The sequence below is a fragment of the Streptomyces sp. NEAU-W12 genome, from assembly GCF_026242095.1.
GTDB lineage: Bacteria > Actinomycetota > Actinomycetes > Streptomycetales > Streptomycetaceae > Streptomyces.
Window position 1 is genome coordinate 1 of sequence record NZ_JAPJDM010000004.1, and the last position, 230686, is coordinate 230686.

Sequence of the window (230686 nt, forward strand, 5' to 3'; positions counted from 1 at the left end):
TGGACCTGGTCCGCTTCGCGCTGATCGACGGCTACGGGTCCTCGTACCTGCCGCCGCACGTGTGGGCGTTCGCGCTGGGCTGGGCGCTGCTGGCCGGCGTGACCGGCTTCGTCTACTTCTGGAAGGCCGAGGAGAGGTACGGCCGTGGCTGACCTGAGGGCGGACACACACATCCCCACCGTCGTCGCGGACGACCTGCACATCGTCTACCGCGTCAACGGCGTGCGCGGCGGCCGCGGCAGCGCCACGGCGGCGCTCAGCCGGATGATACGGCGGGGCAAGGACGACGAGGCGCGGGGCGTGCGCAAGGTGCACGCGGTGCGCGGGGTCTCCTTCGTCGCCCACCGGGGCGAGGCCATCGGCCTGATCGGCTCCAACGGCTCCGGCAAGTCGACCCTGCTGCGGGCCATCGCCGGCCTGCTGCCCGCGGAGAAGGGCAAGGTCTACACCGACGGCCAGCCCTCCCTGCTCGGCGTCAACGCCGCCCTGATGAACGACCTGACGGGCGAGCGCAACGTCATACTCGGCGGGCTCGCCATGGGCATGTCCCGTGAGCAGATCCGGGAGCGCTACCAGGAGATCGTCGACTTCTCCGGCATCAACGAGAAGGGCGACTTCATCACCCTGCCGATGCGCACCTACTCCTCCGGCATGGCCGCCCGGCTCCGCTTCTCCATCGCGGCGGCCAAGGACCACGACGTCCTGATGATCGACGAGGCGCTGGCCACCGGCGACCGCAAGTTCCAGAAGCGCTCCGAGGCGCGCATCCGGGAACTGCGCAAGGAGGCCGGCACCGTCTTCCTGGTCAGCCACAACAACAAGTCGATCCGTGACACCTGCGACCGCGTGCTGTGGCTGGAGCGGGGCGAACTGCGCATGGACGGCCCGACGGACGAGGTGCTCAAGGAGTACGAGAAGTTCACCGCCAAGTAGCCGGGTCCGCCCGCCCGCACCCCTGCGGCCAGAACCGCCCGAGAGGGGCGGACGTCTGCGAAGGAAGCGTCAACTCCTGCCGTGCGCAGGAATCTTGACACGGACCGGTTCGTTGTTCCGAGGCGCGGGGAGACCCCGGCGGTCCGTACCGCGCTGTACAACGTAAGCTGTACCGGTCCTTAAAGGCGGCAATCAGGGCCATAACGCGCGACACCCACCGGCGGCCCGGCCGGGCGGAAACACGGGCGGCGTGTCCGAAATAGTGCGTATTGGGTCAGCAGTGTAGAACGGGAGATGTGACGGCAATGGCTACGGAGACTCCCCTGCTGAACGCAGCATGTGCCGTCCCCGTCCAGGGCTGCCCGCGATGACGCGAACCGGCACGGTGCGCCCGGCAGGCCCCGGGGGCGCCCCTCTGGACACCGAGCGCGCCACCCTGGACAAGGCAGCCACCGAGAACTTCCCGGTGGCGCCGTTCTTCCTGCCCCGGGCCTGGCGCGACGACCTGATGGCGGTCTACGGTTACGCCCGGCTCGTCGACGACATCGGCGACGGCGACCTGGCCCCCGGCGGTGCCGACGCCGAACTGCTCGGCGTCGCCCCCGGCCGGGCGGGCGACCGGACGGTGCTGCTCGACGCCTTCGAGGCGGATCTGCACCGCGTCTTCGACGCGGTCCCGCACCATCCGCTGCTGCGCAGGCTCCAGCCGACGGTCCGCCGCCGCGGCCTGCCCCCCGGACCCTTCCTCGGCCTGATCGCCGCCAACCGTCAGGACCAGGTCGTCAGCCGCTACGAGACCTACGACGACCTGCTCGCCTACTGCGAGCTGTCGGCCAACCCGGTCGGCCGCCTCGTCCTCGGCGTCACCGGAACCTCGACCCCCGAGCGGATCCGCCGTTCCGACGCAATCTGCACCGCCCTCCAGATCGTCGAGCACCTCCAGGACGTCACCGAGGACCTCGGCCGCGACCGCGTCTACCTGCCCGCCGAGGACATGGAACGCTTCCACGTCAAGGAGGCGGATCTCGCCGCGCCGCACGCCGGCGCGTCGGTGCGCGCCCTGGTCGCGTTCCAGGCGCGGCGCGCCCGGGAGCTCCTCGAGGAGGGCGCCCCCCTGGTGGGCAGCGTCCACGGCAGGCTGAAGCTGCTGCTCGCGGGATTCGTGGCAGGGGGACGGGCGGCCCTGGGCGCGATCGCCGCCGCCGAGTACGACGTACTTCCCGGTCCGCCGAGGCCCGGCAAGGCCCGGCTGCTGCGCGAGGCCGGCACGACGCTGCGAGGAGAGGGGTGATCCCGGCAGTGGAGTCGGACACACACACATCGGCGCCGGTACTCGCCGCATACAGCTACTGCGAGGCCGTCACCGGACAGCAGGCCCGGAACTTCGCCTACGGCATCCGGCTGCTGCCGACGCCGAAGCGACGCGCGATGTCGGCGCTGTACGCGTTCTCCCGACGCGTCGACGACATCGGCGACGGCGCGCTGGCGGACGACGTCAAGGTCGCCCGGCTCGAGGACACCCGGGCGCTGCTCACCCGGGTCCGGGACGGCGCGGTCGACGAGGACGACACCGACCCGGTGGCCGTCGCCCTCGCACACACCGCGCGGCAGTTCCCGGTCCCGCTCGGCGGCCTCGACGAACTGATCGACGGCGTCCAGATGGACGTGCGCGGCGAGACCTACGAAACCTGGGACGACCTGAAGGCCTACTGCCGCTGTGTGGCCGGCGCCATCGGGCGGGTCTCCCTCGGCGTCTTCGGCACCGAACCCGGCGCACGGGGTGCCGAACGCGCCCCCGAGTACGCCGACACCCTGGGGCTCGGGCTCCAGCTCACCAACATCCTCCGGGACATCCGGGAGGACGCCGAGGGCGGGCGCACCTATCTGCCCTCCGACGACCTCGCCAAGTTCGGCTGTTCGGCCGGGTTCGGCGGGCCGACCCCGCCGGAGGGCTCCGACTTCGCCGGCCTCGTCCACTTCGAGGTGCGCCGGGCCCGCGCCCTGTTCGCCGAGGGCTACCGGCTGCTGCCCATGCTCGACCGGCGCAGCGGCGCCTGTGTCGCCGCCATGGCCGGCATCTACCGCCGCCTCCTCGACCGCATCGAGCGCGAGCCCGAGGCCGTGCTGCGCGGCCGGGTCTCCCTGCCCGGACGGGAGAAGGCCTACGTCGCGGTGCGCGGCCTGTCCGGTCTGGACACCCGGCACGTCACCCGGCGGACCGTCAGGAGGCGCGCCTGATGGACGCACCTCTCCCACCCGGCCGCGCCCCCGGCACACGGGGCGCAACCCTCCGCCGCGGCCTCGCGTCCCTGCCCGGGAGGGCCCGCCGCGCACCGACCCGGCGGCACGGCGGGCGGGCAGGGGAGGGCACGCCATGACCCGTGTCACCAGCTCCGGGGAACCGCTCACCGCCGACGACGCGCCGACGGGGTGGCACGCCGTCGTGGTCGGTGGCGGCCTCGCCGGCGTCACCGCCGCGCTCGCGCTCGCCGACGCCGGCGTGCGCGTCACCCTGCTCGAAGGCCGCCCCCGGCTCGGCGGGCTCGCCTTCTCCTTCCAGCGCGGCGACCTGACCGTCGACAACGGCCAGCACGTCTACCTGCGCTGCTGCACCGCCTACCGCTGGTTCCTCGACCGGATCGGCGGCACGGCCCTGGCACCGCTGCAGAACCGTCTCGACGTGCCCGTGATCGACGCCGGCCGGCCCGCGGGACGCCGGCTCGGCCGGCTGCGCCGCGACCCGCTGCCCGTACCCCTCCACCTGGGGCGCAGCCTCGCCGCCTACCCGCACCTCTCGCTCGCCGAACGGGCGGGTGTGGGCCGCGCCGCGCTCGCGCTCAAGGGACTCGACCTCGCCGATCCCGCCCTCGACGACCAGGACTTCGGCAGCTGGCTGGCCGCGCACGGCCAGTCGCCGCGCGCCGTCGAGGCGCTGTGGGACCTGGTGGGGGTCGCCACCCTCAACGCGGTCGCGGGCGACGCCTCGCTGGCGCTGGCCGCGATGGTCTTCAAGACCGGCCTGCTGTCCGACCCGGGCGCGGCCGACATCGGCTGGGCCCATGTCCCGCTGGGCGACCTGCACGACGGGCTGGCCCGCAAGGCGCTCGCCTCCGCCGGGGTCCGCACCGAGGTCCGTACCCGCGTCACCTCCGTCACCGCCCGCGGCGACGGGGGCTGGAGCGTCCGGGCCCCCGGCGAGACCCTCGAGGCGGACGCCGTCGTCCTCGCCGTACCCCAGCGCGAGACGCACGGCCTGCTGCCCGCCGGAGCGCTCGACGACCCCGGGCGGCTGCTCGGCATCGGCACCGCGCCGATCCTCAACCTCCACGTCGTCTACGACCGCACCGTGCTCACCAGCCCGTTCTTCGCCGCCCTCGGCAGCCCCGTGCAGTGGGTCTTCGACCGCACCCGGTCCTCCGGCCTGCGCCAGGGCCAGTACCTGGCCGTGTCGCAGTCGGTCGCCCACCACGACATCGACGAGCCCGTGGCCGCGCTGCGCGAGCGCTACCTGCCCGAACTGGAACGCCTGCTGCCGCGCGCCCGCGGCGCCGGCGTGCGGGACTTCTTCGTCACCCGGGAGCGCACCGCGACGTTCGCCCCCACTCCCGGCGTCGGACGGCTCAGGCCCGGCGCCCGCACCAAGGTTCCCGGCCTGTACCTGGCCGGAGCGTGGACCGCCACCGGGTGGCCCGCGACCATGGAGGGCGCGGTCCGCAGCGGCGCCGGCGCGGCGGACGCCGCGCTGAGCGTCCTGGGCAGGCCACGGCCCCGCCACCTCCTCGCGTGGGACGGGGAAGCCGGCCGCGGCGCCCGGGGCCCCGCCGTGCGAGGGGAACTCCGGTGAGCGCCGACGCACCCGCCGCGGCGGGTCCCCGCACCCCCGGTACCGCAACAAGAGGAGAGACTGTGCCCACTGTGCCCCCGGCCTCGAAGGCCGCTGGAAGGACCGCGGCGGACGTGCCCGCGCTCCTGGAGCGCGGCAGGACACTGGCCATGCCGGTACTGCGGGCGGCCATCGGCCGCCTGGCGCCTCCCATGGACACCGTCGCCGCCTACCACTTCGGCTGGATCGACTCCCGGGGCAGGCCCGCGGACGGCGACGGCGGCAAGGCCGTGCGCCCCGCGCTCGCCGTGCTGTCCGCCGAGGTCACCGGTGCCGCCCCCGAGGTCGGCGTCCCGGGCGCGGTCGCCGTCGAACTCGTCCACAACTTCTCCCTGCTGCACGACGACCTGATGGACGGCGACGAGCAGCGCAGGCACCGCGACACCGTCTGGAAGGTGCACGGGCCCGCCCAGGCCATCCTCGTGGGCGACGCCCTGTTCGCCCTCGCCAACGAGGTGCTGCTGGAACTCGGCACCGTCGAGGCCGGCCGGGCCACCCGCCGGCTGACCACCGCCACCCGCGCCCTCATCGACGGCCAGGCACAGGACATCTCCTACGAGCACCGCGACCGCGTCGGCGTCGAGGAGTGCCTGGAGATGGAGGGCAACAAGACCGGCGCCCTGCTCGCCTGCGCCAGCTCCGTCGGCGCCGTGCTCGGCGGCGCCGACGCGCGCACCGCCGACACCCTGGAGAAGTACGGCTACCACCTCGGGCTGGCCTTCCAGGCCGTCGACGACCTCCTCGGCATCTGGGGCGACCCGGCCGCCACCGGCAAGCAGACCTGGAGCGATCTGCGCCAGCGCAAGAAGTCCCTCCCCGTCGTGGCGGCGCTCGCCGCGGGCGGCCCGGCCTCCGAGCAGCTCGGGGGGATCCTCGCCGCCGACGCCGGCAGCAGCGACTTCGCCACCTTCTCCGAGGAGGAGTTCGCGGCCCGCGCGGCCCTCATCGAGCAGGCCGGCGGACGGGAGTGGACCGCCGAGGAAGCGCGTCGCCAGCACACCATCGCCATCGGGGCCCTCGACGCCGTCGACATGCCCGACAGGGTGCGGGAGCAGTTCACGGCGCTCGCGGACTTCGTCGTCGTACGAAAGAGATGATCACTATCGGTCGAATAGCCCTCGCGTAGTCGCCGGCCGGTGTTGCGGGGAGCAGGCACCGGCCGACGGCGGACCCACAGCAGACGCACACATTGCAGGACTGCACGAAGGGGAAGCCATGACAGCGACGACCGACGGAAGCACCGGGGCGGCGTGGCCGTCCTCGGTGGCCGCGGCCAGCGACACCGACACCGACATCCCCGTGGCGCCCGGGGTACCCGACATCGCCGCCGGCGCCATGCGGCGTGCCACCGAGTTCCTGCTGTCCCGCCAGGACGACCAGGGCTGGTGGAAGGGGGACCTCGAGACCAACGTCACGATGGACGCCGAGGACCTGCTGCTGCGTCAGTTCCTCGGCATCCTCGAGGAGGAGACCACCCGCGCCGCCGCCCTGTTCGTCCGGGGCGAGCAGCGCGCGGACGGCACCTGGGCCACCTTCCACGGCGGGCCCGGCGACCTCTCCGCCACCATCGAGGCGTACGTCGCCCTGCGGCTGGCCGGTGACGCGCCGGACGCCCCGCACATGGCGCGCGCCGCCGCCTGGGTCCGCGGCCGGGGCGGGATCGCCGCCTCCCGGGTCTTCACCCGGATCTGGCTGGCCCTGTTCGGCTGGTGGAAGTGGGAGGACCTGCCCGAACTCCCGCCCGAGCTGATCTGGCTCCCGTCCTGGGCGCCGCTCAACATCTACGACTTCGGCTGCTGGGCCCGCCAGACCATCGTCCCGCTGACGATCGTCTCCGCCAAGCGGCCGGTACGTCCCGCCCCCTTCCCGCTCGACGAACTGCACACCGACCCGGCCCGTCCCCGCCCTCCCGGGCGGACGGCACCGGCGGCCAGTTGGGACGGCGTCTTCCAGCGGCTCGACAAGGGCCTGCACGCGCTGCGCCGGGCCGTCCCGAGCCGACTGCGCGGGGCGGCGATGAACGCCGCGGCCCGCTGGATCATCGAGCGGCAGGAGAACGACGGCTGCTGGGGCGGCATCCAGCCGCCCGCCGTGTACTCCGTCATCGCGCTGCACCTGCTCGGCTACGACCTGAACCACCCGGTGATGCGTGCCGGACTGGACTCCCTCGACCGGTTCGCCGTGTGGCGCGAGGACGGCGCCCGGATGATCGAGGCCTGCCAGTCCCCGGTGTGGGACACCTGCCTGGCCACCATCGCCCTCGCCGACGCCGGTCTGCCCGCCGACCACCCCCAACTGGTCAGGGCCGCCGACTGGATGCTCGGCGAACAGGTCGTACGGCCCGGCGACTGGTCGGTACGCAGACCCGGCCTCCCTCCGGGCGGCTGGGCGTTCGAGTTCCACAACGACAACTACCCCGACATCGACGACACCGCCGAGGTGGTCCTCGCGCTCCGCCGGGTCAAGCACCACGATCCGGAGCGCGTGGACAACGCCGTAGGCCGCGGGGTCCGCTGGAACCTCGGCATGCAGTCCCGCAACGGCGCCTGGGGCGCCTTCGACGTCGACAACACCAGCCCGTTCCCCAACCGGCTGCCGTTCTGCGACTTCGGCGAGGTCATCGACCCGCCGTCGGCCGATGTCACCGCGCACGTCGTGGAGATGCTCGCCGTCGAAGGGCTCGCCCACGACCCGCGCACCCGGCGCGGCATCCGCTGGCTGCTCGCCGAACAGGAACCGGACGGCTCGTGGTTCGGGCGCTGGGGCGTCAACTACCTCTACGGCACCGGGTCCGTGGTGCCGGCGCTGGTCGCCGCCGGCCTCCCCGGCTCGCACCCGGCGATCCGACGGGCCGTGGCCTGGCTGGAGTCGGTCCAGAACGACGACGGAGGCTGGGGCGAGGACCTGCGCTCCTACCGCAACTCGCGGGAGTGGAGCGGAAAGGGCGCCTCGACCGCCTCGCAGACCGGGTGGGCGCTGATGGCCCTGCTGGCGGCCGGCGAGAAAGAGTCCGTGGCCGTGGAACGCGGCATCGCCTGGCTGGCGGCCACCCAGCACGAGGACGGCTCCTGGGACGAGCCCTACTTCACCGGCACGGGCTTCCCCTGGGACTTCTCCATCAACTACCACCTCTACCGGCAGGTCTTCCCGCTCACCGCGCTCGGCCGGTACGTGAACGGGGAGCCGTTCGCCAAGACGCCGACGGCGGTGCCGGCGGGGGCGCCGGCCGTGCAGCCGGGGGCGGACACCGGTGCACAGCGGCAGCGGCTGGCCGAGGCGACGGGCAGCTGATGAGCCCCCGGGCGGCCCCGGTGCCGCTGCTGATCGCCTGCGCGCTCGGCATCGAGCGGCTCGCCCTGCGCGGCGGAGGCCACGGCGGCGCCGGTGAGCCGGTCACCGTCCTGCGCACGGGCATGGGGCCGGCGGCCGCCGAGCGCTCCGTCACCCGGGCGCTCACCGGCCCGGCGCTGCGTGACGCCGCCGTGCTGGCCACCGGATTCTGCGCCGGGCTGGCCCCCGGGATGCACCCCGGCGACCTGGTGGTCGCACGGGAGACCCGCGACCCGCGCGGCAGCGTGCCGTGCGCCGGAACCGACCTGCTGGCGAAGGAACTGGCGCGCGTCGCGCCGGGGCGCACCGTCCACACCGGGCCGCTCACCGGCTCCGGGCACGTGGTCCGCGGACACGAACGGCCCGAACTGCTCGCCACCGGCGCGATCGCGGTCGACATGGAGTCCGCTGCCACGCTCCTGAGCGCCGTCCGTGCGGGTGCGCGCCCGGTTGCGGCCGTACGGGTGGTCGTGGACGCTCCTGAACATGAGCTGGTCCGGATCGGCACGGTGCGCGGTGGAATATCGGCTTTCCGCGTCCTTCGTTCCGTTCTTCCCGCGTATCTCGAATGGCACCGTTCCTTGCTGCTCCCTGGGAGGTGAGCCAGATGGCCATGCCGCTGCGCCAGTCCGTCAAGGTCGCCACATACTTGGCCGAACAGAAACTCCGCCGACGGGACAAGTTTCCGCTGATCGTCGAGCTGGAACCGCTCTTCGCCTGCAACCTGGCCTGTGAGGGCTGCGGGAAGATCCAGCACCCGGCCGGGGTGCTGAAGCAGCGCATGCCGGTCGCGCAGGCCGTGGGCGCGGTGCTGGAATCCGGGGCGCCGATGGTGTCGATCGCCGGCGGTGAACCGCTGATGCACCCTCAGATCGACGAGATCGTGCGCCAGCTGGTGGCACGGCGCAAGTACGTGTTCCTGTGCACCAACGCCATGCTGCTGCGCAGGAAGATGGACGGGTTCACCCCGTCGCCGTACTTCGCGTTCGCCGTGCACATCGACGGGCTGCGCGAGCGGCACGACGAGTCCGTCGCGAAGGAGGGCGTGTTCGACGAGGCGGTGGCCGCCATCAAGGAGGCCAGGCGGCGCGGCTTCCGGGTCACCACCAACTCGACCTTCTTCAACACCGACACCCCGCAGACCGTCATCGAGGTGCTCAACTACCTCAACGACGAACTCGAGGTCGACGAGATGATGATCTCGCCCGCCTACGCCTACGAGAAGGCCCCCGACCAGGAGCACTTCCTCGGTGTGGAGCAGACCCGCGAGCTGTTCAAGAAGGCGTTCGCCGGGGGCAACCGCCGTCGCTGGCGGCTCAACCACTCGCCCCTGTTCCTGGACTTCCTCGAGGGCAGGGTCGACTTCCCGTGCACCGCGTGGGCGATCCCGAACTACTCGCTCTTCGGCTGGCAGCGCCCCTGCTATCTGATGAGCGACGGCTATGTGCCGACGTACCGGGAACTGATCGAGAAGACCGACTGGGACAAGTACGGCCGCGGCAAGGACCCGCGCTGCGCCAACTGCATGGCGCACTGCGGCTACGAGCCCACCGCCGTCCTCGCCACCATGGGGTCCCTGAAGGAGTCGCTGCGCGCCCTGCGCGAGACGGTCCCGGGGAACAGGGAGTGACGCCATGACGGCTGTCGCCCCGGGGGTCCCCGAGGTGCCGTTCCGACCACGCTCGCCCCGCGGCGCAAGAGCCGGCGGATCCGGGTCGGGTCGGTGGCGGTGGGCGGGGACGCGCCGGTGTCGGTGCAGTCGATGACGACGACGCGTACGTCGGACATCGGGGCGACGTGGCAGCAGATCGCGGAGCTGACGGCGTCGGGGTGTCGGATCGTGCGGGTGGCGTGTCCGACGCGGACGCGCCGGCGACGAGCGCGCGGAGGTCGCGGATTCCGGTGACCGCGGACCTTCACTTCCAGCCGACGTGCGCGTGCGCGGCGGTCGAGGCGGGCTGTGCGGCGGTGCGGGTGGACCCGGGCAACATCAAGCAGTTCGACGACAAGGTCAAGGAGATCGCGAGGGCGGCCAAGGACCACGGCACGTCGATCCGGATCGGCGCGAGCCAGGCCGTGGGACAGGCGCGGCGGCTTTGGACCGAACCGTCAGGGAAACAGCGAAAGAGCCGTGGGGGCGACGGGAACCACGGGAGCGACGGGAGGAACAGCCATGACCACCGCGGAGTCCGCCCCGGAGCCGTCGGAGCCGTCACGGGCGGCCGGGGACTTCGACCTCGGCGCACTGCTGGCCGAGCGCGGAGCCGAGCGCTACGAGCTGCACACCAGACACCTCAACCACCAGCTCCCGCGCATGCTGCGCACCATCGGATTCGACAAGGTCTACGCACGTGCCGAGGGCGCGCACTTCTGGGACGCGGACGGCAACGACCACCTGGACATGCTCGCCGGATTCGGGGTGATGGGCCTGGGGCGCCACCACCCCGTGGTCCGCAAGGCACTGCACGACGTCCTCGACTCCTCGCTCGCCGACCTCACCCGCTTCGACTGCCCGCCGCTGCCCGGACTGCTGGCCGAGAAACTGCTCACCCACAGCCCCCACCTGGACCGGGTGTTCTTCGGCAACAGCGGCACGGAGGCGGTCGAGACCGCGCTGAAGTTCGCCCGGTACGCCACCGGAAGGCCCCGCGTCCTGTACTGCGCGCACGCCTTCCACGGGCTGACCACGGGTTCCCTGTCCGTCAACGGCGAGTCCGGCTTCCGGGACGGATTCGCCCCACTGCTGCCCGACACGGCCGTACCCCTCGGCGATCCGGACGCGCTGGAAAGGGAGCTGGCCAGGGGGGACGTCGCCGCCCTCATCGTGGAACCCGTCCAGGGCAAGGGCGTGCACGCGGCCCCGCCCGGCTATCTGCGTGCCGCCCAGGAGCTGTTGCACCGGCACAGGGCGCTGCTGATCGCCGACGAGGTGCAGACCGGACTCGGACGGACCGGCGACTTCTACGCCTACCAGCACGAGGAAGGGGTCGAACCGGACCTGGTGTGCGTGGCCAAGGCGCTCTCCGGCGGCTACGTGCCGGTGGGGGCCACGCTCGGCAAGGACTGGATCTTCCGCAAGGTCTACTCGTCGATGGACCGGGTGCTGGTCCACTCGGCCAGCTTCGGGGGCAACGCGCAGGCCATGGCGGCCGGCCTCGCGGTGCTGTCGGTCATGGAGAACGAAGGGATCGTCGCGAACGTCCGGGCCACCGGGGAGCTGCTGCGGTCCCGGCTCGCGGCCCTCGTCGACACGTACGAGCTGCTCGCCGACGTCCGTGGCCGGGGCCTGATGATCGGCATCGAGTTCGGCCGGCCGCGGTCGCTGAAGCTGCGCGGCCGCTGGGCCATGCTGCAGGCCGCACGCAAGGGGCTCTTCGCGCAGATGGTGGTCGTCCCGCTGCTGCAGAAGCACAGGATCCTCACCCAGGTCTCCGGCGACCACCTGGAGGTGATCAAGCTGATCCCGCCGCTGATCATCGGCGAGCGGGAGGTGGACCGCTTCGTGGACGCCTTCACCGCGGTCATGGACGACGCCCATGAGGGGGGTCTGGTGTGGGAGTTCGGCAGGACACTGGTCAAGCAGGCGGTCGCCCACCGGTGAGAACGGCGCTCTTTGTCCGTGAGGCAAGAAATTTGCCCCCAGGGCAAGAGTGCGGCTGAATGGAGTCATGAGCTCTCCCGAGGCCGGGCCGTCGGCCGAACCGGCCGACGCGCTCCCCGCGGTCGCCCCGCAGCTGCGCGCCCTCAGGCGTCGGGCCTCCCTGACGCTGGAGGCCGCAGCCCGCGACGCGGGGCTGTCGCCCGCGCACCTCTCCCGGCTGGAGACCGGACAGCGTCAGCCTTCGCTGCCGACGCTGCTCTCCCTCGCCCGCGTCTACGGTACGACGGTTTCCGAACTGCTCGGTGAGACCGCCGTCGGCCGTGAAGCCGTGGTGCGCGCCGCCGACATGGAGCCGACCACGGTCGGCGGCTGGACCTACCGGCAGGCCGGTTCCCCCGGGCGCGGGATGCAGGCCCTGCGGGTCCAGGTCCCGGAGGGATCCCAGGGCGACATCGTGCGGGTCCACCCCGGCGAGGAGTGGCTGTACGTCCTCAGGGGGCGGCTGCGGCTGCGCCTCGGGGAGACCCCGCACCGCCTCGCACCGGGCGACAGCGCGCACTTCGACTCGCTGACCCCGCACCGCATCGCCGCCGAGGACCCCGACGGGGTCGAGCTGCTGTTCGTCCACACCCTGCTGCAGAGTCCCACGGCCGCCCTGTGCCTGGGCCCCACCCCTGGAGACGTGTCATGAAAGACATGGAGGAGAAGTTCCCCCGCGCCCTGTGGGTGAGGCTGTTCATCTACGTCGTGGTGGGGCACCTCTTCGCGGCCTTCGTCTACCTGCTCTTCGAGCTGGGCGCGAAGGCGTAGCCCTCGGGGGCGCTCAGTCCAGCATGCGTTCGCGCAGCCGCTCCCGGTGCCCGGGGGTGAACCCGAGAGCCTGTTCGAGGTAGGGGTCCACGCCGCCCCAGGTCTCCTCGATCGTCTCGAGGGCGGCCGACAGGTACTCGGCGCGGGCGTCGAACAGCGGGTCGAGCAGCTCCATGACCTCGGGTGAGTAGGCCGAGGCGGAGGTGGAGCTGCGGCGCACCTTGTAGCGGCGGTGCGCGGCGCTGGACTTCAGGTAGTCGTCGAAGATCGCGTCCCGCTCCACGCCCAGCGCGAGCAGCGTCACCGCCACCGACAGGCCCGCGCGGTCCTTGCCCGCCGCGCAGTGCATCAGTGCGGGCAGGCTCTCCTCGGCGAGCGAGATCAGCACGCGGGAGTGCTCAGAGGTGCGCTGCGTCACGGTCGCGCGGTACGAGGCGATCATCCGTTCCGCTCCCTTGCCGTCGGCGAGGATCGCGCGGAGCTGGTCGAGGTCCCCGTCACGGACCATCCTCCAGAACTCGGCGCCGTCGGCCGGGTCGCTCAGCGGCAGGTTCACATTGCGCACGCCGGGCAGTTCGATGTCCCGTCCGTCCAGTCTGTGGTCGGCCGCGTTGCGGAAGTCGAAGACGGTGTGCAGTCCCAGGGAGGACAGGAAGGCGGCGTCCTCCTCGGTGGCGTGTGCGAGGTGGCCGCTGCGGAACAGCACCCCGTGCCGCACCCGGCGGCCGTCGACGGTCGGCAGGCCGCCCACATCACGGAAATTGCGCACACCGGTGAGCTCGGGTTCGGTCGACGGGATCTGCTGCGTCACGGGGGCCCCTCTCCCACTCTGCGCCGCCGGCGCGGCGGCGTCGGCGGGTGTCACCCGACGATACGACATGCCTGGCAGGGGCCATGAGTTGGTGACCGGGCCGGGCGGCGTGGTGTCGCCGGTGTCGAGCCACCGGCGCGGACGGACGCCGGCACGGCCCCTGGGCGGACCCGTCGCCGGACCGGGTTGAATCCTCCCTTCTTCCCTTATTGATGCGTTCTGTCCGTTTAGGTGGTTTCGACCCAACGTGCACCGATAGGAAGGGAGATGGGGGTGAGGTGGTGAGCATCGTCATAGAGGTGACGATGCGTTGTCGCCATGCTCACGTAATTCCCGTGTTTCGCAAGGGGATTCAGGGGGCGTGTAATGCCCGGGGCGACTCTGGGTGACCGTTTTCATGTCAATGGATCACGGAAATGCGCCTTTGCTCGGAAGACCGGGCTTGTTCCTTTGCGTACCGGTCGCCTACGTTCACCATCGATCCGGACAGACGCCTAATCCTGCCGCTGTCCGGAGCCTTCACACTCTGACCCGCGTATGGCAGGAGCGGGGGACCCACAGGTACGACTGCCTGTTCCGGTCTCCGGAACGGCTTGGGGTTAAGCCGCGTTTCGACGCGGCCGGGCATCTCCAGTCCGAACCCGACAGCTCACCTCGTAGGCGCCGGAGAGGAATTCGTCATGCCCGCAAAGGGTAAGCACCGCCGTCCCAGCGCTTTGCGCTTCACCCGCTCCCTCGCCGTCGCCGGAACCGGTGGCGCCGCGCTCGCCCTACCGCTTCTCGGTGCCACCGGAGCGAACGCCGCCCCTGTGCAGGCCGTCCCGGAAAAGGCCGTCCAGTCGTATTCCGTCGCCGCCGCGGCGGCTGACGGCGTGAAGGCCGACGACGGCGGGAAGGACGACGCCCGCACGTACATAGTGAAGGGCGGCGACTACCTGGCGAAGATCGCCGAGTCCGAGAACGTCGACGGCGGTTGGAAGCAGCTCTACGCCGACAACCGCGAGGCCGTGGGCAGCGACCCGTCGCTCATCCACCCCGGCCTGAAGCTCTCGGTCGACGGCAAGGCCGCCGCGACCGCCGCGCCGGAGAAGCCCTCTTCTTCCGGTAAGTCGGCTTCGCCCTCTTCGTCCGCTCCGTCCTCCGCGCCGGAGTCGGCGGCGGCCGGTGAGTCCTCGGAGCGGTCCGCTCCGAAGCCCTCCTCGGGCTCCTCCGAGCAGTCCGCGTCGAAGTCCTCCTCCGCCGTGGTGCCCGCGAACCAGGCCGCGAACACCTCCGGTTACAGCTCGCCGGTGCCCGGCGGCGGTCTCGGCACCGCCTACAAGGTGGCCGGCAGCATGTGGTCCAGCGGCTACCACACCGGTGTCGACTTCGCCGTCCCGACCGGTACCTCCCTGAAGGCCGTGGGCCCGGGCACCGTCGTCTCCGCCGGCTGGGCCGGCTCGTACGGCAACCAGGTCGTCATCAAGCTGAACGACGGCTACTACGCCCAGTACGCCCACCTGTCCTCGCTGTCCGTCTCGGCCGGCCAGGCCGTGAGCGGCGGCCAGCAGGTCGGTCTCGCGGGCTCCACCGGCAACTCGACCGGCCCGCACCTGCACTTCGAGATCCGCACCACGCCGGACTACGGCTCGGACGTGGACCCGGTCTCCTACCTCCGCGGCAAGGGCGTCTCCATCGGCTGACCCCGCGCCACCCCGCCCGGCACGCGCCGAAGGCCGGACCCCGATCCCCGGGTCCGGCCTTCGGCGCGTACGCCCGGAGTGTTCCGTGCGCCACGTCGCCCGCCACCCGACATCCTTCTCCCCAGGGCTACTCCGGAACTGGCCGATGCTGTGCGAGTGGCTTATCTCACCGCCCGTCAATGTCTTCCTACGGTCGCGTAGGTCACATTCGAAGGTGAATCATGTCCGGTTGTGGCAGACGATTCGAAGAATGACGGCAAGGCAGTGATCGGGTCGTACGTGGCGGTGGGGGACAGCTTCACCGAGGGCGTCGGCGACCCCGGCCCCGACGGGGCGTTCGTCGGCTGGGCCGACCGGTTCGCGGTGCTTCTCGCCGACCGGCGCCCCGAAGGCGACTTCCAGTACACGAATCTCGCGGTGCGCGGGAAGCTGCTCGACCAGGTCATGGCCGACCAGCTCCCGCGGGCCGTCGAACTGGCCCCCGCACTGGTTTCTTTCTGTGCGGGCGGCAACGACATCCTGCGCCCCGGCAGCGACCCGGACGAGGTGGCCGAGCGTTTCGAGCAGGCGGTCGCCGCGCTCACGGCGGTCTCCGGCACGGTGCTGGTGACGACCGGGTTCGACACCCGGGGCGTGCCCCTGCTGAGGCATCTGCGCGGCAAGATCGCCACCTACAACGGGCACGTCCGGGCCGTCGCCGACCGGTACGGCTGTCCGGTGCTCGACCTGTGGTCCCTGAGGAGCATCCAGGACCGCAGGGCCTGGGACGCCGACCGGCTGCACCTGTCGCCCGAGGGACACACCCGCGTGGCGCTCCGCGCGGGCCAGACCCTCGGCCTGGACGTCCCGGCCGACCCGGAGCAGGCCTGGCCCCAGCTGCCGCCGCGCGGCAGCCTGCACGTCCGGCGTGACGACGTCCAGTGGGCGCGCGAGTACCTGGTGCCGTGGATAGGACGCAGGCTGCGCGGGGAGTCGTCGGGGGACCACGTGACGGCGAAGGGGATGCTGTCCCCGGGTGACATCAGGGAGCGCATCGCCGCGGTGGCGTGACGCCGGGCGTGGGGGCAGCGGGGAGGGGGCGGGTGCGCGCCCGTCCCCGCGGCCCCGCGCCGACGCACATAATGGAATGTCTGACCGATTTTCCTTGGAGGCGTCGTGGCCGGTATCCGTTCCCAGAGCTCCGGGCTCCGTGCGCTACGGCCCGCGGCCTTCGGCGCGGACCCCGCCGGTGAGCGCATGGAGCGCATCCGCCGGTCCCCGCACTACCGGGACGGCGTGTTCCAGAATCCCCAAGGCCCCACCCGGGCCCGGCCCCCGGGCTCGTCCCGGGACCTGGCGAGGACCTACTTCGACAAGGGCACCCGGTCCCGCCGTGCCCCGCACCACACCCCGCCGGTGCACGCCACCACCCTCGCCGACCTGGCCCGCCCGCCGGCCTCCGGACTGCGGCTGACCTGGATGGGACACTCCAGTGTGCTCGTGGAGATCGACGGGCGGCGGGTGCTGTTCGACCCCGTGTGGGGCGAGCGCTGCTCCCCGTTCCCCTTCGTCGGCCCGAAGCGGCTGCACCCGGTACCTCTGCCGCTGGCCGCGCTCGGCCCGGTGGACGTCGTCGTGATCTCGCACGACCACTACGACCACCTGGACCTGCCCACCGTCAAGGCGCTGGCCGGCACGGACACGCTGTTCGCCGTGCCGCTCGGCGTGGGCGCCCATCTCGAGCACTGGGGCGTGTCCGCCGACCGGCTGCGCGAACTGGACTGGCACGAGGCGACCGAGGTCGGCGGGCTCACCCTCACCGCCACCCCGGCCCGCCACTTCTGCGGCCGGGGCCTGCGCAACACGCAGCACACCCTGTGGGCCTCCTGGGTCGTCACCGGCGGGGAACACCGCGTCTACCACAGCGGAGACACCGGTTACTTCGACGGCTTCAAGGACATCGGCGCCGCCCACGGCCCCTTCGACGCGACGATGATCCAGATCGGTGCGTACTCGGACTTCTGGCCCAAGGGGCAGTCGGACCCGAACCCGGGACCGGGTTCCTGGCCGGAGATCCACATGAACCCCGCCGAAGGCCTCCAGGCCCACCTCGACCTCCAGCGGGGCCGGCCGTGCGGGGTCCTCCTGCCGATCCACTGGGGCACCTTCAACCTGGCACCGCATCCGTGGGCGGAGCCCGGCGAGTGGACGATGGCTGCGGCCGACGCGGTCGGGCAGCCCGCCGCCTTCCCCGTCCCGGGCCTGCCGTTCGAGCCCGCCGGTGAACTGCCGGCCGAGCCGTGGTGGCGGGGCGTGGGGCACGTCCCGGACCACAGGTGGCCGCTGCCCGACCCCGTCACGGTCTCTTCCCACGAGGAGCCGGGCCTGGTGCCGGAGGAATGAGCCTTGGCCTTGATCGCTACGCTGAGTGATGTTCCTGTGGGTGGCACACGGCGCGCGGAGGGCTCCTGAGGGGTCCCGAGGGGGCGTCCGGCCGGGGGGCGGGAGTAAACGAGAGGGCCGGGGGGCTGCGAGCTCCCCGGCCCTCGGCGTTTCCTGTTGACCGTATCCGAGCAGGTCGGATCGAGTGGTGACCGTTCTTTGGCGAGGGGGCGACGGGTTTATCGGTCTGTCGTACGAAGCCTCATACCAGAGCGGGACGCTGTCCGTGTGAGTTTGTCAACTGACCACCGCACGTGATGCGGTGGCGACTACGGTGAGTGTCGGTCGGGTGACGCATGTCCGACGCCCTCGGCCTTCCGAGGCGCCTCCCGACCGGTACGGCGACACCGCGACGACCCCCGTCGTTCGGCGCATCGCGCCACGGGGTCGCGCCCATCGGAATCGGATTCAGGGAGCGGGGACCGGTACGTGCAGGCAGAAGGCGGAGGCGGACGAGGGAGAGGCCGGGGTGCCGCACCCCGACGCCCGGGCCCGGCCGGCGCCTCGGGCGTGACCGGTGTGCCGAGCGCGCCTGTCGGGTCGAAGGAAGCCGCGGGTGCCCCAGACGGACCGCCGGCCGGCCCGCGCGCCGGTGCCGGTAACGGGCGTACGCCCGCACCACCCGGCGGCGGGCCGCGCGGCGGGCGGAACCGCTCCCACGCGCCCGGCGGCCGTGGTGCCGGGCGTTCACCCGGTACCCAGGACCGACGGACCAGTTCGAGGACGCCCATGCCCGACCCCCTCCCTCCCGCCGGTCCTCCCTCCCGCACGGACCGGCGGGAGGGAGGACGGCACGGACGCCCGCCCTCCCGGCCCGCCCCCGCGCACCCCGAGGCACAGACAAGACCCCAGTTGCTGCGGCTGGCCGTCCTGCCGCCCGTGGCGGTCGCCCTCAGCGCCTGTGCCGCCGTGATCTTCATCATCCGCTCCACCGGCATACGGCCGGACGCGACCCTGTGGGCTGTGCTCGGCGGCGCGGTGTCGGTGGCTCTCGCCGGCATCGTCATCGCCGCCGTCGCAGCCGACCGCGCGGCGCGGGCCGTGCACGACCGTGTCGAGGGCCTGCGCCGGAGCACGGCCCGGCACGAGGCCGACCTGCGCGCCCTCGTGGACACCCTGCGACGCGGCGACGGCCCGCCCCCGCGCACGCAGCCGGGCAGAACGCCGGGGGACGCCGACGCGTTCGACCGGCTCGCCGCGGACCTGTCCCGGGCCCACGACAGCGCCGTCACCGCCGTCGTCCAGGCGTCCCGGCTCTCCAGCCAGGCGGGCAGCGAACAGAAGCTCGAGGTGTTCGTCAACCTGGCCCGGCGTCTGCAGTCCCTGGTGCACCGCGAGATCTCCCTCCTCGACGAGATGGAGAACGAGATCGAGGACCCCGACCTGCTCAAGGGCCTCTTCCAGGTCGACCATCTCGCCACCCGCATCCGCCGCCACGCCGAGAACCTCGCCGTCCTCGGCGGGGCCGTCTCCCGGCGGCAGTGGAGCCACCCGGTCTCCATGACCGAGGTGCTGCGCTCGGCCATCGCCGAGGTCGAGCAGTACTCACGGGTCAAACTGGTGCCGCCGATCGACGGCACCCTGCGCGGGCACGCCGTCGCCGACGTCATCCACCTGCTCGCCGAACTCGTCGAGAACGCCACGCTGTACTCCGCCCCGCACACCCAGGTGCTGCTGCGCGCCGGTCTCGTCACCTCCGGGCTCGCCGTCGAGGTCGAGGACCGCGGGCTCGGTATGCCCGTGGGCGAGCAGGACCGGATGAACGCCCTGCTCGCCGACCCCGACCAGGTCAATGTCGCCAGCCTGCTGGCCGACGGGCGCATCGGCCTGTACGTGGTCTCGCAGCTCGCGCGGCGGCACGGCATCCGGGTCCGGCTCCAGAACAACATCTACGGCGGAGTGCAGGCCGTGCTCGTGGTACCGCAGGCACTGCTCGGCGCCGAGCAGTGGTCCGCGGAACACGGCGGCGGGCCGGCACACCGGCCCGCGCCTGCCGTCCCCGCGCCCGGCGGCGTCCCGCCGACCGGTCCCCCCGGGCACGGGAACGGACAGTGGCCGACCGGCCCGCGGACCGACCCCGATCCGTACGCCGACGGCACCGGCCCCGACGCGTGGACGGGGCCCGACGCGCGGACCGGCCTCGTGCAGCAGACCGGATCCGGCCCGCCGGCGGGGTCCGGAAGCGAGACGCCCCTCACCCCGGTGTCGTCCTCCGCCGTACCGTCGGGGCGGCGCCACGACCAAACCCCCGCCCCCGCCCCGACGGCCCCCGACGGCGTGGCGCCGCCCCTGCCGCTGCGCGGTGCCCGCCCGGTGCGGCCCCATCCGGCCGAGGCCATGCCCGGGGTCACCCCGGACGACCGGCAGACACTCGAGGAGAGCGGGATCGGGACCGCCCCCCTCACCCCACGCGACACCACGGTGCGCGGCACCACGGGCAGGCCCCACCTGCCCCGCCGCCGCGCCCAGGAACACCTGGCGCCCCAGCTCCGCGACGGTCCCACGCCGCGTCGGGACACCGAGCACGTCGTCGGGCACGATCCCCACCTGATGGCGGCCTTCCGGCGGGGCGTCAGCCTCGCCGAAACCCAACAGTCCATGGAGGCGGGCCACATGGGCAGTGAGGACACGGACCGGGGCGGCCTGCGCCGTGACGGCACGGCCGAGGCCCCCATGGCGGGCGGCCACACGACGGGCGACCCCATGGCGTCCCTGCCCGGGCTGCCGTCGTCGCCCATGGGGGAGCGCCCCGGTCCCACCGCCCACCCGATGGACACCCACCCCGTCGGCCCCCACTACGTGGACGCCCGCCTCATGGGACCGCCCCACGGCATCACGGTTCACGCGACGGAGTCCCCCACCACGGAGCCCCACCCCGCCGACGCGCGTCCCCCGCACGCGGCAGTCCGGGAAGCACGCGGCGCCCGCGACGGCGTGTCCGCGCCCCCCACCGACCACCCCACCGCACGGCACGACGGGAGCGCACCCCCCGGATGAGCACGCCCGCACCCTCCACTGCCTGCCGGGCCCCCACCTCCCCGCCCGTCCCCGCCCCCAGCACTCCCGCAGACCTTCGTACCCCAAGGAGTCCATCCACCATGGCGAGCGATGCGCCGACCGCCCACGTTTCCGATCTCGACTGGCTGATGAGCGGCCTCGTGCAACGGGTGCCGCACACCTCCAGCGCCGTGCTGCTCTCCTGCGACGGGCTGGTGAAGTCCGTGCACGGTCTCGACGCGGACAGCGCCGACCACATGGCAGCCCTGGCCTCCGGCCTCTACTCCCTCGGCCGCAGCGCCGGCATCCGCTTCGGCGAGAGCGGCGACGTCCGCCAGGTCGTCGTCGAGCTCGACTCGATGCTGCTGTTCGTCTCCACCGCCGGTTCCGGCACCTGCCTCGCCGTACTGGCCGGCCGTGAGGCCGACGCGGCGGTGCTCGGCTACGAGATGGCCATGCTGGTCAAGAGTGTGAGGCCGTACCTGGTGACCGCCCCCCGGCAGCCCGCCGTCGAACCGCGGGCGATGAGGCCTTGAACGTGACGACGGCCGGTGACGGCCCCTGGCTGGACGACGCGGCCGGGCGGCTGGTGCGCCCCTTCACCGTCAGCGACGGCCGCACCCGCCCCACCGTCGAACTCGACCTGATGTCACAGGTGATGGCCACCGGGGCCGCCCCCTTCGGCTACCTCGGCCCCGAGCACACGCAGGCACTCGAACTGTGCCGCGCGCCCCTCCCGGTCGCCGAGGTGGCCGCCCACCTCAAGCTGCCGCTGGCCGTCACCAAGGTGCTGCTGGCGGACCTCGTCGACAGCGGAGGCCTCACCACCAAGCCCCCCGTGTTCGACCACAACCCGACGGACCGGGCCCTTCTGGAGGCAGTGCTCGATGGACTACGACGACAGCTCTGACCGCGGCTCCGCCGCCGACGTGTTCCCCACCGCGCTCAAGATCCTCGTGGCGGGCGGGTTCGGTGTGGGCAAGACCACCTTCGTCGGCGCGGTCAGTGAGATCGCGCCGCTCAGCACGGAGGAACTGCTCACCACGGTCAGCGCCGCCACCGACCGGCTCGACGGCATCGAGAACAAGGTCGAGACGACCGTGGCGATGGACTTCGGCCGCATCACCCTGGACCAGGAACATGTGCTCTACCTGTTCGGCACACCGGGCCAGGAACGCTTCTGGTTCATGTGGGACGAACTCTGCGAGGGCGCCCTCGGCGCGGTCATCATCGCCGACACCCGGCGCCTGGAGGAGTGCTTCGCCGCCGTCGACTTCTTCGAGCAACGCGGCCTCGGCTTCATCATCGCCGTCAACGAGTTCGACGGCGCCTTCCGCTACGACCCCCAGGAGGTGCGCGCCGCCCTGGACCTGCCGGGCGAGATCCCCGTCGTGTGCTGCGACGCCCGGATCTCCAGCTCGGGCGTCCAGACCCTGCTGACCCTGGTCCGCCATCTCATCGCCCACGCCCCGGCCCCCGCGACGGGGTACCGCGCCCACAGGTGATCCCCGCACACCACCACGGAGCCCGTATATGACATGTGCCCACATCCAGGGAGCCCGCCCATGAGCTACGACCCGCCGCGTCCGGCCGGTCGTCTGCTGCTCACCCCCGAGGACAAGGAAGCCCCGGCCCGCATCGAGCGACTGCGCCGGCTGGGGCTGGGCGAGCGCCCCGAACCCACGCTCGACGCCTTCGCGTACGGCCTCTCCGAACTCACGGGAGCGGTGTACGCCATGGTCAACTTCCTGGGGGAGGAGGGACAGTTCTTCGCCGGGCTGCAGACCCCGGCGGTCGCCCCCGTCCTCCGCGGCGACGGCACCGGCGCCCTGCTGGGCCGGTCGCTGCCCCGCGACCACGGCTTCTGCCCCCATGTGGTGGCCCGCCGCAAGGCGCTGGTCCTGGGGGACGTGAGCGACTACCCCCGGTTCGCGGGCAACCCGGTCGTCGACGAGTTCGGGGTGCGCTCCTACCTGGGTGCCCCGCTCATCGACAGCACCGGCACGGTGCTGGGCACCGTCTCGGTCTCCGACACCCGGCCGCGGGCCTGGGGACAGGAAGGGCTCGCCGCCATCAAGGAACGGGCCGCCGATCTCGTCGTACGGCTCGAGCACGGGGAGAGACACGGACTGCCCTTCTGACACCGCGGAGACGGACCTGCTTCCTCGAGCCCACGGACGCGGTGTGCTGCCGCCGAAGGAGTGACGGTGTGAAGGAAAGCTGTGGCCGCGCTTAAGAAATCCTCGATGGACCGGCGAGGGTGTCGTACGGCAGATTGCAGTGCGATCCCACCCCGCTCCCGGCCAGGGCTGCTCCGGCACGCCCGGAGCCGGGACTCACCCCGAGGAGCCGTGGCGTTGAAGGCGCTCGTCAAGGACAAGGCCGAACCCGGGCTGTGGCTCGCGGACGTCCCGGAGCCGGCCGTCGGCCCCGGCGAGGTACTCATCAAGGTGCTGCGCACCGGTATCTGCGGTACCGACCTGCACATCCGCGCCTGGGACGGCTGGGCCCGGCAGACGATCAGCACCCCGCTGGTCCTCGGGCACGAGTTCGTCGGCGAGGTCGTCGAGACCGGCCGGGACGTCGGCGAGATCAAGACCGGCGACCGGGTCAGCGGCGAGGGCCACCTGGTGTGCGGCAAGTGCCGCAACTGCCAGGCCGGACGCCGGCACCTGTGCCGTGCCACCATCGGCCTCGGCGTCGGCCGCGACGGTGCGTTCGCCGAGTACGTCACCCTGCCCGCGGCCAACGTCTGGGTGCACCGCGTCCCCGTCGACCTCGATGTCGCCGCGATCTTCGACCCGTTCGGCAACGCCGTGCACACCGCCCTGTCCTTCCCCCTCGTCGGCGAGGACGTCCTGATCACCGGGGCCGGACCGATCGGCCTGATGGCCGCCGCGGTGGCCCGGCACGCCGGCGCCCGCCACGTCATGATCACCGACGTCAGCGAGGAGCGGCTGGAACTCGCCCGCAAGATCGGTGTGAGCCTGGCGCTGAACGTGCGGGACGCGGCGATCGCCGACGGGCAGCACCTCCTCGGCCTGCGCGAGGGCTTCGACATCGGCCTCGAGATGTCCGGCCGGCCCGAGGCGCTGCGCGACATGATCGCCAACATGACCCACGGCGGCCGGATCGCGATGCTCGGCCTGCCGGCCGAGGAGTTCCCGGTCGACTGGTCCCGGATCGTCACCTCGATGATCACCCTCAAAGGGATCTACGGCCGTGAGATGTTCGAGACCTGGTACGCCATGTCGGTGCTCCTCGAAGGCGGCCTGGACCTCGCCCCCGTGATCACCGGCCGGTACTCCCACCGCGACTTCGAGGCGGCCTTCGAGGACGCGGCGAGCGGCCGCAGCGGAAAAATCATCCTCGACTGGACGGCGTAGGGCCTGGTGCGCCGCGGCGCACGCCCCGCGCCGTCCTCGGCACCCTCTTCCCCCCTTCCGCGAGCACTTTCAGGAGCTTCTCGATGTTCGACTCCGTGCGCGACGACCTCCGCACCACCCTCGACGAGATCCGCGCCGCCGGACTGCACAAGCCCGAGCGCGTGATCGGCACCCCGCAGTCCGCCACCGTGAACGTCACCGCGGGCGGCCGGCCCGGTGAGGTCCTCAACTTCTGCGCCAACAACTACCTCGGCCTCGCCGACCACCCCGAGGTGCTCGCCGCCGCCCACGAGGCCCTCGACCGCTGGGGCTACGGCATGGCCTCGGTGCGCTTCATCTGCGGTACGCAGGAGGTGCACAAGGACCTGGAGGCGCGGCTGTCGGCGTTCCTCGGCCAGGAGGACACGATCCTCTACTCGTCCTGCTTCGACGCCAACGGAGGCGTGTTCGAGACGCTGCTCGGTGCGCAGGACGCGGTGATCTCCGACGCGCTGAACCACGCGTCGATCATCGACGGCATCCGGCTGTCCAAAGCCCGCCGCTTCCGCTACGCCAACCGCGACACGGCCGACCTGGAACGCCAGTTGAAGGAGGCCACCGAGGGCGGGGCGCGCCGCAAGCTGATCGTCACCGACGGCGTCTTCTCCATGGACGGCCATGTCGCGCCGCTGGCCGAGATCTGCGACCTCGCCGAGCGGCACGACGCCATGGTCATGGTCGACGACTCGCACGCCGTGGGCTTCGTCGGACCCGGCGGACGCGGCACCCCCGAACTGCACGGCGTCATGGACCGCGTCGACATCCTCACCGGCACCCTCGGCAAGGCGCTCGGCGGCGCCTCCGGCGGCTATGTCGCCGCCCGCGCGGAGATCGTCGCCCTGCTGCGCCAGCGCTCCCGGCCGTACCTGTTCTCGAACACGCTCGCCCCGGTGATCGCCGCGGCCTCGCTGAAGGTCCTCGACCTGCTGGAGTCCGCCGACGACCTGCGGGTCCGGCTGGGCGAGAACACCGCCCTGTTCCGCCGCCGGATGACCGAGGAGGGCTTCGACATCCTCCCCGGCGACCACCCCATCGCCCCGGTGATGATCGGCGACGCGTCCCGCGCGGGGCGCCTGGCGGAGCTGCTGCTGGAGCGCGGTGTCTACGTGATCGGCTTCTCCTACCCCGTGGTGCCCGAGGGACAGGCCCGGATCCGGGTCCAGCTGTCCGCCGCGCACTCGGCCGGGGACGTGAACCGCGTGGTGGAGGCCTTCGTGGCGGCGCGGGCGGAGCTCGACGCCTGAGAGAATCGGTTGCATGATCGAGGCACGGCGGCTCCACATCCTCCGTGCGGTGGCCGACCACCGCACGGTCACGGCGGCGGCCGCCGCGCTGTACCTGACCCCGTCCGCGGTGTCCCAGCAGCTCGCCACGCTGGAGCAGGAGACCGGCCACCGGCTGGTGGAGCGCGGCGCCAAGGGCGTACGGCTGACCCCGGCCGGCGAGATCCTGCTCGGCCACACCCATGTGGTCCTCGCCCAGCTGGAGCGGGCCGCGGCCGAACTCGCCGCGTACGGTTCGGGCGCGGCCGGCACCGTCACCGTCGCCTCCTTCGCGACCGGGATCGCCCAGGTCGTCGCCCCCGCGGTGGTCCGCCTCGCCGCGGCGGCGCCCGGTATCCGCATCCGTGTCCAGGACGCCGAGGGCGACGCCAGCCTGCCGATGCTCCTGGACCGGCAGGTCGACGTCGCCGTGGCCGTCGAGTACCGCGGGGCGCCGCCCGCCGACGACCCCCGCCTGACGCACGTCCCCCTGTACGCGGAGCCCTTCGACGCGGTCGTCCCCGTCACGCACCGGCTGGCCGACATCGCCGAGGTCCCGCTGGCCGAACTGGCCAAGGACCCGTGGATCGGCCCGTACCCCGGCAACCCCTGCCACGATGTCGTCGTCCTGGCCTGCGAGAACGCCGGATTCCAGCCCCGGCTCGAGCACTCCTCCGACGACTTCCGCGCGGTGGTGGCCCTGGCCTCGGCGGACGTGGGCGTCGCACTGGTCCCGCGCTCGGCACTGCGCGGCATGGACCTGACCGGTGTGACCGTCCGGCCGGTCGACGGGGTCGCGCCGACCCGCCGGGTCTTCGCCGCCGTACGCCGGGGAGCCGAGGAACACCCGCTGATCCGCCCGGTCCTGGACGCGCTCGGCGAGGCCGCCGACGAGGCGTAGGACCGAACACGTCGGCGGCGGCAACTCCCCGTTCCCGGGCCGGCCTCCTCCGGCTGGAGCCGAAGCGGCCCGTCCGGGAACAGACCCGAGGAGAAGACGCCCTCGTGGAAGCAGCAGCCGCCTACCGGTGACCGGCGTGCCCCTCGGGTGTGTGCCGCCTTCGCGGGCGCGGGCACCTGTCCGATCGCCCGCCGCGGTTTCACCCGCGAGGTCACCCGGTGGGCCACCGCGGTCTGCGCCGCCCCGGTCGGCCTGCCCCCTGTCCGTGCTCTCCCTGTCCGTGCTCGTCTTCCCGGGCACGGCGGCGGTCCGTCCGGTCGCGCGTCGCCCGACCCCTCACGCGGGACGGGCTCTGGTCGTCCCGGCCGCCGTGCTCCTCGGCGGGCTCGCAGTGGCCGTACCGATGACGGGCGTGACGCCCAGGGCCATGTGAGGAGCGCACGGTGAGGACGCCCGTACGGGGCCCTCGCCGCTGCCACCAGGTGATTGTCAGTGCCGGCCGCTACGGTGCCTGCCATGCCGGATGCCGAAGACGTACAACGGATCGCACTGTCCCTGCCGGACACGACGGAGAAAGTGGCCTGGAGCATGCCCACGTTCCGGGTGGCGGGGAAGATGTTCGCCACCCTGCCCGAGGACGAGACGTCCATCGCCGTGCGCTGTCCCAAGGAGGAGCGCGACGAACTGGCCCTCGCGGAGCCGGAGAAGTTCTGGATCGCGGGCCACGAGGCGCAGTTCGCCTGGGTCCGGGTCCGCCTCGCCGCCCTGGAGGACGAGGAGGAACTGCGTGACATCCTCGCCGACTCCTGGCGCCAGGCGGCCCCGCCCCGGCTGCTCGACGCCCATCCCCGGCTGGGCCGGCCGCCCGGGGAGTGATCCCCGGGGTCGTGTCAGTGGGCCGCGGCATGCTCCGGGAGCGCGGACGGCGGCCGGAGCCGGAGGGAGGCTGCGGCTCCCGTGAACGCCGCGATGCGCTCCCGCAGCGAGCGGGCGTCGAGACCGTGGGCGGCGACATGCTCCTCGAGCCGCCCGTACCGTCGCAGCTCCCGCCGGCCCACGCCCAGCCCCAGCACCCGGTGCGGCACGCCGGACAGCGCGTCGTTCGCCGCGGTCACCGACGTACCCGCCAGATACGGCTCGACCAGGACGACATCCGTCCCGGCGGCCTCGGTGGCCCGGCGCAGGGCGGCCGCGTCGAAGGGCCGGACCGTGGTGGCGTACAGGACGGTGACGTCGAGACCCTCCGTGGCCGTGAGCACCGCGTCCAGCACGGGGCCGACGGCGACCACCACACCCGCGCGGCCCTCGCGGACGGTGCGCAACCGTTCGCCGTCCACCGGCAGCGGGTGCGTGTTGGTCTGCAGGGACAGCCGCACGTACACCTTGTCGTCGCCGGCGGCCACCGCGTGCCGCAGCAGCGTCTCGGCCTCGTCCGGATGCCCCGGGACGTGCACGGTCCAGTCGTCCAGGGTGTCCAGCAGCGCCACGTCGCCCGGCGCCATGTGCGTATAGCCGCCGGCCGGCCAGTCGAAGGAGGCGGCGGCGCTCACCAGCACCGCGCCCGCGTCCTGGTGGCCCAGGTCCAGCTTGACCTGCTCGAACGGCCGCTCGACGAGGAAGCTGGCGAAGGTGTGCACGACCGGCCGCAGACCGGTGAGCGCCATCCCCGCGGCGGCTCCCACCAGGAGCTGCTCCCGGATGCCGACGTTGACGACCCGGTCCGGATGACGGCGGACGGCCTCGGTGAAGGTGTCCTTGCCGATCTCGGCGAGGAGGACGGCCACCCGGGGGTCGTCGTCCAGCAGCCGGGTGAGGACGTGGGCGAATCGGTCACGCATGGTGTCCACGGGAGGTGGTCCTTTCGGAACAGGGAGCCGGAGGGAGGAGCCGGGAAGAGAAGCCGGCGGGGGAAGCGGAGAGGGGCAGCCGGACGGGGAAGCGCACGCGCGCTACGCGTACTTCGGCTCGACCCGGGCCACCACCACGTGCGGCCGCCCGGGATGCGGCGCCGTGAACGCGGCGTGCAGCGCCTCGTGGTCACGGCCGTCGACCGTGTGCGCGGACCAGCCGGCCGCCTCGAAACGTGCGGCGATCCCACCGGGCCGGGCATGACTGGCGGAGGAGTTGTCGACCACGACGGTGTGCAGCCGTTCCAGGCCGGCGGGTCCGGCGAACGCGATGGCCTCGTGGTTGCTGCCCTCGTCCAGCTCGGCGTCCCCGATCAGTACCCACACGGCCGGCCCGTCGAGCCCCTGCGCGCGCAACCCCAGCGCCGTACCGACCGCGATCGGCAGTCCGTGCCCCAGCGATCCGCTGCCGATCTCGGCGCCCGGCACCAGCGTCCGGTCGGGGTGATGGCCGAGCGGCGAGTCGTACGAGCCGAACCCGGTCAGCCACTCCACCGGCAGGAAGCCCCTGGCGGCCAGTACGGCGTAGTACGCCATCGGCCCGTGCCCCTTCGACAGCAGGAACCTGTCCCGGTCCCGGTCGTCCCTCCGCTGCGGGGAGACGCGCAGGACGCGGTCGTAGAGCACCCACAGCACGTCCAGCGTGGAGGTCGCGGCCGGCCCGTGCTTCTCGTCGCCGGTCATTCGGCCCATCAGCGACGCCAGGTCCCCGTAGCCGTACGCAGCCGTCGTGAGCGTGTGTTCGTCGGTGATCGTCATACGGCGATCCTGCGACCTCAACCGAACTTGAGGTCAAGTACCGCTCCCGGCGGCCCCGGACAAAGGGGTGCGCGATCACCGCCCCGGGTGCGGTATTGTTTCCGTGCACGTCGACGCCGGGGAATCCCCAGGTCAGACGGGCAACGGGACGTGGCGCAGCTTGGTAGCGCACTTGACTGGGGGTCAAGGGGTCGCAGGTTCAAATCCTGTCGCCCCCCGGGCCGTCAGCCGCCGGCGGGGGGGGGTGCCCGCTGGGCACCCCCCCCCCCCCTCGGCCGTTCACGGGTTTTCCGGGAGTGGACGCCCGACACGCACCCGAAGCCTCCCCGCTCCCTGACCGCCGGTGGCGGGGCAGCGGGAATGGAGAGGCGGCCTTCGTGGTTCCGGAGGCGACGGGTCAGCTCCTGGAGCCGTCGCCGCTCGTTCGCCGCCGCCCCCTCTTCATGTGGAGCCCCTCATGACCACAGCCCGGGATCTGCTCGTCGTCGTCATCGACACACGGTCCGGTGCGTCCGTCGAGCCGGGCGATCTGTCGCTGGCGCTCGCGGGCGCGGAGCTGGTCGACCTCATCGACGCCGGGACCGCCGACCTCGACGGGGACCGAGTGGTGGTGCCGTCTCCGGGGCAGGCGCCGCCGCCTGCCCCGGAGACGGCCACCGACGATCCGCTGCTGCGGCAGGCCGCGTCCTCACTGGTCCGACAGGAACCTCATGAACCGGTTGAGGACTGGCTGTGGCGCCGTGGCCGCGACCTGGTGGCCGCGTATCTCGCGGAGCTGGGGACGACGGGATCGGCCGCCTCCCGTTGGCGGAGCCGGAAGCCGTCGTTGAGCATCGACCCCTCGGCACTGGCCGACTCACCGGCGCGCCGCCACGCGAACGACCGCTGGGCGGCGCACGAACCCGTGCTCGCCGCCCTCGCCGCCGCCGCGGGCGTCGGCGCCCGGGACGGCGGCGACCCGGGCGACGGTGACCCCGGCAACGGTCCCGGGGGCCACGACGAGCCCGCGGATCTCGGCGACGACCGGGTCGTGACCGTGCTGGCCGCGGTCAACGAAGCCGTCGTCGAACTGGCCGGTGTACGACAGCGCCGGGCCGTCGAGGCGGCGGCCTTCGACAACATCTGGCGGGCCGTGTGACCGGGGTGCGAGGAGAACGGCGGGGAAGGAAGCGGCGGAGAGCGCGTCAGCTCAGGCAGCCCGCGTGCGCGAGGGCCTGCCTCAGCAGGACACCGTGCCCGCCCGGCATCTCGCTCTGCACCGCCTCCGACAGCGCCTCCTGCGGGCTGAACCACACCAGGTCGAGGGCGTCCTGCCGGGGCCGGCAGTCACCCGTCACCGGCACGATGTAGGCCAGGGACACCGCGTGCTGGCGCGGGTCGTGGTACGGCGTGACCCCGTGCGTCGGGAAGTACTCGGCGACCGTGAACGGCTGGAGCGACGCCGGGACCCGGGGCAGCGCCACCGGGCCGAGGTCCTTCTCCAGGTGGCGCAGCAGCGCGTCCCGGACGCGTTCGTGGTGCAGCACCCGCCCGGAGACCAGCGTCCGGCTGACCGTGCCGTCCGGTCCGATCCGCAGCAGCAGGCCTACGCTGGTGACTTCGCCGCTGTCGTCGACCCGTACGGGGACGGACTCGACGTACAGGATCGGCATGCGGGCACGTGTCATCTCCAGTTCGTCGGAGGACAGCCATCCCGGCGTGGTTTCGGTCGTGTCAGACATTGCTTGATCATACTTTCAACGGTTCGGGCTGACAGGGATGGCCGCTCCGCGGTGGTGTGTCCTCCTCGAAGAGGTCGGCCGGGTCAGCGGGGCGGGGGCGGGGCGACGCGTCAGGGTTTCGTGGCCACCGCGCCGTACTGCGGTACCACCGGGGCGGCGGAGCCGGTCCCGGCGCGCCATCGCGAGCAGGACACCAGGCCGGGCTCGACCAAAGTCAGCCCCTCGAGGAACGCGGCGATGTCCTCGGCGCCGCGAGCAGTGATCGGGGGCGTGGCGTTCTCGTTCCAGAACTCCATCGCCGGGATCTGGTTCTCGCCGCCCACCTCGGCGTCGTGGGTGGGGTGGGTGAGGACGAGGAAACTGCCGGAGGGGAGCCTGTCCATGATGTGCCGCACGGTTGCGCGCGCCTGTTCGGTGTCGAGGACGAAGTTGAGGATCCCCAGCATCATCACCGCGACCGGGCGGTCGAAGTCGAGGGTGGCGGCGGCCCGCTCGAGTATGGCGTCCGGGTCGCGCACGTCGGCGTCGATGTAGTCGGTGGCGCCCTCCCGGGTGCCGGTGAGCAGGGTCCGGGCGTGCATCAGCACGATCGGGTCGTTGTCGACGTAGACGATCCGGGCGTCGGGCGCGATCCGCTGGGCGATCTCATGGGTGTTCTCCGCGGTGGGCAGCCCGGTGCCGATGTCGAGGAACTGCCGCACACCGCGCTCACCGGCCAGGTAGGTGACGGCCCGCCCCAGGAACCCCCGGTCCGCACGGGCGATGTCCCGGATGACGGGGATGATCGAGGCGACCCGGTCGCCGACCCGCTGGTCGACCTCGTAGTTGTCCTTGCCGCCGATCCAGTGGTTCCACACGCGTGCGTTGTGCGCCACCGAGGTGTCCAGCCGCGTCGAGCCGCGCGGCGGGGTGCGGTTCTCACCCACGTCCCTTCCCCTCCCTCTTTCCTGCCTTCGCGCTTTCCCGCGACCGGATCCGGCCGTCGCGGCCATTGTGCCCGCGCGGTGATCACGTTGTCCCGGGAACGGGAGAGCGGGGGCGGGGGCGGGAGGGGAGGGGACGCCGAGGAGAGACGGAGAGCGTCGTGGGGGTCCGCCGTCGCGGCCCGTCACGCCTGGTCGGGGGCGTTCTCGGCCTCGAACATCCAGCGGTGCTTCTCCAGCCGGGCGGTGACGGAGATCAGCAGGTCCTGGGTGACCGGGTCCGGCTCCCCGGTGGCGTCGACGCGCTCGCGCAGCCGTACGATCGCGGCCCCCAGGGCGTCCGCCATCAGCCGCACGACGTCCGCGTCGCGCAGCCGGCCCTCCTCGGGGACGGGCAGCGCGAAGACCTTGGCGACGGTCTCCGGGCGGCCGTCCGGCGGCACGCCGAGCGCCGCGGCCCGCTCCGCGACCGTGTCGGCCTCGGTGCGCGCGGTCGAGACCACTTCGTCCAGCTGGAGGTGGACCGAGCGGAACCGCGGACCCACGACGTTCCAGTGGGCCTGCTTGCCGATCAGTGAGAGACCGAGCAGATCCACCAGGGTGTCCTGGAGTGCCTTGCCGGCGGCCCGGCGGGCCTCGTCGGACAGGCTGCTCCGCACAACGGTCATGGGGTGTCGCTCCTCGTCGGTCGGTTTCGGGGGTGCTTGGCGAACGCGCGGGTGCCCCGGGTTCCCCGGCGCAAACGCGGGCCCTTTGCGGGGCGCGCGGGGTCGGGCAGGGCGGCGGGCGCCGGGCAGCGGGTGCCGGGTGCCGGGCCCGGGCACCGGGCGAGAAGCCGGCAGGCGAGACGGTGCTTACGGCGATCGATAGGTGGGCATAGCATCGGTCTCCGCAATGGACATGATGACGCTCTGGCACCTCACCGGCTGGGAGTTCGCCGCCCTCGCCTTCGCAGCCCTGCTCGTGGGCTTCTCCAAGACCGCCGTCAGCGGGGCGAACACGGTCAGCCTCGCCCTCTTCGCGGCGGTGCTGCCCGCCCGCGCCTCCACCGGCGTACTGCTGCCCCTCCTCATCGCCGGTGACGTGCTCGCCGTCCTCACCTACCGGCGGCACGCCCACTGGCCCACGCTGTGGCGGCTGTTCCCGGCGGTCGCGGCCGGCGTCGTCGTCGGCACCGTCTTCCTGACGTGGGCGGACGACGAGGCCGTGGGGACGTCGATCGGGGCGATCCTGCTGCTGATGGCCGCGGTGACGGTATGGCGGCGGCGGGCGGCGGACCGGTCCGCGAGAACCGCCTCCGGGGCCGAGCGCGAGCGGGGCGAACGGAACGGCCCGGACGGGGTCGCCTCCCGGGCCGGCCGGGTCAGGGCCCGCTCGTACGGCGTCCTCGGCGGCTTCACCACCATGGTCGCCAACGCGGGCGGACCGGTGATGTCCCTGTACCTGCTGTCCGCCGGCTTCCGGAAACTGGGGTTCCTCGGGACCTCGGCGTTCTTCTTCCTGATCGTCAACACGTCCAAGGTGCCGTTCAGCGTGGGCCTCGGACTGATCGACGCGGAGTCACTGCTGCTCGACGCGGCGCTCGTGCTGTTCGTCGTCCCCGGCGCGCTGCTCGGGACATGGGCCGTCGGCCGGATCAACCAGCGGCTGTTCGAGCAGCTGGTGATCGCGGCGACGGTGGTGGGCGGCCTGCAACTCCTGCTGCGCTGAGGAGGGAACCGTTGTCGTGCGCGCCCGGCTCACCGTCCGAGGAAGGGCCCCTGTCCTTCCGGTACGTCCGGGAGGTCCGGGTGATGCCGGAACCGGCTCGGGGCCGCCGTACGGCCGACCGTGGCCGCCAGTTTGCGCAGCCGCCGCCAGTTCAGGCGCGGGGGTGCCTGGCCCACGCCGGGCCGTCTGCGCGGAACGCGGACGCGGAGCGCGCCGGGCGCGATACGGCAGCGGACGGGCGCGGGCAGCAGCAGCGCCTCACCGTCGACCCCGACCTCGATCTCCGCCCGGTCGCCCTCGACGAGGACCTCGGGGGCGGTCAGGTTGGTGAGGCGGCCCCGCGAGGGATCCAGCAGCAGCACGGCGGCGTCGACCGCGCTCTCGACCTTGACGCCGAGGACCCCGAGCACACCCGTGTCCAGCCGCTCCCGTCGGCCGAGGCCGAAGGGGTCGTCGGTGCGGTAGGGGTTGTTGCTGACCAGTACGGCCTGCGGATTGTCGAGTGCCGTGTCCCCCACGTGGGCGACCAGCCGGGCCCCCTGCTGGCCGGTGAGCAGGTCGGGCAGCAGCTCCAGACTGGTGCCGATCTTGTCGTCCCGGTAGGCGGGGCTCTGCACGATCGACGCGTACGCGCCGAAGGACGCGTTGTTCACAAAGGGCTGGTCACCGGCGAAACCCAGATCGACGCGCAGCTCCACCCCGTCGGTGAGCGCGTCCAGGCAGGCGGCCGGATCGCCGCGGTCCAGGCCCAGGTCCAGGGCGAAGTGATTGCGGGTACCGGCGCTGATGACCAGGAACGGGACGTCGTGCTCGGCGGCCACGGCCGCGACCAGCGCCTGCGTGCCGTCACCGCCCGCGGCGCCCAGCAGATCCGCGCCGCCCGCGACGGCCTCCCGGGCCATCGCCGTCACGTCGTTCTCCTTGTCCGGATCGAGCAGGACGACCCGGGCGCCCAGCCGTTCCGCCTTCTCCCGCAGCCGGTAGCGGCCCACCTTGCCGCCGCCCGACCGCGGATTCATGATGAGCACCGCCCGCCGGGGCGGCGGCATCCGCCGTCCTCCCGGCCGTCCGCGCAGCCGCTCGCTTCCCGTCCCGCGCAGCGCGAAACGGCCGCTCCACACGGACAGCGCCCACAGGGCCAGCGACAGCGGGAGGGCCCAGAACAGGATGACCGCGTACACGGCGACGACGGCCGCGGGCACACAGACGGCGACCAGCGCGGCCGCCCAGCGCAGCGGCCCTCGCAGGGTCAGCGTCCACCACAGAGCGGCGGCACTGACGGCGAGCCCGACCGCACCGCAGAGCAGCACCACCAGGCCTCGCGTGCCGCCGTGGACGAGCGGGACCACCACCGCGAGCGCGGCCGCGGCCAGCGCCGCCCGCGCGGCCCACCGCTGGGCCCGGTAGGCCCGCCTGCTCAAGTCCACGGCCATGACTCCTCCAGTCGCCGGCGTCATCGTAGGGCGTACGAGGCCGTGGGCGAGACCGGGTTCCGTGACCCGGTCCCGGCTCATGTCCGACATCCGTGGGCCTGCCCCGTTCCCGTACCCGCCATGATCCGTTCCGGCCCTCGCGGCGCCCCTTTCCGGGCCCGCCGCGCGCCCTTCGGCAACCGGCCCGGCACCTGCGCCGCGGCTGCCTCGTACCGGCCCCCGTAGGCTCGACGCCATGTCCCCGCAGCCGTCGCATCCGCCGCAACCCTCACCCTCGTTGCCGCCCCCGCACGTCCTGGTCCTCGGCGGCACCACCGAGGCACGCGAACTCGCCGCCGAGCTGACCGCCCGCCCCGGCGTACGGGTGACCACCTCGCTCGCCGGGCGCGTGGCGCGGCCCGGAGCGGTCGCGGGCGAGGTGCGCGTCGGCGGCTTCGGCGGGGCCCGAGGGCTCGCCGACTGGCTGCGCGACCAGCGCGTGACCGCCCTGATCGACGCCACCCATCCGTTCGCCGGGACGATCACGGCGAACGCGGCTCGGGCCGCGACCGCGACCGGCCTGCCCCTGGTCGTCCTGCGCCGCCCCGGCTGGCAGCCGGGGCCCGGCGACCGCTGGCACCCGGTCCCCAGCCTGGAGGCCGCCGCCGACCTGCTGCCCCGGCTCGGGCAGCGGGCCCTCCTCACCACCGGCCGCCTCGGCCTCGCCGCCTTCGCACACCTGACCCGGCTCCACTTCGTCGTACGGTCGGTGGAGCCCCCCGAGCCGCCCGTGCCGCCGCACACCCGTGTCCTGTTGGCCCGCGGCCCGTTCGGCGTGGCCGACGAGACGGCCCTGCTGCGCGAGCACCGCATCGACGTCCTGGTGACCAAGGACAGCGGGGGACCGGCGACCTCCGCCAAACTCACGGCAGCCCGCGGACTCGGCCTGCCGGTCGTGGTCGTCAGCCGCCCGCCCCTTCCGGAAGGCGTGAGCACGGTGCCCGACGTCGCGGGCGTCCTGGAGAGACTGGGGTCTCCCTGACGCCTCCCGGGACTCACGCGCCCCCGGGGCGCACCTGCCTTCAGGGCTCATCCGTCCCCGGGATTCCGGCGCAGCAGATACGTGTCCATGATCCAGCCCTTGCGCTCGCGGGCCTCGGCACGCAGTGCCTCGATCCGGGGCGCCGCCTCGGCAAGCGGTCCGGCCACGAGGATCTCGTCCGGGGTGCCTATGTAGGCGCCCCAGTAGATGTCGACGTCCTGGTCCGCGTACCGCCGGAAGGCCTGGTGGGCGTCCAGCATCACGACCACGTCGTCCACCCCCTGCGGGAAGCCCTCCGCGAGCCTCCGGCCGGTGGTGATCTGGACCGGTCGGCCAACCCGGTTGAGTCCCGTACGGTGCCGGGCGACGAGGGCGGAGACACTGCTGATCCCCGGAACGACGTCGTAGTCGAAGGCGACCTCGCCCCGCGCCAGGACCTCCTCGAGAATCGCGAGCGTGCTGTCGTACAGCGAGGGGTCACCCCACACCAGGAATGCGCCGACCTGGTCCTCGCCCAGCTCATCGGCGATCAGCCGGGCGTAGATGTCCGCGCGGGCGCTGCGCCAGTCGTCGACGGCGGGGGAGTAGGCGGCACCGCCGGCCCGCCGGTCCCGCTCCGGGTCGCGCGCCTCCACGACGCGGTACGCCCGCTCGGGCAGGTGCACGTCGAGCATGTCCCGGCGGAGGCCGGTCAGGTCCGCCTTCACCTCACCCTTGTCGAGGAGGAAGAACACGTCCGTGCCGCGCAGCGCCCCGACCGCCTGCAGGGTCAACTGGTCGGGGTCGCCCGCACCGATACCGATGACATGAATCTTTCGCACGCCCCGAGTCTGCCGCACGCCTCCGACGCCGGGCCCACCGCCTCCACGCCTCGCCCCTGCCGCCCGCCCCGTGGAGGGGGCCGCCGTCCAGGAACCTCCCGGAACCTCCCGCCTACGAGCCCTGCCCCCGCGCCCCCGCCCGCAGCCGCGGCGCCCGCGCCCCGGCGTCCACGGGAACGCCGTCCCCCCGCTCGACCTCCGCCGCCAGCTCCCTGGCCCACGCGACGACACCGCCGAGGTCGATCCCGTACGGACACGCCTTTCCCGCGCCCGCCGCCCACTCCTCGGCCGAGCCCGCCCCGCGCCGCAGCAGCCGGGCCCCGCCGGTCACGTTCCCGCGCGCCGTGTGGGTGAGCCCCACGGCGAGCTGGGCGAGCCCCCGCCACAGCTCCCGCTCCTCCTCGGGCCCCGACTTCCAGGCGTCCTCGAACACCTCGTGCGCGTGGAACGGCTTCCCCTCGTCCAGCAGCCGCTGCGCCTCGGCGACGCTCTCCAGCGGCGGCCGGACCACTCCCTCCGGCTGCCGCGGCACGCCCTGCGCCCCGTGGGGCAGCGGTCGCCCCAGCCCGTCCCGGGGCCGCGCACTGCGCGCCCGCCCGTCACCGTCCCGGTCGCGCGCGTCGCCCGCCCGCCCGGAGGCGGTCCTGCCGTCCTGCACCCAGGAGATGCTGTCCTTGCTGCCCATACCCCGATTGTCCCGTGCCCGGACCGCTTTCGGTCCGGCCGGGGCCGTGGGGTAAAGTACGGACCGCGCGCTCACGCGGTCCACCGCACGTGAGCGCATCGGGACGTGGCGCAGCTTGGTAGCGCACTTGACTGGGGGTCAAGGGGTCGCAGGTTCAAATCCTGTCGTCCCGACTCGAGAGAGTCGCAGGCAGGGGCCGGTGTCGGAGATGTCCGACACCGGCCCCTCTCCGCGTTCGGGGACGGCGCACGCCTGCAGGACCGCGGGGCAGGAGCGAGCAACCGCACCGACGGCGTCTCCCGGAACGGGACCGCCGGCCGTGGAGGAGAGAACGACGGCAGCCCCGAGCGCGACGGCCCGGCGCCACCGCCGTCCTCACGCGGTCGCCTCATGCGCCGCGGTCATTCCGTCGCGCTCCGGAGATACTCGGTCAGGGCCTTGCCCGGCCGGAACGTGACCGTCTCACCGTCCGTCCGGAAACTGCCGAAGCTGCCCAGGACGACCGTCTCCCCCCGCCGGAGGGCCTCGGCGATCGAGCCCGGATGTTCCACGGTCCCGAAGACGGCGTCGAGCGCACGTTCGACATGCTCGGGGGTGAGCCGGCTGCCGTCGCCGTTGTGCGCCGCATTGCCCGTGGTCGCCTCGATCAACTGGGTCCTGTCCATGTGTCCTGCCTGTTCGCCGGGGAGCCGGGGAGCCGAAGCCTGCGATGCCACGATCGTGGCATCCGGTGCTCGGTGCATCTCCTGACGGGCGTGCGGGTGGGGGAGGGGCCCCGCGTCACGGTGTGACGTCCTGGCCCCCACCGGGGGCGGTGAGCCATTCGGCGGCACACCACTCGCTGATCCGCCGGACCGCGGTTGTGATGTGGGTGACCTCCCCCTTCGGCAGAAAGCGAGTCATTCGTGTTGGTCAAGAAGCTGCACGAGGCCGGAATCCGAGCGGAACACGCCTACACGGCCGGTTTCGTCTCCATCGGTCTGTCCGTCGTCTCCTGGAACGCCTCACTGCGGGTGGAGAAGAAGGGAGAGGAGCGCGCCGATCGGTGGGGCATCTTCGTCGGAGAGTGGGCCCCCACCTTCTTCGCCCTCGGCCTGGCATTGTCGACCTACGAGAAGTAGGACCGGCGGCACACAGGGACGGTGTCCGGGACATCGATACCGGCACGCGCCCGGCATCGCGTCGGCGATGACTTCCGGGCCCGGCCCCTCCCCGGTCCGAACCCGCTCGTGAGCTGCGGGGCGCACGGTGATCCTTCACCCTGGAGGGAGAGGAACCGAGCTTCCCGCAGCCCACAGTGAGGGGAACCGGAATGGCGGACAGCCGTGGTGGGGGAAAGAAGCCCGAGAAAGGCGACAAGGTCGCCTGGAGCAGTCACGGAAGTCGGACCGAGGGCGAGGTGGAGGAGGAGATCACCGAGCGGACGGAAGCCGCGGGACGAACGGTGGACGCCTCGCCGGACGACCCGCAGTACCAGGTCCGCAGCGAGAAGTCCGGCAGGTCCGCGGTGCACAAGCCGTCCGCCCTGAAGAGGAAGTGAGGCCACGTGGACGGCGACGAGCGGGAAAAGACCTGGGACGCGTTCCGTGAGCTGGTGAACATGAAGCCGGCCGAACTGGAGAAGTGGCTGGCTTCGGAGCAGTCGCGGAACGCCGGACAGGACAAGGGCGGGGGAGAGTCCACGGGGCACGCCTCGGGCCGCCGGATCGTGGATGTCCTGCGCGCGAAGAAGGGCGACCTCTCGGACGACGACTACCAGCACATGCGGAAGGTCGTCGGCTACGTCCGGCGGCATCTGGCCCAGCGGCCCCCGGGCGACGTCCAGGACACCCGGTGGCGGCATTCGCTCATGAACTGGGGCCACGACCCGCTGGCATGACGCGAGACGGGTCAGGGGCGCTTCCGCACACCGTCGCGGGGCGAGCGGAGAGCATGCCGGGGCCGGGAGAGTGCCGGTGTCCGCGAGTGAGGTGCCGCAGGTCATGGACGGTGCGCCGGTGCACCGACCATACTGATCGGGCCCCCTGGTCACTCACAGAACGACTCCATGGTCAAAAACAGCACTCCCACGCCCACCGTCCCCGACACCGTATGGCTGGCACGCGGGCGCCACCCGGACCCCGAGCCCGAGCTGGACGTCCGGCGCAACCTCATCGCCCTCAAGGCGGCAGGGGGCCTCGACGACTTCCTGGAGCTCGACCCCGTCGAGGCGGTCCGGTCCACCGTCCTGCACCCCCGGGACACCTCCGCCGACCTCGGCCCGTCGGCCCGCCGCCTCTTCGAGGCCCGCTGGCGTGTGGCCGGGGACGTCACGGTGCGCGCGCAGCTGACCACGTACGACCCGCAGGTCCGAGGGGCGGAGGCCGAGGGGGTCACCTGGATCCTCGTCGCCGAGGCGGAGCGCGCGTGGGACGCTCGCTGGCCGTCGCCCGCCACCCTGTTCTGGCCGGACAGCAGCCAGGTCGAGTGGGACCACGACACGGTTCCGGGCGTGCGCCTGCGGACGGTGAACCACCTGCCGAAGGACGACGACGACGTGCGCCGTCGGCTGCGGGACTGCGCGCGCAGCAGCTGGTTCGTCCACGTCGTGGTGCACGAGGCGATGACACCGGACGCGCGCGGGCAGAGGCCGGTCGCGGAGTTCCTGCCGCCGAGCCTGCGGCACCGGGTGGTCGAGCACCGGGGCACGCCGGAGCAGGCCCGGATCGCCGACTTCGCGCTGCAGCGGGAGCTGAAGCTGCGGATGCCGCGCGGAGGCGCCGTCGTCCTGCCCACGGTGCCGCGGCAACCGGGTTACGACCCGGAGCACTTCACGGTGCGCACCATCTTCCTGGACGGCTCGGAGCCGGTCGAGTTCCTCGGCAGGATCATCGAGTCCGCCGCGCTCCCGAGGCCCCTGCCGTCCGGGGCCGAGCAGGCCCTGACGCGGCTGCGCGAGGGCTGGCACCTGCTCAGCCCGGACGAGGAACTGGCCCACGCCCAGGACATGGTCGCCAGGTACGCCCACGCGCTCGAAGCCATGACGGAGTCCCGTGACCTGTACCGGGAAGCGGCCGAGGCGGCGCAGGCCGCACTCGCCGAGGTGACCGGCGGTGACGGCGTGCCCCGGCCACCCGCGCCGGAACCGGCGGCCGGGGAGGAAGGCTCGCCGCTCAGCAGCTTCACGAAGGCGTTCGGCCGCTTCCGGGCCACGAACAAGTAGGCCGTTTCCCGTCACCGCCCGGCTCCTGCCCGTGGGGCCGGTGCGCCGGTCCGCCGCGTACGCCCTTGACCTGAAGTGCGCTTCAAGCTGAAGACTCCCGTTCCGTGCCCCGACGACGGGGTGCTCACGGGAGGGAAACGCCATGAAGTACCGCACCATCGGCAGCGATCCGCGGACCCGCCGGGAGGTGAGCGTGCTCGCGCTCGGCGCGATGCTGTTCGGCTCCGTGACGGACGAGAAGACGTCCTTCGCCGTACTCGACCGCTACGTCGAGGCCGGGGGCAACTTCATCGACACGTCCGACAACTACGCCTTCTGGACCGACGGCGGTCAGGGCGGACAGAGCGAGGCGCTGCTCGGCCGCTGGCGGCGCAGCCGGGGCGTCGGCGACGAGATCGTCGTCGCGACCAAACTGGGCGCCCGGCCCCTCGCCCCCGGCACCAGCTACGTCGACAACCCGGAGGGGCTCTCGGCGAAGGTGATCAGGGAGTCCGCCGAGCGCAGCAGGGAGCGGCTCGGCATGGAACGGCTGGACCTGCTGTACGCGCACATCGAGGACCGTGCGGTCCCTCTCCGGGAGACGGCCGAGGGCTTCGCCGCCCTCGTCGCCGAGGGCACGGTCGGACTGCTCGGCGCGAGCAATCACGCGGTGTGGCGGGTGGAGCGGGCCCGCGCCCTCGCCGCCGCCGCGGGACTGCCCGGCTACGAGGTGCTCCAGTACCAGCACAGCTACCTGCGTCCCCGCGCCGACGTGCCCGAGGCCCTCTTCCCCGACGGAAGCCTCGGGCACGCCGGCGCCGAACTGCTCACCTACCTGCGGGACGATCCCCGGCTGGCCCTGGTCGCCTACTCGCCGCTGCTGAAGGGCGCGTACGCCCGGCCGGAGCGGCTGCCCCGGGACTACGACCACCCGGGGACACCCGCCCGGCTGAAGGTGCTGCACGAGGTCGCCCGGGAGACCGGGGCCGGTGCCGGCCAGGTGGTGCTGGCCTGGCAGCTCGGCCACGAACCGCCGATCCTGCCGTTGGCCGGAGTCTCCTCCGTGGCACAGCTGGAGGAGAACCTGGCGGCGGTGGACCTGGACCTGTCGCCGGAGCAGCGGGCCCGGCTGGACGCGGCGCACTGAGACGCCCGGGGCGGGCCCGGGGCACCCGCCCCGGGCCCGCCGAAGGGCACCCGCTCAGGTTCTGACCAGCAGCTGGAAGTCGAACGAGTAGCGCGAGGCGCGGTAGACGTGGGACGCGTACTCCACCGCGCGGCCCGTGTCGTCGTAGGCGGTGCGGTGCATGGTGAGCAGGGCGGCGCCCTCCTTCTCGTCCAGGCGGGACGCCTCCCCGGCGGTGGCCGAACGGGCACCGACGGTCTGCCGGGCGCTGTGCAGGGTGATGCCCGCCGCACGCATCATGCGGTACAGGCCGGTCGACTCCAGCCGGGCGTCGTCCAGTTCCAGCAGGCCCGACGGGAGGTAGTTGCACAGCAGGGCGACGGGCCGGCCGTGGGTGCGGCGCAGACGTTCGAGGAGGACCGCTTCCCCGCCCTCGGGCAGCCCCAGGGCCGCCGCCACGCCGGGGGGCGCCGGGACCGTCTCGTGGCGGACGACCTCCGTGCTCGGGCCCTGCCCGGCCGCCTCCAGGTCGTCGTAGAGGCTGCTGAGCTCCAGGGGGCGCCTGACCTGGCTGTGCACCACCTGGGTGCCCACCCCACGCCGTCGGACCAGCAGTCCCTTGTCGACGAGGGACTGGATGGCCTGGCGGACCGTGGGGCGGGACAGGCCGAGGCGCACCGAGAGGTCGACCTCGTTGCCCAGGAGGTTGCCCGGGGCGAGGACGCCCTGCACGATCGCCGCTTCCAGCTGCTGGGCGAGCTGGTGGTACAGCGGCACCGGACTGCCCCGGTCCAGGGGGAAGTCCAGTGAGCTGAGCGCGGGTCCGGGCACGGCACGGGCCGGGCCACCGGTCTTCGCCATGGACGTACCTTCCTGTCGCGGAGCGCTCCCGGGGCAGGAGTCGCTCGGGGGACCGGGGGTCAGGAGTTGCTCGGGAAGCCGAGGTTGATGCCCCCGTCGGACGGGTCCGGCCAGCGCGTGGTGATGACCTTGCCCTGGGTGTAGAAGGCGACGCCGTCGTTGCCGTAGATGTGGTGGCCGCCGAAGAGGGAGTCCTTCCAGCCGCCGAAGGAGTGGTAGCCCACCGGGACCGGGATCGGCACGTTGACGCCGACCATGCCCGCCTTCACCTCGAGCTGGAAGCGGCGGGCGGCGCCGCCGTCCCGGGTGAAGATCGCGGTGCCGTTGCCCCAGCGGGAGTCGTTGATCAGCGCGACGGCCTCGTCGTAGGTCTCCGCGCGGACCACGCACAGCACCGGACCGAAGATCTCGTCCCGGTAGGCGTCCGCGGTCAGCGGCACCCGGTCGAGCAGCGAGACCCCGACGAAGAAGCCGTCCTCGTGGCCGTCGACCGTCAGCCCCGTCCCGTCGAGCACGACCTCGGCGCCCTGCGCCGCCGCGCCCGCCACGTACGAGGCCACCTTGTCGCGGTGCTCGCGGGTGATCAGCGGGCCCATCTCGGAGGCCGGGTCGTTGCCCGGACCGATGCGGAGCTTCCTGGCACGCTCGGTGATCCGGCCCACCAGGTCGTCGCCGATGTCACCGACCGCGACCACGACCGACACGGCCATGCAGCGCTCGCCGGCCGAACCGTACGCCGCGTTGATCGCCTGGTCGGCGGCCAGGTCCAGGTCGGCGTCGGGCAGGACCAGCATGTGGTTCTTGGCACCGCCCAGGGCCTGGACCCGCTTGCCGTGTTCGGTCGCCTTCAGCTGGATGTGCCGGGCGATCGGGGTGGAGCCGACGAAGGAGACGGCCTCGATGTCGGGGTGCTCCAGGATGCGGTCCACGGCCGTGCGGTCGCCGTGCACGACGTTCAGCACACCGTCCGGCAGGCCCGCCTCGGTGGCCAGTTCCGCGAGGCGCACGGAGGCCGACGGGTCCTTCTCGGACGGCTTCAGCACGAAGGTGTTGCCGCACGCGATGGCCAGCGGGAACATCCACATCGGCACCATGGCCGGGAAGTTGAACGGCGTGATGCCGGCGACCACGCCCAGCGGCTGGCGGATCGAGGCGACGTCGACGCGGTTGGAGACCTGCGTGGACAGCTCGCCCTTCAGCTGCACGCTGATCCCGCAGGCCAGCTCCACGATCTCCATGCCCCGCGCGACCTCGCCGAGGGCGTCGGAGTGCACCTTGCCGTGCTCGGCGGTGATCAGCTCCGCGATCTCGTCGCGGTGGGCGTCCAGCAGCTCGCGGTACTTGAACAGGACCGCGGTGCGCCTGGCCAGCGACGAGGTGCCCCAGCTCCCGAAGGCGTCCTTCGCGGCGGCGACGGCGGCGTCCACCTCCGTGGTGTCCGCGAACGCGACCTGCTTCTCCTGGGCGCCGGTGGCCGGGTTCCAGACGGGGCCGAAACGGCCGGAGGTGCCTTCGGCGGGCTTGCCGCCGATCCAGTGGCTGATGGTCTTCATGAGAGCGGACGACCTTTCACGTGCGGTGAGTCGGTACGGGAGGGCTCGAAATGCCGGGCCCGGGGTGTCGGCGGCGCGGTGCGGCGGTGCAGGGGCGCAGCGGTTCAGAGGTGGCGGCGGCGGCCGGCGACCTGGGCGTCGTACCGTTCGCGCGCCCGGACGGCGGCCTCGCGGGAGGCGACCTCCGCCACCGGCACGTCCCACCAGGCCTCGGCCGGGGGAGCGGTGGGCGCCGGGTCCGTCTCGACGTACACACAGGTCGGACGCTCGGCGGCGCGGGCCGCGGCCAGGGCGTGGCGCAGCTCCCCCACGGTCCTGGCGCGCAGCACGTCCATGCCCAGGCTGGCCGCGTTCGCCGCGAGGTCCACGGGCAGCGGGTCACCGCTGAAGGTGCCGTCCTTCGCCCGGTAGCGGTAGGCGGTGCCGTAGCGCTCACCGCCGGTCTCCTCGGACAGGCCGCCGATGGAGGCGTACCCGTGGTTCTGGATCAGCACCATCTTCACCGGCAGCCGCTCCTGGACGGCCGTGACGATCTCCGTCGGCATCATCAGGTACGTGCCGTCGCCGACCAGCGCCCACACCGGTGTGCCGGGCGCGGCCTGCTGGACGCCGATCGCGGCCGGGATCTCGTAGCCCATGCAGGAGTAGCCGTACTCCAGGTGGTACTGGCGCGGGCTGCGTGCCCGCCACAGCTTGTGCAGGTCGCCGGGGAGCGAACCGGCCGCGTTGATCACCACGTCCGCGTCGCCCACGACCGCGTCGAGCGCGCCGAGCACCTGGGTCTGGGTCGGTACGGCGTTCTCGTCGCCGGCGCGGTAGGCGGCCTCGACGACCTGCTCCCAGCGTTCCTTCCCGGCTGCGTACCCGGCCTCGTACGCGGCGTCCACACGGTGCCCGGCCAGCGCCCCGGCCAGCGCTTCCAGACCGGTCCGCGCGTCGCAGACCAGGGTGCGCGCTCCCAGCTTGTGGGCGTCGAAACCGGTGATGTTGAGGTTGAGGAAGCGCACGCCCGGGTCGGCGAAGAGGGTGCCGGAGGCGGTGGTGAAGTCGGAGTAGCGGGTGCCGACGCCGATCACCAGGTCGGCGGTGCGGGCCAGTTCGTCGCTCACCGCCGTGCCGGTGTGGCCGATGCCGCCCAGGTCGGCCGGGTGGTCGTGGCGCAGGGAGCCCTTGCCGGCCTGGGTGGAGGAGACCGGGATGCCGGTGGCGTCCACGAGGGCACGGAGTGCTTCCTCGGCCTCGCTGTGGTGGACGCCGCCACCCGCGACGATCAGCGGACGGCGGGCGGCCCGTACGGCCTTGGCCGCCTCCTCCAGCTCGACGGGGTCCGGCGCCGGACGCCTCACCCGCCAGACGCGGTCGTCGAAGAACTCCCGAGGCCAGTCGAACGCCTCGGCCTGCACGTCCTGCGGCAGGCAGAGGGTGACGGCGCCGGTCTCGGCCGGGTCGGCGAGCACCCGTACGGCGTTCAGCGCGGACGCGATCAGCGCTTCGGGGCGGGTGATCCGGTCGAAGTAGCGGGAGACGGGGCGCAGCGTGTCGTTGACGGACAGGTCCGCCTCGATCGGGTGCTCCAGCTGCTGGAGCACCGGGTCGGCCGCGTGCGAGGCGAAGCAGTCGCCGGGGAGCAGCAGCACCGGCAGCCGGTTGACGGTGGCGAGCGCGGCGCCGGTGACCAGGTTGGTGGCGCCGGGGCCGATCGAGGTCGTCACGGCCTGCGCCGACAACCGGTTGAGCTGGCGGGCGTGGGCGACGGCCGCGTGCACCATGGCCTGCTCGTTGCGGCCCTGGTGGTACGGCATGACATCGGCGTACTCGACGAGTGCCTGCCCGACGCCCGCCACGTTGCCGTGGCCGAAGATGCCCCACGTGCCCGCGATCAGCCGGTGCCGTACGCCGTCCCGTTCCGTGTACTGGGCGGCCAGGAACCGCACCAGGGCCTGGGCGGTCGTCAGTCGGCGGGTGGCGGCGCTCATACGGACCTCTCCGGGGCGGTGTAGAGGGGCAGGCGGGGGTCGAGGGGCTGGTCGGGCCAGGTGGAGCGGATCCAGGCGTGGTCGGGATGGTCGCAGATCAGCCAGGCGCGTTCGTCCTCGGGGCCCGCCATGACGTTGAGGTAGTACATGTGGTGGCCGGGCACGGCCATGGACGGCCCGTGCCAGCCGTCCGGGATGAGCACCACGTCGCCGTCGCGCACCTCGGCCAGGACGTCCGTGTCCCGGCCCGGACCGGACGGGGAGACCCGCTGGTAGCCGAGGCCGGGGACGCCGTCGTGGTCCGCGAACTCGAAGTAGTAGATCTCCTCCAGCACGGACTCCTCGCCCGGCCGGTGCTCGTCGTGCTTGTGCGGCGGGAACGACGACCAGTTGCCGCCGGGGGTGATCACCTCGACCGCGATCAGCTTGTCGCACTCGAACGTGCCGGCCGCCCCGAAGTTGTTGACCTGACGGGAGCAGGTGCCGGTACCGCGCAGTTCCACGGGGACGTCGAAGGCAGGTCCGTAGCGGGCGGGAAGCCGCCTGGTGCAGCGGGCGCCGGTGAGCGCGAACCGTCCGCCGCCGGCCGACGTGACGGTGGCGCGGGCGTCGCGCGGCACGTAGGCGAAGTCGGTGACGCCGTCGAACACGCCGGTGCGGCCGGCGAGTTCGAACGAGTCGTGGCCGAAGGCGTCGGCGGAGGCGACCGTGCAGCCGCCGCTGAGCGGCAGGACGATCCACTCGCTCCCGCCGGTGTCGAAGGTGTGCGTGCCGCCCGGCTCCAGCTCCAGCACACGCAGGCTGGAGTGGCCCCAGCCGGCCGACTCCGGGGTCACGTCGACACGGTACGGGCCGGCCGGGGCACGGTCCGCGGGAAGGTGATGGGTCATGGCAGCCTTTCCGGTCACAACCGGCTCATGGTTCACAGTTCACAACAGGATCAGCGGACTCGTGGTTCACGGTCGACGCACCGTTCACAGCAGGCTCACGGCCGTGTCCACCGCCTCCTCCACACTGCCGCCGGCCGGGTAGAGAAGCGAGCGGCCGACCACCATGCCCTGCACGGAGGGCAGCTTCAGCGCCTTGCCCCACCGCTCGTACGCCGCCTCCTGGTCGCTGACCTCGCCGCCGAGCAGGACCACGGGCAGCGTGGAGCCGCGCAGGACCTCCGCCATGTCGTCGGCGTTCTCGGTGACGGGCAGTTTCAGCCAGGTGTAGGCGGAGGTGCCGCCGAGTCCGGAGGCTATGGCGATGGAGCGGGTGACGGCCTCGGCGGACAGGTCGTTGCGGACCCTGCCGCCGACCCGGCGCGAGATGAACGGCTCCACGAACACCGGGAGCCGGCGCTCGGCCATGGCGTCGACGGCGCGGGCGGTGGACTCCAGGGTGGTCAGGGACCCCGGGTCGTCGTAGTCGATGCGGACCAGCAGCTTGCCCGCGTCGAAGCCGAACCGCTCGATGTCCTCGGGGCGGTGGCCGGTGAAGCGGTCGTCCATCTCGAAGGCCGCGCCGGCCAGACCTCCGCGGTTCATCGACCCCATGACGACCTTGTTCTCGAGCGCGCCGAGCAACAGCAGGTCCTCGAGGATGTCGGCGGTGGCCAGCACCCCGTCCACGCCGGGCCGGGACAGCGCGAGGCACAGCCGTTCCAGCAGATCGGCGCGGTCGGCCATGGCCAGGGGCCGGTCGCCGATGCCGAGCGCACCCCGCGCGGGGTGGTCGGCGGCCACGATCATCAGCCGTCCGCCGTCGCCGATCAGCGGACGGCGGGCCCGGCGGGCCGCAGCCTCGGCGACGGCCTCCGGATGCCGGGCCCGGACCGTGGTGAGGTCACAGATGCTGAGGTTCAAGGAAGGACTCCGTTCAGGACTGGCTCGGCAGGCTCGCGTCGCCCGGCGGCTCGGCCCGCGCGAGGAGGTCCGCGACTTCCGGCCCGGTGGGCATGGCGGACGAACAGGCCAGGCGCGAGGCGACGAGGGCGCCTGCGGCGTTGGCGTGGCGCATGGTGCGCTCCAGGTCCCAGCCCGAGAGCAGGCCGTGGCAGAGCGAGCCGCCGAAGGCGTCGCCCGCGCCGAGGCCGTTGACCACGTCCACCGGGACCGGCGGCACCTGTGCGCGGGTGCCGTCGCGGTGCACGGCGAGCACGCCCCGGGGGCCCTGCTTGACCACGGCGAGTTCCACACCGGCCGCCAGCAGCGCCTCGGCGCACGCCTCGGGCTCGCGCACTCCGGTGGCGACCTCGCACTCGTCGAGGTTGCCGACCGCGACCGTGGCGTGCCGCAGTGCCTGGCGGTAGTGGGGGCGGGCCTCGTCGGGATCGCGCCAGAACATCGGGCGCCAGTCCAGGTCGAACACGGTGGTGCCCGTCCCGGCGCGTGCCTCGAGTGCGTCGAGCGTCGTCCGGCGGCTCGGCTCCTCGCTCAGGCCGGTGCCGGTGATCCAGAAGATCCCGGCCGCGCGGACGGCGGCGAGGTCCAGCTCGGCGGTGTGGATCTCCAGGTCGGGGGCCTTGGGCCGGCGGTAGAAGTACAGGGGGAAGTCGTCCGGCGGGAAGATCTCGCAGAAGGTGACCGGCGTCGGGTACGCGGCGACCGGGGTGACCCACCGGTCGTCGACGCCGAAGTCCCTCAGGGCCTCGTGCAGATAGGTACCGAACGGGTCGTCTCCCGTACGGGTGATCACGGCCGTGGAGCGGCCGAGCCGGGCGGCGGCCACCGCCACGTTCGCGGCCGAACCACCGAGGAACTTTCCGAAGGTTTCGACCTTTGTCAGCGGAACGCCGGTCTCCAGTGGGTAAAGGTCGACCCCGATGCGGCCCATGGTGATCAGGTCGAAATACTGTGGTGCGTCTGAGTCGGTCATCGAGCGAAGCTCCTCGAACTGCTGGGGATGCGGGTCCCGGGGTGCCCTGCCACGGTGGGGGCGTGGAAGCCAAGGGACCTGCCGCCTCTCAGGTGTAGGTCTCGGAGGGCGGCGGTGTCAATAGTTTGTACTTACATTCGGACTAGCAAGTGAAATGATGTCTTAACAAAGTATTGACAGAGTGCGCGTCAGGGACTTTGATCCCGTCCCAGCACGACAGCTGTTTCGCACGACGACACAGACCCGGACGTCCGAGGCTCCGGGGAGGACTCTCGGACCCCCGCCCCTTTTTCCGCGTAGCACAGTGAGGTGCAGGCAAGATGGACCGCTCTTCTCACCACCGCCCCCGCAGAATCGTGCCCTTCGTCGCGGTGGCCGCGGCGGCCGCCCTGACCCTCGCCGGCTGCTCCAGCGGCTCCGGCGGCAAGAAGGCCGAGGAAGGCGGTGGCGACGGCGCGGCGGCCGGCAAGGCGAGCACGCCCGAGATGACCGTCGCCCTCGTGACCCACCAGGCGCCCGGCGACACCTTCTGGGACATCGTCCGCAAGGGCGCCGAGGCCGCCGCCGCGAAGGACAACGTCGATCTCATCTACTCCGCCGACCCGAACGCGGGCAACCAGGCCAACCTGGTGCAGAACGCGATCGACCAGAAGGTCGACGGCATCGCCGTCACCCTCGCCAAGCCGGACGCCCTCAAGAGCGTCCTCGCCAAGGCGGAGAAGGCCGGCATACCCGTCGTCGGCCTCAACTCCGGCCTCAGCGACTGGAGGGACCTCGGCCTGCTGGAGTTCTTCGGCCAGGACGAGTCCGTGGCCGGCGAGGCCTTCGGCAAGAAGCTCAACGAGGTCGGCGCCAAGAACACCGTCTGTGTCGTCCACGAGCAGGGCAACGTCGGCCTGACCCAGCGCTGCGACGGTCTGAAGGAGACCTTCGAGGGCGAGACCCAGATCCTCAACGTCAACGGCACCGACATGCCGTCGGTGAAGTCGACCATCACCGCCAAGCTCAAGCAGGACTCCTCCATCGACTACGTCGCCACCCTCGGCGCCCCCTTCGCGCAGACCGCGGTGCAGTCGGTCGGCGACGCCGGCAGCGAGGCGAAGGTCGCCACCTTCGACCTGAACAAGGAGCTGACCAAGGCGATCCAGGCCGGCGACATCGAGTTCGCCGTGGACCAGCAGCCCTACCTCCAGGGCTACCTCGCCGTCGACGGCCTGTGGCTCTACGAGAACAACGGCAACTACAGCGGCGGAGGTGAGCAGCCGGTGCTGACCGGCCCCGCGTTCGTCGACGAGTCCAACGTCGACGCGGTCGCCGGGTACGCCGCGAAGGGCACCCGGTGATGAGTATGACCCGACAGGCTGAGCCGGCGGTGACCCCACCGCCGGCCCCCGGCCCGAAGGCGACCGACGGCCGCACCGCGCGGCGCCCGCTGGCGCTGCGACTGCTGGCCCGGCCCGAGGTCGGCGTCTTCCTCGGCGCCCTGGCCGTGCTGATCTTCTTCCTGATCACCGCCCCGCCCATGCGGGACGGCAGCTCGATGGCGAACATCCTGTACCAGTCGTCGACCATCGGGATCATGGCCCTGCCGGTCGCGCTGCTGATGATCGGCGGCGAGTTCGACCTGTCGGCCGGTGTCGCCGTGGTCACCTCGGCGCTCACCGCGAGCATGCTCGCCTACCAGCTGTCCATGAACGTCTGGGTGGGCGTGGTCGTCGCCCTGGCGGTGTCCCTCGCCGTCGGCCTGTTCAACGGCTGGTTCCTGGTCAGGACGGGGCTGCCCAGCTTCCTGGTCACCCTCGGCACCTTCCTGATCCTGCAGGGCGTCAACCTCGCGGTGACCAAGCTGGTCACCGGGAACGTGGCGACCGACGACATCAGCGACATGGACGGCTTCGAGCAGGCCAGGGCCGTCTTCGCCTCGAGCTTCGAGGTAGGCGGCGTCCAGGTGAAGATCACCGTCGTGTGGTGGCTGGCCTTCGCGGTCCTGGCCTCCTGGGTCCTGCTGCGCACCAGGTACGGCAACTGGGTCTTCGCGGTCGGCGGCAACAAGGAGAGCGCCCGAGCCGTCGGTGTGCCGGTGACGTTCACCAAGATCTCCCTGTTCATGCTGGTCGGCTTCGGCGCCTGGTTCGTCGGCATGCACCAGCTGTTCTCCTTCAACACCGTGCAGTCCGGCGAGGGCGTGGGCCAGGAGCTCATCTACATCGCCGCCGCGGTGATCGGCGGCTGCCTGCTGACCGGCGGCTACGGCAGCGCGATCGGCCCGGTCTTCGGCGCCTTCATGTTCGGCATGGTGCAGCAGGGCATCGTCTACGCCGGCTGGAACCCGGACTGGTTCAAGGCATTCCTCGGCGTGATGCTCCTGGGCGCCGTCCTCATCAATCTGTGGGTCCAGCGCACGGCGACCCGGAGGTGACCGCAATGACCGACGACACGACCGGCACCCACGGCGGTGTCCTGCAGGACACCGCCCCCGAGGGGAAGCACCCCCTGGTCGAACTCCGCGGGGCCGGCAAGTCCTACGGCAACATCCGCGCCCTGCACGGGGTCGACCTGGCCGTCCACCCCGGCCGCGTGACCTGCGTGCTCGGCGACAACGGCGCCGGGAAGTCCACCCTCATCAAGATCGTCTCCGGGCTGCACCAGCACACCGAGGGCGAGTTCCTCGTCGACGGCACCCCGGTACGGTTCTCCACCCCGCGCGAAGCCCTCGACAAGGGCATCGCCACCGTCTACCAGGACCTCGCCGTCGTCCCGCTGATGCCGGTGTGGCGCAACTTCTTCCTCGGCTCGGAGATGACCAAGGGCCCCTGGCCGGTCCGCCGTCTCGACATCGAGCGGATGAAGAGGACCGCCGACGAGGAACTGCGCAACATGGGCATCGTCCTGGACGACCTGGAACAGCCCATCGGCACCCTCTCCGGCGGCCAGCGCCAGTGCGTGGCCATCGCCCGCGCCGTCTACTTCGGTGCCCGCGTCCTCATCCTGGACGAGCCCACCGCCGCCCTCGGCGTCAAGCAGTCCGGTGTGGTACTGAAGTACATCGCCGCCGCCCGCGACCGCGGCCTCGGCGTCATCTTCATCACCCACAACCCGCACCACGCCTACATGGTCGGCGACCACTTCAGCGTCCTGCGCCTGGGCACCACGGAACTCTCCGCCGCCCGCAGCGAGGTCTCCCTGGAGGAACTCACCCACCACATGGCCGGCGGAACCGAACTCGCCGCACTCAAACACGAACTGGCGCAGGTCCGCGGCGTCGACGTCGAGGAGCTCCCCGAGGAGGGAGACCTTCAGGCCCCCGCAGTGGCGTCCCCGGAAGGAAAGTCCTGACATGGCAGTCGCACTCGACCGCATCAGGGTGGGCTCCGCCCCCGACTCCTGGGGCGTCTGGTTCCCCGACGACCCGCAGCAGGTGCCCTGGCAGCGCTTCCTCGACGAGGTCGCCGAGGCCGGCTACTCCTGGATCGAACTCGGCCCCTACGGCTACCTCCCGACCGACCCGGCCCGCCTGGCCGACGAGGTGGAGAAGCGGGACCTCAAGGTCTCCGCCGGCACCATCTTCTGCGGACTGCACCGCGGCCCCTCCGAGTGGGAGTCCACCTGGGAGCAGGTCAGCCGGGTCGCCTCGCTCACCCGCGCCATGGACGCCAAGCACCTGGTCGTCATCCCGTCCTTCTGGCGCGACGACAAGACCGCCGAGATCCTGGAGCCCCCGGAGCTCAGCACCGAGCAGTGGGGCCACCTCGCCGAGGGCATGGAACGCCTCGGCCGCCAGGTCCGGGACACCTACGGGCTCGACATCGTCGTCCACCCGCACGCCGACACCCACATCGACACCGAGGAGCACGTCGAGCGCTTCCTCGACTCCACCGACTCCTCCCTGGTCAACCTGTGCCTCGACACCGGGCACTACGCCTACTGCGGTGGCGACAGCGTCAAGCTCATCGAGACCTACGGCGAACGCATCGGCTACCTGCACCTCAAGCAGGTCGACCCGGACATCCTCGCCGACGTGGTCGCGAACGGGATCCCGTTCGGTCCCGCCGTGCAGCGCGGAGTGATGTGTGAACCGCCCGCCGGAGTACCGGAGCTGGGCGCGGTCCTGACCGCCGCCCAGAAGCTGGACGTGGACCTGTTCGCGATCGTCGAGCAGGACATGTACCCCTGCGAGCCGGACAAGCCGCTGCCGATCGCGGTCCGCACCCGCAGGTTCCTGCGCTCCTGCGGCGCCTGAAACCGCCGCCGGACGACCCGGAAGGGAGGCGGGGGCCGTGCACGGCAACCAGCCCCTGGGCATCGCCGTCATCGGCACGGGCCGCATGGGCGCGGACCACGTGCGCCGGATCGACCGGGTGATCAGCGGCGCACGGGTCGCCGCGGTCGCCGACACCGACGTGGAACGGGCCAAGGCGGTGGCCGCGGGCATCGACGGCTGCACCGCGCACACCGACCCGGCCGCCGCGATGGCGGCGGCCGGCGTCGACGCGGTGCTCATCGCCTCCCCGGGACCGGCCCACGAGGCCGCCCTGCTCGCCGCGTTCGAGCTGGACCTGCCCGTCCTGTGCGAGAAGCCGCTCACCCCCGACGCGGCCTCCGCGCTGCGCGTCGTCGAAGCCGAACAGGCACTCGGCCGCCGCCGGATCCAGGTCGGCTTCATGCGCCGCTACGACACCGAGTACGTCCGCCTCAAGGCGCTGCTGGGAACAGGGCGGTTGGGCCGCCCCCTGATGCTGCACAACCGGCACCGCAACGTGACCAGTTCGCCGTCCTTCACCAGCTCCATGCTGATCACCGACTCCGTCTCCCACGAAGTCGACGTCACCCGCTGGCTGTTGGGTCACGAGATCACGGCGGTCACGGTGCTCGCCCCCGACTCCTCCACCGGGGCGCCCGACGGGCTGCGCGACCCGCAGTTCGTCGTCCTGGAGACCGACGGCGGCGCGCTGAGCGACGTCGAGATCTTCGTCAACTGCGGCTTCGGCTACCAGGTCCAGGCCGAGGTGGTCTGCGAACGCGGCACCGCCCGCGTCGGCGACGGCCACCACCTGGTCACCCACACGGCCGGCCGCTGGGGCGGCACCATCACCCAGGACTGGACCGAGCGCTTCGCCCAGGCCTACGACGACGAGCTGCGGGCCTGGGTCGACACCACCCGCCGGGGCGGGGTCGACGGACCCGGCGCCTGGGACGGCTACGCGGCGGCCGCCGTCTGCGAGGCCGGCGTCCGGGCCCTCCAGGAGGGCTGCCGCGTGCCGGTCGAACTGGCGGAGAAACCGGCGCTGTACCGGTGAGGTGACGTGGTGTGCGGGGGCCGCCCTCCAGGAAGGCGGCCCCCACGTGGTCCGTCCCCCGGAGCCCGGGGGCGCGTACCGCCGCTCAGGCCTGCCGTACTTCCTCGACGGTCACGGGGCGGTGCCCGTGCAGGGACAGGGTGCATGCGTCGGCGATCCAGCCCGCCTCCAGGGCGTCCGCCACCGTGCACGGGGACGGCCGGGAACCGGCCACGACCTCGGTGAACGCGGTGAGTTCGGCGCGGTAGGCGGCGGTGAAGCGGTCCATGAAGAAGTCGTGCGGGGTGCCCGCGGGGAAGGCCACCCCGGGCTCCACCGACCGCAGCGGCAGCTTGTCCTCCAGACCGACCGCGATGGAGTCCGCGAAGCCGTGGATCTCCATGCGGACGTCGTACCCCCGGGCGTTGTGGCGGCTGTTGGAGACCATGGCGATGGTGCCGTCGTCCAGGGTGAGGATCGCGCCGGTGGTGTCGGCGTCGCCCGCCTCCTTGATGTAGTCGGCGCCCCGGTTGCCGCCGACCGCGTACACCTCGGTCACCTCGCGGCCGGTCACCCAGCGGATGATGTCGAAGTCGTGCACGGAACAGTCACGGAAGATTCCGCCGGACGCGGCGATGTACGCGGCCGGCGGCGGCGCCGGGTCCAGCGTGGTCGAGCGCACGGTGTGCAGCCTGCCCAGCTCCCCGCTGCGCACGGCCGCCCGCGCGGCGACGAAGCCCGCGTCGAAGCGCCGGTTGTAACCGATCTGGATCGGCACGCCTCGGCCCTCGACCGCCTTCAGCACCCGCACCCCCTCGGCCATCGTGCGGGCCACCGGCTTCTCGCAGAACACGGGGACGCCCGCCTCGACACAGGCGAGGATCAGCCCGGGGTGGGCGTCGGTCGCCGCGGCGATCACCACGCCGTCCACGCCGGCGGCGAGCACGGCCTCGGGGGAGTCCGCGACCTCGGCGTCGAAGCGCTCGGCGGCGGCCTTCGCGGCGTCCGCGAACGGGTCGGAGACGACGAGTGACTCGACGGAGTCGAGCCCGGAGAGGGTCTCGGCGTGGAAGGCGCCGATACGGCCGAGGCCGAGGATTCCGATGCGCATGGGGTGGTACTCCTTGGGTGCGGGGTGCGGGGTGCGGGGTGCGGGGTGCGGGGTGCGGGGTGCGGGGTGCGGGGTGCGGGATGCGGGATGCGGGATGCGGGATGCGGTCTTGCGTGGGGGAGAGAGCGGGGCGTGGCGGGTGCTGTCCTGCCAGTCGAGTCAGTCGAGGCCGCCGAGGACGTTCTGGTCCCAGTCGATCACGGAGCCGGTCACCACGCCGGAGCGGTCGGACAGCAGCAGGACCACGAAGTCGGCGATCTCGTCCGGCCGGCCCAGTCTGCCCATCGGCAGCCGGGCGGCGGCCCGCTCGCGCCAGTCGTCGCCGGCACCGTGGAAGGTGCGCTGGGTGGCGTCCTCGCCCTCGGTGGCGGTCCAGCCGATGTTCAGCCCGTTGATCCGGATCCGGTCCCACCGGTGGGCGTGCGCCGCGTTGCGAGTAAGTCCGACGAGTCCGGCCTTCGCGGCGACGTAGGGCGCCAGGAAGGGCTGTCCGCCGTGCGCCGACGAGGTGATGATGTTGACGATCGTGCCGGGCTCCTCGCGCCGCACCATGTCCGCGACGGCGGCCTGCATGGCGAAGAACGGTGCCCTGAGGTTGATCGCGATGTGCTGGTCGAACAGCTCGGGTGTGGTGTCCAGCAGGGTTCCGCGCGAGGTCAGCCCCGCCGAGTTGACCAGGCAGTCGACCCGGCCGTACGCCCGTACGGCCTCGGCGACGGAACCCCTGGCCTGCTCGGCGTCGGCCAGGTCGGCGCGGACGAACACCGCCCTGCCGCCCGCGGCGGTCAGCTCCGCCACGAGGGCCTCACCGGGTTCGGACCGCCGCCCGGTGACGGCCACGGCCGCCCCCTCGCGGACCGCGGCCCGCGTGACGGCGGCGCCGACACCCTGGCTGCCGCCGTTGACGAGGACGACCTTGTCGTCGAGAAGTCCCATGGCCGTGTTCCGGTTCCCTTCAGCTCTCACGCCGTCCGGCGCCGGCCCGCAGCGCCTCCCGCAGGGTGCGCACGGTCCAGTTCTCGCGCAGTGCCCGCCGTACGAGGTCCGCCTGCGAGGGCGGGGCCAGGCCCTCGACGGGCGGGTCGTTGTCGAGGTTGGTGGGGAAGGGGTAGCCCTCCGCGCTCGCCGCGATCACGTTCTCCTGCCACTGCTCGCCGACGCCCTCCGCCCGGCTCTTGAGCAGCACCGGGTAGACGGCACCCGTCACGGTCTCGCGGTCCACCGTCTCCATGGCCCGCCCGAACGCGGAGGACACCTGGAGCAGGTTGGCCATGCGCCGGACGTCCGCCGAGCGGTTGGCGCCGGCGGCGTGGAACAGCGCCGGGTTGAAGAAGACCGCGTCGCCCTTGGCCAGCGGCAGCTGTACGTGGTGCTCCTCGAAGTACGCCTGGAACTCGGGGAGCCGCCAGGCGAGGTAACCGGGCCCGTACTTCTGCGAGTGCGGCAGGTACAGCGTGGGCCCGGACTCGACGGGCATGTCGCAGTGCGCGACCGCGCCCTGCAGCGTGAGCGCGGGGGAGAGGCGGTGCACGTGCGCCGGGTAGGCGGCGGCGGCCTCGTCGGAGAGGAAGCCGAGGTGGTAGTCGCGGTGCACGGTCTGGGCCGCGCCGCCCGGGTTGACCACGTTCACCTGGGAGGTGACCTGGTAGCCGGGGCCGAGCCAGGCCGCGGACACCAGCGCGATCACGTCGTTGGCGTAGTAGTCGGCGAAGGCCTGCGGGTCGTAGAGGGCGGTCTTCTCCAGGGCGTTCCACACCCGGTCGTTGGCGCCCGGCTTGGCGAAGTGGTCGCCGGCGGTGGCGCCCGTGGCGCGCTGCCCGGCGATCAGGGCGTCGAACACGGCGGTGGCCCGGTCCACGACCGCCGGGTCGGGGAAGGCGCCCCGGACGACCACGACGCCGGGGCCGTCGGCGAGGGCGCGCACCAGCTCGGCCTGGACCTCGCGCCGGTCGGCGAGGGCGAGCCGGTCGGCGTCGTAGAGCAGCACGTTCTGCTCCACTGCGGCGGCGTGCGGGTGGGCGGCGAGGTCCGTGGTCCGCTCGACCAGGGCGTGGAAGGCGTCCAGGTCGCAGTCCTGCCCGGACAGCCAGGGCCGCCGCTCCGCTGCCTGCGCGGGGGCGTCGGCGGACGGCTGGACCGGGGTGGAGGCGGTGGAGAAGGACATGGTCGTCCTTTCGGGTCACGTTTCGGGTCGCGGGGGACGCGGCACTGTCATTCTTGTCAGTACAAAGCCTTCGAACAACCAGCAGTCAGCCATCAAAAACCCCTCAGGAGCCCCAGGAGCCGGTCGTATGGGCCACCCCTTCCCGATCAGGGAAATCGCACGTCAGGCGGGGCTGAGCGAGGCCACGGTCGACCGGGTGCTCAACGGCCGGGGCGGGGTGCGGGACAGCACCGCGCAGGAGGTGCGCCGGGCGATCGCCGACCTGGACCGGCAGCGCACCCAGGTCCGGCTGGTCGGCCGTACGTTCATGGTGGACATCGTGATGCAGTCGCCCGAGCGGTTCTCCACCGCCGTCCGGGCCGCCCTGGAGGCCGAACTCCCCGCACTGCACCCGGCGGTGGTCCGCTCCCGCTTCCACTTCCGCGAGACCGGACCCGCCGACGGACTGACCGGCGTCCTCGACCGGATAGCCCGGCGCGGCTCGCAGGGGGTGATCCTCAAGGCGCCGGACGTCCCCGGGGTCACCGACGCCGTCGGACGGCTCGCCGCGGCGGGCATCCCGGTGGTGACCCTGGTGACCGACCTGCCCACCAGCGCCCGCGTCGGCTGCGTCGGCAGTGACAACCGGGCGGCCGGCGCCACCGCCGCGTACCTCGTGGGCCAGTGGCTGGGGGAGCGGCCCGGCAACGTGCTCACCAGCCTCAGCAGCGGATCCTTCCGCAACGAGGAGGAGCGCGAGATGGGCTTCCGCAGCGCCATGCGTGCCCGCCACCCCCGGCGCACGCTCGTCGAGATCGCCGAGGGCCAGGGCCTGGACGCCACCCAGTACGACCTGGTGAGGACCGCCCTGGACCGCGACCCGGACATCCGCGCCGTCTACTCCATCGGCGGCGGCAACATCGCGACCCTGCGCGCCTTCGAGGACGCCGGCCGGAAGTGCGCCGTGTTCGTGGCCCACGACCTCGACCACGACAACACCCGGCTGCTGCGCGAGCACCGGCTGTCCGCGGTGCTCCACCACGACCTGCGCCAGGACCTGCGCGAGGCCTGCCACATCGTGATGCGCGCGCACGGCGCCCTGCCGCCGGCCGGCCCCACCCCGCCGTCCCCGATCCAGGTGGTCACGCCCTACAACATGCCCACCCACGCCCCTACGACGAAGGTACGTTGACCCACGCGCCGCTTTCGGCCGAGCGCACCATCGCGTCCAGTACGGCCGCGCTGCGCACGGCGTCGGTGAGCGTGGCGCCGTACTCGGCGTCCTCGGCGACGGAGCGCAGGAAACGGTGGGCCTCGATCACCTTCAGGTCGTCGTAGCCCATCGCGTTCGCCGCGCCCGGCTGGAACGCGCCGAACTCGCCGTCGCCCGGACCGACGTGGACCGTGCTCACCGGCTGGTCCTGGTAGGCGGTGCCGCGGCTGACGCCGAGTTCGTTCATCCGGCGGAAGTCCCAGAAGACGGCGCCCTTGGTGCCGTGCACCTCGAAGCCGTAGTTGTTCTGCTCGCCGACCGAGACCCGGCAGGCCTCCAGCACACCGCGCGCGCCGGAGGCGAAGCGCAGCAGGCAGTTGACGTAGTCCTCGTTCTCCACCGCGCCTGGTGCGCCGCCACTGGCGCGGGCGTGGCCCGCCGTGGCACCGGCCGGGCGGGCCCGCTCGGGCAGGAAGATCGCCGTGTCCGCGGTCAGCGAGGCGATGTCGCCGAGCAGGAAGCGGGCCAGGTCGGCGCCGTGCGAGGCCAGGTCGCCGAGCACTCCGCTGCCCCCGCGCTCCCGCTCGTAGCGCCAGGTCAGGGCGGACTCGGGGTGGGCGGCGTAGTCGCTGAACAGACGGATGCGGACATGGGTGACGGTGCCGATGTCGCCGTCGGCGATCAGGGCACGGGCCGCCTCGACGGCCGGCGCGTTGCGGTAGTTGAAGCCCACCGCGCTGCGGACGCCGGCCTTGGCGACGGCGTCCGACACCGCGCGGGCGTCCTCGACGGTGAGACCGACCGGCTTCTCGATCCAGATGTGCTTGCCGGCCTCGGCCATCACGACGCCGATCTCACGGTGCAGGAAGTTCGGGGCCGTGATGCTGACCGCCCGGACCCGCGGGTCCGCGGCCACGTCACGCCAGTCGCGGGTGGTGCGGGCGAACCCGAACTGCGCGGCGGCCTCCTCGGCCCGGCCCGGCACCTCCTCGGCGACCGTGACCAGCTCCGGGCGCAGGGCGAGCCGCGGGTAGTGGTGCGGCACACGCGCGTACGCCTGGGTGTGCACCCGCCCCATCCAGCCGAATCCGATGACGGCGACACCGAGCGTATCCACCATGAGAACCCTTCCCCGGACCGTTCCGTGACCGGACCGTTCCCTGTTCCGTCCAGCATTGTCCAGACAAACCTTGAGTGTGTACGGGTGAGGGTGTCAAGGAGGAAGCCGGGCGAGCGGTACCTGTCCGCGAGGAAGCGAACGAAACGGCCGACCGTGTGGGGGACGGGCTCGCCGAGCGGTTCCGGGCGACCCGGGCCGGCCTCCGGGCCGCGCCCATCGGCCCGGAGGCACTGGGCCCGGCCGAGCGGATCCGCGACCGCGGCTCACGGGTGCGGAGGGTGACCGTGGAGGAAGCGGTCGCCCCCGCCCCGTGCCGGACGGTGCTCGCTGGGCTGTGCGCGGCCAGGACCGCCGCCACGGCCCACGGCCGACGACGCGCAACCGGGCGGGCTCACCGCACCGGGCGCGGCGATGACCGGGGCCGTGGCCGGCGGTGAGCCCTCCACCTCCTCCCGGATCCACCCGGAACTCCGCTTCCGCGTCCAGGAGTTCTCCGGCCAACGCGCAGCCGTGGCCCTGCTGGACCGGCTCAACGACCGACCGGTGCGCCACCGTTTCCCGTCGGCGCCCGGGCCGGGACGCGTGCGCGGCACTCCCCGACCGGGTACCTGGCCATGAGCGGGGTGCTCGGGGCCGGATGCCCGGAGGCGGCCGAGGCGGCCGTCCGCGCCCACCTCGCCGGCGTGGTCGAGGTGCTGCGCGGCTGACGGCCGGTCGTTCGCCGCCACGGGGCGAGCGTCGCACGGCGTCTTCGGGGCGTCCTCGTATGCGGTAGGGTTGACCTGCGTGATCACGCGGTTCACCCCGCGGGCCGCATCGGGACGTGGCGCAGCTTGGTAGCGCACTTGACTGGGGGTCAAGGGGTCGCAGGTTCAAATCCTGTCGTCCCGACTCGTGCGAGTCGCAGGTCGAGGGCCGGTTTCGGAGAGATCCGAGACCGGCCCTCGACCATGTTCGGGGCCGGCCGGAGCGGACGCGGGTTCAGCGGTGCGGAGCGTCCACCGCGGGGTCGCGCCGGTGCTCACCCGGAAGGAAGGTCACCTGGGGGGCGCCCGTGCGCGGATGGACGGTCACCTCGCCCGCGACCGCGTACACGTCGGCCAGCAGCCGGGACGTGAGGACCTCGGCGGGCGGGCCGAAGGCCACGACCTCGCCTTCGCACAGGACATGGAGGCGGTCGCAGTAGTACGCGGCCAGATTCAGGTCGTGCAGGGCCAGCAGCACGGTCGCCGGCAGCCGGCGCAGCACACCGAGGACGTCCAACTGGTGGCGGATGTCCAGGTGGTTGGTCGGTTCGTCGAGTACGAGCAGGGTGGGCCGCTGGGCGAGGGCACGAGCGATGAGGACGCGCTGGCGTTCGCCGCCCGAGAGCCGGTCGAAGCGGCGGTCGGCCAGATGGAGGGCATCCACCGAGGCGAGCGCGTCGTCGATGACGGCGGCGTCCTCCGCCGTGTCGCCGGCCAGCAGCCGCTGGTGCGGGGTGCGGCCCATGGCGACGACCTCACGGACGGCGAGGTCGAAGTCCGCGGCCGAGTCCTGCACGACCGCCGCCACCGTGCGGGCCAGGTGCCGTGCGGGCATCGACCGGACGTCGGTACCGTCGACGCGGACCGTCCCCGCGACGGGGCGCAGCACGCGGTAGACGGCCCTGAGCAGACTGGACTTGCCGCTGCCGTTGGGACCGACCAGCCCGACCACCTGCCCCGCGGACGCGGTCAGTGACACGTCGCGCACCAGGCGACGTGCACCGGCGGTGAGGGTGACGCCCTCGACGGACAGGTCGGTCGCGGCGCTCATGCCACTCCTCGGTCGGTGTTCCGCCGGGCGTCCCGGCGCATCAGCCACAGGAAGAACGGCCCGCCGCACAGCGCAGTGAGCACACCGACCGGTATCTCCAGGGGCGCCGCGACCGTGCGGGCGGCGATGTCGGCCCAGATCAGGAAGACCGCCCCGGCGAGCGCGGCCGTGGGAAGCACCCGGCGGTGCTCGCCGCCGACGAACAGGCGCACGATGTGCGGCAGCATCAGGCCGACGAAGCCGATCGGGCCGGCCGCCGCGACCAGGGCGCCTGTGACCAGGGAGAGCAGGACGAACATCCGGGCCCGGAAGCGGGCCACGTCCAGCCCCATGGTCGTCGCCGCCTCCTCACCGGCCAGCAGCAGGTTCAGGTTCCGGGCCTGCACCAGGAGAACGCCGATCCCCAGCAGCACCGCCAGCCCCGGCAGCCACAGAGTGTCCCAGTTGACGCCACCGAGGCCGCCAAGGGTCCAGGCGAGCACGGCCCGGGCCTCGTTGCCGCGGTCGGTGGTGAGCAGCAGCAGGTTGAGCACGGCGGTGAGCACCGACGCGATCGCCACCCCCGACAGGACCAGACGCGTCGAGGTGATGCGTCCGCCGGTGCGGGCGGTGGAGTAGACGAGCAGCAGCGCGCCGAGCGCACCGGCGAACGCGGCGGCGGACAGGGAGAGGGGGCCGACGACGCTGACCCCGAAGACGATGACCGCGACCGCGCCGAGGGACGCCCCGGAGGAGACCCCGAGCAGGTAGGGCTCGGCGAGCGGGTTGCGGACCAGTGCCTGCAGGGCGGTGCCCACCACCGCGAGGCCGGCGCCGGTCACGGCCCCGAGCAGGACGCGCGGCGCCCGTACGTCCAGCACGATGGTCTCCCGTGCGCCGGACCAGTCCTGCCGCGTCCAGTCGGCGCCCAGCGCGTGCGTCACGATGCCCCAGACCTGGCCGGGCGGTACCCGGACCGAACCGATGGCCAGGCCCGCCGTCGCGGAGGCCACGAGCAGGACGGCCAGCACGAGCAGGACGCCGGTCATGGCCGTGCGGCCCTCCTCGCGCCCCTTTGCCGAAACCGGGCCGGCGGGGGCCCCGGTGACGGTGCCCGTCACCGGAAGCTCTGCGGATGCAGCCCGCGGGCCAGGTCCTCGACCGCGTACGCCGACCGGATACCGATCAGGGTCGCGGTCAGCGGCAGGACGACGAACCGCTCGTTCTCGACGGCGGGCACGTCGGCGAGGGCGGGCTGGGAGAGCAGGAACTCCTTCTTCTGTTCGACGCTGCCGGCGCCGGCGTAGTCGTAGAGGGCGATCACCTCGGGCCGGCGCTCGACCACCTGTTCCCAGGAGACGTCACCGAAGACCTCGTCGAGGTCGGCGAAGACGTTCCTCCCGCCGGCCAGCCGGATCAGCTCGGTGCCCAGGCCCTTGCCGCCCGCGGTGAAGGCGCTCTTGTCGCCGCTGTCGTAGACAAAGACCGGTACCTCCGGCTCCCCTCCGACGGCGGACGCGGCCTCGCCGACCCTGCCCCGGAGGTCGGCGACCAGTTCGTCGGCACGGTCGGACACGTCGAAGATCCGGCCTATGGTGCGGATCTCGGCGTAGGTGTCCTCCATCGTCAGCTGCTTCTTGCCGCAGTACTCGCGGTTGAGGTACGTGTCGATGCCGGCATCGGCGAACGCCTGGCGGGAGCGGCCCTCGTTCTCGGCGAAGGCGCTGCCGTAGCCGCCGTAGACGAAGTCGGGTCCGGTGTCGAGGATCTTCTCGAACGACGGTTCCCTCTCGGCGAGTTCCGGTATCGCCTCGAAGTCCTCCCTCAGGTTCGGCAGGACGGCCGAGTCGGGGAAGGCGGTGCCCACCATGCGGTCCTTCAGACCGAGGGCGAGCATCAGTTCCGCGGGGTGCTGGTGGACGGTGACCACCCGGGACGGCGGTGCGTCGTACGTCGTGCGCACACCGCAGTTGTCGATGGTGACGGGGAAGCCCTCGGCCGCGGCCGCGGTGGCCCCCGCGTCGCCGGTGCCGTCGCCGGACGAGCCGCAGCCGGCGGTCAGCAGGGCCGCCGACAGCGCGACCGCCGCGGCCGTCGTGCGAAGGGACCGGCGCTTTCGCGCAGGGGTGAGCAGGGGAAACACGTGAAGCCTCCTGGAGTCCGCGCTCCTCGGGACGGGCCCGCGACAGGCCAGTGTCCTGACTCCCGGATCGACGTTCCCCCCGCCTTCCCGCGCGGTGCGCAGTGGCGTGTCGGAGGGGCGCTCCCCGGTCACAGTGGCGGGACCGTGCCGGATTCGCACCGGCTTCCTGTCTCCCGTCGCGGCGATGACCACGTGATACTACGTTTCCCTGGGGCGGGGGCGAAAGGGCGTACGGGATCGGCCGTACGCCCCCACTCCCGTCAGGTCTCGCGGACAGCCCGCAGGACGAGCCGCTCGGCGTTCTCGTCGTAGGGACGGCCGTCGAAACCGCCGAAGACCTCCACGCGGGCGAAGCCCGCCTCCTCGGCCATGCGGCGCAGCTCCACCGCGCTGTACACGAACCACACCAGGGTGGCCCGCGTGACCCGCTCTCCGCGGACCAGCACCCAGTCGCTGCGCAACCGGGCCCAGTCGTCGAGCACGGTGTCGGTCTGCACCATCAGGTCGTCACCGCGCCGCACCACCTTGGGCGGGGCGACCCTGCGGGCCAGCAGTTCCTTGCCCGCCAGGTCCAGGACCAGGACGCCGCCCGGGACCAGGCAGGAGTGCATGGTGCGCAGCACGCGTACGTTGTCGTCGGGATCCTCGAAGTACCCGAACGACGTGAACATGTTGAGGACGACGTCGAAGCCGTCCGGCGCCTCGTACCGGCGCGCGTCGGCCCGTACGTAGGCGACCCGGGCGCCGGCGTCGGCCGACCGCTTGCGCGCCCGGTCCAGCATGGCCGGGCTGAGGTCCACTCCGGTCACCTCATGACCGCGGCGGGCGAGCGGCACGGTGAACACCCCCGGACCGCAGCACAGGTCCAGCACCCGCGATCCGGGCGGGAAGGACAGCAGGGGAGAGGTGTCCAGCAGCTCCTCGGCCTGCCGGTGGCGCTGCTCGGAGAAGAGGAAGTCGTGGAACTCGGTCCAGAAGTCATCGTCCTGGAACCCACCCGTCCGTGTCATGCCGCGTCAGCGCTCCTTCGTCGTTTCCGTGGGAGAGGTGCCGCTGTGGCCTGCGGTGGCGCAGCGGCAGGAGCAAAAGGGGAAGCAGGAGGCACTGAGCGGCGGCCAGGAGCCAGAACGAGCCGGTGTCCCCGGCCCGTTCGCCGAGACCGTACAGTTGCCCGCCCAGCAGACCGCTCGCGCAGGCGCCCAGGCCCGCGGCCAGCCGCTGCTGACCGAAGACCACGGCGTCGGAGCGGGCACTTCGGCGCAGTGCCTCCAGGTCGTTCTTCAGGAACAGCACGATGTCGCCCAGGGTGATCAGCGCACCGCCCGCAAGCAGTGCCGCACGGGTGCCGATCGCCAGGAGGGCCAGCCCGGCCGCCAGCCCCGTGAAACCGACGGCCAGGGCGAGGACGTACGGCGTGCGCCGGATCAGGCCGGAGGCGAGGGGCTGCACGACGACGACCAGCGTGAAGCAGAGCAGAAGCACCAGGCTGTAGAACTCGCTCGAGGCCCGCTCGACGGCGTACACCGCCAGGAAGTGCTGGAAGTGGAAGTAGAGGTAGAACGCCAGCGCGTTGGCGGCGAAAGGCACGACGGCCACACCGGCCAGGAGACCGCTGCGGCCGGTGTCCGGGGTGGAGGTCCCTTTCCCGTCCGCGTCGGGCAGCCGGGCGTGGCCCGCCGTGACCGCGAGGAACAGGGCCGTGACGGCCGCGAACAGCCAGCCGGGCGAGGACAGTACGAACGGCCCGGCGACCAGAGGGCCCACGGCCATGCCCGCGTTGAGCGCCGCGTTGCCCGCCGACAGGAACGCCGGACGACGTTCGTCGTCCACGCCGTGCACCAGGTACGCCTTGTTGGCCGGCAGGTAGAGCGCGGCGCCGCAGCACGTCAGGATCAGCGCGCCGACAGCCAGCGGCGGCCAGCGCAACGCCATCAGCAGGCCGACGAAACCGGCCGTGCGGACCAGGAGCGCCCACAGCATCGTGCGGCGCAGCCCGATCCGGTCCGCCAGCGCCCCGCCCACGATGCCGCCGGAGAACTGCACGAGGGAGGCCACGGCGAGGACGGCGCCGACCGCGCCGAGATTCATACCGAGCCGTTCATGCAGGAAGACCGACATGAACGGCAGGACCATGAAGCTGCCGAGCGGAATCAGGAAGGAGCTGAGCAGCAGGAAGCGCGGCGGGCCGTCGAGCGGGAACAGCCCGGTCCGCGGGCCCGCCTCCCGCGCGGTGCGGTCAGCCACCGGAGACCTTCCGTCCGGCGCGGTCGGGGAACGGGTGGGTGAGCACGCGCAGGGCGTTGGCCGCGGCCACCGCCCGGTGTGTGGCGAGCTCGGCCGTCTCGGCCTCGGCGTAGACGATGCCCGCGTACCCGCGGCTGTCGCCCAGGTGCTCGACGGGGTCGCCGATCCGCTTGACCGGGTACCAGGCCGGCGCTCCCGGCATGTCCGCCAGGCGGTCGAGCCCGGCGACCCCGGTGAAGACGCCGGGTGCGGCCGGGTACCCCAGGACGAAGGCCACGGCCGGACCACCGGGCGGCGCGGCGTCGATCAGGCGGGGCCGGCGGCCGAGAGCGGTCTCGACCATCGCCTCGTACACGTTGATGCCGAGCGCCCGGCACATGCCCTCGCCGACCAGCGCGCCGCCGATCCGGGGATTGACCTCCACCACCTCCGGGCCGTCGGCGGTCAGCACGAACTCGACGTGTGCGAAGCGGTCGGTGTACCCCAGGGCGGCCAGCACCTCACCGAGCCACTCCTCCAGCGACGCCCGCAGGTCCTCCGGGAGGGCCACGGGGAAGGCGGTGATCTCCTCACGGAAGTGCGGTTCCGGTGACATGAGTCTGCTGGCGACGCCGAGCAGGCGGGTGCGGCCCGCCCAGGTGAGGGTTTCGGCGCTGTACACCGGGCCGCTGAAGTAGGGCTCGGCGAACAGCCGGCCCTTCAGGTGCCGCCCGGCCGCCTCGCCCAGGGCGGCGTCCAGTTCCCCCACGGTCCGGATCAGCCAGACGTTCTGGCTTCCGGTGCCCGCGGTGTCCTTGAGGACCGCGGGCAGTCCGGCCTCCCTGAGCAGCAGTTCCCGTGTGCCGGCCGCGGAGCCGGTGATCTCGACGGCTCGTCCGCGCGTGAGCCCGGCCTCGTGCAACCGGTCGCGTACGGCAGCCTTGTCCCGGGTCAGCCGCAGGACGGCGGGATCGAGGCCGGGCAGGCCGAAGCGGGCGGTGAGGTCGGCTCCGGCCAGGGTCCAGGTGTCGGTGGAACTGATCAGGCCGCGCAGGTCGCGGGTCCGGTGCAGCAGGCCGGCCACCCGCTCCACGTCGAAGGTGTCGGTCTCGAGGACGTCGAGGGAGTCGGCGGGCAGCCGGTCCAGTTCGTACGCGTACCAGGAGGGGTCCCGGGTCAGCAGCAGCAGGCGCTCGCCGAGCGTGTCGGCGGCGCGCACCAGGTGTCCGAGCCCGAAGGTCAGTGACTCCAGGCAGACCACGGTCATACGGCCCGCTCCTTCCCGTGCGCCGGGCAGGCGGTGCGCTGCCACGTCATCCTCGACCAGGGCATGGTCATCTCCTCCGGGGCGCGGACCTCGGCCGGTTTCAGCGCGGCGGGGTCCTGGGCCTCCGTGTGCCGGGCGAAGACGCGCTCGACGTAACGGTGTCCGGTGTCGGCGCCGACGACCAGGTGCAGCCGGTCGGGACGGCGGCGGGCCTCGTGCGTCGCGGCCAGGTAACCGGCGCCTGTGGAGAGCCCGGCGAAGACCGCGTGCTCGCGCAGCAGGGCGACCGCGCCGGACATCGCGTGGGTGAAGTCCATCCAGTGCACGGCGTCGTAGAGGTGGTGGCGGACGTTGTCGAAGACGATGGACGACCCGATGCCGGCGATGATGGCTTCGGGGTCGTGGTGGTCCTGGCTGCCGAAGGTGACGCTGCCGAAGGGCTGGACGCCCACCAGCCGGACAGAGGGGTCCGTGACCCGCAGACGTTCCACGATGCCGCCCGTCGACGCTCCCGACCCCACCCCGCCGACCACGGTCAGCGCGGTGCCCGGAAACGCCGCCGCGATCCGGTCGGCGACCTCGTGGTAGCCGAGGTAGTGGACGTCGTCGTGGTACTGGCGCATCCAGTGGAGGTCGGGGCGCCCGGCGAGCATCTCGCGCACCCGGCGCACCCGGAACTCCTGGTCGAGTCCGAGATCCCGTGAGGGCCGGACCTGTTCGACGGTGGCGCCGAGAATCTCCAGCTGGGCGAGCGTGGTGGCGTCGACGGTGGTGGACGCGACGATGTGACACCGCATGCCGTACCGGTGGCAGGCCAGTGCCAGCGCGTAGGCGTAGATGCCGCTGGAACTGTCGATCAGGGTCTGCCCCGGTCGGACCGTGCCCTGCTCGAGCAGGTGACGCACGGCGGTGAGCGCCGAGTAGATCTTCATGGACTCGAACCGGAGCAGGACCACTCCGTCGGCGAGCCGTACCAGGTCCGGAATTTTCAGGGCGTCGGCGATGTGGGGGTGGATCACCCGTAGCCTCCTTGGGCGAATGAGCACTGGTGGCCGAGCGAGTGGAAGAACGCGGACAGTTCGGACTTGACGTCGGCGTCCAGGCGCCGGGTGAAGAGGTAGCCGATCAGACAGCCGGTGTGCGCGACGAAGACCCCGTCGGCGCCGAACCGCTCGCGGTGGGCGAGGAGGCTGCCGAAAGCCGCCTTGGGCAGCACATCCTGGGATAACGTGGCGCTGACGGTCGCCGCACGGGCGACGGCGGCCGGGTCGCCCGAGGAGAAGCCCTTGAGGAGGTCGGTCAGGCACCGCTCGTACTCCTCCCCGCGTCGCCGGTAGTGCTCAAGCAGTCGTCCGGTGACGGCATGGGTGTCCACGGTGCCGGGCTCGGTGACGAAGGCGGTGTGGAAGCCGACGTCCGTGCCCAGCCTCCTCACCACCCGGTGCCGGCCGCTGAGGTGCAGCGCGAACTCGTCCAGGAAGACGCTGTCGGTGCGTTCGATCGCCGCCAGGATCCCGAGCACCACGTCCCCGTCACAGGGCAGAGAGAAAACGTGGAAGAGGCAGCGCAGGGTGGCCACGATGTCCGCGGTCGAACTGGCCATTCCCACGCCCACCCGCAGGTCGGAGTACGCGCTCCACTCGCCCGGCGGCAGGGTGAGGCCGTAGTGCTCCAGGAAGAGCCGGGCCGCGGCCACCGCCTTCTCGCCGAGCGGTGGTGGCTGCGGCGGACCGGCCGCAGCCCCCGGGGTGAAGTACACCCAGGAGTGGAGGTTCACGGGAAAGGACACCACCGCGATGTCCGGATCGGCACCTGCCCGCAGCGGTCCCTGGTACAGCTCGCCCAGGGTGCCGTGGCAGACACCGGACAGGGTGCCGCGGCCCGGCGGCCCCTGTTCCCCCCGGTCGCGCACGGCCGGGGCCGGCCCGGCCCGTCGCGGTCCGCCGGGCGGCGAGGCGTTCGTGAACCGGCACAGCCGGTGGGCGCTCGCTGGGTCACGCACGCGTTCTCCTCCGTCCCGAGCCCTGCACACCGGAAGGGAAGGAGGCGCGGTCACACGCAAGCCGTGCGACGTCCGCACCGCCGACCCAGTCCACGAGGTCACCGTGCACAGCCCGCGCATGACGCACGGGCGCAGCGGCAGGTTTTCGGACTCGTGGGCGCGCCCGCCGGACATCCGCGGACACCTACCGGCCGTCACTTCCCCGGCCCTGGCACGGGCCCAGTGTCGTTTGACGGCGTTCGTTCCCACTCACCGCTGCGGGACAGTCCCGGATTCCCACCGGGTTCCCTCTTGCGTCGCGCCACCGGACGTCCGGGCGGACGGGCGGCGCGAACCGGCTGCGCGGATCAGCGTAGAGGCACCCGCGCCCCGGCGACAGTGGGGGAACGGCGGTTGTCCTGAATGCGAGTGGTGCGGCAGCCGGGGCGGGGGAGCCGGGCGGTTGCGCGCGCGGGCTGTGCGGCGGTGGCGGATCCGCGGTGCCCACCGGGCCCGGTGAGGAGCCGGGGACGGCGGCCCGCAGCGGACCGGTGAGCTGCCGGCCTTCGCCGTCGCTCCGGGCTCTGGCCGGATCGGGTATCGGTGATGTGCCGTCCCCTCAGCCAGACTGGTTGCCCCACGACACACGCGCACCAACCCTGCGGTGCCAGTGCCCGGGAGGCCCCGATGCTGTCAGACGCGAATCCGGACGAAGACGGGACCGCCGCCCGGCCGGGACGAGAACGCCCGCCCGCCGACCGTGTCGCCCTGCGGGGTGATCTGCGCTCCGCGCTGCCCGACGCCACCGCGGCGGTGGTGGTCACGGCGGCCGTGTTCGTGTTCCTGTACGTGCGTGTGGGCTCGGGCGATTCCGACACGGTCGCGGTCATGCCGTTCATGGCCGACGCCGGTACCTACTGGATGTACCTGCTCAGCCAGGCGTTCGGGTGGTCGGGCCTGCTGTGGGCGTGGGGCACGGTGATGCTCGGACTGCTGCTGTCCGGACCGCGTCCCGCCCGGCTGCCGGTCTCCCGGCGGGTGCTGGAACGCTGGCACCGCACCACGAGCCTGACCACGATGGCCCTGATGCTCGCGCACGCGCTGATGTTCGCGGCGGAACTCGTCCGCTACGAGGCGGAGTCGGGCTGGGCCGAGCGGCTGTGGGCGGGCTTCGCGGACAGCTTCGTGCCGGGCTGGTACGACTCCGGGACCGGCAGGGTCGCCATCCCGCTCGGCCAGGGCGCCCTGTATCTGGCGATCCCCCTGGGCCTGTTGTTCTACGTCCGGCACCGCATCGGAGCGAACGCCTGGCGACGGCTGCACCGGTTCGTCGTCGTCGTGTACGTGCTGAGCGTGTGGCACACCCTGCTGTACGGGACCAACGTCTGGTACGGGGGGTGGCCGCGCACCGTGCTCTGGCTGCTGCAGCTGCCGGTCGCGGTACTCCTGCTGCTCCGGTTGCTGCGGCCGGCCCGCAGGGCCGAGCAACTGGGCACGCCCCGGGGACGCGGGGGGGTGGGCCGGCCGGCCTGGGCGGCGCGGGCGGGTGGACGGCTCGCAGCCGCAGCGGCCGTCGTCGGACTCCTTGTCGTCGTGGTGTCCGGCCGCGACGGAGGACGGGACCGTCCGGCCGAGCCGCCCGCGACGGCACCGCACGCCCAAGAGACGGAATGACGTTCCCGTCCGCGCACGACCCCGACGACCCGACGCGCACCGCGCGTTTGGCCCGGCCCGATTCCGTGAGCACCGCGCACGCCCTGTCCGCCCGGCCGGCCACCTCGGGGACGAGGACGGAGGCCACCGTGGTGCGAGAGCCCGCGCGATGCCATGATGGCCGACGACAAGGCGACGGCGGAACGAGGAAGCCGGTGTGAATCCGGCGCGGTCCCGCCACTGTGATCGGCGAGCGAGCCCCGCACATGACCACTGCCCGCACCAGGGTGGGAAGGCGCGGAGCGCGCATCGACCCGAGAGCCAGGAGACTCACGCGGTCGCCTCCTCGACGTGTCACCGGGGCGGATCTCCCCGGAAGAGAGGAACGATGCCGCATGCCTGACGGCGTGAGCAGGGCCGAAGCGACGTCCGTCGACGTCGCGGCCTCGGAGCCCGCCCCGGCGCCCTGCCGAGTGGTCGTGTGCAGGGACTGCTGCTGTGGCAGCCCGAAGGTGACCGGTGTCGACCACGCGGCGCAGACGGCGCGCCTGCGCGCGGAGGTACCGGTACGGGTGTCCGCGTGCCTGGACGTGTGCGAACAGGCCAACGTCATCGTCGTCCAGCCCTCCGCGGCGGGCCGGGCCGCCGGCGCCCGGCCCGTCTGGCTCGGACTGGTCAACGACCCGGACGCCACCGAGGACATCGCCGCCTGGGCACGCGCCGGCGGACCCGGCGTAGTGCCCCCACCGGACATCCTCGACCTGTACGCCATCACGCCGCCGCGACGGCGTACGGCTTCCTGAGACCGCGCTCGCCCCCTCACCGGCCCTGCGCCGGTACACCCGCCGGAAAGGAAGCGCCCCGACATGACCGAACATGCCCGGGCCTCTGCCGGGGCCGTCGCCGCGGCTCTCCAGGACGTGGCGGCCCTCGGCGGTTTCTTCGCCGTGCACGTCGGTGGCCGGGACGAGGGCTGGCATCCGCTCGACCACTCCTATGCGAGGGGCTTCACCGACCTGGCCGAGGCCGTGGCGCACCGGCACCACACCCGCGAACCGCGGATCGACGTGTCCATCGCCCACCTCGGACACGCGGCACGCCTGTGGTCCCCCGCCCTCGCTTGCGCACTGCTGCACGGGATCGTCCCGGACCTGACGGAACTGCAGCGTGCCGACGACGGACCGGCCCTCCGGCTGCCCCGCCCCGCCGGCTGGCACGCCGAGCGGCTGCCCGAACCCGCTCTCGCCCTCAACGAGCAGGTGATGGGCCATCTGCGAGGGCTCGCGGCCGGACTCCGCGTCAGGATCGCTCCGCGCCTGCTGGACGGGAACGCCGCCTCCGCACTCGTCGGGGCGGCCCATGCCCTGCTGAGGGCCCGCCCCGGGCTGCGCGAGCCGCTGACCGGCCTCACGACCGAGCTGCTGGGTACCGGACGGCTCGCGGGCACGGGAACGATCACCGGGCCCGATCTCACGTTCCGGCGCCGCAGTTGCTGCCTCTACTACCGTGCACCGAACGGCTCGAAATGCGGTGACTGCTGCCTGGCCGGTCGGGACGGGCCATGAGGCGAGCCGCAACCGGAGCGCCGCACCGGCCCACCGGCTCCGCGCAGGCCGGCGTTCCGGCAGGGGTGGACCACCCCGCACGGGGCGGGGCGGACCCCGGTGACGCCGGGCCTCCACGCGTCCGCCGTTTCCTCCCGGTGACGCCCCGTTGACAGAGTGCGGCGCGGATCCCACAATCAGTGCCGTGACCACACACCGGTTCAACACGACGACGGGGCCTCTGCGCGTCCCGGACCGAATCGGCTGTGAACGCTCCGGTCGATAACCGGCTGCCTTTGAGCCGCAGGCTCGACGCACCCCGACCCTGAAACCGGACCGCGCTCCCGTCCTTGCGGCGGACGCCCCGGACATCACCGCCCCGGCCGTCCCGGCCGTTTCCAAGGCCGTCCGCACGCCCGTCTCCCGCGGACGCCGGACACCGCGGCGAAGCGCAGACACGAGAAGGAGCACTTCATGACCGTCACGCACGCTGGTCCGGCCGTCGGCCTGCGCGAAGCGCGCATCCCGCAGGACGGGATGCACGAGGGACGGCGCACACTGCGCCGGCTGCCCGAGGGGCAGCAGGAACGCCCCTACGAACGGTTCGACGTCGTCCCGCAGGCGCGCACGATCGGCGCCGAGATCAAGGGCGTCGACCTCGCACGCCCGCTCGGCCCCGGGCTTCACGAGGAACTCAACCGGGCCCTGCTGGAGTGGAAGGTGCTGTTCTTCCGCGGCCAGCACCTCACCTCCGACCAGCAGCGCGCCTTCGCCGGCCACTGGGGCGAGCTGGAGACGAACCCGCTGCTCGCCACCGGTTCCACCGAGGACGTCGTCCGCTTCGACAAGCGTGACCCGGCCACCCCGACCTACGAGAACGTCTGGCACGCCGACGTCACCTTCCGGGAGCGGCCCGCGCTCGGCGCCGTCCTCCAGGTGCGCGAGGTGCCCCCGTTCGGCGGGGACACCATGTGGGCGGACATGGCGGCCGCCTACGACAACCTTCCCCAGGAGGTGAAGGACCGCATCGAGGGCGCCCGGGCCGTGCACGACTTCATCCCCGGCTTCGCCAGGTTCTACGGGCCCGAGCGGCTGATCCCCCATCAGGACCGGTTCCCGCCCGTGGAGCACCCGGTCGTGCGCACCCACCCCGAGACCGGGCGGCGCATGCTGTTCGTGAACACCTCCTTCACCACCCACATCACGGGGATGACCCGCGACGAGAGCGACCGGCTGCTGCGGTACCTCTTCCAGCAGGCGCACGTTCCGGAGTTCCAGGTGCGCTTTCGCTGGCAGCCGGGGGACATCGCCTTCTGGGACAACCGCGCCACCCAGCACTACGCCGTCAACGACTACGGCAGCGGGCGCCGGGTCGCCGAGCGCGTCGCCATCGCCGGCGACCGCCCTTACTGAGCGCCCCTGCCGACCGCCGCTCCCCGCAAAGGCGTGTCCGGTCCCGTGGGGCCGGCGGGTGGCGTGGGCCGGGCGCCGGCCACCCTCCCCCGAAGGTGACCGACGTCCGACCGCTCCCCCGGCGCCGGACAGTGGTCGTGGCGTCCGTCGCAGCGGCCCGGTGCTGCTACCAGCACATGACCGCCGTCTCGCCCGAACCCCGTGCGGAGTACAGGCGGATCCGGACGAAGTAGCGGCGGCCCTTGACGAGCCGGACCGCGAGCGTCGCGTTGTGCGGGGTCCCTCCGTCGTCGTGCCCGGCGAGGTAGCGGGGCTCCCCGTCCCGCTCCTCGAACAGCACGACGACCAGGTCGCCGTCGCCGAAGGTGCCCACCGTGTACGCGCGGGTCTCCACCGGGTCGATGCGGAAGTCGGCCTGTTCGCCGGGGCCGAGGCCCAGCGGTACCGAGCGGAACGGCACCAGCGCGGGCGGGCCGGGCCGTTCGGCCGGGGGATACCGGCCGAGGGCGAACTCCTTGTCGGCCGCGGACAGGGAGCCGGGCGGATGGACGCCACCGCGGTACTGCTCCGGTTCCAGGATCAGCCCCGGCGCGAAGGCGTACCCCATGATCGAATCGGCGTCCCAGACAGGGCCGTTGACCTCGTTCGCGTCCAGCTGGCGCAGGATGTTGCGATGTGTCCGCTCCCGGCTCCAGTGGTTGGGCGGGCCCGCGAGCTCGGCGTACACGGCCTCCTCGTCCCAGTGGAGACCGGCGCGGGGACTCTGGTGCTCGTGCAGCATGCCCAGGGCGTGCCCTGTCTGGTGCAGGGCCGTCCCGCGCTCCCCGGACGCGGTCAGGTCCCAGCCGAAGTTCATGGTGCGCTCGTGCACACCGGCCAGGAGCGCCTCCCTGCCCACGGCCGACCAGGAGCCGCCGCCGGACTGGAAGCCGATGCGCAGTTCCGCCTCCGAGCGGTCGCGGACCTCGGTGAAGGTGAGCCCGATCCCGAGGTCCTGCCACTCCGCGAAGCACGCACGCACCACGTCCTGCTGCTTCTCGGCACCACCCCACGACACCCAGCGGGTCCGGCCGGTGCCCGGCACGGGAATGACCGACCCCTCGAGGTCGCCGTGGAAGAAGAAGTAGTGCAGCACGGTGCCGTTGACCCACATCCGCCGCCCGGCCGTCAGCGCGCCGAGCCGCTCGGCGGCGAGCCCCGGCGCGAAGGCGGGGGCGGGCTGCCGCGGCAGCGAGCAGTAGCGAGGGGGCATGGCCGACAGGGTGCCCCACGCAGGGCCTTGGGCGCCTGAGTCGGGGTCTGCTCGACCCGCCCTGTATCAGGGGTGAGCATCCCCGCTCCTGTTGCCGTGACGACTTTCCCGGGAAACACGACCACGCCGTACGAGCACGAGAGGGACAAGGCGTCGTACGCCAGGGACGCGGTGGCGCCGGAGCCCCTGCCGGTCTGGCCGTTCACCGGCCGTGAGGACGAACTCCGGCTGATACGGCGCTCGCTGACCGGTGCCCGGCGCGGCCTCGTGGTGACCGGGCCGGCGGGGTGGGGCAAGACCCGGCTCGTGACCGAGGCCGTCCGCGGTACCGGCTGCGCCGGGGTCGCGGGAACCCCGCAGGCCCACCGGATGCCGTTCGCCGCCTTCGCCCCGCTGCTGCCGGAATCGGTCACCCTGCACCGCGCGGTCCGGCTCCTTTCCGGAGCAAGGGCCTTGCTGGTCGACGACGCCCATCTGCTCGACGACTCCTCCGCCGCCCTGGTCCACCAACTCGCCGTACGGCCGGACACCCGGCTGCTGGTCGTCGTCACCGACGGGGCCCCCGTACCCGCCGCGGTGTCCCGGCTGTGGACCGGTGAACTGCTGCCCCGACTGGCCCTGGAGCCACTGCCCCGCGAGGAGAGCGCACCGCTGGTCGCGGCGGACCCGGACGGTCGGCCCCTGGAGCCGCTCACCGTCGACCGGCTGCACCGCCTCGCCGGCGGTGACCTGCGGCTGCTGCGCGAACTCCTCGGCGCGCTGCGGGAACACGGGCGGCTCACCCGCGTACCGGGCACCGCCGAGTGGGCCTGGCGCGGCCCGGTGCCGCTCACCCCGGCCGTCCGCGAACGCACCGCCCGCCTGTTCGCCCGTACCGGCCCCGGCGAGCGCGAGACGCTCGACCGCCTCGCCTTCGCCGAACCGTTGCCGGTGAACCCGCAGGGCCCGGACGGTCTCGACCTCGCCGCGCTCGAACGCCTTGAGGGCGACGGACTGGTCCACGTCGACGATCAGGGGATGCTCCGCCTGGCCCACGCCCTGCACGGCTCCGTCCTGCGGGCCGCGGCCGGCAGACTGCGGGCGCGACGGCTGGCCCGCGCCCCCGAGGAGTACGGAGCCGCCCTGGCCGCCGAGTCCGCCGCCCTCACCGCGCTGATCGAACAGGACGACGTCCGGACGGCCCCGGCGCCCGTGGGGGACCGGCTGGTGGCGGAGGGCGCCCCGGTGCCCGCCGAGTACGCGGCGCTGCGGGCCCGGCTCGCGCGGCTGCGGGGCGAGGTGCGGGAGGCTGCCGCATGGGCCCGCGAGGGACTGCGTACGACACCCTCCGGCCCCTCCTGCCAAGCCGAACTCGCCCTCGCCGAAGCACAGTCGGGTGGCACGACAAGGATGCGGAACGCCCCCGGTGCCCCCCACCTGGGCCACCCCTGCCACGACCCCTACGAAGCCGTCCGCCTGGGCACCCCCGAACGCGCCGCCGGGCGGCTCACCGGTGTCTTCGCCGACCATGCCGACGCCCTCGCGCAGGCCGACGGTCCCGCCCTGGACCGCGCGGCAGGGCAACTGGAGCAGCGCGGCTTCCTGCTGTTCGCGGCCGAGGCCTACGCGCAGGCCGCCGCCGCCCACCGCGACCCGGGTGCCGCCCGCACCGCACGCACCCGAGCCATCACCCTCGCCCGCCGCTGCCAGGGCGCCCGCACCCCCGCGCTCGCGGGGCTGGTACTGGGCGAACTCACCGCACGGCAGAGGCAGATCGTCGCCCTCGCCGCCACCGGCCTCAGCAACCGGCAGATCGCCGAACGCCTCACCCTGTCCGTCCGGACCGTCGGCAACCACCTGTACAGCGCCTACACCCGCCTCGGCGCGAGCGGCCGCACCGCCCTGCCCCGGCTGACGGAACTCCGGCCGACGGAACCCCGGTCGGCCGCATCAGGCCTGACGGAGCCCCGGCCGGCCGAACCCCGGGAGGCCCGGCCCGTCTGACCCTCGAGCCCGTCTGACCCTCGTACCCGGCCTTCGAGAACTCCGCTCAGGCCGCGCCGAACGCCGAGAACGACCACCCGGTGGCCCGGTGCACCGCGTCGCCCGGCAGACAGGCCCGCGCGTCGCGCAGGGCCTCCGCCAGGGAAAGGCCCGCGTCGAGCCCCTTGTGCAGCGCGAGCATCAACGGCACCACCGCGGCGTCGTTGACGGGCGCACTGCACGCCACCACGCCCGCGGTACCGAGCGGAAGCAACGCCGTGACCAGGCCCAGGAGTTCGTCCGCGCCCACGCTGGCGAACCGCGCGGTGTCGCAGCAGGAGAGGATGATCCGGTACGGGCTGCGGCCGAGCCGCTCGAAGTCGTGCACGATCAGCGGCCCGTCGGCCATCCGCAGCGAGGAGAACAGGGGGCCGTCCGCACGGAACTCGCCGTGCGCGGCGATGTGTGCCAGCTCGGCCCCGTCCAGTTCCTCCAGGACCCGCTCCACTCTCGCTTCGTCCCCCTCCAGGACGTGCGCCCCGCCGTACCGGCCGGCGAGCTCCGCCACCTCCGCGCCGCCCGTCGCGAGCCCGGGGCCGCGCACCAGCACCTGGCGGCCCCCGGGCGGCGGCGCGGTCTCCCGCGCGCGCAGCCAGCCGCTCGCCGACGGCGACACACTGAACACCCGGTCCCGCAGCGACGGCAGCAGCGCCCACGGCACCCGGTGCAGCCGCCCCGGTGGTACGACCACCAACGGACCGGTGCCCAGATGCGCCGCCGCCGGACCCAGCAGCAGCTCCTCCAGCCGCCCGCCCGCGGCCTCCACCACCGGCAGCCGTGCCTGAGCTCCCGGATGGGCCAGGCGCCGCAGCCCGGCCTGCACATGCTCGGCCTCGGTCTCCGCCGCGGCCAGCCGCCCCGCCTCGAACCGCCGTACCCGCCCCTGCCCGCACAGCAGCACCTGCACCCGCCCGTCGAGCACGGCGAGTTCCACCAGCAGGACGTCACCACCGTCGCTCAGCCGCCGCAGCAGCCTGCCGACGTCGAACCTGTCCCCGACGTCGAACCGTCCCCGGCCGTCGGTCGCCGTGCCGCGCACGTGCAGGGTGCGGGAGCGGATCTCCCGCTCCAGGCGCCGCTGTTCCCGCTCCAGCGCCGGTACGGTCCTGCCGTCCCTCCGCGCCTGTTCCGCGCGGGCGGCGATCTCCCGGTAGGCCGTCATACCGCTGAGCAGCGCCGGGTCGGCAGGGGGCCGGGTGGGCGGCGTGGACAGCGCGGTGGCCCGCCAGCGCTCGCTCCACACCAGCAGCCGCCGCGGCCCGCCCGAGACCAGGCTCGCCCGCTGTGCCAGGGCGGCCAGCTCAGCGCCCTGCGCGGTGGCACGGGCCCGCAGCTCCGACGCGCCCAGCGTCGTCCGGTGGTCGTCGAGCACGTCGAGCCCCCGCCGGCAGGCCTCCAGCACCCCCCGCGCGGACCCGGCCGCCTGCGCCCGCAACGCCTGCGCCGCCCAGCCCGTCAGCCGCGCGAGCGGAGGCCCGCTGCGTCTGCTGCGGGCGGCGACCGCCAGATGCCGCTCGGCGTCCGCCGTCCAGCCGAGGTCCAGCGCGATCCGGCCCGCGAGCAGCGACGCCTCCGGCGCCGTCGGCGCGCCCAGCGCGGCCAGCCGGTCGGCCACCGCGGCCGCCTCCGCCACCAGCCGCCCCGAACCGCGTCCGGCCGAGTGCCGCGCCTCGATCAGCACCAGCCGCGCGTGCGTCTCCCACCAGGTGCGCCGCTGCCCCGCGAACAGCCGTACGGCGAGCGCCGCGCGGGCGATCGCCGTCTGCGGGTCGTCCGTCAGCCGGGCCGCCCGCGCGGCGGCCAGCAGCAACTCCGCCTTGCGGGTGGACTGGCCGCCGATCCCGTCGAGCGCCTTGACCGCAGCGTCCGCCCCGGCCAGCGCCTCGGACGCCAGTCCCGCCGCCATCAGCACCTCGCAGCGCCGGATGTCGAGCATGAACGTCGGCGTGCCGAGCCTGGCGTAGCGTTCCTCCGCCTCGTCCAGCAGCCTGAGCGCCGCCGGGACGTCACCGGAGCGGAACGCGGCGAGACCCCGGCTCTCCACGGCGTCCGCCTTGTCGTGCTCCTGGCCCGTGGTGTCCCACAGCGCCTCCGCCGCGGTGAAGTCGGCCTCGGCCCGTTCCACCGCGCCCAGCGCCAGGTGCACCGTCGCGCGCAGGGTCAGGGCACGCGCCGTCCAGATCACGTCGTCCACCTGCCGCAGCACGGTGATCGCCCGCCGTACGTCCTCCAGCGCCTCCTTGTGATGCCCCAGCACCCACCACGCGTACGCACGCCGGAACAGCACGCGCGCGCGTGTGTGCCCGGTGCACCGCGCGACGCCACGGCTCAGGGCGTCCATGCCCTGCCGAGTGCGCCCCGCGTGCACCAACGCCACCCCGAGGGTGCCCAGGACGTCCGCCTCCCGCTCGGCCGAGTCCGCGCGCGCCGCCCAGTCACGGGCCCGCCGCAGATGGGTCAGGGCCAGCCGCATGTCGCCGAAGTCCCGCTGCCACATGCCGATCACCTGGTGGGCGACGGACGCGTGCAGCGGCGTGGGACGGCCGTCCAGCACCTTCTCCGCCCCCGCCAGGGCCTCGCCCGGGGCGGCGAACACCATCGGCAGCAGTTCCAGCACCGATTCGCTTCCCGCTGTCACCTCATGGATGGTAGTGCTCCGCAACCGCGCCCCACAGGTGTGACGTTGTATCAAACGCCGTTCCCACGACTCTGGTTCACGACGCGCCGTTCCACCGGTGCCGTCGGACGGCGGCACGGCCCGACGACATCGACTCCGCTATCGACTCCGCTCTACGACAGCTCCCGCGGCCCCGGCCGCCCTCGCCCCGGTGGAGGACACGCCATGGCACCCCAGCGATTCCGTGAGCAGTACAGCCAGATCCAGCGCTCCATGCCCGACGTCCCCCTGGCGATCGGCCCGGACGACGCGGGGGAGTTCCTCTACGAGAAGGGCGTCGTGCTCGCCCGCGACGGCGAGGAGGCCCGCCTCGTCGAGGACACCGTGCGGCAGCACTTCACCACCTTCGCCGGACTGACCGCCGACCACGTGCGCCGGGCGGGTCCGGAGACCAACCGCTCGGGCATCACCCGCATCCAGGTCGCCGACCCCGGGCAGGGCGACGGCAGCGGTGACCCCGCCGTGGCGGGCGCCCTGCGCGCCCTGCGGGAGCCGGAGGGCCGCACCGGCCGACGGCTGGTCAGCCGCAACCACGTGGTGTCGATCGCCGTCAACGCCTGCCCCGGTGACGAGCCCGTCCCCGTGGGGGCCGACGCGCAGCCCAACCCGGCCGTCGCCGACGGCGCACACGCCGGCACCGGCGCCGGCACCGACGCCGTCGGTGTGCTCGTCATCGACACCGGCCTCATGAACGACTACCGGTCCTACCCGCTCCTCGCCCGCACCCGGGGCGACGCCCAGGTCGAGGAGTGCGGGGAGGACGGCGTCCTGAGGCAGTACTGCGGTCACGGCACGTTCATCGCGGGACTCGTCGCGGCCGTCGCCCCCCACACGGACATCACCGTCCGCGGCACCCTGAACGACGCCGGTGCCATCCTGGAGTCCGAGTTCGGCGAGAAGCTGTTCGAGGCCGTCGACCAAGGCGGCTGGCCCGACGTCATCAGCCTCTCCGCCGGCACCTCCAACGGCCGCACCGACGGCCTGCTCGGCGTCGACGCCTTCATGCGGGAACTGAGGCGGCAGCGCACCCTGCTGGTCGCCGCCGCCGGCAACAACTCCAGCGCCACGCCGTTCTGGCCCGCCGCCTACGCCGACCTCCCCGGCTTCGAGAACGCCGTCCTGTCGATCGGCGCCCTGCGGGGCGACGGCGACTTCGGCGCCTGCTTCAGCAACCACGGCGCCTGGGTGAGGGCCTACGCACCCGGAGAGCGCCTCACCAGCGCGCTCACCGGCTTCGAGACCCCCGTGCCGTACGTGTACCAGCACTCCACCTACGACGCCTGCCGCTACGGCTTCGGCTACGCCTGCACCTGCAGCCACCCCCGGCACACCGGCGTCCTCAGTGAGGAGGGCGGCTCCGGCAAGCCGGACCAGGTGATGTTCGAGGGCCTCGCCCAGTGGAGCGGGACCTCGTTCGCCACCCCCGTCGTCGTCGGCATGGTCGCCGCCCACATGACCGCGCGGGCCGAGACCGACCCGCGCAAGGCCCGGCAGCAGCTGATGGACGCGAACGGCGACGTCGCCGAGGTGCGCGGGGCGAACGTACCGGCGCTCGTCCCGGCCACCTGGCGTCCCACGCCGGTCGCGCTCCCCTCCGCCCGGACATGAGGTCCAAAACCGTCCCCTCCGCGGCGTACGATGACGTGCCGTACACGAGGGGTGGGGACGTGGACCGTAGTGATGTCGGCGCGTTGGTCCAGTCCGCCGTCGGCGGCGACGCGGCGGCCTGGAAGGCGATCGTGGAGGGACTGGGCCCCCTGGTGTGGTCCGTGGTGCGCGCCCACCGGCTCTCCGACGCGGACGCGCACGAGGTCTACCAGACGGTCTGGTTCCGCTTCGCACAGAACCTGGGGCGCATCCGTGAACCGGAGAAGACCGGGGCCTGGCTGGCCAGCACGGCGCGGCACGAGTGCCTGAAGGTGCTCAGGAACGCGCGCCGGCTGACCTTGACGGACGACCCGCAGCTTCTGGACAGGGTCAGCGAGGACGGCACGCCGGAGCAGTCGCTGCTGGAGTCCGAGGAAGCCGCGGTCCAGAGCGAACGGGTACGGCGGATGTGGCAGGAGTTCGAGGAACTCGGCGACCGGTGCAGGCAGTTGCTGCGCGTGCTGATCGCCTCGCCGCCGCCCAGCTATCAGGAGGTGTCCGCCGCGCTCGGTATCGCGGTGGGCAGTATCGGGCCCCTGCGCCAGCGCTGCCTGCGCCGGCTGCGGGCCCGGATCGAGGCGCGGGGGGCGATGTGAACGGCATGAACGGGATGGACGGGATGGACGGGATGGACGACGGTCCCGGCGACGGCGCGCTCGACGAGCACCCCGGGGCGGCGGATCCCGCCGCCGCGGACGCCGCCGACCCGCTGGAGGAGGAACTCCGGCAGGCCGCCGCGGTCCTGGACCCGCTGCCGCCGGCGCTGCTGCAGATCGCGGTGGACGCCTACGCGCTGCACGACCTGGACGCCAGGGTGGCCGAGCTGACCTTCGACTCGCTGGTCGACGCCGTCCCGGTCAGAGGCGCCGAGGACCCGCCGCGGATGCTCACCTTCAGCGTGGGCGAGATGACCGTGGACGTCGAGGTGACCGCGCACGGCCTCATGGGGCAGCTGCTGCCGCCCCAGCCGGCCCGGATCGAGGTGCTGGGCGGACCGCGGCCGGGCTCCTCCCTCGTCGCCGACGACATGGGCCGCTTCACCGGCGCCACCCCGCCCGCCGGCCCGTTCGCCCTGCGCCTGCGGACCGCAGGGGACGTGGTCGAGACGGAGTGGCTGCGCACCTGAGCCGTACCGAGGACCGGGCACCGCCGGCCCTGCGCCGTACGCCGCGCACGACCGGGTGGCGGGCGGGACCGCGCCCGGTCAGCGTGACACCGCGTCCACCAGGGCCCCCAGGGCCGAGGCGAGGTGCCGCAGGCCCGGCCCCGCGGGACCGCCCGGCTCCGTCATGTACGTGTCCCGGCGGATCTCCACCATCAGTGCCGTCACCTCCGCCCGCTTCCCGAAGAACTCCAGCGGTACGTACGTCCCGGCGAACGGGCTGTCGAGTCCCGTCTCCCCGCAGGGCGCGAAGGCCTCGAGGGCCGCGTCGAGCAGGCCGGCCGGCGTGTGGAAGGCGTCGGTGCCCAGGCAGACCGGCGGCCGGGGGCCCTCGCCGTGAAGTTCGTAGGGCAGGGGTGCGGTGGGGTAGGAGTGGACGTCGATGATCACGGCCCGCCCGGTGGCCGCCAGACGGTCCGCCACCGCCCGGGTCATGGCCTGTGCGTACGGACGGAAGTACCGCTCGATCAGCGGCCCGTGCTCGAACCCGTCGGGCCGCAGGGCCTCCTTGTGCGTGGTCCGGGTGTAGACCGCGCCCATCCCGGACGCCAGCATCTCCTCCCGTTCGTCCGGGAACCGCTCGGGATCGATCACCAGTCGGGACAGTTCGTTGACGAACCGCCACGGAGTGATCCCGGCCGCCCCGGTGGCGGCCCCGGCGATCGCGGCGGTGTGCGCGTCGGTGATGTGGTCCAGTTCCCGTTCCAGCGCCGCGTCGCCCAGCACGATCCCGGACCGCACCTCGGCCGGTATCTCCCGTGAGGAATGCGGCACATGGAGGATCACGGGGGAGTCCCCGGCACCGGGGAGGAGACGGAAGGGCTGCGGGGCGTGCGGGGCCTCGGGGGGGTGCGGTACCGGCGGGACATCGGTCATACGGCTGCTCCAGGGGCGTTGTCAGTGGTGCACGGCAGGATCAAGGTGCCACACACCACTGACAACGCAGCGACGCACCGAGACCGAGGACCGATCCCATGCCCCTCACCAACGCACAGGTCACCGCCCATCCGTTCCTCCGGGACCTGTACCGGGACGGGTACTACCCGGACCACGTCGTCGACCGGGGCCGCGACGTCCTGCTCGCCCTGTGCGCGCGGATCGAGGCGGAGCGGCCCGTCGGCCTGCCCGCTCTCCACCTCCTCACCCACGCCGCGACCGAGGAGGTCAACGACCTGGAGACCGCGTTCGTGGAGGCGGGCAGCGAGATCGAGACGGTGGCCCGTGAGGCGATAGCCGGGGACTTCTGGTTCGTCGCCCAGGCCTACGGGTTCACGGACGCCGACGTGGAGGAGCTGATCGCCCCGCGCGAGTGGTGAACCGACAGGGGCGGCCGGAGGCGGCGGCCCGTGCCCCCGGACGCGGCTCCGCCCCGGCCGGGCGTGCTGCCGGCCGGGGCGGAACGGGAAGCCTTCGAGGGCTGCCCGGGGGCGTCAGCCCAGCGACGCCAGCGCCTCGTTCCACGTGGCGGACGGACGCATGACCGCGGCGGCCTTCGCCGGGTCGGGCTGGTAGTAGCCGCCGATCTCGGCCGGCTCGCCCTGGACGGCGACCAGCTCGTCGACGATCTTCTGCTCGTTCGCGGCGAGGGTCTCGGCGAGCGGGGCGAAGGTCTTCGCCAGGTCCGCGTCGTCGGTCTGCCCGGCCAGCTCCTGCGCCCAGTACAGGGACAGGTAGAAGTGGCTGCCGCGGTTGTCGATGCCGCCGAGGCGACGGCTCGGGGACTTGTCCTCGTTGAGGAAGGTCGCCGTGGCGCGGTCGAGGGCGTCGGCGAGGACCTTGGCGCGGGCATTGCCCGTGGTCTCGGCGAACTGCTCCAGGGACGGCACCAGGGCGAAGAACTCGCCCAGGGAGTCCCAGCGCAGGTAGTTCTCCTTGACCAGCTGCTGCACGTGCTTGGGCGCGGAACCGCCCGCACCCGTCTCGAACAGGCCGCCGCCCGCCATCAGCGGGACGACCGACAGCATCTTGGCGCTGGTGCCCAGCTCCAGGATCGGGAACAGGTCGGTCAGGTAGTCGCGCAGCACGTTGCCGGTGACCGAGATGGTGTCCTCGCCGCGGCGGATGCGCTCCACCGACAGCCTGGTGGCCTCGACCGGGTTCAGGACGCGGATGTCCAGGCCCTCGGTGTCGTGCTCGGCCAGGTACCGCTCGACCTTGGCGATCAGGTGGGCGTCGTGGGCGCGGGTCTCGTCCAGCCAGAACACGGCCGGGGAGCCGGTGGCGCGGGCGCGGGTGACGGCCAGCTTGACCCAGTCGCGGATCGGCGCGTCCTTGGTCTGGCAGGCGCGGAAGATGTCACCGGCGGAGACGGCCTGCTCCAGGACCGCGTTGCCGGCCTGGTCGACGAGACGGACGGTGCCGGTGACCGGGATCTCGAAGGTCTTGTCGTGGCTGCCGTACTCCTCGGCCTTCTGCGCCATCAGGCCGACGTTCGGCACCGAGCCCATGGTGGACGGGTCGAAGGCGCCGTTGGCGCGGCAGTCCTCGATCACGGCCTGGTAGACGCCGGAGTAGCTGGAGTCCGGCAGGACGGCGAGGGTGTCGGCCTCCTGGCCGTCGGGGCCCCACATGTGGCCGGAGGTGCGGATCATGGCCGGCATGGAGGCGTCCACGATGACGTCCGAGGGGACGTGCAGGTTGGTGATGCCCTTGTCGGAGTCGACCATCGCCAGCTTCGGCCCCTCGGCGAGCTCGGCGTCGAAGGACGCCTTGATCCCGGCGCCCTCGGGCAGGCCCTCGAGACCCTTGTAGATGCCGCCCAGACCGTCGTTCGGGCTGAGGCCGGCCGCGGCGAGCTGCTCGCCGTACCGCGCGAACGTGTTCGGGAAGAAGGCGCGCACCACGTGGCCGAAGACGATCGGGTCGGAGACCTTCATCATCGTGGCCTTCAGGTGCACGGAGAACAGCACACCCTCCTGCTTGGCGCGGGCGACCTGCGCGGTGAGGAACTCGCGCAGCGCGGCGACCCGCATCACGGAGGCGTCGACGACCTCGTCCTTCAGGACGGGTACGGACTCGCGCAGCACCGTGGTGGTGCCGTCGTCGCCGACCAGCTCGATGCGCAGCGCGCCGTCCTCGGCGATCACCGCGGACTTCTCGGTGGAGCGGAAGTCGTTCTCGCCCATCGTCGCCACATTGGTCCTGGACCCGGAGGTCCAGGCGCCCATGCGGTGCGGGTGGTTCCTGGCGTAGTTCTTCACCGAGGCGGGGGCGCGGCGGTCGGAGTTGCCCTCACGCAGAACCGGGTTCACGGCGGAACCCTTGATCTTGTCGTAGCGGGCGCGGATCTCGCGCTCCTCGTCGGTCTTCGGGTCGTCCGGGTAGTCCGGCAGCGCGTAGCCCTGGCCCTGGAGCTCGGCGACCGCCGCCTTGAGCTGGGGGATCGACGCCGAGACGTTCGGCAGCTTGATGATGTTGGCCGCGGGGGTCTTCGCCAGCTCGCCGAGCTCGGCGAGGGCGTCCGGGATGCGCTGGTCCTCGGTGAGGTGCTCCGGGAACACGGCGATGATGCGTCCGGCCAGCGAGATGTCACGCGTCTCCACGGGGACACCGGCCTGGGAGGCGTACGCCCGGACCACCGGCAGGAACGAATACGTCGCCAGGGCGGGGGCCTCGTCAGTGTGCGTATAGATGATGGTCGAGTCAGTCACCGGGTGCTCCGCTCCACGTCTGCAACATTGCTCGACATCAAGATATCCCGTACGCGCCCCGAGTTCGACAGGGGTCCGGGCGGTGGGGAGGCCGACCGTACCGCCCCCATGGGGTCCGGTCCCCTGCCGGACCGGCCGGCCCGCCGTACGTCAGACCGGCCGGGACGCGGTCATGTCGCCCGGCTCCGGCTCGGCGCCGCGCTGCTGCGGGAAGACCACCGAGCCCTGCTGCAGCGCCACCGTCCGCGCGGGCGACGGAATGCGGATGCCCTCCTCGCGGTAGCGCCGGTGCAGCCGTTTGACGAACTCGTGCTTGATCCGGTACTGGTCGCTGAACTCGCCGACGCCCAGGATCACGGTGAAACCGATGCGGGAGTCGCCGAAGGTGTGGAAACGCACCGCCGGCTCGTGCTCCGGGAGCGCCCCGGTGATCTCCGTCATCACCTCGGCGACGACCTCCATGGTGACCCGTTCCACCTGCTCCAGGTCGCTGTCGTAGGACACCCCGGCCTGCACCAGGATGGTCAGTTCCTGGTCGGGACGCATGAAGTTGGTCATGTTCGTCTTCGCGAGCTGCCCGTTGGGGATGACCACCAGGTTGTTGGAGAGCTCGCGGACCGTCGTCTGACGCCAGTTGATGTCCTCGACATAGCCCTCCTCGCCGCTGCTCAGCCGGATGTATTCACCGGGCTGGACGGTCTTGGAGGCGAGGATGTGGATGCCCGCGAACAGGTTGGCGAGCGTGTCCTGGAGCGCCAGCGCGACCGCCAGACCGCCGACGCCGAGGGCGGTGAGCAGCGGGGCGATGGAGATGCCCAGCGTCTGGAGCACCACCAGGAAGCCGATCGCCAGGACCAGGATCCGGGTGATGTTCATGAAGATCGTGGCCGAGCCGGCGACGCCGGACCGGGCCTGGGTCACCGACTGCACCAGGCCGGCCATCACCCGGGACACCGACACCGTCGCCGCGAAGATGACCATCACCGTCAGTGTCTGGTTGACGTTGTGCTGCACGGTCCGGGTCAGCGGCAGCGCCGCCGCCGCCGACGCGCCGCCGCCCGCGACCGCCGCCCACGGCGCGATCATGCGCAGGGCGTCCACGGCGACGTCGTCGCCGCGCCACTGGGTGCGGTCCGCGTGCCGGCCGAGCCAGCGCAGCAGCATGCGCAGCAGGAACGCCGCGAGCAGGCCCGCGACGAGCGCGATACCGGCGTACAGCGCGTCGTTCATGGTGAGCGCGCGCGTCATCGCTCACCTCCGGCGAACACCCTTGCCGCGGACCGTATGTGATGTCGTGTCACGTCTCGTCACCTGCTCGTGTTCGGGGATGCCCGGGAGAGTGCGGCCCGGGAGGGCGTGCCGTGCCGAACCGGCCGGCCGGTGGTCGGCACGATCGCTCATCCTGCCGTATCCGCAAGGGCAGTTCGTACCACGCCGTGGCCGCGGGACGGACTGCTGCCCTCCTGGTCGGATCACCTTCGGCCGCACCGGCGCGCCCGGCGCCGGCGCTCCGGTCGGCGACGGCAGCCACGCCGTGACGGCCCGGAACGCCGGCGCCCCCCGTGGTCGCCCGCCCACCGCGAACCGGGCGGCCGGCAGCCGTGCCGCCGGCAGCCGCTCGAGGACCGCGCCCCGCCGGGTGCACGCGGCGGCCCCCCGGGGGCGGACGGGCCGCGCCTCCTTCGTGCCGGCGAGAGGTCTTGACCTCAATAATGGTTGAGGTCCTACCTTTCCCAGCATGAGCATGGAAACCACAGCCTGGACCCAGCTGCGCAGCGTCATGACCGCGGAGGAGGAACGCCGTCCCTTCGCACGCCGGACGCTGCGCCGCATCACGGGGTTCGCCCGCCCGCACCGCCGCCGCATCACCCTCTTCGTCCTGCTCGGATCCGCGACCGCGCTGCTCGCCGTCGCCACCCCCGTACTGGCCGGCCGCGTCGTCGACACCATCGTGACCGGCGGCGACTCGGCCACGGTCGTCCGGCTGGCCCTGCTCATCGCGCTGATCGCGGTGGTGGAGGCGGCGCTCGGCATCCTCGGCCGGAGACTGTCGGCGTCCCTCGGGGAGGAACTCATCCTCGATCTGCGGACCGCCGTCTTCGACCACGTGCAGCGGATGCCGGTCGCCTTCTTCACACGCACCCGCACGGGCGCGCTCGTCTCCCGTCTCAACAACGACGTGATCGGCGCCCAGCGGGCCTTCAGCAACACCCTGTCCACCGTGGTCGGCAACGTGGTGACGCTGGTGCTCGCCCTGGCGGTGATGCTCACCCTGTCCTGGCGGATCACCCTGCTCGCCCTGGTCCTGCTGCCGGTGTTCGTCGTCCCCGCCCGGCGCATGGGCCGCCGCATGGCCGGCCTGCAACGCGAGGCCGCCGCCCTGAACGCGGCCATGGGCACCCGGATGACCGAACGCTTCTCCGCGCCCGGCGCCACCCTGGTCAAGCTCTTCGGCCGCCCGCAGGAGGAGTCGGAGGAGTTCGCGCTGCGCGCCCGCCGGGTCCGGGACATCGGCGTACGGACGGCCACCGCCCAGACCGTGTTCATCACCGCGCTCACCCTCGTCTCCGCCCTCGCCCTGGCTCTCGTCTACGGTCTCGGCGGCCACCTCGCCCTGCGCGGCTCCCTGGAACCCGGCGCGGTCGTCTCCCTCGCGCTGCTGCTGACCCGCCTGTACGCCCCGCTGACCTCCCTCGCAGGGGCACGGGTGGAGGTGATGAGCGCCCTGGTCAGCTTCGAGCGGGTCTTCGAGGTGCTCGACCTGAAGCCGCTCATCGAGGAGAAGCCGGACGCCCGCGACGTGCCCGACGGTCCGGTCTCCGTCGAGTTCGACGACGTCCGCTTCGGCTACCCCTCCGCCGACAAGGTCTCCCTCGCCTCCCTGGAGGAGGTCGCCTCCCTCGACACGCGCGGCGGCACCGAGGTCCTGCACGGCGTCTCCTTCCGCGCCGAACCCGGGCAGACCGTGGCCCTCGTCGGCTCCTCCGGCGCCGGCAAGTCGACCATCGCGCACCTGCTGCCGCGCCTCTACGACGTCGACTCGGGCGCGGTGCGCGTGGGCGGCGTCGATGTCCGCGACCTCACCGCGCAGTCGCTGCGCGACACCCTCGGCCTGGTCACCCAGGACGGCCACCTCTTCCACGACACCGTCCGCGCCAACCTGCTGCTCGCCGCGCCCGCCGCGAGCGAGCCCGACCTGTGGGACGCGCTGCGCCGCGCCCGCCTGGACGGCCTCGTACGCTCCCTGCCCGACGGCCTGGACACGGTGGTGGGGGAGCGCGGCTACCGGTTCTCCGGCGGTGAACGCCAGCGCATGACCATCGCCCGGCTGCTCCTCGCCCGGCAGAGGGTCGTCCTCCTCGACGAGGCCACCGCCCACCTGGACAACACCTCCGAGGCGGCCGTCCAGGAGGCCCTCACGGAAGCCCTGGAGGGCAGGACGGCCATCGTCATCGCGCACCGGCTGTCCACCGTCCGGGCAGCGGACCTGATCCTGGTCGTCGAGGAGGGCCGGATCGTGGAACGGGGCACGCACGAGGAACTCCTGGCACTCGGCGCCCGCACCTGTACCGCCTGTGCCGCCTGTGCCGCCTGTGCCGCCTACGGCTCCCTGCGGTGGCCCGCGGAGGGCCGCCCCGCGTCACTCGCCACGGGAGTCCGCCCTGGTCTGCACGGAACCCTCCCCGTCGCCGGACTTCCCGCTCTTCGAACCGCCACGGCCACGCCTGCCCCGGTCACGACTGCGGCCGGCGCTCCCACGCCCACGACCACCGCCACCAGGCCCTCCGCTGTGCGCGTCGAGCTCGATGGCGAGCGGTGAGGCGGTCAGCACCGACGAGTACGTGCCCACCCCGATGCCGATCAGCAGCGCGAGCGCGAAGTCGGTGAGCGAGTCACCGCCGAGCACCGCCAGCGCGGTCAGGATGAAGAGCACACCGATACCGGTGTTGACGGTACGGGGCAGCGTCTGCAGGACCGCCCGGTTGGTGGACGAGGCCAGGGGAGCCTTCGGGTTCTTGGCCCACAGTTCCCGGATGCGGTCGAAGACCACCACGGAGTCGTTCACCGAGTAGCCGATCACGGTGAGCAGCGCGGCCAGGAAGACCCCGTCGATCGGCTTGCCCAGCCAGGCGAAGACGCCGGTGAGGATCACCACGTCGTGCGCCAGGGTGCTGACCGCGGCGGTGCCGAACATCCAGCGGAACCGGACGGCGAGGTACACCAGTTGGGCGCCGAGGGCCAGGCCCAGCGCGATCAGCGCGTTGCGGCGCAGTTCGTCGCCGAGGCTCGGACCGATCAGCTCGTCGCGGACCTTCTCCGCTCCGCCGCCGACCTCGCCGACGGCCTCGGCGACCTCGACCGCCTCGGCGTTGCTCAGCTCCTCGGTGCGCACGGTCAGCCGGTTGTCCCCGGAGGACTGCACGACGGCCTGCGGGAAACCGGCGTCGGCCAGGGCCGCCCGGGCCCGGTCCGGATCGACCGTGCTGCTGGTCGAGTACTCGATCAGGCGGCCGCCGGTGAACTCCACACCGAAGTCCAGCCCGCGCACCAGGACGCCCGCGCCGGTGACGACGAGCACGAGGGCGGACACCGCCAGCCAGCGGCGCGGGCGGCGCATCAGCTGCGGGTCGCGGCGGGTGAGGTACGCGCGGACCCGGCCGACGGAGGCCAGACCGGTGATCTTCGGCCGGCGGTGCACCCACCGGCGCGCCACGGCGAACTCGGCGAACACCCGTGTGATCACCAGCGCGCTGATCATGGAGGCGACGACACCGATGGCCAGGGTGACGCCGAAGCCCTTCACCGGACCGGAGGCGAGCAGGAACAGCAGTACCGCCGCGATGAGGGTGGTGATGTTGGAGTCGGCGATCGCGCTGAGCGCGCCCTTGAACCCGGCCGTCAGCGCCGAACGGCTGCTGGGCCGGCTGCGATGGCCGTACTCCTCGCGCGCTCGTTCGAAGACCAGCACGTTGGCGTCGACGGCCATGCCGATCGCCAGGACGAAACCGGCCAGTCCCGGCAGGGTCAGCGTTGCGCCGAGGGCCGCGAGGGCGGCGTAGGAGATCACCCCGTAGCACACCAGAGCCAGGGTGGCCAGGAGACCCATCAGCCGGTAGACGACGATGATGAACACCGCGGTCAGGGCGGTGCCGACGACGGCCGCCCAGGCGCTCGCCTCGATGGCCTCGGCACCCAGCGTCGGGCCCACGGTCCGCTGCTCGACCGTCTCGACCGGCACCGGCAGGGCGCCGCCGCTGATGAGCAGGGCGAGCTCGCGGGACTCGTCGCTGGTGAACGAACCGGTGATCTGGGTGGACCCGCCGGTGATACCGGCACCGCAGGCCACGGACGGATCGACCTGCGGCGAAGAGATGATCTTGTCGTCCAGTACGATCGCGACCCGGCGCTGCGGATCGCCCGCCGGGTGGCAGGCCGCCTCGCCGGTCAGCTTCGCCCAGCCCCGGTCGTCCTTGAAGTCCACGGTGACCAGCCAGCCGGCGGCGCCCTGCTGGTCGAAGGCCGCCTCGGCGCCCTCCACGTCCTCGCCGGTCAGCGCGGCGGGGGCCAGGTGGAGCCGCTCCCCGGCCTCGTCGGACAGGACGCGTTCGCCCTTCGGCAGCGGGTCGCCGGGGTCGGACCCGGTACCGGGTCCGAGCACCGGGTGGACGGTGAGCTGCGCGGTACGGCCCAGCACCTCGGCGGCCTGCCGCGGGTCCTGCACACCGGGCAGCTCGACGATGATCCGGTTGTCACCGGAGCGGACGATGGTGGGCTCGGCGACGCCCAGCCCGTCGATCCGGCCGCGCAGGACCTCGAGCGTGCGGTCGGTCGCCTCACCGTCGGCCTCGAGGGTTTCGGTGGAGCGGGTCTCCAGCACGATCTGGGTGCCGCCGCGCAGGTCGAGCCCCAGGCGGACGGGGACCGTCGCGGCGATGTAGACGGACACGGCGATCACGACGAGGGCGAACAACGCCCGGATACGGGCGGAACTTTTCACGGAGGACTCCAGCAGTCGCACCGCGGCCGGTCGAGCACGCGGCGGAGAGGAAGAGGAACGGGACTCTCAGGTGCTGGACGGCCCGGGCGGCGCCCGGCCGAGGTCCGCCGGCATGTGCGCGGCGGCGGGCGGCGCGTGCCCGGCCGCCGGGGCGGGCCGGGCCGGCCGCGGCGGGATACGGGGGGTGTGCGCGGGGGTGAAGAGCAGATGGCCCGCGGGCACCGTGCGCTCCCCGGCGTCGCGCTGCGGCCTGAGCGGGACGGTACGGGCGGTGCGGCCGTCGTCGGTGTGCGGACGGGCGTCGGACGAGCCGGCCCCGGGCGCGGCGGAGGGATCCGCAGCGGACGGCCCCGGCCTCTCGGGCGCAGGGGCGCCGGGTACGGCGGGAGCGGGGCCGAACGGGCCGGGAGCCGCAGGGCCGGGAGCCGCCGGGGCGTCGCGGACCGGTGACCGCGCCGCGCGGACCGCCCGTGGGCCGTCGGTGAGGCCGAACCCCAGGGTCGGGAGGACGGAGGCCAGGGCGGCGAGGACCGCGACGGCGCGGAGCGGAAGGCGGGCGGTGCGGGCGGCACGTCCCGGCGGGGTGGCGTTCAAGGCTCGACGAGCCCCGCGCGGATGGCGTACCGGGTCAGGTCCAGGCGGTCCCGCAGCCCCAGCTTGTTCAGCAGGTTCTCGCGGTGCCGCTGTACCGTCTTGACGCTGATGAAGAGCAACTCGGCGATCTCCTTCGACGAGTGTCCCTCGGCGACCAGCTTGAGCACCTCCTCCTCGCGCGGCGTCAGCAGCCGGGGTGCCTCCTCGCCGTGCTGGACCCGGTCGAGGTAGTTGCGGATCAGGGCGGTGACCGCTCCCGGGTAGAGGAAGGGCTCGTCCCGCATCGCGGCCCGGCAGGCGGCGACCAGATCACGGTCGGCGACCGACTTCAGGACGTACCCGCCGGCCCCGGCCTTGAGCGCCTGGAACAGGTACTGCTCGTTGTCGTGCATCGTCAGCATCAGGATGCGCAGGCCCGGCTTCAGCGCGGACAGCTCACGGGCGGCCTGCAGACCGGTCATCCGGGGCATGGCGATGTCCAGCACCGCCAGGTCGATCTCCTGGGCGCGGGCCGTGGAGATCGCCTCCGCACCGTCACCGGCCTCGGCGACGACCTCCAGGTCCGGCTCCCGGTCGAGGATCAGCCGGACGCCGCGGCGTACCAGGGCGTGGTCGTCGGCGAGCAGGACCCGGGTCGTGGTCGGTGAGGCCTGGTGGTTCATGACTGCTTCCTGACGGCGGGCACGGCCAGCCGGATCCGGGTACCGGTCCGGGAGACGGGAGTGATGTCCAGTGTCGCCCCGATGAGCAGGGCCCGTTCACGCATACCGCGCAGGCCCGCGCCCTCGTGGGCGGCGCCGGTCCCACGGCCGTCGTCGGTGACCTCGAGGACGACCCGGTCGTGGTCGAGGTACAGGCTCACCGTGGCGGAGCGCGCTCCGGCGTGCCGGGCGACGTTGGTCAGACTCTCCTGTGCCACACGGTAGATCACCAGCTCCGTACCGTTGTCCAGCGTGGGCAGGTCGGCGTCGAAACGGCGCTGCACCCGCAGCCCGGTGTGCGTGGCGAACTCGGTGGCGAGCGAGGTGACGGCACTGACCAGGCCGAGATCGTCCAGTACGCCCGGACGCAGTCGGCGCACCAGTCGGCGGACCTCGTCCAGACTCTCCCGGGTGATCTCCCGCACCTGCTGGATCTCGCCGCGCAGCGGAGCGGGCGCCTCGTCGGCGACCTGCTTCAGGGCCAGCAGGATGGCGGTCATGCTCTGCCCGACCTCGTCGTGCAGCTCGGCGGCGATCCGGCGCCGCTCCGCCTCCTGGGCGAGCAGGGCACGGGCGCTGCTCGAGGCGCGCTCCTTCTCCAGCCGCTCCAGCATGGCGTTGAACGTACTGACCAGCTCGGCGACCTCCCCGCCGCCGCGCACCGGAAGCCGCTGACCGGGCCGCAGCAGGTCGACGGTGGCCATCAGCCGGGTCACCCGGTCCAGAGGGGCGAGCCCGATCCCCAGCAGGGCCGCGTTGGCGACGAGCATCACCCCCATGCCGCCCACCAGGATCACCGCCTCGGTCAGCAGCACCGGCACGGACACGGTCACCGGAGCCCACAGCAGCAACGCGGTGGCCGCGCCCAGCACCACCGCGTTGAGTCCGAAGATCCGCCAGTACAGGGACACGGAGGTCACGCCTTTCCTCTTTGGTCTGCCTCCACTGTCGGGCACCGCGACGCCCGATGCGGCAGCGGCTCCCGATCCCGGCGAACAGCCGAACGGACACAGTGCACGAGCCGGCGGCCTTCGGTCGATGGGCTCCGCGACCCATTTCAGCCCGCCCGGCGGGCCCACGCCGTCCGGGGTGGGTCCTCGGACCCGGTGCAGATGGGTACCGCGCCCCATGGGCTCCGGGCGGGGAAGCGGCGATGGTGAGGGATCGGCCAGATCCGCCATCCGTCACCAGAGGAGACTCTCCGTGCCGCTCGACCTGCCGCCCCTCACCGAATCACGTACCGACCACCCCGCCGTGGACCAGATCAGGCAGCGTCTCGAACACGCGCGCACCACACGGGTGGCACAGCTCAAGGCGCTCGACGACACCGGACAGAGCCCCGACGATCACCTGCTGGCCCACCAGCGGGACTCCGTCAGGCGTGTCCTGGAGGAGATCGACGAGGCCTTCTCCCGCGTCGAGGACGGCAGTTACGGCACCTGCCTGGGCTGCGCCAGGCCCGTCCCGGCGGAGCGGCTCGAGATCCTGCCGCACACCCGGTACTGCGTCTCGTGCCAGAGCCGCGCGGCCTGACCCCCCGGCCCGTCCGTGGTCCTCTCCCGCTCTGCCCGAGGGGGTGAAGTGGTGACCCACCAGACGATCGACGAGCACGAGGAGGTCCTCACATCCGAGGACCGCATGATCCAGTCGGCCCGGCCCTCCTGACCCGGCACCGTCCCTGAGGGCCGCGGCCGTGGTCGTGGTCGTGGTCACCAGAAAGGCAGGAGGCGGATACTTTTTTGCAGGATCTGCATTTTTGCGTATCCTGCACGACGTGCGTGAGAGAGATCCCGCAGAGGGCGGGCTTCGGGGACGGAAGAAGCGGGAGACCCGCGCTGCCCTGACGGCGGCCGCAGTGCGGCTGGCGGCGGAACACGGCGCGGAGAACGTCACCGTCGACGCGATCAGCGAGGCCGTCGGCGTGTCCCCCCGGACCTTCTTCAACTACTTCGACTCCCGTGACGACGCGTTCGTGATGGTGGGCGCGGAGTCGGGCGCGCGCGTCCGGCAGGCGGTGCTCGACGCGCCCGCCGACACGCCCCCGCTGGTGGCGCTGCGCGACGCGCTGGCCGCGGAGCTGGGAGAAGTGGGACGGCAGCACGAGCTGTGGCGGCTGCACTCCGAGGTGCTGCGCAGGTCACCGCACCTGCTCGCACGCAGCTTCGGCGCCCACATCGAGGACGAGTTCACTCTGGCCGAGACGCTCGCGGAGCGCATCGGTGCCGGTTCGCCGCTGTTCGCCGGGGACCGCCCTCCCTTCGGGACGTCCGAGGGGGAACTGCGCAGGAAGGCCCTGGGGCTGTATCCGAGGCTGCTGGCCGCGGTCGGCTCCACGGCCGTCCGTATCGCCGTGGAGCACTGGTGCGTGCGGCAGGAGGAGACCACCCTCGAGGCCGTCTTCCGGACGGTGTTCGAGCACCTGGCCGCCGGACTCCCGGAGCCGGCCGTGCCGGTGGAGCCGGTGGAGCCGGTGGACGAAGCCTGAGCGGGTCCGTCCCTCACCCGACCTTCGAACGTCTGTGAAAGAGCTGAAGTGACCGAAACACCGGCGCCCGCAGAGGCGTCACCCACCCCCATGACCCACCGGCAGATACTCCAGGCCATGTCGGGGCTGATGGCCGGCATGTTCGTCGCCATCCTGGCCGGCACCGTGGTCGCCAACGCGCTTCCGCGCATCATCGCCGACCTGGGGGCCAGCCAGTCCTCCTACACCTGGGTCATCACCGCCGAACTGCTGGCGATGACGGCGACGGTGCCCCTGTGGGGCAAGCTGTCGGACCTGTTCAACCAGAAGCTGCTGCTCCAGCTGTCCCTTTCCCTGTTCGTCGTCGGCTCGCTGCTCGCGGGCTTCTCCCACGGCGTGGAACTGCTGATCTTCAGCCGCGTGGTGCAGGGCATCGGCGCGGGTGGACTCACGGCCTTGGCACAGGTGGTGATGGCGGCCATCATCCCGCCGCGCCGGCTCGGCAAGTACGCGGGCGTCTTCGGCGCCGTCTTCGCCGTCGGCACCGTGGCCGGACCGCTCGTCGGAGGTGTCATGGTGGACACCTCCTGGCTCGGCTGGCGCTGGTGCTTCTTCATCGGCGTACCGTTCGCGCTGCTCGCCATCGCCCTGCTCCAGCGCACCCTGAAACTGCCCACCGTCCGCCGCGAAGCGAAGATCGACTTCCTGGGCGCCTTCCTGATCGTCGCGGGCGTCTGCGCCCTGCTCATCTGGGTCTCCCTCGCAGGGAGCGAGTTCGACTGGATCTCGTGGCAGACCGCCGCCCTGACCGGTGGGGGAGTGCTGCTGCTCATCGCCGCGGTCGTCGTCGAGGCGCGCGTGCCGGAGCCGATCATCCCCCTGGGCATCTTCCGCAACCGCACGGTGACGCTCACCACGGTCGCGAGTCTGCTCGTGGGTGTGGCCATGTTCGGCGGCACGGTCTTCCTCTCGCAGTACTTCCAGATCTCCCTGGGCAAGTCCCCGACCGTCGCCGGCCTGATGAGCCTGCCGATGATCCTCGGCCTGCTCGTCTCCTCGACCGTCGCCGGGCAGATCATCACCGCCACCGGCCGGTGGAAGGTGTACCTGGTCGCGGGTTCCGTCATCATGACGGCGGGCCTCGCACTGCTGTCCACCATCGAGGCCGACACCCACTTCGGGCTGCTCAGCGTCTACATGGCCGTCATGGGCATCGGCGTCGGCATGCTGATGCAGAACCTGGTGCTGGCCGCGCAGAACGACGTTCCCGCGACCGAGCTGGGCGCCGCCACCTCGGTGCTGTCCTTCTTCCGGAGCATGGGCGGCACGATCGGTACCAGCGTGCTCGGGGCGATCCTCGCCCACCGGGTCGCCGGCGAGATGGCCGAGGGCCTGACGGACGCGGGCGTCCCGGCCGGGGCGAACGGCTCGGGCGAGGGCGCGGTGCCCGACATGGCGACACTGCCCGAGCCGATGCGGGGGATCGTGGAGCACGCCTACGGGGTCGCCACCGCGGATCTCTTCCTCGTGGCCACGCCCGTCGCGGCCCTCGCGGTGATCGCGGTGCTGTTCATCAAGGAGAAGCCGCTGAAGGACACCAGCGGCATGGAACGGCTCACCGCCGAGTCCGCCGAGTCCGCCGGTACGAAGGCGTCACCGGCCGGCGTCGGCTGAGACGAACGCCCTTCGGGGCACCGGCGCGCGGAGGTCTTCCGGGAGGTGTCCGGAGGACCTCCGCCCGGTATGCGACCGGCCCGGCCGTGCCACGGGAGCCGTCCGGCCCGGAGGCCGGGCCGTGCAGGCCTCCCGTCCTCGCCCGCCTGACCACCCACCGCCAGGGCCTGCGCCCCGGCCCCCTCTCGGTACGGCCGCACGGATGCAGGTGGCGCACGGTCGAACACCCCACTGTGCGCCACCTGCTCGACCGCCCGCCCCTCCCGGGGGCCGGTCCACCGGGGAACGCACCCGCCCCCTCCCCGACTGCTCCACGACCCCGCCGCACAGGTTAAAGATCAAGCTAGCCGGCGTAGGTCTCGAACTCGGCTATCTCCGGGGTTCCGTTGGAGCCGGTGATCTCGAAGGTGACCTTACGCAGCGAGGTCTGGGGGAACGTGACCACGCCCGCGCCGCTGCCGGCCGCCAGAACCGCGCCGGAGTCGCCGTTGAGGACCCGCCAGGACCCGATGGCGCCCTCGGAGCCCGAGGCCTCCCGGATGGTGAGCGCGGACACGCTGGTGGCGGAGGGCCACTTGACCGAGACGGAACCGGTCGGGCCCGCCGGTGACCAGAAAGTGCTCGGGTCACCGTCGCGCACGTGGCCGTAGCTGGTGCCGTCCGCCCTGCTGGAGCCGTCGGAGCCGGCGCCGATGCTGAGGTTGGTCCCGCCGGGCCGCGTCGGCTCGGGGGCCGTGGTCGGGGAGGGGCTGGGGGCGGGGGCCGGGCCGGCCGCCGAGGTGCTCGGGGCCGGGGCGGGCGCCTGCGAGGTGCAGTTGCCGTCCGACACCTTCAGCCCCTTGTCGGCCCCGGCCGTCCGGCCGACCACGTCCGGCACGCAGTCGGCGCGGTCGAGCTTGAAGGAGTAGGGGATGGTGACCGTGGTGTTGGACTTGGGGTCGGGACCGGCGGGCCGGTTGTCGCCGTCGGCCTCGGACCAGGTCACGTTGTCGAAGACGTTACCGCTGACCTGCCAGTATCCGGTCGTGTCGGTGTAGAACGTGCCGAGGACGTCCTTGGAGTCCTCGAAGTAGTTGTTGTCCACCTTGGCCTTGGCGCCGGCCCGGGAGTTGATGCCGGACGAGTTGAGGCTCCGGTAGTGGTTGTTGTACATGTGGGCCGTGCCGCCGCGCAGCAGGGGGGCCCGGGAGTCGATGTTCTCGTACAGGTTGTGGTGGTACGTGATGAAACCGTTCGAGAGCTCGGTCTCGCTGGAGCCGACGAGGCCACCGCGGCCGGAGTTGCGCAGGACGCTGTAGGACAGGGTGACGTACCGGGTGTCGTCCTTCATGTCGAACAGGCCGTCGAAGCCCTCGGACTCACCGCCCGACGCCTCCAGCGTGGAGTGGTCGACCCAGACGTTGCGGACGCTCTTCTCCATGCTGATGGCGTCACCGCCGTTGGACGTGGGCGAGCCCGACTTCTTGACGTTTCGGACGGTCACGTTCTGGATGATGATGTTGTCGGCTTCACGGATGTGGATTCCCAGCTGGTCGAAGACGGCACCCTTGCCGACCCCGACGATCGTGACGTTGCTGACCTGCTTCAGCTCGATCACCCCGGCGGCGGTGTTGCAACTGCCGCCGGACACCTTGCTGGTGTTGCCGTGATGAATGGTCCCCTCGACCTCGATGACGATCGGTGTGTCCTCACTCGCACGGTCGCAGAGCGCCTTGTGGATCTCGGTCCCGGTGGTGGCCCGGACCGTCTCCCCGTCCTCGCCGCCGGTGGTCCCGCCGTTCCGGGTGGCGAAACCGGTGGCGCTGCCGCTCACCGCGGACGCCGTCCCGGGCAGGGACAGGAACACGCCGGTCCCGGCCGCGACGGCCGCCGCGGCCACCGCCGCCTGGAGCCGCAGCTTCGACCTGCGGTGGGACTTCGGGCGCTGGGTGCTGCTCTGGGGTGTGGTCAACGTGCTCTGCTTTCTGGTGCGTGGAAAGCGGTCCGTGCCCCGTGCTTCGTGTGAGGCGGACCGTGTAGCACCTCCCTGTCGCCGCCCGCACCGGAAAGGTTGCCGTTCTTCGAAAGAAGATCTCCGCTTGGGATTTCCGGCCGTGCTCGTGCTCACGCGGAACCGCCCGCTTCCCCGCCGGTGCGCTGCTGGAGTTCCCACAGGGACCGGAACAGGCCGGGCTCCCGGGTGAGGTGCGCGTAGGTGCCTTCCTGCACGATCCGTCCTTGGTCGAGGACGACGATCCTGTCGGCCACGGCGACGTTGGTGAGCCGGTGGGTGATCAGTAGGACGGCCCGGTCCTTGGCCAGTTCCCGCAGCCCGGAGAAGACATGGTGCTCCGCCCGCGCGTCCAGGGCGGCCGTCGGTTCGTCCATGACGAGCAGCGCCGCCTGCCGGTGGAAGGCCCTGGTGAGCACGACACGCTGCCACTGCCCGCCGGACAGCTGCTGGCCTCCGTACCACTCCGACGTCAGGAGCGTGTCGAGTCCCGACCGCAGACCGGGCAGCATGTCCGACGCCCCGGACGCCTCGCAGGCGGCGAGGACGGCGGCGTCGCCGGTGTCTCCCTGCCCGAAGGTGATGTTGTCGCGGAGCGTCAGCGGCAGGTAGGTGTACTTCTGCGGGGCCAGGGCGACATGCTTCCACGCCTCCCAGGGCTCCAGCCGGGCCGTGGTCGTGTGGTCCCACGCCACCTCGCCGGACGTGGGCAGCAGCAGGCCGCAGATCAGCCGGGACAGAGTGGACTTGCCCGAACCGTTCTCCCCGACCAACGCCACGATCTCCCCGCGCCGCACCCGCAGGGACACCCCGCTGAGGCTGTCCCGCTCCGCCCCGTCGTACCGGTGGGTGATGTCCCGGACCTCGAACCGCTCCGGCGCCCCGGGCAGGGTCCGGTCGCCGCGGGAGGCGGCCATGGCCTGCCCGTGGGCGTTGTCGAGGAAGTTCTGCCAGTCCTGCACGTACCAGCCGGTGCGCACCAGCCGCGCCCCGCCGTTGATGATGCCGCGCACGGACATCGTCGCGGTCTGGAGGGCGAAGACCGCGCCACCCCCGGCCGCGAGGTCCATCCGGCCGGAGGCCAGCAGCCACAGCAGCGCGGCCCACACAGCGGCCGACGCCAGACCACCGGCGAGAGCACCGCCCAGCCCCGTCCACGCACCCGTGTCCGCGGCCCTGCGCTCCGCGGCGTTGACCGAGGCGGCGAGCCGCCGGTACCGCGCGGTGAGGAACGGCCCGGCCAGACAGGCCCGCATCTCCTCACCGGACTCCACATACGCCATGTGCCAGCGCAGCTTGTGCAGCATCCGGCGCCGCCCCGACGTCTCCAGACCCGCCAGGTACACCACCCGCGCGGCCCGCACGTACGCCGCGGCCTGCGGCAGACACGCCAGGAGCAGCAGCGGGAGCAGCACGGGGTGCAGCACGGCGAGTACGGTCGCGCCCGCGGCGAGTGTCGCCGTCGAGGCCAGCACGTCCTGTGCCTCGTCCACCAGGTCCGGGGTGACCTGGGCGCCGCGGTCGGCGATGTCGTAGAAGTCGTTGTAGCCGGGCTTGTTGTTCGCGGCGAGCTCCGCGCCGAGCGCGGCCTCGATCATCGTCAGCTCCGCCGCCCGCGCCAGTACCGGCCGCAACCGCCCGGTCAGCCACGTCACCGTGATCCCCAGCAGCGCGCGCAGGCCGGTCGCCACGGCGATCACCGCCAACCGCGGCGCGGCGTCCCACAGCCGCTCGGTGATGCCACCCGACGAGATCAGCGCGGTGATCGTCCCGGTGACGGCGAGCAGTCCCAGCGCCGCGAGCACCCCGGAGCCGACCTGGCACGCCAGCAACCCGACCGTCGCGCCGCGGTCCACCTGCCAGGCCATCCTCAGGGACCGGCGGACCAACGCGGGCAGCCGCCGCGCCATCGTCCCGGTCGTCAGCTGCGCACCGGCCCGGTGCCTGGACTCGTCCCGGTACAGGAACTCCTCGTCCTGCGCGCTGCCCGCACCCCGCGGGGCGCCCGTGCCGGTGTTCGTGCCCGTATCCGTGCCCGATGCTTCGGGATCGGGCTGTTCCTGTGTGCTGGCCGAGGTCAACGTGGGCCCCCTGACGGTCGCTGCGACTGGCTTGCCGGGTTCAACGACCCCGCCCGGGTTTCGAACACATGTGTTTCGGTCGGGAGCCGAACCCCGGGATCGGGGGCGCGGCGGAGCATGCGGGGTGCACCGACCCTTGCCGGGCAAAGGACCGTGCACACGACGGCGGTGGCCGAAACGCCGAGCGTGCCTTCCGCCCGAGAGCCCCGGCCGTCCCGCGGGCCACGGGGAACGGCCGGGCCCCGGTCCCACGCCCGTGTGCCCACGGGGCCGGGCCGTCGTCGACGCGTCGGCACGGCGTCTGCGTCCGTCCGGCGGGAGCAGACGGGGACGCCCCGTGCACCTCGGGTGCACGGGGCGTCCCCCGGCCCGCCGGACGTGCTCCGCGGCGGAGCCCGGGCCGAAGCGGGAGCGTCCGGGCCGGTGGGCGTTCCGGACCGCGGCCTCGGGATCAGCTGCTGCGCAGCCGGGTCAGCGTCGCGTCCAGGTCGGCCTCGCGGGGCCGGTTGTGGGGGAGCCTGGCGAGCAGGGCGGCCATGCCGCAGGTGTTGGTCACCGCGGAGAAGACCAGGCCGCCGGCGATACCGGCGGCCAGCAGCCGGAAGGCCGGGTGGACGAACTCGCCCAGGGCCAGGCCCAGCAGGACGACCGCGCCGGCGGCCAGGCGGACCTGGCGCTCCATGCCCCAGGTCGCCCTGGTGCTCCCTTGTGGGCGGTCGAGGTCGTGGCCCTCGGCGGCCCAGGCACTGGTGCCTCCGGAGAGGGTGGCGGCGTGGACGCCGTTGTCGGCGAGCATCCGGCAGGCGTTCCCGGAACGGGCGCCGGAGGCGCAGACGACGAGGACCTCGCCGCGACCGGCGGCGGAACGGATGTCCGGCAGGGCGCGGTCCAGCTGGTCGAGGGGGATGTTGAGAGCGCCGGGGATGTGGCCGCCGGCGTACTCGCCGGGGGTACGGACGTCGATGACGGTGAGCTCGTGGAGACGGGAACGGGCCTGGCGGGGGTCGACGGTGGTGGGAGCGGGAGCGGTCATGGTCGATGTCGTCCTTCGTGTCGGTGCTGTTTCGCGAGGGGAGGGGGAGTGCCCGTACCCCGCGGGATGTCCGTGAGGGGCGATGGTCGTGGGGATCGGTGGTGCGGGCGCGGAGCCGCGATCGGTGCCCGGCCGTGCGGACACGGTCACAGGAGCGCGTCGACGAGCATGAGGGCGGCGACGGCGAGCAGCAGATGGGCGAAGAGACGCTGCAGCGTCCTGCCCCGGACCTTCGCCGACAGCCGTTTCCCGTCCCAGGCACCCAGGACCGCCGCCGTGGTGAACGGCGCGATGACCGTCCAGTCCAGGTGCATTCCGGTGCCGGCCCGGGCGCCGAGCGCGGCCAGCGAGTTGATCATGATGACCAGCAGGCTGGTGCCGACGGCCCGGCGCATGGGCAGGTTCAGCACACCCACCAGGGCCGGCACGGCGAGGAAGCCGCCGCCCACGCCCAGGAACCCGGTCACCGCGCCGAGCCCGGCGCCCGCGGCACCGGCCCTGCCGGGATGTACCCTGCCGGAGGTCCCGGCGTGGGCGGGACGCAGCATGCGCAGGGCGGCCAGCGCCGCGATGACGGCGAAGGCGACGGTCAGCACCGTCTGGGGGAGGTGTCCGGCGGCGGCCCCGGCGATCACCGCGGGCACGATGCCCGCCGCCGCGAACAGCAGTCCCGTCCGCCAGGCCACGTTGCCGTCCCGGGCGTGCCCCGCGAGTGCCGTGACCGTGGTCAGGACGACGATGATCAAGCTGGTCGTGGCCGCATCAGCCGGGGTGAGGCCGAGCAGGTAGATCAGGGCGGGCAACGCCAGGACACTGCCGCCACCGCCCAGCCCGCCGAGGGCCAGGCCGACGACGGCACCGGCGACGAGCGCGAGAACCAGGGATGTCATGCCACCGAACCGCTGTTCCCGCGTGCGTCGACGACCGGATGTCCGGCGCCGGCCCATGCGGTCATGCCGCCCTTGACGTCCACCGCCTCCGCGCCGCGCCCGGCCAGCAGGGAGGCGGCCCGCTGCGAGCGGTTCCCACTGCGGCAGATCACCACCAGGGGCCGTTCCCGGGCCGCGCTCGGCAGGGCCGCTCCCGCCGCGAGGCGGGACAGCGGCGCGTGGACCGCGCCGGGCGCGTGTCCGGCGTCCCACTCGGTCTGCTCGCGCACGTCCAGCAGGACGGCCGGGGCGTCGGCGCCCCGGGTGCGCCGGTGGGCCTCGTCCGCGGTGACGCGGTCCTCACCGCGACGGAAGAGGGACATCACACAACCTCTCGAGAAGTCGTAGGGGGGGAGGGGCGGGCGGGCCCGCTCAGTCGGTGACCAGGGCCAGTCCGGCCTCGGCGGCGGCGTCGAAGCCGTCGTCCACGGCCACCACGTCACGACCCGCGGCGTCCAGCAGCGAGGCGGCGATCGCGGCCCGCATGCCGCCGGCGCAGTGCACCCACACCGTGCCCGCCGGGACCTCGCCGAGCCGCTTGTGCAGCTCGTGGATCGGAAGGTGCACGGAGCCCTCGAGGTACCCGGCGGCCCGCTCCGAGTCGCGCCGCACGTCCAGCACGACGATCCCGTCCGTGTCCTGTCCGGCCAGTCCGGCGAACGTGGACCGGGGGAAGGAGGCGGGGGAACCGCCCTCGGCCACCCACTCCCGCGGCGTGCCGGTCGCGGCGGCCGCGGGCCGGTCGATGCCGACCCTGGCCAGCTCCCGCTGGGCCGCGGCCAGCTGCTCCGGGGACTCGGCGAGCAGGGTCACCGGCTTGCCCCACGGAATCATCCACGCGAGGTACGTGGCGATCTTCCCGTCCGCCTCGAAGTTGAACGATCCGGCGACGTGCCCCTCGGCGAACGCGACCCGGTTGCGCAGGTCCACGACCCACTCACCGGCCGCGAGGCGGGCGGCGATCTCCTCGGCGTCCGCGACGGCCGGAGGCCTCAGGTCCACCGGAGCCGGACCGGCGGCGTTGGCCGGGCCCATGTGCGCGTAGTAGGCGGGGACGTCGTCGAGGTCCGCCAGCAGGCGGGCGACGAAGGAGTCCACGTCCGTGGTGAGCGCCGTGTTGACGGTCTTCTCCTTGCCGATCGTCGTGGCGTCCCCCTCGGCCTGCGCCGAGGAGCAGAAGCTGCCGAAGCCGTGTGTCGGCAGCACGGACGTCTCGTCCGGCAGCTCGGCCGCCAGGCGGTGTGCGGAGGCGTGCTGGGCACGGGCCAGCCGATCGGTCAGGCGGGGCTCCACCAGATCCGGGCGGCCCACCGTGCCGATCAGCAGCGAGCCGCCGGTGAACGCGGCCACCGGATGTCCCTGCTCCCGCAGCACGTAGGAGGTGTGGTGCGGGGTGTGACCCGGGGTGGCGAGGGCCCGCAGCCCGAGTCCGTCATCGACGGTGACGGTGTCGCCGTCGGCCACCGGGATCCGGGCGAAGGACACCCGCGCGCCGGCCGGTACCAGATAGGCGGCACCCGTCGCCCGCGCCAGGTCCAGGCCACCGGTGACGTAGTCGTTGTGGACGTGGGTCTCCACCACGTGCGTGATCCGCACCCCGCGCCGGGCTGCCGCCACCAGCACCTGGTCGAAGTCGCGCGGCGGGTCCACCGCCACGGCCGTCTGCCGGCCACCGGCCAGGTAGTGGCGGTTGCCGAGGCCCTCGATCTCGATGGTGTCGATGAAGAACACGAGGATCTCCCTTCCGTGAAATTACCCCCCTGGGTATATATGTCACCGTAACACGAGTACCCCCAGGGGTATTCCGGACGTGTCTGCCGGTGCCTTCTCGCGTGCCTGTGGCAGGGTCGTGCCGGGACCCGCGTGCGGCGTGGGAGCTCGGCGCGAGTGTGCGAGGTTCGTCCCGGAGCGCAGGGGCCGTGCGGCAGGCGGGGTCGCCGACGCGGGTGGGGGTGCCGGTGCGGCGGTTCGGCCCGGCTTCCGGCCTGGCGGGGCGACCGGCCCGGCGGGGCGACCGGCCCGGCGGGGCGACCGGCACGGCGGGGCGACCGACCCGGCCGCCGGGCGGCCGGCTGCGGGCTCGATGATGGCCCGACCGCGTGCGGCCGGGTCAGGCGCGGGTGGTCAGCGAGGCGAGGGCGGCGTCGAGGCGCCGGGTGGCTTCCTCGGCGACCGGGCGCAGGGCGTCGAGTTCGGTGAGGGCGACCATCGTGCCCGGGTCGAGGGCCTGTACGGCGGTGCGTCCGCCCTCGGTGCGGACGACGACGTTGCAGGGCAGCAGCAGGCCGACGGAGCGGTCGGTGTCCAGGGCGCGGTGGGCGAGGGAGGGGTTGCAGGCGCCGAGGATGACGTAGTCCTCCATGTCGTGGTCGAGCTTGGCCTTGAGGGTGGAGGTGACGTCGATCTCGGTGAGGACGCCGAAGCCCTGGGCGGCGAGGGCTTCGCGCACCCGGTCCACGGTGGTGGCGAAGTCGGTGTCGAGGTGCACGGTGCGGGCGTAGTGCATGGTCTTGCCTTTCAGTCGTTCCCGATGCCGGAGCGGGTGTCCGGGTGGCTGCGGGCCACTCGTGCGCTGCGGCGCGGCCGCCCGGACGTGCGGGTGCCGGACCGGGCGTCCCCCGCGGTTCTCACGCCAGTGACAGGAAGAGCCTCTCCAGTCGGCCGCGCATCTGCTCGGTGTCCTCACCGTTCTTCCGCCCGGTTTCGAGGTCGGTCACACACTGCTGCAGGCCGGTCGCGATGATGGCGAAACCGGCCCGGTCCAGGGCGCGGGACGCGGCGGCGAGCTGCGTGACGACGTCCTCGCAGTCACGGCCCTCCTCGATCATCCTGATGACGCCGGAGATCTGGCCCTGCGCGCGGCGCAGCCGGTTCAGTACGGACCTGAGGTCCGCGCCCTCGAGCTCCAGTTCCACGATTACTCCTCGGTTGTACCCCTAGGGGTATTGTGTGTTCCGATCCGGTTCGTGTCGGCCGGCCGCCGAGGCGGCTCCCTTGCCGCCTGTGATGCCCGCAGGGTTCTTGTGCCGTCGCAGGCCGCCCGGAAGTCGGCCGGTGCGACGGCGGGGCCGGTGGCGATCTCCTCGAAGTCGTCCTTTGCGGGTCCGGTGGCGGGCGCACCCTTCCCTCTTCCCCCTCGTACCCGGTGGGGTATATCGGCACAACCGGCCGAGCGGCGGATCTGTTCCGGAGGGGCGTAGCCGCGCAGCGCGGACAAGCGCGTCGTGGACGCCGCATGCCCGGGACCGGAAAAGCGGTCACACCCTCCGTCACGTCCGTGGGGCCGCCCATCGGCATCGGTGGTCCGGCGGCCGTGGAACGACCTCCCCCTCTGCCCCCGACCGGCCCAGGCGACCGCAGCTGATTCTCGTCGGTCCAAGGACGGGGAAGGGCGGGTGTGCGTGTTCCTCCGCTCCCGGGAACACCGGGCTCACCCACTTCGGAAGAGGGGCGCGGCACGGGAGGCTGAGGACCGGACAGCGCGCTGAGCGGTGGAAGGCTGGGCGATCAGGCGGTAAAGAGGTAACCAACGGATCATGCTGCGCGGCGTTGGCCGCCGTACCCCCGGAAGGGACACCACCATCATGTCCGCTCACCACCACGCCGCCCCCACAGCAGGCCGGACCAGAGTGCAACAGGCCGCCCTCGCCGTCGGTGCGGTGTTCCTCCTGATCGGCGTTCTCGGCTTCGTTCCCGGTGTCACGACCGACTACGACACCATGAAGTTCGCCGAGCACCACTCCGAGGCCAAGCTCCTGGGCGTCTTCCAGGTGTCGATCCTGCACAACATCGTCCATCTGCTGTTCGGTGTCGCCGGCATCGCCATGGCCCGCACGGCTGCCGCCGCTCGAGCGTTCCTCATCGGCGGCGGCGCGATCTACTTGGTTCTGTGGATTTACGGGCTGGTCATCGACCAGGACAGCGCCGCGAACTTCATTCCGGTCAACACGGCCGACAACTGGCTGCACTTCGTCCTGGGTGTCGGCATGATCGCTCTGGGTGTCCTGCTCACCCGCCGCACCGCACCGAGCACCCGCTGACTCCAGCGGCCGGAGCCTGGTCGCGAGGGTGGCTGCGAAGGGTGACGAACCCTCGCACTCCCCTCTCCCCGGCGGGGCAGGTCTCCAGCATGTCCTTCACAACAGTGGCCATCGCCTGACAGCTCCTTCGCTCTCGTGGAAGCCGGCCGTTCGCCGGCGCCCTGCCGTTCGGTGCGGTGTCCGGGGAGCACCCGGACGGGTGCGGTAAACGCATGCCTGCCGGTGCACGGCCTCAGACGGTTCTCAGTGCCGTCACGGCAGGGTGGGGGTGGGGCCGGCGCGGTCCCTCCTCACCTCGGGCGGAACGCCCGTTGGGAGCGGTGCCAAACGGCTGACCGGGTGACCGGCAGGAAGGCCGACGCGCCGAAAGGGCATATCCCGTTCGGAACCGGGCAACCAGACGGGCATGCTGAACGTCCTGCTGGCGGTGGTCGGTGCCCTGGCACTGGTGGTGGCGACGCTTTCCGGGCCGCTTCGGCGCGCGCCGCTGAGCGCGCCGCTCCTGGCCCTGCTGACAGGGGTGGTCTTCGGCCCGGAGGTGCTGGGGGCTGTTGACCTGCCCACCGTGGTGGAGGAGAACGAGGAACTGCACGAGGCCTCCCGCCTGCTGCTGGCGGTCTCGGTCATGTCCGTGGCTCTGCGCTATCCGTTCCGTGACGTGCGAACGCGGGTGAGACCGCTGCTCGTCCTGCTGGTCGTGGCCATGGTCGGGATGGCACTGCTCACCACGGTGGTGTCGGCTGTCGTACTCGGTCTCGGCCTCGGTGCGGCGGCGCTGCTGGGAGCGGCTCTGTGCCCGACCGACCCCGTACTCGCCTCCGGCGTCGTCACCGGCGAGCCCGCCGAGAAGGGGATCACCGCCCGGACCCGGCAGCTGCTCTCCCTGGAGTCGGGCGCCAACGACGGGCTCGCTCTGCCCTTGGTGCTCGCCGCTGTGGCGATCGCCGGGCCGCTGACGGGAACGCGAGCGCTTACGGAGTCCCTGTGGCAGGTACTGGGGGCCGTCGTCCTCGGAGCGGCAGCAGGCTGGCTGGGCGGAAAAGTACTGCGCACAGCGGAGAGCGGCGGAAGCATTTCATCCGGCCCTCTGCTGGTGTACACCCTGCTGCTGGCCCTCTTCGTGCTGGGCGTCTCCGGGCTTGTGCGCATCGACGGCGTTCTGGCCGTCTTCATCAGCGGCCTGGCCTTCAACGCGGTCAGCTCGATGGATGAACGAGCGAGTGAGAACATGATCGACGAAGCGATCAACCGCTTCCTCGTCCTGCCGCTGTTCGTGCTTCTCGGAGCTGTGATCCCCTGGCGTGAGTGGGGCGATCTGGGCTGGTGGCGCAGCATCCTGCTGGTCCTCGGCGTACTGCTGATGCGCCGTCTGCCGATTGTGCTCGCCCTCAAACGCCCTCTGTCCCTGCCCTGGCGGGACGCCGTCTTTCTGGGCTGGTTCGGTCCCATCGGCGTCTCGGCCCTGTTCTACCTGACCATGGAGGCCCACCGGCTCGACACCGACCCCAGGGTCCTGGCAGCCGGAACGCTGGTCGTCGCGGCCAGCACCGCCGTGCACGGCATCACCGCGGCCCCCGGCCTGACCCTCTACCGCCGAGCGGTCGCCCGGAGCGCCGGGAGAACCGTGGAATGAACCCGCCGGTGACGGTCCCGGGAGGCGCCCGTGACGCCCGCCCTCGCCGATTCGGTGCTCACCGCGCTGTCCGTGGCGACGGACACCGGCCCAGCGGCCGGGGCGCTGCGGAGGGCGCTGCTCGCCACCCGGGGCCTGGCGTGCGGCGGATCGCTGGAGCGCTCAGGAACCCGCACGCTCCTGACCGCCCTCCTCACCCGGACGGCACTGGTGCGGGCCGGATGGCGGATCGTGTTCACCGCCCGTGAGCCGGCCGCAGGCCGGGGCGGAGGAGCGGGACAACGTGTCCCGCTCCGGCACGAGGCCGGTCGAGGACCGCTCGGAGGACCTCGAGGTGGCGGTCACCGACCTGCGGGATCGACCACCGGGCCGTGCTCCTTGTGGGGAAAACCCTCGCGCGGGGTACCTGTGGAACCGTGTTCTTCGATTCCTGGGACGAACTCGTCCGCGTACTCGTCATGGCGGGGCCGGCCTACCTGATCCTCGTCGCCGCGGTCCGCACGTCGGGCAAGCGGACCCTGTCGAAGATGAACGCCTTCGACCTGGTGGTCACGGTCGCGCTGGGATCGACCCTGGCCACCATCCTGCTCAACCGGCAGGTGGCCCTCTGGGAAGGGGCCCTGGCGCTCGGCTCGCTGGTGGTGCTGCAGTTCGTCACCGCCTGGGCCTCGGTCCGCTTCCGGCGTGTTCGCCGACTGGTGAAGGCCGAGCCGACCCTGCTGCTGCGCGAGGGCCGCATGCTCCACGAGGCGATGCGACGCCAACGGGTCACACCCGACGAAGTGCGGCAGGCGATCCGCGCCCAGGGAACCGGGGCACTGGAGCTGGTGCACGCGGTGGTGCTGGAGACGGACGGCAGCTTCAGCGTGATCTCCCGTTCGCAGTACGGCTCGGGAAGCGCCATGGACAACGTGCCGCAGTGGCACACGCCTCACCACGACGACGCCGACCAGTCCTGAGGGTCCCTTTGGATCGTCTGCGGACCGAAGACGAGTCGGGCATGCGGGACCCGGCCGTGTGCGGGGACATGGTGTACGCGTTCGAGGGGAGCGGCCCCTCGACGAGACCGGGAGCGCCGTTGCCTGTCACCGGCCCACGGGATCGCCGTCGGCGCCGTCGCTCCAGGTGCGCAGCATCAGGTGGCCGCCGTGGTGCAGCGGTGTGCTCAACCGCAGACGGTTCGCCTCGCGGCCCGTCCGCGCGTCGACGACGTGCACTTCGCCGTGGCCGCCGCGGGTGACGGCGACCCAGTCGGAACCCGGTGAGGCGGCCACCGCGCGGCGCTGGACGCCCTCCCAGGGGGTGCCGCCGCGACGCGGAGCGCCCTCCATGGCGGGCAGGGCGAAGCGTCGGACGCCGTCGTGGGCGTCCAGGAGGATCAGTTCGTCACCGTCGGGGTGGACGCGGGTGAAGACGGTGTGGCGCCGGGCGAGAGCCAGCCGGAAGACCAGGCCGTGGCCGAGGTCCGTGAGGAGCGTGCGCCCCGTCCCCAGTTCATGGCGCCATGCCTGGTTGGTCCACTCCGGCCACCGCAGCGGGTCCGGAACACCACCGCGCAGCGTGGTCCACAGCGTCTGCCGACGGGTGTCGAGGCGCAGGTACCAGCCCCGGGCGGGTGACTCCCACGGGATCACCGCCTCGGCCACGAGCGTGTCGCCCTCCCTCCGCGCCCGGTGGACACCCTCGCTCGTGGCCGCGAACACATGGCCCGAGCCGGGTGTCTGGGCGTCTCCGTGTCCGTCGTCCGGCAGCGGCAGGAGTGCGTGGGGCGTGACCGCCGGGCAGCCGGGCGGAGCCGCGAGGAGGTCCGCGAACCGGTGCACGGCCAGTGCCCCGGGTTCCCGGTGCCGCAGTACGACCAGCGGATCGGCCTCGCCCAGCACCGTCACGCCCGGTTCGCCGACCCGCGTGCGCACCCGTGCGGTTTCCCCGCTGTCCAGGTCGACGACCGTCAGCAGGTCCGACCACGGCTCGGTGTTCCTGCCCAGACCGGTCGTGACGGCCAGCCGGCGACCGGGCGGGTCGCAGGCGAGGTGCTCGGCCGGCACGGCGACCGGCACCGCGGACTCCACGAGCTCCTCGCCGAAGGGATCGAGCACCAGGAGCTCCCCCCGCCGGTCGTCGACACAGGCCACCCGCCCTCCCGGCAGCGCCAGGAACCCGGCGTGTTCGGAGAGGTGGCGTCCTGTCAGCCGTCCCGTGACCGTGCCGTCCGGCACGGTCAGCACGTGTACGGAGCCGTCCACGTGGTCGGAGACGAGCAGTACGGCGGCAGCGCGCATGGATTCCTCCAGAAAACCGGTCTCGTGAAAACGATTATCATGTATCTTCGGTGCGTTCCCGGTCCCTGAGAAGAAGCGAGGGCGTCGATGCTGCGCTCACCGTCGAGATTCGTCCGCAGTTGGATCACCGCAGCGGTGGCGGGTTCCGTCCTGGTCGGCTGCGGATCCTCGTCCGTCGAACCCGCGGGCGACCAGGCCAGGCCCGCCGCGAGGACCGAGGTCACCGTCGAACCCATCAAGGCGACGACGGAGCTGACCGACACGAACGGCGTCGACATCTCCCTGGACGGAAAGCCGGAGCGGATCGTCTGCCTGTTCGCGCTCTGCGACGACATCCTGACCGAACTGGGCATCGTCCCGACGGCCACCAACAGCGCGTTGCTCGCCCACCCGGGCTTCCTCGGGGAGGAGAAGGCGAAGGAGGTCGACGTCATACCCGGCGGGTTCATCGCCCCGGAGGTGGAGGCGATTCTCTCCCACAAGCCGGATCTGGTGATCGGCCTGGGGGACACCCACGGCAAACTCGCCCCGGCGCTGAAGGGCGCCACCACGTTCTGGGCCATGCAGCCCGAGACGTGGGAGGACAGCGTGGGGTACCTGCGCGACCTCGCCGCGCTCACCGGCCGCACCGCCGAGGGGGAGAAGGCCGAGAAGACCTTCCGGACCAGGCTCGCCGGGGCCGAGAAGGCCCCGAGCGAGAAGACCGCCCTCATCATCTACGGCAGTGACGAGAACTTCGGCGTCGCGACCCCGGAGGGTGACGTGGCCGCCAGCCTGTTCCCCAAGTTCGCTGACTACCCGTGGAAGTCCCGCGGTGTGGAGGGAAGTTACAGCCTCGAGGAGATCCTCGCCCAAGGCGTCGACGTGCTGTTCGTCGAGACGATGAGCTTCGGCGACGCGGAGGGCGAACTGTCGGAGAAGCTGGCCGAGAACCCTCTCTGGAGCAAGATCCCGGCCGTGCGGAACGGTGACGTCCACGAGGTGAACCCAGAGGTGTGGGCCAAGGGGCGTGGCACCCGCTCCCTGGGTATCGTCCTCGACGAGGCCACGGCCGCGCTGCGGTGAGGGCGCCCCTCTCGGCGCCCGCCGCGGCGGACCGCACGGCGGCACGGGCCCGGTGGCCCTCGCCCCGCGCGCGGGGGTGGCAACCACTCCTCGTAACCGTGCTGTTGACGGTCTCTTCGGTGTGCGCGCTGAGCCTCGGCACCCCCTGCGTCCCACCGCACCGGCTCGCCGGTGCGGTGCTGGACGGGGACACCACGCTCGCCGGGATCGTCGTCACCGAACTGCGCGTACCCCGACTGGTGCTGGCGCTGATCGCCGGAGCCTGTCTGGGCGCGGCGGGGCTCGTGCTCCAGGAGGCGCTGCGCAACCCCCTGGCGGTGCCGGAGATGCTGGGCGTCTCGTCCGGGGCCGCGCTGGGCGTGGCCGCGCCGCTGGTGCTGGCCCTGTCACTGCCCGCCGCCGTCCAGCCCTTGCTGGCCATCGGCGGGGCCGCACTCGGCGGCGGGCTCACGCTGCTCGCCGCCGGGCTGGGGCGCAGCCCGTCCGCGGTGCTGCTGACCGGCGCCGCGGTCGCTGCCGCCCTGCAGGCCGCGCTGCTCGTCCTGATGGTCATGGCCGACCAGCTCGACCTCCAGCTCATCTACCGCTACCTGCTGGGCTCCCTCTCCGCCCGGACCTGGGAGGACGTGAGCGGACTGTGGCCGTGGCTGCTCGTCGCGGCCCCCGCCCTCGTGCTGTGCGCGCCGGTGCTCTCGGTGATGCGACTGGGCGACGAGGACGCGGCGGCCCTGGGCGTGCGCGCCCAGCGGGCGCGGCTGGCCGCGCTGGCCATCGCCGTCGTGCTGATCGCGCCCGTCACGGCCGTGTGCGGGCCCGTCGCGTGGGTGGGATTCCTCGCCCCGCACCTGGCCCGACGGTTCAACCCCGCGGCGGGAGCGGTGCGCTGGCTTCCGTGGTCCGCCGTCTGGGGTGCCGTCGTCGTGACGGTCGCCGATGTCCCGGCCCGGCTTGCGCTGGCGCCCGTGGAGACGCCGGCCGGTGCCTGGACGGCCCTGCTGGGGGTGCCGGCCGGGGTCGCCCTGATGCGGTCGGGTGGCCGCGGCCGGACGACCCGGCGTGGGACGGCCGCTTCCGCCGCCGTGCGCACGCTGTTGCACGGACCGCGGACCGTGACCTCCGGCGCGGCGGACCGAACCCCCTGCGCCGGGGTGCAGGAGAACGCTCACCGGGACGGGCCCGGGGCCCGCGGACCCGGCGGTGCCCTCCCCCTCTCCTCCGGGACGAGGGGGACGACTGGAACGGAGGACGCACCATGAGCCGGCGTTTCGCGGCCCTCGCGGTACTGGCCGTCGTGTCCGCCGGGGTGGAACTGCTGGCCGGGCGCGGCATGTCCCCGGGCGTGGCCTGGGACGTCCTGGGGGGCGGGGGTGACGCGACGGAACGTCACATTCTTTTCCGGCTGCGCCTGCCCAGAATGCTGGTGGCCCTCGGCGCGGGCGCGTGCCTCGCCGTGGCCGGACTGGTCCTGCAGTCCGCGCTGCGCAACCCCCTCGCAGGGCCCGAGGTGACGGGCGTGACGCCGGGGGCGGTCCTCGGGGCCGTCACCGCGACAGCCCTGGGCCTCGCCGGATGGGACTCGCCCCTGGCCGTGGTGCTCGCCGCGTGCGCGGGCGGATGCGGCGGAGCGGCGCTGCTGTGGCTGCTCGCCGGCCGTGGCCGTGGCGACCCCGCGCAGATCGCCGTGCACGGGGTGCTGGTGTCGGCGGTGCTCGGCGGGCTCACCGCCATGGTGCTGCTCGTAAAGCCGGGCGAGCTCGGCAGTGTCGTCCAGTGGCTGGTGGGCACCACGGAGGGCCGGGTGTGGCAGCACTGGCACCTGCTGTGGCCGTGGGCGCTCGTCTGGGGGGCCGCGGCCTGGCTGCTGGCCGGCCCGCTGACCCTGCTGCGCTGCGGGGACGACATCGCCCTCGCCGTCGGCCTTTCCGCCCGGCGGGCCCGCACCCTCGCGCTGCTGTGCGCGGTGGCGCTGACGGCGGGCGCGGTGGCCGCCGTCGGGGCGCTGGGCTTCGTGGGGCTGCTCGTCCCGCACCTGGCCGTGTCCGTCTTCGGCGCGGACCTGCGGGTGAGCCTGCCCGGCGCCGCCCTGACGGGCGCGGTCGTGGTGTGCGGGGCGGACGCGGCGGCGCAGCTGTCCTCGCGGCTGCTGGCGGTGGCGCTGGACTCCGGACGGCTCACGCTGCCGGTCGGGGCGCTCACCGCCTGCTTCGGCGCCGCGCTGCTGCTGGTCGTCGTGCGCCGCACGCCGAGCCGTACGTTCTGAAGTCGACGTAAGGACAGAGCATGACCGAGTCCGTGGGGATCCACGTCGAGGGGGTCCACTTCGGCTACCCCGCCCGAGCTGTGCTGCGGGGTGTCGACATGACCGTCGGGCCGGGCGAACTGACCGCCCTCATCGGCCTGAACGGCTGCGGCAAGTCGACCCTGCTGCGGCTGGCCGCCGGGCTGCTGCGGCCGGACCGGGGGCGCGTGCTGCTCGGCGGGGACGACCTCGCCGGGCTCTCCCGGCGCGCCACGGCCCGAAGGGTGGCCCTGCTGCACCAGTCCGCGCCCGCCGTACCGGGGATGACGGTGCGTCACCTGGTGCGGCAGGGTCGGTACGCGGCACGTGGCCCGCTGGGCATGCTGCGTGAGGGCGACGATCCCGTCGTGCACCGGGCGCTGTGCGACGTCGGTGTGGAGCGGTGGGCCGACCGTGACGTCGACGCGCTGTCCGGGGGCGAACGGCAGCGGGTGCGGCTCGCGATGGCGCTCGCCCAGGACACCCGCGTCCTGCTGCTCGACGAGCCGACCACCTACCTGGACCTGCACCACCAGCTCGACGTGCTGCAGACGGTGGTCCGCCTGCGCGAAGAACGCGGGCTCACCGTGGTGATGGTCCTGCACGACCTGGCCCACGCGGCCCGGTTCGCCGAACGCGTCGTCGCCCTGCGCGACGGCCGCGTGGTGGCCGACGGGACGCCGGAGGAGGTGGTGACGCCGGGGTTGCTGGCGGACGTGCTGAAGGTGGCCGGCCGGGTCGGCCGGGACCCCGAGGGGGGCTGGCCGGTGTGTTACCCAGATCACCCCCTCTCGGGTGTGGAATATGAAAATCAGATTCATTAGAGTGCCGTTACGGCGTTCGCCCGAACGCGGTATCTCCCTTACGCATAAGGAGAGTTCATGGACAACGAGCAGGTCTTCGCACCCATCGCCGACCCGGGGCAGCTGGCCCACGACTCGGCCTCCCACTCCAACGCGCTCGTCGAGAACCCCTTCGAGGACACCTTGTTTTACGGGGGGCCCCCCCCCCCCGCGCCCGTGGCCCCGCCCGATGCCTGCCGGGGGGCCCCACGCCCACCCCAGGCCCCCGTCGTCAGGAGAACCGCCGTGTCCCGCAGCCGGCTCGTCCCCGGTGTCGAGATCGTCGCCGTGCCCGGGCGGGGTCTCGCCGTCCGTACCGCCGAAGGGGAATTCCTCGGCGTCAGGACGCGGGACGCGGACGAGGGCGCCCTGCTCTCCCTGCTCTCCGGCGCCGCCGCGGCCCCGGCGGACGAGGAAGTGAACCGTGTCGTACGGGCCTTCGAGGAGGCCGGCTACCTCACGGACGGGCCGCAGCGACCGAAGTGGCCCGCCGACCGCCGGGACGTCCGGCTGCTGGGCGACCCGGCACTGACCGGACCACTGGCCGCGCACCTGACCGCCCTGGGCGCCGAGCCGCGCACGGCGTCGCCCGTGACCGCCCCCGGCACGTCGCCGGCGGGGCTCGAGGACCTGCTCGACGAAAACCCCGCCGCCGTCGTGTGGTGCCTCGACGGACCCGTACCCGACGGGCTGTGGGACGCCGCCGACCGGCTGCCCGAGCACGGGGTCGCCTGGCTGCGCTGCCACCGCGAGGGCTGGCAGGCGTACGTCGAGCCCCTCGCCGCCACCCCCGCAGACGTCACCGCGGCCCACGTCCGGGCCCGCCGGCTCGCCGCCACCCCCGCCCACCGCGAACTGGCCGCCTACTGGAACGGCCCCCGTACCTCCGGGGCGCCGGTCCGGCTCACCGTTCCCGCCGCCGTGCTGCTCACGGCTCTGCTGGCCGACGACCTCAGCCGGTGGGCCACCGGCGCCCCCGACACGGCCGGCCTCCCGGCACGGCGCCGGCTCCGGTGCGTCGACCTGCGCACCCTGACCGTCACCGAGCGCCCCGTCCTCCCGGTGCCCGCCGTCGCACCGATGCCGAAGAAGGACGGATGACGCCTTTCGGCGCGAGGGTCGAAGGCCTCGCCACGGACGTCCGCCTCCCCGACGGCGACGGCCCCTTCCCGGCCGTCCTCATCCGCACTCCCTACGACCGTGCCCGGCACCGGGCCGAGGCGCGCGGCTGGGCACGCCGGGGCTTCGCCGCCGCCGTCCAGGACGTACGGGGCCGGTTCGCGTCGGCGGGAGAGTGGCACCCGTACGAGAACGAGGCAGCCGACGGGGCGGCGACGGCCCGGTGGATCAGGCGACAGCCGTGGAGCGACGGGCGGCTCGTCGCCGCCGGCGCCTCCTACGCCGCCCACTGCGCTCTCGTCCTCGCCCTCGAGGCGTCCGGTGAGGCCCGGCCGGACGCCGTCATCGCCGCCGTACCCGCCCTCGGCGCCGCCGAGACGGCGCGCGAACCCTCGGGCGTGGAACGGCTGCTGGCCCGCGCCGGATGGTGGGCCGCCCACGGCGACCGGCGGGACTCCGACGAAGGCGCGCTGGACAGGGCCCTCGCCGCGGCCCCGGACCTGCTCACCCACCTGCCGCTCACCGGCCTGCCCGAGAGGCTGGGACGAGCTCTGCCTTCCTGGGCCGGCCTGTGGCGCCACCGCGAACGCGGCCGGCTCGCGGCGCGGGCGGTGCACGCCGGCATGCCCCTGCTCGCGGTCGGCGGCCACCACGACCACTTCACCGAGGACACCGTCGCACTGTGGCGCACCTGGGGCGGGCCCTCGGCACGACTGCTGCTGGGCCCGTGGGGGCACGGCCTGACCACCGCGGCCGGACCCGACGCCGGACCCGCCCACCGGGTGAATCTCGGGGACCTGTACGTGCGTTGGGCCCGCCGCGCCCTGACCGGCGAGCTCGCTGCCGGCCGCCACGGCGCCCTGGCGCTCGGCGGCGGCGACCTGTGGCTGCCCTCCGGCACCGGCGGCGAGCCCCGCGCACAGCGGCTGCGGCCGGTGCACGGCTGCGCCTTCACCGCGGACCCCGACCGCCCCGTCCGCTCCGACGACCTCACCGTCCCCACCGGCGGGCCGCCCGACCGCTGCCTGCTGCTCACCCCGCCGCTGCCGCGTCCGCTCGACGTGGTCGGACCCGTGCGCGTACGGCTGCGGGCCACCGCCCACACCCGCTCCGCCGACTGGGCCGCCCGGCTCGTCGCCCTCACACCGGAAGGGACCGCCGGGCGGCTCGCCGTCGGTGTCCTCAGGCGCGAGGAACCGGCCGGCCGGGAAACCGGGTTCACCCTCGAACTCGGCCGGCTCGCCCGTCGGCTGCGGGCCGGCACCCGGCTCCGCCTGGAGATCGCCGGGCACCACTTCCCGATGCACGCACGCAACCCCCACACCGGGGAGGACCCGGCCACGGCCGGCCGGCTGCTCACCTCCCGGCGGGAGGTCGACCCCGGGAGCGTGGCGCTGATGCTGCCCGTGCTCCCGTCCCGTCCCACGCCCACCGATCCCGCCAAGGAGATCCTGCGATGACGCCGCTGCCGCTGGAAGCTCTCGTCGACCCCGTCTGCGGCATCGTCCGCAGGGTCAAGCCCGTCGAGCACCCCGCGGGCGCCCCTCCCCGCTACACCGCGCTCACCGCCGAGATCTCCGACGCCCGCAGACTCGGCCTGTGGCCCGCCGACCGGGTCTCCCTCGGCACCACCTTCGGCGACCCCGGCCAGGCCCGTGTCGCCGCGATAGCCGAGGGGGTGGAGCGGTACTGCGGCAACCGCGTGCCGCCGCCCGGCCACCCCGACGCCCCGCTGCGCGCCACCGCCGCCGAGCTGACGGGAAGGGGCCTGCGGCTCTACGGCCCCGACGACCTGCCCGCCTACGCGCCGTGGCAGTACGCCCGGGAGAAGTTCCCCTACCGCCCCCTCACCGCCGAGACCCCGGCCCTGTGGACACGCGGTACCGAGCGGCTGCCCGGCGGGCGAGCGGCAGAGGTCTGGGCACCTGTCGCCCTCACCCACCTCAACTGGCGCCAGGGCGACCTGCGTGAGCTGCCCCGGACCCACCACCTCAACTACGCGGGCATCGCCACCGGGCAGGGTCTCGACGACGCCGTCGAACGGGCCCTGCTGGAGATCGTCGAACGCGACGCCCTCGAACTGTGGTGGCACCTCGACGGGCCGGCCCGCGGCATCGACCCGGCCAGTGTGCCCGGCCTCACCGACGACCTCGCCGGATCCGCGCTCGACGTCCACATCGTGGAGATGCCCTCGGAGTTCGCCCCCTGCATGGCCGCGCTCGTCCACGACCCGCGGCTCGGCCTGTACGCCGCCGGGTTCGCGTGCAAGAACGACCCGGCCGAGGCCGCCCGCAAGGCGGTTCTCGAAGCGGTCCACACCTGGGTGTTCACCCAGGGCCTCACCGACTCCGACGGCTGGGTCTTCCAGGCCGTCGAGGCAGGGCTGCTCGCCCGCGGGCTGTACCTGGAGCACCGCGCCGACGGCCGCTATCTCGACGTGTGCGGCGAGCAGTTCGAGCACGTGCGGGACCTGGGGCGCATGTGCAGGTGTGGTTGGACGAACGGATGGCGGCCGAGGCCCGGCGCTTCACCGAACCGGCCCACGGCACCGTGTCCGTCGACGCGGTCGAGCCCGGCGGGCGGGAGCGGCTGGAGCGCGCGCTGCACGCGGGCGGCCACCGCGTCATGACGTTCGACCTCACCACCGAGGACGTGGCCGAGACGTCCCTGCGCGTCGCCCGGGTCCTCGTTTCCGGGCTGCTCCCCAACGCCCCGGCCGCCTTCGGCTACTTCGGCTGCCCGCGCCTCGCCGAAGCGGCCGTCCGGCGCGGCTGGCGTACGACCGCGCCGGGCGCGCCGGAGGACTTCACGCTGGCGCCCCCGCCGCACATGTGAGGACCGCCGCCGTGGAACACGCCCATGGGGACCACCCGGTGGACCTCGCCGCCGCGCTGGCCCGCGCCCGCTCCCCGGAGCGTCCCGGTCCCGGCACGTCCGCCGGGCCCGCCGTCCGGGCCTGGCCGGGACCGTCGCACCCGATCCCGGCGGCCGGCCCGGCGGACCTCGATCTCCAGGCCCTGCTGCGGCTTTCCCTGGCAGCCTCGGACGACTCCGGGCGGCTGCGGCCCGCGTCCTCGGCCGGAGCCCTGCACCCGGTGGACACCGAACTGGTCGTGGGCACCGGCTGCCCCCTGCCACCCGGCCGGTACGGCTACGACCCGCTGCGCCACCGCGTCCACCGCCTCGGCCGGCAACCCGACGGCACACCACCGGGCGTGACCGCCGAACTCTCCGTCACCGCACGGCGCACGGTCTCCCACTACGGCCACCGCGCCTGGCCCCTGCTGCTGCTGGACACCGGGCACGCCGCCGCGGCGCTCCTCCTCGCGGCCCGCGCACTGGGCGCGGACGAGCCCGAGGTGCGGCTGGACGGGCCCGCCGGGAACCCACTGGCCGTGGTGCGCGTCGTCCCGCCCGGCGGACAGGGCCCGGTACGCCCGCCGGACGGCACCCGCCGCCCGCAGCCGGCGAGCGCGCCCACCCCCGGCGAACTGCTGGCCCGCCGCAGCACACCGCCGCCGCTTGTCGGCGCCCCGCCCCCGGACGCGCTGCGGGCGGTCCTTCGCACCGCCGAACGGGCGAGCACCGGCGACCTGCGGTGGTCCGCCGCCGTCGGACCACCGCGCCCCGGTCTGGTCGGGTCGGCGGCCGGCTGCACCACACTGCGACGGCGCGCCTCGGGGGAGGCCCGCCGCACACTCGCGGCCTGGGCGGCGGGCCAGGCGTGGATCGCGGACGCGGGCGCCGTCCTGCTCGCCCACGGCTGCCCCGCGGACGCCGCCGCACCCCACATCCGCCGCACCCACCTGCGGGCCGGCTTCGCCGTCCACCTGGCCCACGTCACCGCCCTGCGCCACGGGCTGACCGCCCGGCCCGTCGGCTCCTGGCAGCAGGCGGACCTCGGTGCCGCGCTCGGTGCCGCACCGGGCCGTGACTGGATCGTGCACGCACTGGCCCTCGGCACCCGCCACGCCGACGAGGAGAACACCACATGATCGTCCACCCCGAGCTGCGCCGCGCCGCCCGGCGCGCCCGGCGCCCCCTGCTCGAGGCCACCCTCCTGCAGGGCGCCGTCACCCTCACCCACCTCGCGCAGGCCGCCCTGCTGGCCGTCACGCTCGCCGGTCTGGCCCGCGGCGACACCGGCCGGCTCCCGTGGCTGCTCGCCGCGGTCCTCGCCGTCGTCGCCGCCCGCGCCGGGCTCGCCACCTGGCAGCGGCGCACCGCCACCCGCGCCGGAGCCCAGGTCCGGGTGGCCCTGCGGGACGAACTCCTCGCCCACCTCGGGCGCCTGGGGCCCGCCCACCTGACCACCGCGCGCGCCGGGGCCGTACGCACCACCCTCGTCGACGGGGTGGAGGGTGTCGACGCGTACGTCTCGCGCTACCTCCCCCAGCTCCTGATCACCCTCACCGTGCCGCTCCTGGTGCTCGCCGTCCTGGCCGCCGTGGAACCGGTGGCCCTCCTCGGTCTCGTCCCCGCCCTGCTGCTGGCCCTGTGCGGCCCGCGCGCCTGGGACCGGCTCCTCGCCGCCCGCGGCAAGGAGCACTGGGACACCTACGAAGGGCTGGGCGCCGACTACCTGGAGGCACTGCAGGGCATGCCCGCCCTGCGGGCCGCCGGCGCGGTCGGCCGCACCCGCGCACGCCTGGAGGAGCGCTCGGCGGCGCTGCACCGGGCGACCGTGGCGAAACTGCGCGTCTCCCTGGTCGACACCGGCATCACCGACCTCGCCGTCCAGGGCGGCACCGCCGCCGCCGCACTCCTCGCGTGCTGGTCGGCCGGCACCGGATCCACCACGGCGACCGGCACCTACCTGGCGCTGCTGCTGGCCTCCGAGTGCTTCCGTCCCGTCCGGGACCTCGCGCGCGAGTGGCACGCCGGATACCTGGGGGCCTCGGCCGCGGACGGGCTCGCGGCGCTGCGCACCGCCGAGCCCGCCGTCCGCGACACCGAAACGGCGCCCGCCCACTGGCCGGGGCCGCCCGAACTGCGCTTCGAGGACGTCGGCTTCACCTACGGCGACGCACAGGAGCCCGCCCTCCGGGGTGTCTCCTTCACCGCACCGGCGGGACGTACGACCGCGCTCGTCGGTCCGTCCGGCGCGGGCAAGTCCACGCTCGTCGCCCTGCTCCTGCGCCACCACGACCCGCAGGAGGGCCGGATCACCCTCGACGGGCGCTGCACGACCCGGTACGCCCTCGACTCGCTGCGCCGGGGCATCGCCGTGGTCTCCCAGGAGACGTACCTCTTCCCCACCACCATCGCCGACAACCTGCGCCTGGCCCGGCCGGACGCGACAGACGGCGAACTGACGGCCGCGGCACGGGCCGCCGGCATCCACGACGAGATCGACGCCCTCCCCGACGGCTACGCCACCGTCCTCGGCGAACGCGGCGCCACCCTGTCCGGCGGCCAGCGCCAGCGGCTCGCCCTCGCCCGGGCCCTGCTCGCCGACGCCCCGGTGCTCGTCCTCGACGAGGCCACGAGTTCGGTCGACGAACGCCGCGAGGCGGACATCGTCCGTGAACTGCTGACCGCCGCCGGCGGCCGTACCGTCCTGGTGGTCGCCCACCGGCTCGCGGCCGTCCGGCACGCCGACCGCATCGTCGTCCTCGACGAGGGACGGGTCGACGCCGTCGGCGGGCACACCGACCTGACCGAGGCCGGGGGCGTCTACGCGCGACTGGTCGAGGCCGGCCACGCCCACCGGGGAGAACTCGCCGCATGAGCAGCGCCACCGACATCGCCGCCGCCGAAGCGGACGTGCCCGCGCGGGGCTCACTGCGCGCCATGCTCCCCGCCCTCGCCGAACACCGGGCCATGACGGCCCGCACCTGCGCCGCCGCACTCCTCGAACAGGGGTCCCTCGTCGCCCTGCTGACGCTGGCCGCGCACACCGTGGGAACGGCCGTCGTCGAGGGGCGCGCCCCTTCGGCGGCCACCGCCACCGCACTCGTCGCCCTCGTCCTCGTACGCGCCCTGATGACCTGGCGCGAGATGGACCTCTCGCACGACCTCGCCTACCGGGTGCTGGCCGCACTGCGGGTACGCGTCTTCGACGGACTGGCCCGCAGCGCGCCGGCCCGTGTCGCGGGCCGGCGCAGCGGAGACCTCGCCGCCACGGCCATGGCGGACGTGGAGGCCCTGGAATTCTTCTACGCCCACACCACCGCCCAGCTCCTGGCGTCGGGGGTGGTCCTCACCGGCTCCACCGCGGTCCTCGCCACGGTGGAGCCGTGGCTGTCGGCGGCCGTGCTGCCGGTCGCGGCGCTGCTCGCGGTGGCTCCCTTCGCCGACGCGCGCGGACGCACGGCACGCGGGAGCCGTACCCGGACGGCCGTCGCGAGGCTGTCGGCCGACACGGTGGAGACCGTCGACGGGCTGCGTGAGCTGCTCGCCTTCGGCGCCCTGGCCGAACGGCGCCGCCGACTGGCCGAACGCGGGCGGCAGGTGGGCGACGCCCAGCGTGCCGAGGCCGCCCGGGAGGCCGTCGCCGCCGCGGTCCGGGACCTCCTCATCGTGGTCGCGGTCCTCGGTGTGGTGACCGCGGCCGCGCAGTCCGTGACCGCCGGACGGCTGCACGGGGCGTGGGCCCCGGCGGCGATGACGCTGGCCCTGTCGGTGCTCGGTCCGGTCGCCGAGTCGGCCCGGGCCCTGAGCCGGGCCGTGGAACTGCGCGCCGCCGCCGCCCGGGTCGACGCGGCCGTCAAGGCCCCCGCTCTCGCCCCGCCGCCCGCCGTACCCCGCCCGCTGCCCCCCGGCCCGCTGGGCGTCCGGCTGCACCGGGTGAGGTTCGGCTACGGCAACGGGCCCGTGCTGGACGGCGTCGAGCTGACCGTCCCCGCCGGGCAGACGCTCGCACTGGTCGGGGCCTCGGGGGCCGGCAAGTCGACCTGCGCCCACCTGCTGGCCCGGTTCTGGGACCCGTCCGAAGGAGCGGTCCAGCTGATACCCGCCGACGGTGAGCCCGTCGACGTGCGGAGCGTGAGCGACGCGGAACTGCGACGCGCCGTCGCCGTGGTGGGCCAGGACACCCCCCTCTTCCACGGCACGCTCGCCGAGAACCTGCGGCTCGCCGCGCCCGAGGCGGACGACGGCCTGCTCACGGAGACGGCACGCCTGTGCGGTGTCGACCGGATCGCCCCGATGGACACCCCGGTCGGCGAACGCGGCTCCACCCTCTCCGGAGGCCAGCGGGCCCGCATCGCCCTCGCCCGCGCGCTGCTGGTCCGGCCGAGAGTGCTCGTGCTGGACGAGTCCACCGCCCACCTGGACAACGCCGGTGACGCCCAACTGGCCACCGCGCTCCGCGAGGAGGGCCGTACCACGATCGTCATCGCACACCGCCGGGCCACCATCCGCCGGGCCGACCGCATCGCCGTCCTGGAAGCCGGCCGCATCACCGAGGAAGGAACCTGGGAGGAGCTCACCGGCCGCGCCGGCAGCGCACTCAACCGGAGCCTCGCACGCACCCCCTCCTGAGGGCCGGGCGCACCGACCGCGCCGACGGTGATCCCCGACGGCGCCGACCCGGCCGCACCCCGGTGAGGCTTAGCGGCGGGTGTAGTGGGAAACGACTACTCCCGAACGATTGCCGATCGACACGGGGAGGGGCCTTACGTGGACACGCCCTTGTACCTGAGGCCGAGGGCGGATCCGCCGCTCGCCTCACTCCTGGAGGACCAGGCGTTCCTGCACTCGCTCGTCGACGTCCTGGGCTCTCCGCTCAACGTCCTGCTCCCCGAGGCCGTCGCCGGGAACGCGGCACGTTTTCGTGCCGTCTACCGCCGCCACCACCTCGCCGGACGGGTGTACTTCGCGCACAAGGCGAACCGGTCCAGCGCGCTGGTGCGGAGACTGGCGGCGGAGGACGTGGCCGCCGTCGGTGTCGACGTCGCCTCTCTGGAGGAGCTACAGCACGCTCTGAGCTGCGGATTCACCGGGAGCCGGATCATGGCCACCGGCCCCAAGGACGCCGAGTTCCTCTGGTTGGCGGCGCGTGTGGGTGCGACGGTGAACCTGGACTCCCCCGGCGAGCTGGAACAGCTCGCCGGCCTGGTGCGCCGGCACGGTTCGGGCCGGGTCGACGTGCTGGTGCGTCTGTCCGGGTTCGAGTCGGCCGCCGGCCACGGGGGAGCGGGCACCCGGATGCTCTCACGGCGCAGCCGCTTCGGCACCCCGCTGCACGAGGCGCAGACACTCCTGCCGGCTCTCGAGCAGCACGCGGACGTCGTGGAGCTGACCGGTGTCGCCTACCACCTGGACACCACCGGCGTGGAGGAGAAGGCGCGGGCGCTGGAACAGTGCGTGCTCTTCATGGACGACTGCCGGGCGCGGGGGTTCGCACCGCGCGCCGTCGACATCGGCGGCGGATTCGGCGTCGGCTACCTCGCCGAGGCCGGGGAGTGGGAGCGGTGGACCACCGCGCTGAGCGAGGCGGTGCTCGGCGGCCGCCCGCCGCTGACCTGGCGCGGTCACGGCTACGGGCTGCGCAACGAGGGCGGTACGGTGCGCGGAGCCGCCGCACTGTACCCCGCCCACCGTCCCACCGCCGGCCCCGGCTACCTCGACGAACTGCTCTCGCTGCCCGCACCGGTGCTGGGCCGGCCGACGGCCACCCTCCTGCTGGAGCACCTCCACGACCTCCACATCGAACCCGGTCGTTCCCTGGTCGACCAGTGCGGGCTGTCGCTCGCGCGCGTACTCGACGTACGGCCCGCGGACCCGGAGTCCGGACAGTATCTGGTGCGCCTGGGCATGAACGCGGGTGACATGAGCCTCGAGGAACACGGAGTCCTCGTGGACCCCGTGCTGCTTTCACGCGGTGAGCCGGAGAAGGGCGACGGGGAACCGGTCGGCGTCTTCCTCACCGGCAATCTCTGCCTGGAGGCAGATCTCATCACCCGCCGTCTGGTCCACCTTCCCCGGCTGCCGCGCGTGGGCGATCTGCTGGCCTTCGTCAACACCGCCGGATACGCCATGGACTTCCACGCACACCGCGCGCAGCGGCAGCCGCTCGCCAGAACGGTCGCGGTGGAGCGGCGGGGGGAGTCCTGGCAATGGTGCCTGGACGAGGACTACTGGCCGATCACACCCCCGGGGGGAACACCCGCATGAGGTACGACAGCATCACGGAGGCCATCGGCAACACACCGCTGGTGCGCATCGACCCCGCCGTGCACGGGCTGCGCAACATCGACCTCTACGCCAAGCTGGAGATGCTCAACCCGTTCGGATCCGTCAAGGACCGGCCCGCCTGGCACATGGCCCGGCCCCACCTGGAGGCCGCGGCCGACGGCGAGGGGACGGTCGTGGAACTCTCCAGCGGCAACACCGCCAAGGCCCTCGCCCTGCTGGCCGGCATGCACGGACTGGGGTTCAAGAGCGTCACCAACCGCATGCGCGTCCCCGAGATCAAGGAACTGCTCCTGCTCCTCGGCGCCGAGATAGAGGAACTCCCCGGGCGCAGCGAGTGTCTCGACCCGACCGACACCGACGACCCGCTGACCCACTTCCACCAGGCGCTCTCCGACCCCGGCAGCACCTATCTGCACACCGACCAGTACTTCAACCCGCGCAACGTCGAGGCGCACGCGGCGGGCACCGGGCCCGAGATAGTCAAGGACCTGGACGGGCGGGTGCCGGACTGGTTCGTCGCCTGTGTCGGCACGGCCGGTTCGTCGACCGGCGTCGCCAGGGTCCTGCGCGAGCACGACCCGCGGGTACGGGTCCTCGGCCTGGTCGCCCACAAGTCGGACTTCATACCCGGCATCCGCACCATCGACGAGGTGCACCAGGTCGGCCTCTTCGACCCGTCGACGTACGACACCATCGAGTCGGTGACCTCCGGCGAGGCCATCGACGGGATGCTCACCCTGATCCGGCGCTGCGGACTGCTGTCGGGGCCGACCGGAGGCGCCGCCTACCAGGGAGCGGTCCGGCACCTGCGGCACGCCGACGCCGGGCTGGACGGCACGGGGGAGCGCCGGACGGCGGTCTTCATCGTGTGCGACCGGGCCGAGAGCTACCTCAGCTACGTGCGGCAGCGCCGCCCGGAACTCCTGGGCCGGGCGGCGGGCCGGGGGCACGCCGCCTCGGACCTCACCGACGCCGAAGCCCGCGCGGAGGCCCGCGTCGTCGACGGCGCCGACGCCCGGCGCGGGACCGGCGCGGGCGCGCCCCGGCCGCTCGGCGGGGGCCAGCGCGCGGCGCCGCCCCCCCCCCCCCCCCCCCCCCCCGCCCCCCCCCCCCCCCCCCCCCCCCCCCCCCCCCCCCCCCCCCCCCCGGCGCTGGACCGTCGCGGGCGATCCCCGTCCGCTCGTCGTGGACCTGCGCAGCCCGCACGCCTACGCCGCCCTGCACATCGAGGGCTCGATCAACATCGTCGACGAACTGTTCGAGGAACTGCTCCGCGGCGGGCTCCCGTTCAGTAGGCGCACTCCCGTGCTGCTGGCCTGTCCCGTCGGCGAGAAGTCGCTGCGCCACGCCGCCGCGCTGACCCGGATGGGCCATCCGGACGTCCGCAGCCTGGGCGGCGGGATCGTCGCCTGGCGGGACGCGGGTGCCCCGCTGGTGCGCGGGTGAGCGCCGCGCAGCCGCCTCCCGGGCCGGACGGGGAGAAGGACTCGCTGTGGCAGCGGGAGCTGAGGGAGCAGTTCCCCATCGTCACCGGCCATCCCGAGCTGGCGTATCTCGACAGCGCGGCGACGTCCCAGAAGCCGCGCGCCGTACTGGAGGCCGTGCAGACCTACCTCACGACGTCGAACGCCAACGCGGGCCGCGGCACCTACCCCTGGGCCAACCGGACCACGGAGCTGGTGGAGTCGACCCGGGAGCGGGTCAAGGAGTTCCTCCACGATCCCGAACCGGGCCGCTCCGGCGTCCACTTCACCAGCGGCACCACCGAGGGCCTGCGCACCGTCGCCCGCGACTGGCTCGTCCCGTACCTCGGCGACGGAGACGAGATCCTCGTCCCGTTCGCCGACCACCGGGCCCACCTGGACCCCTGGCTCGAGGCCCAGCGGCTGCTGGCCGGGCGAGGCGTCGACGTCCGCGTGCGCGCACTGCCGTACCAGACGGTCTCGGGGGACTACGACCACCGGGCCCTCGGCGAGGTGGTCGGTCCGCGGACCCGTTTCGTGGCCGCCACCCACGTCCACCACGTCTACGGCGGCGACATGAACGTGCACCGCATCCGCGCGGCGGTCGGTCCGGACGTGCCGATCTGCCTCGACGCGGCCCAGAGCGTCGGCCACCTGCCCGTCCGCCTCGACGATCCGGCGCTGGACGTCGACTTCGTGGTCTTCTCCGGGCACAAGGCGATGGCCCTGCCCGGGACGGGAGCGGTCTGGGCGCGCAACACACGCGGCCCCGTGTTCCGGCCGGACGGCTGGCGGGGCACGCCCAACACGGTGGGCATCGCCTCGCTGCGGGCCGCGCTCGACTGGCTCGACGCGGCCGGCCCCGACCGGATCGCGCGCTGGACGGCAGGTCTCACGACCCGGCTGACCGACCGGCTGCGGCACATCGGCCCGTACGAGCTCCTCGGCTGCCCCGCCAGCCTGGCGGCCGACTCCGCGCTCGCGGCTTCCCAGCGCCGGCAGGGCATCGTGACCTTCCGGCACCGGGACATCCCCTCCGACGACCTCGGGTTCATCCTCTTCAGCCACGGCTTCATGGTGCGGGCCGACAGCCTCTGCCAGGCCGGCGCGGACCCGGGGGAGGGATCGGTACGGGTGAGCCTGCACGTGTACAACACGGTGGAGGAGATCGACCGCCTGCTGACCGTCCTCGAGTCCTTGGCGTGAATGGCAACTGATAACCGTTTCCACCTGTAGATTCGACACCGTCCAGAACACGTGAGAGACGGATGAGGTGGCGCGCGCGATGGGCGTGAGCATGGCGACGGCCGGAGAATGGGTGGAGCGCTGGGAACGGCAGCAGGAACGGTACGCGGTGGACCGCGAGGAGCGGTTCACCGTGATCGCGGACGTCGTCGAGCACGCCACCGCCGGCCTCTCCCGGCCTCTCCTGCTCGACCTGGGCTGCGGCCCCGGCTCCCTGGCCGCCAGGCTCGCCGCCCGCTTCCCGGCCGCGGAGATCGTCGCCGCCGACATGGACCCCCTGCTGCTGGAACTGGGGCGCACGCACTATGCCGACGCCGCCCGTTACGTCGACACCGTCATCGGCGAAGAGGGCTGGACCGACACCCTCGGGCTGGACCGTCCCCTGGACGCCGCCGTCTCGACGACCGCGCTGCACTACCTGCCGGAACCGGTCCTGCTGCGCACCTACCGCGGCCTCGCGTCCCTGCTCCGCCCCGGTGGCGTCCTCGTCAACGGCGACCACTTCCCGCCGGACACGTCACCGTGCTCGGACCTCACCGCCCATGTGGGCCGTCGCCGGTCGGAGCGCACGGGCGGGCACCCCCGGGAGGACTGGCGGTCCTGGTGGGAGGCGGTGGCCAGGGACCCGGAACTGGCCGACCTGTTCACGGAGCGCGGGCGGCGCCGGCCGGCCCACGGTGAAAGCGGTGAGCAGATGACGCTGTGCCGCCACGCCGAGCTGCTGCGCCGGGCCGGCTTCGCGCACGTCGCGCCGGTCTGGCAGTTCGGCGACAGCGCCGTACTGGTGGCGGTCGCGGGCGGCGCGACCGGGGCCGGGTCCCCGGTCGGGGCGGGGGCCGCAGGGGAGGGGTGAGCGGCCTCAGAGGGCCAGACCCATCAGGATCTCGTCCCGGTCGTCGCCGGGCGCCACCCGCAGAGCGCCCGGCCATCTCCCGACCTCGGTCCAGCCCGCCTTGCGGTAGAAGTCCTCGAGCCCCAGGCCCGACCGCACGGTGAGCCGCAGCCGTTCAAGGCCCATCCCGTCGCGTGCGACGTCCGCCACGTGCCGCATCAGCGCGGCGCCGACGCCCCTGTTCCGGAAACGCACATGTGTCTGGACGTGGTTGACCGTGCCGCAGTGCGCCTCGAGAGGATGCTGCGCGCGGCGCAGGACCGTCCAGCCCGCGAGCGTGCCGTCCACGCTCGCCAGGAGGAGTCTGCTCCGGTCCGAAGAGAGTTCCCGAACGATCCTCTCGACCGCCGGCCGGAGGGCCGCCGGGGCCACCGGGGGGAGTGGGCAGTCCACGGGGACGACGGCGCCGCCGGCGTTGATGACCCCTGCCCAGCATTCGGCGAGTTCCCGCCCGGCGGCCGCGGTGACGTCCTGGGGCCGGCTGATCTGCGTGACCACGGGGGTGCGCACTGTCTCATGGGTTGTCACAGCCCAGAGCCTGCCAGCCGCGCGGTGTCCCGGGAACCGCACGTCGCCCCTCCGTGTGCGCGGTCGCGGGCCTCGTCCTATGGTGGTCCGGTAGCGCGACAGCGACCGTCGCACCGGCGGCCGCCCGTTCGTTCCGCACCGGGAGCACGTCATGACGTCCGCCGCCGAGCACCGCACCCACGAGGCCCACGACCACCGGCACGGGGAAGGCTGCGGGCACGTCGCCGTTCCGCACGCCGACCACGTCGACTACGTGCACGACGGACACATCCACCGCACGCACGACGGTCACGTGGACGAGTGCACGAGCGCGGGCCACACCCGGCACGAGGGGCACGAACACCAGCACGGAACCGGCTGCGGGCACGTCGCCGTCCCGCACGCCGACCACATCGACTACGTGCACGACGGGCATCGGCACGCCGCCCACGAGGGGCACTGGGACGACCACTGAGCCACCCGGACGCCCGTGTCCGCCGCCGCGCCCGCCGGCGGCGGACACGGGCGGTCGTACCCGACGCGACCGGCGAACGCGCCGTACACCCGCCGGGCGGCGCGCGCGGCGGGTGAGGCGGCGGTCGCCCCGTGACACCGGCCGGTACGCGGCCGCGCGGCGATCGCTGTCAGTGGTCACCGGTCCCCTGGACGATCACGTGCCGGTCCGGTTCACCAGCTGCTCTTGGTGACGCCCGGGAGCTCGCCCGCGTGGGCCATCTCGCGCAGGCGGATGCGGGACAGGCCGAAGGCGCGCAGGTGGCCGCGGGGGCGGCCGTCCACGGAGTCGCGGTTGCGTAGACGGGTGGCGCTCGCGTCGCGGGGCTGCCGGCGCAGCTCGCGCTGGGCGGCGGCGCGTTCGTCGTCGGACGCCCGGGGGGACGCGATGATCCCCTTCAGTTCGGCGCGGCGCGCGGCGTGGCGGGCCACCACGAGGCGGCGCTGTTCGTTCTTCGCGATCTTGCTCTTCTTCGCCATCAGACCTTCCCTCCCCGGGCGCGGATGCGGGCCACCGCGGCCTCGATGCCGATCGTGTCGACCGTCTTGATGCCCTTGACGGAGAGGGTGAGCCGGACGTGACGCCCCTCGCTCGCCAGCCAGTAGCGCTTGCGCTGCACGTTCGGGTCGAACCGGCGCTTGCTCCGGCGGTGGGAGTGGGAGATGCGATGACCGAAGCCGGGCTGTCGGCCGGTGAGTTGGCAGTGGGCGGACATGGTTCCTCCTCGATGGCGGTCAGGGGCGGCACACTAGCAGCTTAATGAAAATGAAAACCAATAGCGTGTACAGTGTGGTCCATGGCCCGTAACGAACTCCGCCCGATCATCAAGCTGAGGTCCACCGCCGGCACCGGCTACACCTACGTGACCCGCAAGAACCGCCGCAACGACCCCGACCGGCTGACGTTGCGCAAGTACGACCCGGTCGCCGGCCGGCACGTCGACTTCCGTGAGGAGCGCTGAAAGCCTTGAAGCCCGGAATCCACCCCGAGTACCGTCCGGTCGTCTTCCGCGACCGGGCCGCCGACTTCGCCTTCCTGACCCGCTCGACGGCCACGAGCGACAAGACCGTCGAATGGGAGGACGGCACCACCTACCCGGTCGTCGACGTCGAGGTCTCCTCGGCGAGCCACCCCTTCTACACCGGCACCCAGCGGGTCCTGGACACCGCGGGACGGGTCGAGCGCTTCGAGCGGCGCTACGGACGCGGACGGAGCGACCGGTGAGCGGGGACCGGGCGCCGCTGCCGGTCGCGATCGTCGCCGGACTGCACGCCGACGCCCGCCGGGCCGCCGTCGACGAGATCCTGCGCACGGTCCCCGGCTCCGTCGCGCTGCACCACGACCTGACGTCCGCCGTCGCCGGCGCGGTGCACCGGACCGTACGCGACGCCGCCGGCCCGCTGGACAGCGGCGACGCGCCCCTGGTGAACGACTGCGCGTGCTGCGCGCTGCGCGAGGACCTCGTTCCCGAACTGCTGCGGCTCGCGGAGCAGGGCGGGCACCGGCTGGCCGTCGTGGAGCTGTGGGACTCCGTCGAGCCCCAGGGGATGGCCGCGGTCATCGCCGCCGAGGGCGCCCCGCTGGCGCTGACCGGGGTGGCCGCCGTGGTCGACCCGGCACTCGTCCTGCCGTGCCTCTCCAACGGCGACGACCTGGCCGACGCCGGCCTCGCCGCCGCCCCGGCCGACCGGCGCACGGTGGCCGACACCTTCGCCAGGCAACTGGAGTACCCCACCGTGATCGCCCTCGTCGAGGACGGCCCTCCCGGGGAGGACGGCGAGGACGCCGACGAGGGCGACCGCGCGCTGCTCGCCCGGCTCACACCGGGCGCGCGCAAGGTGGCCGCGAGAGGCGGAGCCCTGGGGGCCGCACTGCTGGCGGGCTTCGACGTCGAAGCGGCCGCCGCCCGTGTGCATCCCGCGTGCGCGCTGCTGCCGCAGGAGTGTGACGAGCACGGCGTGCGCACCTTCGTCTGGCAGCGCGAGCGGCCCTTTCACCCGCAGCGCCTCTACGCGGCGCTGGAGGACCTGACCTGCGCCGCCGTCCGCAGCCGTGGACGGTTCTGGCTGGCGGACCGCCCCGACACCCTGCTCTCGTGGGACGCCGCGGGCGGCGCGCTGTGCGTGGAGCCGGCCGGCCCCTGGCTGGCCGCCCTGCCCGAGGCCGCCTGGGAGATGGTGCCCGTCGAACGCCGCCTCGCCGCCTCCGTGGACTGGCATCCCGAACACGGCGACCGCTGCCAGTACCTCACCTTCACCGCACCCGGCCTGGACCGCGAGGGTCTGTTCGCCCTGCTCGACTCGTGCCTGCTCACCGACGACGAATACGCGGCGGGCAGGGACCGCTGGGAGCACCTCCCGCACGCCTTCGACGACCTGCTCGACCCGGTGACCTGACGGCGCGTCCCACCCGGTGTGCCGCCGTGTCACCCGTTCGTGCACCGCACCCCGTCCGAAGAGGAGAAGGGAACGACCTCGCCGTGCCCCGACGCGCAAGCACCGACCGGCGCACCGCGACGCGTCAGCGCGTCAACCCGCTGGACGCCGCCGGCATCACCTACGTCGACTGCAAAAACACCGATCTGCTGCGCAGGTTCATCTCCGACCGGGGGAGGATCCGCAGCCGCCGGGTGACCCGCGTGACGCGTCAGCAGCAGCGGCGGATGGCACAGGCCGTCAAGAACGCCCGCGAGATGGCGCTGCTCCCCCACGGCCCCCGGCAGCGTTGGGCCCCCTCCACTCCTAGCAATGAAATTCATTTCCGATTACTGTGTGGGTCGAGCGTCGCGCGACGTGATCCGGAAGCGGGTCCAGGCGGCCGTCAGGATCTCTCGCGGTGTCCGCGCCGGCGGACCGTGGCGCCCGCGTGTGCGTCCGCTCTTCGACGAACCGTGTGGCACCGAGTTTCTGGAGCAGTGATGAGCGACCCCTACGAGCGGTCCGCCGAGTACCTCGACATCATGATCGCCGAGTCGTGGGAGCCACTGGCTCCGGCCCTGGCGGACGTCCTGTCGCGCGTCCGGGCCGGAGCCGGGGCCGTGATGGACCTCGGGGCCGGGTCCGGCCGGGGCGTGCGGGTCATCTGCGAGGCGCTGCCGCAGGTGCCGGTCCTCGCCGTCGAGCCCTCCGCGGCGATGCGGGCCGTCCTGCTCGCCCGGGTCCACGAGGACGACGCGCTGCGCAAGCGCGTCACGGTGGTTCCCGGCGACTGCGAGAGCGCCGACTGGCCCGACGGCGTGCGCGCGGTGGTGGCCCTGAACATGATCGGCCATCTGCCGCCCGGGCAGAGGCGCGCCCTGTGGAGCCGTGCGGCGCGGCAACTCGCCCCGGGTGGAGTGCTGGTGTTCAACATCACTCCACCGTTCGCCCCGGTGGAGGTCGAGCGGGTGCGGATGGCCCGGGTCGTCGTCGGCGAACTGGAGTACGAGGGCTGGGCGAGCGCGTGCCCCACGGGGGTGGACGAGATCACCTGGCGCATGGAGTACGCCGTCCTGCGTCAGGGCCGGTCGTTGGCCGGGACGTCGGTCGAGTACCGCTGGTGGGTCGCCACGGAGGACGTGCTGGCGGTCGAGGCCGCCGAGGCGGGGCTCGTGCTGCGCCGGGCGGGCGATCCCGGGCTGGGGCTGTGTGTCCTGGAGCGCGCGAGCGATCTGCCCTCTCGCGCTAGTTGATCTGATAATCATTTTCATCTAGGTTCATCAGTGTTCCGCTTCCCCCGCGCCCTCCGGGCGGGGGAAGCGCTCTCTTACCAGCCTTTGCGACGGAGACCGGATGAACCAGCCTGTGCCGAGTGACGACACCCTTGCCCGCGTCATCGACTGCATCGCCGAAGTCCTCGGCACACCACCGCGGGAGGTCGCACGGACGACTCCGCTCGCGGCCCTGGGACTCGAATCGTTCACCGCGGTGCGGCTGAGGCGGCGGATTCGCGAACGCACCGGCCAGGACCTGCCGCTGACCGCCTTCCTCGGTGACGGTGCGACGGCCCGCGCGCTGGCGGACCGCCTGTCCGCCGGTCGCACGCCGGAGGAGGTCCCTGACTCCGGGCCTTTGGGTGCCGACCAGCAGGAGGGGACGGCACCCAAAGGCGCACGGCACGACGGACAAGCGGAGGAGGAGGGCTTTCCCTTGACGCCCATTCAGGCCTCGTACCTCGCAGGGCGGGCCGAGGGCATGCCGCTGGGCGGGGTGGCCACCTTCTACTACTACGAGTACGACCGCACCCCCGGCGACACGGACCCGCTCGTGGACGTGGCCCGGCTGGAGACCGCCTGGAACCGGCTGGTCGAACACCACCCGATGCTGCGCATGACGGTGGACGACCGGGGCCGACAGCGCATCGCCGCCTCTCCCGGCCCCTACCGGATCGGCGTCACCGACCTGCGCCGCGAATCCGCGGAACAGGTGAGGGAAACGTTGTCCGCCCAGCGGCGAGAACGTTCCCACCAGAACCGGCCCACCCGTTCCTGGCCGCTCTTCGACATCCACACCACGCTGCTGCCCGACGGACGGACCCGGCTGCACGTCGGCGTGGACGTGCTCCTGACCGACCTCGCCGGCTGGATGCTGCTGATGCGCCAGTGGGGCCGTCTCGTCGAGGACCCGGCCCACCGGCTTCCCGAGCCGAAGGCCCGGTTCGCCGACCTGCAGCGCGCCCGCTCCGAGGACCCTCAGTGGTCGGCCCGGCGCGCCCGCGACCGCGCCTACTGGGCCGAACGCGCCCCCGGACTGCCGCCGTCGCCGCGGCTGCCCCTGCTGCGCGACCCCGCCGACACCACCCCGCCCCGCTTCGTCCGTTCCGCCGCCGAACTCGACGCCACGACCTGGGCGGAACTGCGCGCCCGGTGCGCCGAGTACGGGGTCACGCCGACCGCCGCCCTGCTCGCGGCCTTCGCCCTCGTCCTCGGCCGGTGGGGCGCCGGGGAGCGGGTCTGCCTCAACACCACCCTGTTCGACCGCCCGGAGGACGAGGACGGAGCCGAAGGCGTGGTCGGCGACTTCACCACCACCGCCCTGGTCGGCACGCCCCGCTTCGCCCCCGCCGACTGGAAGGGCTTCGCCGACTACGCCGCCGCCGTCAACCACCGCTTCTGGGAGGACCTGGACCACCGGTCCGTGTCCGGCGTCGAGGTGCTCAGACAGATGCGGGCGCAGAACCCGCCGTCGGTGGGAGCCCCCGGCCACCCGGTGGTCTTCACCAGCGGGGTGGGTCTCGCGGGCGACGGGGAGCCCCCGGCCGCCTGGATGGGCGAGGAGGTGTACGGCATCTCCCAGACCCCGCAGGTCCTGCTCGACCACATCGTGTGGGACGAGGGCGGACGCCTCCGCCTGGCCTGGGACGCCGTCGAGGGTGCGTTCCCCGACGGCTGGACACCGGCCCTGCTCGACGCCCACGTACGCCTGCTCCACACCCTGACGCACCCCGACGCCTGGCACGACACCTCCCTGGGCTGGGACCCCTCCTTCCGTCCCGAAGAGCCCCTGGACGCCGTGCCCTTCCCGACCGCGGGCCCCCTGCTGCACGACCCGGCCGCCGACGCGGCCCGGCGGCATCCGCGGCGGCCCGCCCTGCGCACCCCCGCCGCCACCGTCACCCACGGCCGTCTCGCGGACAACGCCGCCGCCACCGCGGCACTCCTGGCCGCCCACGGTACGGGGCCCGGCGACATGGTCGCCGTCGCCTGCGAGAAGGGCGCCGCGCAGATCACCGCCGTACTCGGCGTCAGCCTGAGCGGCGCGGGCTACCTGCCGGTGGAACCCTCCTGGCCGGCCGCGCGGATCGCTGCGGTCTGCGAGCGGGCCGGTGTCCGGCACGCGCTGGTCGGCCGGGGAGTGAGGACCGACTGGCCCGACGGCGTCACCGTTCACCGCCTGACCGCCGCGGGGCGCCCCGTCCGCACCGCCGCGGGCCCCACCGGACCCGCGGCACCGCTCGCGGTCCCGCGCCCCGAGGACATCGCCTACACCATCTTCACCTCGGGTTCCACCGGCAGCCCCAAGGGCGTGGAGATCGAGCACCGGGCCGCGCGCACGACCATCGACGACATCGTCGACCGGTTCGGCCTCGGCCCCGACGACCGCGTGCTGGCGCTGTCGGCGCTCAGCTTCGACCTGTCCGTGTTCGACGTCTACGGCGTCCTCGGCGCCGGCGGTGCTCTGGTGCTGCCCGACCCCGCCCGGCAGCGCGACCCGCAGCACTGGCTCGAACAGGCGGGCCGACACGGCGTCACCGTGTGGAACACCGCGCCCGCTCTGCTGGAGATGCTGGTCGAGTACGCGGAGATGGAACCGCAGGAGGCGACCGAGGCGCTGCGCTCCCTGCGCCTGGTGATGCTCTCGGGCGACTGGATCCCCCTCACCCTGCCCGACCGGCTGCGGCGGCTCGCGCCCCGGGCGAAGGTGATGAGCCTGGGCGGAGCCACCGAGGCGTCCATCTGGTCCATCACCCATCCGGTGGAACGCACCGACCCGAACTGGCGCAGCATCCCCTATGGCAGGGCGCTGCGCGGCCAGAGCTTCCTCGTCCTCGACGAGGACGGCGCGCCCTGCCCGGTGGGTGAGGCCGGGGAACTGTTCATCGGCGGCGACGGGCTGGCCCGCGGCTACACCGCCGATCCGGTCCAGACGGCCGAGAGGTTCGCCGTCCATCCCGTGCTGGGCCGCCGCCTGTACCGCACCGGCGACCTCGGCCGGTGGACCGCCGACGGCACCATCGAGTTCCTCGGCCGCGTCGACCGGCAGGTCAAGATCCGCGGGCACCGCATCGAACTGGGCGAGGTGGAGGCGGTGCTGGCCCGCCATCCGGCGGTCCGCCAGTGCGTGGTGTCGTCGGTGCGGGGCCCCGACGGGCGGCCCAGGCTGGTGGCGCACCTCTCGCCCCGGGGCACGAGCGAGCCGCCGACCGCCCGGGAGCTCGCGGACGCGCTGCGCGAACGGCTGCCCGACTACATGGTGCCCGGCCGGTTCGTCATCCTGGACCAGCTGCCGGTCACGGCGAACGGCAAGATCGACCACGCGGCGCTGACCGCCGCACCCACCGAGGACCGGCCGGCCGTCGCCGACGGGCCGGCCCCGGCCGCCGCCGCGACCAACGGGCCCTCCGCGGCACCGCGCACGGCTCCGGCCGAGTCCGACACCGACCCCGTCTCCGCCGCCGCCCCGGGCGGGGACTGGATCACCGCGGCACTGGCCGAGGCGGCTGCCCTGGGCCTGGAGGCCGCCGTCGTGGTCCGGCCCGGACGGCTCCGGCCGGACCAGGCACTGGAGGCGTCCGCCCGATGGCTCCGGCACGTGGCGCGGACCGCCGACGCCAGCGTCGCAGCGCCGCGCCTGGGCCCCGGAGGACTGGTGGAGGTGGTCTGCCACCCCCAGCCCGCGGACTCCCCGGCACCCGCGGACTCCCCGGCACCCGCGGATCCCCCGGAGCCCTCCCCGTCCGGGCCGGCGTCCGGCGCTCCGGCCCCGGACCCGTACGGCACCGGACCCGGTCAGGTGTCCCGACCCCGCGGACAGGGCGGGGCCACGCCCGTGGACCCGGCCGTACTGGAGGCTCTGACCGGCATCCTGGCCGACTTCACGGACGTGCCGGTGACGCCCGACAGCACCTTCGGGGAACTGGGAGCCACCTCCCTCACCCTGGTCCTCACCCACCGCAGGCTCCGCGAGAGCATCGCGCCCCGCCTCGCACTGGCGGACATGTTCGAGCACCCCACCGTCGCGGCCCTGGCAGCCCGCATCACCGCCCAGAGCACCCCGGGCACCGGCCGGGGCGCCGCTGCCGCCGGTACCGGCGCCGTTTCGCCGTCCGCACCCCCGCAGTCCGACCCGCAGGCCGAACGGCCCACGCGCAGAACGTCCCGCGTCGCCGCACGCGCCCTGGCCGAGGAGACCACGCGATGACCGAACAGGCTTCCCCCCGAGGAGACAGGGTGGACACCCCCCGGCCCGAGCACGAGGCCGGTGACGACCTGATCGCGGTCACCGCCCTGGACTGCCGGTTCCCCGGCGCCCCCGACACTGCGGCCTACTGGGACCTACTCGCGGGCGGCCGCAGCGGACTGACCCGGCAGAGCGAGCGGGAACCGGCCGAACGCGGCCTCCCGGCACGGCTGTCGGCCAACCCCGCCCACGTGCCCGTCAGCGGGATCATCGACGGACAGGACCGGTTCGACCCCGAGCCGTTCGGCCTGACCGACGCCGAAGCGGCCGTGATGGACCCCCAGCAGAGGCTCTTCCTCGAAGCGTGCCGGCGCGCCCTGGAGAGCGCCGGGCACGGCGGCGGCGTGGGAGCGGGCGCTGTGGGCGTCTTCGCCGGCGCCGCCCACAGCGACTACCTCGCCCGCAACCTCGCCGACCGGTACGCCGCCTCCGCCACCGACCCCGTCGGCAGCCTCCAGGCGGCCCTCGCGGGAGTGGCCGACTACCTCCCCCTGCACGTCGCGCACCGCCTCGCGCTCACCGGGCCCGCCGTCGCGGTCGGCACCGCCTGCTCGACGTCCCTGGTCGCCGTGCACCTGGCCGCCCAGTCCCTGCTGGCGGGGGAGTGCGACACCGCCCTCGCCGGCGGCGCCTCCCTGATCGTCCCGCAGGGCAGGGGCTACCTCCACGTCCCCGACGGGATCTTCTCCGCCGACGGACACGTCCGCACCTTCTCCGCCGAGGGCACCGGCATCGTGCACACCCAGGGCGTCGGCGTGGCCGTACTACGACGGCTGCGCGACGCCCTCGCCGACGGCGACCCGGTCCTGGCCGTCCTGCACGGCTCCGCCGTGAACAACGACGGCGGCGACCGCACCGGCTTCACCGCCCCCTCGCCGCGCGGACAGGCCCGGGTCGTCTCCGAGGCGCTCGCCGTGGCCGGTCTCACGCCCAGGGACATCACCTACGTCGAGGCCCACGGCACCGCCACCCGCCTCGGCGACGTCGTCGAGGTCGCCGCACTGCGCCGCGTCTTCGGCGACACCGGACCGGCCTGGTGCGCCCTGGGCTCGGTCAAGAGCAACATCGGGCACGCCAACTCGGCCGCCGGCATCGCCGGTTTCGCCAAGACCGTGCTCGCCCTGCACCACGGCGTCCTGCCGCCCACCCTGGACGCCCTGCCCCTCAACCCCGACCTCCGGCTGGACGACTCGCCCTTCACCGTCGTCCACGAGGCCACCGACTGGACCGGGCCCCGGTACGCGGGCGTCAGCTCCTTCGGCATCGGCGGCACCAACTGCCACGTCGTCCTGGGCAGCGCCCCCGTCCGGCCCGAACCCCCCGCCGATCCGCGCCCGCAGCTCGCCCTGCTCAGCGCGCACCGCGACGACGCCCTCACCCGCCTCGCCGAGGCCACCGCGACCGCCCTGCACACCACGGAGGTCACGCCCGCCGACGCGGCCCACACCCTGCACACCGGCCGCGCCACACTGCCGCACCGTGCCGCCGCGGTGATCACCGGGGCGGCGGAGGCCGACAGCCGCGCCCTGCGCACCGCCCCACGGCGCCGGCCCGGTCCCACTGCGCCCCGGGTCGTGCTGGCCTTCCCCGGAGGGGGAGCGCAGTACGCGGGCATGGGGCGCGACCTGTGCGCCGAGGAGGAGGAGTTCGACCGCACCGTGCGCGAGTGCGCCGGCCTCTTCGACGACGGGACCGGCACCGGCCTCACCGCGCTGATCACCGCAGCCCCGTCCGACGAGCACGCGCGCCGACTGCTGCGCGACCCCGCCCACGGACTGCCCGCCCTGTTCACCGTCTCCCTGGCCGCCGCGCGCACGCTGCGCTCCTGGGGCGTCGAACCGGACGCGGTGGTGGGCCACAGCCTCGGCGAGTACGTGGCAGCCGTGCTGTCCGGAGCCCTGTCCCTGCCCGACGCCGCGACGCTGGTGGCGGTCCGCTCACGCGGCATGTCCCGGGCGGCCGGCGGCGGGGCGATGCTGACGGTCCCGCTGACCGAGCGGCAGACCCTCACCCTGCTCGCCGAGCACCCCGGGCTGGACCTGGCCGCCGTCAACGGCCCGCGGTCCTGTGTGGTGTCCGGACCCGCGCAGGCCGTGGCCGAGGCGGAACGGGCCCTGACCGCACGCGGTGAACGCACCGTGCGGCTCTCCCTCGACGCGGCCGCCCACTCGCGCCTGGTCGACCCGGTCCTGCCCGAACTGCGCGCGGCCGCCGAAACCGTCCAGCCGCGTGTCCCGGGCGTCCCGCTCGCCACGACCCTCACCGGGAAACTGCTGGACACCGCTCCCGGCGCCGACCACTGGGTGGCGCACCTGCGTTCCACGGTGCGCTTCTCCGACGCCCTGGCCACCGCTCTGGGCGATGGGCCGGCCGTCCTCATCCAGGCGGGACCGGGCGGCGCACTGCTCCAGCTGGCCCGTCAGCAGGAGGACCGGGGCCCCCTGGCCACCCTGGCCACCTTCCCCGACCGCGACGAGCCCCGCGGGGGGCGCGCCGCGCTGCTCGCGGCCGCCGGAGAGCTGTGGACGCACGGAGTCCCCCTGGACGCCGCGGCCCTGCACCGCCCGGGGCGGCGCCGTGTCCTCCTGCCGGGCCTGCCCCTGGAACGCCGCAGGCTGTGGATCGATCCGCCGGAGACCACCGCCCCGGGCGGTGCGGCAGCCGGCCGGGACCACGGTGCCGGGCCGGCCGCCCCGGACGAGTCCGAGCCCTTCCAGCTGCCCGTCTGGCGGCGCACGCCCCCCGTCGAGGCGGACCGGCCGGTGCTGCGGGGCCGCTGGCTCGTGGCCGCCCCGCCCGGTTCACCGCCGGCCGAGCGGGTGCGCGCCGCGCTCGCCGCGGCCGGGGCCCGCACCGTCACCCTCGACGAGGCGGCCCGGGACCCCGGTACCCCGTGCGAGGGCGTCGTCGTGTTCGGCCCGTACGGCGACACCGGCGACGACCCGGCCGGAACCGTCGGCGCGTCGGTTCTGCACTACGCGGAGGTGGCGCGGGCCGCCGCCTCCTGGGCGCACCGCACGTGCCTGCTGCACCTCAGCCACAACGCCCAGCAGGTGGAGAGCGCCGACCGGCCCACGGCCCACGCCGCCGCCACCCTCGCCGTTCCCCGCGTCCTGGCCCAGGAGTTCCCCGGCCTGCGCTGGCGCTCGGTGGACCTGCCGGCCGGACCGCCAAACGCCGACGACGTCCGGGCCGTGCCCGCGGAGGCCGCCGACCTGCTGTCGGGAGGCCCGAACGGCATCGAGTGCGCTCTGCGCGGCGGCCACCGCTGGACGCGCGGCATCACCCCCTGGCGGCCGTCCGCCCCCGCGCCGGACCCGGACGGCCCGGCCGCCACCGGCGGCCGGGCGGGCACGGCGGTGATCCTCGGCGGACTCGGAGACGTGGGCCTGGCCCTGGCCGGACACCTGGCCCGCTCCGGACGACGGGTCGTGGTGACCGGCCGCACCGGGCTCACCCCGGACCCCGAACCCGGCAGCAGCGAAGCCGGACGGGCGGAGACGATCCGTCTCCTGCGGGACTCCGGCGCCGACATCGAGATCCGTGCCGCGGACGCCGCGGACACCGCCGCCACGACGGAACTGCTGCGGGAACTGACCGACCGCGACGGCCCGCTGGACCTGGTCGTGCACGCCGCCGGCGTGGTCGCCTCCGCCGCCGTCGCCCCCCTGCGCGCCACCGGGGAGCAGGCCGTGCACGCGCACGCGCACGCCAAGGTCACCGCGGCCCTCGCGCTGCGCAGCGCCGTGCACGGCCTCCCGCCCGGCCGCCGCCCGGCCACCGTCCTGCTGATGTCCTCGGCCACGGCGTTCGTCGGCGGCCTCGGCCTCGCCCCGTACGCCGCCGTCAACCGGTACCTGGACGCCCTCGCCGAGCACGAGCACACCACCGGCACCGGCACGCCCCGCTGGATCAGCGTGGCCTGGGACGGCTGGCGGGTGGGCCCCGGCCGGAGCGAACGCACCGTCGCCTCACGGCACTCGATCGGTCTGGCGGACGGCATGCGCACCGTGGACCGGCTGCTGGCGCTCGCGGCCCGGGGCCGTGCCCCGGCCTCCGTCGCCGTCTCGCCGGCCGACCTCGCGCCCCGCACCGCGGGCACGCCCACCGCCGTACCCGCCCCGGTCGTACCGGCTGCCGGCGCGCCCGCGGCGAAGCCGCAGACCGGTGCGGGATTCACCACCGGCACGGAGACCCTCCTGGCCGAGGTCTGGTCGGATCTGCTGGGCTTCCCCGTCACCGACCGCGACGCCGACTTCTTCGCGCTCGGCGGACACTCCCTGCTGGCCACCCGGATGCTCGCCCGGCTGCGCGACGACCACGGCGCCGACCTGCGGTTGCAGGACCTGCTCGCCCGGCCCACCATCGCGGCCCTGGCCCCGATGCTGCCCGGCGGGGAACCCCGCAACGCCCCCGCCGGGCCGAAGGACACGGGCGGTCCCTCTCCACAACCCGGTGACGGTCCGCGGGAGTTCCCCCTCACCCGGGTGCAGCACGCCTACTGGGTCGGCGGGTCGGGCGGCTACCGCCTCGGTGACGTCCCCTGCTCCTTCCACCTGGAGTACGACTGCCCCGGACTGGACACCGACCGCTACGAGGCGGCCTGGAACGCGGTCGTCGCCCGCCACCCGATGCTGCGCGCGGTCGTCTCGCCGGAGGGCCGCAACCGGGTGCTCGACAAGGTGCCCCCCTACCGGATCCGGGTCCAGGACCTGACGAAGGACGACGGCACCGAGCGCGCCCGGAAGCTGGAGCGCGTCCGCGAGCGCATGGTGCGCCGCGAACCCCGCCCTGGCCGCTGGCCCCTGGTCGACATCCGGGCCGCCCGGCTGCCCGGCGACATCGTGCGCCTGTTCGTCAACGTGGACGTGCTGGTGTGCGACACCGCCAGCTACCTGCTCTGGGACCGCGAACTGCGCACCCTCTACCACGACCCCGCCGCCCAACTGCCGCCGCTGGAGACCACCTTCGCGGACTGTGTGGCCGCGCTCCGGCGCCGCGCCGAGGGCCCCGAGTACGCACGGGCCGCCGCCTACTGGCGCGCCAGACTGGACGACCTGCCCGGCGCACCCGCGCTGCCCGTCCAGCCGGGGAACCCCGGTGGCCGGCCCCGTTTCGCACGCCGCACCGCCCGTCTGGAGCCGGACCGCTGGGACGCCCTCAGGGCCGAGGCCGCCCGCCGCGGGCTGACCCCCACGGCCGTGCTGCTGGCGGCCTACGGCGAGGCACTCGCCGACTGGTCCGGGCAGGACCGGTTCGCCGTCACCCTCACCCTCTTCGACCGGCCCGCGCAGCTTCCCGGCGCGGACGCCGTGGTCGGTGACTTCACCTCGCTGATGCTGCACGAGGTGGACCGCTCGGACACCCGCCGCTTCGCCGACGCGGCCGTACGGGCCCAGCGCACCCTCTTCGAGGACCTGGACCACCGGGAGTTCTCCGCGCTCGACCTACTGGCCGAGAAGTCCTCGCGCACCGGCCGCTCCGAGTCCGTTCCCGTGGTCTTCACCAGCGCCCTGGGCCTGTCCGGACCGCTCGGCGGCGGACACGACCTGGACTGGGCGGGCACACCGGTGTACGGCGTGAGCAGCACCCCGCAGACCTGGCTGGACCACCAGGTGATCGAGCAGCACGGGGCACTGCTGCTCCAGTGGGACGTGCTGGAGAGCGCCCTGCCCGCCGACGAGGCGGACGCGGCGTTCGCCGCCTACACCGAGCGGGTGCGCCGACTGGCCGACGCACCGTGGGCATGGGACCTCGACGAGCCCCGCACCGCGCCCTCCACCCCGGTCCGCGCACCGCGACGGGCGGCCCCCGCCGACGCCGCCCGGGCACGGAAACCGGCCGGCCGCGTCCCGGGCCCCGACACCGACGCGGCCATGCTGCTGCGCGACGGCGACGGCGACCGCCCCCTGTTCCTCATGCACCCCTCCGGCGGGGACGTGCTGTGCTACGGCGAACTCGCCCGGCTCCTCACCGACGGCCGGCCCGTCGTGGCCCTCACCGACCCCGCCCTGACCGGCGGCACCGGGCCGCGGACCATCGCCGGGATGACCGACCGCTACCTCGCCGCGCTGCGCGCCCACCAGCCGCAGGGCCCCTACCTGCTGGGCGGCTGGTCGATGGGCGGCACGGTCGCCCACCAGATGGCCGTGGAACTCCAGCGACGCGGTGAACGGACCGACCTGCTGGTCCTGATCGACTCCAACACCCCCGACCGCATCCGGGCGCTGGGCGGTACCGACCGCGCCCAGGACACCGCCTTCGCGGCCGTCCGCTACCTGCGTTCGCTGGAGGCGTTCCTCGACCTCGACCTGGGCCTCGGCCCGGACGCGGAGACGGTCCGCACGGCTTCGGACCCGGCGGCGGTACGCCGGACCGTCACCGAACGGCTGCGGCAGGCCGGCCTGCTCGGCCCGCGGGACACCGCCGACACCCGCCTGGAGGTCTTCGAACGCCACCTGCGGGCGCTGGCGGACCACCGGGCCGGACACCTCACCGACCCGGCCACCCGCCTGCTGCTGATCGCCGCGTCCCGTCCCTCGCCGCACAACGCCGGCGTCGGCATGGGCGTCGACGACGCCGGAGACCTGCCCTCCCTGGGCTGGCTGCCGCACGTGAACGGCCCGGTGGACGCCCACACGGTCGACGGCCACCACTACTCCCTGCTGCACGACCCCGCGGTCCGGCGGACCGCGGCCCTGATCGACCGGGCCCTGGCCGCCGTACCCACCGGCCGGTGAACTCCGGCCGCCCACCCCGACATCCGAACCTCTCGCGGAAAGCACCCATGCACCAGCACCCGTCGTCCCGTACCCCGCTGTCCCGCAGATCCGCCCTCACCGCCCTCGCGGCGGTCGGCACCCTGCTGCTGAGCGCCTGCTCCGACACCTCCGCCACCTCCGCCACCGACACCCCCGCGTCCGCCACGGGCACCCCCGTCGACGGCGGCACCCTGCGCTACGCCGTCGCCGGATCACCCGCCACCGCCGGTGACGACCCGCACGGCGGCCTCGGCAACGAGTCCGACGTCCTGCGCTTCGCCCTGACCTACGACGTCCTGACCGTCCCCGGCGAGGACGGGAGGACCCGACCGCGCCTCGCGACGTCGTGGAAGCCCAACGACGCCATGGACCGCTGGACCCTCACCCTGCGCGAGGACGCCCGCTTCACCGACGGCGAGCCGGTGAGCGCCGCCGACGTGCTGTACTCCCTGCGGCGCATCAGCGGCAAGGCCGCCGAGAACTACGGCCGGCTCGCCGACTTCGACATGGCGAAGTCCACCGCCCCCGACGAGCACACCGTCGTCCTGGCCACCCGCGCCCCGATGGCCGACGCGCCCCGGGCCCTGGAATCCGTCACCTTCGTCGTCCCGGAGGGCACCAAGGACTTCTCCCGCCCCGTCACCGGCTCGGGTCCGTACCGGGTGGAGCGGACCGGCGCCCAGAGCACCGCCCTGACCCGCAACGAGAAGTGGTGGGGCGAGCGCCCGCACCTGGACAGGATCGAGATCCAGGCCGTCGCCGACCCCCAGGCACGTGCCGACGCCGTCGCCTCCGGGCAGGCCGACGTCGCCGGCAGCGTCAGCCCCGCCGCGGTCAAGAGCGCCGGCTCCTCGGCGAAGACCCGGGTCGTCCGGCGCGACGGAGTCACCGAGTACCCGTTCGTCATGCGCCTGGACACCAAGCCGTTCGACGACCCCAGGGTCCGTGAGGCGTTCCGCCTCGCCGCCGACCGCAAGGCCCTGGTCGACACCGTGTTCCTCGGCTACGGCAAGGTCGCCAACGACCTCCCCACCCCCTACGACCCCTCGGCCCCCGACGACCTGCCGCAGCGCGCCCGCGACGTGACGAAGGCCAGGAAGCTGCTGGCCGAGGCGGGCCACGCCGACGGACTGTCCGTCACCCTGCACACCACCACCTCCTACCCCGGCATGGACACCGCCGCCACCCTCTACGCCCAGCAGCTCGCCGACATCGGCGTCGACGCCGAGGTGAAGGTCGAGCCGGCGGACACCTACTGGACCGCCGTCTACGCCAAGAAGGCGTTCTACACCGGCTACTACGGCGGCATCTCCTTCCCCGACCTGGTCCGCGTCGGGCTGCTGTCCGACTCCCCGACCAACGAGACCGCCTGGCGCAGCAAGACCTTCGACGACGGCTTCGCCCGGGCCATGTCGACCGCGGACGAGGCACGGCGCGAGGAACTGCTCTCCGGCATCCAGCGGGAACTGTGGAAGGACGGCGGCTACGTCGTCTGGGGCACCGGCGACGGCCTGGACCTCGCCGCGCCCGGCGTGCGCGGACTGCCCGACGGGCCCGGCTTCCAGCGCATGTTCATCGACCAGGTGTGGATGGCCAAGTGACGCTGCGCGCTGTCGGCCGTGCCCTGCGCCCGGTCTGCCGGGCCGCGGTCCTGGCCGTCGCCGCCACGGCCGTGGTCTTCACGGCCACCGAACTGCTCCCCGGCGACGCCGGGGAGCTGAGGACGACGGGCAGGGCCACCCAGGAGGACGTCGCGGCGGAGCGGGAGCGTCTCGGGCTGGACCGGCCGGCCGCGGTGCGCTACCTCGACTGGCTGTACGGCCTGGTCCGGGGGGACCTGGGACGCTCACTGGCGGGCGGCAGGCCGGTGGCGACGCTGTTCGCCGAGCGGCTGCCCGCCACCGCCGCCCTGGTCGCGGTGGCGCTGGCGCTCACCGTGCTGCTGACCGCGACCGCCCTGACCGTCACGTACCTGCGCGGCGGCCGGGGCGGCTCGGCCGCCACCGGACTGGCCGCCGTGCCGCAGCCGGTCCACGCGGCGGTGCTCGGCGCGGTCCTGGCGGGGCTGCTGGGCTGGCTGCCCCCGGTGTCCCTGCTGCCGCCGGGCGGCTCGCTCCTGGCGGACCCCCGGCTCCTGGTGCTGCCCGCTCTCACCCTGGCGCTGCCCTCGGCCGCGTTCGCCACCGCCCTGCTGCGCGGGGCGCTGGGCGACGCCCTGCGCCGCCCGCACGTCGCCGACGCGCGGCTGCGCGGACTGCCCGCCCCGCTCGTGCTGCACCGGCACGTCCTGCCCTTCCTGTACGCGCCGGCGCTCCAGGTGACGGCCCTGCTGGCCGGAGGCCTCGTGGCGGGAACCGCCCTGGCGGAGACCCTGTTCGGCTATCCGGGCACCGGGCAGCTGCTGGTGTCCGCCGTCGCGGTGCGCGACGTGCCCGTCATCCAGGCCGCGGCCCTCCTCCCGGCCCTCGTCCTGCTGCTGGGCATGCTCCTGGCCGACCTGGCCGACCGCCGCACCGCGGTGCCGGGTCCCGCGGGGAACACCGGCCCGTCGGTGCCGGGCACCCCGTCGGTGCCGGATGCGGGGAGGACCGTGTGACCGGCAGGTCCTTGCCGCTCCTGTCCGGAGCCGTCCGCCCCCCGGTGTCCGTGGCCGCGGCCCTCACGCTGCTGGTGTGCGTGCCGCTCGGCCGGTACGCCGCCGCGCACCCACCGGAGCGGACGGTCGCCGCCCCGTGGACACCGCCCGGCGGACGCCATCCGCTGGGCACCGACGTCCTGGGACGCGACGTGCTGTCCCGCGTCCTGGCCGGGGGCACCCAGCTCCTGACCGTGTCCCTGCTCGCCGCGGTCGCCGCCGTCGTCTGCGGCACGGGCCTCGGGCTGGCCGCGGGCTGGTCGGGCGGCCGCACCGCCCGCACCGCACGGGCCCTGTGCGACGTGCTGCTGGCCGTCCCCGCCCTGGTCCTGGCGCTGGTCCTGGCCACCGCCCTGCCCGGGGCGACGGCGGTCGTCGTGGCGTCGGTACTCGCGGGAGCCCCGCTCACCGCGCGGGTCGTCGGCACGCAGTGCGCGCAGCTGCGCGACAGCGGGCACGTGCACGCCGCCGTCGAGCGCGGCGAGCGCACACCCGCCGTCCTGTTCCACGAGGTACTGCCCGCCCTGCGCCGCCTGGTCGCCGCCGACGCCGGGCTCCGGCTCGTCACGGCACTGCAGATCGCCGCGGCCCTCGCCGTGCTCGGCCTGGGGCCCCAGCCCCCGGACCCCGACTGGGCCCTGATGCTCAGCGAGAACCTGCCCGGCGCCGCGCTCAACCCCTGGGCGCTGCTGGCGCCCGCGCTTCCCCTGGCGGGCTGCGCCTGGGTGTTCGCCGCGGCGGCCCGGACGGCCGCCCGGGCTCCGGGGGAGGCGGCATGACGGCCCGCGTCCCCGACGAGTTCGTTCCTCCCAATGCCCCGCTGCTGGCGGCCGAGGGCCTGACCGTTCGCCGTGCCCCGGACGAGGCCACCGTCCTGCCACCGGTCGACCTCCGCGTCGGCCCGGGGGAGGTGCTGGCCGTCACCGGCGCGTCCGGTGCCGGCAAGTCCACGCTGCTGCGGGCCCTGCTCGACGTCCTCCCGGACGGACTGCACCGCGCGGCGGGCACCGTGCGCTGGCGCGGCGCGACGGTGCCGCAGGGCCGGGCGGCCAGGCGGTGGCGGCGTGCCCGGTGCGGCTGGCTGGCGCAGGACCCCGGCGCGGCCCTCCATCCGCTGTGGCGCGTGGACCGGCTGATCGGCGAGGAGTTCACCGGTGACGCCGCCGCCCGCGCCCGGCGGGTCGAGGCCCTGATGGACCGACTGGGCCTCGCCCCGGGGCTCGCCTCCCGGCGGGCGGGGGAACTCTCCGGCGGACAGGCCCAGCGGGTCGCCCTGGCCCGAGCCCTGTGCGCCGAGCCGGAGCTGCTCGTCCTGGACGAACCGACCTCGGCGCTGGACCGCGCGACGGCCGGGCTGGTGACCGAGGCGGTGCGCTCCCTCCGTGGGGCCCCCGGCCGGTGCGTCGTCCTGGTCACGCACGATGCCCGGCTGGCCGCGGAACTGGCCGACCGGACACTGGTGCTCTCCGCCGACGCGGGTACGGCGTCCTCCCGCGCGGACGCCGCCGCGCGGCACACGCCGCGTGCGACCGCCGTACGCGGACGGATGACGCGCACCCCCCGGAAGGAGCCGCTCCGCCCACCCACCGGTCCCGCGCCGCCCCGGGCCGGGCGTCCGCCCCGCACGGCGGGCCCCGCCCCGACTGCGGCCCCCGTGCTGTCGGCGCGGGGCCTGACCCTGCTCACTCCGGACGGCACACCGCTGCTCGACGCCGGCGACCTGGACCTTCCGGCGGGCGGCTGGCTGGCCGTCACGGGACCGTCGGGCAGCGGCAAGACAACCCTGCTGCACGCCCTCGCGGGCCGCCGCCCACCGGCAGACGGACAGCTGCTGCTGCACGGACGTCCGCTGCCCGCCGGGACCCGCTCGCGTGACCGGCGGACGCTGCGCGCCGTCCAACTGGCCGGACAGGACACGGTGGCGGAACTCAACCCGGCGCACACCGCCGGCCGGGCGGTGGCCCGGCCGCTGAAGGTGTTCCACGGCACGACCGCAGCGGCCGGGCGGGAACGCGTACGGGAACTCCTCGAAGCCGTGGGACTGCCCGCCGGGCTGGCCGGCCGCAGACCGGTGGCACTCTCCGGCGGCCAGCGCCGCCGGGTCGTCCTCGCCCGGGCGCTCGCCGCCGACCCCGACGTGCTGCTGCTGGACGAACCCACCGCGGGCCTGGACCCGGACTCGGCACGACACGTCCTCGACCTGCTGGACCGGCTGCGGGAGAACGGCCTTGCCGTCCTGACCGTCACGCACGACGCGGACACGGCCGACCGCGCCGACCGCGTCCTCCACCTGACCGGGCGCCGCCTGGCCCCCGGCTGCCCCGCACCCCTGCCCTCCGGGCATCCCCCCGACGAGAGAACGGAGTACTCCGGTGTCCCACGACACGACGGCTGAACACACCAGCCGGATCGCGGACCTGCTGGCCGCCCATCCCTGGGTGGCCCGGGCACGCACCGCACCCGACGGCGGCGTCCGGGCCGTCCCGCATCCGGACGCCGTGGCCGCCTCGCCCGAGCCGGGCCCCCTGCTGCGCGAGCACCTCGAGCAGTGGACCGAGGTCTACGAGTGGGTGTACGAGACGGCCGAGGGGCGGCACGCCGACGACCTGGACCTGTCCGGGTGGCGGGCGTCCGACACCGGAGCGCCGCTGCCCGAGGCCCACATGCGCGACTGGGTGGACCGCACGGTGGACCTCGTCCTGGCCCAGCGCCCGGCGCGGCTGCTGGAACTCGGCTGCGGCACCGGTCTGCTCGCCCACCGCCTGCACCCGCACCTGGACGGGTACGTCGGCACCGACGTCGCCCAGGTCGCGGTGGACCGCCTCACCGGCGCCGGCCTGCCCCGCACCGCGTTCGTCCGGGCCGCCGCCCACGAGGCGGCCGCCTCCCGGGTGCGGGAGACCATGGACGCCGTCTTCGGCCCCGACGCGCTCCCCGACTGCCTGCTGCTCAACTCGGTCACCCAGTGCTTCCCCGACCTGGCCTACCTGACGGCCGTGCTGCACGGGGCACTGTCCACCGTCGAGGACGGCGGCACCGTGATCGTCGGGGACATCCGGCACTCCGGCCTGCTGCTCGACCACTTCGGACGGCTGGAACGGGCCCGTGACCCCGAGGCGGACGACACGACGGTCGCCGCCAGGGCCGCGGCCGCCGCCGAGGCGGACGAGGAACTGTCCTTCACCCCCGCGGCCGTCGCCGCGGCGGTGGCGGCCCAGCCGCGGCCGGTCCGCATGAGTGTGCACGCCCGCACCATGGCCGAGGACACCGAACTCACCCGCTACCGCTACGACGTCGTCCTGCGCGTCGGCCCGCCCGCCGGAGGCCCGGGCACCCGGCAGGTGCGCCGCACGTCCTGGGGCGGACACCGGGGGAGCGGTGTCCGGGAAGCGCTGCGCGACGCGCTCGGCAAAGGCCCCGTCGTCGTCCACGGGATCCCCAACGCGCTTCTCCACGACGCTCCCGGGGCGGTGACCCCGTACGCCCTGCGCGAGGCCCTGGAGGGAGAGGACGCCGCCGTGCTGCTCGACGTCGCCGACCCGCGCATGCTGGCCGTGGCGGCTCCCGCGGACTGCGCGCCCGCCGCCGCGGACGCCCCGGCGCCCTCCGGTCCGACCGCCCACGAGCCGTTCCCCCTGTTCGTGCGGCGCCGCCTGCCCGAGGTCCTGCGCGACCACCTGCGCCGGATCGAGCCGGACACGACACCACCGGCGATCACCGTGGTGGACGTCGTCGAGGACGGCCACTCGTGAACGGGGCCCTCACCGACGAGATCCTCACCGGACTGCCCGGTGTGACGGACTGGCACCTGGTGCGCGACGGCCGGCAGGACACCCTGCTGGTGGCGGGCCCGCCACCGGACACGCGGCCGCCGACCGGCCCGGCCCGAGACGACGCCCGCACCGCGGGCCGGGCCGCGGACGCCGGTGACACCGCCGTACGCGGTACCGATCCGGCCACCCTCCCCGCACTGATGCGGCAGCTCGACGAGACGGCGCTGCTGACGACGGCCCGCGTGCTCGACCGGACCCGGCTGTTCCGCGACGGCGGCCGGCGCGGCACCGACGAGATCCTCGAAGCCCTGGCGGTCGCACCCCGGCACGCGTGGATCGTACGGCGCTGGCTGGCCACGCTGACCGCGGAGGGCCGGCTCCGGCTGGACGCGGCGACGGGCCGCTACCACTCCCTCACGGTGCCGGACCGCCGCGACCACGCCCGGGCGCTGCGCGAGCTGGACGGCGCCTGCCGGGGCCTGGGCTACCCGGCGTCCATGACCCGCTTCTTCCGGGCCGCGGCCGAACGGCTCACGCTGCTGCTCCAGGACCGCACGTCACTGCAGGAGGTCCTCTTCCCCGACGGGGAGACGAGCACCGCGCAGGGCAACTACCGCGACAGCGTCCCCAGCCGGTGGGCCAACCACGCCGCGGCGTCCCTGATCAGGGACGAGGCCGGCCGCCGGACGGCACCGGCTCCCCTGCGCGTCCTGGAGGCGGGCGCCGGCGTGGGCGGCACCACCGGCACCGTCCTGGAGGCGCTCGGCGACACGCCCGTCGACTACCTGTTCACGGATGTCTCCCCGTTCTTCCTGCGGACGGCCAGGGAGGTCTTCGGCGACCGCCCCGGCCTGCGCCACGCCCTGTTCGACATCCAGGCCGACCCGCTCGAGCAGGGCCTGGAGCCGGGATCCCGGGACGTCGTCCTGGCGGCGAACGTCCTGCACAACGCACGGCACGCCGGACGCTGTCTGGCGGCCCTGCGGGAACTGCTGGCGCCCGACGGGCTGCTGGTCCTGGTCGAGTCGTGCCAGGAGCACTACCAGGCGCTCACCTCCATGTACCTGCTGATGTCACCCGCGCCCGGTGAGCAGGGCTGGTTCACGGACCTGCGAGCCGGCCAGGACCGGGTCTTCCTCACCGCCGGGGAGTGGACGCGGCAACTGGACGCGGCGGGCTTCGACCCCCTGCCCGTCCTGCCGCACGAGGGGCATCCCCTCGCCGCGGCCGCGGGCCAGCGTGTCATCGCGGGCCGTGTCAGGCCCCACGGTGCCCGCCCGGATCCCGCCCGCGTCCGCGCCGCACTCGCCGACCGCCTGCCCCCTTCCCTCCCCCCGCCACGGGTCCATGCCGTGGACGACGTCATCCGCCCCACCACCCCGACTGGAGCACCCCGTTGACCTCAGCACCCGCCCCCGAGCACACCGCCGCCGTCCAGCAGGCCCCCGCCGGCCTGGTCGACGCCGTCCGCGCCGTGTGGGCCGACGCCCTGGAGACCGACCTGGCCGCCGTACCGGCGGACGCCAGCTTCCTGAGCCTGGGAGGCGACTCCGTCCTGGCCGTCCGGATGGCCGCGATGCTCCGCAAACGGCTGGGCACACCGCTGGCGCTGGCGGACGTCCGGGTCGAGCAGAGCGCGGCCCAGCTCGCCGCCCTCGTCCACGAACGCAGCACCGGGTCGGGAACGGGCGCACTGCGCCCGCTGCCCCTGGACCTGCGCCGGCGCGAGGACCCGGAGGCCCCGTTCCCGCTCCTCCCGCTCCAGCAGGGCTACTTCGTGGGCCAGCAGGACGCCTGGGAGCTGTCCTACCGCTCCGCACACCACTACGTGGACATCGGGCTGGAGGACATCGACGCCGACGAGGCCCCCGAGGCGCTGCAGGACGCCCTGGAACGCCTGGCCGAGCACCAGGCCGTCCTGCGGGCCCGCGTCCTGCCCGACGGCCGGCAGCGCATCCTGCCCCTGGACGATCCTCAGGCGGTCCCGCAGCTCCGGGTCACCGACCTGCGCGACGCCGACGAGGGGACGGCCGCGGCCCGGCTCGCGGAGATACGCCACGAGATGAGCACCGAGGGCCCCGACCCCTCCCGGGGCTGCGGTCTGGACATGCGCCTGACGCTGATGCCCGGCGACCGCGCCCGGCTGCACTCCTCGACCAGTCTGCTGATCATCGACGGCTGGTCCTCGGGCGTCTTCTACCGCGACCTGTTCGCCCTGGTCTCCGACTACAACGCCGTTCTCGCGCCGCTGGACATCGACTACGGCGACTACGTGACGACCCTGCGGGACCTGCCCGGCACCGAGGCGTGGCAGCAGGACCGCGACTGGTGGTGGGACCGCCTCGACGGCTTCCCGCTGCCGCCCGCGCTGCCGCTGGTGGCCGACGCCGGGGAGGTGCGCCCCACGCTGATGGGCACCCGGCAGGCGGTGCTCGATCCGGAGCGCTGGTCGCGGCTGCGCCGCTTGTGCACCGGGCACGGTGTGACCCCGTCCGCCGCGATGTTCGCCGCGTTCACGGCCGCCGTCGCCCGGGCCTGCGGTCACCGTCGTTTCCTGCTCAACACCCTGCAGTTGAACCGCCTTCCGCTCCACCCCGACGTGTCCCGCCTGGTGGGGGCCTTCTCCTCCACCATGCTCCTGCCGGTCGACCTGCCGGCGGCCCCCGTCTTCGCCGACCTCGCCGGCCGTGCCCAGCAGGACATCGGTGACGCCCTCGCCCACAACCTGATCACCGGCGTGGAGGTCTCCCGCGAACTGGGCCGCCGCCGGGGCACCCACCGTCCGGTGGCGCCGGTCGTCTTCCAGTCCACCCTGGGCGTGGACGCGGCGCTGGGCAGTGAGGTGCCCCAGGAGGCCGGACCACTGGGGGTGATCGACCTGCTGAGCCACCACCAGCAGCTGCGGACTCCCCAGGTGGCCCTGGAGGTAAGGCTGTTCGAGCTGCGCGGTGAGCTGGTGGTCGTCTTCTCGCTGGTGGAGGAGCTGTTCGCGGCAGAGGACGTCGACCGGATGTTCGGCGATCTCATGGCCACCGTGGAATCACTGGTCGAGCCGGACGGCTGGTCCGCCGTGGTCGAACTGCCCGACGCGGTCGACGGCGAGCAGACGGAGCCGGCCCGGCAGGCGCCCGGCCGGCGCCTGTCCGTCCCCGCGGCGGCGGTCGGCGCGGCGGAGCCGGGACCGCCCGAGGACGACACGGAGCGAGCCGTCGCGGCGCACTGGCAGAAGCTGCTGGACTGCCCGGTGGACGAGCGCACTGCCGACTTCTTCGCGCTCGGTGGCGACTCGCTGCTCGCGATGCGGATGCTCGGGTCGCTCGCACGGGAGGGGCTGGGGCGGGTGGCGCCCCGCCGCTTCCTCCGGCAGCCCACGGTGGCCGGACTCGCCGCCGCCCTGCGTGAGCCGGACGACCGGTGACGAAGGTGCGGCGGGGGCACGTCCGCCCCCGCCGCACCCCGGTGTCAGCCGCCCAGTTCGGCGTCCTCGCGGAAGAGTTCCTGGTCGAGCCAGACCGCGGCACGGGCGCCGTCGGCGGCACCGGTGATCACGAAGGTGAGGGCGTCCGGCAGCGCCTCCAGCCGGGCGGTGTCGCCGGCCGCGTACACACCGGGCACGGACGTGCGCTGGAACTCGTCCACCCGCACGCAACCGTCCGGCAGTATCCGGCACCCCAACTCCTCGGCCAGCGGGGAGTGCTGGCGGGTGGGCGCCCGATGGTAGACGCCCTGCCGCTCGAGCACCCGCCCGTCGGCGAGGACCAGGCGGACGGCGCCCTCCTCGCCCTCGACGCGGGCCACGGCCGTCTCCTCCACGGCGATCCCGGCGTCGGCGAGCCTGCCCGCGGCCTGCTCGGGCACCGGATGCCCGTTGGTGCACACGATCACGTCGGGACTGAAGCGGTCGGCGAGGTACAGGGCCTGCATGACCTGCGGCAGTTCGTGCCCCAGGACGGCCAGGCTCATCCCGCTGGTCTCCCAGCCGTGGCAGAACGGGCAGTGGTACACCCCCCGGCCGAACAACGCGGGCAGTCCCTCCACCTGCTCGTCGAGCACGTCGACCTGCCCCGTGGCGAGGACCAGCTTCCGGGTCCGCTCCACGGTGCCGTCGGCCAGCGTCAGGGCGAACCCCTGCGGCTCGGGCACGGCGGCCGTGACGGTGGCCTCACGTACGGCCACGTTCGGGTAGGCGGTGAGCTGTTCCCTGCCGATGCGGCGCAGTTCGGCGGGCGGGAAGCCGTCACGGCTGAGGAACATGTGCATCCGCGCCGCGGGCGCGTTGCGGGGGCGGCCCGAGTCCAGCAGGAGGACCCGCCTGCGCTGCCGCCCGGACACCAGCGCCGCGTTGAGACCGGCGGGCCCCGCGCCCACCACGATCACGTCGAACATCGTCGTCACTTCCTTCTCTGCACGGTAAATAATGACTACGATAATAATTATCATTTTCATCAAGAGGATCGGTGGGACATGGCGGGAATACCGGCGCGGCACCTGGAGGCCGTCGGCGTCATAGGCGGTTACGGAGCAGTCGGCAGCGCGGTCGTACGACGGCTCCACCGGGCGGGTGTCCACCCGCTGCTGGTGGCCGGCCGGGATCGGGGCCGGGCGGAAGCGCTGATCGCCGGCCTCCCGGAGGGCGGCCCGGAGGTGAGCGCGCTGGCCGTCGACCTGACCGACCCCCGTTCGCTGGACCGCTTCGCGGCGGGCTGCCGGCTCGTCGTCAACTGCGCGGGCCCCTCGTACCGTGTCCTCGACACGGTCGCGCGGGCCGCGCTGCGGGGCGGCGCGGACTACGTCGACGCGGCCGGTGACGACCCGGTCCACCACCTGTTGTCGGCCGACGGGGGCACCGGACGGTGGGCGGCGGCCGGGCGCGCGGCCGTGCTGTCCGCCGGCGCGCTTCCGGGCCTGTCGTCGCTGCTGCCCCGCGCCCTGGCCGCCCGCGCCACCGGTGCCGTCGCACTGGACGCCTACGTCGGGGGTGTCGCGCCGCTCACCCCGGCCGCCGCCGGTGACGTGCTGCTCGGCCGGGGACCGGAGCACGGCACGCCGGCGGCCGCCTGGCAGGAGGGCCGGACGCGGGAGCGCGCGCTGGCACCCCGCCGGGGCGTGCGGCTCGACGCCTTCCCCGCAGCCGTCGACGCCTTCCCCTTCCTGTCCACCGAGGCCGTCCGGCTGGCCCGCGCCACGGGCATCGGCCGGGTGCGCTGGTACACCGTCTTCGGCGGCGGGCGCCTGGCCGAGGAACTGGCCATGGCGTGGGCGCTGGACAGCACGGAGACCGCCGACCTGGTCGCGGCGGCCGACGAGGACGTGCGGCGCCACGGGGCCTGGTACGGACAGGAGTTCCACCTCTGGGACGGAGCGGCGGACGGCCCGCCCACCACGAGGCTCGTCCTGCGCGCCGAGGACTCCTACGAGCTGAGCGGGTTCCTCGCCGCCGCGGCCGCTCTCCGGGTGCTCGACGACGAGATCGCTCCCGGTGTGCACTTCGCTGCGGACGTGCTCGACCCCCTGCGCGTCACCGAGGACCTGGCGGTCGACGGCGCGGCGGAACTCACGACACGGTGAGGGGCCGTGGGGGGGGGCCCCCCCGGGGGGGGGGGCGGGGGGGCGGGGGGCCGCGGGGGGGGGGGGCCCCCCGGGGGGGGCCCCCCCCCGGGGCGGGCGGTCTCGCAGATCACCCGGGCACCACCGGCCGGTCGGGAGCCGGTCCGGCGCTCGCCGGCCCGGGGCGGCAGCCGTCGCACACCCCCGTGAGTTCGACCGTGTGGTCCACCGCGTGGAACCCGATGTCACGGGCGACCCTCGCCACCCACTGTTCGACCTCCTCGGAGTCGACCGCCAGGCTGAGCCCGCACTCCCGGCAGACGAGATAGTGGCGGTGGCCGTCGTCCGGCCTGGGCCGGTAGAGGCGTTCACCGTCACTGTCACGTACCACGTCGACGTGTCCGGCCGCCTCCAGTAACCGGAGCGTGCGGTAGACGGTGCTCAGCCCCACCGCCGCGCCGTCCGTGACCAGGGCGGCGTGCAGGGTCTGCGCCGAGACGAAACCGTCACAGGCGCGCAGGGCCCCGAGGACCGCGGTCCGTTGCGGGGTGGTGCGCCACTCACCGGGGGCGGTTGTGTGCATGAGTGTGCCTCCCGTCGTGCAGGAAAGGCCGCCCGGGCCCGCTCGGCAGGCCCGGGCGGGCCCGGACGCCCGGCGGTTCCTAAACGGCCGCTGCCGGACTCCGGTGGTCGTGCTCGGGTCCGCAGACCTCTCCGGTGTCCCATGCGGGAAAGGGGTCGTCGGCGGGTACCCGTTCGCCGTCGGCCGCCAGGCATGCGGCGAGGGCGGCGCGCAGGCCCGGCTCCCGCAGGCCGACCCCGATGAACACCAGCTCCTGGGCGTGGGGCGCGTCCGCGTCCCTGACCCCGGACGGCTCGAAGCGGGCCACGGCCCCGGCCTGCGACCACAGGCCGGTCACGCCCTCGCGGCCGGCGAGCGTGAAGAAGCCCTTGGAACGCAGCACCCGACCGTACGCTCCGCTGTCCAGGTCCTCGGTGACGAAGGCCCACAGGCGTCCGGGATGGAACGGGGCGGGGGACCGGAAGACCAGGGAGGAGATGCCGTACTCCTCGGTCTCCGGAACGTGGTCGCCGTTGAGCTCCCGGACCCAGCCCGGGGCCTGCTGCGCGCGCTCCAGGTCGAACCGTCCGGTCGCCAGCACGTCGCGGACACCGACCCGGCCGTGCACCGCGGGAACCAGACGGGCCGTCGGGTTCAGCCGCGCCAGCACCCCGCGCACCCGGTCGGCGTCGGCTTCGCCGACCAGGTCCAGCTTGTTGAGCACGAGTACGTCGGCGAACTCGACCTGGTCGATCAGCAGGTCGCTCACGGTGCGCTCGTCGCCCTCGTAGGGGGCCAGCCCCCGTTCGGCGAGGTCGTCCCCGGTCCCCAGTTCGGCGAGGAAGTTGGCGGCGTCCACGACGGTGACCATGGTGTCCAGCCGGGCCACATCGTCCAGGGTGGCTCCGTCGTCGCGGGCGAAGGCGAAGGTGGCCGCCACGGGCATCGGCTCGGAGATGCCGCTCGATTCGATGAGCAGGTAGTCGAAGCGGCCCTCCCGGGCGAGCCGGTCGACCTCCTCCAGCAGGTCGTCCCGCAGCGTGCAGCAGATGCAGCCGTTGGTCATCTCCACCAGGCGTTCCTCGGTGCGGGAGAGCGCCGCCTCGCCCCCGCGCACGAGGGCGGCGTCGATGTTGACCTCGCTCATGTCGTTGACGATCACCGCCACGCGCAGGCCCTCGCGGTTGGTGAGGACGTGGTTGAGGAGCGTCGTCTTGCCGGCGCCGAGGAAGCCCGACAGCACGGTGACGGGCAGGTGCCGCGTGGGCATCGGTGTCAGTCCTCCGGACGCAGCAGGCCGCGCCGGTAGGCGGGCACGAGGTGCTGGGGTACCCGGTAGGTCACACCGTCCACCGTGACCGGCACCAGATTCGGGGTGCTCGCCTTCCACTGGGCGCGGCGGTGACGGGTGTTGCTGCGGGACATCTTGCGCTTGGGCACGGCCACGAGCGGTTCCTCTCGGTCGGGACGGTCGTACGGCGCGCTGCGCGCCGCCGACGGGCAGGGGGAGTGGCTCGACCGGGTCGGAGGTCGTCGGCCACGACACCGCACCGGGGAGGCACCGACAGCATACGACAACGGTTTTCATGTGCGATAGTCGTCCGTGTCCGGAGGGCCGTGCGATTCACTCGCGTCGAGGCGCCCCGTCCCGCCCCCGGTGCGGCAGGAGGCGGGGAGCCGGTCGCCCACCGGCGGCTGCCCGGTGGGCCGGCGGGAGGTGGACCCCCGCTCAAAAACGCGTGCTCCCCCGAGGCGTGCGGCCCCGCCGGTGGGGGGTCCCGCCGGTCGTGACGGCGGGTACCGGCTGCCTCCCGGCCCGTCCGGGCACGACTGTCGCGGTCGAGGGCGGGGCCCTCCGCGGCCCACGGACCCGCAACGAGCTGCCCGCGGGTCCGGTGCCGGTGCGGAACCGGTGCGCGACCGGACCGCAGGCTCCAGGTCGGACGCGGACGTGGCAGCGCGTTCGTCAGGGCCCGCCGGGGCCCGCCCTCAGGCCGGGGCTCTCCGGGCCAGGACCGTGGGGTGAACGCGCAAGCGGTCACCGGGCCGGCCGTCGGGCGCCACCTGCTCCCGCCCGCCCGACCGAACGGATCCTTGCTTGAAGTATTGACCGTCCGTTGCCGCGAGCCTACGTTGACCGCGTCCTGAGAGCGCTCTCAGAAAGGTCGCCCATGAGATTCCGTAGACGTCTGGCGCTACTGTCGGCGGCCGCCCTGGCCGCCACGGGTCTGGCGGCCACCGTCGGCGGCGGTGTCGCCTCCGCCGCCACCATCGAGGTGGGCAAGGGGAGTTACAGCGACGAGCGTCCGGCCGGGAGCAAGGGTCCGACCAACAGCGACGGCCGGCCCGTCGAGCCCAAGGTCACGCCCGCCATGGCGGACAAGCCGGTACCGACCAACGACTGGTGGTCCTCGCTGGTCTTCCAGCGGTTCTCCGGCAACCCCTGGTCGGAGAACATGTACGGACACCCCCTCACCTACAAGGCGGTGTCCGGCGGTCTGGAGGTCGGCTACCCGACCACCCACCGGATCGTGGGCGACGGCCGCCAGTACGAGCTGCCGCACAAGGCCGACCTGACCCTCGGCCTGGCGGGCCTCGACTCCCCGGACGCCAAGGCGGACGGGTGGAGCGACTGGACCGTCACCCCGTACTGGAACGACGGTGCGCGCACCCTGCGGGCGACCATCGGCCACGGCCTGCCGTACGTGTACGCGGAGGGCACCGGCGGCGCGGCACAGATCAGTGCCGCGGCCCCGCCGACCGTCTTCGCCGACCGGGGCGACGTCCTCGGCGTCACCATCTCGGGCCACCACTACGCGCTGTTCGCCCCGAGCGGCAGCGACTGGACCGTCTCCGGCAACGAGATCCGTGCCGACCTCGGGACCGAGGACTACTTCTCCCTGGCGGTCCTCCCCGACCGGGAGGCGCTCGCCGACTACGAGAAGTACGCCTTCAGCTTCGTGACCGGCTCCGAGGTGGACTGGGACTACCGGGAGGGCGAGGGCGAGGTCGAGGCGACCTACACGCTGACCACCGAGGCGAAGCAGGGCGGGCAGACCGGCACCCTCCAGGCGCTCTACCGCCACCAGTGGCTGCACACCTCCGACCCGCTGACCGACCACAGGTACGTCTCGTCGCGCGGCGAGATGAAGGTCCGCGAGGGCACGTCGTTCACCACCACGCAGAAGGTGAACGGGGTCCTGCCGGGGCTGCCGAGCGCCCCGGGCGTCGACGAGGCGAAGCTCAGGACCTACATCGACGCCGTACTGGCGCAGGACGATCCGTTCAGCGGCGCCACCGACACCTACTGGACCGGCAAGGCGCTGGGCAAGCTCGCCCAGCTCGTGCCGATCGCCGAGCAGATCGGTGAGACGGCGAACCGCGACAAGCTCCTCCGGCTCATCAAGGCCCGCATGGAGGAGTGGTTCACCGCCGGCGGCCCGTCCGAGTTCTCCTACGACAAGGACTGGCGCACCCTCATCGGCTACCCGGCCTCCTACGGCAGCGACCAGGAGCTGAACGACCACCACTTCCACTACTCGTACTACGTGATGGCGGCGGCGACCGTGGCGCAGTACGACCCGCAGTGGGCCGCCGACTCCGAGTGGGGCGGCATGGTCGGGGAACTCATCAAGGACGCCGCCAACCCGGCCAGGGACGACACCGAGTACCCGTTCCTGCGCGGCTTCGACGTCTACGCCGGCCACAGCTGGGCCGCCGGCCACGAGGCCTTCGCCGCCGGCAACAACCAGGAGTCGTCCTCGGAGTCGATCAACCTGAGCGCCGGCCTGATCATGTGGGGCTCGGCCATGGGGGACGAGGCGCTGCGCGACCAGGGCGTCTACATGATGATGACCGAGTCGGAGTCGATCGCGCAGTACTGGTTCGACGCCGACCAGCAGGTCTACCCGGAGGACTTCACCCACGACGTCGTCGGCATGGTCTGGGGCAGCGGCGGCGCCTACTCCACCTGGTGGACCGCCAACCCCGAGGAGATCCACGGCATCAACTTCCTGCCCGTGACCGGTGGTTCGCTGAACCTGGCGAGGGAGAAGGACATGCTCCGCCGCAGCGTGGCCGAGATGCAGAGGGAGAACGGCGGCCCGGCCGTCGAGTGGCGCGACATCTTCTGGCAGGTCCAGGCGCTGTACGACCCGGCCGGGGCCATGGCGGCCTGGGACCGGGAGAACGGCGGCTACGTCCCCGAGGAGGGCGAGACGAAGGCCCACACCTACCACTGGGTCTCCACGATGAACTCCATCGGTGCGCCGGACATGACCGTCACGGCCAACACGCCCACGGCCGTCGCCTTCGACAAGAACGGCACCACGACGTACGCCGCGCACAACTACGGAGCCGAGCGGTGCTCGGTGCTGTTCTCCGACGGCGGCGTGCTGAACGTCCCGGCGAAGTCGACCGCGTCCGGAGCGGGCGACGACACCCGGCTCGGGACGCTCTGCGGCGCCGCGGACGGCGGCGGGCAGGAGCCGCCCCCGGCCGACGACAGGCCCACCGCGCCCGGCACCCCGGTCGCGAGCGACGTCACCGACACCTCCGTCGAGCTGACCTGGGACGCGGCGACCGACGACAAGGGCGTCAAGGACTACGACGTCCTCCGCGACGGCACGAAGATCGCCACGGTCACCGGGACCACCCACACCGACACCGGGCTGGCCCCCGGCACCGAGCACACCTACAGCGTCAAGGCCCGCGACACCGCTGGCCAGGTCGGTCCGGCGAGCGGCACCGTGACCGTCACCACCACAGGTGATGCTCCTCCTCCGCATGTCACGGGCGACACCTTCTACCTGCGGTCGGGCGGCGGGCTCGCCACCCGGGCGGCCGCGACGGGCTCCTTCGACACCGTCCCGTCCGCCGGCGGCACGAACAACGACGGAACACCGAAGAACCCGCTCGTCTACGAGGTGAAGAACGTCAAGGGCACCCTGAAGCCGGGCTCCGGCACGGCCTTCACCCTCAAGACGGACGCCGGCACCTTTGTCGGGCACGCCCAGCAGGCCCGGGTGTCGTACGACCTGACCGGTGACGGCACGTTCGACCGCGTCGAAACGTTCCGCTACTTCGCCACCGATCCGGTCCCCGGCTGGGAGGAGTACTCCTCGGCCCGGCAGGGGCCGCACTCCGCCTCGGGCACCCCGGGCGACCTGAACGGCGGCACCGTCCGCGTGGAGGTCTGGAACGCGCTGGGCAACGGCCCGTCCACCCTCCGGGTGGGCACGGACTCCGTCCTCACCATCCCGTTCACCTGATCAGGAGCCCGGCTCCGCTCCGGTGGGACCTCCCCACCGGAGCGGAGCCGGGCACCGAACAACCGGCACCCGGCCCCGCGCCGTGCTCTGCTCCCGCAGGCCCGTCCCCGGGGTGACGCAGGGCTTGCCGTACACCCGGCCGGAACGCGCCCCGCCGGTACGGACCGAAACCGTGAGGCCACCGGAGGCCGGGAGGCCCGAGCGTCACGGCCTCGGGCGTGGCAGGTCAGATCCGGTCCCGCCCCGGGTCCGCGACGAACCCGGACCACGCGCTCCGTGCGGACACGAGCCGAGGGCCGCCGCGCTCCTTGGAGTCCCGTACGTACAGGGAGGTCGCGCCGGCGGCGACTTCGAGGCACTCGCCGCCTTCGTCACCGCTGCAGTTGCTCCTGAACCGGTCGAGCCGTGCGGACTGTTCGGTGTTCACAGGTCTCCCAGCACCTGCTCGAGCAGGCGCAAGGACTCGCGTGGGGCGAGTGCCTGCCCTCGGATGCTGCCATGTTTCGCGGCCAGGACACGTACCTCTTCCGCGTCAGTGACGAGACGGCTGAAGTGCTGGACCTCCGGACAGGCGGCCTGCGGCTTGCCCTTGGGGGTGAGCAGCGTGAACGGGCCGCCCATGCCTGCACGCTCCTCGCTCGCGGTCGGCATGACCTGTGGATCTCAACACGGCGCAACCGGCCAATCCGGACAAGCTGTTCCGGCTGGCCGCGTTGCACGGTCGGCCCGCCGAACGGCTGGCGCAGTTCTTCCGCACGAGGAAGGGGGGGAACGGGGCCGCACCCCGCACCGCGCAAGGCGGGCGAGTCCTTCCTGCCCGACGGCACCACCGCAGGGCGCCCGGCGGTCGCGTCCCGTGAGATGCGGTCGACGGCCGGTGCCCGGGCGCCGTACGGTCGGCGGTGGCCACACCGGGCCGGCCGGGCGCCCGACCCCGGCCACAGGAAAGGAGGGCGGGAAACGCCGATGGAGGACAAGGACCCCTGGATCAGGCCACTGCGCGGTGCCGTGTCACCACGCGCGCGCGTGCTCTTCTTTCCGCACGCCGGTGGTGCCGCCTCGTTCTACGCGCCGTTCGCGCAGCGGTTCCCCGCGGGGCACGACGTCGCGGCCGTTCAGTACCCCGGGCGGCAGGAACGCTTCGGCGAGCCGTTCGTGACGACCGTGGAAGGACTCGCCGACCGGCTGATGCCCTCCCTGCGGCGATGGGCGGCGGAGCCCGTGCCGCTCGTGCTCGTCGGCCACAGCATGGGGGCGTCCGTCGCCTTCGAGTCGGTGCTCCGGCTCGGGCGCGACCGGTTGACGGCGCACTGTCGTCTCGTCGTTTCCGGCCGGGCCGCCCCGTCGGCGCCGCGCGAGACCCCCGCTCCCGACTCCGACCAGGAGATCCTCGACCACCTCGCCGGCCTCGGCGGCACCGACCCGGAGATCGTCCGCAGCCCTGACCTCATGGACCTCCTCCTGCCCGTCCTGCGCAATGACTACCGGGCGGTCACCCGGTACCGGCCGGTTCCCGACGCCGTGGTGGACACGCCCGTCCTCTGCCTGACCGGGGACCGGGACCCGCAGGTCGCGCCGGAGCAGGCCGCGGCCTGGAAAAGTCACACCACGGCCGGTTTCCGGCTGGAAATCCTCCCCGGGGAACACTTCTTCCTGACGGACCATCCGGACACCGTCGTGCGGCACGTCACCCGGTGCGCCGGCGCCGACGGGCCGTGACGGGCCGCTCGTTCGCGGGGTGTGGGGGCTCGCGGTACTGCTGCGACCTCGTGGGTGTACGCCCGCGCACACATGGTGACCGTCAGTGCCGGTGGCTCCCCCCGCGCGCCGGCTCGCTCCCCGTGCCGTGCGCCGGCCAAGGGGACGGATCCGAACCGTCGTTCGGACGCGCCGTCACCGGATCTGGCCGAAACCCACGGGCGGGCGCCCACGTGTCCGGGGCGGACGGTGCAGGTGGCCGCGGTCGTGGCCCGAGTGCCGAGAGGAAAGCCAATTCTCCTTTCACACAAGGAGTTTGAGCGAGCGACAAGGGGACACCCGCCCTTGACGGTGGGTTACTGACCGGCCATCTCCCCTTCGGTTTCTGGGGGTTGCCATCCGGTGACACGACGTGAAAACTGTGAGCGCGTTCGTCCCGGACGGATCGTTCCGAAGCGCCTTTTGGGCGTGCAAAGCGCTAAATCATGGGACAGGAGAGCTCTGCGCGGAGCCGCTGCGCGGGAAAATCACTGGGGGATGTAGTGATGTCTGCTTTGTGTCCGAGGCGTGTGCCAGCCGGCCGCCGGCGCGTGGGCCCGCCGGCCGCACGGCGGGCGTCCGCACCGCTCGGAACCTCCGCTCCGGCGTACGGAACCCGTCCCCGCGTCTGCTGACGCCCCGGCGGCCACGCGTATTCCGTGAGAAGGGGCTGCCGCACGGTGCCCCGCCCCTTGAGCACGCTCGTGGCGGCCACGGCCGACGGGCCACGGCCGCCCGCCCGGAGAACCCACAGCGCCGTCGGCGACCCACCGCCGGACCGGCGCGTCCTCACCCAAGGAGGAACGGTGACCAGCGCACAACTGTCCGGGGCCGAAAGCGCCTTCGGCGCGCCACCGGCCCGGCTGACAGCGCAGGCCGCACCACATATGCCGATGGAACGTTTCTCCGTCCTCGCGGTCCCCACCCGTGACGACGTCGCGTACCAGAACCCGGCCGTCATCGCCGGCGTACACCACCCGCCGATCGCCGTCACCGGAGTGTGACGCGCGTCGACGCGCGCGGTTCCCGCACCGCTCACCCGCGGGCCGGCCGCGTTCTCTCCCCGCACCCGCTCTCACCAGGAGTCACCTTCTCATGCCGCACCCCACCGCCGCTCCGGCCGCCGACCGGCCGTCGTCCCCGCTGCGCCAGGAGGTGCAGAGCCGCCTCGACTCCCTCGCGCGCGCCCACCGCGTGCCCGGCGCCCAACTGGCCGTCCACACCGGCGCGTACACCCTCAGCGTGCACACCGGAACGGCCGACGCCCTGACGGGGGCCCCGTGCACCGCGGACACGGCCGTCCCCCTGGGCTCCGTCACCAAGCTCGGCACGGCCGCCGCCGTGCTGCTCCTCGCCGACGACGGGGACCTCGACCTCGACGAGCCCGCCGCCCGGCTGCTGCCCGAACTGAGGTTATGGCCACAGGTGACCGTGCGTCACCTGCTCAGTCACACCGCCGGCCTGCCCACCGGGCCCGACTCCGACAGCGCCGCCGGCACCACCGCCACGCGCTACCTCTCGGCGGTCTGCACCGCGCAGAACGCCCTGTTCCCGCCGGGAACCGGTTTCTCCTATTCCAACGCCGGCTACGTCGCCGCCGGCCGGCTCGTGTCCGAAGTGACGGGCATGACCTGGCAGGAAGCGCTGCGAGCGCTCCTCCTCGAACCCCTGGGCATCGTCCCCGCCTTCCTCGGCGACGCCACCCCCGAGCGGCCGGTCGCCACCGGCCACGCCCTCAACACGGCCACGGGTCTGGTGCGCCCGGCCCACCAGAACCTCGCCCCGGTGGAGGCTCCGGCCGGAGCCCTGCTGGCGAGCGCCGAGGATTTGGTGGCCCTGGGGAGAGCCGTCACCGGCCGGTCCACCGCCTTGCCCGCGTCCGTCGCCGCCCGGATGCGCCGTCCCGAACCGGCCGCCGACCCCGGTGCCCTGGCGGACTCCTGGGGCCTGGGCCTCGCCCTCTTCCGGCAGGACGGTCGCGTGTGGTGCGGCCACGACGGGAACGCCCAGGGCACCTCCTGCCATCTGAGGGCCGAGCCGGACAGCGGCGTCGTCGTCGCCTTCACCGGAAACGCCGGCGGTGCCACCGCCCTGTGGCGGGACCTCGCCGCCGACCTCGACCGGATCACCGGCATACGCGTGCCGGCCGCCCCGGCCGCCGCCCGCCGCGGCCCTGCCGTACCGCTGCCGGAATGCGCCGGAACCTACCGCAACGGCGGCACCGAGTACGCCGTCAAGCTCGACGGGGACGGCACGCCGACCCTGTCCGTCGACGGCGACTACCCCATCCCGCTGGTGTGCTACCCGGACCTGGCCTGCGATCTGGTCGATCCGGCCACCGGCCGGCACGAGCCCGGCGGACGCTTCCACCGCGACCCCGACACCGGGGTCATCGACCGCCTGCAGATATCCGGACGCACCGCGCGCCGCACCGGCACCGTCTGACCGCGCCCGCGTCACGCACCCGCCCCGTACGCATGGACCCCCGCACCGCTCAGGTGTGCCCGCAGGCTGCCCGAGACCGGCACGCCGGGTCCGCGCGCCGCCCCGCGCCCGAAGGACTTCACCCCGATGACGGACCCGCACGCCCAGCACCCCGCCGCACCCGCCTCTGCACCGGCCGGCACCACCCCGCCGGCCCGCACGGACCACGCCACCCGTCACGTCCCGCTCGGTGAGCTGTTCGCAGGACAGGTGAGGCGCGACCCGCACGCCCCCGCGGTGACCGACGGCCGGCGCACCTGGTCGTACGGCGAACTCGCGCGCCGCACCGGCCGCCTCGCCGCCCACCTCGTCGGCAGCGGCGCCGGACCGGAGCGGACGGTGGCGCTGGTCCTGCCGCGCTCGATGGAACTGATCGCCGCCGAACTGGCCGTGGCCCTGTCCGGTGCCGCCTTCCTCCCCGTGGACCCCGCCTATCCGGCCGAACGGCGCGCGCTGATGCTCGCCGACGCCGCACCGGCCGTCGTGCTCGACGACCCGGAGCGGGTCCGCGCGCTGATGGACGCCGGGGACCGGGAGGCGGACCCGCCCGGGAGCCGAGTGCTCCCCGACCACGCGGCGTACGTCATCTTCACCTCCGGCTCCACCGGCACCCCCAAGGGCGTCACCGTCACCCACCGCGGCATCGGCGCCTTCGCCGCGGCCGCCGCCGAGCGGTACGCGGTGGGCCCGGGCGACCGCGTGCTGCAGTTCTCCTCACCCAGCTTCGACGCCTCCGTGCTGGAGCTGTGCATCTCCGTCCTGTCCGGCGCCCTGCTGGTCGTACCGCCGGACGGGCCCTGGCTGGGCGACGAACTGGCCGCCGTCCTGGACGAGCACCGCATCACCCACGCCCTCATACCGCCCGCCGCCCTCGCCACCCTGCCCGACCCGGCGGACACCGGCGGCGCGGCGCACCCGCGCACCCTGATCGTCGGGGCCGAGGCGTGCCCGGCCGCGCTCGTCGACCGGTGGGCACCCGGCCGCCGCATGATCAACTCCTACGGTCCGACCGAGGCCACCGTCGTCGCCACCTGGACCGGGCCGCTGACCGCCGGCACCGGAACACCGGCCATCGGCAGCCCGCTGCCCGGCACCGAGGCCCACCTCCTGGACACGGCGATGCGCCCGGTGCCGCCCGGCACCGAGGGCGAGCTGTACGTGGGCGGCGACGGGCTGGCCCGCGGCTACCTCGGCCGCCCCGGCCTGACCTCGACCCGGTTCGTCGCCCACCCCCTCGGACCGCCCGGAACCCGCCTCTACCGCACCGGCGACCGGGCGCGCCGCAGGGCGGACGGCGAGCTGGAGTACCTCGGCCGGTCCGACCGGCAGGTCAAGGTGCGCGGCTTCCGCATCGAGCCCGGCGAGATCGAGGCCGCCCTCACCCGCGAACCCGGCGTCCGTGAGGCCGTCGTCGTGGTCCGCGACGAGGAACCCGCCCGCGGCCGGCTCGTCGGCTACGTCACGCCCGCCGATCCGGCCCGCACACCCGAACCCGCCCGGCTGCGCGCCGCCCTCGCCGCCGTCCTGCCGGCCCACATGGTGCCCTCTGCCGTCGTCGTCCTGGACGCGCTGCCGCTCACCCCGCAGCACAAGACCGACCTGCGGGCCCTGCCCGCCCCCGGCGGCGCGCGGACCGAGGAGCACGTCGAGCCGCGCACCGACGACGAGCGGGCCCTCGCCGCGATCTGGGCCGACGTCCTCGGCGCCGACGCCGTCGGCCTCACCGACGACTTCTTCGACCTGGGCGGCGACTCGATCCTCGCGGCCCGCACCCTGACGCGGATCCGGGACGCCCTCGGCGTCCGGCTCTCCCTGCGCGACGTGTTCACCGCGCGGACCGTCGCCGCGCTCGCCCTGCTGGCCGCCGAGCCGTCCGCCGCCGCGCCGCCGGACCCGATACCCCGCGCCCCGCGCGGAAAGCCCGTCCCGCTCTCCAGCGCCCAACGACGCCTGTGGTTCCTCGACGACCTCACCGACGGCGGAAGCGAGTACAACACCGGCGTGGCGCTGCGGCTGCGCGGTCCGCTCGACACGCCGGCCCTGCGACGCGCCCTGGACCGGCTCGCCGCCCGCCACGACTCCCTGCGCACCACCTTCGCCACCGCCGACGGCCAGGGCGTCCAGCTGATCGCCCCCGAGGCCGTCCTCCCCCTGCGCACCGCCGACGCCGCTCACCTGCCCGCCGACCGGCGGGGCGACGCCGTCGAGCGCCTGCTGACCGAGGAACTGCGCCGCCCCCACGACCTGACGACCGGGCCCCTGACCCGGGCGCTGCTCGTCCGCCGCGCACCCGAGGACCACGTCCTGCTGCTGGCCCAGCACCACATCGTCACCGACGGCTGGTCGGTAGGGGTCCTGACCCGGGACCTGGCGGCGCTCTACCGCGCGGAGGCCTGCGGCGAACCGGACGGCCTCGCCCGGCCGGGCGTGCAGTACCCGGACTTCGCGCTGTGGGAGCGCGAGCGGCGCACCGGCGACGCGGACGCCGACGACCTCGGCTACTGGAAGCGCCACCTGGCCGGCATGCAGCAACTCGACCTGCCCACCGACCGGCCCCGGCCGGCGGTGCGCACCACCGCGGGCGCGGCACACCGCCACGACCTCCCGGAACACCTGGTGGACCGGTTGCGGCAGCTGGCCCAGGGCCGCGGCACGACCGTCTTCACCCTGTTCGCCGGGGCGGCGGCCGTGCTGTTCTCCCGCTACTCCGGGCAGCGGGACGTGGCGTTCGGGACCGTCACCAACGGGCGGGGCCGCCGCGAACTGGAGGACGTGACGGGTTTCTTCGCCAACACCGTCGTGCTGCGCGGCGAGGTCGACGACGCCGTCACGGTCGACCGGTTCGTGGAGTCCGTGGGCGCGAGCGTGCTGGACGCCTTCGCGCACGACGGCGTGCCGTTCGACCGGGTGGTCGAGGAACTGGCCCCGCAGAGAGACCCCGGCCGCACCCCGCTGGTGCAGGTGCTGGTGGTGCAGCAGACGGCGCCCGCCCGGCCGCCGCTGGCAGCCGGGGTGCGGATCGAGGAACATCCGCTGCCCCGCCCGGCCGCCCGCTTCGACCTCGTGCTGGAGTTCGCGCCGCGCGCCGACGGCGGCTGCGAGCTGACGGTCGAGTACAACACCGACCTGTTCGAGGCGGCGACCGCGGCCCGGATGAGCCGGCAGCTGCACCGCCTGCTGGAAGGCATGGCGGACGGCCCGCACCGGACGCTGGCCGAACTGCCGCTGCTGTCGGACGACGAGCGGCGCACGCTCCTCGACTCCTGGAACCCGCCCGCGTCGGCCGGCGAGCACGCCGACGGCGCCACGCTCCCGGCGCTGTTCGAGGCGCAGGCGGCCCGGACCCCCGACCGGACCGCCGTGACCTGCGACGGGGCCCGGCTGGACTACGCCGGGCTGAACCGGCGTGCCAACCGGCTCGCCCGGCTGCTGACGGCACACGGCGCGGGACCGGAGTCCCTGGTGGCGCTGTGCCTGCCGCGCTCCGCCGACCTGCTGCCGGTGCTGTGGGCGGTCCTGAAGTCGGGCGCCGGATACCTGCCCCTCGATCCCGGCTACCCGGCCGAGCGGATCCGCTTCATGCTCGCCGACGCGGCCCCCGCCCTCGTCGTCGCCACCCGCGGGACCGCCCACGCGCTCCCCGACGACTGCGAGCCGCTGTTCCTGGAGGACGCCGAGCCCCTTGACGCCGGTACCCCGGACCCGGCCGACGCCGACCTGACCGACGCCGACCGGATCCGGCCGCTCGACCCGTCCCACCCCGCCTACGTCATCTACACCTCCGGATCCACCGGCCGCCCCAAGGGCGTGGTCGTCACCCACCGCAGCGTGGCCGCGCTGGCCGCCTGGGCCGGGGAGACGTTCGGCCCGCGAGGGCTGGCGCACGTCGTCGCGTCCACCTCCCTCAACTTCGACGTGTCCGTCTTCGAGCTGCTGTGCCCCCTGCTGGCCGGCGGCGGCGTCGAGCTGGTCGCCGACCTCCCGGCCCTCGCCGACAGCCCCGGCCCGCGCCGGGCCGGGCTCCTCAGCGGCGTCCCGTCCGTGCTCTCCCGCGTGCTCGGCGGCGGCAGCGCCGTCGAGGCGGACACCGTCGTCCTGGCCGGCGAGGCCCTGCCCGCCCGGACCGTGCGGGAGATCAGGGACGTCATGCCCTCGGCCGAGGTGGCGAACCTCTACGGCCCGACCGAGGCCACCGTCTACGCCACCGCCTGGTTCGCCGGCGGCACCGTCCCCGACCAGGCCCCGCCCATCGGCCGTCCCGTCGCCCGCACCCGCGCCTACGTGCTGGACCGCCTCCTGCGCCCCCAGCCCCCGGGGGTCACGGGTGAGCTGTACCTCGGTGGCGGTGGACTGGCCCGCGGCTACCTTCGACGCCCCGGTCTGACCGCCGCGCGCTTCGTCGCCGACCCCTTCGGTGCCCCCGGCGACCGCATGTACCGCACGGGCGACCTGGTGCGCTGGAGCGCCGACGGCCGGCTCGAGTACCTCGGCCGCATCGACCAGCAGGTCAAGGTGCGCGGCTTCCGCATCGAACTGGGCGAGGTCGAGGAGGCCCTGCGCCGCTGCGCGGGCGTCGCCGAGGCGGCCGCGACGGTCCGCGACGGCGACGGCCACCGCCGCCTGGCCGGATACGTCGTCCCCACCCCCGGCGCCCGCGTGGAACCGGAGGCGGTGCGCCGCGAACTCGGGCGCACCCTGCCCGACCACATGGTCCCCCCGGCCGTCGTGGTGCTGCCCGCCCTGCCGCTCAACCCCAACGGCAAACTGGACCGCGGCCGGCTCCCCGACCCGGCGCCGGCCGGACCCGTGGCACGCCACGTCACCCCCCGCACCCCCACCGAGCGGACCCTCGCCGCCATCTGGGCCGACGTCCTGCACGTGGAGCGGGTCGGAGCGGACGACAACTTCTTCGCGCTGGGCGGCGACTCCATCCTCAGCATCCAGGTCGTCGCCCGGGCCCGGCAGGCGGACCTCACGATCACCTCGCGGGACGTCTACCGGCACCAGACGGTCGCCGCCCTGGCCCGCTGCGCCGACGAGGCGGGGAGCCGGCGGCCCGCCGCCGCGTCCGCACCCGTCGAGGCGACCGGCACCGCGCCGCTGACCCCCATCCAGCACTGGCTCTTCGGCAGTGCCGCCGAACGCGCCGGGCACTTCGGCCAGACACTCTCGGTGGAACTGCGTGCCGGCGTCGACGCGGCCGCGCTCGAGGGCGCCCTCGACGACGTGACCGCCCACCACGATGCCCTGCGCTCACGCTTCCTCACCGACGACACGGGCGTACGGTGGCTGATCGACGGTCCGGCCGCCCGCTGCCGCCTCGCGCGCCACACCGGCCCGGACACCGACACCCCGCACCTCGGCCCCCACGACCTGCGCCACGGCCCGCTGCTGCGTGCCGTACTGCACGACCGGGGCCCCGGACTGCCGCACGTGCTGCACCTGGCCGTCCACCACCTCGTCGTCGACGGAGTCTCCTGGCACCTGCTGCTCGAGGACCTCGACCGGGCCTACCGCGCCCGCCGCGCCGGCGGGGACGGAGCGGCGGCGCTGCCCCGGAAGTCGTCCCCGCTGCGGCAGTGGGCCGAGCGCCTCGCCGCGCACGCCGACGCCGGCGGTTTCGACGACGAGAAGGCCTACTGGGCGCGGGCGGTCGAGGGAGCCAGGGCCGCCCTGCCGTCGGACCGGACGGGCACCAACACCTACGCCTCCCAACGCTCGGTGACGGTACGGCTCGGCGCCCGGGAGACCGAAGCGCTCCTGCGGACCCTGCCCGAGACCTACCGGACCCGCGCCAACGACGCCCTGCTCGCCGCCCTCGGCCGGGTGCTGTGCGGCTGGACGGGGTACGACCGGGTGCTGGTGGACGTCGAGGGCCACGGCCGCGAGGAACTGTTCGCCGACGTCGACACCAGCCGCACCGTCGGCTGGTTCACCACCCGCCACCCCGTCGCCCTCGCCGTCCCGCCCGGGGCGCACTGGGACGCCGTGCTCAAGCAGGTCAAGGAGCAGCTGCGCGCGGTGCCCCGGCACGGCCTCGGCCACGGCGTCCTGACCCTGCCGGGCCGCGACGCCGCACCGCTCCCGGCGACCACCGCGCAGATCAGCTTCAACTACCTGGGCCGCTTCGGGCCGTCCGGGACCTCCGAGGGGCTGTACGGCGGGCCGTTCCGTCCGCTGGAGCTGGACGCCGACCCCGCGGCGTCACGTCCGCACGCCCTGGAGGTCGTGGGGCGGCTGGACGGCGACAGCCTGGAGTTCACCTGGTTCTACTCGGACGAGCTGCACCGGCGGGACACCGTCGCGGACCTCGCCGGACGGTTCGCCGACGCGCTGGCCGGCCTCGCCCGCCACGCGGCCCGGCCCGGCGCCGCCGGACGCACCCCCTCGGACTTCCCGCTGGCCCGGCTCGACCAGACGCACGTCGAGCGCATCGTGGGGGAGGACCCCGCCGGCGTGGAGGACGTCCACCCCCTCACGCCCACCCAGGCCGGCATGCTCTTCCACCGGCTCTCGCAGGACGACCGCGGCGTGTACTTCCAGCAGCTGACGTTCGTCCTGGACGGGGTGGAGGACCCGGCCGTTCTGGCGGACGCCTGGCAGCGGGTCACGGACCGTACGCCGGTGCTGCGCGCCCGCGTGGTCTGGCAGGACGTGCCCGAGCCGCTTCTCGTGGTGCAGCGCCGGGCAGCCGTCCCGGTGGAGCGGGCGGACTGGCGCGGCCTGTCCGACACCGAGCGGGACGAACGGCTGCGCGAACTGCTCGAGGGCGACCGCGCCCGCGGTGTCGACCTGACGCGCGCCCCGCTCCAGCGCCTGGTGCTGGCCCGGGTCGGTGACCGCGCGGTCCGTGTCGTGTGGTCCTTCGACCACCTGATCCTGGACGGCTGGAGCCTGTTCCAGGTCCTCGCCGACGTCTTCGCGTGCCACGCCGGCCTGTCGGGCGCCGGGGGCGTCCCGCTGCCCGACCGCCGCCCCTTCCGCGACTACGTCGCCTGGCTGCTCGGCCGCGCCGACCGGGCCGAGGCCGAACGGCACTGGCGGACCCGCCTGAACGGCCTGGACGAGGCCACCGCGCTGCCCTTCGACCGCGAACCCCGCGAGAGCCACCGCGCGGAGTCGACGCGGGCGGTACGCGTCACGGTGTCCGAGACCACCACCCGGGCACTGGAGGGCGTGGCCAGGACGGCGGGCCTGACCGTGAACACCCTCGTGCAGGGTGCCTGGGCGCTGCTGCTGAGCCGTCAGGCGGCCCGCGACGAGGTGGTCTTCGGCACCACCGTCTCCGGGCGGCCGCCCGAGCTGCCCGGGGCCGACGCCATGACCGGCCTGTTCATCGCGACCCTGCCCACCCGCGTGACCGTGCCGCGGGACGAGGCGCTGCTCACCTGGCTGGGCCGGCTCCAGCAGGAGCAGAGCGAGGACCGCCGCCACGACCACGTGCCGCTGCACCGGATGACGGCGTTCACCGAACTACCCGAACGCGTCGCCCTGTTCGACAGCATCGTGGTGTTCGAGAACTATCCGGTCGACGACGCCCCCGCCGCGCACGGGCTGCGGCTCAGCGGTCTGGAGGGCATCGAGACCACCAACTACCCGCTCGGCCTGGTCGCCTACCCCGGCACGGAACTCGTCCTGCGCCTCGGCTACGACCCGGACCTCTTCGACGCCGCCACCGTCGAGCGGATGGCCGAGTACCTCACCGTCCTGCTGGAGGGCTTCGCCACCGCACCGCAGAGCGTGCCCGCCCGCCTGCCCCTGCTGACGGCCGCCCGGCGCGAGCAGGTGCTCCACGCGTGGAACGACACCGCCACCCACGCCCCCGCGGCGACCACCGCGGACCTGTTCGCCGCACAGGTGCGGCGCACCCCCGACGCCGTCGCGCTGCTGGCGGGCGACGAGCGGCTCACCTACCGCGAACTCGACGACCGGGCCGCACAACTGGCCGGCCGGCTGGCCGCGCTCGGGGTCCGCCCGGAGGTCCCCGTCGGCGTCCTGATGGACCGCTCCGTCGGCCTCGTCGTCGCCCAGGTCGCCCTCGCCCGCCTCGGCGGCGTGTACGTCCCGCTCGACGGCAGGGCGCCGCGGGAGCGGCTGCGCACGATGCTCGGGGAAGCCGGTGCCGGCCTGCTGCTCACGGACGGGCCCTGGCAGGAGACGGCCGCGGCCCTCCTCCCGGAGGGCCGCGTACTGCGGCCGGAGGACGGCACGGCCGCGGCCCCGCGGCCCACGGCCGTGCCGCGCGTGCACCCGGACCACGTCCAGTACCTCGTGTTCACGTCCGGTTCCACCGGCAACCCCAAGGGCGTGGCGGCACGGCAGCGGGACGTCGCGGCCCTCGCCCTCGACCGCGCCTTCGCCGGCCACGACCGGGTCCTCGTGCACTCCCCGCACGCCTTCGACGCCTCCACCTACGAGCTGTGGGTACCGCTGCTGCGCGGCGGCACGGCCGTGCTCGCCCCGCCGGGCGACCTCGAAGCCGCCGCGGTCCGCCACGCGATCACCGGACAGGGGGTGAGCTGCCTCTTCCTGACGACAGGCCTGTTCCGTCTCCTCGCCCAGGAGGACCCCGCCTGCCTGCGCGGCGCGCGCGAGGTGTGGACCGGCGGCGAGGCCGTGCCCGGCCCCGCCGTACGGCGCGTACTGGACGCCTGCCCGGACCTCACCGTCGTCGACGTCTACGGCCCGACCGAGACCACCGCCTTCGCCACCCGGCGGGCCTTCCGCGCCGGTGACACGCTGCCCGCGACGCTGCCCATCGGCCGCCCCCTGGACGACACCCGCGCCTACGTCCTCGACGACGCGCTCCAGCCGCAACCGCCGGGTATTCCAGGGGAGTTGTACCTCGCGGGCGCCGGTCTCGCCCGTGGCTACACCGGGCGCCCCGGTGCGACGGCGGCCCGCTACACGGCCGACCCGTTCGGCCCGCCCGGCACCCGGATGTACCGCACCGGCGACATCGTGCGCTGGAGCGCCGACGGTGAACTGCACTTCGTGGGGCGCGCCGACGACCAGATCAAGATCCGGGGCTTCCGCGTCGAACCCGCCGAGATCGAGGCCCGGCTCACCGCGCACCCGGCGATCGCCGAGGCGGTGGTGTCCCTGTCACGGCACGCGGGCCGCACACGCCTGGTCGCCCACCTGGTACCCGCCCCCGGCGCGGCCGCGCCGTCGGCGGCCGAGCTGCGCGAGTACCTGTCCGGCGAACTGCCCGACTACATGGTCCCGGCCGCGTTCGTCACCGTGGCGGAGCTGCCCCTGACCGCGAACGGCAAGGTCGACCGGCGACGCCTGCCCGAACCCGGCCCGTCGGCGGCGGCCGACACCGCCTACCGCGCGCCGCGCACCGACGCCGAGCGGGTGCTCGCCGGTATCTGGGCCGAACTCCTCGGCGTGGAACGGGTCGGCGTCGACGACAACTTCTTCACGCTGGGCGGCGACTCGATCGTCAGCATCCAGGTCGTCTCCCGCGCCCGCACCGCCGGACTCGCGCTGACCCCGAGGGACCTGTTCCGGCACCCCACGCTCACCGCCCTGGCCACCGCCGCGACCGGTGCCGCCCCGGCCGTCGCGGGCACCGGCCCGGTGACCGGGGAGGTCGGGCTCACCCCGATCCAGCGCTGGTTCCTCGACGCCGAGCCGCCACGCCCGGAGTACTTCAACCAGTCGGTGGTGGTCGAGACGGCCGAGGACGTGGACGCCGACGCGCTGAGCGCCGCCCTGGCCGCGCTGTGGGCCCGCCACGACGCCCTGCGCGCCCGCTTCACCCGCGCCGCGGACGGAACCTGGCACCAGGAGTACGCCGCCCCGGACACCGGGGCCCCCCGGCTGCTGCGGGTGCACGATCTGAACGGTCTCGACGGGCGGGCCGCCGCACAGGCCGAGGCCCGCTTCTCGCAGGAGGCGCACACCGGATTCCGGCTGGACACCGGACCGCTGATCGCCGCCCGGCTGTTCACCGCGGAGAACCGGGCCGCCCGCCTGCTGCTGACCGCCCACCACCTGGTCGTCGACGGCGTCTCCTGGCGCGTCCTGCTGGAGGACCTGGAGACCGCCTACCGGCAGGCCCGGGCCGGCGAGCGGATACGGCTGCCGCAGCGCACGACGTCCGTGCGGGAATGGGTGCGGCGGCTCGCCGGGCGCACCGGCGAGGGAGACCTCGCCGCGCAGCGCGCCCACTGGGAGACCGTGTCGCGGTACTGCGCCGACCCGCTGCCGGTGGACCTCGACGGCGGCGACACCGTCGCCGACCTGCGCGCGGTGACCGTACGGCTGGACCGCCACCGGACCGACGCCCTCCTGCGCAGGGTTCCGGGCGTCTACCGCACCCGCGTCGACGACGTCCTGCTGACCGCCCTCGGCCGGGTGCTGGCCGACTGGACCGGCCGCGGCACCGTCGCCGTGGTACTGGAGGGACACGGCCGCGAGGACCGGCTCTTCGACGACCTCGACCTGTCCCGCACGGTCGGCTGGTTCACCAGCCTCTTCCCGGTCGCCCTCGAACTGCCCGAGGGGGACTGGGGCGCCGCGCTGAAGTCCGTGAAGGAACAGCTGCGGGCCGTCCCCGACCGGGGCGTCGGCTACGGCGCCCTGCGCCACCTGGCGGGCGACGAACGGCTCGCCGCCGCGCCGCTGCCCGGCATCAGCTTCAACTACCTGGGCCGGTTCGACTGGTCGGCCGACGGCGGCGCGCTGGTCCGGGCGGTTCCGGGCGGCCTGGACGGCGCCGAGGACCCCGGGGCGCCGCGTCCGCACCTGCTGGACGTGGTGGCCCGCGTCGAGGGCGACGAACTGGAGATCACCTGGTACTACAGCGGCGGACGCCACCGCGAGGAGACGGTGACCTCGCTCGCCGGGGGCATGCTGCGGTCACTGGAGGAGATCGTCGCGCACTGCGCCGCCCCGGACGCCGGCGGCCGCACACCCTCGGACTTCCCACTGGCCCGGCTCGACCAGGCCGCCGTCGACCGGGTGGTGGGGGACGGGCGCACGGTCGAGGACGTGTACCCGCTGACGCCGATGCAGTCGGGCATGCTCTTCCACAGCCTCATGGACCCCCGGGGCCGCACCTACGTGAACCAGGTGCAGGTGGTGCTGCGCGGCGTCACCGACCCGCACGCGCTCGCCGGGGCGTGGCAGCGCACGGCGGACGCGAACCCGATCCTGCGCACCCGCCTGGTGTGGCAGGAGACCGCCGAACCCCTCCAGGTGGTGGAGCGGCGGGCCGTCGTGCCCGTCACCCACCACGACTGGTCCGGGTGGTCCGCCGAGCGGTGTGCGCGGGAGACGGAGTCACTGCTGGACGCGGACCGGCGGGCCGGGATCGACCTCGGCGCGGCCCCGCTCATGCGGCTCGCGCTGATCCGTCTGGCACCGGACCGGGTGCGCATGGTGTGGACCTTCCACCACGTCCTGCTCGACGGCTGGAGCGCGGCCCAGGTGTTCGACGAGGTGTGCGAGCGGTACGCGGCCCTGACCGCCGGACACCGCCCGCAGACGCCCGACCGGGTGCCCTTCGCCGACTACCTGCGGTGGCTGGCCGCCCAGGACACCGGCCGTGCGGAACGCCACTGGCGCGAGACCCTCGCCGGGTTCGCCGTCCCCACCGCACTGCCGTGCGACCGGCGCCCCGCCGGGGCCCACCGCGCGTCCTCCTCGGGAACGGTCCGGGTGGCCCTCGGACAGGAGGTGTCGGCGCGGCTGAAGGACACCGCGCAGCGGGCCGGCCTGACCGTCAACACGGTGCTCCAGGGCGCCTGGGGGCTGCTGCTGCACCACTACGGCGGCGGTGACGACGTCGTCTTCGGCACGACCGTGTCCGGCCGCCCGGCCGAACTGCCCGGTGTGACCTCCATGGTGGGCCTGTTCATCAACACCCTGCCCACCCGGCTGCGGATCGACGGCAGTCGCCCCCTGCTGGAGTGGCTGCGCGAGGTGCAGGCCACCCAGTCGGAGGCCCGGCGCCACGACTTCGTCTCCTTGGCCCAGCTGCAGACCTGGAGCGAGGTGCCCGGCGGCACCGGCCTGTTCGACAGCATCGTCGTCTTCGAGAACTACCCGTTCGACGAAGGCGCCCTGGCCCGGCACGGACTCGCCGTCGAACAGGAACGCGACCTGGAGCCGACCAACTACCCGCTCAGCGTGGTCGTCGCCCCCGGCGACGACGTGACGGTGTCCCTGGACTACGACCCGGCGGCCTTCGACGCCGCCACCGTCGAAGGGCTCGGCGCGAGCCTGCGCACGCTGCTGACGCGGATCGCCGCCGACGCGGACCGCCGCCTGGCCGACCTGCCGCCGCTCGAACCGGCCGACGGACGCCGCCTGCTGGAACGGCTCGCGGGGCCGGTGGCGACGCTGCCGCGCCGTACCCTCCCGGAGGTCTTCGCGGCACAGGCCGCCCGCACCCCCGACGCCCCGGCCGTGACCGCGGGCGCCGAGCACCTCACGTACCGGCAGCTCGACGAACGCGCCAACCGGCTGGCCCGCCTCCTGATCGGGGCCGGAGCCGGACCGGAGCGGTTCGTCGCCCTGGCCCTGCCCCGCACCGCCGACCTGATCGTCGCGCTCCTCGCCGTCCTCAAGAGCGGCGCCGCCTACCTCCCGGTCGACCCCGGCCATCCGGCCGAACGCATCGCGTTCCTCCTCGACGACGTGCGGCCCGACGCGGTGATCACCTGCGCGGAGACCTCCGCGCGGGTGCCGGACGGCCCGTACACGCGGATCGTCCTGGACGACCCGGCCTGCGCCGGCCGCCTGGCCGCCGCGTCCGCGGCCGGCGTCGGTGACGGCGAGCGGCACGGCGGGCTGCTGCCGGAGCACCCCGCCTACGTCATCCACACCTCCGGCTCCACCGGCCGGCCCAAGGGCGTCGTCGTCCCCCACGCCCCGGTGGTGGCGCTGACCGACTGGGCCGCCGCCGAGTTCACCGGCCGCGGGCTCGCCCACGTGATGGCCTCCACCTCGCTCACCTTCGACGTGTCGGTGTTCGAGATCCTCTCGCCCCTGCTGTCCGGTGGCCACGTGGAGGTCGTCCGCGACCTGCTCGCCCTGGCCGAGCGGTCCGAGCCGTGGCGTGCGGGACTGCTCAGCGCGGTGCCCTCCGCACTGGGCCGGTTGCTGGCCGAGGACACCGTCCGGGTCACGGCCGACACCGTGGTCCTGGCCGGAGAGGCACTGCCCGCCCGTGCCGTCCGCCAGGTGCGGGAGGCGATACCGGGCTGCCGTGTCATGAACATCTACGGCCCCACCGAGGCCACCGTCTACGCCACCGCCTCCACCTGTGACCCGGCGGATCCCGACCGGGTCCCGCCCATCGGCCGGCCCGTCGGCGGTGCCCGCGCCTACGTCCTCGACGCCCGCACGCGCCCCGTGCCCGTCGGGGCGCCCGGCGAGCTGTACCTCGCCGGGACCGGTGTGGCCCGCGGCTACCTGAACCGGCCCGGCCTGACCGCGTCCCGCTTCACCGCCGACCCGTTCGGACCGCCCGGCAGCCGCATGTACCGCACCGGCGACCTGGTCCGCTGGACGGCCGACGGCGATCTGCTGTACCTCGGCCGGACCGACGACCAGGTGAAGGTGCGGGGCTTCCGCATCGAACTCGGTGAGGTGGAGGCCGCACTGGCCCGGCACCCGCAGGTGGCCGCCGCCGCCGCACGCGTCGTGGAACACGACGGCCACAAGCGCCTCGTGGGCTATGCCGTCCCCCGCGACGGTGACGCCCCGGCACCGGCAGGCCTGCGCGCCTTCCTCGCCCGGACGCTGCCCGACCACCTGGTCCCGGCGGCCGTGGTGCCGCTGGAGCGACTGCCGCTGGGCGCCACCGGCAAGCTGGACCGGCGGGCCCTGCCCGAACCGGTGTGGTCCGCGGCCACCACCACGGAGGGCACCCGGCCGCCGCGCACCGCCACCGAGCGGACGCTCGCCGCGATCTGGTCCGAGGTGCTGGGTGTACCCGAAGTGGGCGCGGCGGACAACTACTTCGCGCTCGGCGGCGACTCCATCCTCGGCATCCGGATCGTCTCCGCCGCCCGCCGGGCCGGACTCGCGCTGACCCCCCGGCACCTCTTCCAGCACCAGACGGTCGCCGAACTGGCCACCGCCGTGGAGGAGTTCCCGGCCGCACCGACGGCCGCCGCCGAACAGGGCCCGGTCGTGGGCGACGCCCCGCTGACCCCCGTACAGCACTGGCTGTTCGACACCCTCACCGGCGACCCGGCCCGCTTCACCCAGACGGTCTCCTTCCACCTCGCCGTCGACACCGACGAGACGCTGCTGCGCGCCGCCCTGGCGAAGGTGCTGGAGCAGCACGACGCGCTGCGCATGCGCTACGAACCGGTCGGCGACGGACGGTGGCGCCAGTACGGCACCCCGCCCGGCGCGGCGCCGCACCTCGAGGTGCACGGCACGCCCGAAACCCCGGACGCCGTGGCCGCCGGCCTGGCCTCCGGGTTCGACCTCGCCGGAGGCCCGCTGCTCAAGGCCGCCCTGTGCCGACCGGGCGAGGACCGGCCGCCCGTCCTGCTGCTGGCCGCCCACCACCTGGTCGTGGACGCCGTGTCCTGGCAGGTGGTCCTGGAGGACCTCGACACCGCCTACCGGGCCCTGCGCACCGGCGGCACCCCGGACCTGGGCCCGAAGACGACCTCCTTCCGGGAATGGGCCGGGCGCCTGGCCGCCCACACCGCGGCGGGCGGCTTCGACGAGGAGACGGCCCACTGGAGCGCCCTGCACCCCAGCCCCCTGCCGACCGACCTCGCCGGCGGGAACACCGCCGCCGACGAACAGACGGTGACGGTGGGCCTCGGCAGCGAGGACACCCGGCGGCTGCTCCAGGACGTCCCCGACGTCTACCGCACCCGCGTCAACGACGTCCTGCTGTGCGCCCTCGGACGCGTCCTGGCCCGCTGGACGGGGCAGGACCGCGTGGTGGTCGCGCTGGAGGGACACGGCCGCGAGGACCTGTTCGACGGCGTCGACCCCGCCCGCACCGTCGGCTGGTTCACCACCATGTTCCCCGTCGGCCTCGACGTGCCCCGCGACGCGGACCCCGGGACCGCCCTGAAGTCCGTCAAGGAGAACCTGCGGGCCGTGCCGCGCGGGGGGGTGGGCTACGGCGCGCTGCGCCACCTGCACCCCACGGCGGGACGCGAACTGCCCGGCCTGCCCCAGGTGGGCTTCAACTACCTGGGCCGGCAGGACTGGAACGCCACCCCGGGCGGCCTGCTGCACGCGCCCCACGGAGGGCTGAGCGGCGGCATGGACCGCTCGGCGGAGCGGCCGCACCTCATCGACGTCCTCGGCCGGGTCACCGACAAGCGGCTGGAGTTCACCTGGTCGTACTCGCGGAACGTGCACCGGCACGAGACCGTCGCCCGGCTGGCGGCCGAGACGGCCGAGGAACTGCGGGAGATCGTCCGGCACTGCGCCGAGCCCGGCGCGGGCGGCCGCACCCCCTCGGACTTCCCGCTCGCCGGGCTGGACCAGGCGGCCGTCGACCGGCTCGCCGGCACCGGGCGCGACGTGGCGGACGTCTACCCCCTCACCCCCACCCAGACCGGCATGGTCGTGCACGGCATGGACGAGCCCGGCGAGGGCCTGTACACCGAGCAGATCACCTTCGTCGCGGACGGCGTGCGCGAGCCCCGGCTGCTGGCGGCCGCCTGGCAGCACGTCGTCGACCGCACGCCCGTGCTGCGGACCGCCGTGGCGCTCGGCGGGGTGCCCGTCCCGCTCCAGACCGTGCACCGCCACGTCACGCTGCCCGTCGCCGAACTCGACTGGAGCGCCCTGACACCGGCGGAGCGGGAGGCCGCGCTGCGGCGGCTGCTCGACGAGGACCGCGCCCGCGGCATCGCCCTCGACCGGCCCCCGCTGCTGCGCGTCACCCTGATCCGGCTCGGCCCGGACGAGGTGCGCGTCGTGTGGACCTTCCACCACGTCCTGCTCGACGGATGGAGCGTCTTCCACGTGCTGGGCGACGTGATGGCCGCGCACGCCGCGCTCGCCGCCGGCACCGAGCCCCGCCTGCCGGAACGCCGGCCCTTCGCGGACTACGCCGCCTGGCTCGCCGGCCGTGGCACCGCCGCCGCCGGGGAGCACTGGAAGAGGGCCCTCGCGGGCTACGCCGCGCCCACCCCGCTGCCGTACGACCGCAGGCCCGCCCCCGGTGCCGCCGCCCGCTCGGGCACCTGGCTGTCGCGGCGGCTCGGCGCGGACGGCACGGCCCGGCTGACGGAGTTCGCCCGCCGGCACCGCCTCACCCTCAACACGCTGGTGCAGGGCGCGTGGGCGCTGCTGCTGGCGCGCCTCAGCGGCGAGCGGGAGGTGTGCTTCGGCACCACCGTCTCCGGGCGGCCCGCCGACCTGCCGGGCGCCGACACCATCACCGGCCTGTTCATCACCACCCTGCCCGCCCGGGTCACCGTGGACGAGGACGTGCCCCGCACCGTGTGGCTGCGCGAGGTGCAGGCCGCGCGGGCGGAGGACCGGCGCTTCGACCACGTCCCGCTGCCCGAACTGCACCGGTGGAGCGAACTGCCGGCCGGCACCGCCCTGTTCGACAGCCTGCTGGTCTTCGAGAACTATCCCGTGGGCGACGCCACCGCCGGTGCCCACGGCGTCCGGATCCGGGACCTCGACGCCCGGGAGGCCACCAACTACCCGCTCACCGTGGTGATCTCACCCGGCGACGAACTGAGCGTCGAACTCGGCTACGACCCCCGCTACTTCGAGGAGTCCACCGCCGGCGCCCTGGCCGGCCGGCTGCTGCACGCCCTGACCGCCCTCGCCGGCTCCGGCGACCCGGCCCCACTGCACGCGGTGGACGTGCTGCCGCCCGGCGAACGGGACCGGCTGCTGCACGGCCCCGCACGCCCGCAGCTGCCCCCGGTGCCCCCGGCCACGCTGCCCGCGCTGATCGAGACCGCGGCCGACCGGTGGCCGGACCGACCGGCCCTGGCCGCACCGGAGTCGACGCTGACCTTCGCCGAGGCCGAGGACCACGCCAACCGGCTCGCACACCGGCTCATCGAGCGCGGAGCCGGACCGGGCGACATCGTCGCCCTGGTCCTGCCGCGCTCGGCGGACATGGTCCTCGCCCAGCTCGCCGTGGCCAAGGCGGGCGCGGCCTTCCTCCCGGTGGACCCCGGCTACCCGGCCGAGCGGGTCGCGCTGATGCTGCGCGACGCGGACCCCGCCGTCACCCTCACCGCCGAGGAGGTCGCCGGCCTGCTCGCCGCGCCGCCCGACGGCACGCCCGGCCACCGGCCCGCCGACACCGACCGCGTCCGCCCCCTGGACCTCGACGACCCGGCGTACGTCATTTACACCTCCGGCTCCACCGGCACCCCCAAGGGCGTCGTCGTCACCCACCGCGGGCTGGCCTGTTTCGCCGCCGCCGAGGCCGCGCACTACCGGGTCCGCCCCGAGGACCGGGTCCTGGCCTTCGCCACGCCCAGCTTCGACGCCTCCGTGCTCGAGCTGTGCATGTCCCTGCCGAGCGGCGCGGCCCTCGTGGTACCGCCGCCCGGCCCGCTGCTCGGCGCCGAACTGGCCGGCGTACTGCGCACCTCGCGCATCACCCACACCCTGCTGCCGCCCGCCGCGCTCGCCACCCTCCCGCCGGACACCCCCGGCTCCCTGCCGGACCTGCGCACCCTGGTGGTCGGCGCGGACGCCTGCCGGGCCGAACTGGTCGCCCGCTGGGCACCGCACCACCGCATGATCAACTCCTACGGGCCCACCGAGGCGACCGTCGTCGCCACCTGGTCCGGCCCGCTGGAACCGGACGGCTCCGCGCCGCCCATCGGCCGCGCGCTGCCCGCCACCGGCGCCTACGTCCTGGACGCGCGCCTGCGCCCCGTCCCCGACGGCGTGCCCGGCGAACTGTGGCTCGCCGGACCGGCCCTGGCCCGCGGCTACCTGGGCCGCCCCGGTCTGACCGCGACCCGCTTCACCGCCGACCCGTTCGGACCGCCCGGCACCCGCATGTACCGCACCGGCGACCTGGTCCGGCGCGACACCCGCGGCGAACTGCACTACCTCGGACGCACCGACCACCAGCTCAAGCTGCGCGGCCACCGCATCGAGGCCGGCGAGGTGGAGGCGGCCCTGGTACGCCACCCGGCGGTGCTGGACGCCGTGGTGAGTGTGCGGGAGGACGAACCGGGGCTGCCGCGTCTGGTGGCCCACCTGCTCGCCGCGCCCGGCGCCGAACCGCCCGCCGGCGCGGAACTGCGGGCCTTCGCCGCCCGCACCCTGCCCGGCCCCATGGTGCCCTCGGCGTTCGTGACGCTGGAGCGGTTCCCGCTCACGGAGAACGGCAAGACCGACCGGGCCGCGCTGCCCGCGCCCGGTCCGCAGACGGAGCCGCCGGCCACCGGGCACGTGCCGCCCCGCACCCCCACCGAGGAGGCCGTCGCCGCCCTGTGGGAGGAGGCCCTGCAGACCACCGTGGGCGCCGAGGACGACTTCTTCGCCCTGGGCGGCGACTCCCTGCGCGCCCTGCTCGTCTCCTCCCGCGTGGGCGAGGCCTTCGGCGTGACCCTGACGCCGCGGGACGTCCTGGTCACCCGGACCGTCGCCGCCCTGGCGGAGCTGGTGGAGGAGCAGGTGCTGAGCGAACTCGAAGGCGCCGTACGCGGCGACAGCGACCACGACGAACGGTGAGGACCAGAACCCCATGACGTCTTCGAAGCGAAACCGCGCCGAGGCCCTGCCGCAGGACCTCCAGGAAGAGCTCCGCCGCCGGCTGGCCGGCCGGGCCGCCTCCACCGCCCGCCGGGCCCTCCCGCGCGCGGACCGCACCCGGCCGCTGCCGCTGTCCTTCGCCCAGCAGCGGCTGTGGTTCCTGGACCGGCTGCGGCCCGGCGACCCCCGCTACAACAGCGCGGTCGCGCTCCGGCTCACCGGAGCGCCGGACCACACCGCCCTGACCGCCGCGCTGGAGCTGGTGGTGGGCCGGCACGAGGCGCTGCGCACCACGTTCGACGAGACCGACGGCAGACCCGCGCAGACCGTGCGGCCGGCCGGCCCGCTCCCGCTGCCGGTCCGGGACCTCACCGCTCCCGGGGACGGAAAGGCCCTGGAAGCGGCCCTGCTGGCCGAGTACGAGCGCCCCTTCGACCTGCGCACCGGGCCGCTGCTGCGGGCCCTGCTGCTGCGCGAGTCGCCCGACGCGCACGTGCTGCTGCTGACGGCCCACCACATCGTCACCGACGGCTGGTCGATGGGGGTGCTCCTGGAGGAGCTGTGCACGGCCTACGACGCCCTCGCCCAGGGCGCGGAGCCCGTGCTGGCGCCGGTGGCCGCGCAGTACCCGGACTTCGCCGTCTGGCAGCGCGAGCAGCTCTCCGGCCCCCGCCTGGAGCGCGAACTGGCCCACTGGAAGGAGCGGCTGGCGGGCGCGGTGGCGCCCGAGCTGCCGCTGGACCGGCCGCGCCGCGGCGAGGAGTCCGGCGCGGGCGCGGTGCACACCTTCACCGTCCCCGCCGCCACCACCGCCCGGCTGAAGCAGCTCGCGGCCGAGCGGCACACCACCCTGTTCGCCGCCCTGACCGCCGCCTGCCAGGCTCTGCTGGCCCGCTGGTCGGGACAGGACGACATCACCGTCGGCTCACTGACCCCGGGACGCGGCCGCACCGACCTCGAACGGGCCGTCGGCTTCTTCGTCAACACCGTGGTGCTGCGCACCCGGGTCGAGACCGCCGGATCCTTCCGCGACCTGCTCACGGCCGCGGCCGACACGGTCAACGACGCCTTCGCGCACGGCGACACGCCGTTCGAGCGGATCGTGGAGGCCGTCGGCGCGACCCGTGAGGCGGGCCGCAACCCCCTGTTCGACGTCATGGTCCTGCTGCACCCCGCGCCGCCCGCCGCCCCCGATCCGCACGGCCTGGCCACCGCTCCGGTCGCCGTGCCCCGACGGGCCGCCACCTTCGACCTGAGCGTGGAGTTCCTACCGGACGGAGACGGTCTCACCGGCCTGCTGGAGTACCGCACCGACCTGTTCGACGCGGACACGGCCACCCGCATGGCCGACCAGCTGCTGCGCCTGACGGACGCCGCCGCCGCGCAGCCGGACCGGCCGCTGGGCACCCTGCCCCTGCTCTCGCCGCGGCAGCTGGAGCAGGTCACCCGGGACTGGAACGCGACCGCCCTGCCCGTCCCCGAGGACACCCTGCCCGAGCTGTTCGCGCGGCAGGCCGCCCGCACCCCGCACGCCACCGCCCTGGTCGCCGGGGACGTGCGCCTGGACTACGCGACGCTCGACGCCCGCGCCGACCGCCTCGCCCGCCACCTGGTCGCGCGCGGTGCGGGCCCCGAGCGCCTGGTCGCCCTCGGGCTGCCCCGCACCGCCGACATGATCGTGGCGATCCTCGCCGTCTGGAAGGCCGGCGCCGGCTATCTGCCGCTGGATCCCGCGCTGCCCGAGGAGCGGGTACGGTTCCTGCTCGACGACGCCCGGCCGGCCCTCGTACTGGACGAGGCCGCGCTGCGGGACCTGCCCGGCGCCGACCCCGCCGACGCGGGCCCGCTCGCGCCGCCGGACCCGGACACCACCGCCTACGTCCTCTACACCTCCGGCTCCACCGGCCGCCCCAAGGGCGTGGCCGTGGCGCACCGGTCCGCGGCGAACCTGCTGGCGGGCCATCGCGAGGGCTTCGTCGCCGAGGCGGGCGGCGGGCCGCTGCGGGTGGCGCTGACGGCGTCGTTCTCCTTCGACACCTCACTGGAGGGCGTGCTGCTGATGGCCGACGGCCACCCGCTGCACCTGGTCGACGAGACGACCCGGCTGGACGCCGCCGCGCTGGTCGAGTACGTCGTCGAGCACCGCATCGACTTCCTGGACCTGACCCCCACCTACCTGCGCCAGCTGCTGCCCGTCGGACTGCTCACCGACCCGCGCCACCACCCCCGGGTGCTGATGCTCGGCGGCGAGCCGGTCGGGCCCGGCCTGTGGCGGGAGCTGGCCGCGCGGCGGGACGTGGCCGCGTACAACTTCTACGGGCCCACCGAGTGCACGGTCGACGCCCTGGCCTGCCGCATCGAGGGCGACGGCCGTCCGAGCGTCGGCAGGCCGCTCGCCAACGTGCGCGCCCACGTCCTCGACGACCGGCTCCGGCCCGTGCCGCCCGGGGTCGGCGGCGAGCTGTACCTGTCCGGCGTGCAACTGGCGCGCGGCTACGCGGGCCGGCCGGGGCTCACCGCCACACGGTTCCTGCCCGACCCGTTCGGCCCGCCCGGCACCCGCATGTACCGCACCGGCGACCTGGCCCGCCGGACCGCCGACGGACGTCTGGACCACCTGGGGCGCGCCGACGACCAGGTCAAGGTGCGCGGCCACCGCATCGAGCCCGGCGAGGTCGAGGCGGCCCTGACCGACCTGCCCGAGGTCGCCGCCGCCGCGGTCGTCGCCGTCACCGACCCGCACGGCCACACCCGGCTCGCCGCCTACCTGGTGCCCCGGCAGGCGGCGTCCGCCCCGTCGCGACGCCCGGCACACGACCCCGGGCTCTCGGCTCCGCCCGGGCAGGAGGACACCCCCCTCGCCGCACCGGCCGAAAGCCCGGACACATCCCGTACGCGTACATCCGGCACGAGGACCTCCGGCCGGTCCACCGGGAACACGCACCGGCCGCCGCTCCTCGACGGGCCGGTGTCGCCTGCCGGGGCACCGGCCCCCGCCGGCCGCGACGCGCGGCTCGTCGTGGCCGACGTGCGGGCGGCCTGCCGGCGCGTGCTGCCCGACCACATGGTGCCGTCCTCCTTCACCGTGCTCGACGGCCTGCCGATGACCGTCAGCGGCAAGGTCGACCGGCGTGCCCTGCCCGCCCCCGACCTCGACGGCGGCGGGCGCGACAAGGAGTTCGTCGCCCCGCGCACCCCCGAGGAGGAGACCCTCGCCCGCATCTGGGCCGAGGTGCTGGGCGCGCGCCGGGTCGGTGTGACGGACAACTTCTTCGAGCTGGGCGGCGACTCCATCCTCAGCATCCAGGCCGTCTCCCGCGCCCGGGCGGCGGGCCTCGACCTCACCTCGCGGGACGTCTTCCGCCACCAGACCGTCGCCGACCTCGCCGCCGCCGCGTCCCCGCGCACCACCGCCGCGCCCGCCCCCCGGCCACCGCGCGAGGAGGGCCCGGCGCCGCTGACGCCGGTCCAGGAGTGGTTCTTCGCCACGCACGGCCCGCTGCGGCACTTCAGCATGTCGATGCTGCTGGACCTGCCGCACGACCTGGACGAGCCGGCCCTGGAGCGCGCCCTGGAGGCACTGGCCGCCCACCACCCCGCGCTGCGCACCCGCTTCGTCCGCGCGGTGGACACCTGGGAACAGCACCCCGGCGACGGCCCGGCCGCCGGCCTGCTCACCCGCCACGACCTCGTCCGCGCCGACGACGCGGCGGCCGCCCGCGGGGAGGCCGCCGAGGCCGCCCGCGCCGCCCTCGACCCGGCCACCGGCGCCCTGCTGCGCGCCGCCCTGCTGCTGCCCCCTCCCGGCGAACGCCCCCAGCTCTTCGTCACCGCCCACCACCTGGCGGTGGACAGCGTCTCCTGGCGCGTCCTGCTCGCCGACCTCGCCCAGGCCTACCGGCAGGCGGCCCAGGGCGACCCGGTCCGACTCGAGCCCGTCCCCACGCCGTTCGCCGACTGGGCCGCACACCTGGCCCGCCGCGTACGCGCCGGCGACCTCGACGCCGACCTGCCGCACTGGACGGCCGAGGCCGCCGAACCCCGTGCCCCGCTGCCCGTGGACCGCTCCGGCACCCCGCTCGCCGGCTCGGTCCGCACCCTGCGCACCCGCGTGGACCGCGCCACCACCGGGGCTCTCCTGCGCCGGGTGCCCGCGGTCTACCGCACCCAGGTCAACGACGTGCTGCTCAGCGCGCTGAGCCGGGTCCTCGCCGACTGGACGGGCACCGAGCGGGTGACCGTCACCCTGGAGGGCCACGGCCGCGAGGACGACACGCTGGACCTGTCGCGCACGGTGGGCTGGTTCACCACCCAGTACCCCGTCACCCTCGCCCCCGCCGGACCGTCCGACGCCCCCGACTGGGGCACGACCCTCAAGAGGGTCAAGGAGCGCCTGCGGGCCGTTCCCCGCAACGGCCTCGGCTACGAGGCCCTGGCCCGCCTCGGCTCGCCCGACCCGGCCGCCCGCGCCCTGCGGGACCTGCCGCTGCCGCAGGTCTGCTTCAACTACCACGGCCAGTGGGAGGCCGGCGACGGACGGGACTTCGCCCCGGCGGACGAGGTGCCCGGCCGTGACGTCGCCGCCGACGAGCCGTCGGCCCACCTGCTGGACGTCTCCGCCGTGGTCGCCGGCGGCGAACTGGAGATCACCTGGCACTACAGCGACCAGGTGCACGACGAGGACACCGTCCGCACCCTCGCCGACGGCATGACCCGCGCGCTCGCCGCGATCACCGAGCACTGCGCCCGCCCCGGCGCGGGCGGCCGCACCCCGTCCGACTTCCCGCTGGCCCGCCTCGGCCAGGACCGCCTGGACCGGCTGGTCGGCGACGGGCAGGACGTGGAGGACGTCCTGCCGCTGACCCCGCTCCAGGAGGGCATGCTCTTCCACCGGCTGGTCGGCGGCCCCGACGACGTCTACGTCGACCAGGCGGCACTCCTGCTGGAGGGCGTCGCCGACCCGCACGCCCTCGCCGCGGCCTGGCAGCGCGTCACCGAGCGTACCCCCGCCCTGCGCACCTGCGTCGTCTGGGAGGACGTCCCGGTGCCGCTCCAGGTCGTGCGCCGGGACGTGCGGGTGCCGGTGACCCACCTCGACTGGCGGGACCTGGACGAGGCCGGGCACGCCGAGCGCCTCGCCCGGCTGCGGGCCGACGACCTGGCCCGCGGCGTCGACCTCGCCGCCGCGCCGCTGATGCGGCTGACCCTGGTCCGGCTGCCCCACGCGCGGCTGCACCTGCTGTGGACCTCCCACCACCTGATCCTGGACGGCTGGAGCCTGGCCCAGGTGCTGACCGAGGTGTGCGAGGAGTACGCGGCACTCACCGCCGGCGCCGGATCCCGGCCGCCGGTACGGCGCCCCTTCGGCGACTACGTACGCTGGCTCGCCGAGCAGGACCCCGGCGCCGCCCGCGCGCACTGGCGAGGCGTCCTCGCCGGCTTCACCGACCCCACCCCGCTGCCCGCCGACCGCCCCCTGCGCGAGGCCCACTCGGCCCGCTCCGCCGACGTCCACGCGGCCGGCCTGGACGACGTGGCGTCGGCCCGGCTGGCACGCACCGCACGCGACGCCGGACTCACCCTCAACACGGTCGTGCAGGGCGCCTGGGCGCTGCTGCTGGCCCGGTACGGAGCCGAGGACGACGTGGTGTTCGGCACCACCGTCTCCGGCCGGCCCGACGACCTGCCCGGCGTCGAGTCGATGGTGGGCATGTTCATCAACACCGTGCCCACCCGAATACGCGTCGACCCCGGACGCGCGGCCGGCGCGTGGCTGCGGGACCTGCAGGACGCCCAGGCCGAGTCGAGGCGGTTCGCGGCCGTGTCGCTGGCCGAGCTGACCCGGCTCAGCGACGTGCCGTCCGGCAGCCCGCTCTTCCACAGCATGGTCGCCTTCGAGAACTACCCCTTCGACGAGGCCCGCACGGCCGGTTCCGGGGTGCGGCTGGCCCGGGTGGCCTCCCGCGACGCCACCAACTACCCGCTCGTCCTGCGCGCCCACCACGGCGAACGCCTCGGCTTCGACCTCGCCTACGACCCCGCCCTGTTCGACGCGGCGACCGTCCGCTCGCTCGCCGACCGGCTGTGCCTGCTGCTCACGGAGCTGGCCGACGGTCCCGACCGGCCGCTGCGCGACCTGGCCCGGCCCACGGCCGGGGAACGGCGGCGGATGCTCACCGACTGGAACGGCACCGAACGGGGCCGCCCCGGCCAGACCCTGGTGGACCTGTTCGAGGAGCAGGCCGCCCGCACACCGGGCGCCGTCGCCGTCACCTGCGGCACCGAGCGTCTGGACTACGCGACGCTCGACGCCCGCGCCGGCCGGCTCGCCCACCGGCTCGCCGGGCTCGGCGCCGCGCCCGAGGAGTTCGTCGCCCTCGCCCTGCCCCGCTCCTGCGACCAGGTCGTCGCGGTCCTCGCCGTGCTGAAGACCGGCGCGGCCTACCTGCCGATCGACCCGGCCTCGCCCGCCGACCGCATCGGCCACCTCCTCGCCGACGCCGACCCGGTGACCCTGGTGACCACGACCGGCACGGCGGCCCGGGTCGACGGCACCGACGTGCCCCTGCTGCTCCTCGACGATCCGCGGGTCGGGGCCGACCTCGCCCGCCGCCCGGCCACCGGACCCGCCCCCGCCCGCCGGCCGCTGCCGGAGAGCCCCGCCTACGCCATCCACACCTCCGGCTCCACCGGCCGCCCCAAGGGCGTGGTGATCCCGCACGCCAACGTGGTCCGGCTGTTCACCCGCACCCGTGACCGGTTCGGCTTCGGCGCGGACGACGTGTGGACGATGTTCCACTCCTACGCGTTCGACTTCTCGGTGTGGGAGATGTGGGGCCCGCTGCTGCACGGCGGCCGTCTCGTCGTCGTGCCCGACGAGACGGCCCGCTCCCCGGAGGACTTCCTGCGCCTGCTGGCGGACGAGCGGGTCACCGTCCTCAACCAGACGCCCTCCGCGTTCTACCCGCTGATCCGCGCGGACGCCGAACACCCGGAGACCGGCGCCCGCCTCGCCCTGCGCACGGTGGTCTTCGGCGGCGAGGCCCTGGACGTCGGCCGGCTCGCCGACTGGTGGACGCGCCACCCGGCCTCTGCCCCGCGGCTGGTCAACATGTACGGCATCACCGAGACCACCGTGCACGTCACCCACGCCCCGCTCGATCCCGCCACCGCCCCCGACGGCCCCGCCAGTCCCATCGGCACGGCCATCGACGACCTGCGGGTGTACGTGCTCGACGCGGACCTGGCGCCCGTGCCGCCCGGCGCGACCGGCGAGCTGTACGTGGCGGGCGAGGGCCTGGCCCGCGGCTACCTGGGCCGCCCCGGCCTCACCGCCACCCGCTTCCTCGCCGACCCGTTCGGCACGCCGGGGGAGCGGATGTACCGCACGGGTGACCGGGCGAAGTGGCGGGCCGACGGCACCCTGGAGTACCTGGGCCGCGCGGACGCCCAGGTGAAGATCCGCGGCTACCGCATCGAGCCCGGTGAGATCGAGGCGGCCCTGCACACCCACCCCGGCGTCGCCGAGGCCGCGGTCGGCGTGTTCGAGGACGCCTCCGGAACCCGTCGGCTCGTGGCGCACGTCGTCGGCTCCGGCGGCCCGGCCCCCGCGGCGGCCGTGCTGCGCGCCCACCTGGAGCGCCTCCTGCCCGCCCACATGGTGCCCGCCGCCCACGTGCCGGTGGACGCCCTGCCGCTCACCGTCAACGGCAAGCTCGACCGGCGCGCACTTCCCGCACCGGGACCGGACGGCTACGCCGCCGGCACCGACCGGACACCGCCGCGCACACCCGCCGAACGGCTGGTCGCCGCCGCCTGGGCCGACGTGCTGGGAGTCGGGGAGGTGCACGCCGGCGACGACTTCTTCGCGCTCGGCGGCGACTCCATCCTCGCCGTCCGCGTCACCGCCCGCCTGCGCGCCGCGTTCGGTCCCGACGTCTCCCCGAGACTGCTGTTCACCCGCCCCACGGTGGCCGCCCTGGCCGCCGGGCTCGGCGAACCGGCCGACGGCGCGCCCGCCCCGCAGGCCGACGCGATACCGGCGACCGCCCCGCAGACCCCGGCGCCCCTGTCGTACCCCCAGCAGCGCCTGTGGTTCCTCGACCGGTTCGAGCCCGGCAGCACCGAGTACACGACGCTGTCCGTGCTCCGCCTGCGCGGACCCCTCGACGTGAGCGCCCTGCGCACCGCGCTGGACGGCCTGGTCGCCCGGCACGAGGCGCTGCGCACCACGTTCGTCGAACAGGACGGACAGGCCCGGCAGCTGGTGCACCCGCCGCACCGGGTCGACCTGCCCGTGGACGACCTCACCACGGCCCCGGACGCGCGGGCGGCGCTGGACGCGCTGCTGGAGCGCGAGGCCGCCACGCCCTTCGACCTGGCGGCCGGGCCGCTGCTGCGCGCCCGGCTGGCCCGTCCGGCCGACGGCGAGCACGTCCTCGTCCTCGCCGTCCACCACATCGTCACCGACGGCTGGTCGCTCGGCGTCCTCGGCCGGGACCTGGGCGAGCTGTACGCGGCGGCACACGAGGGCCGCCGCCCCGAACTGCCCGCACTGCCCGTCCGCTACGCCGACCACGCCGCCTGGCAGCGTGCCCGCACCGACCGCGTCGAGCGTCAACTCGCCCACTGGCAGCAGGTGCTGGACGGAGTGCCTCCGCTGGAGCCGCCGACCGACCGGCCGCGTCCCGCCGTACGGACCCGGGACGGCGCGCTGGTGACCTTCGCCCTGCCCGCCGGACTGACCGACCGGCTGCGCGAGCGGGGCCGGGAGTCCGATGCCACCCTGTACATGACGCTGCTGACCGCCTGCACGGCCCTGCTGTCCCGCTGGGCCGACCAGGACGACTTCGCCGTCGGCACCGTCACCGCGGGCCGTGAGCGCCCCGAACTGCACGACGTGGTCGGCATGTTCGTGAACACGCTGGTGCTGCGCAACCGGGTGCGCCCCGGCACGTCGTTCCGCGCGCTGCTGGAGCAGGTACGCGGCACCGTCCTGGAGGCGTTCGCCCACCAGGACGTGCCCTTCGAGCGGCTGGTGGACGCCCTCCGGCCCGAGCGGGACACCAGCCGCACCCCCCTGTTCCAGGTCATGGTCGCCCTGCACAACCTGGGCGCCGAGGCCCCCGCGCTCCCGGACCTGGACGTCGAGCCGCTCACCCCGCCGGTCCGGCACGCCACGTTCGACCTGGCCTTCGACTTCGTGGAGGGCGACGGCGGCGTCACCGGCCACCTGGAGTACGACACCGCCCTGTTCGACGAGGACACCGTCCGGCGCCTGGCCGCCCGCCTGCGGCTGCTCCTGGAGGCCGCCGCACAGGACCCCGACCGGGACGTGCGGGCGCTGGAGCTGATGACCGCCGCCGAGCGGCGCCACGTGCTCCACGACTGGCAGGGGCCGCGGCTCGCGGTCCCCGACACCACCTTCCCCGCCCTGTTCGAGGCACAGGCCGCCCGCACCCCGCACGACACCGCCCTGGTGGCACGGGACGCCACGCTCGACTTCGCCGCCCTCAACGAGCGCGCCAACCGGCTCGCCCACCACCTCCTCGCCCGGGGCGTCGCCCCCGAGCGGGTGGTCGCCGTACGACTGCCGCGCACCTCCGACCTGCCGGCGGCGGTGCTCGCCGTCGCCAAGGCGGGCGGCACCCTCCTGTGCCTCGACCCCGACCTGCCCGCCGAACGCGTCACCCACCTCCTCCGGGACGCGGCCCCGCACACCGTGCTGACCACCGGCGCGCTGCGCGAGGTGCCGTGGGACCGGCTGCCCGCCCACGACCCCACCGACCGCGACCGACCGGCCCCGCTGCGCCCGGACCACGCCGCCTACATCGTCTACACCTCCGGCTCCACCGGCCGCCCCAAGGGCGTCGTCGTCGAACACCGCCACCTGGTCAACCTCTGCCACGACCACCGCGAAGGGCTCGTCGCACCGCACACCGCGGACGGGCGGCGGCTGCGCGCCGCGCTGAGCGCCTCGTTCTCCTTCGACACCTCCTGGGAGGGGCCGCTGCTGCTCGCCCTCGGGCAGGAGGTCCACCTGGTCGACGAAGACGTGCGCCTGGACCCGGACGCGTTCTGCGCCCAGATCGCCGCACGCGGCCTGGACCTGGTGAACGTCACCCCCTCCTTCCTGCGCGAACTCACCGCCGCCGGACTCCTCGCACCCGGCCGCCACCACCCGCGCGTCCTGCTGGTCGGCGGCGAGGCGACGGGCCCCGACACCTGGCGGGAACTGGATGCCGCCGCCGGCCTCGGCGTCACCGCGTACAACATGTACGGGCCCACCGAGTGCACCGTCGACGCCACCTACGGGCGTGTCACCGACCACCCGGACCGGCCGGTCATCGGGCGCCCCGGCCGCAACCTGCGCGCCCACGTCCTCGACGGCGCCCTGCGCCCGGTGCCGCCCGGCGTGCCCGGCGAGCTGTACCTCGCCGGCGCGCAGGTGGCCCGCGGCTACCTGGGCCGCCCCGGCCCGACCGCGTCGCGTTTCGTCGCCGACCCGTTCGGCGCGCCGGGGGAGCGGATGTACCGCACCGGCGACCGCGCCCGCTGGAACGAGCGAGGGCTGCTGGAGTTCCTGGGCCGCGCCGACGAACAGATCAAGATCCGCGGGTTCCGTGTCGAACCCGGAGAGGTCGAGGCCGCGCTGCTCGCCCACCCGGACGTGTCCGAGGCCGTGGTGACGGCACGTGAGCACGCGGGCCGGCTCATGCTCGTGGCCCACCTGGTGCCCGCCGGGGACACCGTTCCGACCGCCGACGAACTGCGCCTCGCGCTCCGGCGCACCCTGCCGGACCACATGGTGCCGGCGGCGTTCGTCCCGCTGGCGCGGATCCCGCGCACCAGCAGCGGCAAGACCGACCGGCGCGCCCTGCCCGCCCCGCCCGCGCAGCCCGACCCCGCCACGACCTACGTGGCACCGCGCCCCGGCACCGAGGAGACGCTGGCCGCGATCTGGGCGGACGTCCTGCGGGTCGAACGGGTGGGTGCGCGGGACAACTTCTTCGCGCTCGGCGGCGACTCCATCCTCAGCATCCAGATCGTCTCCCGGGCCCGCCGGGCCGGACTGGCGCTGACCACCAAGGACGTCTTCCGCCACCAGACCGTCGCCGAACTCGCCCTGCGCGTCACCGAGGCGGCACCCGCCGCGGCGGACGCGGCCGTGCCCGCCGACGCACCGCTCGCCCCGATCCAGCGCTGGTACCTCGACGGCCGCCGCCCCGGCGACCCGCTGCGCTTCACCATGTCGCAGCGGATCGAACTGGCCCCCGGCACCGGCATGTCCGCCCTGCGCCCCGCCGTGGACGCCCTCGTGGGCCACCACCCGGCCCTGCGCACCCGCTTCCGCCGCACCGACGACGGCCGGCGCCAGGAGGTCCTGCCGGACGTCCCGGACGGCATCCTCACCCACCACGACCTCACCGGCCTGGACGGCCCCGCGCTGGAGGCCGAGGTGCGGCGCGCGGCGGACGCGGCCCGGGCGTCCCTCGACCCGGCCGAGGGCCGGATGGTGCGCGTCCTGTTCCTCGACCGCGGCCCGGACCTGCCCGCGCAACTCCTCGTCACCGTCCACCACCTGGCCGTCGACGGCGTCTCCTGGCGGATCCTGCTGGCCGATCTGGAGACCGCCCACCGCTGCGTCGCGGACGGACGCCCCGTCGAGCTGCCCCCGGCCGGAACCCCGTTCGGCCACTGGGCGGCCCGGCTGGAGGCGCACACCCGGTCCGGCGCCCTGGACGGCGACCTCGCCCACTGGGAGCGCACCGCGGCGGCCCCCGCCGGCCTGCCCGCGGGCCGGCCCGGCCCCAACACCCACGGCACCGCCGCCACGGTCACCGTGGAACTCGAGCCGGAGACGACCGAGGCCCTGCTGCGCCGGGTCCCGGAGGTCTACCGCACCCAGGTCAACGACGTCCTGCTCAGCGCCCTCGGCCACACCCTGTCCCGCTGGTGCGGACGCGACACCGTGCTGGTCGGCGTGGAGGGCCACGGCCGCGAGGACCTCTTCGACGACGTGGACCTCTCCCGGACGGTCGGCTGGTTCACCGCCGAGTTCCCCCTCGCGCTGAGCGTCGACCCCGACGCCGGCTGGCACGACACCCTGCGCTCGGTCAAGGAGCAGCTGCGCGCGGTGCCGCTGCACGGCCTGAGCCACGGCGCGCTGCGCCACCTGCTGCCCGACAGCCCGCTGGCCGCCGCCCCGGCGCCGCGGGTCGGCTTCAACTACCACGGCCGGTGGGACGCCGACGGGAGCCGGAGCGGCCTCTACGGCGCCGCCCTGCCCCCGGCCGGCTCCGACACCGACCCCGACGAACCCCGCCCCTACCTGCTGGACGTCACCGGCGTGGTCCAGGGCGGCCGCCTCGAACTCGGCTGGACCTACCCGCCGGCCGTCTACGACGAGTCCACCGTCCGCGAACTCGCCGACGGGATGTGCGCGGCGCTGCGCGACATCGCGGCCCACTGCGCCCGCCCGGACGCGGGCGGCCGCACTCCGTCGGACTTCCCGCTCGCCGGGCTCGACCAGAGGGAGCTGGACCGCCTGGTGGGCGACGGCCGGCACGTGGCCGACGTCCTGCCGCTGACACCCCTGCAGGCCGGCATGCTCTTCCACGGTCTGGTCGACACGGCGGGCGCCTACTTCGACCGGACGGCCGTACGGCTGTCCGGGGTGGCCGACCCGCACGCCTTCGCCGCGGCCTGGCAGCAGGTGGCCGACCGCACCGGGGCCCTGCGCACCAGCGTCCACTGGCAGGGCCTGCCGCACCCGGTCCAGGTCGTCCACCACCGCGTGGAGCTGCCCGTCACCCACCTGGACTGGCGGCACCTGACGCCCGGGCAGCGCGGGAGGGAGACCGGGGAGCTGCTGGCCGCCGACCGCGCGGCGGGCATGGACCTCACCACCGCGCCCCTCACCCGCATCACCCTGGCCACGCTGCCCGGCGACGAGATCCTGCTGCTGTGGTCCTCCCACCACCTGATCCTGGACGGCTGGAGCACCGGGCAGCTGCTCACCGAGGTGTGCGAGCGCTACGCCGCGCTCACCGGCGGCCGCGAGGCCCCCGCGCCGGCCAGGCGCCCGTTCTCCGACTTCCTGCGCTGGCTGCACGACCAGGACGAGGGCGCGGCCGAGGCGTACTGGGCCGGCGCCCTCGCCGGCTTCCCGGCCCGCACCCCGCTGCCGTACGACCGCACACCGGCCGGGGCACACCGCGCCCGCGCCGCCGCCACGGCGCACCGGCGGCTGGACGAGCGGGTCTCGGCGCGGCTGCGGGAGGCGGCGGCACGGGCCGGGCTGACGGTGAACACCGTGATCGAGGGCGCCTGGGCGCTGCTGCTGGCCCGCCACGGCGGACGCGACGACATCGTGTTCGGCACGACCGTCTCCGGGCGTCCGGCCGAACTGCCCGGCGTGGAGGCGATGACCGGCATGTTCATCAACACCGTGCCCACCCGGATCCGCGTCACGGGCGGAGGAGCGGCCTCCTGGCTGCGGGACGTGCAGGAGCGGCAGAGCGACGCCCGCCGCTTCGACTTCCTCGCGCTGCCCCGCATCCAGGCGCTGAGCGAGGTCCCGGCCGGCGAGGCGCTGTTCGACAGCATGGTGGTCTTCGAGAACTACCCCGTCGACGCGTCCGCCACGGCCCGCACGGGCGTGCGCGTCGAGGAGGTGCGGGCCGACGACGCGCCGACCTTCCCACTGTGCCTGCGCGCCCACCTCGGCGACCGGCTCGGCATCGACCTCGCCTACGACGCCGACCTGTTCGACGCGGACACGGCCGAACGCCTCGCGGCCAGACTCGCGGTCGTCCTGACCGCCCTCGCCGACGCCCTGGGGGCCGACGCGGACGTCACCGGCCTCGAGCCGCTGACCGAGGACGACCGCGCCCTGCTCCAGCGGTGGGACGCCACCACCCGGCCGGCGGCACCGCGCAGCCCCGTCGAGCTGTTCGCCGAGCAGGTCCGCCGCACCCCCGACGCGCCCGCCCTGCGCGACGCCGGCACGGAGCTGACGTACCGCCGCCTCGACGACTGGTCCGACGCCGTGGCGTCCCGGCTCCTCGCCGGCGGCCTGCGGGCCGAGGACCGGGTGGCGCTGCTGATGGACCGCTGCCCCGAACTCGTCGTCGCCCAGCTCGCCGTCCTCAAGGCGGGCGGCGCCTACGTGCCGGTGGACGTCCGGGCCCCCGAGGAGCGGCGCCGCACCCTGATCGGGTGGGCGGGCGCGGCGGCCCGGCTGACCGCCGCGGACGTCGCCGCCGCACGCACCCCCGCGGCGGGCGCGCCCGCCGCCGTACCCGCGGACGCCGACCGGCCGGCGTACGTGATGTTCACCTCCGGGTCGACCGGCGAGCCCAAGGCCGTCGCGGTACGCCACCGCGACGTGGCCGCCCTCGCCACCGACAGCCGCTTCACCGGCGGGGTGTGCGACCGGGTGCTGCTGCACTCCCCGGTGGCCTTCGACGCCGCCACCTTCGAGGTGTGGGCGCCCCTGCTGAACGGCGGCTGCGTGGTCGTGGCACCGCCCCGGCCCGTGGACGCGGCGCTGCTGCGGAACCTGGTCCGCGACGGGGGCCTGAGCGCGCTGTGGCTGACCGCCGGCCTCTTCCGGCTGCTGGCGCAGGACGCGCCGGACTGCTTCGCCGGCCTGCGCCAGGTGTGGACCGGCGGCGACGTGGTGCCCGCCGCGGCCGTACGCCGCGTGCTGTCCGCCTGCCCCGGCCTGACCGTCGTGGACGGCTACGGCCCCACCGAGGCGACGACGTTCGCGACCGCCTTCGCGCTCACCGACGCGACGGCCGTCCCCGACACCGTGCCCGTCGGCCACCCGCTCGACGACATGCGGGTCCACGTCCTCGACGGCCGTCTGCGGCCCGTACCACCGGGCTGCGCCGGCGAGCTGTACCTCGCCGGCGAGGGCGTGGCACGCGGCTACCTGGGCCGTCCCGGCGACACCGCCGCCCGCTTCCTCGCCGACCCCGCCGGCCCGCCCGGCACCCGCATGTACCGCACCGGCGACCTGGCCCGCCGCCGCCCCGACGGCACGGTCGAGTTCCTGGGCCGCGCCGACGACCAGGTGAAGATACGCGGCTTCCGCGTCGAACCCGGCGAGGTGGAGGCGGCCCTCGCGGCACATCCCGGCGTCGCGGACGTGGCGGTGCTGGCCCGCGAGGACCGGCCCGGCAGCCGGCGCCTGGTGGCCTACCTGGTCGGCCCCGAGGACCTCACGGACGTCCGGGAGTTCGCCCGGCGCTCGCTCCCCGACCACCTCGTGCCCTCGGCGTTCGTCGCCCTGCCCGCGCTGCCGCTCAGCGGCAACGGCAAGGTCGACCGGGCGGCGCTCCCGGCGCCAGAGCCCGAGGGCGGCGACCGGCGGGGCGCGCCGACCGCGCCGCGCACCGACGCCGAGCGGCGCACCGCCGACGTCTTCGCGGAGGTCCTGTCCGTGCGGCGGCCCGGCGTGGAGGACGACTTCTTCCAGCTGGGCGGCGACTCCATCCTCAGCATCCGGCTGGCCGCCCGCCTGTCCGAGGCGTTCGGTACCGACCTGTCACCGCGGGCGGTGTTCACCCACCCGACCCCCGCCGCCCTCGCCGCCCTGCTCACCGAGGAGCCGTCCGGCGACGCCGCGCCCACCGCGATCGTCCCGGTCCCCCGCGACACGCCCGCCCCGATGTCGTACGCCCAGCAACGCCTGTGGTTCCTGGAGGAGTTCGCGCCGGGCAGCGGAGAGTACGTCACCGCGTCGGCCCTGCGCCTGCGCGGCCGGCTCGACGTGCCCGCCCTGACCGCCGCCCTGCGCGCCCTGGTCGAGCGGCACGAGGCGCTGCGCACCACCTTCGACACGGTGGACGGCCACGGCGTGCAGGTCGTCCACCCGGCACCGGACGTGCCGCTGCCGCTGCACGACCTGTCGCAGACGGCGGAAACCGACCGTGCGGCCCGGCTGGAGGAGCTGCTGGAGGCCGAGCGCGCCCGCACGTTCGACCTGCGGCGCGGCCCGCTGCTGCACGCGGGGCTGATCAGGCTCTCGGACGACGAGCACGTCCTGACGCTGACCCTGCACCACATCGTCACCGACGGCTGGTCCACCGGAGTGCTCACCGGCGACCTCGCCCACTTCTACCGGGCCGGACGGGGTGAGGGAGCAGGGCAGTTGCCGCCGCTTGCGGTGCAGTACGCCGACTACGCCCACTGGCAGCGCGGCAGCGGCGCGGACGAACACCTCGCGTACTGGAAGGAGCACCTGACCGGTCTGGAGACGCTGGACCTGCCCACCGACCGGCCGCGTCCGGCGGTGCGCACCCACGACGGCGCCACCGTGCCCCTCGTCCTGCCGCGCGGCACGGCCCGCCGTCTCGCCCAGGTGGGCCGGGACCGGCAGGCCACCCTGTTCACCACGCTGGTCGCCGCCGCACAGACCTACCTGGCCCGCCTGACCGGCGGCCGTGACATCACCGTCGGCACGGTCACCTCCGGCCGCGACCGCGCCGAGACCCAGCACCTCGTCGGGTTCTTCGTCAACACCCTCGTCCTGCGCTCCCGCGTCGAACCCGACCGTCCCTTCCCCGAGTTCCTCACCGAGGTGCGCGCGACCGTACTGGACGCCCTCGCCCACCAGGAGGCGCCGTTCGAGCGGGTGGTGGACGAGGTGCAGCCGGTCCGCGACACCAGCCGCACCCCCCTGTTCCAGGTCATGGTGGTGCTGCAGAACGCCCCGGGCGCCGACCTCGACCTGCCCGGCATCGAGGTCACCGACGTCGACACGGAACTGCGGCACGCGGCGTTCGACCTCACCCTGGAGTTCGCCGAGACCCCCGCCGGAGAACTGCACGGCCTGCTCACCTACAACACCGGCCTGTTCGACGCGGCCACCGCCGAACGGATGGCCGACCAGCTCGGCACGCTCCTGACCGCCGTCGCCGACGACCCCGACCGGCCCGTGGGCGCCCTGCCCCTCGCCACCGACGAGACGCTCAAGGCCGTCCTCGACCAGGGACGGGGCACCGTCCGCCCGGTACCGGCGGCGACGCTGCCGGACCTGTTCGAACAGCAGGCGGCCCGCACGCCCGATGCCGTGGCCCTGGCCGACGCCGACGGCCGCGAGCTGACGTACGCGCAGGTCGAGCGCGCCGCCAACCGGCTGGCGCACCGGCTCATCGCCCGGGGCGTGGGACCCGAGCGGATCGTGGCGCTGGCCCTGCCCCGCGGCGCGGAGACGGTGGTGGCCCAGCTCGCCGTGGCCAAGGCCGGCGGTGCCTTCCTGCCCGTCGACCCGGACTACCCCGAGCAGCGGCGGGAGTTCATGCTGCGCGACGCGGACGCCTGGCTCGTGCTGGACGACCCCGCCGTCGTACGGGACGCGGACGGGCCGGACGCCGCGCCCACGGACGCCGACCGCACGGCCCCGCTGACCGTCACCCACCCGGCGTACGTGATCTACACGTCCGGTTCCACCGGCACACCCAAGGGCGTGACGGTGACGCACAGCGGCCTGGCCGCCTTCGCCGCGGCCGCCGCCGACCGCTACGACGCGGGCCCCGGCGACCGGGTCCTGCAGTTCGCCTCGCCCAGCTTCGACGCCTCCGTGCTCGAGCTGTGCGTGTCCCTGCTCGGCGGAGCCACCCTCGTCACCGGGGAGGAAGGCCCCCTCGTCGGCGAGCGGCTCGCCCAGGCCCTCACCGAGCGGCGCGTCAGCCACACGCTGATCCCGCCCGCCGCCCTGGCCACGGTCGACCCCCGGGCCGCCGGCGCACTGCCGCACCTGCGCACCCTGATCGTCGGCGCCGAGGCGTGCCCGGCCCACCTCGTCGAACGGTGGGCACCCGGCCGACGCATGATCAACTCCTACGGTCCGACCGAGGCCACCGTCGTCGCCACCTGGACCGGCCCCCTCACCCCCGGCACGGGCGCACCGCCGATCGGCCGCCCGGCGGGCGCCACCCGTGTCCACGTCCTCGACGCGGCCCTGCGCCCCGTCCCGCCCGGCGTCACCGGCGACCTGTACGTGGCCGGACCGGGACTGGCCCGCGGCTATCTGAACCGGCCCGGCCCGACCGCCTCGCGTTTCGTCGCCGACCCGTTCGGCGCGCCGGGGGAGCGGATGTACCGCACCGGCGACCTGGCCCGCTGGGACGCGTCCGGCGAACTGCGCTTCGCCGGACGCGCCGACGACCAGGTCAAGCTGCGCGGCTTCCGTATCGAGCCCGGGGAGATCGAGAGCGCGCTGCGCCGCAGCCCGCGGGTGCGCGACGCGGTGGTCACCGTCCGCGGCGGCACCGGCCCGGACGGCCGCTCCGGCGGACGGCTCGTGGCCCACGTGGTGCCCGCCGGGGGCACCACGGGGGAACTGCCGGTGCCCGAGCTGCGCGACCACCTCGCCGGGCTGCTCCCGCCGCACATGGTCCCGTCGGCGTTCGTGCCGCTGGAACGCCTGCCGCTCACCCCGAACGGCAAGACCGACCGCGCCGCCCTGCCCGACCCCGGCCCCGCGCACACCGCCACCACACCGCGCACGGCACCGCGCACCGACACCGAACACCGCATCGCCCGCATCTGGGCCGACGTCCTCGGCGTGGCGGACGTCGGCGCGCACGACAACTTCTTCCACCTCGGCGGCGACTCCATCCTCAGCATGCAGGTCGTCTCACGGCTGCGGCGGGAGGGACTGCACCTGGCCACCCGCGACCTGTTCACCCACCAGACGGTCGCCGAACTGGCCACCGTCGTCACCGACGCTCCCCAGCACTCCGGGGAGGGGCCGGTGAGCGGAGACGTGCCGCTCACCCCCATCCAGGAGTGGTTCCTCAGCAGCCCGCGCGCCCGCCACGGCCACTTCAACCAGTCGCTGCTGCTGGAACTCGGCGCCCCCCTGGACGCCGCCGCCCTGGAAACGGCCCTGAACGCCCTGCTCGACCACCACGACGCCCTGCGCATGCGCTTCACCGAGGACGAAGGCGGCTGGCGCCAGTTCAACCCGCCGCCGTCCGACACCGGCCGCGACCGGCTCCTGAACCGCCACGACCTGAGCGGGCTGACTCCCGCCGAGGCCGACGCGGCGATGGAGGAGGCCGCCGACGACCTGCACACCGGCTTCGACCTGGCGCGCGGCCCGCTGCTGCGGGCGGCCCTGTTCACCGGGGACGCCGGCCGGCCCGCCTTCCTCCTCCTGGTCGCGCACCACCTCGTCGTGGACGCCGTGTCCTGGCGCATCCTGCGCGACGACCTGGAAGCCGCCTACCGGCAGGCCGTCCGGGGCGAGCCCGTCACGCCGGGCGAACGCACCACCTCCTTCCGCGACTGGGCCCGAGGCCTCGCCGCACACGTCGCGGCCGGAGCCCTCGACGACGAACTGCCCTACTGGGAGCGGGCGGTCGACGCCGGGTCGCTGCCGGCCGGGACGCCGACCGGGCCACAGACGGGCCCCGTCGACACGCTCACCGTCGAACTGGACGAGGCGGACACCGAGGCACTGCTGCGCGCCGCGCCGACCGCCTACCGCACCCGCGTCAACGACGTGCTGCTCGCCGCCCTCGCCCTGGCCCTGGCCCGCTGGACCGGCCGCGAGGAGGTCCGCCTGGACCTGGAGGGACACGGCCGCGAGGACGTCCTCGACGACGTGGACCTCTCCCGCACGGTCGGCTGGTTCACCACCGTCCACCCCATCGCCCTCCAGGTGCCCGAACCCGCCGGCCCCGGCTCCACCCGGGACTGGCGGACCCTGGTGAAGTCGGTGCGCCGCCAGCTGCGCGCCGTGCCCGGCAACGGCCTGGGCTTCGGCGCACTGCGCACCTTCGGACCGCCCGAGGTGCGCGAGCGGCTCGGACGGGCCGCGCACGGACAGGTCGTCTTCAACTACCTCGGCCAGTGGGACGCCCGCCCGGAGAGCCCCGGCGACGGCCTGGTGCGCGCCGAGCACGGGTCGTTCGGCCGGCACCACGACCCGCGCGACAGCGGCTCCCACCCGCTGGAGGTCGTCGGCGCGGTGCAGGGCGGCCGGCTGTCCTTCACCTGGCACCACCGGCCCGCCCTCCACCCCACGGACGCCGTGCGACGTGTCGCGGACGACTTCGCCGAGGCCCTGCGCCACATCGCCCGCCACGCCCGGAACAGCCGGTGAGCCCCCGCCCCGCGATCCGCGCCCCACCGCCGGGCACCCCACCGCCAGCCCTTCGCCCGCCACCTGTCCGACCCGAGAGAGCGAGACCGACAGACATGGACGAGAACACCCGCTACCAGGTGCTGCGCAACGACGAGGAGCAGTACTCGCTGTGGCCCGTCGACGTCGAGGTGCCCGCCGGCTGGCAGCCCGTCGGCAAGGAAGGCACGGAGGCGGAGTGCTCCGCCTACGTCGACGAGGTCTGGACCGACATGCGCCCGCGCAGCCTGCGGGAGCGCATGGAGAACGCCGAGGCCTGACGCGTCCCGCGCAGCCGCGAAGGACGGGCCGGGGCGCGTCCGCAACCGCACCCCGGCCCGTGCCCCGCCCGCCCTGCACCCGCCCTGCCTCATCCCGAGGAGCCGTCATGACCCCGGTCCTGCACACCGAGCGACTCACGTTCCGGCCCTACCGCCCCGAGGACGAGGACGTCTTCGTGGCCCTGCTGCGCGACGAGGAGGTCTGCCGCTGGATGGGCCAGGAACGCGTGCCGGAGGCCGACCTGCGCACGCTGTTCCGCGCCATCCTCACCGACGTCTACCCGCAGCACAGGTTCGACGTGTGGGGGCTGTGGCGCGAGGAGGTCTACGTCGGCCACGCGGAGGTGAAGAAGACCGGCAACGTCGACGGCCACGAACTGATCACCGCCCTCGCCCCCGAGTACTGGGGCCGGGGCCTGGGCACAGAAGTGGTCCGCGGCCTGCTCCGCCACGCCGCCGACAACCTGGGCCTGAAGGAGGCCTACGGCATGGTCGGCGCCGACAACACCGCCAGCCTGGCCATGTGCCGCCGACTGGGCTTCCGGCACGTGCGCGACGTGGTCGGCGACGACGGCACCGTGACCAGGCTGGTGGCGATCCCGACGACGGACCCGGACTGACTCCGGGAACCGGTCCGCAACGCACGGTGCCGTCCTGACGTCCCGTCCCTCGATCCGGTTCCACGCCCGCCCCTCAGGAGCGGTCGTGGCCGGATCCGGGAGGGCGTGCGGGCCTCGTGGGACGGCGGTCCCCGCCTGCTGGAGCTTCTCCGCCCGGCGATGTGCCCACCGGTACCGGACGGGTTTCCTCCTCGTCGGCCTCGACCCGCCCACCGCGCTCAGCGTGACGCGGAGAACCCTGCGCTCCGGCCTCCACGCACCGCTGGACGGAGTTGCCGCCTGTCCGGAGGCCAACCGGGACGGCACGGCGCACACGGGGCGCACTCGTACGCGTGGGCGCGTGCGCCCCCGGGAGTGGTGGCCGCTGCTGTGCCCGGCATGGCTCGCCGGGCTGACGGCGGGGCAGTGGCGGTGCTGATCGGGAGGTGTCTCGAGCAGTTCCTGAGTAGGGTCTGCCGGATGACGCTCTCTCATGATGTGGCCGGAGACGGTCCTGCGCTGGTGCTGCTGCATTCCGGGGTGTGCGACCGGCGGATGTGGGACGCCCAGTGGTCCGCCCTGATCGACGCCGGTTACCGGCTGGTGCGCTGTGATCTCCGGGGCTTCGGTGAGACGCCGGCGCCGGACCGGCCTCACAGCGACGCCGAGGACGTGCTGGCCCTTTTGAACAGTCTGGGCATCGGGCGGGCGGCACTGGTGGGATCCTCGTACGGAGGGCAGGTCGCCTTGGAGATCGCCGCGCGATGGCCGGACCGGGTGAGCGCCATGGGGCTGATCTGTTCCGCCCTGCCCGGTCATGAACCCTCTGCCGAACTGAGTGCGCTCGGGGAGCGCGAGGAAGCGCTGCTCGAAGCGGGGGACATCGCCGGCGCGACGGAACTGATGGTCGAGACCTGGCTCGGCCCGGACGCCGACGAGACCGCCTGCGAGGCGGTACGCCGGATGCAGCGGCACGCCTTCGAACTGCAGTCGGCAGCCGCTGAGGAGTTCGAGCCGGTCGAGGCCGCGGTCGATCTGGCGGCAGTTCGAGCGCCCTGCCTCGTCCTGTCGGGTGCGCATGATCTGGCGGACTTCCGACAGATCGCTGCCCGACTGCCGCATCTGCTAGCGAACGCCGACCACGTCGAACTGCCATGGGCAGGTCACCTTCCCGGCCTGGAGCGGCCATCGGCCGTTACCGATCTGCTGACCGGCTTCCTCAAGGAGAGAGTTCCTGTCGGTTGATCCTGCTCGCGGCCCGGCGCCGGTCAGCGGGTGCGGCCGTGTGTCCACCGCCCGGCCAGGGCCTCGTCGACGAGTCCGGTCAGCTCGGCGAGCCGGCCGTACTCGGTGGAGTGGAGGTTCTGGGCGCCGATGGTGGAGCGCAGCAGGGCGAGAGCGGCGACGATGGGCGGGTGCCGGTCGGGTGCGCTGTTCCAGGCGAGTTCGCGCAGCAGCATCGCGAGGCGAGCCAGGACGGCGGGCTCGGTGGCGCCGTACCGCAGAGGCTGGGCCATGGCCAGGTCCAGGAGGTCCTCCAGGCCGGGGCGCCGCAGCACGACTCTGACCTGCCGGCCGTCGTCGCGCAGCAGCCGGGGGCCCAGATCGTGCCGGGCCAGCTCGCACAGCAGCGCGGCGGAGTGGGACAGGGCGTGCACAGCGGTCGTCGGGTCGTTGATCCCGGGGGAGAGCGCCTTGGTGGCGATGTCGGTGAGCTGCCGGAGCCCGAAGGCGACGTCCTGGAGGCCGGTGCGTTCAGGGCCGGTCCTCACCGCTTTGGCGGCTCGTTCGGCCAGACGGGTCCATGCGTCGGGGGAGAACGGCTCCCCGGCGCGCGGCCAGGCGACTCCCACGGGCGTGGCGGCGATCAGCGAGCTCCCGGGGAGGCGGTCGATGAGCAGGACGGCGTCGGCTTCGACGGCTGCCCTCAGAAGGGCCGCCTCGTCGACGGAGGTGAAGAATCCGGAGGATCCGACGCTCAGGGGCAGCGCGCCCGCGGGCGGTTCCGGCGGTGCGTCGGAGGGGTGCGCGCCGCCGGAGTCCCCGCGGTCCGTGTCCTCTTCCTTCGGGAGGAGCCGGCCGAGGGTGCGGCCGGAGGCGGAGTGGATGCTGCTCATCATCGTCTCGACCCGGATCTCGCGCGCCAGGTGGGACAGGAACAGGACGAGGGCGAGCAGGCTGGCCAGGGTGAGCAGGAAGGCGACCGTGACCGACAGCTCGGGGACGAACCTGGCCCGCTCGTCCTCGCCGGTGCGTACGGTGCGCAGCACGGTCAGGGCATAGGTGAACGTCGCGAGGAAGAGCGCCAGGGTCGTCTGGACGTACCGGTCCGAGTTGAAGGTCCGCAGCACACGGGGGGAGAACTGGCTGCTCGCCAGTTGAAGCGTCAGCACGGTGAGCGAGAAGGTCAGCGCCGTGACCGTGATCAGGGAGCCGGCGATGGCTTCCAGCACCGCGCGTGCGGCATCCGAGCTGCCGCCGAAGAAGTAGTCGCTCAGCCAGGACGGGAGCTCGTGCTGAAGCCGCTCGTCCAGCCGAGGCAGTGCCACGCCCGCGACGACGGCGAGTACGAGACCCAGCATCGGCACGGGCCACAGCTGGACCCGGAACATGTCACGCGTCAGCACGAACTCAGACTACATAACGCCGCGAACGGGACAAATCGTAGAGCGGTGCCGGGGGTGGACGCGGCATTGGTGCATCACGGTTGATTTTCTTCATATGTGTTATTGATTTCATTCAGGGCGGATAGTCGACCCGTATGGGAATGACGGGAATCACCTGCCGGCAAGAGGTCGGACGGGTCTGGAGGCGGTTCGCGGTGGCCCTTTGTGCACCGGTCGTCGCGTTGTCGCTGCTCGTGGCCTGTGGCCGGGAGGATCCGCTGAACGAGCCCGCCGAGCGGTTCGAGATGGTCGACATCGACTACGAGCGCGCCATTCGCCTCTCCGTGGCCGAGGTGACCGCCGGTGAACTGGTTGCTCTGGAGCTCAAGGAGCCCGAGTCGAACTCGCCCGTGTGGGAGAGCCGGATCGCGGACCAGGACGGACAGCTCACGACGGTCCGGCTCGGTGCCACCCGGGGCGAGGTGCTGGGGACGAGCCCCGGCCCCGACCTGGCGGACTCCGAGCGCCAGGAGCTGATGCGGCACCTGGACGAGGCTCGGCTCCTGCCGGGCGAGGCGGCTCGTGAAGCGGCCGACACGGCGAACGGTGAGCTGGTCACCGCCCTCGAACTGCAGGGGCGTGAAGGCGATCCGGTCTGGCGGGTCGATGTCCTCGGCGTGGCAGACGAGTCGGCGACGGTCCATGTGGTGGACGCGAAGACCGGCGAGATCCTGGAGCGCCGCCCGGCGTGACACGGACAGGAACCCCGGCGCAGGACGGTCGACGGCCAGTGCTCCGCCGGCCCCGTACGCACGGTGGTGCGCTCACGGCCCGTCTGCTGTGAACTCCGGTCACACCGAGCGCACGCCCGTCCAGGCGGCCAGGGGAAGCAGCACCAGCCCGGCGGCCACCACGGTCTCCCGGACTCCGTACAGGGCCGGTCGGACTCCACCCCGACGGTGCGGCGCCCACCCGCACCGTCCGGCCGGCCCCGACCGCCCCCCCCCCCCGATGCCGTACGCCACCAGGTTTCCGAGGTGCCGCCCGGTTCCGCCTCACCCGCGGCCTCACCGCTTTTCCTCCCGTCCCTCCGGCGCGGTGCGGGCGACCGTCGACACCCGCCGTGAGCGCGGGACGGGTCAGTGGACGTCACTCATCCGGCGAGAGGGACGTCAGTCCCGGCGCGTCGGTGGCATCGTCGACGTAGGTGGGGACCTGGGAGTGCACCTGCAGGGCGACCTCGCCCGCTCGTTCGAAACGCAGGGTGATCCACGCGTAGCCCCCGCCGCGGATCTGCCGGCGCAGGTCCCGAAGCAGCAGGTGGAGGCGCCCTTCCTCGAGTTCGACCAGTTTCCCGGTGGGTACCTCGACCGGGCCCCGGACCGTGCCGTCCGCGCTCACGACGTCCACGGACCGTGCGACCGTCGTCCCGGCGCCGAGCAGCCTGTCGGCGCTCTGCCCCTGGTTGAACAGCCAGAGATGGAAGGGGGCGTCGTCCCCCGGATCCCACGGGCCGTCGGGGGGTTCGGCGATGTGCGCGTAGCGGATCAGGACCGGTCCGACACGGGCGTCGGCGCCCGGTGGGTTGTACTCGGCCTCATCGCTGCCGCATCCCGTCGTACCCGCGGCGGCCAGACAGCCCGCCACGAGGAGGCTCACCGCCCTTCGCCACGACCCCGCCATTCTCGCGTACATCCCTGTGCCACCTCTCTCCCGGAGTTCCGGCCGACTGCAGGCCGCCGCTGACAGGCATGCCACGCCCACCGCGGTGGGGCATCACTCCTCGGGCCAGGTGGGGAACTGCCGGAGATGTCCGGTGCCGTGTGCTCAGGCCGTCCGCTCTCCGGTCGCGGGACGCGGACCGCCGGACGGCCCGGCCCCGGACGTCCGGTCACGTCACCCGTCTCTCGCCCTGCTCCGGTCCCTCCCCCCTCGTCCGGCAAGTGAATGCCGTCCGCGGCGAAGTCCACCTCCACGACTTCCAGGCCGGCCGTCCGTTCCACCCTGCCGGTGGCATGGGCGCGCACGTCCCCGGTCTCCCCGCCCACCCTCGGGTGACGCCGCCTCCTGGAGGCGTTCGGGTGAATCTCTCCTTCGGATCAGCGGTGCGGGAAGCTGACGGCATGCGAAGCGGGCGGGCCGTTCACCCAGGACGGCGCGGCCGGTACGTACGGTGCACATGTGCAATTGCTCCCGGAGCCCGTTCGCCGGCTCGCAGCCTGGTGTGCCGTGATCCTGTTGGTCATCGGGGTCGGCTACGTCGGGATCCAGGTGTGCGTGGCGCTGCGGCCGGCCGTCGTTCCCGTGCTGCTCGCTCTGCTCGGCACCGCGCTGCTCCTCCCTCTGTACCGGTGGATGGTGAAGGCGAAGGTCAACCGGTCCGTCGCCGCCGGGCTCACCTGCACCGCCGTCCTCGCCGTGGTAGGTGGTGCCGTGTACGTCGTCACGGCCGCGCTGGTCGACACCTGGGACCAGATCGTCGCCTCGCTGCGCACGGGGGTGCGCGGGCTGGCCGACCACTTCGGGGCGGACGGCACCTCGCTGGGGGACCTCGCCGACGACGCCCTGGACCTGCTGGGCAGATTCGGGGGAACGGCCGCCTCCGGCGTCGTGACCGGGGCCGGTTTCGTCGCGCAGGCCCTGGGCATGGCCGTGCTCGCGCTGCTGCTGGTCTTCTTCTTCCTGCGCGACTCCCATCAGGCCGCCGGCACGCTGCGCTCGCTCGTCCCGCGCGGCAGCGCCGACACCGTCGAGGCGATGGCCCGGCGGGCCTTCGAAGGCGTGGAGGGGTTCATGCGGGGCACCACCGTGGTCGCGCTCACCGACGCCGTCTGCATCACCGCCGGTCTGCTGATCCTGCGCGTGCCGGGCGCCCTCGGGCTCGGGGCGATCGTCTTCATCGGCGCCTACGTCCCCTACATCGGCGCCTTCGTCTCCGGGGCCGCGGCCGTGCTGGTCGCGCTCGCCGACCGGGGGTTCGTCGTCGCGCTGTGGGTGCTCGGGGTGGTGCTCGTGGTGCAGGCGCTGGAGGGGAACGTCTTCCAGCCGATGGTCCAGAGCCGGACCGTGCGGATCCACCCGGCGCTGGTCCTCGTGGCGCTCACCGCGGGCGCGTCCGTGGCCGGGATCGTCGGAGTGCTCCTCGCGGTCCCGGTCACCGCCGCCGCCTTCGGCGTCGTCCGCGAGCTGCGCACGCGTTACGCATGATGGTCCGGCGTGCCGTCCGCGGGCTCTTGGGGCTCACGCCGAATGTCGAGCACTTGTTCGCCCGTCTCGGCTGCCGAGGCTCTGCCCTCGTCGTTTCCGGCGCCGCGGCGGCCGACGTCATTCCCGACGCGTGCGAACCGTCTCCCACGTCGTTCGTCCCTCGCGGCCGTCGAACAGCTCCCGCCGGATGGCGCGACGCTGCGCGGCGGTGGTCGCCCCCCAGATGCCGGCGTCCTCGCCCTGCTCGACGGCCCACCGGCGGCAGGCGAGCAGGACGCGGCAGCGACGGCAGACCGCACGGGCGCGAGCGACCTGGGACTCGCTCTCCCGCTCGGTCAGAGGGAAGAACAACTCCGGGTCCTCGCCCGCGCACGCGGCCTCGCGGATCCATCCGCGTTCGGCGGGGAACAGGGCGGCGCTGAAGAGAGAAGGCCGACGGTCGTCGGGCACGGCACACCTCCGCCAGATGCCGGCTGAGCCGGCAGATGGCTGCGGCACGGACGTGCCGCAGTATCGGCAGAGGTTGCGCCTCCCACTGTACGACCGTTACGCCCGATACGGCAGGTGTGAAGGATGTGGCGGGCATGGCCGGGTGCCGGGCCGCACCGGCGACGCCTCGGCACGGGCACGTCCGGGGCGGGCGTGAGCGGACGCCGCGCGTCCCGTGGCGTATCGGACAGCGGTTTTGGGGCACCCGGTCACGGCGCCGCCGGTGCGACGGAAGGAGGCAGCAGGTGACGGGAGCCCCGCCCAGGAAGGACCCGCGACCCCGCTCCGCCCCGCGCCGGTCGCTCCCGCTCCTGCTCCTGCTCCTCGCGATCTGCTACGCGGTTGCCGCTCTGGGCGGTGTCGCGGCCACGGACGCGGGCAGCACGTACCGCTCACTCGAGCGCCCCGCGTGGGCCCCGCCCTCCTGGCTGTTCGGGCCGGTCTGGACGGTGCTGTACGCCACCATCGCCGTCTCCGCCTGGCTCGTGCTGCGCCGTCGGCCACTGGCGGAGGTGAAGGCGGAGATCGCCCTCTGGGGCGCGCAGCTCGCCTTCAACCTGGCCTGGACGCCGTTGTTCTTCACAGCCGGCCGGTACGGCCTCGCGTTCCTCGACATCTGCCTGCTCCTGGCCGCTCTCGGTGCCACGATGCTGCTCTTCCGGCGCACGAGCCCGGCGGCCTCGCTCCTCCTCGTCCCCTACGCGCTGTGGACGCTGTACGCCGCGGCCCTCAACCTCGCCATCTGGCAGCTCAACGCCTGACACGACCGGGAGCCGGCGGGCGCGGCGCCTCGTTCCACCGGCCGGGGGGACGGCCACCGGCCTCCGCAGCAGACACGAACGGCCAGGAGCGGGCAGACGCCGAGGAACGCGGGCCCCGCGACCGGGCGGACAGGTTCCGCTCACCGGAGGAAAGGGCGCCGACCGCAGGGCACGTCAGGGCCTCGGCCCCGGAACGGTTCGGCCCAAAGGGCGCCGGCGGCGCGCCGTACGGCCCGACGCCTTTCCGGATCAGTACAGGCCCACGAGAGTCCCATGACCGAGGCTCTGGCGGTCCAGCACCTCACGTGCGGCGTCCGCCGTCACGTCATGGGGTATCGAAACGGGGGCCGGGAGGGCGTAGAGACGAAAGGCGTAACGGTCTGGCCCGTCTTCCGGCGTGACGGTCCCGCCCCAACCGTCCTCACCGTAACCGTTCCTGTGTACGTAACTGCCCGGGTCGCCGGTCCCGGCCGCCAGTCCGTCACGGCGTGGGTCGATACCGGTCACCAGCCAGAGCAGAAAGCCGCTGTGCGGTGCGTCGAGACGCTCACACAGGAGAGCCAGCTCTGACGCCTCCTCAGGGACGCCGGACCAGGACAGAGGTGGCGAGAGGTTGTCCTCGCCTCTCGCGCAGCTGTGCGGGAGACGTCCGTGGTCCACGAATGCGGAACTGTGCAGATCGATGTCGGTCATGGTGAGTCCAGTACCCGAGTCGGCCCCTCCCATACGGCCGGTACGCGCGGAGCGGCGGACGGCGCGGGCCCTACCGCTCCTGTTCGGCCGCCCTCGCGTCGTCGTCCTCGTCCGTGTCCGGAGCGGGGCCGTCCACGTGCGGGAAGCCGAAGTCCAGAACTTCGGCGACCTCACGCCGGGTCCGTTCCGCGGTGCGCGCGGCCACCGAGACGACGTCACCGCGTTCGGCTATCAACCGGTCGTAGATCGGCGCAGCGACTCTTTCCGTGGCATGCATGTCTTCTGATCCGTTTCTGCTGGATTCTGCTGGAGGTCGTGGGCACGACCCGGTGGAGGTCAGCCGCTGTTCAGGAGCGAACCGTCCTGGGCCGGGCGTCGGCAACCGATGACGAACCGTGATCAGGCCGCTCCGGGACCGCGGGTTCCGGTGGAGGCGTACAGCGCGTGGACGCTGCCCCTCGTCCGCTGAGGCACCCGCACACCGCCGGTCGCGGAGACGTCCGGGAGGGCTTCGGGCTGCTCGATCCGGTCCCGCGGCACTGCGGGGCGGGCCATCGACATCAGGAACTCTCCTTCCGCGCCGCCGCACGTCGCGGGCAGGGCCGTCGCTCCACTACCCGGTTTTCCGCCCCGCACACCCCGCACGTCACCACAGAGCCGGTGACCACCCGGACCACCTCCCTGGTCCGGCCGAGGAAGCCGTCCGGTCCCGGATCTCCCTCGTTGCGGTCACGCGGACCCGGCGTGCCGTCCCTTCGCTCCACGATGGTCAACAGGGTGCGCTTCGCCCGGCGACCCGCCCGGGGACGGCCGGACGCGCGCCATCGCGTAGCACGCTGGTGTCGCCTTTGCGGGTTTCGCGTGTTCAGCGAGCCGCTGGACGGCACCGCGGCGACGGCCGTCGCCGCGGCAATGGGGTCCGGGACCGGAAGGGAGGTGGCCGCCGCCCGCCCGGCGGGCGGTCCTCCCGCGTTCTCCGGTGGTGGTCCGCGACGGGCGGGTACACGTCTGCCGCCCGTGGACCGCTTCGAGCCGGAACAGGACGCGCCGCGGCCTTCCCGTCGCCGCCGCCGGCTGGAACGCACCAGTGCCGACCTCGCCGCCCCGCGACCACGGCACCGGACGACCGGCGGGATCGCCGCCCCACGGGGGCTCCCACGCCCTGCCGGCTTCAGCCGTGCCGTCCGGCGCACCTGCGGAGCGCCCCCGGCGTTCCGGCGTCCGGCGTTCCGGCGCACGGCCGGGGCGGCTCCCCGGCAGCTTCACGCGCGGGCGGCGAGGGGTCCGCAGGCCATGTCTCAAGCCTTCCGCAACCGGGCCGTGCTCTGCCGTACCACCAGGTGCGTCGCCAGTTCGATGCGCTGTGCCGCCGTGCCGGGGGCGTCCGGGCGGAGGAGCATGCGGGCGGCCTCCTCGGCCATGTGCCGCAGGGGCTGGTGGACTGTGGTGAGGGGCGGGCTCGACCACTGGGCCAGTGGTACGTCGTCGTAGCCCACCACCGACAGGTCCTCCGGTACGCGCAGGCCCCTGACCCTGGCCGCCTCCAGGACGCCGAGTGCCTGGAGGTCGCTGCCCGCGAAGACCGCCGTCGGCCGGTCGGTGCCGTTCAGCAGGTCCATGGCGTGCTCGAAGCCGCTCTGTACGTGGAAGTCGCCGAAGCGCATCAGACGCGGGTCGGTCTCCAGGCCCGCCATCGCCATGGCGGAGCGGTAGCCGTCGAGACGGGCGAGCGAGCAGAGCATGTCCTCGGGGCCGGTGATGATCGCGGCCCGCTCGTGACCGAGGTCGGTGAGATGGCGGGTGGCGGCGAGGCCGCCGGCCCAGTTCGCGGAGCCGACCGAGGGGACGTCGGGGGCGGGGTCGCCCGCCGGGTCGATGACGACGAGGGGGATGGCCGCCGCTCTGAGCTGGCGTTTGATGTCCTCCGGGAGGGTGGAGAAGACCAGCACGACGCCGAGAGGCCTGCGTTGCAGCACGCCCGGGAGCCACTCCGGAGCGGGGGTGTGCCGGGTGCCGCTCTCGGTGAGCGCCACCGTCGCGCGGTTCTCCTTGGCGACGCTCTCCACGCCCCGGATCAGCTCCATCGCCCAGACGCTCTCCAGCTCGTGGAAGACGATCTCGATGAGCGGGGAGCGGGACGCCGACTGGGCGCGGCGGCGGTAACCGTGGGCATCCAGCAGCCGTTCCACCTTGGCGCGGGTCGTACGGGAGACGTCCGATCGGCCGTTGAGGACCTTCGAAACTGTCGGCATCGAAACGCCGGCCTCCTTCGCCACCGTGGCCAGGGTGATTCTGCCGCTCGTCTCGCCTTCATCGTGCATAGCCGCAGGATACGGCACCGCGTGTCGGTAACGGTTTGGGTGAGTGCCGACTCGACCGTTGACCGGAACTTCCGTCTGACCTACTGTCCCACGGCATGGACTTTCGGCGATGAGGCCGAAACTTTCGAAAGGCGAACGATGAAGACACGTGCGCGCTTGCCCAGACTGGTCGCCGGTGGTGCGACGCTCACCCTGGCACTGGCCCTTTCGGCCTGCGGCGGCGGGGACGGCGGGGCGTCGGCGGACGACGGCAAGATCCATGTCCTGGTCTACGGGGACGCCACCAACAAGGTCGAGAAGAAGCTCGTCGACACGTTCAACGAAACGTCCGACGTCAAGGTCGTCCTCGACACCATCCCCGGTGCGGACTACCAGAAGAAGCTTCAGACGATCATCAGCACCCCGCAGGCACCGGACGTCTTCTTCAACTGGGGCGGCGGCAGCATCAAGCCGTTCGTCAAGGCCGACCTGCTGATGCCGCTCGACGACTTCATCGAGAAGAACCCGGACCTGGAGAACAAGTTCCTTCCCTCCGTCTTCAACAACGCCGTCGTCGACGGCAAGCCGTACGGCATCCCGATGCGGGGCACCCAGCCGGTCCTGCTCTTCCACAACAAGAAGGTCCTCGACGAGGCGGGCGTCACGCCGCCGAAGACCTGGGACGAACTGCTCGACGCGGTCGGGAAGCTCAAGGACGAGGGCGTGACGCCGATCGCGCTCGGCGGCGGCGACATCTGGCCGACGCAGATGTGGTTCCAGTACCTCTTCGACCGCGTGGCCGGCCCCGGACTGTTCGAGAAGGCCGTCGGCGGCGACAAGAGCGCCTGGGAGAGCGCGGACAGCAAGAAGGCCCTGAGCATGATCAGGGAGCTCGTCGACGCCGGCGCCTTCGGCAAGAACTACGACTCCGTCAAGTACACCAACGGCGGCTCGGTCCAGCTGGTGTCCTCCGGCAAGGCCGGCTTCGAGCTGATGGGCTCCTGGTACTACTCCCAGCAGCTCACGGACCACAAGGCATTCGCCGAGAAGGACCTCGGCTACACCGCCTTCCCGACCGTCGAGGGCGGCAAGGGCGACCCGGCCAGCGTCGCCGGCAACACGAACAACTACTACTCGGTGATGAAGAAGACGAAGCACCCCGAGGCCGTCGCCGAGTTCCTGGAGCTCATGTACTCCGACGACTTCGTCAAGGCACAGCTGGACATCGGCAACCTGCCGACCACGACCAACACCGACAAGTTCATCGACACCTCGTCCACCCCCGAGTACTCGCGCTTCCAGTACGACCTCGTCGCCGACGCCCCGTCGTTCCAGCTGTCCTGGGACCAGGCGTACCCGCAGAAGGCGAGCTCCTCCATGCACAAGGCCATCCAGCAGTTCTTCAACGGACAGCTCGACGCGGACGGCTTCATCAAGGCCATGCAGGCCCTCCCGACCGAGTGACGAACGGCTCATGACGACAAAGACCACGAGCGCTCCGCCCGCCGCCGGACCCCGCAAGGGGCCCCGGCGGCGGCCGCCCGCCTCGTCCGCAACGAAGGTGGGTCGTCCCGGCTTCGCCTGGGCGCTGCCCGCCGCAGTGTTCTTCGCCCTCTTCGCGGTCACTCCGCTGATCATGGTGGCGGTGCTGTCCTTCATGAGCTGGGACGGAATCGGCTCACCCGAATTCGTCGGCATGGACAACTGGTCGCGCCTGATGGACGACCCGGTGATGCTCAAGAGCATCTGGCTGACCCTGCTCCTGACCGCGCTCGGCGTGGTCATCCAGACGCCGCTGAGCATCCTGCTCGGCGTCTGGGCCGCCGGCCACCAGCGCAACCGCGCCGTGCTGTCCGTCATCTACTTCGTCCCGCTGCTGCTGTCCGCCACTGCCGTCTCCGTGCTGTGGCGGGCGCTGCTCGACCCGAACTTCGGCATCCCGGCCGAGGCCGCCTGGCTGTTCGGCGACGGCAACCTGTTCGGTGAACAGGCCACCGCCATCGGGGTGCTGGCGTTCGTCAGTACCTGGCAGTTCACCCCGTTCCACACGCTGATCTATCAGGGCGCCGCCCGGGCCGTCCCGCAGGTGCTCTACCAGGCGGCCGAAATCGACGGGGCGGGCCGCTACCGGCAGTTCTTCCACATCACACTGCCGCAGCTGCGCAACTCGATGATCACCTCGATGATCCTGATGATCGTCGGCGGTCTGACCACCTTCGAGACGGTCCTCATCCTGACCCAGGGCGGCCCCGGCACCGACACCACCATCAGCGCCTACTACATGTACGACAAGGCGTTCAAGGGCTTCGACTTCGGCGCCGGCTCCGCCATCGCCCTGTCCCTGGTCGTCGCGGCCACCGTCATCTCGCTGGTCGTCGTCCGGGTCTCCGGCTACGACAAGATGCGCAGCACCATGGAGGGTGTGTCATGAGGCGCCGTCCCCACTACCTGGCCGGCGCCGGCTCGATCCTCTGGCTGTTCCTGGTCGGCCTGCCGCTGTACGTGATGCTCGCCGCGACCCTGCGCACCCGACAGGACTACGCCGAGAACGGCCCGGTCTCGATCCCGGACAGCTTCACCCTGGACAACTACACCGGCGCCTTCGACTCGGGCTTCGGCCAGTACTTCTTCAACACGCTCGTCGTCACCGGCTGCGTGATCGGGATCGTGCTGCTGCTGGTCCCGCCACTCGCCTACGCGATCGTGCGCAGCCGGGGCCGGACCACGTCGGCGATCTTCCGGCTGTTCCTGCTCGGTCTCGCCATCCCCGCCCAGGCCGTCATCGTGCCGATGTTCTACCTGATCAGCGAGGCCGGACTGTACGACAACCTGCTGGGCGTCATCCTGCCCACGGCCGCGTTCTGCCTGCCGATGGCGGCGCTGATCCTCAGCGGCGCGATGCGCGACATCTCCCCGGAACTGTACGAGGCCATGGCCATGGACGGCGCCTCCCCGCGGCGCATGTTCTTCCAACTCGTACTGCCGCTGTCGAGGGGCGGACTGTCCACGATCGTGGTCTTCTCCGCGCTCCAGGCATGGAACGGCTTCCTGTTCCCGCTCGTCCTGACCCAGTCCGACTCCAGCAAGGTCGTCACCCTGGGTCTGTACAACTTCCAGACCGAACACGGTATCGACATCCCCGGTCTGCTGGGAGCCGTGGTGCTGTCCATGGTGCCCATCCTGCTCGTCTACCTGTTCGCCCGTCGTGCCCTGGTCCAGGGTCTGATGGGTGTCGGAGGAAAGTGACTGCCGACGTGGCCGTAGAGACCATCCCCGAAATCCCCCTCTGGAACGACCCCGACCGCCCCGTCGCCGACAGGGTCGACGCGCTGATCGGCGCGATGACCCTGGACGAGAAGATCGCCCAGCTGTACGGCGTGTGGGTCGGCGCGTCCGCCGACGGCGGCGAAGTGGCCCCGCACCAGCACGACATGGAGGAGGCCGTCGACCTCGACGCGCTTCTGCCCGCCGGGCTGGGCCAGCTGACCCGCCCCTTCGGCACCGCACCCGTCGACCCGGCGCTCGGCGCGCTCTCCCTGCTGCGCACCCAGTCCCGTATCACCTCGGCGGGCCGCTTCGGGATTCCCGCCGTCGCGCACGAGGAATGCCTGGCGGGCTTCGCCGCCTGGGGAGCCACCGCCTACCCCGTCCCGCTCTCCTGGGGCGCCACCTTCGACCCGGACGTGGTGCGCCGGATGGCCAGCGCCATCGGCCGCGACATGCGGTCCGTCGGTGTCCACCAGGGTCTCGCGCCCGTCCTCGACGTGGTGCGCGACGCCCGCTGGGGCCGGGTGGAGGAGACCATCGGCGAGGACCCCTACCTCGTCGGCACCATCGGCACCGCGTACGTCCAGGGCCTGGAGTCCGCCGGGATCGTCGCCACCCTCAAGCACTTCGTCGGCTACTCGGCCTCCCGCGCCGGACGTAACCTCGCCCCCGCGCCCATGGGCGCCCGCGAACGGGCCGACGTCCTGCTGCCACCGTTCGAGATGGCGATCCGCGAGGGCGGCGCCCGCTCCGTGATGCACTCCTACACGGACACCGACGGCGTCCCCGCCGCGGCCGACGAGAGCCTGCTGACCGGACTGCTCCGCGACACCTGGGGCTTCGACGGCACCGTCGTCGCCGACTACTTCGGCATCGCCTTCCTCAAGACCCTGCACGGCGTCGCGGGCGACTGGGCGCAGGCCGCGGGCGCCGCGCTGAAGGCCGGCGTCGACGTCGAACTGCCCACCGTCAAGACGTTCGGCGCACCGCTCGCCGAGGCCGTCGCCGACGGCCGGGTACCGGAGCCGGTCATCGACCGCGCCCTGCGCCGCGTCCTCGGCCAGAAGGCGATGCTCGGCCTGCTCGATCCGGACTGGAGCCCGGTGCCGCCCGCGCTCGACGGCGTGGACCCGGACGATCCGGACGCCCTGCGCGGCACGATCGACCTGGACCGGCCCGAGAACCGGGAACTGGCCCGCGAGATCGCCGAGAAGGCGATCGTCCTGCTCGCCAACGACGGCACCCTGCCGCTCGCCCGGCCCCGCCGCATCGCCCTGGTCGGCCCCAACGCGGCCGAGGCCACCGCCGTACTGGGCTGCTACTCCTTTCCCCAACACGTGGGCGTGCAGCACCCGGACGTCCCGGTCGGGATCGACCTGCCCACCCTGCGGGACACCCTGGCCGCGGAGTTTCCCGACGCGGACATCACCGTCGCCCGCGGGACCGGCGTCGACGACGGGGACCTCTCCGGCATCGGTGAAGCGGTCGACGCGGCACGGGACGCGGACGTCGTCATCGCCGTACTCGGCGACCGCGCGGGTCTGTTCGGCCGCGGCACCAGCGGAGAGGGCTGCGACGCGGAGTCCCTGGCCCTGCCCGGCGTCCAGCAGCGTCTGCTGGACGCACTGCTCGACTCCGGCAGGCCGGTGGTGACCGTCCTGCTCGCCGGGCGGCCGTACGCGCTCGGCCGCGCCGTCGCCGAGTCCGCGGCGATCGTGCAGTCCTTCTTCCCCGGAGTCGCGGGCACCCAGGCGATCGCCGGGGTACTGAGCGGCCGTACCAGCCCTTCCGGACGGCTCCCGGTCGGGGTGCCGCGCAGCCCGGGGTCCCAGCCGACCACCTACCTCGGCGCACGGCTCGCCCAGGTCAGCGAGGTGTCCAACATCGACCCGACGCCGGCGTTCGGCTTCGGACACGGCCTGACGTACACGGCGTTCGCCTGGAACGACCTCGCCGTGGACGCCGAACAGGTTTCCACGGACGGTGAGTTCACCCTCTCCCTCACCGTCCGCAACACCGGTGAGCGGTCCGGCACCGAAGTCGTCCAGCTCTATCTCCACGACCCGGTCGCCTCCGTCGTCCAGCCGGTGCAGCGGCTCGTCGGCTACACCCGGGTGGAGCTGGAGCCGGGCGAGACACGCAGGATCCACGTCACGGTTCCGGCCGACGTGGCCTCCTTCACCGGCCGCGACGGCCACCGGATCGTCGAACCCGGCGACCTGCAACTCCGCCTGGCCGCCTCGAGCACCGACGCGCGCCTGACGGCGACGGTCACCCTGACCGGCCCGGAACGCCAGGTGGACCACACCCGCCGCTTCCACGCGGCCTTCACCCAGGAGCCGGCGGCGCAGGACTGACCCGTCCTCCGGGACAGCCCCCGCCGGGTCCGCACCTGCCGGGGCTGTCTCGGCCTCTGCCGCCTCGGTGGGACCGTCCGGCGGCGCCTTCCCTCACCGCGGCGGCTTCGCCCGGGCGAGCCCGGCCGGCCCGCCCGGGAACGGTGCGGGTGGTGCTCCGGTGGCGGAGCCGGTCGCGGATCCGCCGGGGAGGGCTGCGGGGGTGTGTGATCCCGGCGGTGGTGGTGGCGAGAATCCCACCGACGGCGATCAGCAGGTAGGACAACCACGGGTAGAGACCGGTGGGTGCGAAGGAAGGCACGCTGCTGACCGAAGCCGAGGGTGCAGCGGCGCTTGAAGGCCATGCCGCCGCCGATGCCGTCCGTGGAGTACTGGCCCGTCCGGAGTACCGGAACGGCCCGGCGGATCTGGTTCAGGCGCTGTACGTGTTCGACCAGGGGCTGCTCCGGCGTCGTGGCGACGGCGCCGGTGGCCGGGTCGACCCGGGAGGAGCCGGAGCCCTCCGCCTCGCCGGCGACATGGTCGCCGTAATACGCCCGGCCCGTTGTGGCCGGCGGACGACTCGGACCGCAGTCGATCTTCCTGCCCTTCTGGAACCCGGTCTCCGAACCGCAGGGAGCGTGGGGATGCCGCAGAACGTCCACATCGGGGACATGTTCTCGGCCCGGGCGCCGGTGCCGCCGGTGTAGCGGCCGCTGCTCCTGTTCGGGCCGTAGTCGTGGCCGCCGACGTAGACGACCTCGTAGCTGGCGTCGTTGACGCTGTCGTCGGAGTCCTTGCCGTGGGGGAGGGTGTTGTGCCGCGTCACCGGAGTTCATGTGCGTGCGCATGCCGTGGGCCGGTCCGGCGGGAAGCCGACGGCCGACGGTCAGGGCGCGAGCCGCCGGGCCTCGATCAGTACCAGGCTCTCCGGGTGGAGGGTGGGCGCCTGGACGCCGAGGACGGACAGGGCACGGCCCGACAGCGTGACACCCTCCGGTGTCCACCAGGGCAGAGGGCTTGTCGTCGGCCCCCGGAACCCGTCCCCCGGCGGCAGCGGGGCGAGGGCGTAGCGCGCGTCCGGCGCCAGGCCGGGCAGGCGCACGCGGCCCGCCGGAGCCTGCACGCTCGTCGCCGTCTGCACCACGGCGTAGACGGCACGGGACAGGTCGGGAGCCACGACGCCGTGCACCAGCAGCGCGGGATCGTGGTGATCGGCGTGGACGACCGTCCCGCCGTGCAGCAGCGGGCGGAGGCGCTTGTGGGCCTCGATCCAGTCGGCGAGCCGACGGCGTTCCCCGGGCGTCGCCCGGGTGAGGTCCCACTCGATGCCCATGTGGCCGAAGAGCGCGGTGCCGGCGCGGAAGTCGAGACCGTGCGTGCGGCCCGTGGTGTGCGAGACGGGCGCGCCGACGTGCGCGCCCATCAGCTCCGGAGGCAGCAACAGGCCCGTCCAGCACTGGATCTGCTGCCGCTCCAGGGCGTCGATGCAGTCGCTCGTCCACACCCGGTCGCTGCGTTCGAGGATGCCGAGGTCCACCCGGGCGCCGCCCGAGGAGCAGGACTCGATCTCCAGCGCCGGGTGGCGTCGGCGCAGTTCGTCCATCAGCGCGTACACCGAGGTGGTCTGGGCGTGCACCCCGCCGGTGCCGCGCCCACCGCTGCCCGCGTCGACGAGGTCGCGGTTGTGATCCCACTTGAGGTAGTCGACGGCGTACTCGGCGACCAGGGCGTCCAGCCGGTCGAGCACGTACGCGTACGCCTCCGGACGGCCCAGATCGAGCACCTGCTGGTGCCGGGCCTCCGGTGGCATGCGCCCGGCCGCCGACAGGATCCACTCCGGACGGGCCCTGGCCAGGTCCGAGTCCGGGTTGATCATCTCGGGTTCGACCCAGAGGCCGAACTGCAGCCCCCGGGAACGCACGTGCGCGACGAGCGGGTGCAGCCCTTGCGGCCAGACATCGGGGTCCACGTACCAGTCGCCCAGCCCGGCCCGGTCGTCGCGGCGTCCGCGGAACCAGCCGTCGTCGAGTACGAACCGTTCGGCGCCGACCTCCGCCGCCGCGTCCGCCAGGGCCGTGAGGGTCTCCAGGTCCTGCCGGAAGTAGACCGCCTCCCAGGTGTTGAGTGTGACGGGCCGCGGTGTGGCGGGGTGATGCGGGCGCTGCCGCAGGTGGGCGTGGAAGCGGGCCGCCATGTCGTCCAGGCCCCGGCCGTACGCGCCGTACATCCACGGAGTCCCGTACGTGGCGCCGGGCCCCAGACGCACCTCGCCCGGCAGGAGCAGCTCACCGCCGCCCAGGAGCGAGACGCCGGAGTTCGTCCGCTCGGCGAACGTGCGGTGGTTGCCGCTCCACGCCACGTGCAGACCCCACACCTCACCGCCGCGGAAGCCGAAACCCCGCTCACCCACGGTGTGGACGAGGGTCGCATCGACGCCGGTGCGGCCGCGACGGTTCTCCCGAAGGTGCGTGCCGAGGGTGAACCCGTGCCGCTGCGGAGAACGTTCCCGCAGGTGGCGGCCGGTCAGGTCGAGCACTTCGGCGGCGTGGGCCGGTACCGGCAGGGCGAGCTGCAGCGCCTCCAGCGTGTAGGGGCCCTCACCCCGGTTGGTGAGGAACGCGCGGTGGCGGACGAGGCCGGAGGAGGTCAGCTCCAGCTCCCACCGCAGGCCGAGCCGGGCCTGTTCGTCCGTGGCCTCGACCGTCAGCGAGCGGGGGGCCGTCAGCCGCAGCTCGCGGACGGTGAACGCGCAGGAGAAGTCGGCGCCCTCGCGGTGGCCGGCCAGTCCCGGTGTGCCCAGCCAGCCGGCCGACTGCTCGGGCAGCACGCTCACGGGGACCGGGACGTCGGGAACGCTGGTGCCCAGCTCGGCGACGCTCGCCGCGGCGAGGGAGGCGAGGTCGTCCGCGCCGCCCGAGGTGCCGTCCCCCAGGTCCCCGAGGTCGGCCCCCCAGTGCAGCACCCGTGGGAGGCGGGGCCCCGAGCAGTCGAGGACCAGGCTCGTGCCCCCGGCACGGAAATGGACGGGACGGGAAGAACGGTCGGCGGTCACGTGCGTACGCTTTCGGTCGGTCCGGGATGGGGGTGGGCAGGAGCCGCCCGCTGTGAAAGCCGGGTCGGCTCGACCACGGTCAGTTCACCGACGCCGCGTGCCAGCACCTCGCGGCAGTGCCCGTCGACGCCCGAGTCGGTGATGAGTGTGTCGGCCGTCTCCAGCGCGGCGATGGCCGCCGTGCCGGTCGTGTTCCACTTGGTGTGGTCGGCGAGGACCACGATCCGTCGTGCCGAGCGGCACATCGCCCGGTTCGTCTCCGCCTCCTGCGGGTTCGGCGTGGTGAAGCCGGTCAGGGCGTCCATGCCGTGCACACCCATGAACAGCACGTCGACGTGGAGCGTCCTCAGCGCGGTGACCGCGACCGGCCCCACCAGCGCGTCGGAGGGGGTGCGCACGCCGCCGGTGAGCACGACCGTCTGCTTCTGCCGCCGGTGGGTGTGCAGGGTCTGCGCCACCCGGACGCTGTTGGTGACCACCGTGATGTCCGGGACGTCGAGCAGGTGCCGGGCGAGCGTCCACGTGGTGGTCCCCGCGGTCAGGCCGACCGCCGAGCCCGGAGCGACGAGCCGGGCGGCCGCGGCCGCGATGGCCTCCTTGGCCGCGGTCTGGAGGGACCGCTTCTGCGTGAACGCCGGTTCGGCGGTGCCGCCGTGGTCCGGTGTGACCGCGCCGCCGTGGACCTTGTCGAGACGACCCCGCCGCTCGAGGACCTCCAGATCGCGCCGGATCGTCATGTCGGACACGTCGAACCGCTCGGTCAGCGCGCTCACCCGGATCGAGCCGTGCTGCCGGACGAGCTGGGCTATCTTCTCCTGCCGTTGCCTGGCGAGCATCCCGTCACCGGCCCGGCGACGGGGCGCCGTCTTCCCGGACCACCACGACGTCGCCCGCGCGGACGACGACCTCGCCGTCGGCGGTGGTGCCGCTCAGCAGGTCGGTGCCCGAGGCCGCGACGGACACGTCGCTCGGGGAGTGGTTGACCAGGAACAGGTACGTGGCGTCCGGGCCGCGCCTGCGGACCGCCTCGACCCCGGCCGGGACCTCGGCCGCGGCGGTGACCCCCGCCTCCCGGCAGACCCGGGCCAGCAGCCCGCGCAGGGCGCCCGCGTCCGGGCGCGTCGCCACGTACCAGGACACACCGTCGCCGTAGTGGTGACGGGTGACCGCGGCGTGCCCCGGGGCCGGGCCGCCGCACGACGGGTCCGCCGCGAACGACAGGACCGTCCCGGCCCCCCGCGGTTCGACGAGTTCGGTCCAGACCGTGGCCTGTGAGCCGTCGGAGAGCCGGACCGTCTCCGTCTCCCGGAGCGGGAAGAACTCGTCGACCCGGATGCCGAGCATGTCCCGGTACGCTCCGGGATGGCCGCCGAGGCGGACGTGGTCGTTCTCGTCCACCACGCCGCTGAAGAAACCGACGGCCGCATGTCCGCCCTGCGCGACGAACCCGTTCAGCGCCGCCGCGTCCGTGTCGCTCGTCAGGCAGAGACTGGGAACGAGGACCAGCCGGTAACCGCTCAGGTCGCTCCCGGGATGCACGAGGTCGCAGGTGACACCCAGCGACCACAGTGCCTCGTACCAGGCGCGGACCAGGTCGAGGTAGCGCACGTCCTGCGAGGGGGTGGCCTCCGCCTCGAGGGCCCACCAGGCGTTCCAGTCGAAGAGGAGCGCCACGTCCGACACCACGCGGGTGCCGCGCACCTCCGCCAGTGCCCCCAGATCCCGGCCGAGAGCGGTGACCTCACGCCAGGTCTTGGTGTCCGTGCCGCCGTGCGGCAGCATCGCCGAGTGCCACTTCTCGGCGCCGGCCCTCGACTGGCGCCACTGGAAGTACAGGACGCCGTCGGCGCCGCGCGCCACGTGCGCGAGGCTGTTGCGACGCATCTGCCCCGGGGTCTTCGCGACGTTGCGGGGCTGCCAGTTCACCGCGGAGGTGGAGTGCTCCATCAGCAGCCACGGCGCACCGCCGCCCATGCCGCGCGCGAGGTCGGCGTCGAGGGACAGCCCGACGTGCGCCTCGGGGTCCGCGGCCGTGAGGTACTGGTCCACGGAGACGAAGTCGCACTCCTCGGCGAAGGAGAACCCGTCGACCTTCTTCTCGAGCGTGACCAGGAGGTTGGTGGTGAGCGGCACGCCGGGGGAGAGGCGGCGCACGATCCCGGCCTCGCGCCGGTGCAGCCCCAGCAGCGCGTCCGAGGAGAACCGCCAGAAGTCGAGCCGTTGGGTCGGATTCGGCACGGCGGCGGTGGCGCGCGGCGGCACGACCTCCGCCCAGTCGCCGTACCGCTGGCTCCAGAACGCCGTGCCCCAGGCCTCGTTGAGGCCGTCGAGACCGCCGTACCGCTGCCGGAGCCAGCCCCGGAACGCCTCGGCACTGGTGTCGCAGAAGCAGTGCGCGTTGTGGTTGCCCCACTCGTTGTGCAGATGCCACAGCGCGAGCGCGGGGTGGTCGCGGTACCGCTCCACGAGCCGTTCGGCGAGACGGCCGGCCGCCTCGGCGTACGCGGGGCTGCTCGGGCAGAACGTCTGCCGCGAGCCGTGACTCAGCCGGACGCCGTCGGCGGTCACCGGCAGCGCCTCGGGGTGGCGCAGTGAGAACCAGGGCGGCGGAGACGCCGTGGCCGTCGCCAGGTCGGCGGCGATGCCGTTGGCGTGCAGCAGGTCCATGACCTCGTCGAGCAGGCCGAACTCGTACGTTCCCGGGCGGGGCTCCAGGAACGCCCAGGAGAAGACGCCGACGGTGACGAGGTTGACGCCGGCCTCGCGCATGAGGCGGACGTCCTCCTCCCACACCTCGCGCGGCCACTGCTCCGGGTTGTAGTCGCCGCCGTAGGCGATGCCGCCGAGCCGGTCGGACAGCTGCTTGAGCGCGTCGTTCACGACTTCACCGCTCCCGCCGCGAGACCGGCCTTCCAGTAGCGCTGGAGCACCAGGAAGGTGATGACGATCGGGACGACCGACACCAGCGACCCGGTGAGGCTGAGGATCTGCAGCGAGGGGTCGCGGCTGACCTGGGACTGCCAGGTGAACAGGCCCAGGGTGACCGGGTAGAGCCGGTCGTCCTGGAGCATCACCAGGGGGAGCAGGAAGTTGTTCCAGATGACCACGAACTGGAACAGGAAGATCGTCACCATGGCGGGCGACATCAGCCTCAGCGCCATGGTGAAGAAGGTCCGCAGCTCTCCCGACCCGTCGATGCGGGCCGCCTCCAGGAGTTCGTCGGGCACGGAGGCGGCAGCGAAGATGCGCGAGAGGTAGACGCCGAACGGGCTGACGATGCTCGGCAGGAAGACCGCCCAGAAGGTGTTGGTGGCGCCCACCTTGGCGAAGAGCAGGAACAGCGGCAGCGCGAGCGCCGTGGCCGGGACCAGCACACCGCCGAGCACGACGGAGAACAGGAACTCCCGCCCGCGGAAACGGTACTTGGCCAGGGCGTAGCCGGCCATGGCGGACAGCAGCGTGCCGACGGCCGCACCCGCGCCGGCGTAGAGGAGGCTGTTGAGCAGCCAGGGCAGATAGACCCCGTCCTGCTTGGCGAACAGCGCCCGCAGGTTGTCGATCAGGTGGAAGTCGGAGAACCACAGGCCGAACGAGCCGACCAGGTCGCCCTGGCTCTTGGTGGCCGAGACGACCAGCCAGAACACCGGAAGCAGCATGTAGAGGGCGATCACGGCCAGGAAACCGGTGGCGACGACCACCGAGAGGCGGCTCTCCCGCGGGCCGCGCGGTGTCGTCCCGGAGGCCGGCGCGGGCGCGTGGGCGCCCGCGGTGTCGGTGAGGAGGCTCATGATTCAGCCTTTCGACCCGTGAGCTTGAGGAATCCGAACGACAGGACGAACGTGGCCAGGGCCAGCGTCACCGACATGGCGGCGGCCTCGCTGTAGTTGTCCGACGAGGCGAGCGAGTAGGCCGCCAGGTTCGGTGTGTAGGTGCTGGTGACGCTGGTGGAGATGGAGCGCAGCACCTGTGGTTCGGTGAACAGCTGCAGGGTCCCGATGATCGAGAAGACACCCGTCAGAATGAGGGCCGGACGCAGGATGGGGATCTTGATGCGCCAGGCGATCGTCGCCTCGCCCGCTCCGTCCATGCGTGCCGCCTCGTAGATGTCGGACGGGACGGCCTGCAGCGCGGCGTAGATGATCAGCATGTTGTACCCGGTGTAGGTCCAGGTCACGATGTTGCCGATGGACCAGAGCATCATCGACGAGCCGAGGAAGTCCGGCGCGGACCCGGCCCTGTCGAGCAGGTCCACGACGGGCGACAGGCGCGGATCGTACAGGAAGGCCCACATGAGTGCGGCGATCACGCCGGGGATGCCGTACGGCACGAAGTAGGCGATGCGGAAGAAGCGCTTGAGGCGGGCCACCGTGGAGTCCAGCAGCAGCGCGAGCACCAGGGCCAGCAGCAGCATCACCGGGATCTGCACCAGGCCGAAGAGCAGCACCCGGCCGACGCTGCCGAGGAACTCGGCGTCGCCGAACACTTCCCTGTACTGCTCGAGACCGGCGAACACGGTCGTCTTGCGGCCGAAGGTGCCGCCGGTCCGTTCCGTCTTGAGCAGGCTCTGGTAGAAGGCGTAGCCGACCGGCGCCAGGGTGAACAGCACGAACGGTATGAAGAACGGCAGGAGGAAGAAGGCGGGCGCCCAGTTCCGCCTGCGGCGCGGCGGAGCGGTAGCTGCGGTGTTTTTCGCTGGCGGCGCCGCTGCCGCGGCTGTCCGGTCGACGGTCATGTCGTGGTCTCTTCCCAGGCTTCCTTGACGAGGGGGGAAAGGACCGGCGGGCGTGTTCCCACGCACCGCCGGTGCCCGTCACTTACTTCGCGACCTCGAGGGACTGCTTCTCCAGGGAGTCCACCGTCTTGGCGTCCGTCTGCGCGAGTGCGTCCTCGAGCGTTCCCTTGCCGCCCAGCGCTCCCGCGATGCCGTCACCCATGAAGCGGTAGGTGTCCGTCATCGTCGGACCGAAGGTCCAGTCCGTGGTGACGTTCTTGGAGGCGTCGGCGAAGACGTCGAAGATCTTCTGGCCGTCGTAGAAGTCCACCGGCTGCTGCAGGGCCTCCAGCTCGAGTCCCTCGGTGGCCGCGGGGTAGAGACCGCCCTCACGGTTGAGGATCTCCAGCGCCTTCGGGTCCGTGTTCAGCCACAGCGCGAACTTCGCCGCCTCGTGGGGGTGCTCGCTCTTGCCGAGGACGGCCGTGGTCG

164 protein-coding genes, 3 tRNA genes, 7 pseudogenes and 4 riboswitches (1 of these 178 cut by a window edge) are annotated in these 230686 nt (G+C 73.7%); of the genes and pseudogenes, 105 read left to right on the plus strand and 69 right to left on the minus strand.

Annotated elements, in window-relative coordinates; translation table 11 throughout:
* The 14 genes and pseudogenes from ORI94_RS06170 to ORI94_RS06230 form a co-directional block, all read left to right on the plus strand.
* Positions 1-152, plus strand: a pseudogene (locus tag ORI94_RS06170) (ABC transporter permease); the annotation flags it as partial.
* Entirely contained in the window at positions 145-933 is a 789-nt protein-coding gene (locus ORI94_RS06175; protein WP_266073254.1) for an ABC transporter ATP-binding protein, read from the plus strand. The pseudogene ORI94_RS06170 and the gene ORI94_RS06175, both read left to right, overlap by 8 nt.
* Before the next feature lie 367 nt (positions 934-1300).
* Positions 1301-2224 carry a squalene synthase HpnC gene (hpnC, locus tag ORI94_RS06180; protein WP_266073256.1) on the plus strand — a complete coding sequence of 308 codons (924 nt, stop codon included), beginning with the start codon at positions 1301-1303 and terminating at the stop codon, positions 2222-2224.
* On the plus strand, positions 2221-3171 hold the full coding sequence (hpnD, locus tag ORI94_RS06185; RefSeq protein WP_266073258.1) for a presqualene diphosphate synthase HpnD: 951 nt from the start codon (positions 2221-2223) through the stop codon (positions 3169-3171). Before hpnC ends, hpnD begins: the two co-directional genes overlap by 4 nt.
* Positions 3171-3311, plus strand: a complete 141-nt coding sequence (locus tag ORI94_RS35480; protein WP_416237784.1) for a DUF6380 family protein — start codon at positions 3171-3173, stop codon at positions 3309-3311. The genes hpnD and ORI94_RS35480 overlap by 1 nt, the downstream gene beginning before the upstream one ends.
* Positions 3308-4777 (plus strand): hydroxysqualene dehydroxylase HpnE, encoded by a 1470-nt coding sequence (hpnE, locus tag ORI94_RS06190; RefSeq protein WP_266073260.1) that lies wholly within the window; start codon positions 3308-3310, stop codon positions 4775-4777. The genes ORI94_RS35480 and hpnE overlap by 4 nt, the downstream gene beginning before the upstream one ends.
* Positions 4778-4839: 62 nt before the next feature.
* Entirely contained in the window at positions 4840-5913 is a 1074-nt protein-coding gene (locus tag ORI94_RS06195; RefSeq protein ID WP_266073262.1) for a polyprenyl synthetase family protein, read from the plus strand.
* 118 nt (positions 5914-6031) lie between these two features.
* Entirely contained in the window at positions 6032-8107 is a 2076-nt protein-coding gene (gene shc, locus ORI94_RS06200) for a squalene--hopene cyclase (RefSeq protein WP_266073264.1), read from the plus strand.
* The gene (locus tag ORI94_RS06205) at positions 8107-8748 is read left to right on the plus strand and encodes a 1-hydroxy-2-methyl-2-butenyl 4-diphosphate reductase (RefSeq protein WP_266073265.1); all 642 of its coding nucleotides are present in this window, start codon (positions 8107-8109) and stop codon (positions 8746-8748) included. The genes shc and ORI94_RS06205 overlap by 1 nt, the downstream gene beginning before the upstream one ends.
* 5 nt (positions 8749-8753) lie before the next feature.
* Positions 8754-9776 (plus strand): adenosyl-hopene transferase HpnH, encoded by a 1023-nt coding sequence (gene hpnH, locus ORI94_RS06210; protein WP_266073267.1) that lies wholly within the window; start codon positions 8754-8756, stop codon positions 9774-9776.
* 78 nt (positions 9777-9854) lie between these two features.
* Positions 9855-10216 (plus strand): annotated as a pseudogene (locus ORI94_RS06215) (flavodoxin-dependent (E)-4-hydroxy-3-methylbut-2-enyl-diphosphate synthase); the annotation flags it as partial.
* 103 nt (positions 10217-10319) lie between these two features.
* On the plus strand, positions 10320-11747 hold the full coding sequence (locus tag ORI94_RS06220) for an aspartate aminotransferase family protein (protein ID WP_266073269.1): 1428 nt from the start codon (positions 10320-10322) through the stop codon (positions 11745-11747).
* A 67-nt stretch (positions 11748-11814) separates the two neighbouring features.
* Complete coding sequence (locus tag ORI94_RS06225; RefSeq protein WP_266073270.1) at positions 11815-12438, plus strand: helix-turn-helix domain-containing protein; 624 nt, start codon at positions 11815-11817, stop codon at positions 12436-12438.
* A complete protein-coding gene (locus ORI94_RS06230) occupies positions 12435-12557 on the plus strand; it encodes a DUF6126 family protein (RefSeq protein WP_042171588.1) in 123 nt (40 codons plus the stop codon). Before ORI94_RS06225 ends, ORI94_RS06230 begins: the two co-directional genes overlap by 4 nt.
* Positions 12558-12570: 13 nt before the next feature.
* On the opposite strand, the gene ORI94_RS06235 is transcribed toward ORI94_RS06230, so the two are convergent.
* On the minus strand, positions 12571-13368 hold the full coding sequence (locus ORI94_RS06235; protein WP_266073274.1) for a tyrosine-protein phosphatase: 798 nt from the start codon (positions 13366-13368) through the stop codon (positions 12571-12573).
* Between the two features lie 514 nt (positions 13369-13882).
* Positions 13883-14044, plus strand: a riboswitch (cyclic di-AMP (ydaO/yuaA leader).
* A gap of 4 nt (positions 14045-14048) precedes the next feature.
* Between ORI94_RS06235 and ORI94_RS06240 the strand changes: the two genes are divergently transcribed.
* The 12 genes from ORI94_RS06240 (at position 14049) to ORI94_RS06295 (ending at position 26932) form a co-directional block, all read left to right on the plus strand.
* Positions 14049-15050, plus strand: coding sequence for a M23 family metallopeptidase (locus tag ORI94_RS06240; RefSeq protein WP_266073276.1), 1002 nt, complete (start codon positions 14049-14051; stop codon positions 15048-15050).
* Between the two features lie 264 nt (positions 15051-15314).
* Complete coding sequence (locus tag ORI94_RS06245; RefSeq protein ID WP_266073593.1) at positions 15315-16100, plus strand: SGNH/GDSL hydrolase family protein; 786 nt, start codon at positions 15315-15317, stop codon at positions 16098-16100.
* A 105-nt stretch (positions 16101-16205) separates the two neighbouring features.
* Entirely contained in the window at positions 16206-17432 is a 1227-nt protein-coding gene (locus tag ORI94_RS06250; RefSeq protein ID WP_266073278.1) for an MBL fold metallo-hydrolase, read from the plus strand.
* Positions 17433-18323: 891 nt separating this feature from the next.
* On the plus strand, positions 18324-20468 hold the full coding sequence (locus tag ORI94_RS06255) for an ATP-binding protein (protein ID WP_416237785.1): 2145 nt from the start codon (positions 18324-18326) through the stop codon (positions 20466-20468).
* A 101-nt stretch (positions 20469-20569) separates the two neighbouring features.
* A complete protein-coding gene (locus ORI94_RS06260; RefSeq protein WP_266073282.1) occupies positions 20570-21004 on the plus strand; it encodes a roadblock/LC7 domain-containing protein in 435 nt (144 codons plus the stop codon).
* A gap of 2 nt (positions 21005-21006) precedes the next feature.
* Complete coding sequence (locus ORI94_RS06265; protein ID WP_042171599.1) at positions 21007-21378, plus strand: DUF742 domain-containing protein; 372 nt, start codon at positions 21007-21009, stop codon at positions 21376-21378.
* Positions 21356-21973, plus strand: a complete 618-nt coding sequence (locus ORI94_RS06270; RefSeq protein ID WP_266073284.1) for a GTP-binding protein — start codon at positions 21356-21358, stop codon at positions 21971-21973. Before ORI94_RS06265 ends, ORI94_RS06270 begins: the two co-directional genes overlap by 23 nt.
* 60 nt (positions 21974-22033) lie before the next feature.
* Complete coding sequence (locus tag ORI94_RS06275; RefSeq protein ID WP_266073286.1) at positions 22034-22609, plus strand: GAF domain-containing protein; 576 nt, start codon at positions 22034-22036, stop codon at positions 22607-22609.
* Between the two features lie 216 nt (positions 22610-22825).
* Complete coding sequence (tdh, locus tag ORI94_RS06280) at positions 22826-23854, plus strand: L-threonine 3-dehydrogenase (protein WP_266073594.1); 1029 nt, start codon at positions 22826-22828, stop codon at positions 23852-23854.
* An 83-nt stretch (positions 23855-23937) separates the two neighbouring features.
* The gene (locus tag ORI94_RS06285) at positions 23938-25137 is read left to right on the plus strand and encodes a glycine C-acetyltransferase (protein ID WP_266073288.1); all 1200 of its coding nucleotides are present in this window, start codon (positions 23938-23940) and stop codon (positions 25135-25137) included.
* 13 nt (positions 25138-25150) lie between these two features.
* Positions 25151-26056, plus strand: coding sequence for a LysR family transcriptional regulator (locus tag ORI94_RS06290; RefSeq protein WP_266073289.1), 906 nt, complete (start codon positions 25151-25153; stop codon positions 26054-26056).
* Positions 26057-26572: 516 nt separating this feature from the next.
* Positions 26573-26932 carry an MmcQ/YjbR family DNA-binding protein gene (locus ORI94_RS06295; RefSeq protein ID WP_266073291.1) on the plus strand — a complete coding sequence of 120 codons (360 nt, stop codon included), beginning with the start codon at positions 26573-26575 and terminating at the stop codon, positions 26930-26932.
* 14 nt (positions 26933-26946) lie between these two features.
* Here the strand turns inward: ORI94_RS06295 and ORI94_RS06300 are convergent, their stop codons facing one another.
* Positions 26947-27903, minus strand: coding sequence for a transketolase family protein (locus ORI94_RS06300; protein WP_266073293.1), 957 nt, complete (start codon positions 27901-27903; stop codon positions 26947-26949).
* A gap of 102 nt (positions 27904-28005) precedes the next feature.
* Positions 28006-28722: a transketolase gene (locus ORI94_RS06305; RefSeq protein ID WP_266073294.1), complete on the minus strand. Its 717-nt coding sequence runs from the start codon at positions 28720-28722 to the stop codon at positions 28006-28008.
* A 145-nt stretch (positions 28723-28867) separates the two neighbouring features.
* On the opposite strand from ORI94_RS06305, the gene ORI94_RS06310 reads away from it, so the two are divergent.
* Positions 28868-28940: transfer RNA gene (locus tag ORI94_RS06310), tRNA-Pro, on the plus strand.
* A gap of 239 nt (positions 28941-29179) precedes the next feature.
* The gene (locus ORI94_RS06315) at positions 29180-29860 is read left to right on the plus strand and encodes a GPP34 family phosphoprotein (protein WP_266073297.1); all 681 of its coding nucleotides are present in this window, start codon (positions 29180-29182) and stop codon (positions 29858-29860) included.
* A 46-nt stretch (positions 29861-29906) separates the two neighbouring features.
* Here the strand turns inward: ORI94_RS06315 and ORI94_RS06320 are convergent, their stop codons facing one another.
* From ORI94_RS06320 to ORI94_RS06330, 3 genes are all read right to left on the minus strand, one after another.
* Positions 29907-30443, minus strand: a complete 537-nt coding sequence (locus ORI94_RS06320) for an NUDIX hydrolase family protein (RefSeq protein WP_042171609.1) — start codon at positions 30441-30443, stop codon at positions 29907-29909.
* 110 nt (positions 30444-30553) lie between these two features.
* Positions 30554-31369, minus strand: a complete 816-nt coding sequence (locus tag ORI94_RS06325; RefSeq protein ID WP_266073300.1) for an SAM-dependent methyltransferase — start codon at positions 31367-31369, stop codon at positions 30554-30556.
* Positions 31370-31551: 182 nt separating this feature from the next.
* On the minus strand, positions 31552-32034 hold the full coding sequence (locus tag ORI94_RS06330) for a Dps family protein (RefSeq protein ID WP_266073302.1): 483 nt from the start codon (positions 32032-32034) through the stop codon (positions 31552-31554).
* Positions 32035-32260: 226 nt separating this feature from the next.
* On the opposite strand from ORI94_RS06330, the gene ORI94_RS06335 reads away from it, so the two are divergent.
* Entirely contained in the window at positions 32261-33076 is an 816-nt protein-coding gene (locus ORI94_RS06335) for a sulfite exporter TauE/SafE family protein (protein WP_266073595.1), read from the plus strand.
* 29 nt (positions 33077-33105) lie between these two features.
* On the opposite strand, the gene ORI94_RS06340 is transcribed toward ORI94_RS06335, so the two are convergent.
* Entirely contained in the window at positions 33106-34509 is a 1404-nt protein-coding gene (locus ORI94_RS06340; protein ID WP_266073304.1) for a diacylglycerol/lipid kinase family protein, read from the minus strand.
* Between the two features lie 235 nt (positions 34510-34744).
* Between ORI94_RS06340 and ORI94_RS06345 the strand changes: the two genes are divergently transcribed.
* Positions 34745-35530, plus strand: a complete 786-nt coding sequence (locus tag ORI94_RS06345; RefSeq protein ID WP_266073305.1) for a cobalt-precorrin-6A reductase — start codon at positions 34745-34747, stop codon at positions 35528-35530.
* Between the two features lie 47 nt (positions 35531-35577).
* Here the strand turns inward: ORI94_RS06345 and cobF are convergent, their stop codons facing one another.
* Positions 35578-36351 (minus strand): precorrin-6A synthase (deacetylating), encoded by a 774-nt coding sequence (cobF, locus tag ORI94_RS06350; RefSeq protein WP_266073307.1) that lies wholly within the window; start codon positions 36349-36351, stop codon positions 35578-35580.
* Positions 36352-36463: 112 nt separating this feature from the next.
* Positions 36464-37036 carry a DUF309 domain-containing protein gene (locus tag ORI94_RS06355; protein WP_266073309.1) on the minus strand — a complete coding sequence of 191 codons (573 nt, stop codon included), beginning with the start codon at positions 37034-37036 and terminating at the stop codon, positions 36464-36466.
* 99 nt (positions 37037-37135) lie between these two features.
* Here ORI94_RS06355 and ORI94_RS06360 point away from each other — a divergent pair.
* Positions 37136-37209: transfer RNA gene (locus ORI94_RS06360), tRNA-Pro, on the plus strand.
* Between the two features lie 228 nt (positions 37210-37437).
* Here ORI94_RS06360 and ORI94_RS06365 read toward each other — a convergent pair.
* The gene (locus ORI94_RS06365) at positions 37438-37701 is read right to left on the minus strand and encodes an HU family DNA-binding protein (RefSeq protein WP_266073311.1); all 264 of its coding nucleotides are present in this window, start codon (positions 37699-37701) and stop codon (positions 37438-37440) included.
* A gap of 240 nt (positions 37702-37941) precedes the next feature.
* Between ORI94_RS06365 and ORI94_RS06370 the strand changes: the two genes are divergently transcribed.
* From ORI94_RS06370 to ORI94_RS06390, 5 genes are all read left to right on the plus strand, one after another.
* Entirely contained in the window at positions 37942-38157 is a 216-nt protein-coding gene (locus ORI94_RS06370) for a hypothetical protein (protein ID WP_176726263.1), read from the plus strand.
* 191 nt (positions 38158-38348) lie between these two features.
* The gene (locus tag ORI94_RS06375) at positions 38349-38576 is read left to right on the plus strand and encodes a DUF2945 domain-containing protein (RefSeq protein WP_266073314.1); all 228 of its coding nucleotides are present in this window, start codon (positions 38349-38351) and stop codon (positions 38574-38576) included.
* A 6-nt stretch (positions 38577-38582) separates the two neighbouring features.
* Positions 38583-38915, plus strand: coding sequence for a DUF3140 domain-containing protein (locus ORI94_RS06380; protein WP_266073316.1), 333 nt, complete (start codon positions 38583-38585; stop codon positions 38913-38915).
* 168 nt (positions 38916-39083) lie between these two features.
* Positions 39084-40238: a hypothetical protein gene (locus ORI94_RS06385; RefSeq protein ID WP_266073318.1), complete on the plus strand. Its 1155-nt coding sequence runs from the start codon at positions 39084-39086 to the stop codon at positions 40236-40238.
* 142 nt (positions 40239-40380) lie between these two features.
* Positions 40381-41364 (plus strand): aldo/keto reductase, encoded by a 984-nt coding sequence (locus tag ORI94_RS06390; RefSeq protein WP_266073320.1) that lies wholly within the window; start codon positions 40381-40383, stop codon positions 41362-41364.
* Positions 41365-41418: 54 nt separating this feature from the next.
* On the opposite strand, the gene ORI94_RS06395 is transcribed toward ORI94_RS06390, so the two are convergent.
* The 6 genes from ORI94_RS06395 to iolC all read right to left on the minus strand — a co-directional run bounded on the left by ORI94_RS06395 (position 41419) and on the right by iolC (position 48595).
* A complete protein-coding gene (locus ORI94_RS06395) occupies positions 41419-42204 on the minus strand; it encodes a GntR family transcriptional regulator (protein WP_266073322.1) in 786 nt (261 codons plus the stop codon).
* A gap of 59 nt (positions 42205-42263) precedes the next feature.
* Positions 42264-43757 (minus strand): CoA-acylating methylmalonate-semialdehyde dehydrogenase, encoded by a 1494-nt coding sequence (locus tag ORI94_RS06400; protein WP_266073324.1) that lies wholly within the window; start codon positions 43755-43757, stop codon positions 42264-42266.
* 104 nt (positions 43758-43861) lie between these two features.
* Complete coding sequence (gene iolD / locus ORI94_RS06405; protein WP_266073328.1) at positions 43862-45733, minus strand: 3D-(3,5/4)-trihydroxycyclohexane-1,2-dione acylhydrolase (decyclizing); 1872 nt, start codon at positions 45731-45733, stop codon at positions 43862-43864.
* The gene (iolB, locus tag ORI94_RS06410) at positions 45730-46623 is read right to left on the minus strand and encodes a 5-deoxy-glucuronate isomerase (protein ID WP_266073330.1); all 894 of its coding nucleotides are present in this window, start codon (positions 46621-46623) and stop codon (positions 45730-45732) included. Before iolB ends, iolD begins: the two co-directional genes overlap by 4 nt.
* A gap of 84 nt (positions 46624-46707) precedes the next feature.
* Positions 46708-47583, minus strand: a complete 876-nt coding sequence (locus ORI94_RS06415) for a deoxyribose-phosphate aldolase (protein ID WP_266073332.1) — start codon at positions 47581-47583, stop codon at positions 46708-46710.
* 13 nt (positions 47584-47596) lie between these two features.
* Positions 47597-48595 (minus strand): 5-dehydro-2-deoxygluconokinase, encoded by a 999-nt coding sequence (gene iolC, locus ORI94_RS06420; protein ID WP_266073334.1) that lies wholly within the window; start codon positions 48593-48595, stop codon positions 47597-47599.
* 320 nt (positions 48596-48915) lie between these two features.
* On the opposite strand from iolC, the gene ORI94_RS06425 reads away from it, so the two are divergent.
* Genes ORI94_RS06425 through ORI94_RS06445 form a run of 5 tightly spaced genes read left to right on the plus strand, consistent with a single transcriptional unit; the run spans position 48916 to position 53892 of the window.
* Positions 48916-49938 (plus strand): sugar ABC transporter substrate-binding protein, encoded by a 1023-nt coding sequence (locus ORI94_RS06425; protein ID WP_266073336.1) that lies wholly within the window; start codon positions 48916-48918, stop codon positions 49936-49938.
* Positions 49938-51014, plus strand: coding sequence for an ABC transporter permease (locus ORI94_RS06430; protein WP_266073338.1), 1077 nt, complete (start codon positions 49938-49940; stop codon positions 51012-51014). Before ORI94_RS06425 ends, ORI94_RS06430 begins: the two co-directional genes overlap by 1 nt.
* A 5-nt stretch (positions 51015-51019) precedes the next feature.
* Positions 51020-51931 (plus strand): ATP-binding cassette domain-containing protein, encoded by a 912-nt coding sequence (locus ORI94_RS06435; protein ID WP_266073340.1) that lies wholly within the window; start codon positions 51020-51022, stop codon positions 51929-51931.
* A 1-nt stretch (position 51932) separates the two neighbouring features.
* Positions 51933-52835, plus strand: coding sequence for a sugar phosphate isomerase/epimerase family protein (locus tag ORI94_RS06440; RefSeq protein WP_266073342.1), 903 nt, complete (start codon positions 51933-51935; stop codon positions 52833-52835).
* 37 nt (positions 52836-52872) lie between these two features.
* On the plus strand, positions 52873-53892 hold the full coding sequence (locus ORI94_RS06445) for a Gfo/Idh/MocA family protein (RefSeq protein ID WP_266073344.1): 1020 nt from the start codon (positions 52873-52875) through the stop codon (positions 53890-53892).
* Positions 53893-53977: 85 nt separating this feature from the next.
* Here the strand turns inward: ORI94_RS06445 and ORI94_RS06450 are convergent, their stop codons facing one another.
* The 3 genes from ORI94_RS06450 to ORI94_RS06460 all read right to left on the minus strand — a co-directional run bounded on the left by ORI94_RS06450 (position 53978) and on the right by ORI94_RS06460 (position 57146).
* Entirely contained in the window at positions 53978-54982 is a 1005-nt protein-coding gene (locus ORI94_RS06450) for a Gfo/Idh/MocA family oxidoreductase (RefSeq protein ID WP_266073346.1), read from the minus strand.
* Between the two features lie 159 nt (positions 54983-55141).
* The gene (locus tag ORI94_RS06455; RefSeq protein WP_266073348.1) at positions 55142-55918 is read right to left on the minus strand and encodes an SDR family oxidoreductase; all 777 of its coding nucleotides are present in this window, start codon (positions 55916-55918) and stop codon (positions 55142-55144) included.
* Between the two features lie 19 nt (positions 55919-55937).
* Complete coding sequence (locus ORI94_RS06460; RefSeq protein WP_266073350.1) at positions 55938-57146, minus strand: phytanoyl-CoA dioxygenase family protein; 1209 nt, start codon at positions 57144-57146, stop codon at positions 55938-55940.
* A 127-nt stretch (positions 57147-57273) separates the two neighbouring features.
* Between ORI94_RS06460 and ORI94_RS06465 the strand changes: the two genes are divergently transcribed.
* Positions 57274-58317: a LacI family DNA-binding transcriptional regulator gene (locus ORI94_RS06465; RefSeq protein ID WP_266073352.1), complete on the plus strand. Its 1044-nt coding sequence runs from the start codon at positions 57274-57276 to the stop codon at positions 58315-58317.
* Here ORI94_RS06465 and ORI94_RS06470 read toward each other — a convergent pair.
* A complete protein-coding gene (locus ORI94_RS06470) occupies positions 58298-59458 on the minus strand; it encodes a Gfo/Idh/MocA family protein (protein WP_266073354.1) in 1161 nt (386 codons plus the stop codon). The two genes, ORI94_RS06465 and ORI94_RS06470, sit on opposite strands and share 20 nt — an antisense overlap.
* An 817-nt stretch (positions 59459-60275) precedes the next feature.
* On the opposite strand from ORI94_RS06470, the gene ORI94_RS06475 reads away from it, so the two are divergent.
* Positions 60276-60349, plus strand: a tRNA-Pro gene (locus ORI94_RS06475).
* 90 nt (positions 60350-60439) lie between these two features.
* Here ORI94_RS06475 and ORI94_RS06480 read toward each other — a convergent pair.
* From ORI94_RS06480 to ORI94_RS06515, 8 genes are all read right to left on the minus strand, one after another.
* A complete protein-coding gene (locus tag ORI94_RS06480) occupies positions 60440-61255 on the minus strand; it encodes an ABC transporter ATP-binding protein (RefSeq protein WP_266073356.1) in 816 nt (271 codons plus the stop codon).
* Positions 61252-62355 carry a FecCD family ABC transporter permease gene (locus ORI94_RS06485; RefSeq protein ID WP_266073360.1) on the minus strand — a complete coding sequence of 368 codons (1104 nt, stop codon included), beginning with the start codon at positions 62353-62355 and terminating at the stop codon, positions 61252-61254. The genes ORI94_RS06480 and ORI94_RS06485 overlap by 4 nt, the downstream gene beginning before the upstream one ends.
* A complete protein-coding gene (locus ORI94_RS06490) occupies positions 62352-63368 on the minus strand; it encodes an ABC transporter substrate-binding protein (protein WP_416237788.1) in 1017 nt (338 codons plus the stop codon). Before ORI94_RS06490 ends, ORI94_RS06485 begins: the two co-directional genes overlap by 4 nt.
* Positions 63369-63407: 39 nt before the next feature.
* Positions 63408-63582, minus strand: a riboswitch (cobalamin riboswitch).
* A 55-nt stretch (positions 63583-63637) separates the two neighbouring features.
* Complete coding sequence (locus ORI94_RS06495) at positions 63638-64387, minus strand: class I SAM-dependent methyltransferase (protein WP_266073365.1); 750 nt, start codon at positions 64385-64387, stop codon at positions 63638-63640.
* Entirely contained in the window at positions 64356-65621 is a 1266-nt protein-coding gene (locus ORI94_RS06500) for an MFS transporter (protein ID WP_266073367.1), read from the minus strand. Before ORI94_RS06500 ends, ORI94_RS06495 begins: the two co-directional genes overlap by 32 nt.
* Positions 65614-66867, minus strand: a complete 1254-nt coding sequence (locus ORI94_RS06505; protein ID WP_266073369.1) for an ATP-grasp domain-containing protein — start codon at positions 66865-66867, stop codon at positions 65614-65616. Before ORI94_RS06505 ends, ORI94_RS06500 begins: the two co-directional genes overlap by 8 nt.
* Positions 66864-67886 carry a cysteine synthase family protein gene (locus ORI94_RS06510; protein ID WP_266073370.1) on the minus strand — a complete coding sequence of 341 codons (1023 nt, stop codon included), beginning with the start codon at positions 67884-67886 and terminating at the stop codon, positions 66864-66866. Before ORI94_RS06510 ends, ORI94_RS06505 begins: the two co-directional genes overlap by 4 nt.
* Positions 67883-68869, minus strand: a complete 987-nt coding sequence (locus tag ORI94_RS06515; RefSeq protein ID WP_266073372.1) for a hypothetical protein — start codon at positions 68867-68869, stop codon at positions 67883-67885. Before ORI94_RS06515 ends, ORI94_RS06510 begins: the two co-directional genes overlap by 4 nt.
* A gap of 135 nt (positions 68870-69004) precedes the next feature.
* Positions 69005-69176: riboswitch (cobalamin riboswitch) on the minus strand.
* 359 nt (positions 69177-69535) lie between these two features.
* Here ORI94_RS06515 and ORI94_RS06520 point away from each other — a divergent pair.
* The 4 genes from ORI94_RS06520 (at position 69536) to ORI94_RS06535 (ending at position 73458) form a co-directional block, all read left to right on the plus strand.
* On the plus strand, positions 69536-70522 hold the full coding sequence (locus ORI94_RS06520) for a ferric reductase-like transmembrane domain-containing protein (protein WP_266073374.1): 987 nt from the start codon (positions 69536-69538) through the stop codon (positions 70520-70522).
* A 181-nt stretch (positions 70523-70703) separates the two neighbouring features.
* A riboswitch (cobalamin riboswitch) is annotated at positions 70704-70833 on the plus strand.
* Between the two features lie 63 nt (positions 70834-70896).
* Entirely contained in the window at positions 70897-71304 is a 408-nt protein-coding gene (locus tag ORI94_RS06525; RefSeq protein ID WP_266073376.1) for a (2Fe-2S) ferredoxin domain-containing protein, read from the plus strand.
* A 63-nt stretch (positions 71305-71367) separates the two neighbouring features.
* Positions 71368-72066, plus strand: coding sequence for a (2Fe-2S)-binding protein (locus ORI94_RS06530; RefSeq protein ID WP_266073378.1), 699 nt, complete (start codon positions 71368-71370; stop codon positions 72064-72066).
* A 453-nt stretch (positions 72067-72519) separates the two neighbouring features.
* Positions 72520-73458 (plus strand): TauD/TfdA dioxygenase family protein, encoded by a 939-nt coding sequence (locus ORI94_RS06535; protein WP_266073380.1) that lies wholly within the window; start codon positions 72520-72522, stop codon positions 73456-73458.
* A 166-nt stretch (positions 73459-73624) separates the two neighbouring features.
* On the opposite strand, the gene ORI94_RS06540 is transcribed toward ORI94_RS06535, so the two are convergent.
* A complete protein-coding gene (locus ORI94_RS06540; protein ID WP_266073382.1) occupies positions 73625-74710 on the minus strand; it encodes a M12 family metallopeptidase in 1086 nt (361 codons plus the stop codon).
* A gap of 96 nt (positions 74711-74806) precedes the next feature.
* Between ORI94_RS06540 and ORI94_RS06545 the strand changes: the two genes are divergently transcribed.
* Complete coding sequence (locus ORI94_RS06545) at positions 74807-76693, plus strand: LuxR C-terminal-related transcriptional regulator (protein WP_416237786.1); 1887 nt, start codon at positions 74807-74809, stop codon at positions 76691-76693.
* 46 nt (positions 76694-76739) lie between these two features.
* Here the strand turns inward: ORI94_RS06545 and ORI94_RS06550 are convergent, their stop codons facing one another.
* Positions 76740-79331: a CHAT domain-containing protein gene (locus ORI94_RS06550; protein WP_266073597.1), complete on the minus strand. Its 2592-nt coding sequence runs from the start codon at positions 79329-79331 to the stop codon at positions 76740-76742.
* Positions 79332-79574: 243 nt separating this feature from the next.
* Here ORI94_RS06550 and ORI94_RS06555 point away from each other — a divergent pair, with 243 nt between their 5' ends.
* From ORI94_RS06555 to ORI94_RS06565, 3 genes are read left to right on the plus strand one after another with little or no spacing between them, the layout of a single operon-like run.
* Positions 79575-81017 (plus strand): S8/S53 family peptidase, encoded by a 1443-nt coding sequence (locus ORI94_RS06555; RefSeq protein WP_266073384.1) that lies wholly within the window; start codon positions 79575-79577, stop codon positions 81015-81017.
* Positions 81018-81076: 59 nt separating this feature from the next.
* The gene (locus ORI94_RS06560; RefSeq protein WP_266073386.1) at positions 81077-81652 is read left to right on the plus strand and encodes an RNA polymerase sigma factor; all 576 of its coding nucleotides are present in this window, start codon (positions 81077-81079) and stop codon (positions 81650-81652) included.
* A 5-nt stretch (positions 81653-81657) separates the two neighbouring features.
* Positions 81658-82182 (plus strand): hypothetical protein, encoded by a 525-nt coding sequence (locus ORI94_RS06565; RefSeq protein ID WP_266073388.1) that lies wholly within the window; start codon positions 81658-81660, stop codon positions 82180-82182.
* A 78-nt stretch (positions 82183-82260) separates the two neighbouring features.
* Here ORI94_RS06565 and ORI94_RS06570 read toward each other — a convergent pair whose 3' ends face one another.
* On the minus strand, positions 82261-83094 hold the full coding sequence (locus ORI94_RS06570) for an N-formylglutamate amidohydrolase (RefSeq protein WP_266073390.1): 834 nt from the start codon (positions 83092-83094) through the stop codon (positions 82261-82263).
* Between the two features lie 98 nt (positions 83095-83192).
* Between ORI94_RS06570 and ORI94_RS06575 the strand changes: the two genes are divergently transcribed.
* Complete coding sequence (locus ORI94_RS06575) at positions 83193-83534, plus strand: DUF5713 family protein (RefSeq protein ID WP_266073392.1); 342 nt, start codon at positions 83193-83195, stop codon at positions 83532-83534.
* Positions 83535-83648: 114 nt separating this feature from the next.
* Here the strand turns inward: ORI94_RS06575 and ORI94_RS06580 are convergent, their stop codons facing one another.
* Both ORI94_RS06580 and ORI94_RS06585 read right to left on the minus strand, forming a co-directional pair.
* Positions 83649-85868, minus strand: a complete 2220-nt coding sequence (locus ORI94_RS06580) for an NADP-dependent isocitrate dehydrogenase (RefSeq protein ID WP_266073393.1) — start codon at positions 85866-85868, stop codon at positions 83649-83651.
* Positions 85869-86018: 150 nt separating this feature from the next.
* Positions 86019-87116 (minus strand): mechanosensitive ion channel family protein, encoded by a 1098-nt coding sequence (locus ORI94_RS06585; protein WP_266073395.1) that lies wholly within the window; start codon positions 87114-87116, stop codon positions 86019-86021.
* A 496-nt stretch (positions 87117-87612) separates the two neighbouring features.
* Here ORI94_RS06585 and ORI94_RS06590 point away from each other — a divergent pair, with 496 nt between their 5' ends.
* The gene (locus ORI94_RS06590) at positions 87613-89688 is read left to right on the plus strand and encodes an ABC transporter ATP-binding protein (RefSeq protein WP_323056029.1); all 2076 of its coding nucleotides are present in this window, start codon (positions 87613-87615) and stop codon (positions 89686-89688) included.
* Between the two features lie 30 nt (positions 89689-89718).
* Here the strand turns inward: ORI94_RS06590 and secD are convergent.
* From secD to ORI94_RS06610, 4 genes and pseudogenes are all read right to left on the minus strand, one after another.
* Positions 89719-91887: pseudogene (gene secD / locus ORI94_RS06595) on the minus strand (protein translocase subunit SecD); the annotation flags it as partial.
* Between the two features lie 45 nt (positions 91888-91932).
* On the minus strand, positions 91933-92460 hold the full coding sequence (locus tag ORI94_RS06600; protein ID WP_266073398.1) for a hypothetical protein: 528 nt from the start codon (positions 92458-92460) through the stop codon (positions 91933-91935).
* A complete protein-coding gene (locus tag ORI94_RS06605; RefSeq protein WP_266073400.1) occupies positions 92457-93122 on the minus strand; it encodes a response regulator in 666 nt (221 codons plus the stop codon). The genes ORI94_RS06600 and ORI94_RS06605 overlap by 4 nt, the downstream gene beginning before the upstream one ends.
* Positions 93119-94081, minus strand: a complete 963-nt coding sequence (locus ORI94_RS06610; RefSeq protein ID WP_266073402.1) for a HAMP domain-containing sensor histidine kinase — start codon at positions 94079-94081, stop codon at positions 93119-93121. Before ORI94_RS06610 ends, ORI94_RS06605 begins: the two co-directional genes overlap by 4 nt.
* Positions 94082-94364: 283 nt before the next feature.
* Between ORI94_RS06610 and ORI94_RS06615 the strand changes: the two genes are divergently transcribed.
* The 3 genes from ORI94_RS06615 (at position 94365) to ORI94_RS06625 (ending at position 97299) form a co-directional block, all read left to right on the plus strand.
* Positions 94365-94694, plus strand: coding sequence for a TraR/DksA family transcriptional regulator (locus tag ORI94_RS06615; RefSeq protein WP_266073404.1), 330 nt, complete (start codon positions 94365-94367; stop codon positions 94692-94694).
* A gap of 232 nt (positions 94695-94926) precedes the next feature.
* Positions 94927-95646 (plus strand): TetR family transcriptional regulator, encoded by a 720-nt coding sequence (locus ORI94_RS06620; RefSeq protein ID WP_266073598.1) that lies wholly within the window; start codon positions 94927-94929, stop codon positions 95644-95646.
* Between the two features lie 90 nt (positions 95647-95736).
* Positions 95737-97299, plus strand: a complete 1563-nt coding sequence (locus ORI94_RS06625) for an MDR family MFS transporter (protein WP_416237789.1) — start codon at positions 95737-95739, stop codon at positions 97297-97299.
* A 343-nt stretch (positions 97300-97642) separates the two neighbouring features.
* Here the strand turns inward: ORI94_RS06625 and ORI94_RS06630 are convergent, their stop codons facing one another.
* From ORI94_RS06630 to ORI94_RS06665, 8 genes are all read right to left on the minus strand, one after another.
* Positions 97643-99250 (minus strand): pectate lyase family protein, encoded by a 1608-nt coding sequence (locus tag ORI94_RS06630; RefSeq protein WP_266073408.1) that lies wholly within the window; start codon positions 99248-99250, stop codon positions 97643-97645.
* Between the two features lie 152 nt (positions 99251-99402).
* A complete protein-coding gene (locus ORI94_RS06635; protein ID WP_266073599.1) occupies positions 99403-101253 on the minus strand; it encodes an ATP-binding cassette domain-containing protein in 1851 nt (616 codons plus the stop codon).
* Between the two features lie 568 nt (positions 101254-101821).
* Positions 101822-102403, minus strand: coding sequence for a rhodanese-like domain-containing protein (locus tag ORI94_RS06640; protein WP_266073410.1), 582 nt, complete (start codon positions 102401-102403; stop codon positions 101822-101824).
* Between the two features lie 146 nt (positions 102404-102549).
* Positions 102550-103293: a sulfite exporter TauE/SafE family protein gene (locus ORI94_RS06645; RefSeq protein ID WP_266073412.1), complete on the minus strand. Its 744-nt coding sequence runs from the start codon at positions 103291-103293 to the stop codon at positions 102550-102552.
* The gene (locus ORI94_RS06650) at positions 103290-103655 is read right to left on the minus strand and encodes a rhodanese-like domain-containing protein (protein ID WP_266073414.1); all 366 of its coding nucleotides are present in this window, start codon (positions 103653-103655) and stop codon (positions 103290-103292) included. The genes ORI94_RS06645 and ORI94_RS06650 overlap by 4 nt, the downstream gene beginning before the upstream one ends.
* 49 nt (positions 103656-103704) lie before the next feature.
* Entirely contained in the window at positions 103705-105063 is a 1359-nt protein-coding gene (locus ORI94_RS06655; RefSeq protein ID WP_266073417.1) for an MBL fold metallo-hydrolase, read from the minus strand.
* Positions 105064-105442: 379 nt separating this feature from the next.
* On the minus strand, positions 105443-105838 hold the full coding sequence (locus ORI94_RS06660) for a DUF302 domain-containing protein (protein ID WP_266073420.1): 396 nt from the start codon (positions 105836-105838) through the stop codon (positions 105443-105445).
* A 121-nt stretch (positions 105839-105959) separates the two neighbouring features.
* Positions 105960-106247, minus strand: coding sequence for a metal-sensitive transcriptional regulator (locus ORI94_RS06665; protein WP_266073422.1), 288 nt, complete (start codon positions 106245-106247; stop codon positions 105960-105962).
* A gap of 669 nt (positions 106248-106916) precedes the next feature.
* Here ORI94_RS06665 and ORI94_RS06670 point away from each other — a divergent pair.
* The 3 genes from ORI94_RS06670 (at position 106917) to ORI94_RS06680 (ending at position 109964) form a co-directional block, all read left to right on the plus strand.
* Complete coding sequence (locus ORI94_RS06670) at positions 106917-107372, plus strand: DUF4383 domain-containing protein (protein ID WP_266073424.1); 456 nt, start codon at positions 106917-106919, stop codon at positions 107370-107372.
* A gap of 406 nt (positions 107373-107778) precedes the next feature.
* Positions 107779-109005 carry a cation:proton antiporter gene (locus ORI94_RS06675; protein WP_266073426.1) on the plus strand — a complete coding sequence of 409 codons (1227 nt, stop codon included), beginning with the start codon at positions 107779-107781 and terminating at the stop codon, positions 109003-109005.
* Between the two features lie 416 nt (positions 109006-109421).
* Complete coding sequence (locus ORI94_RS06680) at positions 109422-109964, plus strand: DUF421 domain-containing protein (RefSeq protein ID WP_266073428.1); 543 nt, start codon at positions 109422-109424, stop codon at positions 109962-109964.
* Positions 109965-110090: 126 nt separating this feature from the next.
* Here the strand turns inward: ORI94_RS06680 and ORI94_RS06685 are convergent, their stop codons facing one another.
* On the minus strand, positions 110091-111287 hold the full coding sequence (locus ORI94_RS06685; RefSeq protein WP_266073431.1) for a hypothetical protein: 1197 nt from the start codon (positions 111285-111287) through the stop codon (positions 110091-110093).
* Between the two features lie 87 nt (positions 111288-111374).
* Between ORI94_RS06685 and ORI94_RS06690 the strand changes: the two genes are divergently transcribed.
* The 14 genes and pseudogenes from ORI94_RS06690 to ORI94_RS06760 all read left to right on the plus strand — a co-directional run bounded on the left by ORI94_RS06690 (position 111375) and on the right by ORI94_RS06760 (position 129293).
* The gene (locus ORI94_RS06690) at positions 111375-112352 is read left to right on the plus strand and encodes an ABC transporter substrate-binding protein (protein WP_266073433.1); all 978 of its coding nucleotides are present in this window, start codon (positions 111375-111377) and stop codon (positions 112350-112352) included.
* 104 nt (positions 112353-112456) lie between these two features.
* Positions 112457-113608 (plus strand): FecCD family ABC transporter permease, encoded by a 1152-nt coding sequence (locus ORI94_RS06695; RefSeq protein WP_266073600.1) that lies wholly within the window; start codon positions 112457-112459, stop codon positions 113606-113608.
* On the plus strand, positions 113605-114612 hold the full coding sequence (locus ORI94_RS06700) for a FecCD family ABC transporter permease (protein WP_266073435.1): 1008 nt from the start codon (positions 113605-113607) through the stop codon (positions 114610-114612). The genes ORI94_RS06695 and ORI94_RS06700 overlap by 4 nt, the downstream gene beginning before the upstream one ends.
* A gap of 20 nt (positions 114613-114632) precedes the next feature.
* Positions 114633-115454, plus strand: coding sequence for an ABC transporter ATP-binding protein (locus tag ORI94_RS06705; protein WP_266073437.1), 822 nt, complete (start codon positions 114633-114635; stop codon positions 115452-115454).
* Positions 115455-115511: 57 nt separating this feature from the next.
* Positions 115512-116573, plus strand: a complete 1062-nt coding sequence (gene amiA, locus ORI94_RS35485; protein WP_266073438.1) for a streptamidine family RiPP — start codon at positions 115512-115514, stop codon at positions 116571-116573.
* On the plus strand, positions 116570-118051 hold the full coding sequence (locus tag ORI94_RS06715) for a CocE/NonD family hydrolase (RefSeq protein ID WP_266073439.1): 1482 nt from the start codon (positions 116570-116572) through the stop codon (positions 118049-118051). Before amiA ends, ORI94_RS06715 begins: the two co-directional genes overlap by 4 nt.
* Positions 118048-119426: pseudogene (locus tag ORI94_RS06720) on the plus strand (YcaO-like family protein). Before ORI94_RS06715 ends, ORI94_RS06720 begins: the two are co-directional and overlap by 4 nt.
* Positions 119427-119437: 11 nt before the next feature.
* Positions 119438-120586: a SagB/ThcOx family dehydrogenase gene (locus ORI94_RS06725; protein WP_266073440.1), complete on the plus strand. Its 1149-nt coding sequence runs from the start codon at positions 119438-119440 to the stop codon at positions 120584-120586.
* Entirely contained in the window at positions 120583-122322 is a 1740-nt protein-coding gene (locus ORI94_RS06730; RefSeq protein WP_266073442.1) for an ABC transporter ATP-binding protein/permease, read from the plus strand. Before ORI94_RS06725 ends, ORI94_RS06730 begins: the two co-directional genes overlap by 4 nt.
* Positions 122319-124076, plus strand: coding sequence for an ABC transporter ATP-binding protein (locus tag ORI94_RS06735; RefSeq protein ID WP_266073443.1), 1758 nt, complete (start codon positions 122319-122321; stop codon positions 124074-124076). Before ORI94_RS06730 ends, ORI94_RS06735 begins: the two co-directional genes overlap by 4 nt.
* 138 nt (positions 124077-124214) lie before the next feature.
* Positions 124215-125711 (plus strand): Y4yA family PLP-dependent enzyme, encoded by a 1497-nt coding sequence (locus tag ORI94_RS06740; protein WP_266073444.1) that lies wholly within the window; start codon positions 124215-124217, stop codon positions 125709-125711.
* Positions 125708-127178, plus strand: a pseudogene (locus ORI94_RS06745) (pyridoxal-phosphate dependent enzyme). Before ORI94_RS06740 ends, ORI94_RS06745 begins: the two are co-directional and overlap by 4 nt.
* Positions 127175-128401, plus strand: coding sequence for an aminotransferase class V-fold PLP-dependent enzyme (locus ORI94_RS06755; RefSeq protein WP_266073447.1), 1227 nt, complete (start codon positions 127175-127177; stop codon positions 128399-128401). The pseudogene ORI94_RS06745 and the gene ORI94_RS06755 overlap by 4 nt, the downstream one beginning before the upstream one ends.
* A 79-nt stretch (positions 128402-128480) precedes the next feature.
* A complete protein-coding gene (locus tag ORI94_RS06760) occupies positions 128481-129293 on the plus strand; it encodes a class I SAM-dependent methyltransferase (RefSeq protein WP_266073448.1) in 813 nt (270 codons plus the stop codon).
* Between the two features lie 6 nt (positions 129294-129299).
* Here the strand turns inward: ORI94_RS06760 and ORI94_RS06765 are convergent, their stop codons facing one another.
* Positions 129300-129860, minus strand: a complete 561-nt coding sequence (locus ORI94_RS06765; protein ID WP_266073449.1) for a GNAT family N-acetyltransferase — start codon at positions 129858-129860, stop codon at positions 129300-129302.
* A 151-nt stretch (positions 129861-130011) separates the two neighbouring features.
* Here ORI94_RS06765 and ORI94_RS06770 point away from each other — a divergent pair, with 151 nt between their 5' ends.
* Positions 130012-130314 carry a hypothetical protein gene (locus ORI94_RS06770; protein ID WP_266073450.1) on the plus strand — a complete coding sequence of 101 codons (303 nt, stop codon included), beginning with the start codon at positions 130012-130014 and terminating at the stop codon, positions 130312-130314.
* A 212-nt stretch (positions 130315-130526) separates the two neighbouring features.
* Here ORI94_RS06770 and rpsN read toward each other — a convergent pair whose 3' ends face one another.
* Positions 130527-130832, minus strand: coding sequence for a 30S ribosomal protein S14 (gene rpsN / locus ORI94_RS06775; protein ID WP_266073451.1), 306 nt, complete (start codon positions 130830-130832; stop codon positions 130527-130529).
* On the minus strand, positions 130832-131068 hold the full coding sequence (rpmB, locus tag ORI94_RS06780) for a 50S ribosomal protein L28 (RefSeq protein WP_266073452.1): 237 nt from the start codon (positions 131066-131068) through the stop codon (positions 130832-130834). The genes rpsN and rpmB overlap by 1 nt, the downstream gene beginning before the upstream one ends.
* A gap of 81 nt (positions 131069-131149) precedes the next feature.
* Between rpmB and rpmG the strand changes: the two genes are divergently transcribed.
* From rpmG to ORI94_RS06850, 14 genes and pseudogenes are all read left to right on the plus strand, one after another.
* Positions 131150-131314 (plus strand): 50S ribosomal protein L33, encoded by a 165-nt coding sequence (gene rpmG / locus ORI94_RS06785; RefSeq protein ID WP_017949758.1) that lies wholly within the window; start codon positions 131150-131152, stop codon positions 131312-131314.
* Positions 131315-131319: 5 nt separating this feature from the next.
* On the plus strand, positions 131320-131577 hold the full coding sequence (locus tag ORI94_RS06790) for a type B 50S ribosomal protein L31 (protein ID WP_266073454.1): 258 nt from the start codon (positions 131320-131322) through the stop codon (positions 131575-131577).
* Positions 131574-132749 (plus strand): CobW family GTP-binding protein, encoded by a 1176-nt coding sequence (locus ORI94_RS06795; RefSeq protein WP_266073455.1) that lies wholly within the window; start codon positions 131574-131576, stop codon positions 132747-132749. Before ORI94_RS06790 ends, ORI94_RS06795 begins: the two co-directional genes overlap by 4 nt.
* Before the next feature lie 83 nt (positions 132750-132832).
* A pseudogene (gene rpsR / locus ORI94_RS06800) lies at positions 132833-133072 on the plus strand (30S ribosomal protein S18); the annotation flags it as partial.
* Between the two features lie 198 nt (positions 133073-133270).
* On the plus strand, positions 133271-134023 hold the full coding sequence (locus tag ORI94_RS06805; RefSeq protein WP_266073601.1) for a class I SAM-dependent methyltransferase: 753 nt from the start codon (positions 133271-133273) through the stop codon (positions 134021-134023).
* 100 nt (positions 134024-134123) lie between these two features.
* Complete coding sequence (locus tag ORI94_RS06810) at positions 134124-138251, plus strand: amino acid adenylation domain-containing protein (protein WP_266073456.1); 4128 nt, start codon at positions 134124-134126, stop codon at positions 138249-138251.
* On the plus strand, positions 138248-145030 hold the full coding sequence (locus ORI94_RS06815) for a type I polyketide synthase (RefSeq protein WP_266073457.1): 6783 nt from the start codon (positions 138248-138250) through the stop codon (positions 145028-145030). Before ORI94_RS06810 ends, ORI94_RS06815 begins: the two co-directional genes overlap by 4 nt.
* 47 nt (positions 145031-145077) lie before the next feature.
* The gene (locus tag ORI94_RS06820; RefSeq protein ID WP_266073458.1) at positions 145078-146652 is read left to right on the plus strand and encodes an ABC transporter substrate-binding protein; all 1575 of its coding nucleotides are present in this window, start codon (positions 145078-145080) and stop codon (positions 146650-146652) included.
* Complete coding sequence (locus tag ORI94_RS06825) at positions 146649-147647, plus strand: ABC transporter permease (protein ID WP_266073459.1); 999 nt, start codon at positions 146649-146651, stop codon at positions 147645-147647. The genes ORI94_RS06820 and ORI94_RS06825 overlap by 4 nt, the downstream gene beginning before the upstream one ends.
* Entirely contained in the window at positions 147644-148465 is an 822-nt protein-coding gene (locus ORI94_RS06830; protein ID WP_266073460.1) for an ABC transporter permease, read from the plus strand. The genes ORI94_RS06825 and ORI94_RS06830 overlap by 4 nt, the downstream gene beginning before the upstream one ends.
* On the plus strand, positions 148462-150081 hold the full coding sequence (locus ORI94_RS06835; protein WP_266073461.1) for an ABC transporter ATP-binding protein: 1620 nt from the start codon (positions 148462-148464) through the stop codon (positions 150079-150081). The genes ORI94_RS06830 and ORI94_RS06835 overlap by 4 nt, the downstream gene beginning before the upstream one ends.
* A complete protein-coding gene (locus ORI94_RS06840; protein ID WP_266073462.1) occupies positions 150059-151438 on the plus strand; it encodes a methyltransferase domain-containing protein in 1380 nt (459 codons plus the stop codon). The genes ORI94_RS06835 and ORI94_RS06840 overlap by 23 nt, the downstream gene beginning before the upstream one ends.
* Positions 151435-152859, plus strand: coding sequence for a class I SAM-dependent methyltransferase (locus ORI94_RS06845; protein ID WP_266073464.1), 1425 nt, complete (start codon positions 151435-151437; stop codon positions 152857-152859). Before ORI94_RS06840 ends, ORI94_RS06845 begins: the two co-directional genes overlap by 4 nt.
* Positions 152856-154877: a condensation domain-containing protein gene (locus tag ORI94_RS06850; RefSeq protein WP_266073465.1), complete on the plus strand. Its 2022-nt coding sequence runs from the start codon at positions 152856-152858 to the stop codon at positions 154875-154877. The genes ORI94_RS06845 and ORI94_RS06850 overlap by 4 nt, the downstream gene beginning before the upstream one ends.
* A 44-nt stretch (positions 154878-154921) precedes the next feature.
* On the opposite strand, the gene ORI94_RS06855 is transcribed toward ORI94_RS06850, so the two are convergent.
* A complete protein-coding gene (locus ORI94_RS06855; RefSeq protein WP_266073466.1) occupies positions 154922-155845 on the minus strand; it encodes an NAD(P)/FAD-dependent oxidoreductase in 924 nt (307 codons plus the stop codon).
* A 78-nt stretch (positions 155846-155923) separates the two neighbouring features.
* Between ORI94_RS06855 and ORI94_RS06860 the strand changes: the two genes are divergently transcribed.
* Positions 155924-157027 (plus strand): saccharopine dehydrogenase NADP-binding domain-containing protein, encoded by a 1104-nt coding sequence (locus ORI94_RS06860; protein ID WP_266073467.1) that lies wholly within the window; start codon positions 155924-155926, stop codon positions 157025-157027.
* 109 nt (positions 157028-157136) lie between these two features.
* Here ORI94_RS06860 and ORI94_RS06865 read toward each other — a convergent pair whose 3' ends face one another.
* From ORI94_RS06865 to rpmF, 3 genes are all read right to left on the minus strand, one after another.
* Positions 157137-157589: a Fur family transcriptional regulator gene (locus ORI94_RS06865; RefSeq protein ID WP_266073468.1), complete on the minus strand. Its 453-nt coding sequence runs from the start codon at positions 157587-157589 to the stop codon at positions 157137-157139.
* A 79-nt stretch (positions 157590-157668) separates the two neighbouring features.
* On the minus strand, positions 157669-158838 hold the full coding sequence (locus ORI94_RS06870) for a GTP-binding protein (protein WP_266073469.1): 1170 nt from the start codon (positions 158836-158838) through the stop codon (positions 157669-157671).
* A 5-nt stretch (positions 158839-158843) separates the two neighbouring features.
* On the minus strand, positions 158844-159014 hold the full coding sequence (gene rpmF, locus ORI94_RS06875; RefSeq protein ID WP_217131325.1) for a 50S ribosomal protein L32: 171 nt from the start codon (positions 159012-159014) through the stop codon (positions 158844-158846).
* 725 nt (positions 159015-159739) lie between these two features.
* Here rpmF and ORI94_RS06880 point away from each other — a divergent pair.
* A complete protein-coding gene (locus ORI94_RS06880; RefSeq protein WP_266073470.1) occupies positions 159740-162838 on the plus strand; it encodes a glycosyl hydrolase in 3099 nt (1032 codons plus the stop codon).
* A 226-nt stretch (positions 162839-163064) separates the two neighbouring features.
* On the opposite strand, the gene ORI94_RS06885 is transcribed toward ORI94_RS06880, so the two are convergent.
* Positions 163065-163265 (minus strand): DUF397 domain-containing protein, encoded by a 201-nt coding sequence (locus ORI94_RS06885; protein ID WP_266073471.1) that lies wholly within the window; start codon positions 163263-163265, stop codon positions 163065-163067.
* Positions 163262-163489: a Scr1 family TA system antitoxin-like transcriptional regulator gene (locus ORI94_RS06890; RefSeq protein WP_266073472.1), complete on the minus strand. Its 228-nt coding sequence runs from the start codon at positions 163487-163489 to the stop codon at positions 163262-163264. The genes ORI94_RS06885 and ORI94_RS06890 overlap by 4 nt, the downstream gene beginning before the upstream one ends.
* Positions 163490-163804: 315 nt before the next feature.
* Here ORI94_RS06890 and ORI94_RS06895 point away from each other — a divergent pair, with 315 nt between their 5' ends.
* The 8 genes from ORI94_RS06895 (at position 163805) to ORI94_RS06930 (ending at position 208014) form a co-directional block, all read left to right on the plus strand.
* Positions 163805-164557 carry a thioesterase II family protein gene (locus ORI94_RS06895; RefSeq protein WP_266073473.1) on the plus strand — a complete coding sequence of 251 codons (753 nt, stop codon included), beginning with the start codon at positions 163805-163807 and terminating at the stop codon, positions 164555-164557.
* A gap of 824 nt (positions 164558-165381) precedes the next feature.
* Positions 165382-165579, plus strand: a complete 198-nt coding sequence (locus ORI94_RS06900) for a hypothetical protein (protein WP_266073474.1) — start codon at positions 165382-165384, stop codon at positions 165577-165579.
* Between the two features lie 91 nt (positions 165580-165670).
* Positions 165671-167020 (plus strand): serine hydrolase domain-containing protein, encoded by a 1350-nt coding sequence (locus ORI94_RS06905; RefSeq protein ID WP_266073475.1) that lies wholly within the window; start codon positions 165671-165673, stop codon positions 167018-167020.
* A 126-nt stretch (positions 167021-167146) separates the two neighbouring features.
* Entirely contained in the window at positions 167147-185725 is an 18579-nt protein-coding gene (locus ORI94_RS06910) for a non-ribosomal peptide synthetase (protein ID WP_266073476.1), read from the plus strand.
* A gap of 13 nt (positions 185726-185738) precedes the next feature.
* The gene (locus ORI94_RS06915) at positions 185739-205871 is read left to right on the plus strand and encodes a non-ribosomal peptide synthase/polyketide synthase (RefSeq protein WP_266073477.1); all 20133 of its coding nucleotides are present in this window, start codon (positions 185739-185741) and stop codon (positions 205869-205871) included.
* 95 nt (positions 205872-205966) lie between these two features.
* Positions 205967-206170 (plus strand): MbtH family protein, encoded by a 204-nt coding sequence (locus tag ORI94_RS06920; RefSeq protein ID WP_042166983.1) that lies wholly within the window; start codon positions 205967-205969, stop codon positions 206168-206170.
* A gap of 107 nt (positions 206171-206277) precedes the next feature.
* A complete protein-coding gene (locus ORI94_RS06925) occupies positions 206278-206790 on the plus strand; it encodes a GNAT family N-acetyltransferase (protein ID WP_266073478.1) in 513 nt (170 codons plus the stop codon).
* A gap of 459 nt (positions 206791-207249) precedes the next feature.
* Positions 207250-208014 (plus strand): alpha/beta fold hydrolase, encoded by a 765-nt coding sequence (locus ORI94_RS06930; protein ID WP_266073602.1) that lies wholly within the window; start codon positions 207250-207252, stop codon positions 208012-208014.
* 23 nt (positions 208015-208037) lie between these two features.
* Here the strand turns inward: ORI94_RS06930 and ORI94_RS06935 are convergent, their stop codons facing one another.
* Positions 208038-209396, minus strand: coding sequence for a DUF2254 domain-containing protein (locus ORI94_RS06935; RefSeq protein WP_266073479.1), 1359 nt, complete (start codon positions 209394-209396; stop codon positions 208038-208040).
* Positions 209397-209590: 194 nt separating this feature from the next.
* On the opposite strand from ORI94_RS06935, the gene ORI94_RS06940 reads away from it, so the two are divergent.
* Positions 209591-210127: a PepSY domain-containing protein gene (locus tag ORI94_RS06940; RefSeq protein ID WP_266073480.1), complete on the plus strand. Its 537-nt coding sequence runs from the start codon at positions 209591-209593 to the stop codon at positions 210125-210127.
* A gap of 397 nt (positions 210128-210524) precedes the next feature.
* Here the strand turns inward: ORI94_RS06940 and ORI94_RS06945 are convergent, their stop codons facing one another.
* Entirely contained in the window at positions 210525-211034 is a 510-nt protein-coding gene (locus ORI94_RS06945; protein ID WP_266073481.1) for a copper chaperone PCu(A)C, read from the minus strand.
* Between the two features lie 522 nt (positions 211035-211556).
* Between ORI94_RS06945 and ORI94_RS06950 the strand changes: the two genes are divergently transcribed.
* Positions 211557-212582: an AI-2E family transporter gene (locus ORI94_RS06950; protein WP_266073482.1), complete on the plus strand. Its 1026-nt coding sequence runs from the start codon at positions 211557-211559 to the stop codon at positions 212580-212582.
* Positions 212583-212699: 117 nt separating this feature from the next.
* On the opposite strand, the gene ORI94_RS06955 is transcribed toward ORI94_RS06950, so the two are convergent.
* A complete protein-coding gene (locus tag ORI94_RS06955; protein ID WP_323056027.1) occupies positions 212700-213032 on the minus strand; it encodes a WhiB family transcriptional regulator in 333 nt (110 codons plus the stop codon).
* Positions 213033-213316: 284 nt separating this feature from the next.
* Here ORI94_RS06955 and ORI94_RS06960 point away from each other — a divergent pair, with 284 nt between their 5' ends.
* Positions 213317-213832, plus strand: a complete 516-nt coding sequence (locus tag ORI94_RS06960) for a TspO/MBR family protein (protein WP_266073483.1) — start codon at positions 213317-213319, stop codon at positions 213830-213832.
* Positions 213833-214081: 249 nt separating this feature from the next.
* Here the strand turns inward: ORI94_RS06960 and ORI94_RS06965 are convergent, their stop codons facing one another.
* From ORI94_RS06965 to ORI94_RS06980, 4 genes are all read right to left on the minus strand, one after another.
* Positions 214082-214525: a YbhB/YbcL family Raf kinase inhibitor-like protein gene (locus ORI94_RS06965; protein WP_266073484.1), complete on the minus strand. Its 444-nt coding sequence runs from the start codon at positions 214523-214525 to the stop codon at positions 214082-214084.
* A gap of 70 nt (positions 214526-214595) precedes the next feature.
* Positions 214596-214802 (minus strand): hypothetical protein, encoded by a 207-nt coding sequence (locus ORI94_RS06970; protein WP_266073485.1) that lies wholly within the window; start codon positions 214800-214802, stop codon positions 214596-214598.
* A gap of 122 nt (positions 214803-214924) precedes the next feature.
* On the minus strand, positions 214925-215086 hold the full coding sequence (locus ORI94_RS06975; RefSeq protein WP_266073486.1) for a hypothetical protein: 162 nt from the start codon (positions 215084-215086) through the stop codon (positions 214925-214927).
* A gap of 737 nt (positions 215087-215823) precedes the next feature.
* Positions 215824-216846: a LacI family DNA-binding transcriptional regulator gene (locus ORI94_RS06980; RefSeq protein WP_266073487.1), complete on the minus strand. Its 1023-nt coding sequence runs from the start codon at positions 216844-216846 to the stop codon at positions 215824-215826.
* Between the two features lie 138 nt (positions 216847-216984).
* Here ORI94_RS06980 and ORI94_RS06985 point away from each other — a divergent pair, with 138 nt between their 5' ends.
* The 4 genes from ORI94_RS06985 to ORI94_RS07000 are packed head-to-tail and all read left to right on the plus strand — an operon-like array spanning position 216985 to position 222449.
* A complete protein-coding gene (locus tag ORI94_RS06985; RefSeq protein ID WP_266073488.1) occupies positions 216985-218289 on the plus strand; it encodes an ABC transporter substrate-binding protein in 1305 nt (434 codons plus the stop codon).
* Positions 218290-218299: 10 nt separating this feature from the next.
* Positions 218300-219256, plus strand: coding sequence for a carbohydrate ABC transporter permease (locus ORI94_RS06990; protein WP_266073489.1), 957 nt, complete (start codon positions 218300-218302; stop codon positions 219254-219256).
* On the plus strand, positions 219253-220071 hold the full coding sequence (locus tag ORI94_RS06995) for a carbohydrate ABC transporter permease (protein ID WP_266073490.1): 819 nt from the start codon (positions 219253-219255) through the stop codon (positions 220069-220071). The genes ORI94_RS06990 and ORI94_RS06995 overlap by 4 nt, the downstream gene beginning before the upstream one ends.
* Positions 220068-222449, plus strand: a complete 2382-nt coding sequence (locus ORI94_RS07000) for a glycoside hydrolase family 3 N-terminal domain-containing protein (RefSeq protein WP_266073491.1) — start codon at positions 220068-220070, stop codon at positions 222447-222449. The genes ORI94_RS06995 and ORI94_RS07000 overlap by 4 nt, the downstream gene beginning before the upstream one ends.
* A gap of 314 nt (positions 222450-222763) precedes the next feature.
* Here the strand turns inward: ORI94_RS07000 and ORI94_RS07005 are convergent.
* The 7 genes and pseudogenes from ORI94_RS07005 to ORI94_RS07035 form a co-directional block, all read right to left on the minus strand.
* A pseudogene (locus ORI94_RS07005) lies at positions 222764-223279 on the minus strand (alpha-amylase); the annotation flags it as partial.
* 38 nt (positions 223280-223317) lie between these two features.
* Positions 223318-225483 (minus strand): alpha-galactosidase, encoded by a 2166-nt coding sequence (locus ORI94_RS07010; protein ID WP_266073492.1) that lies wholly within the window; start codon positions 225481-225483, stop codon positions 223318-223320.
* Positions 225480-226319 (minus strand): DeoR/GlpR family DNA-binding transcription regulator, encoded by an 840-nt coding sequence (locus tag ORI94_RS07015; protein ID WP_266073493.1) that lies wholly within the window; start codon positions 226317-226319, stop codon positions 225480-225482. Before ORI94_RS07015 ends, ORI94_RS07010 begins: the two co-directional genes overlap by 4 nt.
* 4 nt (positions 226320-226323) lie before the next feature.
* Complete coding sequence (locus ORI94_RS07020; RefSeq protein WP_266073494.1) at positions 226324-228363, minus strand: beta-galactosidase; 2040 nt, start codon at positions 228361-228363, stop codon at positions 226324-226326.
* The gene (locus ORI94_RS07025) at positions 228360-229271 is read right to left on the minus strand and encodes a carbohydrate ABC transporter permease (protein ID WP_266073495.1); all 912 of its coding nucleotides are present in this window, start codon (positions 229269-229271) and stop codon (positions 228360-228362) included. The genes ORI94_RS07020 and ORI94_RS07025 overlap by 4 nt, the downstream gene beginning before the upstream one ends.
* Positions 229268-230215, minus strand: a complete 948-nt coding sequence (locus ORI94_RS07030) for a carbohydrate ABC transporter permease (protein ID WP_266073496.1) — start codon at positions 230213-230215, stop codon at positions 229268-229270. The genes ORI94_RS07025 and ORI94_RS07030 overlap by 4 nt, the downstream gene beginning before the upstream one ends.
* 82 nt (positions 230216-230297) lie before the next feature.
* Positions 230298-230686, minus strand: the 3' end of a protein-coding gene (locus ORI94_RS07035) for an ABC transporter substrate-binding protein (protein WP_266073497.1). The gene runs 979 nt beyond the window's last position; only the last 389 of its 1368 coding nucleotides appear in the window; its start codon lies beyond the right edge, outside the window; the stop codon is at positions 230298-230300.

Excerpts from the sequence above, each read along its gene's own strand:
- hpnC (WP_266073256.1), top strand. The coding sequence starts at position 1,301 with ATGACGCGAACCGGCACGGTGCGCCCGGCAGGCCCCGGGGGCGCCCCT.
- ORI94_RS35480 (WP_416237784.1), top strand. The coding sequence starts at position 3,171 with ATGGACGCACCTCTCCCACCCGGCCGCGCCCCCGGCACACGGGGCGCA.
- hpnE (WP_266073260.1), top strand. The coding sequence starts at position 3,308 with ATGACCCGTGTCACCAGCTCCGGGGAACCGCTCACCGCCGACGACGCG.
- shc (WP_266073264.1), top strand. The coding sequence starts at position 6,032 with ATGACAGCGACGACCGACGGAAGCACCGGGGCGGCGTGGCCGTCCTCG.
- ORI94_RS06205 (WP_266073265.1), top strand. The coding sequence starts at position 8,107 with ATGAGCCCCCGGGCGGCCCCGGTGCCGCTGCTGATCGCCTGCGCGCTC.
- hpnH (WP_266073267.1), top strand. The coding sequence starts at position 8,754 with ATGGCCATGCCGCTGCGCCAGTCCGTCAAGGTCGCCACATACTTGGCC.
- ORI94_RS06220 (WP_266073269.1), top strand. The coding sequence starts at position 10,320 with ATGACCACCGCGGAGTCCGCCCCGGAGCCGTCGGAGCCGTCACGGGCG.
- ORI94_RS06225 (WP_266073270.1), top strand. The coding sequence starts at position 11,815 with ATGAGCTCTCCCGAGGCCGGGCCGTCGGCCGAACCGGCCGACGCGCTC.
- ORI94_RS06230 (WP_042171588.1), top strand. The coding sequence starts at position 12,435 with ATGAAAGACATGGAGGAGAAGTTCCCCCGCGCCCTGTGGGTGAGGCTG.
- ORI94_RS06240 (WP_266073276.1), top strand. The coding sequence starts at position 14,049 with ATGCCCGCAAAGGGTAAGCACCGCCGTCCCAGCGCTTTGCGCTTCACC.
- ORI94_RS06260 (WP_266073282.1), top strand. The coding sequence starts at position 20,570 with ATGGCGAGCGATGCGCCGACCGCCCACGTTTCCGATCTCGACTGGCTG.
- ORI94_RS06270 (WP_266073284.1), top strand. The coding sequence starts at position 21,356 with ATGGACTACGACGACAGCTCTGACCGCGGCTCCGCCGCCGACGTGTTC.
- ORI94_RS06275 (WP_266073286.1), top strand. The coding sequence starts at position 22,034 with ATGAGCTACGACCCGCCGCGTCCGGCCGGTCGTCTGCTGCTCACCCCC.
- ORI94_RS06285 (WP_266073288.1), top strand. The coding sequence starts at position 23,938 with ATGTTCGACTCCGTGCGCGACGACCTCCGCACCACCCTCGACGAGATC.
- ORI94_RS06290 (WP_266073289.1), top strand. The coding sequence starts at position 25,151 with ATGATCGAGGCACGGCGGCTCCACATCCTCCGTGCGGTGGCCGACCAC.
- ORI94_RS06295 (WP_266073291.1), top strand. The coding sequence starts at position 26,573 with ATGCCGGATGCCGAAGACGTACAACGGATCGCACTGTCCCTGCCGGAC.
- ORI94_RS06305 (WP_266073294.1), bottom strand. The coding sequence starts at position 28,722 with ATGACGATCACCGACGAACACACGCTCACGACGGCTGCGTACGGCTAC.
- ORI94_RS06315 (WP_266073297.1), top strand. The coding sequence starts at position 29,180 with ATGACCACAGCCCGGGATCTGCTCGTCGTCGTCATCGACACACGGTCC.
- ORI94_RS06320 (WP_042171609.1), bottom strand. The coding sequence starts at position 30,443 with ATGTCTGACACGACCGAAACCACGCCGGGATGGCTGTCCTCCGACGAA.
- ORI94_RS06330 (WP_266073302.1), bottom strand. The coding sequence starts at position 32,034 with ATGACCGTTGTGCGGAGCAGCCTGTCCGACGAGGCCCGCCGGGCCGCC.
- ORI94_RS06335 (WP_266073595.1), top strand. The coding sequence starts at position 32,261 with ATGGACATGATGACGCTCTGGCACCTCACCGGCTGGGAGTTCGCCGCC.
- ORI94_RS06340 (WP_266073304.1), bottom strand. The coding sequence starts at position 34,509 with ATGGCCGTGGACTTGAGCAGGCGGGCCTACCGGGCCCAGCGGTGGGCC.
- ORI94_RS06345 (WP_266073305.1), top strand. The coding sequence starts at position 34,745 with ATGTCCCCGCAGCCGTCGCATCCGCCGCAACCCTCACCCTCGTTGCCG.
- ORI94_RS06355 (WP_266073309.1), bottom strand. The coding sequence starts at position 37,036 with ATGGGCAGCAAGGACAGCATCTCCTGGGTGCAGGACGGCAGGACCGCC.
- ORI94_RS06365 (WP_266073311.1), bottom strand. The coding sequence starts at position 37,701 with ATGGACAGGACCCAGTTGATCGAGGCGACCACGGGCAATGCGGCGCAC.
- ORI94_RS06375 (WP_266073314.1), top strand. The coding sequence starts at position 38,349 with ATGGCGGACAGCCGTGGTGGGGGAAAGAAGCCCGAGAAAGGCGACAAG.
- ORI94_RS06385 (WP_266073318.1), top strand. The coding sequence starts at position 39,084 with ATGGTCAAAAACAGCACTCCCACGCCCACCGTCCCCGACACCGTATGG.
- ORI94_RS06390 (WP_266073320.1), top strand. The coding sequence starts at position 40,381 with ATGAAGTACCGCACCATCGGCAGCGATCCGCGGACCCGCCGGGAGGTG.
- ORI94_RS06395 (WP_266073322.1), bottom strand. The coding sequence starts at position 42,204 with ATGGCGAAGACCGGTGGCCCGGCCCGTGCCGTGCCCGGACCCGCGCTC.
- ORI94_RS06400 (WP_266073324.1), bottom strand. The coding sequence starts at position 43,757 with ATGAAGACCATCAGCCACTGGATCGGCGGCAAGCCCGCCGAAGGCACC.
- iolD (WP_266073328.1), bottom strand. The coding sequence starts at position 45,733 with ATGAGCGCCGCCACCCGCCGACTGACGACCGCCCAGGCCCTGGTGCGG.
- iolB (WP_266073330.1), bottom strand. The coding sequence starts at position 46,623 with ATGACCCATCACCTTCCCGCGGACCGTGCCCCGGCCGGCCCGTACCGT.
- iolC (WP_266073334.1), bottom strand. The coding sequence starts at position 48,595 with ATGACCGACTCAGACGCACCACAGTATTTCGACCTGATCACCATGGGC.
- ORI94_RS06425 (WP_266073336.1), top strand. The coding sequence starts at position 48,916 with ATGGACCGCTCTTCTCACCACCGCCCCCGCAGAATCGTGCCCTTCGTC.
- ORI94_RS06430 (WP_266073338.1), top strand. The coding sequence starts at position 49,938 with ATGAGTATGACCCGACAGGCTGAGCCGGCGGTGACCCCACCGCCGGCC.
- ORI94_RS06435 (WP_266073340.1), top strand. The coding sequence starts at position 51,020 with ATGACCGACGACACGACCGGCACCCACGGCGGTGTCCTGCAGGACACC.
- ORI94_RS06440 (WP_266073342.1), top strand. The coding sequence starts at position 51,933 with ATGGCAGTCGCACTCGACCGCATCAGGGTGGGCTCCGCCCCCGACTCC.
- ORI94_RS06450 (WP_266073346.1), bottom strand. The coding sequence starts at position 54,982 with ATGCGCATCGGAATCCTCGGCCTCGGCCGTATCGGCGCCTTCCACGCC.
- ORI94_RS06455 (WP_266073348.1), bottom strand. The coding sequence starts at position 55,918 with ATGGGACTTCTCGACGACAAGGTCGTCCTCGTCAACGGCGGCAGCCAG.
- ORI94_RS06460 (WP_266073350.1), bottom strand. The coding sequence starts at position 57,146 with ATGTCCTTCTCCACCGCCTCCACCCCGGTCCAGCCGTCCGCCGACGCC.
- ORI94_RS06465 (WP_266073352.1), top strand. The coding sequence starts at position 57,274 with ATGGGCCACCCCTTCCCGATCAGGGAAATCGCACGTCAGGCGGGGCTG.
- ORI94_RS06470 (WP_266073354.1), bottom strand. The coding sequence starts at position 59,458 with ATGGTGGATACGCTCGGTGTCGCCGTCATCGGATTCGGCTGGATGGGG.
- ORI94_RS06480 (WP_266073356.1), bottom strand. The coding sequence starts at position 61,255 with ATGAGCGCCGCGACCGACCTGTCCGTCGAGGGCGTCACCCTCACCGCC.
- ORI94_RS06495 (WP_266073365.1), bottom strand. The coding sequence starts at position 64,387 with ATGACACGGACGGGTGGGTTCCAGGACGATGACTTCTGGACCGAGTTC.
- ORI94_RS06505 (WP_266073369.1), bottom strand. The coding sequence starts at position 66,867 with ATGACCGTGGTCTGCCTGGAGTCACTGACCTTCGGGCTCGGACACCTG.
- ORI94_RS06520 (WP_266073374.1), top strand. The coding sequence starts at position 69,536 with ATGCTGTCAGACGCGAATCCGGACGAAGACGGGACCGCCGCCCGGCCG.
- ORI94_RS06525 (WP_266073376.1), top strand. The coding sequence starts at position 70,897 with ATGCCTGACGGCGTGAGCAGGGCCGAAGCGACGTCCGTCGACGTCGCG.
- ORI94_RS06530 (WP_266073378.1), top strand. The coding sequence starts at position 71,368 with ATGACCGAACATGCCCGGGCCTCTGCCGGGGCCGTCGCCGCGGCTCTC.
- ORI94_RS06535 (WP_266073380.1), top strand. The coding sequence starts at position 72,520 with ATGACCGTCACGCACGCTGGTCCGGCCGTCGGCCTGCGCGAAGCGCGC.
- ORI94_RS06540 (WP_266073382.1), bottom strand. The coding sequence starts at position 74,710 with ATGCCCCCTCGCTACTGCTCGCTGCCGCGGCAGCCCGCCCCCGCCTTC.
- ORI94_RS06550 (WP_266073597.1), bottom strand. The coding sequence starts at position 79,331 with ATGGTGTTCGCCGCCCCGGGCGAGGCCCTGGCGGGGGCGGAGAAGGTG.
- ORI94_RS06555 (WP_266073384.1), top strand. The coding sequence starts at position 79,575 with ATGGCACCCCAGCGATTCCGTGAGCAGTACAGCCAGATCCAGCGCTCC.
- ORI94_RS06565 (WP_266073388.1), top strand. The coding sequence starts at position 81,658 with ATGAACGGGATGGACGGGATGGACGGGATGGACGACGGTCCCGGCGAC.
- ORI94_RS06570 (WP_266073390.1), bottom strand. The coding sequence starts at position 83,094 with ATGACCGATGTCCCGCCGGTACCGCACCCCCCCGAGGCCCCGCACGCC.
- ORI94_RS06575 (WP_266073392.1), top strand. The coding sequence starts at position 83,193 with ATGCCCCTCACCAACGCACAGGTCACCGCCCATCCGTTCCTCCGGGAC.
- ORI94_RS06585 (WP_266073395.1), bottom strand. The coding sequence starts at position 87,116 with ATGACGCGCGCGCTCACCATGAACGACGCGCTGTACGCCGGTATCGCG.
- ORI94_RS06590 (WP_323056029.1), top strand. The coding sequence starts at position 87,613 with ATGGAAACCACAGCCTGGACCCAGCTGCGCAGCGTCATGACCGCGGAG.
- ORI94_RS06605 (WP_266073400.1), bottom strand. The coding sequence starts at position 93,122 with ATGAACCACCAGGCCTCACCGACCACGACCCGGGTCCTGCTCGCCGAC.
- ORI94_RS06625 (WP_416237789.1), top strand. The coding sequence starts at position 95,737 with ATGACCCACCGGCAGATACTCCAGGCCATGTCGGGGCTGATGGCCGGC.
- ORI94_RS06640 (WP_266073410.1), bottom strand. The coding sequence starts at position 102,403 with ATGACCGCTCCCGCTCCCACCACCGTCGACCCCCGCCAGGCCCGTTCC.
- ORI94_RS06645 (WP_266073412.1), bottom strand. The coding sequence starts at position 103,293 with ATGACATCCCTGGTTCTCGCGCTCGTCGCCGGTGCCGTCGTCGGCCTG.
- ORI94_RS06650 (WP_266073414.1), bottom strand. The coding sequence starts at position 103,655 with ATGTCCCTCTTCCGTCGCGGTGAGGACCGCGTCACCGCGGACGAGGCC.
- ORI94_RS06660 (WP_266073420.1), bottom strand. The coding sequence starts at position 105,838 with ATGCACTACGCCCGCACCGTGCACCTCGACACCGACTTCGCCACCACC.
- ORI94_RS06670 (WP_266073424.1), top strand. The coding sequence starts at position 106,917 with ATGTCCGCTCACCACCACGCCGCCCCCACAGCAGGCCGGACCAGAGTG.
- ORI94_RS06675 (WP_266073426.1), top strand. The coding sequence starts at position 107,779 with ATGCTGAACGTCCTGCTGGCGGTGGTCGGTGCCCTGGCACTGGTGGTG.
- ORI94_RS06685 (WP_266073431.1), bottom strand. The coding sequence starts at position 111,287 with ATGCGCGCTGCCGCCGTACTGCTCGTCTCCGACCACGTGGACGGCTCC.
- ORI94_RS06690 (WP_266073433.1), top strand. The coding sequence starts at position 111,375 with ATGCTGCGCTCACCGTCGAGATTCGTCCGCAGTTGGATCACCGCAGCG.
- ORI94_RS06700 (WP_266073435.1), top strand. The coding sequence starts at position 113,605 with ATGAGCCGGCGTTTCGCGGCCCTCGCGGTACTGGCCGTCGTGTCCGCC.
- ORI94_RS06705 (WP_266073437.1), top strand. The coding sequence starts at position 114,633 with ATGACCGAGTCCGTGGGGATCCACGTCGAGGGGGTCCACTTCGGCTAC.
- amiA (WP_266073438.1), top strand. The coding sequence starts at position 115,512 with ATGGACAACGAGCAGGTCTTCGCACCCATCGCCGACCCGGGGCAGCTG.
- ORI94_RS06715 (WP_266073439.1), top strand. The coding sequence starts at position 116,570 with ATGACGCCTTTCGGCGCGAGGGTCGAAGGCCTCGCCACGGACGTCCGC.
- ORI94_RS06730 (WP_266073442.1), top strand. The coding sequence starts at position 120,583 with ATGATCGTCCACCCCGAGCTGCGCCGCGCCGCCCGGCGCGCCCGGCGC.
- ORI94_RS06735 (WP_266073443.1), top strand. The coding sequence starts at position 122,319 with ATGAGCAGCGCCACCGACATCGCCGCCGCCGAAGCGGACGTGCCCGCG.
- ORI94_RS06760 (WP_266073448.1), top strand. The coding sequence starts at position 128,481 with ATGGGCGTGAGCATGGCGACGGCCGGAGAATGGGTGGAGCGCTGGGAA.
- ORI94_RS06770 (WP_266073450.1), top strand. The coding sequence starts at position 130,012 with ATGACGTCCGCCGCCGAGCACCGCACCCACGAGGCCCACGACCACCGG.
- rpsN (WP_266073451.1), bottom strand. The coding sequence starts at position 130,832 with ATGGCGAAGAAGAGCAAGATCGCGAAGAACGAACAGCGCCGCCTCGTG.
- rpmB (WP_266073452.1), bottom strand. The coding sequence starts at position 131,068 with ATGTCCGCCCACTGCCAACTCACCGGCCGACAGCCCGGCTTCGGTCAT.
- rpmG (WP_017949758.1), top strand. The coding sequence starts at position 131,150 with ATGGCCCGTAACGAACTCCGCCCGATCATCAAGCTGAGGTCCACCGCC.
- ORI94_RS06805 (WP_266073601.1), top strand. The coding sequence starts at position 133,271 with ATGAGCGACCCCTACGAGCGGTCCGCCGAGTACCTCGACATCATGATC.
- ORI94_RS06810 (WP_266073456.1), top strand. The coding sequence starts at position 134,124 with ATGAACCAGCCTGTGCCGAGTGACGACACCCTTGCCCGCGTCATCGAC.
- ORI94_RS06815 (WP_266073457.1), top strand. The coding sequence starts at position 138,248 with ATGACCGAACAGGCTTCCCCCCGAGGAGACAGGGTGGACACCCCCCGG.
- ORI94_RS06820 (WP_266073458.1), top strand. The coding sequence starts at position 145,078 with ATGCACCAGCACCCGTCGTCCCGTACCCCGCTGTCCCGCAGATCCGCC.
- ORI94_RS06835 (WP_266073461.1), top strand. The coding sequence starts at position 148,462 with ATGACGGCCCGCGTCCCCGACGAGTTCGTTCCTCCCAATGCCCCGCTG.
- ORI94_RS06855 (WP_266073466.1), bottom strand. The coding sequence starts at position 155,845 with ATGTTCGACGTGATCGTGGTGGGCGCGGGGCCCGCCGGTCTCAACGCG.
- ORI94_RS06860 (WP_266073467.1), top strand. The coding sequence starts at position 155,924 with ATGGCGGGAATACCGGCGCGGCACCTGGAGGCCGTCGGCGTCATAGGC.
- ORI94_RS06865 (WP_266073468.1), bottom strand. The coding sequence starts at position 157,589 with ATGCACACAACCGCCCCCGGTGAGTGGCGCACCACCCCGCAACGGACC.
- ORI94_RS06870 (WP_266073469.1), bottom strand. The coding sequence starts at position 158,838 with ATGCCCACGCGGCACCTGCCCGTCACCGTGCTGTCGGGCTTCCTCGGC.
- ORI94_RS06880 (WP_266073470.1), top strand. The coding sequence starts at position 159,740 with ATGAGATTCCGTAGACGTCTGGCGCTACTGTCGGCGGCCGCCCTGGCC.
- ORI94_RS06890 (WP_266073472.1), bottom strand. The coding sequence starts at position 163,489 with ATGCCGACCGCGAGCGAGGAGCGTGCAGGCATGGGCGGCCCGTTCACG.
- ORI94_RS06895 (WP_266073473.1), top strand. The coding sequence starts at position 163,805 with ATGGAGGACAAGGACCCCTGGATCAGGCCACTGCGCGGTGCCGTGTCA.
- ORI94_RS06905 (WP_266073475.1), top strand. The coding sequence starts at position 165,671 with ATGCCGCACCCCACCGCCGCTCCGGCCGCCGACCGGCCGTCGTCCCCG.
- ORI94_RS06910 (WP_266073476.1), top strand. The coding sequence starts at position 167,147 with ATGACGGACCCGCACGCCCAGCACCCCGCCGCACCCGCCTCTGCACCG.
- ORI94_RS06915 (WP_266073477.1), top strand. The coding sequence starts at position 185,739 with ATGACGTCTTCGAAGCGAAACCGCGCCGAGGCCCTGCCGCAGGACCTC.
- ORI94_RS06920 (WP_042166983.1), top strand. The coding sequence starts at position 205,967 with ATGGACGAGAACACCCGCTACCAGGTGCTGCGCAACGACGAGGAGCAG.
- ORI94_RS06925 (WP_266073478.1), top strand. The coding sequence starts at position 206,278 with ATGACCCCGGTCCTGCACACCGAGCGACTCACGTTCCGGCCCTACCGC.
- ORI94_RS06930 (WP_266073602.1), top strand. The coding sequence starts at position 207,250 with ATGACGCTCTCTCATGATGTGGCCGGAGACGGTCCTGCGCTGGTGCTG.
- ORI94_RS06965 (WP_266073484.1), bottom strand. The coding sequence starts at position 214,525 with ATGACCGACATCGATCTGCACAGTTCCGCATTCGTGGACCACGGACGT.
- ORI94_RS06970 (WP_266073485.1), bottom strand. The coding sequence starts at position 214,802 with ATGCATGCCACGGAAAGAGTCGCTGCGCCGATCTACGACCGGTTGATA.
- ORI94_RS06975 (WP_266073486.1), bottom strand. The coding sequence starts at position 215,086 with ATGTCGATGGCCCGCCCCGCAGTGCCGCGGGACCGGATCGAGCAGCCC.
- ORI94_RS06980 (WP_266073487.1), bottom strand. The coding sequence starts at position 216,846 with ATGCACGATGAAGGCGAGACGAGCGGCAGAATCACCCTGGCCACGGTG.
- ORI94_RS06985 (WP_266073488.1), top strand. The coding sequence starts at position 216,985 with ATGAAGACACGTGCGCGCTTGCCCAGACTGGTCGCCGGTGGTGCGACG.
- ORI94_RS06990 (WP_266073489.1), top strand. The coding sequence starts at position 218,300 with ATGACGACAAAGACCACGAGCGCTCCGCCCGCCGCCGGACCCCGCAAG.
- ORI94_RS06995 (WP_266073490.1), top strand. The coding sequence starts at position 219,253 with ATGAGGCGCCGTCCCCACTACCTGGCCGGCGCCGGCTCGATCCTCTGG.
- ORI94_RS07015 (WP_266073493.1), bottom strand. The coding sequence starts at position 226,319 with ATGCTCGCCAGGCAACGGCAGGAGAAGATAGCCCAGCTCGTCCGGCAG.
- ORI94_RS07025 (WP_266073495.1), bottom strand. The coding sequence starts at position 229,271 with ATGAGCCTCCTCACCGACACCGCGGGCGCCCACGCGCCCGCGCCGGCC.
- ORI94_RS07030 (WP_266073496.1), bottom strand. The coding sequence starts at position 230,215 with ATGACCGTCGACCGGACAGCCGCGGCAGCGGCGCCGCCAGCGAAAAAC.